The sequence below is a fragment of the Pantoea sp. PGP6 genome, from assembly GCF_053474785.1.
On record NZ_JBQBMA010000001.1, the window covers coordinates 1,951,647 to 2,172,791 of the forward strand.

Here is a 221,145-nt window from a genome sequence, read left to right on the forward strand (position 1 = left end):
TCTTTCATCTCGCCTTCTGCAGCGGCTTTGATAGCAGCACAGATTTCTTTGTAAGAAGCCGCTTTTTCCAGACGTACAGTCAGGTCAACGACGGAGACGTTAGGGGTTGGTACGCGGAAAGCCATACCGGTCAGTTTGCCGTTCAGCTCTGGCAGAACTTTACCCACTGCTTTCGCTGCGCCAGTTGATGAAGGGATGATGTTCTGAGATGCGCCGCGGCCGCCGCGCCAGTCTTTGTGAGACGGGCCATCAACGGTTTTCTGGGTAGCGGTAGTTGCGTGAACAGTGGTCATCAGACCTTCAACGATACCAAACTTGTCGTTGATCACTTTTGCCAGTGGAGCCAGGCAGTTAGTGGTGCACGATGCGTTAGAAACGATATCCTGACCCTGGTATTTGTCGAAGTTTGCACCACGAACAAACATTGGGGTGTCATCTTTCGATGGACCAGTCAGAACAACTTTCTTCGCGCCTGCAGTGATGTGTTTACGTGCAGTTTCATCGGTCAGGAAAATACCGGTTGCTTCAGCAACAACGTCAACGCCGACTTCGTCCCACTTCAGGTTAGCCGGATCTCTCTCAGAGGTAACACGGATTTTCTTGCCGTTAACAACCAGCGCGCCGTCCTGAACTTCTACGGTGCCGTCGAAACGACCGTGAGTAGAGTCATACTTCAGCATGTACGCCATGTAATCGGCGTCCAGCAGGTCGTTGATTGCAACGATTTCGATGTCAGAACGCTGTTGAGCAGCACGGAAAACGATGCGACCGATACGGCCAAAACCGTTGATACCTACTTTGATAGTCATATATTCCACCAGCTATTTGTTAGTGAATAAAAGGTTGCCTGTAAAATTACAAAAACCTTACCAGGCGTCAAGCGGAATCGTGTCAATTGTTGCGACAGGTCAATTCGCCTGAAAGGAATTATTCGATGCGCAATCGCTTGCGGACCGCCAATGATATCGCGCTTCGTTTAATCAATCGCCGAATATATAGGGATGCTCCGGATAAAAGGTGATCGAAGTCACAAATCCGGGTTGCAGACGTCGGACTGAAAGGGTGAGCACGAAAAAAGACCCGCCTTATGTTGATCATTTGTTAGAATAGTAGTCGAAATTTTCAGAATGGCACCTTCCGGAATCTTAAAAATGGCTAAAGACACCGCACCCGAAGCAAAAATTGCGCAGCTGACAGAAATGCAGCGTTATGTGACCCAGCATCGCGGAACGGAGCCGCCTTACAGTGGCGCACTGCTGCACAACAAACAGGAAGGCATTTACCACTGTCTGGTCTGTAACGCGCCGCTGTTTCTGTCTGAGACCAAGTATGATTCAGGTTGTGGCTGGCCGAGCTTTTACCAGCCGGTGAGCGACGACGCGATTCGTTATATTGAAGATGATTCACACGGCATGCAGCGCATTGAGATTCGCTGTGGTCAATGTGACGCACATCTGGGACACGTCTTCCCTGATGGCCCGCAGCCGACCGGAGAACGCTATTGCGTCAATTCCGCCTCACTGAATTTTACTGACGAGCAGGGCGAACAGACCAAAGGATAATGGCGATGAAGCAGCAACTTGAAGCGATGCTCGCCGCAATGACGCCGGAAGTCTATCAGCGACTGGCGACGGCGGTAGAGATTGGGAAATGGCCGGATGGCGTAGCGCTAACGCAGGAACAGCGCGACAACTGCCTGCAGCTGGTGATGCTGTGGCAGGCGCGGCATAACGACAGCCCGCAGCACATGACGATTGGCAAAGACGGTGAGATGGTCACGAAGTCGAAAAAGCAGCTTAAAGAAGAGTTCGGCATCGACTCAGACGTGACCCGCCTCAACCTGCACTGAATGAGCCACCTTCACCGTCAACGGTTGACCCGCCTTTACCGGCAAAAAAAAGCTGGCTTAGCGCCAGCTTTTTTCATATCAGCACCGCGCCCTGGGCGGTCATTTGCGCGAAAGCGATCTCGCTGTCCTCGGGATTCAGGTTCACGCCGCGACAGCCTTCTTTGACCACCTCAACGTGATAGCCCAGCTCGAGCGCGTCCAGCACGCTGTATTTCACGCAGTAGTCGGTCGCCAGTCCCAGCACCACCAGATGCGTGATCTCGCGTTCGCGTAACCAGCTGTCGAGTTCGGTTTTGCGGCGATGGCCGTTATCGAAGAAGGCGCTGTAGCTGTCAACATCCTGGTCCTGACCCTTATGGAACACCGCATCAAACAGCGAACGCTCGAGGCCAGGATGGAAATCGGCCCCCTGGCTTCCCTGAATGCCGTGATCCGGCCACCAGATCTGCGCCAGACCGTTTAATTCGCCGAGGGTGTACACCGGTTCGCCGGAGACCGAGGCGAAACTGCCATGGTCAGCCGGATGCCAGTCCTGCAGCGCGACCACCGGTTCACCGTTCTGGATGAAGGTGCGCGCATAGCGGTTGGCGACCTCAACAGTCTGGTCGCCTTCATGGACGGCCATTGGGCCGCCCGGACAAAAATCATTCTGGATATCAATAATGATCAGTGCGCGTTTCATTACAAGTCGCTCCGTCTCAATCTTCTGTCAGTTCACCGCGCAAATTTTGCTGCATTTTGCTGCGTATTTCATCGGCGGAGAGGTTCTGGCTGAGTAAGAAGTGCAGCTTAGTCAGCGCTGCCTCAACGGTCAGATCAAAACCGCTGATGACGCCAGCATGTTCCAGCGCGTTGCCGGTGGCGTAGCCGCCCATATTGACCTTGCCCGAAATGCATTGGGTCAGATTGACCACCACGATACCGCGCTCGCTCGCCTGCTGGAGTTCTGCCAGGAACTCCGCATTCTGCGGCGCGTTGCCGACACCGTAAGAGCGCAGGATCAGCGCTTTTACCGGCTGACGCAGGAAGTTGCGTACCACATCGGCCGAGATGCCTGGATAGATGGTCACCACGCCAATCGGCTGGGGCGTAATAGTGTGCACAATCAGTGCACCCTGGTCTTGCGGTGCAGGCGGGGTATTCAGGCGGCGAATATGAATACCGGCTTCCAGCAGCGCGGAGAGGTTAGGCGAAGCGAAAGCATTAAAGCCATCGGCATGCGCTTTGGTGGTCCGGTTGCCGCGGTAGAGCGTATTGTTGAAGAACAGCGACACTTCGCTGATCGGATAATTGGCCGCGACATACAGCGAGTTCAATAAGTTTTGCTGCCCATCTGAACGTAGCTCCGCCAGCGGAATCTGCGACCCGGTGACGATAACCGGTTTAGCCAGATTCTCCAGCATGAAGGAGAGGGCCGACGCGGTAAACGCCATGGTATCGGTGCCATGCAGAATCACAAAACCATCATAGTGATCATAATTCTGCCGGATATCCTCTGCGATTGACTGCCAGTCCTGCGGCGTCATATCGGACGAGTCGATCAGCGGCTGATACTCATGAATGGTGAAATCGGGCATCTCGGGACGGTGGAATTCAGGCATGTTAGCCAGCTGCTGCTGCAGATGGCCGGAAACCGGAATGTATCCCTGTGCCGATCGCTGCATACCAATGGTACCGCCAGTGTAGGCTACGTAGATGTTTTTCTTTTGCATTAGAGAACTCAGACTTGCCGTAAAACGCGCAGTATAAGGGGAAAGGCGGGGAAAAGCAGCCCGACCATCGGCCGGGCTGCGAGGTTTATCGCACAGTTTAACGCACGTCGCCGCAGTTCAGGCAGAAGGCGTAACGGTTTTGCGGATCGTTAAGATGATCAAACAGACCGGGTTGGGCTTTCATCGCGCTCATCACATCCAGCATCGGCGCAGGCAGCCAGGCCTTGAGCGGATTCGGCAGCACCGCGCGTACCGAGGCGTTGACCTGGTTCAGCATCATATCGAGGAAGCTCGGGTCATCCTGATACCAGCTCAGCTGCGGTTTGCTGACTTTTGCCAGCTCACCGGCTTTCTTAACCGCATCGTCAAAGTCACCCAGTGCATCGACCAGCCCATTGGCTTTGGCATCGCTACCGGTCCAGACGTGGCCCTGCGCGATGGCGTCAATCTGCTCCGGCGTCTTGTTGCGTGACTTCGCCACCAGACCCACAAAGTTGTGATAACCATTTTCGATGGTCAGCTGCATCAGCTGCTGAACTTCGGTTGGCAGCGCTTTGGTGGTGGAGATATCAGCCAGCGGCGAGGTGGCTACACCGTCGGTGTGCACACCAATCGCATCCAGACTGTTTTCCAGCGTATTGATTACGCCAAAAATACCGATAGAGCCGGTCAGGGTGCTTGGGTTAGCCACGATGTAGTTGGCTGGGGTCGAAATCCAGTAGCCGCCGGATGCCGCCATGCCGCCCATCGATACCACAATCGGCTTACCGGCAGCATGCGCCGCCGCCAGCTCTTCGCGAATCGCTTCAGAGGCGGTCACGCTGCCGCCTGGGCTGTTAACCCGCAGGATAATGGCTTTGATTTTCGGATCGAGACGCGCATCGCGAATCTGTGCGGCGGTGGTATCGCCACCGACGTTGCCTGGCGTCTCTTCACCGTCCATGATCGCGCCGCTGGCGAGCACCACAGCAATGTTGCCATCCTGCGCCGAGGCCGGTTTAACCGCGTAGTCGTAGATGCTGACGCTGCGATAATCATTACTCTGCTTATCAAGGCCAAAGGTTTTCACCAGCTCCTGATCGGCGGCGGCACGGGAACCCAGCGCATCCACCAGCTTGTTATCCAGCGCGTACTGCGCAGTATCGCCTTTAACCGCATTCAGCCCGGCAATCACCGCCGCTGCACCCGGGAATAGCTGCTCTGGCGTAATCTGACGGTTCGCTGACACGGTATTCAGGTAGTTCTGCCACAGCTGACCCACCCAGCGGCTATCGGCGTCGCGGGCGGCAGGTGACATATCGTCACGCAGGAACGGCTCTACCGCAGATTTATAGGTCCCGACCCGGAACACATGGGAAGTGACTTTCAGTTTTTCCAGCAGGGTTTTGTAATACAGGCCGTTGGTGGCAAACCCGTGCAGATCGACCGTGCCCTGCGGCGACAGGTAGATTTTGCTGGCGTAGCTGGCGAGATAATATTGCGCCTGGCTGTAGCTGTCGCCCAGCGCATAGATCGGCTTGCCGCTGTCGCGGAATTCGCGCAGTGCTTTACCAACGTACTGCAGCGAAGGCTGATCGCCGCCGGCAAAGTCGCGTAAATCCAGCACCATGCCTTTAATGTTATTGTCCGTTTTGGCCTGACGAATCGCATCAACTACGTCAAACAACGAATTTTCCTGCAGCCGATCGCTGCTGGCACCCAGCAACTGCCGGCCAATTTTGCTCAGCCGATTACTGACCGAAGGCTTATCGACCAGCACACCGCTGAGATCGACCCGCAGCGCACCTTGCTGCATCGGCGCTGAACTGCCGCCCGATCCGCTCACCTGCAGCCAGATCCCGACACCTACCACAATCAACAAAATCAGGAAAATATTCAGAATGAATTCCCTGATAAAATTTAATACCCGCCAGGTCCAGCGAAACAGACCTGCAATAATTCGCCACAATGTGCGCATCAGACTCTCCATATTCATGTAGCCGGAAGTGGCCGCCGCGCGTACCAGGCTTCCCCGACGAGCTCATCCTAAAGAGCAGCGTGCTAAAAGTCAGCAGGAATTCACCGCCGACTGTTACAAAAAATCTGACTGTGCCAGGATTACAGCAACATCAATGCGATCGGGAGAAAAAACATGGATGCACTGGAGTTACTGGTTAACCGTCGTTCGGCATCACGTCTGACCGACCCGGCACCCGCCGGCGAGGCGCTGGAAAATATACTGCGTGCCGGTATGCGCGCACCGGATCACGGCACGCTGCAACCCTGGCGCTTTATTATTGTGGAAAATGAGGGCCGCGATCGGCTGAGTCAGCTGCTGGAGCAGGCAGCACGTGATAAGCAACTGGATGAGAAGGCGATCAACAAGGCCAGTCAGTCGCCGTTTCGCGCACCAATGATCATTACCGTGGTGGCATATTGTGAACCCCACCCGAAAGTGCCGCGCTGGGAGCAGATTGCTTCCGCCAGCTGCGCAGTGATGGCGATGCAGATGGCGGCAGCAGCGCAGGGCTATAATGGTATCTGGCGCAGCGGCCCGTGGACCGACGATCAGACGGTGCGCCAGGCATTCGGCTGCCGGGAACAGGATGCAATTGTCGGCTTCCTCTATTTAGGCACGCCGCAGCTGAAGTCCAGCACCACCGTGTTGCCGCCCGACACCGCGCCTTTCGTCAGTTACTTCTGACCCTTATTCTGAACCTGCCGGCAGGGCATCCTCTGGCCCTGCTTATTGAACGCTTCCTGTGCGAATGATCGCTATCCCGGTCCGTGACGCTTACGCCAGACGCCTTGCCAGGCTAACATAGCCGCCATATTTGCAGCCAACAGCGAACAACCGGTTATCACTGTTATTCCCTGATGTTAAGGATTACCTGATTTAATGCGTTTGTTTATTGCGGAAAAACCCAGTCTTGGGCGGGCCATTGCCGATGTGCTGCCAAAACCTCATCGACGCGGCGATGGATTTATCGCCTGCGGCAACGATCAGGTGGTGACCTGGTGTGTCGGGCATTTGCTGGAGCAGGCGCAACCCGACAGTTACGACAGCCGTTACGCGCGCTGGTCGTTAGCCGACCTGCCGATCGTTCCGCAAAAGTGGCAGCTTAAGCCGCGCCCGTCAGTCGCCAAACAGCTGAAAGTGGTAGAAGGATTGCTGGCCCAGGCCAGTGAGATCGTGCATGCCGGTGACCCCGATCGCGAAGGACAGTTGCTGGTCGATGAGGTGCTGGACTATCTCAACCTGCCAGCGGAAAAGCGCAGTCGGGTACAGCGCTGCCTGATCAACGATCTCAATCCACAGGCGGTGGATCGCGCGGTGAACCGCCTGCGGGAGAACCGGGAATTTATTCCGCTCTGTGTTTCAGCGCTGGCTCGCGCCCGTGCCGACTGGCTGTACGGCATCAATATGACCCGTGCCTGGACGCTGCTGGGGCGCAGTGCCGGCTACGATGGCGTGCTGTCAGTGGGTCGGGTGCAGACGCCGGTGCTCGGGCTGGTGGTGCGGCGCGATGAAGAGATAGAGAATTTCCTGCCGAAAGATTACTTCGAGGTAAAAGCCCACATCGTTACGCCGGATGAGGTGCGTTTCGTCGCCAGCTGGGTGCCGAGCGAAGCCTGTGAGCCGTGGCAGGATGAGGAGGGGCGTCTGCTGAAGCGGGCGCTGGCTGATCATGTGGTGGCGCGTATCACCGGCCAGCCAGCGGCGGTTACCGCCTACAGCGATAAACGGGAAAACGAAGGTGCACCGTTACCGTTCTCCTTATCCAGCCTGCAGATTGAGGCGGCGAAGCGTTACGGCCTGAGTGCACAAACGGTGCTGGATACCTGCCAGCGGCTGTATGAAACCCATAAGCTGATCACCTATCCACGTTCCGATAGCCGTTATCTGCCGGAAGAGCATTTCGCCGGCCGCCATGCGGTACTCAATGCCATTCAGGCCCATCAGCCGCAGCTGACGCCGCCGGCCGATTTTGACGCCGATCGCCGTAACCGCTGCTGGGATGACAAAAAGGTCGATGCGCACCATGCGATCATTCCGACTGCCCGCGCCGGTTCGGTGAAACTGAGTGAGAACGAGCAAAATATCTATGCGCTGGTGGCGCGCCAGTATCTGATGCAGTTCTGTCCGGATGCGGTGTTCCGCAAATGCGTGATAGAACTGGCGATCGCTGGCGGCAAATTCGTCGCCAAAGCGCGTTTCCTGGCAGAAGCGGGCTGGCGGGCACTGCTCGGTAACAAAGAGCGGGATGAAGAGAATGATGGTATGCCGCTGCCGGTGGTCGCCAAAGGCGATGAGCTGTTGTGTGAGCGCGGTGAGGTGCTGGCGAAGCAGACTCAGCCACCGCGTCCGTTTACGGACGCCACCATCCTTTCGGCGATGACCGGAATTGCCCGCTTCGTTCAGGATAAAGAATTAAAGAAAGTGCTGCGTGCGACCGATGGTTTAGGAACGGAAGCGACCCGCGCCGGCATTATCGAATTGCTGTTTCGTCGTGGCTTCCTGGTGAAAAAGGGCCGCTATATCCACTCAACTGAGGCCGGACGTGCCCTGATCCACTCGTTACCCGATCTGGCTGCACGCCCGGATATGACCGCGCAGTGGGAATCCACCCTGACCCGGATCAGTGAAAAGGCCTGCCGCTATGATGAGTTCATGCAGCCGCTGGTGCAGACCCTGACCGGACTGATTCATCAGGCGCGGCAACAGCCTGCGGTGCATGCCTTTCGGGGCTTACCGTCCACCGGACAAAAACGTCCGGTGCGCAAAACAAAGCGTAAAGTCAAGGAGACGGAATGAGACGTTTTTCATTATTAATGGTGCTGGCCCTGTCGCTGGCTGGCGGTGCCGCAGAGGCCAACAGCCGACATCAGCCGCCGCCGGACAGCGACAATGGCGTCAACACTGATGTGGTAGTCGACCTGCCGCCGGAAGTCTGGACCCAGGGACAACGGCGTCAGCCGGACTGTCTGCGCTGCTGTATTTTTGATAATCGTAACTACAGCGAAGGGGCGGTGGTGAAATCGGAAGGAGTGTTACTGCAGTGCGCGCGTGATGAACACTCGCTGGGCACCAATAATCTGATCTGGAAAATAGTCAAATAGTCGTCGCGTGGCAGTCGGCCACGCGACCTTCAGTTAAAGCGCGTCGATCAGAAGCGGAAGGTGGACCAGATTGGCGCGTGATCCGACGGCTTTTCCATGCTGCGGATAGCATAATCAATGCCGCTCTCTACGCAGTGGGCCGCCAGGTTTTTACTCGCCAGAACCAGATCAATGCGTAAACCGCGGTTATCATCGAAACCCTTTGAGCGGTAGTCGAACCACGAAAAGCGATCGGCGGTTTCAGGATTATGTTCACGCCAGGTATCCACCAGTCCCCAGCCCAGCAGCCGATCCATCCACTCACGCTCTTCCGGCAGGAATGAACATTTGCCGGTACGCAGCCAGCGCTTGCGGCTCTCTTCACCAATCCCAATATCCAGATCGGTGCTGCTGATATTCATGTCGCCCATGATCAGCACCGGTTTGTCGGCGGGCAGATCGTCGGTCAGAAAACGTTGCAGATCGCGATAAAATTTCTCTTTAGCCGGAAACTTGGTCGGATGGTCACGGCTTTCGCCCTGCGGAAAATAGCCGTTAATCACCGTGATGTCGCCAATCGGGCTGGGGATTTCGGCCATAATCAGGCGGCGTTGTGCATCGTCATCATCACCGGGAAAGCCACGGCGTACTGCTACCGGCTGTACCTTCGTCAGTAGCGCAACGCCGTAATGGCCTTTCTGACCATGATAAAAGACGTTGTAACCGAGCTTCGCCACGTCTTCCAGCGGGAACATGTCGTCATGGACTTTGGTTTCCTGCAGGCCGATGACGTCCGGACTATGTTGTTCGACCAGTGCCTGGAGCTGATGCGGACGGGCACGCAACCCATTGATGTTAAATGAAACAAATTTCATGGAATCGACCATTGTTCAGCGAGTAATAGGCTGGGATGGTAGCGATTTTTGCTGAAAAAGTCATGACCGAAGCGTGGAAGATGATACGAGAGGGCAGGGACAGACCAACAGAGCAGGGGGGAGATAAGCAGTAACAGCAGGTTAAAACAGGAGAGGGCGGTGGGAGAAGGATTATTCGGCGCGTTGCGCCTCGCCCGTCGGGCCGCGCTGAAGCGCGTTGTCTCGCAAAGCCCGACCCGAACCTTAATCGAAGGTTCTCATCCCTCTCCCCGCAGAACAGGAAGTTTAGGTATTAGTTTGGGAATCGTGTGCGATATGCAAGATGGTGGTGGGAGAAGGATTATTCGGCGCGTTGCGCCTCACCCTTCGGGCCGCGCTGAAGCGCGTTGTCTCGCAAGGCTCGACCCGAACCTTAATCGAAGGTTCTCATCCCTCTCCCCGCAGAACAGGAAGTTTAGGTATTAGTTTGGGAATCGTGTGCGATATGCAAGATGGTGGTGGGAGAAGGATTCGAACCTTCGAAGTCTGTGACGGCAGATTTACAGTCTGCTCCCTTTGGCCGCTCGGGAATCCCACCATGGCCTGAATCTTTATGTCTTAAAGCGGGGCGCATCATACCAAATGCGATAAGGGTGTAAAGCGCCCATCGGCAAAACAGCATCTGTTTGCCCACTTTTTGCCCGTAGCGCTGAATCCTCAGGCAATTCAGCCACTGGCGTGATTAAAGAATAATCGTTCGGTTACCGTAAACAAACACGCGCTGGCCCAGCACTTTGTACAGTGCGCGGCTTAACACGTTCTTTTCAACGTCACGACCGGCACGCATCATCTCTTCAGCGGTGTAGCTGTGATCGACATTGATGACGTCCTGCATAATGATTGGACCTTCGTCGAGGTTGTCATTTACGTAGTGCGCAGTTGCGCCGATAATTTTCACGCCGCGTTCATACGCCTGATGATAAGGACGGGCGCCAATAAAGGCGGGCAGGAACGAGTGGTGGATATTGATGATCTGGTTAGGGTAGCGCTGCACGAACGCCGGGGTCAGCACGCGCATATATTTCGCCAGCACCACATAGTCAGGCTGGTAACGATCGATCTCTTCAACCATCCGGCTATCGTGTTCTTCGCGCGTCAGGCCTTCATGGCTGACCAGCACGAAAGGAATATCGAAACGCTCAACCAGCGAACGCAGCGTGTCATGGTTGCCGATCACCGCGGCAATTTCCATATCCAGACCGCCAAAGGCGCTCTTCATCAGCAGATCGCCGAGGCAGTGTGCCTCTTTGGTCACCAGGATAACCACGCGGCGGCGGCCGGCGCTGTGCAGTTCACGGACTGAACCCTGAGGCAGGGCGCTATCGAGATCGGCAAGCAGGGTGTTGTCGTTAAAGATCCCTTCCAGCTCTGTGCGCATAAAAAAACGCCCGGTGCGATGATCAACAAACTCATTGTTTTGCACAATATTCAGCTCGTGCTTGTAGCAAATATTGGTGATTTTGGCGATCAGACCTTTTGCATCGGGACAAATGGTACGTAAAACTTTTCTTTGCATGGTTTGCGCTTGCATCTCAATCAGAGTCCTGTCAAAGCATTAGGGGTAGAACCGTTGCGGTTGCCTTTGGCTTAGCCACAACATTTTTTGTATTTTTTGTCGGAGCCGCAGGGGCACCGATCGTTACGGCCAATCTGGGGCGCCGTTCCGTCGACATAGTACCAGCGTTGATCCTCACGAAGAAAGCGTGAACACTCATGAATGGCCTGAATGGTCATTTTCTCGCGGTATCGCGCAAAAAAGGTGACGAAAGCTTCATTCTCATGGCTTCCATGATTACAACGAGTTACATTCAGGCTTAGCCATTCAGTGCCCTGAAAACTTTCAGATAAAAGCCCTGCCAGCGCGGGCTGACGTTTGGCAGGATGCCAGGTAGAAACCAGATAATCTGCGTTCTGCTGAACATAGGCACAATAACGTGAACGCATAAGTTGTTCAGCTGTAACAGGAATTTGGGTACCCTTAAGAAAGGGCTCGCAACATACGCTATACTGCTCTCCGCTACAACATGGGCAGATGTCTGACACGTGATCTCCTGAAGGTGATGAGTCGATATAAACCAGCGCGCTATGTTAGCTGACCCTACGTTGTGACGCTATGTATTGACGGCAGGACCAGACACAGATGAGAAAGGTAAAAATTGGATTGGCTCTGGGTTCTGGAGCGGCCAAAGGATGGGCGCATATCGGCGTAATTAAGGCGCTTGAGCACGCCGGAATTGAAGTCGATGTGGTGGCGGGATGTTCAGTCGGCGCGCTGGTCGGCTCGGCCTATGTTAATAACCGCTTGCCGCTGATGGAAAAGTGGGTCAGCGCGTTTCGTTACTGGGATGTGATTCGCCTGATGGATGTTTCGTGGCAGCGCGGGGGGTTATTGCGCGGCGAGCGGGTATTCAATCACGTCCGGCAGTTAATCCCCAATGACACCATTGAGACCTGCGGTAAACCCTTTGGCGTGGTCGCGACCAACCTCAGTACCGGCCGTGAACTGTGGCTGACCGAGGGCGATTTGCATCAGGCGGTGCGGGCATCCTGCAGTATGCCAGGTTTATTACCGCCCGTGGGCTACAATGGGTATTGGCTGGTGGATGGTGCCGTGGTCAATCCGGTGCCGATTTCATTAACGCGTGCCCTCGGCGCTGACATTGTTATCGCCGTAGACCTGCAGCACGACGCACATCTGATGCAGCAGGACCTGTTTTCCGTGACACCCCAGAACAGTGAAGAAGAAGCCGCCGCGGTGGCATTGAGCTGGAGCGGGAAGCTGCGACAGCGACTGGTGAATTTTAGCCAGCGTCGTGCGTCCCAGACACCGGGAGCGATGGAGATCATGACCACCTCTATCCAGGTGCTGGAAAATCGCCTGAAGCGAAATCGTATGGCAGGCGATCCGCCCGATGTCCTGATTCAGCCTGTTTGTCCGCAAATTTCGACGCTGGACTTTCACCGCGCTGAAGAGGCTATCGAGGCAGGCAAGGCCGCCGTTGAGAAGAAAATGGATGAACTGTTACCACTGGTCCGTGGCAGATAATCAGGTTGTTCATTCACAGATGTTACTTCGGGCAATTCTGAAAGGCGCAACTGCGTTTTATGAACCACTATTGAAATATCTGGTACGCAGGGGGAAAGAATGGAAAAACCACTAATCGGCAAAAAGATACTCATTGTCGAAGATGAGGCTGTTTTCCGTTCGTTGCTGGACCAATTTTTGTTATCGATGGGTGCTGTGACGTTACAAGCGGAAGATGGTCTGGAAGCAATTGCACAATTACAACAGCATACTGTCGACCTGATAATTTGCGATCTGGAGATGCCGCGCATGAGCGGTATCCAGTTCGTTGAACATATTCGTACCCGTGGCAATGCGGTGCCGATTTTGATCATCTCGGCAACCGAAAACATGTCTGATATCGCCCACGTGCTGCGCCTCGGGGTGCAGGATGTGCTGCTGAAACCGCTGAAGAACTTTGAGCGCTTCCGTGAAGCGGTCTATGAGTGTCTCTATCCCTCAATGTTCACCTCTAAAGTGGAGGAGGATGAACAGCTGTTCCAGGACTGGGATGCGCTGGTGCGCGATCCGAAAGCGGCCGCCAAGTTGCTTAAGCAGCTTCAGCCGCCGGTGCAACAAACCATCGCCAATTGTCGGGTCAACTACCGCCAGCTCACCATGGCCGAGCAGCCTGGCCTGGTTCTGGATATTGCAGCCCTCTCAGATAAAGACCTGGCTTTCTACTGTCTGGACGTCACCCGGGCGGGCGACAATGGAGTACTGGCCGCGTTGCTGCTGCGTGCGCTGTTCAACGGCTTGCTGCAGGAGCAGTTGTCGGGACAGAAACAGCGCTTGCCGGAACTCAATGGCCTGCTCAGACAGGTCAATTTGCTGTTACGGCAGGCCAACCTGAGCGGTCAGTTCCCGTTACTGGTTGGTTATTATCACCGCGGTTTAAAAAATCTCATCCTGGTTTCAGCCGGTTTAAACGCCACGCTTCACGTTCATGCCCATCAGATTCAACTCAGCAACGGCGTGCCTCTGGGCACCATGGGAAGCACCCATCTTAATCAGATCAGTCAGCGTGCCGAAAACTGGCAATGCCACGTCTGGGGCGCAGGCGGACGCATTCGTCTGATGCTATCGGCTGAAGAATAAACAGCAAAAATTAATTTGATCTGGCGCTGGAGACAGGGCCAGAAGTTAGCTTTACACTTGGGTAATAGTCTTAATTTCGACGGTTTCAGTTCTTCCAGGATAAATCCGTTCGATACTAACTGATATACTCATTTCCGAATTTAAACCGACATATCAAGTATTAACTTGAACGGCCTATAAGAGAGGTATCTTAATGTCTGCCTATAAGTCCAAAGTAAAAAAAGCGGTAATCCCGGTAGCGGGTCTGGGTACGCGCATGCTCCCAGCCACTAAAGCGATTCCGAAAGAGATGTTACCGCTGGTTGATAAGCCGTTAATCCAGTATGTCGTTAACGAGTGTATTGCTGCCGGCATCAACGAAATTGTGCTGGTGACTCACTCTTCTAAAAACGCCATCGAAAACCACTTCGATACCAGCTTCGAACTGGAATCTATGCTGGAAAAACGTGTTAAGCGTCAGCTGCTGGATGAAATCCAGTCAATCTGCCCGCCACACGTCACCATCATGCAGGTTCGTCAGGGCATCGCTAAAGGCCTGGGCCACGCGGTTATGTGTGCACATCCATTAGTGGGTGATGAGCCAGTTGCCGTGATCCTGCCAGACGTGATCATCGACGAATACGAATCTAACCCAACCAAAGATAACCTGGCAGAAATGCTGAGCCGTTACGAAGAGTCTGGCCGCAGCCAGATCATGGTTGAGCCGGTTGCTGATGTGACGGCGTACGGTGTTGTAGATTGCCAGGGCGCAGAACTGAACCCAGGCGACAGCGCACCAATGGTTGGTGTGGTTGAGAAGCCAAAAGCGGCAGAAGCGCCATCTAACCTGGCCGTTGTTGGTCGTTATGTTCTTTCTGCTGATATCTGGCCACTGCTGGCGAAAACGCCTCCAGGTGCAGGCGGCGAAGTTCAGTTAACTGACTCTATCGCTATGCTGATGGAAAAAGAGACCGTTGAAGCTTATCACCTGAAAGGTGTGAGCCATGACTGCGGTAACAAACTGGGCTACATGCAGGCTTTCGTTGAGTACGGTGTTCGTCATCCGGTATTGGGCAAAGATTTTTCTGAATGGCTCGATGGCGCAGTTGGCAACAAAAAGTAATTCATAAACACAGGATAACTCGATGAAAGTCACTGTATTTGGTATCGGCTATGTCGGTCTGGTTCAGGCTGCGGTGTTGGCCGAAGTCGGACATGACGTTCTCTGCATTGATGTCGACGAAAAGAAAGTCGAAAATCTGAAAAAAGGCATCATTCCTATTTTCGAACCAGGTTTAACGCCGCTGGTAATGTCTAATTACGAAGCGGGTCGTCTGAAGTTCAGCACCGATGCTGAGCTGGGCGTAAACCATGGTGTTATGCAGTTTATTGCAGTCGGTACCCCCCCGGATGAAGACGGCTCTGCCGATCTGAAATATGTGACCGCTGTAGCGCGCACCATTGCGCAATACATGAACGATCACAAAGTGGTTATCGACAAATCAACCGTTCCGGTTGGCACAGCAGACAAAGTGCGTGCAGTGATGACGGAAGCGCTTAAAGCGCGTGACGCTAACATCACTTTCGATGTGGTCTCTAACCCTGAATTCCTCAAGGAAGGCGCGGCGGTTAACGACTGCATGCGTCCAGAGCGCATCGTTGTCGGCACCGATAACGACGAAGTGGTTGAACTGTTACGCGAGCTCTATGAGCCGTTTAACCGTAACCACGATCGTATGATCATGATGGATATCCGCAGCGCAGAGCTGACCAAGTATGCCGCAAACTGCATGCTGGCGACCAAAATCAGCTTTATGAACGAGATCTCCAATCTGGCTGAGCGTTTAGGCGCGGATATTGAAAAAGTACGCCAGGGTATCGGCTCCGATCCCCGCATTGGCTACCACTTCATCTATCCAGGCTGTGGCTATGGTGGTTCCTGCTTCCCGAAAGACGTGCAGGCGCTGATCCGTACCGCGGAGTCTATTGGCTATAAGCCTCGCCTGTTACAGGCAGTGGAAGATGTCAATGACAGCCAGAAGACCAAGCTGCCGACCTTCATTAAGCGTCATTTCGGCGACGATCTGAGCGGTAAGACCTTTGCCCTTTGGGGTCTGTCATTCAAGCCGAATACCGACGATATGCGTGAAGCCTCCAGCCGCGTGCTGATGGAAACGTTGTGGGAAGCCGGTGCTACTGTCCAGGCGTTTGACCCTGAAGCGATGGATGAAGCGCAGCGCATCTATGGTCACCGCAGCGATCTCAAGCTGATGGGAACCAAAGAGGCGGCACTGCAGGGCGCTGATGGCCTGGTCATTTGTACGGAATGGCAAAACTTCCGTGCACCTGACTTTGACGTCATCAAAAATGCACTGAAAGAACCCGTGATTTTTGATGGTCGTAACCTGTATGATCCAGAGCGTACCAGCAAACGCGGATTCGTTTATTATGCAATCGGCCGCGGAGCGTCTATTCAAATTGCATAATTAACGAGGGATTTATGAACTTTCTGGTCACCGGCGCCGCAGGCTTTATTGGTTTTCATGTTAGCCAACGTCTGCTGGCCGCCGGTCACCAGGTTGTCGGTATCGACAACCTGAATGATTATTATGACGTAAATCTTAAGCATGCCCGTCTGAACCTGATTAAACCCGATCCGGCTTTTACCTTTATTGAGATGGATCTGGCTGACCGTGACGCAATCGCGTCACTGTTTAAGCAACAGCAGTTCCAGCGCGTGATTCATTTAGGCGCCCAGGCGGGTGTTCGCTATTCAATAGAGAATCCCCACGCCTACGCCGACGCTAATCTGATTGGTCACCTCAACATTCTTGAGGGCTGCCGTCATCATAAAATCGAACATCTGCTTTATGCATCTTCCAGTTCGGTTTATGGCCTGAATCGTAAAATGCCTTTCTCCACCGAAGATAGCGTTGACCATCCGGTTTCGTTATATGCGGCGACCAAGAAAGCTAACGAGTTAATGTCACATACTTACTCGCATCTTTACCAGCTGCCGACCACCGGACTGCGGTTCTTTACCGTTTATGGTCCGTGGGGCCGGCCGGATATGGCATTATTCAAATTCACCCGTGCGATGATTGCAGGTGAAGCGATTGATGTTTATAACCAGGGCCAGATGAAACGCGACTTCACCTATATTGATGACATTGCGGAAGCGATTGTTCGTTTGCAGGATGTTATTCCGCAGGCGGATGAAAACTGGACGGTAGAGGCGGGATCGCCAGCCACCAGTTCTGCGCCTTATCGGATTTATAATATTGGTAACAGTCAGCCGGTCACGCTGATCAACTATATCGAAGCCATCGAGAAAGCACTGGGTATTACGGCGGTTAAGAATCTGATGCCAATGCAACCGGGTGACGTGCTGGAAACCAGCGCTGACACCGAAGCCCTGTTTAAGGCGATCGGTTTTAAACCGCAAACCAGTGTGGAAGAGGGCGTTAAGCGCTTTGTTGACTGGTATCGGGACTTCTATCAGGTCTGATTAATAAAATAAAAAAGGAAGCGCAGGCTTCCTTTTTTTTGTTATCTCTAAGGGCAATCAGTATTCAGTAGCGAAACCCGACCCGTTATCAGAGTAGAAAGTCGTCTAACTGCTTACCTTGCTCTTCCAGTGCTTTTTTAATCACTGCCGGTGTGCGACCCTGACCAGTCCAGGTTCTGGTTTCGCCTTTTTCATCGACATACTTATATTTTGCCGGACGAACTGAACGGTTACCTTTCCCGGCGACTTTGGTGTCTGACAGGGAGCTCAGCAATTCATTCGGATCGATGCCGTCCGCCAGCAGCATTTCACGATACTGTTCCAGTTTACGTGCACGCTCGGCATTCTCTGCCTGGGTCAGTGACTCCTCTTCGCGGCGTTCTTTTACCACCACTTCAAGTTTTTCCAGCATCTCTTCCAGCGAGTCAATCGGATACTCTCTGGCCTGAGCACGCAGCGTACGGATATTATTAAGAACTTTTAGTGCTTCGCTCATTGTCCTGGTCTCTGAATAATAAAAAAGTTGTTTTGCCCGACAATAGTAGAGGTGGTAATAAATAACTTCAACACAAATTAATATTAAAGCGCGACGGCAAAATAAAAGAGAGTAAAAATCATTCTTCAGAAAGATTTACTTTTTCGCCGTTTAAGGGCTATTTTTATGTCAGCTTTAAAAGACGTAAATTTAATACATTAATTACAGCAGTGAAAAAGGCAGGATGTTGTTGGGGGTAATATCCCGGCTACCCGCTCAGGCAGGCAAAGGATCGGCCTGAATTTTAGCTCACCCAGAGCGGCCCATGGCGATCATTATTCCGCGGCTACCCGCTCAGTTTTAGCAGCGCTTTGTGCTAATATGCGCGCCATTCCGTTAAGTCCTGATGAAGAACCCGCTGCTATGGCCCAACTCTATTTTTACTACTCTGCGATGAATGCGGGTAAATCCACCGCCTTACTGCAGTCCTCCTATAACTACCAGGAACGGGGAATGCGAACCCTGGTCTACACCGCTGAAATTGACGATCGCTTTGGCGCAGGCACCGTCAGCTCGCGTATTGGCCTCTCTTCGCCCGCCTTACTGTATAACGCTGAGACTGCGCTTTACCGCGATATCGCCGCAGAGCACGCGGCTCAGCCGATTCACTGCGTGCTGGTCGATGAGAGTCAGTTCCTGACCCGTGAGCAGGTGAAGGCCCTGTCAGACGTGGTGGACAACCTTGATATCCCGGTGCTTTGCTATGGCCTGAGAACCGACTTCCGTGGTGAGCTGTTTACCGGCAGTCAGTATCTGCTGGCGTGGGCTGACAAGCTGGTAGAGCTGAAGACCATCTGCCACTGTGGCCGCAAAGCCAGTATGGTGCTGCGGCTCGACAGCGAGGGAAAACCGTTCAGTGAAGGTGAGCAGGTGGTGATCGGTGGCAATGAACGCTATATCTCCGTGTGCCGCAAGCATTACAAGCAGGCAATAGAGCAGGGATCGCTGCAGGCGATTTACGGCGCGCAAACGCCGCTGAACTGACAGTGCTGTAACAGAAATAAAAAAACCCGCCGAGGCGGGTTTTTTGTTTGTCAGCCGATTAGACGTTTTTCGCTTTCTTCTCGACCTTAACACCTTTTACCGGTTGTTCAGCCACGGCTTCAGCGACGCTGGAGAAGGGTTCAACAAATTCGCGGCCATAGTAGGTGTCCAGCATGATTTGTTTCAGTTCAGCAATCAGCGGATAACGTGGGTTAGCGCCGGTACACTGGTCATCAAATGCATCATCTGCCAGCTTATCGACTTTCGCCAGGAAGTCAGCTTCTGCCACACCCGCTTCGCGGATAGAGGTTGGGATACCCAGTTGAGTTTTAATCTCTTCCAGCCACGCCAGCAGTTTTTCAATTTTCTGCGCGGTGCGGTCGCCCGGCGCCGTCAGGCCTAAGTGGTCTGCGACTTCTGCGTAGCGACGACGTGCCTGTGGACGGTCATACTGGCTGAACGCGGTCTGTTTAGTCGGGTTGTCGTTCGCGTTATAACGAATGACGTTGGCGATTAACAGTGAGTTAGCCAGGCCGTGTGGGATATGGAATTCCGATCCCAGTTTGTGCGCCATTGAGTGACAAACCCCAAGGAAGGCGTTGGCAAAGGCGATACCGGCGATGGTTGCCGCATTGTGCACGCGTTCACGCGCCACCGGATTTTTCGCACCTTCCGCGTAGCTGGCTGGCAGGTTCTCTTTCAGCAGTTTAAGTGCCTGCAGCGCCTGACCGTCAGAGTATTCGTTAGCCAGCACTGACACATAAGCTTCCAGCGCATGGGTCACCGCATCCAGGCCGCCAAAGGCGCACAGGGAGCGCGGCATATCCATCACCAGGTTAGCATCGACAATCGCCATATCCGGGGTTAACGCATAGTCTGCCAGTGGGTATTTCTGGCCGGTGGCATCGTCAGTAACCACCGCAAACGGCGTCACTTCTGAACCGGTACCGGAAGTGGTGGTGATTGCCACCATGCGAGCTTTGACGCCCATTTTCGGGAATTTGTAGATACGTTTACGGATATCCATAAAGCGTAACGCCAGCTCTTCAAAATGGGTTTCAGGATGTTCGTACATCACCCACATGATTTTCGCAGCATCCATCGGTGAACCACCGCCGAGGGCGATAATCACGTCAGGTTTGAAGCTGTTCATCTGCTCAGCGCCTTTACGCACGATGCTCAGCGTAGGGTCAGCTTCAACTTCAAAGAACACCTCTGTTTCAACGCCGTGTGCTTTCAGCACGCGGGTCACCTGGTCAGCATAACCGTTGTTAAACAGGAAGCGGTCAGTGACGATGAACGCACGTTTGGCGCCATCCGAAGCCACTTCTTCCAGTGCAATTGGCAGAGAACCGCGACGGAAGTAGATGGATTTAGGAAGTTTATGCCACAACATATTTTCAGCTCGCTTGGCGACAGTTTTGGTATTGATCAGGTGTTTCGGGCCAACGTTTTCAGAGATGGAGTTACCCCCCCATGAACCACAACCCAGCGTCAGAGAAGGCGCCAGTTTAAAGTTGTAGAGGTCACCGATACCGCCCTGTGAAGCCGGAGTATTGATCAGAATACGCGCGGTTTTCATTTTGTCGCCGAAGTAGTGAACGCGCTCGGTCTGGTTATCCTGGTCGGTATACAGGCAGGAGGTGTGTCCGATACCGCCCATCGCCACCAGTTTTTCCGCTTTATCGACGGCATCCTGGAAATCTTTTGCCCGATACATCGCGAGAGTCGGGGAGAGTTTTTCGTGAGCGAACGGCTCAGACTCATCCACCAGCTGCACTTCACCAATCAGAATTTTGGTGCTCGGAGGAACGGTGATGCCCGCCATCTCAGCAATTTTAAACGCTGGCTGACCAACAATCGCCGCATTCAGGCCACCATTTTTCAGAATGATATTCTGTACCGCGTTCAGCTCAGCGCCCTGCAGCATATAACCGCCATGGCTGGCAAAGCGTTCGCGCACTGCGTCATAAGCAGAATCCACCACAATCACTGACTGCTCAGAGGCACAAATCACGCCGTTATCGAAGGTTTTTGACATCAGGATAGACGCTACGGCGCGTTTAACGTCAGCCGTTTCATCAATCACTACCGGCGTATTACCGGCACCCACACCGATAGCAGGTTTACCTGAGCTGTAAGCGGCTTTCACCATGCCTGGTCCGCCGGTTGCCAGAATCAGGTTGATGTCAGGGTGATGCATTAACTGGTTAGACAGCTCAACCGAAGGCGCGTCAATCCAGCCGATAATATCTTTCGGCGCACCGGCTGCAATCGCTGCCTGCAGCACGATATCTGCCGCTTTGTTGGTGGCGTCTTTAGCACGTGGGTGTGGAGAGAAGATAATTCCGTTACGGGTTTTAAGACTGATCAGAGCTTTGAAGATGGCGGTAGAGGTTGGGTTGGTGGTCGGCACGATGCCGCAAATCAGGCCAATCGGTTCAGCGATAGTGATAGTACCGAAGGTGTCGTCGGTTGCCAGCACACCGCAGGTTTTTTCATCTTTGTAAGCGTTGTAGATATATTCAGAAGCAAAATGATTTTTGATCACTTTATCTTCGACGATGCCCATGCCGGATTCAGCAACGGCCATCTTAGCGAGAGGAATTCGGGCATCTGCGGCGGCAAGCGCGGCAGCACGGAAAATAGCGTCAACCTGTTGTTGGGAAAAGTTGGCGTATTCACGCTGGGCTTTTTTTACACGTTCGACCAGTGCATTAAGTTCAGCGACATTAGTAACGGCCATGGTGTTCTCCTGAAGGAAGTTAAACTTTTTTAGTAAACAATCCTGCGTCCTGAGTATAGTCCCGCCTGGCTGGCGCGTTGGATTGGGCCAGAACGCCAGGATTTTCAAATGTTTACTAAACTAGTCTGTTCTGGCATCAGCGTTATGTACCCTGATGCTGCTAATACTTCCGTTGCGAAAAGATTACCTGGTTTGAGGTAGGGCAATTTTGATACAGATCAATTTGAACGCAAGCTGACTCCTTTCAGCCGCACTTTTCGGCACCCGCTTGTCGAAACCGCTTACGCCTCTTAAGGCCAGGCTCATAGCGGCTAAAACCAGCTGCATTTTAATGTCTGGCGAAATGCGCTAAATCGGGCGCTGATCGGCAGAATAAATAGCTGTCCGCGCATCTGGCGTCAGGGCGCTTTTTCCCTTACATTAGGCGCGTTTTCCTCCCCTGTGGTACGGAGTCTGTCGTGAACCCTGCGCTGTTAGATTTATCAGGTTATATAAAATTTTTTGTCGGGCTTTTTGCGCTGGTCAATCCGGTAGGCATTATTCCGGTGTTTATCAGCATGACCCGCTATCAGGGGGCTGCTGAGCGTAATAAAACCAACCTGACGGCCAACCTCGCGGTCGCCATCATTCTGTGGACCTCACTGTTTCTCGGTGATGCGATTCTGCATATTTTCGGTATCTCTATCGACTCCTTCCGCATTGCCGGGGGAATTCTGGTAGTGACCATCGCCATGTCGATGATCAGCGGTAAGCTGGGCGAAGATAAGCAGAACAAACAGGAAAAATCAGAGACCGCGATTCGTGAAAGTGTCGGGGTGGTACCGCTGGCACTGCCGCTGATGGCCGGACCCGGTGCCATCAGTTCGACCATTGTCTGGAGCACGCGCTATCACAGCTGGGTCAATCTGCTGGGATTCAGCCTGGCGATTGCGCTTTTTGCCTTCTGCTGCTGGCTGTTGTTTCGGGCTGCACCTTTAATGGTGCGGGTGTTAGGCCAGACCGGTATTAACGTGATCACCCGTATTATGGGGCTGTTGCTGATGGCGCTGGGCATTGAGTTCGTGGTGACCGGAATGAAATCTATTTTCCCCGGTTTACTCAATTAAATTCCCCACTTAATTCAGGGGTCGAAGCGAAGTCGTGAATCATTATGGTGCAAAGCCCGAAAAACCTGCACCATAAACATGCAATTATTCATCCCGCTTAATAGATTCAGCAGATTATCACTTTCATTACTGCTGGCCGGAATTTGCCGCTTGTTGGCCGCAGCAATGTCACAATTTTCACATGATAATCTGCTTTCTAATTCTCGCTTAGCCTGACAAATCGCGCCTCTGCTCCCAGCCGGCGCGCATTCATCGCGTCTGATGGCGTATCCCCGGTATAATTGCCAAAAAAGCGTTTTTATCCCTTCGGCAGAGCTGCAGAAAGTCTGTTTTTATCTAAAATCTCTATTTTTCATATCGATAAGATATTTTCAGGACAAAAATTAACACTTCCGCTGCCTGACTTCTCATGATAAAAGAGAATTAGTTAACATTTTAGCTATTTTGCTTTGGCACCCTTCCGCTGCTTCTGATAATTTTTGGCGCAACGTAAAATTTTTTCTCCGACAGCCCAAAGTGAGAACGCTTTTTGCTTAAGCCTATCGGGATACTTAATAAAAGGTTGGCGCTTTCGCATGACTGGGATGAAAAACTTGCAGCAACAACGGTGTAAAATTGCGTTATGTCTGTTAATCGCTTTTTCACCGGCCTATGGTGCCACGGTGCCAGCCGGGACGACGCTGGCGCCGCAGCAGCAAATTGTTATTAATAACGGCTCAGAGGTGGCGTCGCTCGACCCACATAAAGTCGAAGGCGTGCCAGAATCGAATATTATTCTTAATCTGCTTGATGGGCTGGTTAACACCGATAACAGCGGCAGGGTGGTGCCTGGCGTGGCGGAGAGCTGGCAAAACCAGCAAGGGACTCAGTGGACCTTTACCCTGCGGAATGACGCAAAATGGAGCAACGGCGAACCGGTAACCGCCGATGATTTCGTCTATAGCTGGCGTCGACTGGCCGATCCCACGACGGCTTCTCCTTATTCCAGCTATCTGCAGGCGGCGCATTTCGCCAACATTGATGCCATTCTGGCCGGTAAAATGTCACCCGATCAGCTCGGTGTGAAGGCGCTGGATGCCCATCATCTGCAAATTACCCTGAGTGAACCGGTGCCTTATCTGGTCGCCATGCTGGCGCATACCGCGATGAAGCCGGTCTATGCCCCGGCGATCAAGCAGTGGGGCGAGGCCTGGACCCGGCCGGGTCACTATGTGGGCAACGGCGCGTATACGCTGAGCGACTGGGTGGTCAATGAAAAAATCGTACTGCAGCGCAATCCACACTACTGGGATAACAGCCATACGGTGATTGAGCAGGGCACTTTCCTGCCGATCGCCTCGGAAAACAGCGATATTAATCGCTATCGCAGCGGCGGTACGGACATTACCAACAGCGCAATCCCGCCAGAAATGTTCGGCAAACTGCGTCAGGAGTTGGGCGAGCAGGTCAAAGTCAGTCCGCTGCTTTGCACTTTCTATTATGAAATTAATAATAAAAAGCCGCCATTTACCGATGCGCGCGTTCGTGCTGCGATCAAGATGACCCTCGACCGTGAAGTCATTGCTAACAAGATCATGGGGCAGGGTCAGATTCCGGCCTACAGCCTGACGCCACCGTTTACCGCCGGGATCAATTTAACCCCACCGGCGTGGTTCAGACAGACACAGGCGCAGCGCAATCAGGCGGCGAAAAAGTTACTGGCAGAGGCCGGGTTTGATGACAGCCATCCGCTGACCTTCACGCTGCTCTACAACACCTCCGATCAGAATAAACGCCAGGCGATCGCTGCTGCCTCAATGTGGCAGAAAAACCTTGGCGCGAAGGTGACGTTACAGAATCAGGAGTGGAAAACTCTGCTGGAGACCCGTCATCAGGCGCAGTATGACGTGGTTCGCGCCACCTGGTGCGCGGATTACAACGAGCCGTCGACCTTTCTCAACATGCTGATCGGTAACGCCTCAATCAATACCGCCTTTTACCGCAGCCCGACGTTTGATCGCCTGATGTCGGAGACCCTGACCGCCAGCAGTGAAGCACAACGCGCCAGCCTCTATCAGCAGGCTGAAACACAACTCGACAAAGACTCACCAATTGTGCCAGTTTACTACCGCGTGAGTGTGCGCCTGGTGAAGCCCTGGGTTGGCGGCTTTACGGGCAAAGACCCGCAGGACATGACAGACCTGAAATACTATTTCATCAAACAACACTGAGCCGCGCGCTTACCTGGCGAGACAGTCGGGGAGCGCGCGTCCGTGCAGACCACAGTATGTGGTCACTATCCTCAGGTTAACCAGCCGGGGATCCCGAGACGGGGGACGCCGGGGCAGTCAATCGCCCCGGCGACGATAATAAAACTGGAGTGTAATAATGAACAACATCACGAAGAAAAGCCTGATTGCAGCGGGCGTGTTTGCTGCAGTCAGTGCCCTGGCAGGGAATGCAGTTCTGGCGGCTACAGTGCCAGCTGGCGTTGAGCTGGCAGCAAAACAGGAACTGGTACGCGGTAATGGCGATGAAGTACAGTCGCTCGATCCGCACAAAATTGAAGGCGTGCCGGAAGATAACGTGGCGCGCGATCTCTACGAAGGTCTGCTGGTCAGTGACAGCAATGGCCACCCGGTGCCGGGCGTAGCGGAAAGTTACGAAAACAAAGATTTCAAAGTGTGGACTTTCCACTTACGTAAGAATGCCAAATGGTCGAACGGCGAGCCGGTCACCGCACAGGACTTCGTCTACAGCTGGCAGCGTCTGGTGGATCCGAAAACCGCTTCACCTTACGCCAGCTATCCGCAGTATGGCCATATCCTGAATGTTGATGAGATCATCGCGGGCAAAAGACCGACCAGCGATCTGGGCGTGAAGGCGATTGATGACCATACGCTGGAAGTGACGCTGAGCGAGCCGGTTCCTTATTTCGACAAGCTGATGATCAACTCCGTGATGTCGCCGGTATATAAGCCTGCGATTGAGAAGTTCGGCGATCAGTGGACTCAGCCACAGAACTGGGTCGGTAACGGCGCGTTTAAACTGGATGCGCACGTGATCAACGAACGTATCACGCTGGTGCGTAACCCGCAGTACTGGGATAACGCCAACACCATCCTGAACAAAGTGACCTTCCTGCCGATCAATTCAGAAGTCAGTGACGTTAACCGTTATTTCTCTGAGAACGGCAGCGACATGACCTACAACAACATGCCGATTGAGCTGTTCAAAAAGCTGCAGCGCGATAACGGCAAAGAACTGCACGTTGATCCCTATCTCTGCACCTATTACTACGAAATCAATAACCAGAAAGCGCCATTCACCGATCCCCGCGTGCGCGCCGCGCTGAAGCTCGGCCTGGATCGCGACATTATGGTAAACAAAGTGCTGGCCCAGGGTCAGATGCCAGCCTACAGCTTCACGCCGCCATCAACCGACGGTATGGAGATTCTGCCGCCAGACTGGTTCAAATGGACGCAGGAAAAACGTAATGAAGAGGCGAAGAAATTGCTGGCTGAAGCCGGTTATACCGCCGATAAACCGCTGACTTTTAACCTGCTGTATAACACTTCCGACCTGCACAAGAAGCTGGCTATTGCCGCCTCATCGATCTGGAAGAAAAATATCGGGGTGAACATCAAGCTGGAAAACCAGGAGTGGAAAACCTTCCTTGATACGCGTCATCAGGGCAACTTCGACGTTTCGCGTGCCGCCTGGTGTGCTGACTATAACGAACCGACGTCTTTCCTGAACATCATGCTGTCGAACAGCAGCAGTAACACCTCGCACTATAAGAGCGAGGCATTCGATCAGGTACTGCGTGATGCAATCAAAGCGCCGGATGACAAAGCCCGTGCCGCCGACTACCAGCGTGCCGAGCAGATTCTGGATAAAGACAGCACCATCGTTCCGGTCTACTACTACGTTAACGCGCGTCTGGTGAAACCGTACGTCGGCGGTTACACCGGCAAAGATCCGCTGGATAAATCGCAGGATAAGAACTTCTACATCATTAAACACTAATAGCACACAGGCTATCGACAGCGGCGGCGCGTCTGCGCCGCCTTTACGTTTTATTTATTTGTTGTGAAGCAACAGCCTGGTAGGTACGGCAATGTTAAAATTCATCCTGCGTCGCTTGCTTGAAGCGCTCCCGACGCTGTTCGTCCTGATTACCATCTCCTTCTTTATGATGCGACTGGCACCCGGCAGTCCCTTTACCGGTGAGCGCACCCTGGCGCCGGAAGTCATGGCCAACATTGAGGCGAAATATCACCTCAACGATCCGATTGGTAAGCAGTATGTCGATTACCTGGTGCAGCTGGCGCACGGCGATTTCGGCCCCTCATTTAAATATAAAGATTATTCGGTTAACTATCTGGTTGGCCATGCGTTCCCGGTTTCAGCCAAACTCGGTCTGGCTGCCTTCGTGCTGGCGGTGGTACTGGGCGTTGCTGCCGGGGTCATCGCCGCGCTTAAACAGAACAGTCTATGGGATTTCGCGGTGATGGGGGTGGCAATGACCGGCGTGGTGATACCGAGTTTCGTGGTGGCACCGTTGCTGGTTCTGGTGTTTGCCATCACGCTGAAATGGCTACCCGGCGGTGGCTGGAATGGCGGACAGTGGAACTACATGCTGCTGCCGATGGTGGCGCTCTCGCTGGCCTATATCGCCAGCATCGCACGTATCACCCGCGGATCGATGATTGAAGTAATGCACTCCAACTTTATCCGTACCGCCCGTGCCAAAGGGCTGCCGCTGCGCCGCATCGTGCTGCGCCACGCGCTGAAGCCGGCGCTGCTGCCGGTAATCTCCTATATGGGGCCAGCCTTTGTCGGCATCATCACCGGCTCAATGGTGATTGAGTCGATCTACGGCCTGCCGGGCATCGGTCAGCTGTTTGTTAACGGCGCACTGAACCGTGACTACTCGCTGGTAATGAGCCTGACCATTCTGGTGGGTTTGTTAACCATTCTGTTTAACGCGATTGTTGACGTGCTGTATGCCGTTATCGATCCGAAAATTCGTTACTGATTGCGGAGTTCGCCATGATGTTAAGTAAGAAAAACAGCGAAGCTCTGGATGCGTTCAGTGAGAAGCTGGAAGTGGAAGGGCGCAGTCTGTGGCAGGACGCCCGCCGTCGTTTTATTCATAACCGCGCGGCTTCAATCAGCCTGCTGGTACTGCTGCTGATTACGCTGTTTGTGATCGTTGCGCCGATGCTGTCGCAGTTCACCTATGACGATACCGACTGGGGCATGATGTCCTCTCCGCCGGACACGACCTCCGGCCACTGGTTTGGTACCGACTCGTCGGGACGCGATCTGCTGGTGAGGGTGGCAATTGGCGGCCGGATTTCACTGATGGTGGGTGTGGCATCCGCCTTGATCGCGGTAATCGTGGGGACCCTGTACGGTTCCGTTGCCGGTTACCTCGGCGGCAAAACCGACTCGGTGATGATGCGTATTCTGGAAATCCTCAACTCTTTTCCGTTTATGTTCTTCGTCATTCTGCTGGTGACCTTCTTTGGCCGTAATATCCTGCTGATCTTTGCCGCCATCGGCATGGTGTCGTGGCTGGATATGGCGCGTATCGTGCGTGGACAAACCCTGAGCCTGAAGCGCAAAGAGTTTATTGAAGCCGCCCACGTTGGCGGCGTCTCCACCTGGAAAATCGTGGTGCGCCACATCGTGCCGAACGTGCTGGGCGTGGTGGTGGTTTACGCCTCGTTGCTGGTACCCAGCATGATTCTGTTTGAATCCTTCCTGAGCTTCCTTGGGCTGGGAACGCAGGAACCGCTCAGCAGCTGGGGCGCGTTGCTCAGCGATGGGGCTAACTCAATGGAAGTGTCGCCGTGGTTGCTGCTCTATCCGGCGGGCTTTCTGGTGGTAACGCTGTTCTGTTTCAACTTTATCGGCGATGGCCTGCGTGATGCCCTCGACCCGAAAGATCGTTAAGGAGTTTCCCGATGACCATCCATGAATTCCAGCCAGCAATGGCGGCCCGCGCGGGAAGCGAACAGTTACTGCAGGTGAAGGATTTGCGCGTCACCTTCGGCACTCACGACGGCGATGTGACCGCCGTCAACGATCTTAACTTTTCGCTGCGCGCCGGTGAAACGCTGGGTATTGTCGGCGAATCCGGTTCCGGCAAATCACAGACCGCCTTCGCCCTGATGGGGCTGCTGGCTAAAAACGGCCGTATCGGCGGCTCGGCGCTGTTCAACGGCAAGGAGATCCTCAACCTGCCCGAGCACCAGCTTAACCGGCTGCGCGCCGAGCAGATTGCCATGATCTTCCAGGACCCGATGACCTCGCTCAACCCCTACATGCGGGTCGGTGAGCAATTAATGGAAGTGCTGAAGCTGCACAAGGGCATGAACAGCGCCCAGGCCTTCGAAGAGTCGGTCAGAATGCTGGACGCGGTGAAAATGCCAGAAGCACGCAAGCGGATGAGAATGTATCCGCATGAGTTCTCCGGCGGGATGCGTCAGCGTGTGATGATCGCCATGGCGCTGCTGTGCCGGCCAAAACTGCTGATTGCTGATGAGCCGACCACGGCGCTCGACGTGACGGTGCAGGCGCAGATTATGACGCTGCTCAACGATCTCAAACGCGAGTTCAACACCGCCATTATCATGATCACTCACGATCTAGGCGTCGTCGCCGGGATCTGCGACAAAGTGCTGGTGATGTACGCCGGACGTACCATGGAATATGGCCGCGCTCGTGACGTTTTCTATCAGCCGGCGCACCCGTATTCAATCGGCCTGCTGAATGCGGTGCCGCGTCTGGATGCTGAAGGCGAGAGTCTGACCACCATTCCCGGCAATCCGCCTAACCTGCTGCGTCTGCCGCCGGGCTGCCCGTTCCAGCCGCGTTGTCCACATGCGATGGATATCTGTGCCAAAGCGCCGCCGCTGGAACCGTTCGGGGATGGGCGTTTACGTGCCTGCTTTAAGCCGGTGGAGGAATTAATATGAGCGCCATAGCCGAAAAAAGAGTGTTACTGGAAATCGCCGACCTCAAGGTGCATTTCGATATCAAAGATGGCAAGCAGTGGTTCTGGCAGCCGTCAAAGACCCTGAAAGCGGTGGATGGCGTCAGCCTGCGCCTGTACGAAGGGGAGACGCTGGGCGTGGTCGGTGAATCGGGCTGCGGTAAATCGACGCTGGCGCGGGCGATTATCGGCCTGGTTAAAGCCACCGACGGTCGGGTGGCGTGGCTGGGCCGCGATCTGCTGGGGCAGAGCGAAGAGGAGTGGCGCAAGGCGCGCAGTGACATCCAGATGATCTTCCAGGACCCGCTGGCTTCGCTCAATCCGCGTATGACCATCGGCGATATCATTGCAGAGCCGTTGCGCACCTATCATCCGAAAATGGCGCGTCAGGAAGTCAAAGATCGCGTCAAAAATATGATGATGAAGGTCGGTCTGCTACCGAACCTGATCAACCGCTATCCGCATGAGTTTTCCGGCGGCCAGTGCCAGCGTATCGGTATCGCGCGTGCGCTGATCCTCGAGCCTAAGCTGATTATCTGTGATGAGCCGGTATCAGCTCTCGACGTATCGATCCAGGCGCAGGTGGTGAATCTGCTGCAGCAGTTGCAGCGCGAAATGGGGCTGTCGCTGATCTTTATCGCGCACGATCTGGCGGTAGTGAAACACATCTCCGATCGGGTGCTGGTGATGTATCTCGGTCATGCGGTCGAACTCGGCACCTACAGCGAGGTCTACAGCAATCCGCAGCATCCTTACACCAAAGCGCTGATGTCAGCGGTGCCGATTCCCGATCCGGATCTGGAAAAGAACAAGCAGATTCAGCTGCTGGAAGGGGAGTTGCCGTCTCCGATCAATCCGCCGTCAGGCTGCGTGTTTCGCACCCGCTGCCCGATTGCCGGACCGGAGTGCGCTAAAACCCGGCCGCTGCTGGAAGGCAGTTTCCGCCACGCGGTCTCCTGCCTCAAGGTCGACCCGTTATAATGCAAAACGCCGGGCAGTGGCCCGGCGTTTTTTATCGCTGCGACGGCTATTCACGCCACAGGATATGACACAGCTTGTGGTCTTTTTCACGGCACAGCAGTACGCGTGCAAAGACGTCGGTAATCGGTTCACCATCCGCTTCACCCAGTCCAATCACCACTTCCGCGAAAAAGTCAGGATTCAGATCGAAATCAACATGTTCCTGCCAGTCATCAGAAGGATCGAACAGCTCAGCGCCGCCACGTTCTTCGAACTGCAGATTAAAAAGGATGATGTCTGCCGGATCGAGATTATCGCCTGCCAGCTCAAGAAAAATATCGTAAGCCTGTTCCAGCGTTTCGTCTTCAGTAAGGCGATTATTTAAATCCATGGTCTGTCCTGTCTGCCCTGCGGGCGTTTACACAATTTGGCTCGTTTTACAGTAAAGGGCTAAAGAAGTAAAACAGTCGTTCGACGATGCGTTGCCACCAGGCACGTTTTGACCAGCGCTTACCGTCCAGCAGGCGTGAGCGGGCAATATAGTCATCCTGCACGCAGGACAGATCGCTGCCAAATCCGGCATCGTCTACCACCAGTGTAATCTCAAAATTGAGCCACAGGCTGCGCATATCAAGATTTACCGTGCCGACCAGGCTGAGCTGTCCATCAACCAGAACGCTTTTGGTATGCAGCAGACCATCTTCAAACTGATAAATTTTAACGCCCGCCTCCAGTAGTTCACTGAAGAACGCCCGGCTGGCCCAGCCCACCAGCAGGGAATCGTTATGCCGAGGGACAATAATGCTGACATTCACGCCGCGCTGCGCCGCGGTGCAGATGGCATGCAGCAGATCGTCGCTTGGCACGAAGTAGGGCGTGGTCATGATCAGCTGTTCGCGAGCGGAATAGACCGCCGTCAGCAGCGCCTGATGGATCATATCCTCCGGGAAGCCAGGACCTGAGGCGATAACCTGCACCGTGTGCCCGCTCTCCTGCTCAAACGGCATGATATTGCGGTCGGGCGGTGGCGGCAGGATCCGTTTACCGGTTTCAATCTCCCAGTCGCAGCTGAAGACAATCCCCATTGCGGTGGCCACCGGGCCTTCCATCCGCGCCATCAGATCGATCCACTGCCCGACGCCCGCGTTCTGCTTGAAGAAGCGCGGATCCACCAGATTCATGCTGCCGGTGTAGGCAATATAGTTATCGATTAACACAATTTTGCGGTGCTGACGCAGGTCCATCCGGCGCAGGAATACGCGCAGCAGGCTGACCTGTAACGCTTCCACCACATCGATGCCGGCATTGCGCATCATGCCCACCCACGGACTGCGGAAAAAGGTGACGCTGCCAGCCGAGTCGAGCAGCAAACGGCAATGTACGCCGCGACGTGACGCCGCCATCAGCGACTCCGCCACTTCATCTGCCAGACCGCCAGGGTGCCAGATATAGAACACCATCTCGATATTGTGACGCGCCAGCTGGATGTCACGGATCAGCGCCTGCATCACATCATCCGAGCTGGTGAGCAGTTGCAGCTGGTTGCCTTTGACGCCAGCAATGCCCTGACGGTGATGACAAAGCTCGAACAGCGAGCGCGCAACGTCGCTGTGTTCGGTGGCAAAGATTTCACGGCACTGCTTCAGATCGTTCAGCCAGCGGGCCGTCGAGGGCCACATGGTGCGAGCGCGTTCGGCACGCCGTTTACCCAGGTGCAGTTCGCCAAAGGAGAGGTAGGCGATAATACCCACCAGCGGCAGAATATAGATAATCAGTAGCCAGGCCATCGCCGAGGTGACGGCGCGGCGCTTCATCAGTATTCGCAGGGTGACACCGGCGATCAGCAGCCAGTAGCCAAACAGCAGCATCCAACTGATCAGGGTGTAAAAAGTGGTCATTAAGTGGACATCCCGTTCGCGCTTTCGTCTGGCAAGTTTACGTGCTGTTGCGGGTCAGCGAAACCCCCTGACCTGAGCCATCTGTTCAGATCCGATTTGGCATTGGCGATAAGATCTTTATAATACGTGCGCGTGAATTCGATGTCAGAGAGGAAGTGATGAGACGAAGCAGAAATGAAGTGGCGCGCTGGAGAATGTTACGTCAGGTGCACCGCCGCCGTTCACGCTGGCTGGAAGGGCAGTCACGCCGTTATAAGCGTATCCACAGTATTCGCCATCAGCTGGCGCAGCAGCAGCGTCGCTCCATTCTGTTTATTACGCAACAGTTGTAATCGCCGTCGCCGGTGCTGACGGTTCAGGCGGGCAACCGGGCAACCGGCTGGGGAGAATCCCCGGCACCTTCCCGCCAGTCCGATGCCGGCTCAGGCTTCGAAAAAGCCCATCTCCGCCAGAAAGTGGCGCGCCTGCAGATGCTCCTGTTGCGACGCGCCGCGATCCTTCACTTCACACATCAGGCAATCGGTTGGGCTGCCCACGCCCATCGGACGTCGGTAACCGGCGCGGTCATACCATTCAAAAGACCACTTATCTGTTTTGCGATGGTAATAAATGGTTAACCAGGCAGAGCAGTTTGCCGGGTAGCCGCTCAGCACTTCTGTTTTCGGATCGGCAATTCCCTGCACCCGGTATAACAGCTGATCGAAGAAAGTTGAGGCGCCCTGAATATTATAAGTTTTATGCATATTGAGCCTGCGACTGTGCTGTAGCGTCCATTCTGCGTGTCAGAGTGTAATAAAGAAGTCATAAATGTAGACAGCGATGCGCAATAATTCCTGTTCAGGCTAAAAAAAAAATCTTTCAGCACGCGCTTTTATCACTGTCGGCGACGTCTCACGCGAGTCCCGTCAGGCGCTAATGGCGGGCTGGCGAAGCCTCTCGCGGCGATTACGGTTAATTCTGTACAACTTTACAATCACGCAAGTGACTGTTTGATGGCCATTTATTTCTTTGATTGCTGTTTCAATGCAAATAACAGCGTAAATACCTGTACAACCATCCTTGGGTTGTATAGCTTTACTGCATCGGTTGTAAAAATTAAACGAACTCTATGAGGGTTAACCATGCAAACCAACGTACGAATTCCGGCCTCCATTGCTGATATTTCTGCCTATCTCAACAGTGCCGCTCTGCCGTCGCAGCAGGCGATTCTGGGTTCAGTGGTAACCGAGATTATGCGTTCCGGACGCAGTCTCAATCGTAAGGCGATCTGTACCCGATTGATTAGCCGCTTGCAGGATGTCACCAGTGCGGAAGAAGAACAGCATTACCATGCGCTGATTGGCTTACTGCTGGATCGTAATTAATTCGCTGGTGAGTGCATGTGCGCTATAGCTGGCGTTGCCCGCGCGCTACCGCATCGCCGCAAATTGCCAGGGAAAATGCAGCCCGCCACCTTCTGATGTCTGGCGAGCAAGCCAGGCTTCAGATACCGCGCAAGCGGGTGGACCATATTGACAAGGCGTCAGCGTTTTTGTAGAAATTAGCCATCTTTCGTGATCGTTTTTCGTTGTCCAATCATTCATCTCTCACGGAAGATCGAAGCCCTGCCAGACCGGCAGGGCTTTTGTTTTTCCCCACGTCAATCCGCTCATGATCAATCCAGTAAATAGATGCCCGCAACAATCGCGCTGACAGACATGATATGCAGCAATTCGGTCATGACGGCCTCTCCTGTTGTGTTTAACGGTCCTTTCAGTCAAGAACAGGCTGGCTGATTGGTCAAAAAAATTTACATTTTTACCGACCAGTATGCGGTGGTGATGCCAGCTTTCTTAATTAATCCGCTGAAAATTAACTCTTCCTGACACTTGTCGCTGCGGTTATTGTTTAGCGATGCTAAGTGTTGCTGGGTGGGACACACTACGCCAGCGGATTGTTCAGACGCCTGTCAGCAGGCGTGAAAATTTACGCTGCGCTAAACCGGTAAGAATCACTGCGGATCGGGGAGCGGTGCATGCAGTTTTTAACAGCACCTCGGATTGCTGTTTTTCAGATCCGGCGATAAATTGATAAGAAATACCTTTGGGAGTCAGTCGATGAAGAAGAAATCAAACCGTGGCGTTATCGCCTTAGCCTGCTGTCTGCTGTTCACCTCGCCCGCGTTACTGGCCAATCCGGGTAACGGCAATGGTAACGGCAATGGTCATGGACATTCCGCCGATCATGGTGGCAAAGGCGAAGGCAAAAACGGCAAAGATCATTCGTCTAAGAGCAAAAAGAACAAGGGCGGCGATCCTCACCGGGCCGAGTCAGAGATCAGCTATGCGTTCGCACGCGATCTGGCCAGACAGTATGGGCTGACCGGTTATTCATCGCTGCCACCGGGTATTGCGAAAAATCTTGCGCGGGGTAAACCTTTGCCGCCCGGGATCGCCAAACGATCGGTGCCGCCTTCAATGCTGGACAACCTGCCGGATTATCCTGGTTATCAATGGAAAATTGTCGGGGATAACCTGGTGCTGATTGCGCTCAGTACTGCGGTGGTGACGGCGATCATCAATAACGTCTTCGATTAAGCTAAGCGGGCGACACGAATCGAAAAAAACTGCCGGACTGAACTGCGCCCCAAAAGCTGGACACCCAACCGGGCAGGGTGCAGTTATTTATTTTGAATTCGCCCGGCAAAGGGTTTAACCGGCCAGTCGCGCCTGCGCAGTCAGCAGCAGGGTTACGTTCACCAACTGCAGCGCCGCTGCCAGCACAACGCACATCACAATCAGCGGTTTTTTCTTACGCCAGCCGTGGACCCGCCATAAATAGAGCGCGGTCCCAATCAGCGCCACGATCGGCACCAGCAGCGCCAGAATCATCATTTGCATTGTTGCTTCATCCGAAAAACAAAAATGGCTTCTGTGCGCCGCACCGAAGCCATTTTTTTACCTGGTCCGCGCGATCAGAAAACGCGTTTAAACGGTTTCACGGCGACCTGTTTATAGACGCCAGCGGCAATATAGGGGTCATCTTCTGCCCACGACTGCGCTGCTTCTAATGACGGGAACTCGGCAATCACGGTAGAACCGGTGAAGCCCGCCACGCCCGGATCGTTGCTGTCGACAGCAGGCATCGGACCCGCAATGATCAGGCGTCCTTCTTCATGCAGTAGTTTCAGGCGAGCCAGATGAGCAGGGCGCACCGCGTTACGTTTTTCCAGTGAATCTGCGTTGTCTTCTGCATAAATGACGTAAAGCACTTGGGAGCTCCCATTAACTCTTCAGAATTTCGCAACACGTTAAGGGATTGCCGATCAGAGTGCAAATGAAACCTCTGACCACTGCAATGCTCAGCATAAAGGGCTAAAAAGCGCTTTTCTTTCGGCCGGATGGCGGGAGTTATTGAAACTGATTGCTATTTGCATTTAAAATCGGCTCTTCATTCAATGACTGCGACTGTTATGACCACGCTGACTATGCCATTACCAAAACGCACGCCTGTCTCCATGTTATTGTCTGTTGCTTTACATGGTGCCGTAATTGCCGGCATTCTTTATGCCTCATTCCATCAGGTGCTCGAAGTCCCTAAAGCGTCGCAGCCTATCAGCGTAACCATGGTCGCCCCTGAAATTCAGCCTGAGCCGGCGCCGGCAGTGGTTGAGCCGCCTGCCCCACAGCCTGAACCGCAGCCGGAACCTGAACCAGTACCAGAACCTCAGCCGGCCCCGGAACCCCCAAAGGCCGAGCCGGTGCCGATTCCTAAGCCGGAACCGAAGCCCAAACCTAAACCGAAGCCGGAACATAAGCGTGAGCAGCCTAAACGCGAAGTCAAACCGCGTCAGGAGAGCAAGCCGCAGGCTAATCCGTTTAAGCAGGAGGCGCCCGCTACTCAGAACAAGCCGACCGCCGCGCCGAAGTCGACGCCAGCACCGAGTCAGACGGTCTCTAATGGGCCGAAAGCACTGAGCGTCAGCAAGCCAGGCTATCCACCGCGTGCACTGGCGCTACGTGTAGAAGGCCGGGTGAGAGTCAAATTTGATGTCGACAGCGAAGGGCGGGTGGATAACATCCAGATACTTTCCGCTGAGCCGCGTAATATGTTTGAACGCTCAGTTAAACAGGCGATGAAGCAGTGGCGTTACCAGAGTGGGCGTCCGGGGCAGGGCCTGACCATGAACATTGTGTTTAAGATCAGTGGCGGAGCCAGTATCGAATAGAAAGCTGGCGGTCAGGTAACGAGCTTGCCTGACCGCCAGGCGACCGGTTAATCGCTGGGTTGCTGATTGGCCCGTCCGGCAGGCAGCGGACGTGAATTACCGTCATTGTCGACCGCGACGTAGATAAATACCGCTTCGGTGGCACAGTACGTCTGCCCAATCGGCTCTGACGACACCTTCTTGATCCACACTTCGACATTGATGGTCATTGAACTGTTGCCGGTACGGATGCAGCGTGCATGACAACTGACCACATCGCCCACCGCCACCGGTTTCATAAATGACATGCCATCAACCCGCACCGTAACGACCCGGCCTTCGGCAATTTCCTTGGCCAGGATCGCACCGCCCATATCCATCTGAGACATCAGCCAGCCGCCAAAAATATCGCCGTTGGCGTTGGTGTCTGCTGGCATGGCTAACGTACGTAACACCATTTCGCCTTGCGGCAACTTATGTTTTTCGCCCATTGCTTTCATTCTTCTGCAGGTGATCGCTAAAAAAATGCCCGGCATAGCGGGCAGAGTGATTATTTTTGTTGTTGTTGCGGCATCTGTCGCCAGATATAGAGCCCGCTGATCAGGGTAAACAGTAAGGTGAGACCAGTCAGACCAAACACCTTAAAGTTAACCCAGAATGCCTGGGATAACCAAAAGGCAACATAGATATTTACCAGGCCGCAGATCAGGAAAAAGATCGCCCATGCGGTGTTCAGCCGACGCCAGACCGGGTCCGGCAGCTGTAACTCTTTGCCCAGCATGCTCTGGATCAGCGTTTGTTTCATAAACCACTGGCTGTAGAGCAGCGCCACGGCAAACAGGCTGTAAATCACCGTCACTTTCCACTTAATGAACTCATCGTTGTGGAATACCAGCGTCAGCGTGCCAAATACCGCCACCAGCACAAAGGTGAAAATCGTCATCTTTTCCAGTTTACGGTAGAGCACCCAGCTGACGACTAAGGCCAGACCGGTTGCGACAATCAACGCGCCAGAGGCAACAAAGATGTCGTACAGCTTGTAGAAGATGAAAAACACCACCAAAGGGAGAAAGTCGAGTAACTGCTTCATAGTCATTCCAGTCAGAGCTGAAGTGGGGACGGATGCGCCCGAAGGCGCATCAGCCATCAACGTAACAGCATATAAAGCCGGTACAGATAGATAATTAACATGGCCGAAACCAGATTACCTGCAGCGGTAAAAATCACCGAGGAGACATTCATCGGCAGGACGGTCAGCGAGGAGAAAAACAGCATTACCACTACTTTCGCCAGCAGCCAGAGAATAATGGCTGGCGCGATCAGTTTCACGTTCTTCCAGGCCATCCGCATGCTGGCGCGCATCGCAGCGAACACGCCGATCTTCTCGCTAGCCAGCATCACCGGCGCCAGTGACAGCAGAATAGTAAGCAGAATACCGGGCACCACCAGAATCATAAAGCCGAGCTGCGCTACCAGCGTAATCAGGAAGGTCAGCAGTAACAGCTTCGGCAGTAACGGTGCTGCCGTACCAATGGCACGCAGCGCACTGACCCGCTGGCCAGAAGAGACCATCGGTATCAGACACAACATCCCGCCGAGCAACAGCGTATTGCCCACCAGCGCCGCGAAGGTGCCCGCCGCAGAGGCGCGCAGCAACACCTGCTGCTGTTCAGGTGACATATTCTGCACCATCTCAAATAATGAACTGGCACTGTCGTCGCCCTGCTGCAGGATCGCCATCTGATCGGCGCTTGGGGTCAGCACATGTACCAGCATTACGGTGATGAAAGCGGTCAACAGCGACATCAACAGTAAAGTAACCAGCTGATGGCGGGCAAAATTTCCAGTGTCACGGTATAACGAGCTTGCCGTGATAGACATGTACACTCCTTGGAGGAACCGGGTTAATTAACCCGGCGATTGTACATGTTCTGGCAGCTCGCGTGCACCCGCCGCGGCATAACTTTCTGTCATTACAGGTAAAGATGGGTGAAAAAGGGCGGGAAGACCGTAACGGGCGCGGGCGCGATCGCAGGCTTCATTGGCGATGCCTTCTTCACCCGACATCGCAAACTCCCGACAGGGCGTCGGGCGTTGTTCATAAATTCCACACGAGACACAGCCGCCAATCTCGCCCTGCAGGGCAACACAGCGGGGTGCGCGATCGTTAGTGCCGCGCATATTGCGCATCAGCAGGCTTAGCGGCTCGGTTAATTCAGTCGGCACCGGACCGCCAGCATCATCGGCTTCAGCCCAGTAGAAAGAGACACGGAAATGGGCGCAGCAGGCGCCACAGCTGACACAAGGATTTGAAGTTTCGCTCATTTGATCACCCGCCACTCCTGAGGCATCGAACCAAAATCAACAATCTGGATCAGCAAAATAAGCCGGGCAAAATATTTCGGCAAGGGGTATTTCTTAGCGCCAGCACCGGCCAAAATTGATCTACATCAACCCATTGTTTTTTAATTAAATTATTTCAGCCGGCCGGAGTGCAATTTTATGTAAATCACGTTAAATCTTTGCTAACAAAAAATTGATGACCTGAGTGTTTTTCCCTTTAGCAAAGGAGTGACGATGAAACTGGCAAAATGCGCAATGTTACTGGCTCTGGCTTTACCCCAACTGGCGATGGCTCATGAGGCGGGCGATTTTTTTATGCGCGCAGGCAGCGCCACGGTACGGCCGACGGAAGGTTCCGACAACGTGCTCGGCATGGGCGAGTTCAGCGCCAGTAACGATACCCAGCTTGGCCTGACCTTTACCTATATGGCGACGGATAATATCGGGGTTGAACTGCTGGCCGCCACGCCGTTCCGGCACAAAGTGGGGCTGGGTCCAACCGGCACGCTGGCAACGGTACGTCAGCTGCCGCCAACGCTGATGGCGCAATACTATTTCTTTGACAGCAAAAGCAAAGCGCGCCCGTATATCGGGGTCGGTATCAACTACACCACCTTTTACGACGCTGACTTCAACCAGACCGGCCGTGATGCAGGTCTCAGCGATCTGAGCGTAAAAGATTCCTGGGGCGTAGCGGGACAGGTCGGTCTGGATTACCAGATTAACCGCGACTGGATGCTGAATGCGTCAGTGTGGTACATGGATATTGATACTGAAGTGAAGTTCAAGGCAGCAGGCGAGCAGCAGAACATCAATATGCGCATCGATCCCTGGGTTTTCTTCTTCGGCGCGGGTTACCGCTTCTGATGAGAAAAAGGCCGCTGTTTAAGCGGCCTTTTTGCTAAGCAGAGCAGCGATTACTTGATCTGCATATTGTTCACAACGGATTTCACGCCTGGCACGCTGCGCGTAACCTGCACCGCGCGATTAGCCATCTGTGGTGATGAGACAAAACCGCTCAGCTGAACTTTACCTTTAAAGGTTTCTACGTTGATTTCAGTCGATTTCAGCGAGTCATCTTTCAGCAGTTCACCTTTCACTTTGGTGGTCACCACTGTGTCGTCGATATAGCCACCGGTTCCTTCTTTAGTCGCGGTTGGCGCACAGGCGCTCAGTGTCAGCGCAACCACACCCGCCATCAACGCACCCGCCAGCAGTTTAAATAATTTCATTGCTTTCTCTCCCTGTCACAAATTAGATGCGACGTTACCGTAACGGCGCTCTGACATTGTGGTGCAGATTTTGCAAAAAGGGCAAATGGCGGGATGTAAAAAATGGAAAGAAATCATGCCTTATCACCTGATAAGGCATGCTGACAGAATTAACGGCTGGCGGCTTTGAGGCTGCTGACGAAGTTTTTCAGTTCGCGCAGCATCACGTCCGGTTCGGCGTGATTTTTTTCAATGATTCGCACAATGGCGGAGCCAGAGATAGCGCCGGCGGCACCGGCGGCGATTGCTTCCTTCACCTGCGACGCTTCAGAAATACCGAATCCCTGCAGCGGCGGGGCTGCGTTGTATTCACGTAGCTTTTCAATCAGATGCTGCAGCGGCAGGCTGGCACGGTTTTCAGCGCCGGTAACGCCGGCACGGGAGAGCAGGTAGGTATAACCGCGTCCGTGTGAGGCAATCTCCCGCAGCAGGGTATCACTGGCATTTGGCGGGCAGATGAAAATCGGCGCGATACCGTGACGCAGCGCCGCCTGACGGAACGGTGCTGACTCTTCCACCGGCACATCTGCCACCAGCACTGAATCGACACCGGCTTCGGCGCAACGCGCGTAAAACGCATCCACGCCGTTGGTGAACACCAGATTGGCATACATCAGTAAACCGATCGGCAAATCCGGGTATTTACGCCGGATGGTCGCCAGCATCTCAAAGCACTGGCTGATGTTGGTGCCCGCCGCAAAGGCGCGCAGCGTCGCGTTCTGAATGGTCGGGCCGTCGGCCAGCGGATCGGAGAAGGGGATACCTAACTCCAGCGCATCGGCGCCGCCTTCCACCAGAGCGTCAATCACCTGTAATGAAAGTTCCGGCGATGGATCACCCAGCGTCACAAAAGGGACAAAAGCGCCTTCGTTACGGGCAGAGAGACGTTTAAACAGTTGATCGTAACGTTCCATCAGATTTCTCCCTGCGCAGTCAGAATGTCGTGAACGGTGAAAATATCTTTATCGCCCCGGCCAGAAAGGTTAACCACCACCAGTTGCTCTTTGTCCGGCTCGGCCTGAATCATCTTCAGGGCGTACGCCAGTGCATGTGATGATTCCAGTGCCGGAATAATACCTTCAGCGCGGCACAGTTGTTTGAAGGCTGCCAGTGCTTCGTTATCAGTAATCGAAACATACTCGGCGCGGCCAATGCTGTTCAGATGCGCATGCTGCGGTCCGACTGACGGGAAATCGAGGCCAGCAGAGATCGAGTAAGACTCTTCAATCTGACCCTCTTCGGTCTGCATCATCGGGGCTTTCATACCGAAGTAGATACCAACGCGGCCATGCTTCAGCGGCGCGCCATGCTCACCGGTTTCAATGCCGTGTCCCGCTGGCTCAACGCCAATCAGCTTAACGCTGCTTTCATCAATAAAGTCCGCGAACATGCCGATGGCGTTAGATCCTCCGCCGACGCAGGCGATAATGGCGTCCGGCAGGCGACCCTCTTTTTCCAGAATCTGCTTTTTGGTCTCTTCACCGATCATCCGCTGGAACTCACGTACGATGGTCGGGAATGGATGCGGGCCAGCGGCGGTACCCAGCATATAGTGAGCGGTTTCATAGCTGCCTGACCAGTCGCGCAGCGCCTCATTACAGGCATCCTTCAGCGTGGCTGAACCACTGTGTACCGGGATCACTTCAGCACCCATCAGACGCATACGGAATACGTTAGGAGACTGACGCTCAACGTCTTTAGCCCCCATATAGATGCGGCACTTCATTCCCAGCAGCGCGCAGGCCAGCGCGGAGGCGACACCGTGCTGGCCGGCACCGGTTTCTGCGATGATTTCATTCTTGCCCATACGTTTGGCAAGCAGCGCCTGGCCCAGCACCTGGTTCGTTTTGTGCGCGCCGCCGTGCAGCAGATCTTCGCGCTTCAGGTAGAGCCGGGTTTTGCTGCCTTTCGTCAGGTTCTTACACAGCGTCAGGGCGGTAGGACGGCCGGCATAGTTCTTCAGCAGGTCCATGAATTCCGCCTGAAACTCAGGATCTTTCTGCGCGTCGACAAACGCCTCTTCCAGCTGGCGCAGCGCTGGCATCAGGATCTGCGGAACATACATTCCGCCAAATTCGCCAAAGTAGGGGTTGAGTAACGTCATTTTTAGCTTCCTTTTTCGGGCCCGCCGTAGAGCAGGCCAGGCAAATCAGTAGGCGCGCAGTGTCTGGAACACCGCCGCGATTTTACGGGCATCTTTGATACCGGGCGCGCTTTCCACCCCTGAGTTGAAATCGAGACCGGCACAGCCCAGCTGCGCCGCTTCAACACAGTTATCCGCGCTCAGGCCACCGGCCAGCAACACGTCGTTCAGCGTCTGGCCCTGTAACAGTGACCAGTCAAAGCGCTGACCGGTTCCGCCGTCGCCATTATCAAACACGTAACGATCAATGTGCGGCCAGTTGCGCGCCGGTAAGGCACCTTCAACGCGCAGCGCTTTCCAGATCTCAATGCTGGCGGGCAGGGCCGCGCGCAGTTCGCTGACGAAATCCGGGTCTTCATTGCCGTGCAGCTGGACGGCGGCCAGCGAAAGCGCGGTGGCTTTGGTGACAACGTCACTAATGGCGTTATTGCGGAACACGCCAACGTAGCGCAATGGCGCGGCGTTGATCACCGTACGGGCGGCCTCAGTTTCGATGTGACGCGGCGAACCTTCAGCAAAAATCAGGCCGCCGTAGAGGGCACCGGCTTCATAGGCGGCACGCGCGTCTTCCGCGCGGGTCAGGCCACAGACTTTATTGGCACCCAGCGTCACCCGGCGCACCGCCGCGGTCAGGTCGGGTTCTTCCATCAGGGCGGAACCGATCAGGAAGCCATTGGCAAAGTGGCTGAGCTCACGAATATCTGCGTAGCTGTTGATGCCCGATTCGCTGATTACCGTGACGCCGTGCGACAGGCGCGGGGCCAGCTGGCGGGTGCGGTTAAGATCGATCGACAGATCGCGCAGATCGCGGTTATTAATCCCGACCACTTTGGCCTGCAGCGCAATGGCGCGCTCCAGCTCCTGCTCATTACTGACTTCGGTCAGGATGCCCATTTTCAGGCTGTGGGCGACGGCGGCCAGCTGACGATACTGCTCATCATCCAGCACCGACAGCATCAGCAGAATGGCGTCTGCCTGATAGTAACGCGCCAGATAGATCTGATACGGGTCGATGATAAAGTCTTTGCACAGCACCGGCTGGGTGATAGCGGCGCTGACGATCGGCAGAAAAGCGAAGTCGCCCTGAAAGTATTTTTCATCGGTCAGCACCGACACTGCCGAAGCGTAGTGCCGGTAAACACCGGCAATCGCGGCCGGATCAAAATCGGCGCGGATAATCCCTTTAGAGGGCGACGCTTTTTTACACTCGAGGATAAACGCGGTTCGCGCACCCTGGAGCGCATCATAAAAATGACGGCTGGCAGGCTCAATGCTGTTCTGAAAGGTAGAAAGAGGCTGCTGCTGCTGACGCGCTTCAACCCAAATCGCTTTGTCCTGCACAATTTTTTCTAACACGGTACCTTGCATAGTTATCCTCTTGCTGCCAGAGCGACCACGCGCTCGTAAGCCTGTCCACTGCGGATAGCGTTGAGCGCACGCTGTGCATTTTCACGCAGATCTTCATGACCGAATACTTTAAGCAGCATCGCCACATTGACGGCGACCGCTTCCTCATGGGCCTGCTGGCCATTACCCTGGAGTAAAGCCGTGAGAATGTCACGATTTTCTTCCGGCGTGCCGCCAGCCAGCGCTTCCTTAGGATGGAAGCCAAAACCGAAGTCTTCCGGCGACAGCTGATAGCGGGTGATTTCCCCGTCACGCAGCTCCGCCACATGGGTCACGTCGTGCAGCGCCACTTCATCCATCCCGCCGCCATGCACCACCGCTGCACGCTGATAGCCCAGCACTTTCAGGGTCTGCGCAATCGGCATCACCAGCTCCGGGCTGTAAACGCCAATCACCGCCAGCGGTGGACGTGCCGGGTTAATCAGCGGGCCCAGGACGTTAAACAGCGTCCGCGTTTTGAGCTGCTGGCGCACCGGCATCGCGTGGCGAAATCCGGTGTGATACTGCGGTGCAAACAGGAAGCAGACGTTGAGATCGTCCAGCGCCTGACGTGCTTGCTGAGCCGGCATATCCAGATTGATGCCAAACGCCGCCAGCAGATCGGATGAACCGGACTTGCTGGAGACGCTGCGGTTGCCGTGCTTCGCCACTTTCAGGCCGCAGGTCGCCGCGACAAACGCACTGGCGGTTGAAATATTAATGCTGTTGCTGCCGTCACCGCCGGTTCCGACGATATCGGCAAAAGCGTAGTCGGGGCGCGGGAAGGGTTTGGCATCTTCCAGCAGCGCGGTTGCCGCACCGGCGATCTCTTCCGGCGTTTCGCCCCGGACTTTCATCGCAATCAGGGCTGCCGCCAGTTGGGTCGGCTCCAGCTGACCGGTAATAATCGCGCTGAACAGCTGATGACTCTCAGCCTGATTCAGCGTCTGCGCCTGGTAAAGTTTTTCCAGTGTCTGTTGCATAGTCATTCTCCCTGTTACTTCGCCAGCGCCCAGGCCAGCGTCTGCTCAAGCAGTCGCGCGCCCTGAGTAGTCAGGATGGATTCAGGATGGAACTGGAATCCGCATACCCGGTCAGTTTCGTGGCGAACCGCCATCACCATGCCGTTGTAGCTGGCATTGACGGTGAGTTCATCCGGCGTATTACTGCCGACCAGTGAGTGATAGCGTGCCACCGGCAGCGGGTTGCTCAGGCCGGCAAACATCGCCTCGCCATCGTGAACCACCGCGGAGGCTTTCCCGTGCAGGATCTCGCCAGCCTGACCGACATGACCGCCATATTCTTCAACAATTGCCTGATGGCCGAGGCAGATCCCGATAATCGGTAAACGGCCGCGCAGCGTCCGCAGCAGTTCAGGCATGCAGCCAGCCTCTTTCGGCGCGCCCGGACCTGGCGACAGCATCAGCACCGGATTTTCCATCTGCTGCAGGTGTTCAATTAACAGCGCCGCCGGCAGGTTGTTGCGGTAGATCACCACGTTGTGACCAAAGGTCCGCAGTTGGTCGACCAGGTTATAGGTAAATGAGTCGATGTTATCGAGCAGCAGAATATCGGCCATCAGAAGATCTCCTTGCAGTGATGTGCGGTTGCAATGGCGCGCAGCACGGCGCGGGCTTTATTGCGGCTCTCATCGGCTTCCGCCTGCGGATTCGAGTCCAGTACCACACCGGCACCCGCCTGAACGGTTGCTACCCCGTCTTCAACATAAGCAGAGCGGATGACGATGCAGGTATCCAGATCGCCATTGGCGGTGAAATAGCCGACCGCACCGCCGTAGCTGCCGCGGCGGGTACCTTCCGCTCCGGCGATTAGCTGCATGGCGCGTACTTTCGGTGCTCCGCTCAGGGTGCCCATGTTCATGCAGGCGCGATAGGCGTGCAGCACATCAAGATCGGCGCGCAGGGTGCCGACTACGCGAGACACCAGATGCATCACAAACGAGTAGCGATCAACCTTGGTCAGATCGGCGACGTAGCGGCTGCCCGGCACGCAGATACGTGCCAGATCGTTACGCGCCAGATCGACCAGCATCAGATGCTCCGCCAGCTCTTTATGATCAGTGCGCATCTCCAGTTCGATCCGGCTGTCCAGATCGCGGTCCAGCGAACCGTCCGCTTTACGACCGCGTGGACGGGTGCCAGCAATCGGGTAGATCTCAATCTGACGTGAGCTGGCGTCATACTTCAGCGAACTTTCTGGTGAGGCACCAAACAGCGCGAAATCCTGGTCCTGCATAAAAAACATATACGGGCTGGGATTGCTGTTTTTCAGCGTGTCGTAGGCGGCCAGCGGCGAAGGGCATGGCAGTGAAAAACGCCGTGAAGGCACCACCTGGAAGATTTCGCCGATGCGAATCGCCTGCTGCATGGTGCGCACCACCTCGCAATATTCTTCATCGCTCTGGCTGGTGGTCAGCGTCATCTGCTCAACCGTCTGAACCGGCAGCGCCGGAGCCGGCTGCAGCATCTGGCCATGCAGTTGCTCAATCCGGCGTTGCAGACGCTGGAATTCATTGGTCGACGGGCAGAACAGGCTGGCCTGCAGCCGCGCGCTGCGGGTCTGGTGATCGATCACCAGCAGCGTTTCCGCCAGATAAAAACAGTAGTCCGGGCAGCGCTGCTGATTCTCCAGCGGCGGCAGGGTTTCGAAGCCCGCCACCAGATCGTAAGCAAACAGGCCGCCTAACAGCACGGCTTCACGCTCATCGGCTGGCGAATTGACCAACTGGGGAATCAGACGCAGCGCGTCAAACACCGACAGCGCCTGCAGACGTGAATCTTCATCCTGCGGGCCGCTGCTCTGCGGGAAAGTCAGCTCGCGGCCATCGGGACGCACCTGATTATCGACGGAGCCGGGCAAAGCCGCGTCCAGCAGCGGCAGCAGCGCGCGGCCATTTTCTGACAGCGCCTGAATGGTCACCCGATTATCCAGCGCGCTGATACGCAGTGCGCTGTCGACAATCAGCAGGCTTTTGAGGTTCTTTTTGCTGTCGATATCGGCAGATTCAAGCAGCAGGGTTGCCGGGCGTGCGCCGCATAACTGATGAAACACTGCGGCCGGATCTTCGCGATAAGGTGCGTTGCCGGTAATCAACTTCACTGTAGGTTTCGCATTTGGCATGATGATTTCTCTGAATTTCGCTCAAAAAAAAGCCCGCTCGGTGGCGGGCTCAGGTATCTGCACAGCGTTTACGCAAGATGTGCACGACCACGTCGCCCGTGTTCGGGAACATCGCGCCACCAACCGTTAAAATGCGTGATTACAACAGCCATGATTGAATACCCGTTACGTGTGAACTTGTGTACTAGTTAACGGGTTCAGGGCGGAAATGTCAATACACTTTTTCACCGGCGGCTAAAATCGTTATCATGCTGGCCGGTTTAGTTTCCAGCAGGAGTTCTCTTGAGCGATATCGCCCGTTTCCCGGTTTATGATTTACACAGCCACACGCGGGCCTCGGATGGCTTTCTGACGCCGGCCGCGCTGGTACAGCGTGCGGTTGAGATGCGCGTAGGCGTACTGGCGATTACCGATCACGATAGCGTCGCTGGCGTGGATGAAGCCCGGCAAACGGCTATCGATCAGGCTTTGCCGATCAAAGTGCTGGCGGGCGTTGAGGTTTCCACCCTGTGGGAAAACCATGAAATTCATATCGTGGGATTAAATATCGATATCCGCCATCCGACCCTGGTCAGTTTTCTCGCCGGACAGCATGCCTGTCGGCAGGCGCGGGCGGAACAGATCGCCGAGCGGCTGGAGAAAGCCCGTATCCCGGGTGCGCTGGCGGGTGCGATGCGGCTGGCCGATGGCGGAGTGATCACCCGGGGCCACTTTGCCCGCTTCCTGATGGAGCAGGGCAAGGCGGATAATATGGCGCAGGTATTCAAAAATTATCTGGCGCGTGGCAAAACCGGCTACGTCCCGCCACAATGGTGTACAATTGAACAAGCTATTGATGCGATTCATCATTCTGGCGGTTGCGCGGTGCTGGCGCATCCCGGACGCTACGGCTTATCAGCGAAGTGGCTAAAGCGGCTGGTGGCCCATTTCCGCGAAGTCGGCGGTGATGCCATGGAGGTTGCACAGTGCCAGCAGGCGCCGAATGAGCGCACGCAGCTGGCGCAATACGCCAGAGACAATGCGCTGGCCGCATCACAAGGTTCTGATTTTCATCAACCCTGCCCGTGGATTGAACTGGGCCGCAAACTGTGGCTGCCCGCGGCGGTTGAGCCGGTATGGGAACGCTTCCCGGAACTGGCTCCCGGCGATTCAGGCACGGAAAGGTGACACGAGGTTTCTATGAGTCAATTGTTTCACATCCACCCGGATAACCCGCAACCCCGTCTGATTAACCAGGCGGTGGATTACCTTAATAAAGGCAGCGTGATCGTCTATCCGACCGATTCCGGCTATGCGCTGGGCTGCCGGCTGGAAGAGAAGGGCGCGATGGAGCGTATCTGCCGCATTCGTCAGCTGGATGGGCACCATAACTTCACCCTGATGTGTCGGGATCTCTCTGAGCTATCCGTCTATTCTCAGGTAGGAAATTCAGCCTTTCGTTTGCTGAAAAATAACACCCCGGGTAACTACACTTTTATTCTCAAGGCGACCAAAGAGGTTCCGCGTCGTCTGATGAATGACAAGCGGAAAACCATCGGGCTGCGCGTGCCGTCTAATCCGGTGGCGCTGGCACTGCTGGAGGCGCTGAATCAGCCGATGATGTCGACCTCGCTGATCCTGCCGGGTAACGACTTCACCGAGTCCGATCCGGAAGAGATCCAGCACAGCATTGGTAAGCTGGTTGATCTGATTATTGACGGCGGGACGCTGGGGCAACAGCCGACCACGGTGGTCGATTTGACCACCGATTCGCCGGAAATTGTGCGCGAAGGCGTGGGCGATACCCGCCCGTTCCTGTAACCAGAGCGGATCAGGCACCGCGTGTCGGTGTCTGCGCCAGATTTGCCTGCAACCAGTTCTTAAACTGGCCGTAGGGAATATAAAGTGAAACATCTTTCAGAATCACTTTTCCATTACGGCCATTTTTAATTGCGTCAGAATAGCCAACAATAACGCCACCCAGCGTTTCATCGCTGTTATACACTCCGCCGCCCGACATTCCCTGCACTACGCCAGCATTAGATGCCATTGCCATGCAGGGACTTTTATTCCAGCCATTACGAATAGTGGTGCGGGCTAAATTAACCCCAGAGGATTCAACCGGCAGCGCGGAAATAAAACTGTAGCCGTACATTTTAACCGGATCGCCAATATCGCTACTGCGGAAATGGGCTAATGTTTTGGCATCGTTCTTATGGTAGATAATCGCCAGATCGCAATAAGGATGATAAGACTTCACACGTTGCACGGCGGTTTTCGCGACGTGGGCGGCGGTCAGACTGTATTCAGGCGTCAGAGGGATACTGGTGCCGAGGGTACCGAGACCGAGGATCGTCGGAATGCCGGTCACGCTCATATCAACGTGCCGCATTGCGGTACGACTGTACTCGGTATGGCCCACGGAACACCCGGTCAACGCCAGCGCGGCAAGCGCTGGGCACAGAAAGCGGTTTCTCATGTTGGTATTCTTTTTCAGGCATGTCGTGAAAATCCCTGGTGAAGACTTCTGACATGCAATCAAGGTTCATCACTGAACCGTATTAACGCAACAACTCCGGATGCGCCGGTTTATTGGATTAATGTAAAAACACTATTTTTGTTAATGAATCTTTAAAGTTTTATTTTTCTACGCGCGCCCATTTTAACTGCGGGCACTGCGTTTATTGGTGCTTCAGCGTCAGAGTTTACACCCATCATTGTTATGCACAATTAATTAAAACTAATATTAAGAAAATATCCTGAAAAATAAGGTGATAAACAAATCTGCGATGGGGTTACGCTACAAATTTTTATTTAACACATGGCTTATGGTGGATAAAATCAACTCATCAGAACTTTATTCTGGGCTGGAGCTTAAAGGTAGATGAAATACGGCAGGATGAAAGCAGCGGAAGTGTAAGATACCGTGAATATTTTTCCGGCTGACAGATTGCTTCGGCGGAGGGCACAGTTCAGAAAATTTAAATTCCGCTGACTATAAAGTTTTTGGAAATTGCGTTTTATTCAGCATCTTTGTTAATTATATCGCCCACGATGCACTCGCCAGTTTGCCCGACTTAACGGCGGAAAAAGTCAGCCAGACCGGCTATCCTTAAATTGACTCTGTTAACCACAAAGCGCGTTACATCAGGGGTAAATGTCTGTATAATGGGCCAAACTTTTTAAGTTAACCTATTGATTTAAAAAGATTTCCCACCCTACCGTGACGCCTGGGAAGGCGACAAAGAGGAAGCTCAATGAGCGAGAAGTTACAGAAAGTCTTAGCGCGTGCCGGTCATGGCTCGCGTCGTGAAATCGAATCTATGATTGCCGCCGGCCGTGTCAGCGTCGATGGCAAAATTGCCACCCTCGGCGACCGCGTCGAAAGCAGCAAATCCCTGAAAATCCGTATTGATGGCCATCTGGTCTCCATCGCTGAGTCTGCGGCGGAAGTCTGCCGGGTGCTGGCCTATTACAAACCGGAAGGCGAGCTGTGTACGCGTAGCGACCCGGAAGGACGCCCGACGGTATTTGACCGACTGCCACGCCTGCGTGGATCGCGCTGGATTGCGGTGGGTCGTCTGGATGTAAATACCTGCGGCCTGATGCTGTTCACCACCGACGGTGAACTGGCGAACCGTTTAATGCATCCGAGCCGTGAAGTAGAACGTGAATATGCAGTGCGCGTATTTGGTCAGGTTGACGATGACAAAATTCGTCAACTGAGCAAGGGCGTGCAGCTGGAGGATGGCCCGGCCGCCTTTAAAACCCTGCGTTTCGGCGGCGGTGAAGGGATCAACCAGTGGTACAACGTGACCCTGACCGAAGGCCGTAACCGTGAAGTGCGTCGTTTATGGGAAGCTGTCGGTGTACAGGTGAGTCGTCTGATGCGCGTGCGCTACGGTGATATTACCCTGCCGAAAGGGCTGCCTCGCGGTGGCTGGACCGAACTGGATCTGCCGGCGGTTAACTACCTGCGCAACCTGGTCGGCATGGATGACGAGACGGTGACCAAACTGGTGGTGGAGAAAGATCGCCGCCGTACCAAAGCGAACCAGATCCGTCGTGCGGTGAAGCGCCACAGTAAAGTGAGCAGCACCCCACGTCGTAATCCGGGCAGCAAACGCAACTCCGGCTAATTACGCTACCCTCGCAAAAAACGCAGCCCCGGGCTGCGTTTTTTTTTGCCTACCAGTCAATTCCCTGCTGTGCCTGAATGCCGGCATCAAACGCATGCTTCACCGGCCGCATCTCGGTAACAGTATCAGCCATCTCCAGCAAGCTGCGGTGACAACCACGACCGGTGACGATCACGCTTTGCCGGGCCGGACGCTGACGCAGAGCGTCAACCAGCTCCTCCAGCGGCAGATAATCCATGCTGATCATGTAAGTGATCTCATCCAGCACCACCAAATCCAGCGTCTCATCAGCCAGCATCCGTCTGGCGTGCTGCCAGACCGCCAGACAGGCCGCGGTATCCGTTTCCCGGTTCTGCGTCTCCCAGGTGAAACCGGTGGCCATCACCTGAAACTCAACGCCGTGTTGTTCGAGCAGGTTACGCTCGCCGTTCGGCCAGTCGCCTTTAATAAACTGAATAGCGCCCGCACGTTTACCGTGACCACAGGCGCGCAGGGCGGTGCCAAAGGCGGCGGTTGTTTTGCCTTTGCCGTTGCCGGTAAACACCATCAGGATGCCGCGTACCTCGTTGGCCGCGGCGATGCGCGCATCGACCTGCTCTTTTAACCGTTGCTGGCGTTGTTGATGGCGATCGTCGGCCATTATTCTGCCGCTCCCGGTTTCCTGCCTGGCTGAGCATCGAAACTGATACCGGTTTTACGTCGGCTGTCGTCGCCCATTAAATAGAGGTAGAGCGGCATCAAATCAGCGGGGGTTTTCAGTTTATTCGCATCTTCCTGCGGAAACGCGCTGGCACGCATTTTAGTGCGGGTGCCGCCAGGGTTAATGCAGTTAACCCGCAGCGCATGATTTTTGTACTCGTCAGCCAGCACCTGCATCATGCCTTCAGTGGCAAACTTGGAGACCGCATAGGCTCCCCAGCCGGCACGGCCCGTGCGGCCGACGCTCGAGGTGGTAAACACCAGCGAACCCGATTCCGACTTCAGCAGCAGCGGTAACAGCGCCTGCGTCAGATAAAAAGTGGCATCGAGATTGATTTTCATCACCTGCTGCCAGATCTGCGGATCCAGTTCCGCCAGCGGCACAATCTCACCGAGAATGCCGGCGTTGTGCAGCACACCATCCAGGTGAGAAAACTGCTGCGCCAGTTGGTGTGCCAGCTGTTGACAGCGTTCAGGCGTGGCCTCGGCCAGGTCAAACACCAGCGGGTGGGCAGGGCGTTTGTTAAGTTGATTAATGGTCTGTCCGACCTGTTGCAGCTTGTCAGCATTCCGTCCCAGCAGGATCACTTCGGCGCCATAGCGGGCGTAGGTCAGCGCCGCTTCACGCCCAATCCCCTCTGACGCGCCGGTGACCAGGATGATGCGATGATTAAGCAGATCGCTTTTCGGTTGATAATGCACGGTGGGATCCTCCAGCGAAAACAGCATGATTCCGCTTTATGCCTGAAATTGCGAATCGGCGCAATCGTCAACCGGCGCATTCTGTGCCAGCTGCTGGCATTTCAGGCGACGCATGGGGGCAAAACGGCTAAACTAGCCCATTGTCTCTAATTCTCTGTTTACTAAGGCGACACAATGGATCTTCTTTCGAGTTATGGACTGTTTTTAGCAAAAGTGGTGACGCTGGTGGTGGCGATTGCTGCAATTGTGCTGATTGTGATGAATGCCGCGTTGCGCAAACGGGGTCAGAGCGGTCAGCTGCGACTGACGCATCTGGGTGATGACTATCAACAGATGAAAGAGGACCTGCAGCTGGCGAAGATGAAACCGCAGGCGCAAAAAGTGTGGCTGAAGAATCATAAAAAATCGGAGAAGCTCAAAGCGAAGGCGGAAAAGCGGGCCGCGAAGCAGGGCGAAAGCGAAGTGAATAAACCGACGCTTTACGTGCTGGACTTTAAAGGCAGCATGGATGCCAGTGAAGTCACCTCGCTGCGTGAAGAAGTGTCGGCGGTGCTGGCCGTAACCCAGCCGGGCGATGAAGTGCTGTTACGGCTTGAAAGTCCTGGCGGCGTGGTACATGGCTACGGCCTGGCCGCATCGCAGTTGCAGCGCCTGCGCGATCACGGTCTGCAGATCACCGCTGCGGTGGATAAAGTGGCGGCCAGCGGCGGCTATATGATGGCGTGCGTGGCCGATCGTATCGTGGCGGCACCGTTTTCGATTATCGGCTCGATTGGGGTGGTGGCGCAGATCCCCAACTTTAATCGCCTGCTGAAGCGCAACGATATCGACGTGGAATTACATACTGCCGGCCAGTACAAGCGTACCCTCACCCTGTTTGGCGAAAACACCGATGAGGGACGGGAAAAGTTTCAGGAAGATCTGAATGAAACCCATCTGCTGTTTAAGCAGTTCGTTCATCAGATGCGTCCTTCTCTCGACATTGATAAAGTGGCGACTGGCGAACACTGGTATGGTCGCCAGGCGCTGGATCTCGGACTGATTGATGAAGTCGGCACCAGCGACGATCTGATTATCCGTCAGATGGATCGGTTCAACGTGCTGGGCGTGCATTACGCCCGTCGTCGTAAGATGATTGACCGTATGACACACAGTGCCGGGTCGGTTGCCGAGCGCCTGCTGCTTAAGCTCTGGCAGCGCGGCGAAAAGCCGCTGCTTTAATCGCTGACACAACATGACCCGACCCGGCCCTGTGCCGGGTTTTTTTATTCCAGGTGGTAAAGCGGTGACAACACCACGGCAAGATGTTTGAACACGTTGAACACCGTGGTGGTTCTGGCGGTGGGCAACTCATCTGCATCAAGGAAAAACGGTCCGCGAAACACCAGCACGTCACCTTGCTGAATCACCTCATCCGCCTGCATACCGGCAAAATAATCGTCATGTTGTTTGATTAACGCATTGGCTTTTTCCAGCAATTCCTGGCGTGAAATAGGTTGGGTTAATGTCTTCATTGTTTGCTCCTTTTTTGACAGCACCATAATCCTTTCTATATTACTTGCGTGTCGCATTGTGTGACAAATCGGCGTAACGGCGGAAAAATTGGCGGAAATTTAACCTGAGTGCTAATTAAGTTGCGTAACAGATTTTATCAGGTAGAGTGTGGGCGATTCCGATTTCAGGGATTTTGCACCGGGATGTGTGATTATTTCAGATGGAAAAAGCGCTTTTTATCATGCAGTTGCATATCGCCACGTCGTCTGATCTGAGATTGACCCCTCCGCCTTGAAATGTTAAACAGGCGCAGCAATATTGAACCCGATGGGTTTTTGGGCATCCAATCCTCTCCCGTTAAGCAGGATGTTTTCATTAGGTAAAGGTAAATATGGGTAAAGCACTCGTTATTGTTGAGTCCCCGGCAAAGGCCAAAACAATCAATAAATACCTCGGCAGTGACTACGTGGTTAAATCCAGCGTCGGTCATATCCGGGATCTGCCGACCAGTGGTTCAACCGCCAAGAAAAGTGCTGACGCCTCGACAGATAAAAAAGTCAAAAAAGTCAAAAAAGATGAGAAAGCAGCACTTGTCAGCCGGATGGGCGTTGACCCTTATCACGGCTGGGAAGCGGACTATCAAATTCTGCCTGGCAAAGAAAAAGTGGTTGCCGAACTTAAGGCGTTAGCCGCCAGCGCTGACCACATCTATCTCGCAACCGACCTTGACCGCGAAGGGGAAGCCATTGCCTGGCACCTGCGGGAAGTGATCGGTGGCGACGATAAGCGTTTCAGCCGGGTGGTGTTTAACGAAATCACCAAAAATGCGATTCGTCAGGCGTTTGAAAAGCCGGGCGAACTGAATATCGATCGGGTTAATGCTCAGCAGGCGCGCCGCTTTATGGACCGCGTGGTGGGCTACATGGTGTCACCGCTGCTGTGGAAAAAAATCGCCCGTGGCCTTTCCGCCGGACGCGTGCAGTCGGTTGCCGTGCGGCTGGTGGTGGAGCGTGAGCGCGAGATTAAAGCGTTCGTGCCGGAAGAATACTGGGAAGTTAACGCCGCGCTGACCACGCCGAAAGGCGACGAACTGTCGATGGACGTCACCCACAAAGGGGATAAGGCGTTCCGGCCGGTCAATCGTGACGAGACCTATGCCGCCGTTGCACTGCTGGAAAAAGCGCGCTACGAGATTGTCGATCGCGAAGATAAGCCGACCAGCAGCAAGCCGGGCGCGCCTTATATCACCTCGACGTTGCAGCAGGCCGCCAGTACCCGTCTCGGCTTTGGCGTGAAGAAAACCATGATGATGGCGCAGCGCTTGTACGAAGCCGGCCACATTACCTATATGCGTACCGACTCGACCAACCTGAGTCAGGATGCGGTCGCCATGGCACGTGGCTATATCGAAAGTCAATTCGGTAAAAAATACCTGCCTGAATCGGCCAACACTTACGCCAGCAAAGAAAATTCGCAGGAAGCGCACGAAGCGATTCGTCCTTCTGATGTGGAAGTGGTGGCGGAACAGTTAAAAGATATGGAAGCGGATGCGCAGAAACTTTATCAGCTGATCTGGCGCCAGTTTGTCGCCTGTCAGATGATGCCAGCGCAGTACGACTCCAGCACCATTACCGCCACTGCAGGTGAATTTAAGCTCAAGGCGAAAGGCCGTACGCTGCGCTTCGACGGCTGGACTAAAGTGATGCCGGCGCTGCGTAAGAATGATGAAGATCGTACCTTACCTGCGGTCAGCGTAGGTGATGTGCTGGATCTGCAACAGCTGCTGCCCGGCCAGCACTTCACCAAGCCACCGGCGCGCTTCAGCGAAGCTTCACTGGTGCGTGAGCTGGAAAAACGCGGTATTGGCCGTCCATCGACCTACGCTGCTATTACCTCGACCATTCAGGATCGCGGTTATGTGCGGGTTGAGAACCGCCGTTTCTATGCGGAAAAAATGGGTGAAATTGTTACCGATCGGCTGGAAGAGAACTTCCGTGAGCTGATGAACTACGATTTTACCGCGCATATGGAAAACAGCCTCGATCAGGTGGCTAACAACCAGGCGCAGTGGAAAGCGGTGCTGGATAACTTCTTCAGTGACTTTACTCAGCAGCTTGAGCGGGCAGAGAAAGATCCTGAAGAGGGCGGCATGCAGCCTAACCAGATGGTGCTGACCTCGATTGACTGCCCGACCTGTGGCCGCAAAATGGGGATTCGTACCGCCAGTACCGGGGTTTTCCTCGGTTGTTCTGGCTATGCGTTACCGCCAAAAGAGCGTTGCAAACAGACCATCAACCTGATTCCGGAAAATGAAGTTCTGAATATTCTGGAAGGGGATGATGCTGAAACCAACGCTCTGCGCGCCCGTCGTCGTTGCCAGAAGTGTGGCACCGCGATGGACAGCTATCTGATCGATAACGAACGTAAGCTGCACGTCTGTGGTAACAACCCGGAATGCGACGGCTACGAAATCGAACAGGGTGAGTTCCGCATCAAAGGCTATGACGGCCCGGTGGTTGAGTGCGAGAAATGTGGTTCCGAGATGCACCTGAAAATGGGTCGCTTCGGCAAGTACATGGCCTGTACCAACGAAGAGTGTAAAAACACCCGTAAGATTCTGCGTAACGGTGAAGTGGCACCGCCGAAAGAAGATCCGGTCCCGCTGCCTGAACTGGCGTGCGAGAAGTCGGATGCCTATTTCGTGCTGCGCGACGGCGCTGCCGGGGTCTTCCTGGCGGCTAATACCTTCCCGAAATCGCGCGAAACCCGTGCGCCGCTGGTGGAAGAGTTACAGCGCTTCAGTGACCGTCTGCCAGAGAAGCTGAAGTACCTGGCCGAGGCACCGGCTACCGATCCGGAAGGCAATAAGACGCTGGTCCGTTTCAGCCGCAAAACCAAACAGCAGTACGTCTCCTCTGAAAAAGAGGGCAAAGCGACCGGCTGGTCCGCCTTCTACATTGATGGCAAATGGCAGGAAGCGAAGAAGTAATCCTATCAGGCCAGCACTCGCTGGCCTTTTTCTGAGCCTTATATCAATCCGTTCTACAATCACACTTAAAATGATATAGTGGTTATAGCATTTCCGACCTTTCCTGATGCATGGCTTTTCTTCACCCTGTTAAGGCGACAATACGTCAACCGGGGATGCGACTCTGTAACTTACCGGGATGGAATAGATATGAAATTACAGCAGTTGCGCTATATCGTCGAAGTGGTTAATCACAACCTTAATGTCTCTTCGACGGCGGAAGGACTTTACACCTCGCAGCCTGGCATCAGTAAACAGGTCCGGATGCTGGAAGATGAGCTGGGGGTACAGATTTTTGCCCGCAGCGGTAAACACCTGACTCAGGTGACGCCAGCCGGTGAAGAGATTATCCGCATTGCGCGTGAAGTGCTTTCCAAAGTAGATGCGATTAAATCCGTCGCCGGTGAACACACCTGGCCGGACAAAGGGTCACTGTATGTGGCAACCACCCATACTCAGGCGCGCTATGCACTGCCAGGCGTAATTAAAGGCTTCATTGAGCGCTATCCGCGGGTATCGCTGCATATGCATCAGGGCTCGCCGACGCAGATTGCCGAAGCGGTATCCAAAGGCAATGCGGACTTCGCGATTGCAACCGAAGCACTGCATCTGTACGACGATTTGATCATGTTGCCGTGCTACCACTGGAACCGGGCGATTGTGGTGACGGCTGACCATCCGCTGGCCGGAAAAGGGCAGGTGACGATAGAAGAGCTGGCTGAATACCCGCTGGTGACCTACACCTTTGGCTTTACCGGGCGGTCAGAGCTTGATACCGCGTTTAACCGTGCCGGCTTAACGCCACGCATTGTTTTCACCGCCACCGACGCTGACGTTATCAAAACTTACGTAAGATTAGGTCTTGGCGTCGGGGTGATTGCCAGCATGGCAGTCGATCCGGTCTCAGATCCTGACCTGATTCGTATCGAAGCGGCGGACATTTTCACCAACAGTACCACCAAGATCGGCTTCCGTCGCAGCACCTTCCTGCGCAGCTATATGTATGATTTTATCCAACGTTTTGCGCCGCACCTGACGCGCGATGTGGTTGATACCGCCGTGGCATTGCGTTCGAACGAGGATATTGAGGCAATGTTTAAGGACATCAAATTGCCGTTTAAATGAGTCTGATACTCATTAATGATTTTAAAGGCTGCCGCTGGCGGCCTTTTTTATTGCCAGACGTTAGCGCCAGATGAGACTCAAAAGTTTTTATTATTTTTTTGTAAATGAAACATCGATCACATGTTTTCGGTTTGGTCTTTCTTAAATGCGAATTACTACACATTTTTTACCTTGCCGCTTTGCGGGACGCCAGGAATATTCCCATACTCCAGTTAAGACCTGATGAAAAGCCCGCTGATATCAGGTTCTTTAATCCGCTCTTTAGTTTTGAATGGTCCTAAACGTAAATTAACTCAAATTTACAATGTGATCGTTTAATTAAAAGTTTGTTCCGCGGTTAATGATTTCTTACGTGATTAGGCCTTATTGATTAATAGCGTTAATCGTTTTACTCAATAAAAATAACTGGATTTTTGGCCTTAACGCGTTTAGGATTCGTCCTAAATCTTAATCGTTGTTATCAATCATTTTGTTGAGAGTGATTATCAAAAACTATGAATACACGACTGACTGTACAACCGGGCTTCCCGGCAAAAAGCACCAAGGTTGAGCGCACTGGCAACACCCGCCGCAAAGCCTGGCTGACCGTATTCGCTGCCTCAGCGCTGTTCTGGGTAGTTGTTGCATTAATGATCTGGCGTATCTGGGGCTAAAGCCATGTGGGCAAACACACTCAGCCATAAACGTTCTTTGACTGCGCGTCAGCACAAGCCCGCTTCCTGTAAAGGAAAAGAGCCGCTTGCAAAGGACGAAAAAGTGTCTATCCCCGATTCCTGGGATTTGAGTGATAACCAGCGACACTTTATCGAGTCGTTCCTGGACCCTAAAACTAAATAACGCTGTTTGCTGTACCGTTTATTATTCTTACTGCTCTTTGCTCTTCTTTCCGGTTTCTCCGGCGGGCACGTTAAAAGCCCAACTCCACACTCAGTAACACAAACGGGTTTCATCCTTAGTGGATGATCGCAGGCCTTTGTACGCCAAATTCAGGCGAAGGAGTGAACTAAAATGAATATCATAAAAATGTCCTGGCTTAGCGCATATGCCTTTTGCTTTGCGTTCTGGTCTGCGGCGGTGTGGATCACGCTCTGATTTGAATTAAATCACCTCTTTCTGATGCCTCGTCTCCGGACGGGGCATTTTCGTTTCGGCCGATTGTAGCAATTTGTGTTGTAATCAAAACGTTAACGAATTTGTGGTCTATCTTTAACATAAACCTTTAACTCTCTGAGGTTTAAAGACCACGATTATAAAGGAGGAGCTATGTCGTCTACCCTACGCGAGCAGAGTCAGGAGATACTGCAGGTCGACAATAAAAATTATCACATCTTCAGTCTTCCCCACGCTGCTCAACACCTCGGTAACATTGATCGCTTACCCAAATCCCTGAAAGTTTTGCTGGAAAATCTGCTGCGCTGGCAGGATGGCGATTCCGTGACCGCGGAAGATATCCAGGCGCTGGTTGACTGGCAAAAAGATGCGCATGCCGATCGGGAAATCGCCTACCGTCCTGCACGAGTATTAATGCAGGACTTTACCGGTGTGCCGGCGGTGGTCGATCTGGCGGCAATGCGTGAAGCCGTCAACCGGCTGGGCGGCGATGTCGCGAAGGTAAATCCCTTGTCGCCGGTTGATCTGGTGATTGACCACTCGGTCACCGTTGACCATTTCGGTGATGATGACGCGTTTGAAGAGAACGTCCGGCTGGAGATGGAACGTAACCACGAACGTTACGTCTTTTTGCGCTGGGGCCAGAAAGCCTTCGATAAATTCCGCGTGGTTCCGCCTGGCACCGGTATCTGCCACCAGGTCAACCTGGAGTATCTTGGCAAAGCGATCTGGCACGAAACCCTGAACGGGGAAGAGTATGCCTGGCCCGACACGCTGGTCGGCACCGATTCACATACCACCATGATTAATGCGCTCGGCGTGCTGGGGTGGGGCGTGGGCGGCATTGAAGCGGAAGCGGCGATGCTCGGCCAGCCGGTATCAATGCTGATTCCGGATGTCGTGGGCTTTAAACTCACCGGCAAATTACGCCCGGGCATCACCGCCACCGATCTGGTGCTGACGGTTACCCAGATGCTGCGTAAGCACGGCGTGGTAGGGAAATTCGTGGAGTTCTATGGCGACGGACTGGCCGATCTCCCGCTGGCTGACCGGGCAACCATTGCGAATATGGCGCCTGAATATGGCGCAACCTGTGGCTTCTTCCCGGTTGATGAAGTGACCCTGAGTTATATGACGCTCACCGGGCGTGAAGCTGAACAGGTGGCGCTGGTTGAGGCCTACGCCAAAGCGCAAGGCCTGTGGCGCAATCCGGGCGATGAGCCACGTTTTACCAGTACTCTGGCGCTGGATATGAACGATGTGGAGTCGAGCCTGGCCGGGCCTAAACGTCCGCAGGACCGGGTATCACTCGGTGACGTCCCCGCCGCCTTTGACGCCAGTAATGAACTGGAGGTCAACCACGCCCAGAAACCCCATAAAGCGGTCGACTATACCGACAGCAATACCGGACTGACCCACACGCTGACCGATGGCGCAGTGGTGATCAGTGCCATTACCTCTTGTACTAATACCTCCAACCCCAGCGTACTGATGGCCGCCGGGTTACTGGCGAAAAAAGCAGTTGAGCGGGGCCTGAAACGACAGCCCTGGGTGAAAGCTTCGCTGGCACCGGGATCAAAGGTGGTGTCTGATTATCTGGCCGTGGCGCAGCTGACCTCTTATCTCGACCAATTGGGCTTTAATCTGGTCGGCTACGGCTGCACCACCTGTATCGGCAACTCCGGGCCGCTGAAAGATGAGATTGAATCGGCGATTAAGCAGGGCGATCTGACGGTCGGCGCCGTGCTTTCAGGTAACCGAAATTTTGAAGGCCGTATCCATCCGCTGATCAAAACCAACTGGCTGGCATCGCCGCCGCTGGTGGTCGCTTATGCGCTGGCGGGTAATATGAAGATCAACCTGCAGACCGATCCACTTGGGCACGATCGTAGCGGCCAGCCGGTCTATCTGAAAGATATCTGGCCATCGCCAGAAGAGATCTCCACTGCGGTGCAGCAGGTCACCAGCGACATGTTCCACAAAGAGTACGCCGAAGTGTTTGACGGCACGCCAGAATGGCAGCAGATCAAGGTGAGTGAAGCCGCGACCTACGACTGGGATGAAGGCTCAACCTACATCCGGCTGTCGCCATTCTTTGATGATATGGAGAAAGAACCTAAGCCGGTGCAGGATATTCGTGGCGCGCGGGTGCTGGCGATGCTGGGCGACTCGGTCACCACCGACCACATCTCCCCGGCCGGCAGTATCAAGGCTGAAAGCCCGGCGGGGCGTTATCTGCTGGCGCACGGGGTAGAGCGCAACGACTTCAACTCTTACGGTTCCCGTCGCGGTAACCATGAAGTGATGATGCGCGGTACCTTTGCCAATATCCGTATTCGCAATGAGATGGTACCCGGCGTAGAAGGCGGGTATACCCGTCACTATCCGAGCGGCGAGCAACTGGCTATTTACGACGCGGCGATGAAGTATCAGGCGGAAGGCGTGCCGCTGGCGGTCATCGCCGGTAAAGAGTATGGATCGGGATCGAGTCGCGACTGGGCGGCGAAGGGACCACGCCTGCAGGGCGTGCGGGTAGTGATTGCCGAATCATTTGAACGTATTCACCGTTCGAATCTGATTGGCATGGGGATACTGCCACTGGAGTTCCCGCAGGGCGTAAGCCGTAAAACGCTGGGGCTGACCGGGGAAGAGCGCATTGACGTAGAGAACCTGAGCGCGCTGACGCCAGGCTGTACGGTGAAAGTGACGCTGACCCGCGCTGATGGCAGTAAAGAGGAGCTGGATACCCGCTGCCGCATCGATACCGGCAACGAGCTGACCTATTACCGTAACGACGGCATCCTGCACTACGTGATCCGTAACATGCTGGACTAACAAAAAAGCCGGGGAAACCCGGCTTTTTAATTTAAGACTTCGGCAGTATATGCCCCATCTTTTCCGCTTTAGTGTCCAGATAGTGCGCGTTCTTGGGATTGCGACCCACTACCAGCGGCACCCGCTCAACAATGTTAATCCCCGCCTCGCTGAGGATCTCCACTTTACGTGGATTATTGGTCAGCAGACGCACTTCATTTACGCCGAGCAATTTAAACATATCAGCGCACAGCGTGAAGTCGCGTTCATCGGCGGCAAAACCGAGTTGATGGTTGGCTTCAACCGTGTCGTAGCCCTTATCCTGCAACGCATAGGCGCGGATCTTATTCAGCAGGCCGATGTTGCGTCCTTCCTGGCGGTGATAGAGCAACGCGCCGCGACCCTCTTCAGCGATGGCATTCAACGCCGCTTCCAGCTGGAAGCCACAGTCGCAGCGCAGGCTGAATAGCGCATCACCGGTCAGGCATTCGGAATGAACGCGCGCCAGCACCGGCTCGTTGTCATTAATATCGCCAAAGACCAGAGCAACGTGGTCATGTCCGGTTGCCAATTCTTCGAAACCGACCATCAGGAAATCTCCCCATGGCGTGGGCAGTTTGGCTTCTGCCACCCGTTTAAGCTGCATGTGACTCTCCAGAACCTTCAGAGGATGCACTATCATCATGATAGCGCACAGGCCAGTGTGGCCTGACAAACGTGCAATATTGTGCCACAACCCAGCGGCGCGCTGGTAATCTGTCAGAACAATTGGTGTGATAAAGCACAATTATCTAATCAAAAGCGGTTATGTTATTCTTTTTTAAGCTAAAGTTATGCTGGTTTCGCTGTTTGTCGTCGATATAAGGGAAAAGGATGTATAAAATTTCGCGTCGTACCACCTTCGGGATGTTACTGCTGTTAATTATGCCGATCGGTGTCTGGTTATCAGGCTGGCAATGGCAACCGGGTGAAAGCAACGCGATGTTGAAAGGCCTGTTCTGGATGACCGAAACGGTGACCAATCCGTGGGGAATTGTGACCAGCGTGCTGTTGAGCGCATGGGTGTTATGGTGCCTGCGTTTTCGCCTCAAACCGGCCATCCTGTTGTTGTTGATCATGAACGCCACCATCCTGGCCGGACAGTACACCAAATCTTTCATTAAAGAACAGGTGCAGGAGCCGCGTCCGTATGTGATCTGGCTGGAACAGCACCACGGTCTTGACGACAAAGCGTTTTATCAACTGAAGCGCAAGCAGCGCGGCGAAATGGTCACCGCGTTAATTGCGGATGAGACCCGGATACCCGGCTGGCTGAAGCGCCACTGGGCCTTCGAAACCGGTTTCGCCTTTCCTTCGGGTCATACCATGTTTGCCGCCAGCTGGGCCTTGCTGGCGATCGGGTTGCTGTGGCCGCGTCGCCATTACAAAACGGTAGTGATTGTTTTTCTCTGGGCGATGGGCGTTATGGCCAGTCGTCTGCTGCTTGGCATGCACTGGCCGCGCGATCTGGCGATGGCTATCGTGCTGTCGTGGCTGCTGGTTACCGTCGCGACCTGGCTGGCCCAGCGCGTCTGTGGTCCACTCAGCCTGCCGCCGGCGGAGCAAAAAGAGGTGGCGCAGCGGGAACCCTGATTGTAATTCGCCATAAAGTCCCCATATTATTGATCGGGCTGGCGTAAAAGCGGGCCGTCCGATGCTGCTGGGAGCAGCATTTTTGCTGGAGTTTTGGCATAATTCTACCTGACAACCTCACAACAGGATGCACTGTGAAATATTTGCTGATTTTTTTAGTGGTATTGGTCATTTTCATCATCTCCGTCACGCTAGGCGCGCATAACGACCAGGTTATTACCTTCAACTACCTGCTGGCGCAGGGTGAGTTCAGCATTTCGACCTTACTGGCAACCCTGTTTGGTGCAGGTTTCGTGCTCGGCTGGGTGATCTGCGGTCTGTTCTGGTTACGCACCCGCGTTTCGCTGGCCAATGCCAATCGAAAAATTAAGCGTATGCAGACGCAGCTTGAGCAGAGCACCGTGGTAGCGACAACGCCATCTTCACCGGCTGGCCGGGAATAAACATCGATGCTTGAGCTGCTGTTTCTGTTACTGCCGGTTGCGGCTGCGTATGGCTGGTATATGGGCCGCCGCAGTGCGCAACAGGACAAGCAACAGGAAGCTAACCGTCTGTCACGCGAATATGTCGCTGGCGTAAACTTCCTGCTCTCCAATCAGCAGGATAAAGCGGTCGACCTGTTTCTCGATATGCTGAAAGAGGACAGCGGCACCGTCGAGGCGCACCTGACGCTGGGCAACCTGTTTCGCTCGCGTGGTGAAGTCGATCGCGCCATCCGCATCCATCAGGCGTTAATGGAAAGTGCCTCCCTCAGTTATGAACAGCGTCTGTTGGCGATCCAGCAGCTGGGACGCGACTACATGGCGGCCGGGCTTTATGACCGCGCAGAGGATATGTTTAAGCAGCTGACGGATGAAACCGATTTCCGCATCGGCGCGCTGCAGCAGCTGTTGCTGATCCATCAGGCGACCAGCGACTGGCAGCAGGCGATTGAAGTGGCAGAGCGGCTGGTCAAGCTGGGCAAAGATAAGCAGAAAGGCGAAATCGCTCATTTTTATTGCGAACTGGCGCTTCAGGCGATGAGCAGCGACGACCTGGATCGCGCCATGAGCCTGCTGAAGAAAGGGGAGGCGGCCGATCGTCAGAGCGCGCGCGTCTCGATTATGATGGGCCGTATTCTGATGGAGAAAGGCGACTACGCCAAAGCCGTCGGTCACCTGCAGCGGGTACTGGATCAGGACAAAGAGCTGGTGAGTGAGACGCTGTCGATGCTCGAAACCTGCTTCCAGCGGCTCAATCAACCTGAAGCCTGGGCAGAGTTCCTGCAACGCTGCGTCGAAGAGAATACCGGTGCCGCAGCCGAACTCTATCTGTCAGATATTCTTGAACAGCAGCAGGGGCCGGAAGCGGCGCAGAACTACATTAACCGCCAACTCCAGCGCCACCCGACCATGCGGGTATTCCATCGCCTGATGGATTTCCACCTGCACGAAGCGGAAGATGGCCGCGCCAAAGAGAGTCTGATGGTGCTGCGCGACATGGTCGGCGAACAGATTCGTACTAAACCGCGCTATCGCTGCCAGAAGTGTGGCTTTACTGCCCATGCACTCTACTGGCATTGCCCATCGTGCCGCACCTGGTCATCGGTTAAGCCGATTCGGGGCCTTGACGGCCAGTAATTACCGCGCCTTACAGTGCGCTGCCAACCTGTTTAATAGTTACAACATACTAAAGGATATTTACTGAACCCCAATGCGGCAACGGTGCACGCAACGTCAGGCAGGCGGAGAATGGCGATTGTGATGACCCGAGGCCGCAGGTAGAATGCTTGCCGTTTGTCTATCGCGCCCGCGGGTGCCAACTGCAGAGGAAATGACATGCCTTCACCCCACACCGTGACCGCTTCGCCGATTCTGGTGGCGCTTGATTATCACGACATCAACAGCGCGCTGCGCTTTGTCGATCAGATCGATCCGCGCAGCTGCCGGCTGAAAGTGGGCAAAGAGATGTTCACGCTGTTTGGCCCCTCGCTGGTCACCACGTTGCAGCAGCGCGGATTTGAGGTGTTTCTCGATCTTAAATTCCACGACATTCCCAACACCACCGCGCATGCTGTGGCCGCCGCTGCCGATTTGGGCGTATGGATGGTCAATGTCCACGCCAGCGGTGGGGCACGCATGATGAACGCCGCACGTGAAGCGCTGCTACCCTATGGTAAAGAGGCACCGCTGCTGATTGCCGTCACGGTATTGACCAGCATGGATGAAGAGGATTTGAGAGGGCTGGGCATCACGCTCTCGCCAGCCGAACAGGCTGAGCGACTGGCGAAACTGACGCGCGAATGCGGCCTTGATGGTGTGGTCTGTTCAGCGCAGGAGGCGGTCCGCTTCAAACAGGTGATCGGTCAGGATTTTGCCCTGGTCACGCCGGGTATTCGTCCGGCAGGCAGCGATGCCGGCGATCAGCGTCGTATTATGACGCCCCTGCAGGCTAAACAGGCCGGCGTGGATTATATGGTGATCGGCCGTCCGATTACCCAATCTGCCGATCCGGCAGCGGCACTGCAGGCCATTCTGCAAAGCCTGGAGGAGAAGTAATGGCAAATGATAATCCACTGGTTTATTCAACCGACAGCGGCCGCATCACGCAGCCGGAGCAAAAGGCTGAACGGCCAAAAGGTGATGGGATTGTCCGCATTCAGCGCCAGACCAGTGGCCGTAAAGGCAAAGGCGTCTGCCTGATCAGCGGTATCGATATGGATGATGCCGGATTAACGCAACTGGCGGCTGAGCTGAAAAAGAAGTGCGGCTGTGGCGGCTCGCTGAAAGAGGGCGTTATTGAGATTCAGGGCGACAAACGCGACCTGCTGAAAACGCTGCTGGAAGCCAAAGGAATGAAAGTTAAACTGGCGGGCGGCTGAATAAAAAAATCGGGCTACAGAAGTAGCCCGATTGACAGGTAGATGCTTAGCGTAGCCGATTATTATTTTAATACGGTCATTAATGGACCTGATGACCGATAATACCACCTACAGCAGCGCCGCCGACCGTGCCGAGCGCGCTTCCGTTGGTCAGTACTGAACCACCAATCGCACCCGCACCCGCGCCAATCGCGGTGTTACGGTCACGTTTAGACCAGTTAGAACAGCCGCTTAACGCGACAACTAATGTGGTAGCCAGTACAGCAGCGGTGATTCGTTTCATTGTAATTGTCATAACTTCTCCTTTAATGTGCTCACAGAGGCAACACCTTAAGTATAGCTCCGATATTTCCTCAACCCGCTTGTGCGCCCATTATTGCCGCTTCCCTGTCGGCATCGAAACAGGCTTCACCATCGACACACTGTCTGTAGCGGGTGAGTGACAACGCCAGCCCATCAGGACCACGCGTTGCCTGAGAGAATTCTATGCATTCTGCGCCAATTACGAAGATAGACAATTCTGAAATCACGACACATTTTTGCATTCACAGCCATTTCCCTCTGCGTTTATAGCCATTTGCTCCATAACCTTTTCGCGCCGTAATCCGCAGAATTTAAGGACAATTGTCCGCAGGAGAAAAGGCATGCTGGAACAGCTAAAACAACAGGTTCTGGACGCGAATCTGGATCTACCTAAATACAACCTGGTGACCTTCACCTGGGGAAATGTCAGCGCGGTAGACCGCGAACAGGGCTTACTGGTGATCAAACCGTCCGGCGTGCGTTATGAAGAGATGACACGCGACGATATGGTGGTGGTTGAACTGGCCAGCGGCAAGGTGGTGGAAGGCGATAAACGTCCCTCATCTGATACCGCCACTCACCGTGCTCTCTATCTGGCGTGGCCGGAGGTCGGCGGTATTGTCCATACCCATTCGCGGCATGCGACCATCTGGGCGCAGGCAGGTCGAGCGATTCCCGCCTGGGGTACCACCCATGCCGATGACTTCTACGGCGAGATCCCCTGTACCCGCGCGATGCGCGATGAAGAGATCCAGCAGCAGTATGAGTGGAATACCGGTGAAGTGATTATTGAAACCTTCGCCCAGCGGGGCCTGTCACCTTCAGCGATACCGGCGGTGCTGGTCAATTCGCACGGACCTTTTGCCTGGGGTAAAGATGCACATGCGGCGGTACACAGTGCGGTGGTGCTGGAAGAGGTGGCCTACATGGGGCTGTTCAGCCAGCAGCTGACGGCAAATCTGCCACCGATCCAGCAAACCCTGCTGGACCTGCACTACTTACGTAAGCATGGCGACAACGCCTGGTACGGTCAGAAATAATCGTCGGGACGCCAGCAGCGTCCCGTTTTTTTGTTCCCGCCACAACTGGTATGGCGATCGTGATCATACTTATCAAAACAATCGATCAATAAAAATAAAACGCTGTTTCATTTTATCGTGGCGATCACTGTTTTCGTTACGCCCAGTCACTATTTTGCTTGCATCGCCTTCGGGCACTTTTCGCAGCTCCCACTGGCATAGCAAAGGTGACATTAATATGCATATCAAACGTGCAATAGACAAAATCCCTGGCGGCATGATGTTAATTCCGCTGTTTATCGGCGCGCTCTGTCATACCTTCTCTCCCGGTGCCGGGAAATACTTTGGCTCTTTCACCAACGGCTTAATGACCGGTACCGTACCGATTCTGGCGGTGTGGTTTTTCTGTATGGGGGCCTCGATCAAGCTGAGCGCCACCGGCACGGTGTTACGCAAGTCCGGCACGCTGGTGCTGACCAAAATTGCTGTGGCGTGGGTAGTCGCGGCCATTGCGTCACGGGTAATGCCGGAAAACGGGGTTGAAGTCGGTATGTTTGCCGGTTTATCCACCCTGGCGCTGGTGGCGGCAATGGATATGACCAACGGCGGACTTTACGCGTCGATCATGCAGCAATACGGTTCGAAAGAGGAATCAGGCGCCTTTGTGCTGATGTCGCTTGAATCCGGTCCGCTGATGACCATGGTGATTCTCGGGACGGCAGGAATTGCTTCATTCGAGCCGCATGTGTTTGTCGGAGCAGTGCTGCCGTTTGTGGTGGGATTTGCATTAGGGAACCTTGATCCTGAACTGCGTGAATTCTTCGGTAAAGCGGTGCATACCCTGATCCCGTTCTTCGCGTTTGCGCTGGGTAATACCATCAATCTGGCGGTGATCGCCGAAACCGGCCTGCTGGGCATTATGCTGGGCGTGGCGGTGATCATCATTACCGGCATCCCGCTGATTCTCGCCGATCGACTGATCGGCGGCGGTGACGGCACGGCGGGCGTGGCCGCGTCCAGTACCGCCGGGGCAGCAGTAGCGACACCGGTGCTGATTGCTGAAATGCTGCCGCAGTTTAAAGCGGTTGCGCCGGCGGCAACGGCACTGGTGGCGACCTCGGTGATCGTCACTTCGGTACTGGTGCCAATCATTACCGCACTCTATTCAAAACGCGTTAAGCGTATGCATGTCGCCATCGATCAACGCGCTGCCATTAAGTAACCCGCCTAATCAATCCCCGACAGCTCTGTCGGGGATCACTCTGGATTTTGTGTTGTAAATCAATCTCTCATTTGGTCTGGACTCACTCTGCATTACGCTGATGTGGCGTATTAAGCGCATCAAATATAAACAGAGGATGAGACAATGACAGTTATTAACCAAGCAACGTGCAGATTATTTACCGAAGTCGGTAACACCACCCAGTTAGTCGCCTATTACGAGGAAGGACGACGCACCATGTGGATGATGCTGCGCGCTCAGCCGCGTCCCAGCTTCAACCACGAACTGATTGAGGAGATCATGAACCTGAGCTATGCCGCGCAGCGTTCCGGCCTGCCAATCGATTTCTGGGTGACGGGCTCGCTGGTTCCACAGATGTTTAACGCCGGAGGCGATCTGCGCTTCTTTGTTGAGTGCATCCGTAATAACCGGCGCGAAGCACTGCGGGCTTATGCCCGAGCCTGTGTTGACTGTATCCATTCAGCAGCACGCGGCTTTGACACCGGCGCGGTCACGCTGGCGATGATTGAGGGCAGTGCGCTGGGCGGTGGCTTTGAAGCTGCGCTGGCGCACCACTTTATTCTGGCGCAGAACAACGCGCGGATGGGCTTCCCGGAAATTGCCTTTAACCTGTTCCCGGGAATGGGCGGTTATTCGCTGGTGGCACGTCGTGCCGGCATGAAGCTGGCCGAAGAGCTGATCTGTGAAGGGGAGTCGCACAGCGCGGAATGGTACGAAACACGCGGTCTGGTGGATAAAGTATTTCAGCCTGGTGACAGCTATCGCGCCACCCGAACCTTTATCGATACCTTACGTCCGAAACTCAACGGCGTGCGGGCAATGCTGAAAGCGCGTCAGCGCGTGCTGCAATTGTCACGCGCTGAGCTGATGGACATTACCGAAGATTGGGTTGATTACGCCTTTACCATTGAACCCAAAGACATTGCTTATATGGAACGTCTGGTACAGTTACAAAACCGCCACAGCGCATCACTGCGTAAAGCGGGCTAGTAATTAACAGCGTTAAACGCGGGCAGGATGCTTAGCCAGCCAATGCCCAAATTGCTCCGCGGGCATTGGTTTTGCGTAGAGATAGCCCTGACGCCCGTCAACACCACTTTTAAGGATAAATTTCTCTTCATCCTGGGTTTCAATACCCTCGGCAATCACCTGCAGGTCAAGCGCCTTGGCGACGGCGACGATGGCACGCACCAGCGATTGTGAAACCGGCTGCTTATTGATATTACGGATAAAACTTTGATCGAGCTTAATGGCGTTAATCGGCACCCGCGCCAGTTGTGACAGCGAAGAGTAGCCGGTACCAAAGTCATCGAGATGCACCTGAGCCCCCAAATCCTGAAACTGCTTCATCAGCTTCAGCGCTTCGGTCTCATTTTCGATCAGGCAACTTTCGGTCAGTTCAATATCGATCGGGCAATCGGTCAGACCGGCCTCGGTCAGCGCCTGTTTCAAATCGCTGTAGATACTTTGATCGATCAGCTGGCGGGCAGAGACGTTGACTGCCACCCGCAGATACACGCCGTCCTGACGCCAGGCGATAATCTGCTTCAGCACGTTAAGCATCACCCAGCGACCCAGCGGCACAATCAGCCCAGACTCTTCGGCGTAGGGAATAAAATCGCCCGGCGAGACCATCCCGCGCTCCGGTGAAATCCAGCGCACCAGCGCTTCGGCGCTGCGCACGTTGCCGTCACTGTCGATTTTCGGCTGGTAGTGGACAATGAGGTGATCCAGCTCCAGCGCTTTACGCAGGTTAGTATCGAGCCACAGATACTCAAACACCCGCTGATTCATCTCAGCCGCAAACACACAAAATTTGCCGCGGCCGTTCTCTTTAGCATGGTACATCGCGGTGTCGGCGTTGCGGATCAGGCTCTCGCGATCCTCGCCATGCATCGGGGCGAGGGCGATACCGATCGAGCAGCCGCTGTAGACTTCAATCAGCCCAATGCGGAACGGCTGACGCAGTCGCTCGAGGATGCGGGAAGACATCGCCTCCAGCGCCGCCTGGCTGGTGTGTTCTGCCAGCACCACAAATTCATCACCGCCCAGGCGACCCAGCGTCTGATCTTTGCCGAGGCAGCTCAGGATCGCCAGCGACACAGCCTGCAACAGCTGATCGCCAAACATATGACCGTAGGCGTCATTCACTTTCTTGAAATTATCGAGATCGAGATAGACCACGCCGGTCTCATCGCCGCCAGCTTGCTCCAGCGCCTGGCTCATTTGCTGATGAATCGCGTTACGATTGGGTAATCCGGTCACCGTATCGGTGTTGGCCAGCACCCGCAGGCGTTCCTGGGCGCGACGCTCCTCGGTTATGTCCGTGCCTGAACAGATGAGGAAAATTTCATTTTTGCCACTGCCGCTGTGAACGAACTTATTACGAAACAAGAACAGTCGCTGGCCTTTTCTGGTTTTCACCCAGCGCTCGACCTCATAGGAGTTACCATCCCGGAAGAAGCCGGCAATGTTACGTCGCGAGGCCGCAGCTTCCTGTTTGGTCATAAATAGCTGAAAGACATTCTGGCCAATCACCTCATGTTCGTTCAGACCGGTATATTCTTCACTCAGGCGGTTAAAACGCTGGATGTTGCCACGCTGGTCGAGAATGACGATCACTGAATTGGCTTCCGAAACCACCTGTTCGGCGAATGAAAGCCCTAATGTCAAATCACGGGCAACCGCGGCGGTATCGCCCCAGGCAGAGGCGGTTCCGGCCCACGAAGATTGGTTAACTTTGCGGCCGACCAGATGCAACGGTACCGCAACACCCTGCAACGGCAGCGTCAGATTAATACTTGAGGTGATGACCGGCATGGCCCGTATCATCGCAGCCTGGCCGGGGGTTAGCGGCAGGGCTATATTGGTTAGTGACGACTCATCTTCGGCAAAATTCAGCGCATCGCTGTCCGCGGTCAGACGCCAATGAGGGCTGGTTGTACCAAACAAGGTGTACAACAACGTTTGCCCTTGTTCATCGGTCATGGAAACTTCCTCCGGGGAGTGCTCTGCAGGCGTTATCTCATTATTTTAGCAACAGTATTCATCATCCGACGTTAGCACAAGGTACAAACCAAATATATTTTGCTATCAAGATATGAATGGCACAAAAAAGCCCCACTTCCGTGGGGCTTATTACGTTCATCAGCAGGGACATTTTCCGAGCTTACCGGCCTGGCTGGGGAAGCGGGCATCCAGACAGTAGCGGTGGAAATCACGCTCATTCATCGGCGTCTGTTCAGGGTGATGCAGTCGCATATGCTGCAGGTATGTTTGATAATCCTGCACCCCGACCATTAAGCGAAAGCACTGTTGCAGCCCTCGCCACAGGCTCCGCCAGCGAAAGGGCGCCGCCTCGCGGGCCGTAACAAACTGGCAGCGATGGATCTGCCACTCGCCCTGCGGACGACGCACCGGATGAATCGCATCAGACATGACGCACCTCCTTATTACGCAGCGCAACCGTCGATTCATGCGTGGTCGGCAGGTTACTGCGCAATGCCTTGCGGATAACAAAGAAGGCGGCAATCAGCATCGTCACCGCCACCAGCATAAAGAAGCCGCACAGCGCCGCATTGATCTGATTGCTGAAGACGATGGTCTGCATATCGGCCACGGTTTTCGCCGGGGCAATCAATACGCCTTCATCCAGCCCTTTTCGGAACTTACTGGCCTGCGCCAGAAAGCCGATTGACGGTTTTTCATGGAAGATTTTCTGCCAGCCGGCGGTCATTGAGGTAATGAACAGCCAGATGGTTGGCAGGATGGTGACCCAGGCGTAGCGTTGTTTTTTCATTTTGAACAACACCACGGTACCGAGGATCAGCGCCATTGAGGCCAGCATCTGGTTTCCGATACCAAACAGCGGCCACAGGGTGTTAATGCCGCCCAGCGGATCGACCACGCCCTGATAGACAAAGAAGCCCCAGCCCGCCACCGCGACCGTGGTACCGGCCATGTTACCGAGCCAGGAGCGGTTATTCGCCAGTGAAGGCACCACGGTGCCGACCAGATCCTGCACCATAAAACGGCAGGCGCGGGTACCGGCATCGACGGCAGTCAGGATAAACAGCGCTTCAAACAGGATGGCGAAGTGGTACCAGAACGCCATCATCGCCCGGCTGTTGAAAATGTCGGAAATGATGTGTGCCATCCCGACGGCAAAGGTTGGTGCACCACCGGCACGTGAGAGGATAGAGCCTTCCCCCACGTCGCGGGCAATGCCGCTCAGCATCTCTGGCGTCACCACAAAGCCCCAGCCGTTGATCACCTGCGAGGCGCTCTCAACGGTGGTGCCAATCAGCGCAGCCGGTGAGTTCATGGCGAAATAGACGCCGGGGTCCAGCACCGAGGCGCAAATCAGCGCCATGATCGCCACTAATGACTCCATCAGCATCGCTCCGTAACCAATGAAGCGGATATGGCTTTCACGCTCCACCAGTTTCGGCGTGGTGCCGCTCGACACCAGCGCATGGAAGCCGGAGATGGCACCACAGGCAATCGTGATAAACAGGAACGGGAACATTGCGCCGGAGAAGACCGGGCCGCTGCCGTCGATAAATTTGGTCACCGCCGGCATTTTCATCTCTGGCATGGCAAACACGATGCCAATCGCCAGTCCGACAATGACGCCAATTTTAAGGAAGGTAGACAGGTAATCACGCGGGGCCAGCAGCAGCCAGACCGGCAGGACCGAGGCAATGAAGCCGTAAATCACCAGTACCCAGGTGAGCGAAGTGCCTTTCAGGGTGAAAAACGGTCCCCAGTAAGGATGCTGCGCCACGTCACCGCCATAGATGATCGCCGCCATCATCAGCACAAAACCGATCAGCGACACTTCAGCGATTTTTCCGGGGCGGATAAAGCGCATATAAACGCCCATAAACAGCGCCATAGGAATGGTGGCGGCGATGGTAAACAGGCCCCAGGGGCTGTTGGCTAACGCCTTGACCACCACCAGCGCCAGCGCCGAAAGAATGATGATCATCACGCCGAGCGCGCCAAGCATGGTGACCACACCGGCAAAGGCGCCCAGTTCCTGACGGGCCATTTCACCCAGCGAGCGGCCATCGCGGCGGGTAGAAATAAACAGGATCAGGAAGTCCTGTACCGCACCCGCCAGCATCACCCCGACCAGAATCCAGATGGTGCCGGGCAGGAACCCCATTTGTGCCGCCAGGATCGGCCCGACCAGCGGACCGGCACCGGCAATGGCCGCGAAGTGGTGACCAAACAGCACCCACTTGTTGGTCGGCACATAATCGAGACCGTCATTCAGCCGCTCGGCGGGCGTCAGACGGCGGTCATCCAGTTCAAAAATATTGCGGGCAATAAACAGGCTGTAAAAGCGATAGGCGATGCTGTAGCAGGCAACCGCCGCAATCACCAGCCAGACTGCGTTGACGTGTTCGCCGCGGCTGAGTGCCAGCATAGCGAAAGCGCCCGCGCCGATTAACGCCACCACTAACCAGATCGCGCCGGTTTTGACGTTTTTCATGACTAACTCCTTGTGAGGATCGAGAGAGATGCGATCGAAAACAACGAGTCAAACTTAATGTAATGGAATGTAAGTGAAAGTTAATCGAGGAAGAAGTGTGAAGCGGGGTACAAATTTAACATTTTTGCAAAGCAGAGGCGGTGGGAAGTGACGGGATAACCAGCGTTATCCCGTCAGATTTCAGACTTAAACGGCGGGGCGAGCTACCACGCTACGGGTTTCCATCCGGACTTCCGCGATGGTCACGTCGATAACGTCAGTGACGCGGTAAACCACTTCGCCTTTGATCTGCACGGTGCCATTTTCCTGGCTGCAGACCAGTTCATCACGTACCGCGTGGATGAACGGGGCCGGGATAAACGCGACCGCACCGAACTCCAGCAGGCGTACCCGCATACCGCCGCGCGACACGTCGATGATCTCGGCGCTGAAACGACGGTCGGTAGCCGCGAACGGTGCCAGATAGCGGGCATAGAGCCAGTCACCGACATCGCGCTCGGCCATGCGGTTAAGGCGACGACGTTCACTCATGGTGACGGTCAGCGCCTCATCCGGACGGGCGATCTGCTCGCCGCGAATGATCGCCTTCAGCAGACGATGGTTGATCATATCGCCAAACTTACGGATCGGTGAGGTCCAGGTGGCGTAGGCTTCAAGGCCGAGGCCAAAATGCGGGCCCGGTTCAGTGCTGATCTCAGCAAAGGTCTGGAAACGACGGATGCGGCTGTCGAGGAACTGCGTCGGCTGGGCATCCAGCTCGCGGCGCAGCACGCGGAAACCTTCAAGCGTGGTAATCGCCTGCGCATCCACGCTGATACCGTGGTTCGCCAGCACGGCGGCTGCCTGTTCGGCGTTAGTGCTATCGAAACCGGCATGCACGTTGTAGATACCAAACCCGAGCGTGTCACGCAGCACTTTAGCCGCGCAGACGTTAGCCAGAATCATCGACTCTTCAACGATACGGTTGGCGATACGGCGAGGTTCAGCCACGATCTCCAGCACTTCGCCTTTCTCACCCAGCAGGAAGCGGTAGTCAGGACGATCTTTGAATACCAGTGCATGGGTCTGACGCCATTCACTGCGTGCCAGACAGAGACGGTGCAGCAGGCGGATTTGCTCAGCAATCGCCTCGCTTTCCGGCTGCCATTCACCGCTGTTTTCCAGCCAGTCAGAAACGTCGTCGTAGGCCAGTTTAGCTTTGGACTCGATCCAGGCAGCAAAGAACTGCGGATCATCAGTCAGGCTGCCATCCGCAGCGACAGTGACGCGGCAGGCCAGCGCCGGACGGCGCGCATGCGGACGCAGCGAGCAGACGTCATCAGAAAGCTGACGCGGCAGCATCGGAATATTAAAGCCCGGCAGATAGTTGGTGAAGGCACGCTGCGCCGCCAGTTTATCCAGCTGGCTGCCTTCCGCCACGTAGGCGGTGGGATCGGCGATAGCCACGGTCAGGCGCAGCGCGCCATCTTCCAGCGCTTCAACGTAGAGCGCATCATCCATATCTTCGGTGCTGGCGCTGTCGATGGTGACGAAATCCAGCGCGGTCAGATCTTCACGCGTCAGGTTTTCATCCAGCATTTCGCCAAAGCTGACATCAGGCGCTTCACGCTCAAGGTTATGACGCGACAGCGTCACCCACCATGGCGCGAGGTGATCGTCAGCTTTGACAATGAAATCGGTCAGTTCGGCATAAAAACCGCGATCGCCTTTCAGCGGGTGGCGGCGCATCTCCGCCACTGCCCAGTCGCCATTTTCAAACTCATGCGTCAGTCCACGCACCGGACGGCACTGAATGGCGTCCTTCAGCAGTGGATGATCTGGCACGATGGAGAGGCGATCGTCTTTTTTCTGTACCCGGCCAACAAAGCGGCTCAGGAACGGCTCAACCAGCGTTTCTGGCTCAGCGCTTTCACGATCTTTATCGCTGTTGATCACGGCGACGATACGGTCACCGTGCATCACTTTTTTCATCTGCGGCGGCGGGATGAAGTAGCTTTTTTGTGCATCGACTTCCAGGAAGCCGAAGCCTTTTTCGGTGCCTTTAACAACGCCTTCAGCGCGAGGCGTTTGCGAGTGGAGCTTCTCTTTCAGCTGCGCGAGCAGCGGGTTATCCTGGAACATAATTTTTACGTTTCGTGGCCTGATTGCGGCTGACAGTTTTACGCGAATCGACGCCGCGCGGCAAGGCAAAAAGCCGGACAGGCCGGCTTTTTAGGGGTGGAGACCTGACCGCGATCAGGCGATGCGTTGGTCGGCCAGCGCCGACGACAGTTCAAGTTTAACCGGCACCGATTTCGAGGTCGGCGTACCGCTGCCATCGCCAAAGCTGTTCAGCGGCACCAGCGGGTTAGTTTCCGGATAGTAAGCCGCCAGATTACCGCGCGGAATATTGTACGGCACCAGTTTGAATCCGCTGACGCGGCGGGTGATGCCATCATTCCACAGGGTTTCAATATCGACATTCTGGCCTTCCGTGAAGCCTAAATCCGCCATGTCGTCCGGGTTGATAAACACCACTTCACGCTGACCAAACACGCCACGATAACGATCATCAAGGCCGTAAATGGTGGTGTTGTACTGATCGTGTGAACGCAGGGTCTGCAGGGTGAATGGCACTTCCTGATCCAGATTCGGGAACAGCGAGGCCGGCAGAGCCGCGGCGCTGAACTCGGCTTTGCCACTGGCGGTATTGAAGCGCAGTTCCGCTGCCGCATTACCGAGGTAGAAGCCGCCCGGGATATCGCATTTAGCGTTAAAGTCAGCAAAGCCTGGAATGGTGGCCGCGATGTGTTCGCGGATCAGGTTGTAATCGCCTGCCAGCTCCAGCCATTTCACTTTCTCATCACCCAGCACCGCATGGGCGATACCGGCCACAATCGCAGTTTCAGAACGCTGAGTCTCTGCCAGCGGAATACCAATCCCTTCAGAGGCGTGCACCATACTGAATGAATCTTCCACCGTGATGAACTGGTTGCCGGTGGCCTGACGGTCGCGCTCGGTACGGCCCAGCGTCGGCAGGATCAGCCCTTCGTGACCCGGCACCAGATGGCTGCGGTTCAGTTTGGTGCTGATGTGAACCGTCAGTCCACAGCGTGACAGCGCTTCTTCAGTACGCGGCGAGTCCGGCGCAGCGGCGGCCAGGTTGCCTCCCAGCGCGATCAGCACTTTTACTTCATCACGCAGCATCGCATTCAGCGCTTCAACGGTGTTGTGGCCGTGCGCGCGTGGCGGTTCAAAGTTGAAGTGGTTACCCAGCGCATCAAGAAACGCCTGAGACGGCTTCTCATCAATCCCCATGGTGCGGTTGCCCTGCACGTTACTGTGACCACGAACCGGACACAGGCCTGCGCCTTTTTTGCCCAGCTGGCCGAACAGCAGCTGCAGGTTAGTGATTTCACGCACCGTATCAACCGAATGCTTATGCTGGGTAATGCCCATCGCCCAGGTGCAAATCACCCGGTCGGCACTCTGATAAATCGCCGCCGCTTCGCGGATTTGTGCCTGGGTCAGTCCCGACTGCGCCACAATCTGCATCCAGTCGGTGTGATCAACCGCCTCAATATAGGCTTCGATGCCGTTGGTTTTGGCATTGATAAAGGTCTGATCGAACAGGCCGCTTTCACCGGCGGCCAGCCGGGCGCGATGGGTCTCCAGCAGGCATTTCACCATGCCGCGCACCGCGGCCATATCGCCACCGAGGTTAGGCTGGTAGTAAGAAGAGCTGATGGTACCTGCCATTGAGGTCACCACTTCCAGCGGTTTTTGCGGGTCGGCAAAACGTTCCAGACCGCGCTCACGCAGGGTATTAAAGGTGACAATTTTCGCGCCGTGATCGGCGGCATGACGCAGGCTGTGCAGCATGCGCGGATGGTTAGTGCCGGGGTTCTGACCGAAGACGAAAATGGCATCCGCATGGTCAAAATCATCCAGACGAATGGTGCCTTTGCCCACGCCGATACTGCGCTTCAGGCCGGTCCCGCTCGCTTCATGGCACATATTAGAGCAGTCAGGGAAGTTGTTGGTGCCCATCAGGCGGCCAAACAACTGATAGAGCCACGACGCTTCATTACTGGCGCGACCGGAAGTGTAGAGCTCCATCTGGTCCGGGTTGTCCATCGCCTTAATGTGACGGGCGATCAGCGCAAACGCATCATCCCAGCTAATCGGCTCATAGTGGTCGGTTTCGGCGTTGTAGCGCAGCGGATGGGTCAGACGACCCTGATATTCAAGAAAATAGTCGCTCTGGGTATAGAGCGTGGTGACGCTGTGACGGGCAAAGAATTCACTGTCGACCACCCGGCGGGTCGCTTCCCAGGTCACCGCTTTGGCGCCGTTTTCGCAGAAGCTGAAGGTGCTTTTATTGTCATCACCCCAGGCGCAGCCCGGACAGTCAAAACCGCGAGCTTTATTCATGCGCATCAGGTTGCGCATATTTTTCAGGGCCGCTTTGCTGTCAAGAACGAAACGCGTGGTGGCTTCCAGTGAACCCCAGCCGCCCGCAGCCGCGCGATAGGGTTTGATTTGGCGTTTAAATTTCATATTGAGTGCAGGCTTTTTTATAGTAGGAAGTATTGTAGATAGTTTGTTATCAGGTTATGGCCTGATGGTGAAGGGGAGTGTGCAATTATCATCAAACCTTGTCTAATTGATTGACTTAATGGTGCGATAGCTGCTGTTTATCATGCATCGGCCAGAATTGTGATGCTGGTCAAATTTTACCCGCTTGTAACCTGCCGATAACGGGAGTTCTTATCACAACGCGCTAATACTTGCTGTTCATAACAGAAGAGGGCGCGACTCGATGAAACAGCTGACCAGCCAGATTCATGCGTTCGGCAAAGCGTTAATGATGCCAATCTCGGTGATCGCCGCGGCGGGGATCTTTCTCGGGCTGGCGGCAGCAATGCAAAACCCGGCAGTCACCGGCGATGCCTTTGCACAGATGCAGGTGCCACAGTTAATTATCGGCTTTATTCGTAAGGTGGCGGGGGCGTTGTTCGCGAACCTGCCGGTGTTCTTTGCGGTTGCCAGCGCCATCGGACTGGCTAAAGCGGAAAAGCCGACCGCCGCCTTTGCCGCCGTTATCGGCTATATCGCCATGAACGTCGGCATTAACGCCACGCTGGCGGCCAAAGGCATCACGGCGGCCACCACCACGCCGCAGGCGTTACAGCAGGCCGGCCTGGACCAGACCACTGCCATGATGACCTCAGCGGAATATATCGAGATGCTGGGTGTCTTCACCTACAACATGAGCGTGCTGGGCGGGGTGATTGCCGGGCTGGCGACGGTAGCGCTGCATAATCGCTTCTATACCCAGCAGCTGCCGACCGCGATCAGTTTCTTCGGCGGGCGACGCTTTGTGCCAATCGTCACCGTGGTCTGTCTGCCGCTGATTGGAGTGCTGCTGGCAATGATCTGGCCGACCATCGGCAACGGCATTGCGTGGATTGGCCAGTTGATCGGCAAAAGCGGCCAGTACGGCGCTTTTCTGCTCGGGGCGTTTGAACGCATCCTGATCCCCACCGGCCTGCACCATATCCTCAATGAAACCGTGCGCTTTACGCCGATTGGCGGTATGGCGATTGTTGACGGACAGACCATCGTTGGCGCGCTGAATATCTTCAACAGTTCACTGACCCATCCGGGGCTGATCCCGGACGATACGCTGCGCACCGCCACCCAGTTTCTGGCGCAGGGCAAAATTCCGGTGATGATGTTTGGTCTGCCGGCGGCCGCGCTGGCGATCTATCACACTGCGCGGCCTGAGCATAAGCAGCGGGTGAAGGCGCTGGTGCTGGCCGGGGCGTTAACCTCGTTTACTACCGGGATAACCGAACCGCTGGAGTTCTGTTTTATCTTCGTTTCGCCGGTGCTTTATCTGCTGCACGCGTTTCTTACCGGGCTGTCGTTTATGCTGATGTCGATGCTGCATCTGATGATCGGCAACGTGCAGGGCGGCATCATCGATCTGGTGGTATTCGGTGTGCTGGGCGGTGCGAAAACCCACTGGTGGTGGACGCTGGCGCTGGGAGTGATTTATGCGCCTGTCTACTATTACGCCTTCCGCCTGGTGATCACCCGGATGAACGTTGAAACGCCGGGACGGGAAACGGATGATGAGAAACCGCAGCAGGTGTCGGGTGACGAACGCACCCAGGTGATCATCAGCGGGCTGGGCGGACAGGCCAATATCGAGGATGTCGATTGCTGCTTTACCCGGCTGCGGGTGCGGGTAAAAGATATGAAAGAGGTGGTCGATCAAACCCTGATGAGCACCGGTGCCAACGGCGTAAACCGCGTCAGCGACAACGACGTGCAGGTGATTTATGGCCCGCAGGTGGAGAAAATCGCCAATCAGGTGAAGATGGCGCTCGGCGTGGCGTAGCGAACCCACGCCGATCAACCGCTTATAGCCCGATCTGATCGGGCTGTAACGCGCTGTTTATGTTTGTAATTATCCGATTACCGTCTGGCTTATTGTAACTAAAAAAAGCCGCGCCCTAATGGGGGGCAATTTCTGGCCGATATAACTCTTCATTCGTTCATTATCCGGAAGTTGCTATGTCACTCAAAAAATCCTCCCTGATGATCTTTTCTTTTCTGCTGGCGCTGTTTCTCACCAGCGTAGCCATTAGTACCTGGCTACTGATTCAGAGCAATCAGTCGTTAAATGCGGTCAATAAAGAGATCCGCGTGGTGCTGTCGGTCATCGATCCGATTAACCACAGCCGGACGCTGCGCGTGCGTCTGATGGAATATATGAAAGCGATTGAGGGCAGCGAGGCGAATAATCCGGCCACCTTAGAGAGCGTACGGATCGTTGCCGGCAAAGCCGATGCTGCCTTTGAAGCCTACATGAATGCGCCGCGCCTGCCGGGTGAAGACGCAGAGGCCGATGCTTATCGCCAGGCGTATCTGGCTTACCGCCAGCAGGGACTTCAGCCATTGATTGACGCCGCCGAAGCGCACGATCAGCTGCGGTTTAAAAACCAGATCGCCAACGTGGTGCGGCTGGACCGCCAGTATGAAATCATCCTTGATCGGGTACTTGCCCAGCACGAAGCCTATGCGAAGAAGCTCAATACCGATGCGCAAAGCCATTTCACCTCCGGGATCACCCTGCTGGCGATTTTTGGCGTCCTGTACTTTGCCATCATCATGGCGATTTATCTGTTCATGAAGCGCTATGTGCTGTCGCCGCTCAACGATGCGCAGGCGCATTGTAAGCTGATAGCGGCCGGTGTTCTTGATAGCACGGTGCCGGTGAAAGCCGGCTCCCGCAGCGAGATCCAGCAGCTGATGGCCTCACTGGAGCAGATGCGTAGCGCCCTGACCGCGATTATCCTGCAGGTCCGTGACTCTACCCGCTCGGTCTCTGGCGCGTCACAGGAGATCGCCGCCGGTAATATCGATCTGGCCTCGCGCACCGAACAACAGGCAGCGGCGCTGACTGAGACTGCCGCCAGCATGGAGCAGCTGGGTGCCACGGTAAAACAGAACACCGAAAACGTGTTTGAAGCCTGCCGCTTGACCAGTGAAGCGGTCAAAAATGCCGAAAGCGGTGAGAAAGTGTCGCAGGAAGTGGTGGTATCGATGGAGCTGATTAATGCCAGCTCGAAGAAGATTGAAGAGATCACTACCGTGATCGACAGCATCGCTTTCCAGACCAACATTCTGGCGCTGAATGCGGCGGTTGAAGCGGCCAGAGCCGGTGAACAGGGGCGCGGTTTTGCGGTGGTGGCCGGCGAGGTGCGTAATCTGGCCCAGCGCAGCGCCGTGGCGGCGAAAGAAATAGAAACGCTGATCGCTGAATCGGTGGCGATTATTCATGCCGGTTCCGATCAGGTCAGCCGCACCGGTGATGCCATGAGCGCCATCATCTCCTCGGTCAGCCGGGTTAATCAGCTGATGGAGCACATCTCCACCGCATCAGACGAACAGAGTCGCGGCATCGGACAGATCGAACAGGCGGTGACTGAGATGGACAGCGTGACGCAGCAGAACGCCGCGCTGGTGCAGGAGTCTGCCGCTGCCTCGGCTTCGCTTGAAGAGCAGGTGCGCTATCTGACACAGTCGGTTTCCACCTTCCGTCTGTCAGCCAGCTAACCGGCAGAGCCGTGCTGGATGCAGGACGGCACTGGCGCGGCGATACTATCGCGGTGGTACTTTAGCAGCGGTTGTATGGCGGCGGTAATCGGACGGCGGCAAGCGAACGACAGATTCTGGCGGTTAGCTGACGCGGCGCAGGGCAAATCTGTTTTGTCTGAATCGGTAACTTGTTTGCGATGAAAAATCAGCGGATTATAACCGCAATATTGACCCGGATTTGTAGGTTCCATGCTGATTACCACCGAGGATGCACGCAGCCACAGCGCCGATAGCCGACTGGCCTGCACCCTGGCCGCGGCCGCAGGCGCGCTGAATACCGCCGCGTTTGAGATTGTCGGCTTTTTCTCCGCCAACATGACCGGCAACGTCTCATCACTGTCCGATCATCTGGCAAAAGCCAACCTCAGCGCGGGGCTGTTTTTTCTGTCGGTCGTTTGCCTGTTTATTACCGGTTCGCTGGTCTCAACGCTGGTAATTAATTCAGGCCGCCGCCGCAATATTCGCACTATCTACGCGTTTGTCATTCTGGCCGAAGGCTTAGCGCTGGTTTTTCTCGGCGTGGCCGAATGCTTTTTCACGCCACTCTCGCCGGGCGTAGTGCTGATCATGGGCCTGAGTTTTTTGATGGGTTTGCAAAATGCAGTGGTAACGCGGATCTCAAATGCCCGGGTGCGCACCACGCACGTTTCCGGAACGGCGACCGATATCGGTATCGAACTGGCGATGCTGTATGAGGTGTTACGGCGCAAAGTCTCACCGAAAGAGGCGCCGCTGTATCTGGATCGTCTGCGGCTGCATGGCCTGACGCTGCTCTCATTCCTCGCGGGCGGCGTGGCAGGCATATGGCTGTATAAGTGGCTGGGCTATGGTTTCTTACTGCCGGTCGGGTTCGGATTAATGGCTCTGGCGCTGAAGGCGATATTCAGGCCGGCAGCGGCCCGGAAAGGCGCGGTGTAACCGGCGGATTCCTCGCCAGTGCTGATGAGAAATGCCATGCTGAATGCACATTGCGGTTAACAATAAAACGCCGGATGGCGCTAAAATTAACCGTCATAAACGGGCTTAAGCCCGCAATCATAAAAAACATCGTTGATTCAACTTCAACCTGCTGACGGGTCATTAACATCGACATCAAACAATTAATTTACCTGTGGAATAATTGGTTAGATAACTTGCCATCCTGACATATCCCAATCCATCCCATAAATTCCCCGCATGCCAATACCAAACAACTAATCTAAGTCCTGCATGCTCACATGCAATCACCAAACATCCCGAAACGACCCTGTGATTTATGTACATGTGTTAGTACAGAAAATCGGTTAGTCTGCGATCCTCTCTTTTTTATGTACTAATGAGGATTGTATGGCGCTCACTGACAGCTACCTTCGTTCCGTTCTTGGGCGGGAGCATGAAAAGGTGTTTGAGAAGGCGGACAGGGATGGCCTTTCTGTCCGGGTGTCAAAAAAGGGCAAGGTGGTTTTCCAGATGCGCTACATGTTCGCCGGCAAGCAGCGGCGTGTGGACATTGGCAGTTACCCCTCGCTGGGGCTAAGAGAGGCGCGTGATGAGATCCTTAAAATCCGCCGCTCGCTTGATGAGGGCATCGACCCGCAGCTTTATCTTGCCTCAAGGTATGAAAAGAACCTGAGTGCTATTACCGTCGAGAGTGTTATCAGGGAGTGGGGACGGGTCTACGCAAGCGGCAATATAAAGAATGCTGCTGACATTATCCGGTCGTTTGAGTTACACATCTTTCCCAGGATAGGCCACCTTCCGCATGATTCAGTCAACACGCACACCTGGATAGAAATCATTGAGGGCGTACAAAACAAAAAGCCCGGCATCGCTCGGAGATTGCTCACAAGCGCAAAGCAGGCGCATTCCTGGGCATTGCGTCGGAAGATGGTTGAAACGGTACCGGTTGAAGGAATCAAGCCACATGACTTCGGCATGAAAATTAACGTGACCAAGCGCGTACTGTCCGACGATGAAATCAGAGTGCTCTATGAAACCTTTGAAAATACCGGGATGCGAAGGAAAAACGCACTTTTGATGCAGCTTATTTTACTTTTCGGGTGTCGTTCCGGCGAGATGATACAGAGTAAAAGAGAGCATTTTGATTTTGAGTCGGGTGTATGGACAGTCCCCCCTGAGCACCATAAGGGTGGGAAAAGCGGTAAGTCGTTGAGAAGGCCTATAATACCGGCAGCAAAGGCCATGATCGAGGAAGCTATGGGGCTGAGCACCCATAAAGAATTTATTTTCCAGAGCGCACTGAAAAAGGACAGGGAAAGGGCGCTCAACAGTGCATCTGCGCTTGGTCTGCCAAAAACAGTAATGTCATATTACCTTCGAACCAGAGGAGAGCTGATGCCTCACTGGTCGATCCATGACTTAAGGAGAACGGCGAGGACGCGGTGGGCTTCCATTGCTCCACCGCATATCTGTGAAGTGATGATGGGGCATGCATTACCGGGCATCTGGGCGGTATACGACCATAACGATTATCTGGATGAGCAGAGAAAGGCCTATACCGCCTGGTGGGCGCTGGTAATGAAGATAGTGAATGGTGAGTCGAAAGTTCGCTCAATCGTGGCAAACTAGCTTACCAAACTTCTCAATGTCGCTTTTCAGGAACAGCCCGTGATGTGCGGGGTCTGGAAATCCGCACATGCGCTTTTCACCTGTGCGCCGATCACGGCTGTTCCAGTTACGGATAGTTTTCACTGAACGGCGAAAAAAGGCCGCCGTTTCCTCAAATGTCATGTATGGCGATTCCATATCTACTCCTTTGGCGGCTTACCGCGGATAAATGCGATGATTAATAAAAGGGTCATACGTACCGATTTATTCTGCTTTACCAATGTGCCTCCACGTTTTCCGTCTTTTGATCGCGAGTATCGTTGAAGAGTTAACTCCGAATTTCTTTCCCAGGAACGTGTTGTTATCTGATGATTGCAGGATGTAAAGGACATCCTTATTGGTTAGCTTTGAGTTGGGGGTGGTTTCGCCAGCGTGTACGAAAGTGCGACCTCTCTCATCTCTGTCCCTAATATTCTCTTGCTGAGTTCCTATCTCAAGGTGGGCAGGGTTTATACAGGAAGGGTTATCACACTTGTGACGGACTACCATTCCTTCTGGGATAGGTCCGTTAGCCAATTCATAGGCCAATCGGTGAGTTCTTATATCCTTGTGGTTCACTTGAATTCGTCCATACCCTTGTGAATTCTTGTGTCCAACCCACTCTATACATCCGTTTTCCTTGTGCTCTATATGCTCTTCCAGCCGATGCTTTGGGTTGCTGTGATCAAACGGATAAAGGTGGCGTGGGTTGACGCACTCTTTATTGTGGCAGCGGCTTTTAATCTGATGTCCTTCAGGAATCATGCCGAAGAATAGCGTGTAAACGGTCCGGAACATGTTCTGATGTATACCGGTTGCTTCCATAAAGAGGCATTCTTTTTCATCAACGGCGAGCAGCAATTTTGCTCGCGTGCTTTCATCAGACATAACAACTCCTCACGCAGAGCGCGATAGTGAATAGGGTGGGGTTACTTGATATCGAACGTGAGTAGGGAGACTTTCTTTATTTGCGCATCCAGCGACTTCAGCTTGCGAATCCTCATCTCTTCTGCGCGCGCCAGCGCTTCCTCTTTGCTTAGATGCCACTCATTTCCATGAAAATACTGATTAAATTCACTAGGCTGCTGTGCCTTCTGGATGAACATGTCATCTCTTACTTCTCCCTTGGCGACATAGATTCCAAATGTGAGGGCGTATTTTGTTATATAGGCAGTTTTCAATATCGTATCTCCTTATCCACCTGGCGCACATAGAAAGCCAACCAGCGCTTGGCTGGAAAGGTATCTGGCGGCAGGGATGTGATTGTTCTGGCGTATTTGTCGAGAAGTGTCGTTATGATGCGGTCGTGTTCTTTCTTGGGCCTGCCGTCTATGGCTGTGATGATTTCGCTCCTGCATTTACGCGCTACGGCCCTAAGCACGTTTTCCGCTACCGGCGTCATGCCACCTTGCGATGCTGCTTAGCGCGCTCAATGCGCTCATAGTCTTCCCTGCATTCGCTACAACAGAAGAAGCCTTTATCGACTTTCTCGCCGCAATCACCATTCTGACAAGTTCCGGTAAACTGCATACTCGGCTTAGGCCGGTTAGCCAGGGCAATCTCAATCATCTGCTGCTCGCGTTCTGCTGCTTCATCAATAGGGTCTGGATGTGTCATTTCGGTTTCCTATAGGCAATAAAAAACCGCCTCGATGGGCGGCTTTACTGAGCTGGGCGCATATTAATCTGCACCTAAATTTCTTTCAGCGGCTATGACTTGTTCTTCGGCTACAGCGAGACCTTCCTCAACCGCATACCATATACGCTTTATGCCACCCCGCATGGGGGCTTGATATTCTACATAGTTAACAGAGAAATTCCGGCCCTCAAAAATCAATCCATGATGCATAGCTTCCTCTCCAGGTATATCCAACAGAGTCTTGTAGTGGAACTGATTTGGCCTGAAAACAATTAGTTCTATCATTTCGCCTCCTCTTTGAAATAAACCGGGTCAGTGCCGCGCGGGAACTGCAGCGCAACGTTCCTGTAATTCTGCAATCTCTCCCTGAAATATTCACGCTGGCTCTCTGGCTGCTGCATCTCAACCTCATGCGGAATAACAGGTTGGTTCATACGCTCCTTGTACGCTACTCCTGACGCGGCTAAATCAACGTTAATCCTGTCGCGTTCTTCTCTGCTGCGTGCTGCTAGATTATGTGACATGGCGATGTCCTCCTGTGGGGAGTATATCGCTTATTAATGATTCTTGACCCCTGCATTAACCATCTTCACGGCCAGACGGATATCATCCATCTCGATGTCACCGCTGATTTCTGCATGCCGGAAAGCAATAGAAAGGAACTCCAGACATTGCTCGTTAGTCCATTCCCCCGGAACAATGTCAGTGGCGGCCGCGGGGCGGGTGAATAGAATTCGACGCATGTCAGATGGCTCTTTACTGAAATAGTCAGCGTTACAATCCGCCCACTCAGCGTACCCATCATCTTCCGGCCGGTTGCATATAAACTGGTAAACAGGCTCCTGCTTCGCCAGTTCGGCCAGCTTCGCCTCTGCTGCTTCTACCTTTCGTCTCAATGCCTCGCTCACACCCTCAGCCTTTCTAACGGCTAATTCCAGATGGTTATTTAGCGCCTCTGCTGCTTCTGCGCGCTGCTCCAGCGCCCGGAATGCTGCGGCAATATCAGAGTGTCCCAGGAGCGTGTTGAATGCTGCCAGAATGCCTTCCTCTGGCACGCTATCTTCGTGGCGCTGATAATCATCAATCGCCGCACAGACCGCATTCAGCGTCAAGCCGTGTGGGTATTTTTTCATGATGGCTCTCCTGCGCGGAGTTTCGTAGCCATCAGCTGAAGGTGAGAAAGGGCGAAATCAAACTGCGCTAGGTCTCCTTCTTTCACCAAATGGCGCTCTGACTGCCAAAGCTCGCGCACCATATCCACACCCTCAGCCCGCACAGAGTTGAGGTAGGCGCCGGTGGCGGGGGTAGTGATACTCTCCATTTTCTCTATGGTGGATTGCGCGTCGCACAGTCGTACGCAGGCATCCATGAAATTCCCCTCACTGTCCTGACTATCCACGCCATCAGTGTCGTAGTGCTCTTGCAGGTCATCCTTCGCGCTTACGATTGCACTTTTAAGCGCCACATTCTCAGCGGCCAGCTCGTCACGCTCCTTATAAGCGCGCATCGCCGTCTCAGCATCTTCACGAAACATGCAGTCGATAATTCCTTCGCTGAATCCTTCTTCATTGCGGCGATAAAGCGTCCAGAACTGCGCGACACTGTCATCGCACATTGATACATCGTCACCATTGGCAACGCATCCTGATACGTAGTAATTACTCATTCTCTTACCCCTTATGCCGCTGTCAGGCTCAATGCCGCGGCGAAAATAGTTATTCTTGGTAAACGGCTCCGCCACGTCCACGGCGCTCAGTTGTGTAATCCATCCAGATAACATCCGGCTTCGTCACGACGATGCGCGGTAGTTGCGGATATCTGCTCGTCTCTTTAACCACCGCTTCCAGCCTGCGCAGCTCCTTCTGCTCGGCTTTCCTTGCTGGCGTTAACCGCTGCGGATGATCCTCTCCGCGATGGCTGGCTTCCATTGCCATAAATGCTCCACGCGCCACCGACTCCTTGCGTAATTCCATTGGCGACATCTGCTCAAGCCTGCGTATGAATGTATTGCGATCGGCATCATTCAGGCGTGAGCAATACGCCGATAAAGTCGGTGACAGTTCCATGTGGGTGCCTTATTGGGTTATTTAGCTGGGAGGATCCATTCACGTAGTTCGGCGTTCCAGACTGCGCCGAGGTCTTTTGGGTGTTCGCATGGAAGAACTATATGCTTGCCGGTTTCTCGCTCCACTCCATGAGAAACTATCAGTGATGTTCTGCCCGTCTTTTCATCTTTGTGATACATGGTCACAGCGATAATCATCGGAGGCTCCCTAAAACGGGGTGTCATCGTCCCAATCCATCGGAGGCTCATTATTCCCCGTTGGAGTAGATTGCCCAGACTGCTGTTGTGGTCGCTGCATCTGATTTCTGGCCTGCTGCATTCCATTTTGCTGTGGTTGTCTCTGCTGTGGTTGCTGACCACCTTCCTGCTTACCGCCCAGCATTTGCATGGTGCCGTTAACGCTCACCACAATTTCCGTTGTGTAGCGGTCAACTCCCTGCTGGTCCTGCCATTTGCGAGTTCGTAGCTGCCCTTCGATATAGACTTGCGAGCCTTTTCTCAGATATTCACCTGCAACCTCTGCAACTTTGCCGAACAAAATTACGCGATGCCACTCAGTAACCTCCTTGTTTTCACCAGAATTCTTATCCCGCCACGATTCCGATGTGGCAATGGTCAGGTTAGCAACTGCGCCACCAGATGGCTGATAGCGCACCTCCGGGTCTTTCCCAAGGTTGCCGATTAAAATCACACGATTAATGCCTTTGCTTGCCATTTATGCCGCCTTCTTTAGTTCTGATTTGCGAATTCTCATAACTTCAACGCACTTATCCTGCTGCTCTTTATGACCTTCCAGCGCGTTCCAAGCCGCTTTATATAAAGCAAGTAGGCTCTGCTCATCATGTTCACTACTCGCCATTTCAGTGAATTCACTGAGGATGTCATCTGGCGATCGTAAAGGTTCTTGATGCTGATTCGATACTTGTTGAGGCGAGTTTCCCGGCTTCGGTAGTGCCCAGCCTGGTAGGGTGGGTGGCTGCCACCACAGCTCTTTAAACTGCTGAGTCTTCTTGTCCTTGAATGAGGCACGATTCCATCCCTGACGCTTCTCTGCGGATGCCTCAGCAAAGTTCTCTTCCAGCCCATACAGATAGCGACCGATTCCCCACTGAACGGCAGATCGCTTCATTGAACCAGACATCCCGCCTTTAACGGCTTCAACCTGTGTTTTTTCAGCTCCGTCCCACTTCGTAATCCACTCATCTCCCACGCGAATCGAGATGCCGCACATCACGCCCCCATCAGGGCCGGGCTGGAACTCGTTTTTCCAGTTCTCTTTGCCGCAAACATCATCAAGGCGCTTCATGATCGCCCGGTTCGTTACGTAAGCCAGAACCATCGCCCACGCCTTGCCACTACCAGCTATGCCACACTGCTGAACGCGCCACTCAATGTCTTGCGGCGGAAACGGCTCATCTAAACGTGTAAGATCCACAATCAACCCTCCATCCTCGCTGCCTGCTGCTCCGTACGGTAATCAGCCGCCGCATCCATTGCGGCCTGCTGTGGCGTCATCTCATCAAGCACTGGCTCTAAGATGGCCTTCATCATTTCGATGAAGTAGATATCCGGGTCAATCATGCTGCGTGCTCCTGGTGAATTGTGTAACCCTGCTCTGTGAGCCACTCCATGACGTCTTTGATATCAAGCTGGTTAAGCACCTGTTTGCCACTGAAGTCGAGCAGAGAGACCTCATCTGCCTCGATAATCATCATGCCAGGGCGATATCCGGCGCGCGTCTTAAGCTCGCCACATTCGAGTTTCAGCTTCATGACTTGCTACTCCCAAAAATGTGCTTCAGTAGTCCGCTGATGAAGGGATGATTTTTGCTTTTCTCCAGCATCGCCAGTCGGTCAGCTTCATCCTGGTTACGCTGGTATTGTTTAGCCTGCTGCTGACTCATCATGGGTTGCCTGCCTGCGTTACGACCTGAACCAGGCGCTCCCAAAGCTGCTGTAAGCGGCTCTTAGGCTTCCACGACATAACGTCAGCGCCGGTGAGTTTGTATGCGAACTGGTTAATCTGAGACGCGTTTAAACTGGAGCCACCCATGAGGGCAGCCCCCTGCATTTGAAATTGCATGGGTAACTCCGTTGAATTGATGAATTAGGTTTGGTGTCAAAAAAATGGCCCGCATTGCGCAGGCCAGAAGGATGATACGATTCTCTCTCTAAAGCGTATGGTGCGTAGCACCTCAAAGCCGTCTGAGCAGACAGCTTTACGGTGTCACTCAACTAAATTAGCCATTTCCCGTTGCTGTCAATCCACTCAATCCATTTAGATAGCGGCCACTTTGATGTGTCTTCTTTTGGCGGTTTGCACTCATACATTCCGCGCTTGAACATTTGGCGCTTATACATCCTCTTCTCCTGTTAGTGGTTACTGGCCCAGCGGTGTGCGCCAGCCTTTCTTGAACACGATTAATCCCTTTTTGCGCAGCGCCTGAAGACGGCGGTCAAGTACTCGCGCTGGCTCTTTAACTCTCGCTGACGATGTTTCAGCGAGGCGCAGGCACTCATCGTAAACACCGTCAGTACCGAAATAGATTTCGCTAAATGTCTTTGGCTGCTCAGTAATGCCGGATACAACCCTTGAATCCAGCACGTCATATTTCCCTAAATCGTCGCTCATCCATTCCCTCCTGCTATAAACCCCAGCCCCATCAACACACCAATAGCTATCCAGCCGATAATCCAGTCAGCGTTGCTCATGGAGCCTCCAGATATGAAAAGGCCGCCTAAGCGACCTGTTATTTATGTGATGCTTGATGCATTGCTTGCCAGATAAAAACCACGGTGTCAGACAGCAAGTCATTACGCTCTTCGTCGTCCTCAACTTGCTGAGTAAGCTCGTCCATTGAGCCGGGAAGTTGGTCCCATAGGGCGTCTATGCCTGCCTGAATCATTGATTCATTTGGTTGAAGATTTGTAGATTTAGTCATTCTCACCTCGCCGTTACGATGTCTTTAGATTTGCGATAGCCAGCGTAATGGCGCTCGGACATCGCATCTATTTTCTGGCACAAATCGTCATGATCTTTTGCTGGTTCATTCGTGCATGCGAAAGGTCCGCACAGCGCCCAAACAATGTTGTATCTGTACCCTGCCAATTCCGCGTCGTCGCTATTAACGCGCCAAACAGTTCCCGCATAGTGATTCGCATGATCAAGAACGACGTATTCGACACCTGGCCTGACAGGTGAGTATTTTAAGTGGAGCTTCATAATCCCTCACTTAGTGATATGAACCGCGCCCTTACGGACTGTTCGGTAGCCTGCGTTATAAATCGCGATTTCCGGTAAGCACTGTGATGTGCTCTCATGCCTGTCACGCAGAGAAGGGGAGGAGACTGCCTTATCGACTCTCTGGTTGCAGTTGGATAAGGTGCTGACGATGCGGCGCTCGAAACGTGTCTGCTCGATAGCCTCAGATGCTTTCTTGGCGTTAAAAGCCGCCATACGACGCTGATTTCTGTTCATGCCTGAACCTCTCTGCTGCGGCGAATGTCGTCTAGCTTCAGCCAGACTCGAATTGAAACTGGGCGATCACTTGGTTGGCATCTTGCTGCCAGCGGGTAATCCTTTTGCAGGAGCATGAATCCGTGCTTATTAAGCTGGCGCGCCAACTCACGACAAATGGCACGGTATTCACTACGCATAGCCTTAAACTGCTGCTTGTTCATGGGTATTCCTCGATGAGTGCTTGGGTGTAAGCGTCAGGGTAACCAGCCCCAGCTTCTGACAGTCCTTTGCTAGTCCGCCATCCACATTCACGCTTACCCGAAGCACTCGCCTCGGCCTGTGTATTCACAGGGTCATATTGTTAAAGAGCTGATATCCGTTTCTTGCTGCCCCAGCGTCCTGCTGATGGACTTATAATGTACTTGTAGTTCATGAATGTAAAGTACCTAAAGTACATAAAATAGGAAAAAGAAGTTCACTGAGAGTTAACTCAATGAACTTTAAGGTAAAATAATTTTTTATCCGAAGCGACGAAGGTCTATAGATTGCCGGATGAGAACTTTAGCCATAACAAAGAGCTGATCTTCTTCGTTATTTTCAATGAACCAACGCTCATAGGCGGGGTTGTCAGAGATTACAGCTAGGCGGTTTTTAAGCATCTGCAGGCGCTTAACGTGTAGGGATCGGCCAAAAACGAACACATAGATGCCATCACCATCAAATTGATTAACAGTGATATCGACGAATATCTCATCGCCCGGGTTTATGGTTCCCTCCATGCTGTCACCGTTCACAGTGACTACTTTCACGCTTTCCTGTGGTCTGCCATTGAACATTGATCGTGCCTGTTCAGTTGTGTATTCAATGGCTCGTATTTTTTCGACAAATTCATTAGATAGCATCGTCCCTGGCCCCGCACTGGCTTGGACATCAAGAACATCAACGCGATACGAGTCCGATGTCCGCTTGTAATGATCTGAGTCTATACCATCGTTATCTGTATATCCATACAGGTATTGTGCGGTTGATCCAAGTAATTTAGCTAACTTCTCCATCATCGCCTGACGTGGCACAGATTCCCCGTTAAACCATTTGCTCACCGCCTTAGGTGTGACCTTCAACCGGGCAGCTATTTCAGCCTGCCTACCATAAGGACCGATTCCCGCCTTTTCGCAGGCCAGCGCAAGCCTATGCGAGAAACTTTCACGCTCTTTTCCATGAACCATAAGTTCAAGCATATAATTAGTTGACTGTACTTTCAGTTCCGACATAATATGAACTCCAAGTTCAACCGCAGGAGACTCACATGAACCTAATTACGTTGGGAGACGTTATTAAGGGTGTACGCGTTTCTGTTGTGGCTGATATTTGCGGCCTGACGCCTAAGGCCGTTTACAAGTGGATTGAGCGCGGTTCTTTACCTCGCACTGAGTTCACCGGCGAAACGGACTACGCAGGGAAGATCGCCAAGGCTTCTGGCGGCAAGTATTCAGCAGCAGAGATTCGACGCATTAGTAAGCAGCAAATTGCTGCATAGAAAATGTACTTTAAGTACTTTTTAGCAGCTTGAACCACCGCTCTTTATCAATCTGACCTCCCTCGGAATACCAGGGAAAACCCAAGTGACTTGCTCACCGCAATGTCACGCAATCATTTACCTACATGGAAATTATCAATTATGGAACACGCAAGAAATAGCAAGTTGATCAACGAAGTAGAAACAGAATTACGCAGTCGCCTGACCCACAAAGGGCAGCGCGTTCTGGCTGATGAGGCCGGATGGCATGAATCGAAGGTAAGCCGGTTAAACCTACGCGATATGGCGACGGTTTTCGTGCTGCTGGAGAAGGTGTGGGAAACGAGCCTGATTGCAGAGGTAGCCCGGCAAGCGGTAGCTGCTGCGATGGGAAAAGAAAAAGCGCCGAACTGCGGGAACAGTTTCGACGCCTGATGCACGAATCATACTGGATCAACGTACAGGAGTAATTATGAGTTCTTTGTTATCGCTTTACAAGGCAAAAGAGAAAAACGGCACGGAAACAACCGTTAAGAAAACGTTTCTGGTGCCACTGGCTGAGCTCTACGTTGAGCCCGGCTACAACGTCCGTGAAATCGACCAGGAGCACGTCGCTGAATTCAGTGATGCATTCATTGCCGGTGAGTTTGTGCCGCCGCTGGCAGTCCAGGTGACAGAGCAGGGTATCAAGATTATCGACGGCCACCACCGGTATTACGGCGCGAAAATGGCGTCAGAAGCCGGACACGAAATCCCCCGCCTTGAGTGCAAGGACTTCTCAGGCTCCGAAGCTGATCGCATTGCTTTCATGGTCACCAGTTCACAGGGTAAAGCTCTGTCTCCTCTGGAACGTGCGGCAGCATATCAGCGCCTGCTGAATCAGGGCTGGACGCCTGCTGAGATTGCCAAAAAGGTTAAGCGCTCACCAGCTGATGTGGATCAGCATCTTCAGCTGCTGGAGTGTGGCGAGAGCCTGATCGCAATGGTGAAGGCGGGCGAAGTGGCCCCAACCACTGCAGTTGCTTTATCACGTGAGCATGGCCCGAAAGCAGACGCTGTTGCACAGGCGCAAATGCAGAAGGCTAAAGCCGCTGGCAAAAAGAAGCTGACCCGCTCAGCAGCCATTCCTCAGTTCAGCGCAACCAAAGCACGCCGCCTGGCTGAATTACTGGTTGATGCAGAGTTCGATCGGGATGGCGGTTTCGACAGCCTGATCCTCTCACATGGCACCACTGAAGAGATAAAGCGTATTCTCGCAGATTATCGCTCAGGCATTCCTTCTGACGGGGGCGGCGATGAATCTTGCGCATGACAACGTATCACCAATCAGGCCCGCTCTCAGGGCCGTGGAGCAACGTGTGGCAGATACAGACGATGGATACACGCGTCTGGCAAACGAGCTGTACGAAGAGCTGATAGGGGCCAACCTGACCAGGAATCAGGCGAAGGTTGCGCATGCTGTTTGCCGGAAGACATACGGCTTCAACAAAAAGATGGATCGCATTGCTGACAGCCAGATTAGCCAGATTACCAGGCTGCCAAGGCAGAAGGTAAACAAGGCAAAAAACGAGTTAATTCAGATGGGTGTTCTGGTCCGGGAAGGCATGCTAATTGGTCCGAATAAGAACCTCACTGAGTGGAAAATTCCTGAGTGTCACCAGGATGGTGTCGCTGTCACCAAATCAGTGACAAAAAGTGTCACCAAAACAGTGACAGAGGTGTCACCAAAACAGGGACACACAAAAGACACTATTACAAAAGACAAGAAAGACATTAAACATACGTCAGAGAATTCTGGCGAATCCTCCGACACACCCCTGAGTAATCTCCCTGTCATCCGTCCTGAAGCAGCAACCCATTCACCGAAAGGTGACAAGTGGGGAACTGCTGACGACCTGAAGGCAGCCGAGTGGATGTTCAGCAGGGTGAAGATTATTACTCCAACTGCAAAAGCCCCAAGCTGGCCTGCCTGGGCTAACGAAGTCCGCCTTCTGAGAGGAGCGCTGGATGTCACGCATCACGACATCTGTGAAACCTTCAAGTGGGCCAACGCCGATCACTTCTGGCAGACCAATATCCTCAGCCCTGCAAAACTCCGCGCCAAGTGGGACACACTCCGGGCGCAGATGAGCCAGCCAGGGCGTAACCGGCAGGCAGTCGCTCAGCAACCCGCTCAGCACTGGAACAGCCGCGAAGCCTGGGAGAATGAATTCCTATGAGAAATCTCGTATCAGCAATTCAGAACCGTGATGCAGGCGCACTGGCTCGCATTGCAGGAGATGGGCCGCGCCCGGTTGAGCGCGGAGTGCATGAGGACGTTGAGCGCCTTGTCGATGCTCTGTTTTCGAATCTTAAGCAGGTATTCCCGGCATCGGTCAGCACCGCCTGGCGCAACCCGAACGACGAAGCAGCAGCGAAGCGCCAGTGGATCGCCGCTTTCGCCGAGAACGGCATTCACAACAAGCAGCAGCTGTCAGCAGGCATGAAACTGGCCCGCGCCAGCGGTTCGCCGTTCCTACCATCGCCCGGCCAGTTTATCGAGTGGTGCAAGCAGGGCGAGCATCGCGCTGCGGGATTGCCAAACGACGAAGAGCTTTATGACATGTTCCGCCTGTACTGCCGCGATCGGGGCATTTACGACAGCAGCGAGGAGTTCCCCTGGGAAAGCCCGGCCTGTTTCCACATGGTGACGGCGGTATATAACCAGATGCGATCATTTAACCTGACTGATTCAGAGTGTAGAAAGCGCCTGGGCGACGAGCTGCGAAAGATGTCCCGCCGCATTGAGGCTGGCGAAATCATCCCGCCACCGCGCAAGCAGATTCCTCAATTGCACATTCCGACCGGCAATGAGAAGGCACTGGACCACCTTGCCGACATTCGCCGCCGCTTTGGGCTGAAAGGTGGGCGCCATGACTGAGATGAACCGCATCCGATTTGAGCGTCTGTATCGCAGCGTTCACGGTGACAGGCACAACCTGACCCGATCGCACCTTGGATATCAGGATGCCACCGTTGACCGGGCATTTTTCTTCTGGCTTGAGGGAAGGGAGAGTGCAGCATGACACAAGTAACTCAACTGGTAATCACAACGCCGCTGATGCGTCAGGCGCGCAATCTGCAACTGGCAATCATCGACCTGGCTAAGAAGCGCGACCTGAAGCCGGAGCAGTTCCGGGCGCACCTGAACGCTATCGACATGCTGGCGCGTGAAGCACACGACCTGATTGTGGATGCTGAAGATGAGCAGCAGCCAGCCAATGGTCAGAAACGGGGAGGTTTTTGATGCCTCTTATCAAATGGTTACTTTGGCGCAGATGGCTATTCAAGCGGTGGATTAAAGGGAGCAAGCCTGAACCTTTGATCAATAACCTTCTGAAAACCAACTTCGGAAGTTGCCGGCATTTCCCAATAATTTATCGCGACATGGTTCGCCTTATTAGTAAAGAGCAGGGCAGAGGTCACCAATGAACAAGTTAACCGCTGAGAAGTGCAGAGAGCGCATCGCCTCCCTTAAACGCAATCGTCGTGTATTTGGCTTGGCGCTGGATTCGGAAATCTACCTCCAAGCCCTTGAGATTGCACTCCCCATACTGGAGCAGCAGGAGCGGGGTGATGGCTGGATTGAGTGGGGCGGCGGTGAGCGTCCTTGTGACTACCGGTCAGTCGTAGAGGTCAGGCTTCGTAGTGGCAATGAGCGCATGGCACGAGGAGCATTAAGCTGGGAGTGGAAGCACCACAACAGCATTTGCGACATCATCGCCTACCGCATCATCCCGGAGCATCCCACCAATCAGAACGGAGAGCAGTGATATGAAGATCGCGATTCCCGGAAGACATGGCGGATGGTGGCTGGGTATCAGCTGGAATAAGAAATCGAAGTGGGGATATTTCTCCATTTGGAATGACGGCCCGATGCGAGCTTTTTGGATTGGCAGATTATGTATTGAGTGGTGGTGGCGATGACAAACAACGATGAGCTGGAAAGGGAGCGGCTGTGTCGCTGTGACCGCTGCGGCATACCCAAACCTCCAGACCGGTTCCGGGCTAGCCTTCCGTACTGGAATAAGTGGTGCATTCGCTGCGAGGCATCACCAACTGGCGAATTCCCGATCCCCGAAACAGATGAACACCGGAGGCAGCCATGAACAACGTAATTCCCCTCAGACCTAAGCATCAGCCCCTTAAAGACTCACACTCAGCGCTACTGACAGCCCTCAAAATGCTTCGTGAAGGTGGACACAGTAAGCAGAGCATTGACCTGTTGTTGAGCGCCGCAGCTGACAACATCCATGACTACGTGGAGACAATCGAAGGGAGGTAACAGTGGAGACGCAACGTTTTCTACTGAGAGACAGCAACATCCGACAGAACTGCATCAGCGCCATCCAGCAACTCCCCGCCAGTCCCGACAAACCTTTGCAGGTAACCATCCAGGAAGACACCAGAAGCCTTGCGCAAAACCGCATGCTTTGGGCCTGCCTGCATGACGTATCAAGCCAGGTTGTCTGGTACAGGAAGAAACTCGACTCTGAGAGCTGGAAACACATATTCAGCGCCAGCCTGAAAGGTCAGGAAACGGTGCCGGGTATCAATGGCGGCTTTGTGGTGCTGGGCCAGTCAACAAGCAAAATGCGCGTCGGTGAGATGCGAGATTTAATCACCTTAATCCATGCCTTCGGTGCCGAGCAGAACGTCAGGTTTAGCGACGAGTCAGCGCGTGCTGCTGAGTGGGCTGGAAGATTCGGGAGTGCAGCATGAGCAAATTAACTACAGCAATTCATCAGGTGTTATCAGACGACGAATGGCACACATCTAAAGAGATTATCGATCGCGTCTGCGTGCTTGCATCGGCAAAGCGCATCAATGTGACGGTCGCCCTGCATGGCATGGCCGACAACAACAAAATCAAGCGTCAGCGGTTAGGCATTTCGGACCATGACTACCAGTATCGGATGGGCGCATTCAGCATTGGATTTGGCATCAGCTACAACATGGCAATGCTCGACAACCTGTTAGCGAAAGTGAGAGGTGGAAATGCGCCATTCCTGGTTCGTCCATGACCCTGTAGACACAGAAACCGCTAACGAACTCCTTTCCCGCTACGCCTCTCGCAATATCAAAACTCAAAAGACACTCTCCGCCGACCCTCGCCTCTGGCTGGTCAGCGCGCTGCTACCTGAGTTCCGGAACGAGCCAATACCGAGCAGGCAGTATAAAAACCCAATGTGGAGCTGAAGATGAAACTCACACCAAAACAGCGTGCTGTTTTGCGCATGAAATTTGGCGGACGCTGCGCCTATTGTGGCTGCGAGCTTGCTGATAAATGGCACGCTGACCACCAGAATCCGGTAATAAGATTTGACGGGAAAATGCTCAACCCCGCCATGGATGTGCTGGAAAATCTCGTACCTGCTTGTCACGCATGCAATCTGCACAAGCACTGCAACAGCTTGGAAGATTATCGACGCATTATTGATGACGGCCGTCGAGAATTTTTGCGTTCGGGGAAGGGTAAGGCACTGGTCAGAATGGGCCTTGTTGCAATGAAAGATGATCCGATTATTTTCTGGTTCGAGCGTTATCTGGAGGCTGAAAATGCCGCGTGAACGCTGCTGCCGCTGTCACATAACACTCACCTCAGAAGACAAGTATCACTACTCCATTAGCTGCGAGCAGTGCGAATGCGATATCGAATGGGAGAACCATGAACGAGATAACCCAATCAAGTCTGCCTACTGGCGATGGAGAGCAATCTGCTTCTGTTTGCGTTGGTTGCGAGGCGCGCCTGTCACCGCAGGAAACCTATGCATGCGATACCTGCGCTGCAGGCTGGATGAAAGACGCAAACTTCAACATGTGCGGAGGGGAAGATAATGGCTGAGTTAAAGCCTGGTGGCCTGGCAATACTAATCGGCGGTGACCCTGAGGCCATCGGAACTGTGGTAACAACTGTGAAATTTGTTCCAGCAGGGGTTATCGAGACGCTGCCGGGGAATAAAAAAATTAACAACGGTGGCTCGGGCAGGTGGCTAATCCATTCCGACAAAATCTGCGTCAGACTTGCTGATGGAAGCATCCAGAATGACTGGGCACTTTGCTTCTCCAGCCACCTTATGCCAATCGACGGCGATGAATTCCAGAACGAAGAAGAGCGACAAAAGGAGCTGACACATGGCTAAAGGCATCAAGCCGAAGCCGAAGAAATGCAAATGCTGTCCTGAAAAGTTTATACCCCGCAATAGCCTCCAGACCGTCTGTTCTCCCAAATGTGCCATCCAACTCGCTAACCAGATATCCGAGCGCAAGCAAAAGCGCCTGGAGAAAGAGCAGCGGGATGTTCTGCGCGCGCGAACAGAAAAGCTTAAGACTAAATCGGATTGGGCTAAAGAGGCTCAGGTAGCGGTTAATCGCTATATCTTCTGGCGAGATTTCGGGAGGCCATGCATAGCTTGCGGCAAGCCACTTAACTACGGCGTTCGTGGCGGGGCAGTAGACGCGAGTCACTATCGCTCACGTGGTTCGGCATCACATCTTCGTTACAACGTTTTAAATATCCATGCGGGCTGCGTTCGTTGCAATCGCGAGCTCTCAGGGAATCTCATCCCATTCAGGATAAACCTAATCGAGAAAATTGGCGCCCATCGCGTTGATAGCCTCGAACATGACAATACACCCCGCAGATTCGATATCGAGTACCTGAAACGCGTGAAAGCAATATTCACACGGCGGGCACGTCATTACGAGAAATTGCGTAAACGTCAGATGGAGTATGCAGCATGAGTACACAAAACACCCTTGCATTGCTGAACATGTATCGAGCAAAGAACGTAGCAGCAGTGCGCACTCAGTCTGGAATTGTCTTTATGGGAATGCGAAACATCACCCCGGCACAGCGTAAAACGCTGCTGGAAATCCCTCAGTCAGACCTTGACGCGGCGCTCAGGTGGCAAAAATGACCGAATACCTCAGAGAGAAGTGGCTCCGCCTTCGCATTCTAAAGATGCGCGGCATGTACGAGATCAACTACCGGATAATCCGGAACACGGCGAAGATGATGGGGGTTAAGCATGCGCATTGAGCGTGACTATCAGCAAATCGTCAGGCTGTCAGGCGTCAGAACAGCAGCGGATATGCGCCGGTTATTCGGCAATGGCTGGAAGACCATCAACAAATCGCAGCAGGCATGGGTCAGGCATCTGCTGGGCGTATGGGGCGATCACCTGGGCGGAGAAGATTACGACCGTGCAGAGGTTAATGTAATTGGCCGCCTGATGATGCGCTGTGAATGGAGTGAGCAGAAGGGCAGGCAGATAGAGAAAATCGTGTCACAGCTGCATTGTGAAGGGCTGCGTGGTGAAGAGTTATTCCGCAAGGCGCGTGACCTGCTTATCCCTCAGTCATCAACGGCAAACATCATCGCTCTCGCCAAAGAATCAGATGATGCCGCCTTTGTTGAATCAGTCATGGTAAAGACATTCGGAAGGGATAACCCGCTTCGGAACGTAGCCAGATTACGATACTGCAAGCGCAAGAGCGTGCAAAATATCGGCTCATCCCTGATTTATTACTGCAGCATCTCACCGAAAGAGGCCCGAAACAGAATGGAATGGGCGATGGATATACTGGAAGGAGAAATGTTTTACGCAATTAAGCGAGAAATGGAGAAGGAGATTCTTAAAATTGCAGCCTGACAATAACAAATAGCACGAAATGACAAAGACAAAGGGCATGTAACCTGGCACATTAACGGCATGATCGGGAAGGGAAGCGAACAGATCGCAGCTTTACCGGTCAGTTGCATAAATGTGGATGCCAAAGAGCCTCGCGACCTCACCAGTCGGCGGGGCTTTTTTATTTCTATACCCCACAGGGGATAAGATTCAGCGCATACCCTGTAGCGGATAAGTAACATCACTAAACTATTTCAAGGGGTCGCCATTAGGGCGGCCTTTTTTCATTTCAGCGCCCAATGGATTTACTCACACTTCATCCTGTGTCTTTTACGCGGGCGCTTTTTTCTACGGTGGATATCCGCAATCGCGGGATTCTCATTGTGATCAACTAAGGCTGCGTCGGGCATTAGACGGCGGGAAAGCTCGGGAAGGTTTCTCAGGTGACAGTGGGAAGTTTAACCGGGCTTGTTCTGTTCACAATGTCATCAATTCCTAAACAGGATAAGTCCCCGTATCAGGGGGTAGGAATGCGTCGCATGCCATATAAATCAGATCCGGGCTTATTCGCCGCCATGATCGCCCTGGGGATGACAGTCCTCGGGTCGATAGCAGCATACGCCTACAAGGTATTAAGCGGGGACGCCTTCAGTTGGCGCACCCTGTGTCTTCAGATGATCGTCTCCGTGTTTGCCGGATTCCTCATGATGCTGCTCGCCATTTACTGGCAGTGGCCGCAGGAAGTCACCGGCGCAATCTGTGGTATGGCTGGCTGGTCCGGATCATCTCTGATTAAAACCCTTGAAAAGCGTTTCCTGCAGAAAGCTTCAGGAGATTCGGGAGTTGCTGAATGATGACCAGAGACCAGTTTAAAAAGGCAGCATCTATTTCTGATGCGCTCGCCAGTCGTTGGTATCCGCACGTTCTGGCGGCAATGAAAGAGTTCGGCATTGACACACCAAAACGCCAGGCTTACTTCATTGCACAGGTTGGTACGGAGTCAGGCGGGTTCACTGTAATCAGCGAAAGCCTGAACTACTCAGTTGCCGGACTGGCAATCTTCGCATCCCGTCTTACTGCTGCACAGCGTGAGCAGCTCGGCCGCAAGTCAGGTGAGCCAGCCTTATCGCAGGAGCGGCAGGCTGCCATTGCCAATATCGTTTACGGTGGACGCTATGGTAACAACCTGAATGGAGATGGCTGGAAATATCGCGGGAGAGGGCTGAAACAGGTTACCTTCCGCGATAACTACGCAGCCTGCGGTAAAGCATTAAACCTGCCGCTTCTATCTAATCCCGATTTACTGCTGGAAGACGTCAATGCCGCGCGCTCGGCTGGCTGGTTCTGGCAGGCCAACGACTGCAACCGCTTCGCCGATGCATCTGACGTGACCGGGCTTACCCGCCGTATTAATGGCGGCACAAACGGCCTGGCAGATCGCATTGCGCGCACACGGATTGCAGAGCAGGTGCTCCTATGACAGGTAAAGCGAGAATGGCGAGATATCGCCGGTTCATCCCCGTCATCTTCTCGGTAATCATCATCGGTTTCGTTGGCAAGCTCTGGTATGACAACGCCAACCTCACAGAGCGCAACAACCGTCTGCGTGAGCAATTCATTCTGGCGAATGAGCGGAATATGAAGTTTGCTGAGGGCTTAGGGCCGATTACGAAGCGACTCGATAGCCTGGCAACAACGCTCGATGAAGAAAGCCGCAGGCGCTCTACCGCCGAGACCCGAGCTAACTCATTGCAGAAAGAAAACGAGTTCCTCCGCTCCAGCAAGCAGTGCTCAATAGCAATCGATCCTAGTGCTGTTGATAAAGCTAACAAGGAAGGCGGAACAGTGATAATTCAGGCTGCGCCGGCAGGTGAGTGATGATCAACTTCCCATTTAGCTGGCGAACCATGCTGTTCGGCGTCTTAATTGTGATTCTGGTTTTGGTCTGCAGGCTAGCCATTTACTACCACGGTAAATACGTTAGTGCTGACAGCCTTGCAACCGAGCGCCAACAGACGATTGATGACATGCAAGTGCGTCAGCGTGATGTTGCCGCGCTTGATGCCAAATACACGAAGGAGTTAGCTGATGCTAAAGCCACTATCGATCAGTTGCATGATGATGTTGCTACTGGCAAGCGCCGGTTGCAGCTCAACGCCACCTGCCAGAAACAATCCTCCTCCGGCACCTCCGGCATGGATGATGCAGCCAGCGCCCGACTTACTGACGCCGCTCAACGGGATTATTTCACCCTCAGAGAGCGAATCGAAGTCGCCGGAAAGCAAATAGCCGGGTTGCAGCAGTACATCCGGGAGCAGTGCCTGAGGTGACAAACCCCAAGAAGATCCACTTCAGCTAACAGAGCAATATCAGCCTCGCCATTGTGCGGGGCTTTTTTATGCAACAAACCTCCGCGCGTCGCAGCGCATATCACTCCCGAGTCTTTCAGAAAGCTGAGCCTGAGAAATGCCGTATAGGTGCGGACCTCTCGGGGCGGCTTTTCTGTGCGAACAGGCTCATCTTTCTAAAAGGTATCCGTAATGCAATTAGTAGAAATCAAGAAGCTCGACCTGGTCACCAACACCGTAGCAATAGCGGACGGGGTGGGGCGAGATCATGACACTATCATTAAGCTGGTTGACCGTAATAAAACAGACCTTGAAGAGTTTGGAACTGTCGGATTTGAAATCCGTAAGTCTGGCGGCAAGCCATTGCGCATTGCCTTACTGAATGAGCAGCAAACCACGCTGCTGATCACCTACATGCGTAATAACGATGTGGTGCGAGCATTTAAAAAGCGGTTGGTTGCTGAGTTCTTCAAAATGCGCAGCACTCTCGCCGCACAGAAGATGGACCGGAATTCTGCCCGCCTCGAATACAAGCCCATGACTGACGCTATTAAACACGAGCGCGAAGCCCAGGGTAAGCAGATAGCCCCGCATCACTTCAGCAATGAAGCCGATCTGATTAACCGCCTGGCGCTGGGAATGACGGCAGCTAAGTTTCGCGTGTATCACGAGATCGGGAAGAAAGAAGCCATCCGCGATTACCTGACGCCGGAGCAGATTCACTGCATAACAGAACTGCAACGCGCCAATACGGTATTCATCAGCATGGGTTGGGACTTCGAACAACGCAAAGAAGTGCTCAAAGGCATGTTCGAACGTAACCATCGCCAGCCACTGATTGAAGAGCAGCACACGCTGGCAGCATAGCCGGCTCAAAAATGAGCCCGCTGATTATCAAAGGAAAAGAGAGCCACTTTCACAACGGCTTTCATCACAAGGCGCATTTACGAGTGTGCCTGACGCATGGCAATGAAACAGCTTTGATAATCGGTTACCTTCTGAGAGTAGATAATCAACCACTCAGGAGAAATTGATAATGATGCATACAAACATAAAAACGTACTACATAGATAAGGGCATGAACTCGCGACTTGTAAGGTATGACGTTATAAGAGTGGCCGATGATAAATTTATAGTTAAGGTTCTTGATGATCAACAAAGCGCCACATCGGCTCCCAGCTCAATTGTTGAAATTGATACCTTAGAATTTACTCTCGCTCAGTATCTTCAGGATACAGGTCAGGGCGGCTTCCAAACTATGATACGCGATAGGATGCCTAATTCATTTGAAGGGCATGTGCATGAAAAATGCCAAGAACACAGAAATGGATTGATGGATTGACCATTGCCAAAGCCGCCTACGGGCGGTTTTTTTATTGTCTACATTACAGAAGCCACTCCCTGAGCGGCTTTGATAATGGTTCAGGCTATAAGCTCTTGGAATTTTTGTTCGGCCTCTTCAAGATTTGAGCAAACAATATCGCCTTCAATCTTTAATTGGCTGCCGTCAGCCGATTTCCATATGTTCCCAACGTGATGCTTTATCACGTCGCCCTTTTCCAGCTGAACATCATCAGGTGATCGTACGGCAGAGAAGAATCTGCCACCATCGCTTCTAAACAAGTAGGCAATCAGATGATCACCTACGATTTCATGCTTTTTGACAACTTCATAATGCATCACATCAACCATTCTTGCTCCTTGGAATAAAACATGGCGCTCACCGACAAACAAGAAATGTTCTGTCGCGAGTACCTCATCGATTTGAACGCCACGCAAGCGGCCATTCGGGCGGGGTACAGCGAAAAGACTGCAAACCGCACCGGATCTGAAAACCTGTCAAAACCTGATATTGCGCAACGCATCATAGAACTTAAATCAAGTCGAAACGAAAGGGTAGAAGTAAACTCGGATTACGTGCTCCGCCGCTTGGTTGAAATCGACGAGATGGACGTTCTCGACATCCTGAAAGATGACGGTGGACTGAAGATGGTTCACGAATGGCCGAAGGTATGGCGCACCACGTTAAGCGGGCTGGATATCCTCACCACCGTCACCAACTTCGATGAAACGACGATGGAGAACATTCTCAAGAAGATTAAGTGGCCCGATAAGGTGAAAAACCTTGAGCTGCTTGGCAAGCACATCAGCGTTATGGCTTTCAAAGAGCAGGCGTCGCATGAGCACACCGGCAAGAACGGCGGCCCGATTGAAGTGACTACGCTGACCAAAGACGAATATAAAGCTGCCCGGCGGGAGATGTTGGAGGATGACGACTGCTGAGCAGAAGAATTATGCGCGACGCTTAGAGTGTGAAGAGGATGGGCTGTATTACGCTCGTTATTTCTTCAAGCAGCGCACCGGCGGCAAGATGATTGTCGCGCCACACCACAAAGTTATTCAGCAAACGCTCGATCGCGTAATCAGCGGGGAGATAACCCGCCTGATAATCAACGTTCCGCCTGGCTACACCAAAACCGAGCTGGCAACCATCAATATGATGGGGCGAGGGCTGACGCTGAACAATCGCGCCCGATTCATGCATCTGTCATATTCGCATAATCTGGCACTGCTCAACTCATCAACCGCCCGCGGCATGATTCGCTCAAAAGCCTATCAGTCGATGTGGCCTATGGAATTACGCGATGATGCAGACAGTAAGGCGATGTGGTGGAACGAGTTTGGCGGCGGCGTTTATGCATCATCCGCTGCCGGTCAGGTAACTGGCTTTCGTGCCGGTCATATGGAGCCGGGATGGCAGGGCGCATTGATAATCGATGACCCAGTAAAGCCAGATGATGCATACAGCGAAACCATTCGTGATGGTGTGAACAATCGCTTCAACGAAACAATCAAATCTCGTCTGGCAATTGAAACAACGCCGATGATCGTGATTATGCAGCGCATCCACTATCACGACCTGAGCGGCTACCTGCTTCGTGGTGGCAGCGGGGAGATGTGGCATCACCTCAATTTGCCGGTCATCATCGACAACAGCCAGTCTTACACTGAGCAGTACCCGGACAACACCCACGCAATACCGATTGAACACGGCCTGCCTGATGGCTGGCTGTGGCCCTTTAAGCACAATGAATCGCACCGAGTATCGCTGTTTTCTCACCGGCGCACCGCTGAAGCTCAGTACATGCAAAAGCCACGGCGCTTCAATGCTGAAGGGGCGCTGTGGACGGAATCGATGATTACGGCTGCGCACGAGCTTCAGATCCGTTTCGACAAGGTTCGCACAGTCGTTGCTATTGACCCGCAGGCTACAAATAGCGAAGAGAGCGATGAGTCAGGAATCGTTGTTGCCAGCGCATATGGAGCAGGAGATAAGAAGCAATACTCAGTAGACGCTGATTATAGTGGCAAGTTCTCTCCCGCTGGCTGGGCTAAGAAAGCAATGTTTGCTTATGAGGAACATAGCGCTGATGCGATCGTTATCGAAACCAACCAAGGCGGCGACATGGCAGAGGAAACTCTGCGCAATGCTGGATTCAAAGGGCGAGTCATTCGCGTGCATGCCAGCAAAGGTAAGTATGCGCGTGCTGAGCCTATCTCAGCGCTGTATGAACGGGGGCGCGTTGTTAATCAGGGCAATCTCTATGTGCTGGAAAACCAGTTAATGGAATATGTGCCGGCAACCGCTAAGAAATCCCCCGATCGCTTAGATGCGATGGTTTACGCGCTAACCGAGTTAGGCGGTGCTCAACCGATGGGCATGATGCTCCCAAAACGCCTGCAAGGCAGATAACTCACCAACGGACAAACCATGACTGACAAATTAACACTAGCCGTCAATCACGCGCTGAATGACGTCAGGCTTGCCCGTGCGCGCGCAATGGCATTCAGCCCCGGCATGGGGCTGGATGCGAAACGTGAGAGCGCATGGTGCGAGTACGGTTTCAAAGAAGAACTGACATTCGATGATCTGTACAAGCTCTATCGCCGCGGCGGCATTGCGCACGGGGCGGTTAATAAGCTGGTTACAAACTGCTGGAAGACAAACCCACAGGTTGTTGAGGGTGAGCAGTCAGACGACTCGCGAGAGATCACTGCATGGGAGCGAACCAGCAATCAGGTATTCACTCACCGTTTCTGGCGCACCTTTGCCAAAGCCGACGCTCGCCGCCTTGTCGGTCGATGGGCCGGCATCCTGCTTCACATCAAAGACAGCAAGAAGTGGGATGAGCCAGCTGTTAAAGGCAAAGCACTACAAAAGATAACGCCGGTTTGGGCGAGCGCATTGAAGGTAGGCGGCCGGGATAAAAACGGTGCCATCACAATGTGGCAATACACCGAATCTCTTTCTGATGGCAGCACAGCTCAGCGCAACGTTCATCCTGATCGCGTGCTGATTATCGGCGATATGTCAGAAGACGAAATTGGCTTCCTTGAGCCTGGCTATAACGCATGCGTCAGTCTTGAAAAGGTCGAGGGTGGTTCAGGTGAGTCATTCCTGAAGAACGCTGCACGTCAGCAGAATATTAACTTCGACAAAGACATCGATTTTAACAATCTGGCCTCGGTGTATGGCGTCACAGTTGATGAGCTTCAGGAACGCTACAACGAAGCAGCCAGAGAGATTAACCGCGGCAACGACACGCTGCTGATTACGCAGGGCGCGCAGGTCACATCGATGGTTAACGCCGTCTCTGACCCTTCGCCGACCTATGAAGTCAACCTAAAGACCTTCAGTGCTTCGGTAGATATTCCATCACGCATCATCGTTGGCAACCAGTCAGGTGAGCGAGCCAGCACTGAAGACCAGATTTATTTCAACAGCCGCTGCCAGTCGCGACGTGGTGACCTGTCGTTTGATATTGAGGACATGGTCGACAAGCTCACATCTCTGCAGGTAATCAAGCCGGTCGCGAAATTCAGCATCGTATGGGATGAGCTAAACGAGCAGTCACCATCAGACAAGCTGGATAGCGCAACGAAGATGAGCAACATCAACCAAACATCTCTGGCCTCAGGTGAGCAGGTGTTTACGGTTGATGAGATTCGCGTTGCTGCAGGATATGAACCGGGCGGCGGTGAGCCATTACCAGAGGATGAGGAAGATGGCGAAACTGAAGAAGAAGGCAAAGCCAGCAATCCTGCCCGGCAACAAGCTTGACCCGACCGGCGTTGACCGCCTTGAGCGCGGCGCAATGCGAGAATACGGCAGGCGCCTTAAGCAAATCAGCACGCGATACATCGAACTCCTTAACCGCATCCCGGCAGAGCCAGCAGTAAACCAGCGTTACACCTTCCAGTTAGACCCAACCCTGCTTTCAATGCTGCTGCAAAACGGCGATTCACTCGTTGATGAAATCCTGCTGCAGGGCGGCGAGTTCAATCCGTGGCTGTTTCAGGATTATGTTTCTCCATCTTATCAGCGTGGCACGGCGCAGGAGTTTGCCAACCTGTCTCAGCAATCTCCCGCGTACGAAGCCGATCGCGGCAGTGTGCAGGACATCCTTCTCAGTGATGCCTATCAAAGCCGGTTAGTTCTGGTGAGAGCCCGCACCTTTGAAGAGATGAAAGGACTGGCTGCGGATGTTAAGCAAGACCTGTCGCGAATCCTGACCGATGGAATGGGGCGCGGACAGAATCCGAAAGAAATAGCCAGACGGCTGCGTGACCAGATAGGTATTGAGCAGGGGCGGGCTAACCGCATAGCCAGGACGGAAATCACCACCGCGCTACGACGTGCCAGATGGGATGAGCATGACTCAGCCAAAGATGATTTGGGCCTGAACGTCAGGCTGCTTCATCTGTCTGCCCTGAGCGCCACAACCCGCCGGACGCACGCACTACGCCACGGCAACCTCTATACCTCAGAAGATGTCCGCGACTGGTACAGCATCAACGGTAACGCGATCAACTGCTACCTGCCTGACACAGAAGTGCAAGGCAGGTTTGTGGCTGGTTCAAAAACTTACTACAAGGGGATGGTCGTCAAGCTTGTGACTCGTAGTGGTCGCAACCTTACCGTTACCCCTAATCACCCCGTAATGACCGACAGAGGATTGATTGCCGCGAACGAAGTCACGGAAAGAGACAATCTTTTTGCATACAGCAGCAATGTCGAAAATTCTGTTGGGGTAGGTGACCTGAACGACCAGCATAGAGTATCCGCAGTTCAGGATGTCTTTAGCTCTCTGGTGGAGTCTGGTCATTCGATCCTTAGAGGGGTGAGTGCTGTAGATTTCCACGGCGACGGTAGTTCCTGCAATGGAGAGGTCAACATTGTAAGGTCCGACCGGCAACTGACCATTGCATGCGACACCCATACGAGCAAGATGCTCGATTATTTCGCTCTCAAACATACCAACTCTGTCAGCGCGTTGGTTCAGGGAACGTCTTTCTCTGACCTCATCGCTATCGACCTGTCCTCTCCGGACTTTGATAGCGGAGGCAGTAAGCAAACGCCTTTCTTCCGGAGTGGCAACCGAGAACCGGTTAATGGCTGCGGTGCTTCTTCCTCTACGCTCAACTCCTGCAGATTCGAGTCGCCGCTTAACAGCACTTCGGGAAGCGCCAATCTTTCTGGAGATAGCCTGCTCAGAGAGGCCGGACTGATAGAGATTGATGATGTTGTCAGTGTCGAGAGGTATTTCTTTGAAGGTCATGTTTATGATCTCGAAGAGGTGTCAGGCCTTATGATAGCCAATGAAATAATCGCAAGCAACTGCAAATGCTCTCAGGTCACTGTGCTGGTTGATGAGAAGGGTGTGCCGCTCAATTCCTCAGTAATCGATATCGCCAAAAAAGAGTTTACCCAGACATGGGGAAAACGCATGGCAACCAATAAATCACATCACTGCTGCGACCATAAGCACGCGGCTTAATCGAGAGATAACCATGACTATGCAGGTCAACGTCACCACCAGGGTGAACAGTCAGGCTATTCGCCGTGAAACGTATAACGGTCGGCCGCATCTGGTGCTGCCAAGTTACACGCTGCCAGCCAACGTTGTGATGAACGGCGGCCTGTATCCGGCATCTGAAATCGACGCACATTATCAGGGGCTGGAAGGCACGCTGGCGCCGCTCGGTCATCCGACTGTAGACGGTCAATTTGTCTCGGCCTTTTCGCCTGAAGGCATCAACGCCGGTCATATTGGCGCATGGAATCGCAACGTTAAGAAGTCCGGCAACCGCGTTTATGCGGAGAAGTGGGTTGATACCACCGTAGCGAACCAGAGTGAAGGCGGACGGGAGCTGCTTGAGCGCGTTGCCGCTATTGAGCGTGGCGATGACGTCCCCCCGATCCACACCAGTGTTGCTGTCTTTCTCGATCAACTGGAGTCCAGCGCAGAACAGAAGGCGCAGGGCATTGAGTGGGTCGCGAAGATTAACATGATGGACCACGACGCCATTCTGCTGCATGAGGTTGGCGCAGCGCAGCCCGAGCAGGGTGTTGGCCTGATGGTTAACGCTGACCAGGCGAAAACACTGCAATCCAATTCTGGCGCACTGATTGGCGAGTCCTGCCGCGAACGTGAGCACCGCCTTGAACAGGCAGCACGCGATAAGTTTGCAACCGGGCCGGACGATTATGCCTGGATTGCTGACTTCACTGATTCGCAGGCGATCGTCATCCGTAACGGGGGCGATGCGCAGGTTTACGGTTACACCACCGAAGGCGGCAAGATCACCTTTGACGATACCGGCTCAAAAGTCGCCCGCCAGGAATCATGGGTCGCCATCGTAGCCAACAAAGTCAAATCCCTTTTCACACCGCAGGATGCTCCTGCAACAAACCACCAAACGGAGGGCGATATGCCTTTAACCAAAGAAGAACTGGAACAGATTGGCACTATCGTCAGCGGCGCTATCGCTGCTAATAACGAAGCGTCACTGAAGCCCATTACTGAAGCACTGGCAGGCATCCAGGCCAATCAGAAAACGCTGTCAGATTCACTGACCGCCAACTCACGCGCTGAAGAGAAAACCAAGCGTGATGCTGTCGCCGCAGTACATGGCGAAATCGTCGCTAATGCTCTTTCAGGTGAAGCGCTGGACGCAATGTTTAAGTCTTTGGGTGAAGCTACCCACATCGGCACCAACAGTGCCAAAAACCCACCAGTGACCGGCGCACCGGATCCGGCTGCTTACTTCGGAGGTGCTGCGTAATGGCACGTTATCGTCGCGTTAATATCGACGGTCAGTCTCTGTACAAGACCGAAACCCGCGTTACTGCTGCAGCTCTGCTGCCGGGTACTGCGGCTGTCATCAACGACGACAATGAGTTTGCGCAGGCTACCGCGCTGGCTGGTCGTCTCTACATCATTGACGTTGCATACCATCAGGGCCTGAAAATCACCGAAGCCGTACCGGCTGGCGACTCCGCTGTAGGTAACTACGTGGAAGAAGGTCGTGAGCTGGCGCTACTGTGCGTTGCAGGCACCTATGGCAAAGACGACCCGATCAAACTTGGCACGAACGGTCAGTTCACCAAAGCGACATCTGATACCGATTCGGTTATCGGCTACAGCCAGGATGAAGCGACTATCGCCGCAAGCTCTACCGACTTTATCCGCGTGCGTATGCGCGTCGGCACCGTTGCCGCAGCTGCTGGCGCTTAATCAGGAGAATAAGAATGTATTTTACCGCTGAAACACTGGCTGCTAACAGCCGACTGCGCGGACATTGGAACGAGCTGTGGGCGAACCGTGACATCTTCAATGCTCAGCACGACATGATGGTTAACGCGTTTCGTACGCGCATGACGCATGAAATGCTGGCAGCGAATGCCATCGGCGGCTTTACCCGCGAGTTCTGGGCTGAGATTGACCGCCAGATTATTCAGATGCGCGATCAGGAAGATGGCATGGAAATCATCAACGACCTGATGGGCGTTCAGACCGTTCTTCCTATCGGCAAGACTGCGAAAATGTATAACGTATCAGGCGATATCGCAGATGACGTATCCATCAGCATTGATGGTCAGGCACCATATTCATTCGACCATACTGATTACGATGGTGATGGCGACCCGATTCCTGTTTTTACTGCTGGTTACGGCGTCAACTGGCGTCATGCTGCTGGCCTGAGCACTGTCGGTATCGATCTGGCGCTTGATTCTCAGGCCGCCAAGCTGCGTAAGTTCCATAAAAAGCGCGTGGATTACTACCTCAATGGCAGTGACGCAATCTCCGTCGATGGTATGAAAGGCCAGGGCATTCGCAACCACCGCAACACTTCCAAGATCAACCTCGGAAGCGGCGCTGGCGGTGCAAATATCGATCTGACTACGGCTACCCCGGCTCAGATGCTGGCCTTCTTCGGTCCAACTGGTGCCTTTGGTCTCAATGCTCGCCGCAACAAAGTCGCTGCTTATGACAAGTTGTGGGTGAGCGCCGAAATCTGGGCGAACATGTCCAAGCCTTACACCATTGAAGTTGGCAGCGGCTCGAATGCCTTTGTAAACGGCACCGTGCTGGATGCGATCGCTAAATTCATTCCTGCCCGAGAAATCACCCCGACCTTCGCACTTACCGGCAATGAATTCTTCGGCTACCAGCGCCGTCAGGACGTCATTTCTCCGCTGGTTGGTATGGCTGTTGGTACTGTGCCGCTCCCGCGTCCAATGCCGCAGAGCAATTACAACTTCCAGATCATGTCTGCAGAAGGTTTGCAGATTAAGAAGGACGGCGAAGGCCTGTCCGGCGTTGTCTACGGCGCGAACCTGGCTTAAGGAGAAATCATGGCTGATAAATACGAAGTGATTAAGCCGTGGCACGGCGTGGCAAAGGGTGACGTGGTGAAGCTTGAAACAGTGCATCCATCACTGAAGCCTCACGTCCGCAAGCTTTCCGACAAAGCATCGGCTGAGCTGGTTCCGGCAACACCTAGCGCCACGTCAGACAAGCAGGCCCGCAAAGATGCCATCACCAAGCGGCTGGATGAACTGGGTATTGAGTACAAAGGCAATCTCGGTGCTGACAAGCTGGCAGAGCTGCTGCCGGACGGTGAGCTGGAAAAGCTTTTCCCAACCGCTGAATAACAACCGCCGCGCTGGCGGTTTTTTTATGCCCTAGCAAAGGGATACATTGCTGCTAACCGAGCGTGTAGGTGATAAAATAGGCGAGCCGATGCATGCGCTAACATGACATCGACTCTAACCAATCATTACCTGTTCGGAGGTAGCAATGGCTAATCTCATTTTATCTGAACTCCTTGAGTACGATCCAACTTCTTGTTCTGGTCTTCGATGGAAGGTCAATCGCCGGGCTGTAAAAGCAGGAGATGTAGCCGGCGGCTTGAATAAAAAGAACGGTTATTACCATGTGAGGATAGGTAAATCACTGTTAAGGGCACATCGCATCATCTGGTCTCTCCATCATGGTGAAATACCTGAAGGCTTAGAGGTTGACCATATCGATGGCAGTCGCATTAACAATCAACTGGAAAACCTGCGGTTGGCGTCCAAGGCTGAAAACCAATGGAACGCTAAAAAGCTATGCACCAATACCTCTGGCGTGAAAGGGCTTTCTTATGAAGGTTCGCGAGACAGATGGATTGGGCAGGTGATCGTTAACGGGAAGCTTTTCAGCAAAAAGTCAAAACACCGTGACAAGGTTGAGGCTTGGCTGATTGAGTTCCGTGAAAAGTCACACGGAGAGTTTGCCAGACATCAGTGATGTGAGACCCGCCTCGGCGGGTTTTTCTTTTTGGGGGCTTGAATGGTAACTAGCGAGCAAGCCAAAGAGTACCTTGATAGTGTCGGCATAAACCTGCCTTCATTCATCCTGAGTGCTTTGGTAGAGCAGGCCAATAGCATCGAGACGTGTCTGTCTGCGAATTATTCTCCTGCAACCGCTCTGTTAATCCAGAGCTATTTAATTGGGCTCATGGCGTTGGCGCAGGGCGATAAATATATCAGCTCTCAGTCAGCCCCATCTGGCGCGTCGAGGTCATTCCGGTACGGCTCATTTGCAGATCGCTGGAAGGGTTCGCTTGGACTTCTGCGCGGCCTCGACAAAAACGGGTGTGCCACTGCATTGATACCCGCCGACCCAACTCAGCAGTCCTTTGCAGGCATCTGGATAGCGAAGGGCGGATGCATGTGTGGTGGGCGACAATGAGCTGGCTGCCGGCATCACAATTACCCAAGCCATTCGAGCGCGTCTGGGTGACAACTTCAAATGGTCGACAGACAACCGGCTATGTGAACAGCAGCGGTGAGTGGGTGATTAACTGCCCTCGCATTGCCGCTCAGAAGGGCACCGTGACGAGCTGGAGGAAATGACATGTCATCTTTAGCCAGTTGGTCATACACGGCTCAGGCGACCATCTGGAAACCTTTGGGACTGAATGAGTACGGCGACTCTCTTGGCTGGTCTGAGCCGCTGGTGATTGCCTGCGACTATCAGGGTGGGTTGAGTAAGCGGCTAGGGGTAATCGGCGGCGAGAAGGTAGTGAAGAACACTATTTGGACTGAGTATGCGCTGGCTAACGCTGGTGACTACATCCTGATTGGTGCATCGACTGAGCCGGATCCCATCGCGGCCGGCGCTGATGAAATCATGCAGTCAATTCAATACGCCGACACGTTTGAGCGTACCGCTGACGACTGGGCGATCATAACGGGAGTGTGAGCATGGGCGTGAAAGTTAAAGGCATCAAGCAGGTTTCACGCAACGTGAATCGCGCTATCGACAACATTCAGGATCGGAAGGTGGTCAGGGCGCTTACCAGCGCAATGATTGTCGGCGCTTCTCAGGCTGCCATCTATACGCCGATTGATACGTCATATTTGCTGAATAGCCAGTTCCGGGAGCTAACAGTGAATGGCACCCGCTATACGGGGCGTGTTGGTTATACGGCGGAATACGCGGCCTACGTTCATGATCCGGCATACCCGCAGCAGTTCCGGCGCGCCACGGCTGAGAAAGAGTTCCTCACCAAAGGGTTCGAAGACAGCCGCGATGTAATTGACCGTGTTGTACAAAGGGAGATGTCACTTTGAACCCTCCAATGCATACGCGCGTGCGAAATCACTTCGTTGATGCCGGGTTAACGGCTGGCTTCATCACGCAATTGCTGATGTGGAACGACACAGCCAAGCTGACCGATTCTTTCATGGTGTTCAGGCCAAATGGTGGCGGAAACATCAGGAGTCAACTAGGGGGCGATTATCATGTTCTAGTTGATGTGATTGGCGCTAAGAGTGCGAATGGCATAGCGGATCAACGCGTACAGGACATCATCGATTACATTCAGCAAAACCCAATGGCTGACTCTTGCGTTGGCTATCTGGAAAACCTCGGAGGCATTCCAGCCCCCGTCCTAACAACCGAAGGCCGCCTGGTCTATCGGCTTCAGTTTGTTGCCACATTCGGCAGCTAGATAAACGTTAAAGAGGAATTAAACATGGCTGAATGCCAGAACAGCAACGAACGTTTGTTCGGTGGCGCCATTGTGCTTGAAGTTGCCGATGGCTGCAGCGATGTGCTGCCGCAGGAGTCGGAATGGAAATCACTGGCGGCGGGTACAAGCAAGGGGTGGGACTTCTCGCCCAATACGGTGACATCAGATGCTGATGATGGCGACGGCTTTGTTGAGAGCATCATCACCAACTCTGACTTCACTATCAGTTTTGAAGGTGAGGTGCGCAAGAAGAGCAAGTTGGATCAGTATGGCGTTGGTCGCTTTATCAAATATTTTGCTGCTGAACTTAAAGCGCGCCGCCAGCCAGGCATCTGGGTTCGCATGGAATATGGCGAAGTCACATTCCAGGGGTACATGGTTGTTACCGCGCTGAGTTCTGACGGCGGCACGAATGACATCGTGACATTTACTACAGAGTTCAAAGTGGGCGATGCGACGACCATTCAGGTGCTAGACACTGACGAAACAATCCCGGCAACTGGCGTTACGGTTACACCGGCTACGGCATCACTCGCTGTTGGCGCGACCCGTCAATTGACTGGCGCAGTACAGCCAACAGATGCAACCGATCGCTCCGGCACATGGACAACTTCAGATGCTACCAAAGCAACGGTGAACAGCACTGGCCTTGTTACCGCTGTGGCTGCTGGCTCCGCAACGATCACCTTCAAATCCAATGACGGTAATTTCACTGCAACATCCGCTGTAACAGTAACTGCTTCGTAAACATTCCAAAGGGCTGTTTATCAGCCCTTGATAATATTTATGGAGGCAATATGGTTCCCGCAAAAGAAATCGGCGAATGCCTTGTGTCAGTCAGCGACCGTGACTACTTTTTCAGGCCTTCATTCATCAACATGATGAAAATTGGTGATCCGGAAGAGGTTGTCCAGGCATTCCATTACCTGCATAACGATGAATTCTCGTCACTGATGCGCAAAGCCATTGATGCTTATGGCAGCGTGCCAAAATGGCTTAGTAAGTATTTGGCATCCCCTCAATTCAGTAAGCAATCGGTATACGCCGCAATTAGCGTGCTGACTGCCTGCACAGATCAAGACCCAAGCCCGCTGATTGGCGAATTGCGAGTTGGAAAGTCGGGTAAATGGTCTTTTGTATATCGAAAGGGGACTATGCCGGTTGGTGACATGATCCTAATCGCCCAATCACTTATTCAGCACGGAATCATCGGAAAAGCTAAAGTTCGCAAACTCCAGCGGCACGAAGGCGGGCAAGCATCCTCAGAGTTCAATGCTTTCGAATACATCAGTGCAGCACGCACTCATTTGGAAATGAGTCGCGATGAGGCTGAAAAACTCACGATGACCGAGTTTCAAATGCTGCTGGCCGCAAAGTTTCCGGATCAGAAAGGTTTCACGAAAGAAGAGTATGACGCAGTTGCCGATGATTACCTGGCTAAGAAAGCAAGGAAGCTCGCAAAGGCTAATGCCTGAACAGTTGCATGTCATTGCACTTTATTGATGCTAGGATTTATCCCACTGTTACTTTTGGAAATATGGGAATGAAAAAACTAATTCTGGGCGCAATGGCGGCGGCGTTGCTTTCTGGCTGCGTTTACACCGGCACAAACTTTGATGAGTCGAAGCTGGCAAGCGTTCACAAAGGAGAAACCACGAAGCAAGAAGTGATCTCCTATTTTGGCAATCCATCTACCACCACCGTTGATTCGGATGGTAACGAATTGATGATGTGGACTTACAGCATAGGCAGCGCTTTCGGCGCAGATGCAAAGGTGCTCACAGTCAAAACACATAACGGTACAGTCGAATCTTACTCGGTCAGCAAATCGAAAATATAAATTCGGTATCGAACACATAACCTCGCTCAGGCGGGGTTTTTTATTGCCTGGAGATCATGATGGCTGGTGCATACAACGCAGGCAGTATCATTTATGAAGTTGATATGGAGACGGCTAATCTCATCGCTGCGCGGAGAGAAGTCGATGCTGCGTTAAGCGGTATGAGCGGCAGCATGGGTCGGCTTGAAGCCAACGTTAACAAAACAGAAAAGTCGATTTCTTCCATGGAAGGTGCTGTTTCAAGCCTGACAGGAGTTGCTAAAGGTCTTCTTACTGCGCTATCAGTTCACCAAGTCGCGGAATGGGGGAATGAGTGGGTAACGGTCAATAACAAGCTTATAAACTCAGTACGCACCACAGAGCAACTTGCTGTCGTGACACAGCGCGTATTCGACATAGCGCAAAGCACACGTTCAGGACTTGAAGCAACCGCCACCCTTTACGGGCGCCTTGAGCGTTCAACTCGCAGCGCCGGAACAAGCACTAAAGACCTGATCACGCTGACATCTACCATCAATAAAGGTCTGGCCGTTTCAGGCGCCACAACTGAAGAAGCCAGTTCTACAATGACGCAACTATCCCAGGCGCTCGCTTCCGGGGTTCTGCGCGGTGAAGAATTTAACTCCATTTCAGAGAACGGTAGCCGCCTGGCTGTAGCACTAGCTGATTCACTCGGCGTCACCATTGGTCAGTTGCGTGCCATGGCTGCCGAAGGAAAGCTAACCACTGAAGTGGTCGTTAACGGCCTGCTCAAACAGAGCGACGCAATCGCTAAAGAGTTTTCTAATACGGCGACTACAATGAGCCAGGCGTTTACGATCGCCACCAACAACATCACTAAGTTCGTTGGTGAGAGCTCAACCGTATCCACAGGCATTAAGGCTTTTAACTCGGGGATCATTTCCCTCTCCCAAAACCTCGACACCATTAGCGCAGCTCTTGTGACGCTGACTGTTGCTATGGGTAGTCGATTTGCTGGCGCGCTGGCTATGGCCACTGCCGCAAAATTTAAAGATACAGCTGCTACTATCGCATCAGCTAAAGCATCCGAAGTTGCTGCCAAAGACGCTGAGTTAGAGGCGTCAGCTAAATTACGTCTCGCCAACGTTGAGAAGGCGGCAACCATTCAGACACTGCAGCTAGCAGAAGGTCGCTTGGCTACCATGCGCAGCACGCAGGCATCTGTTTCGGCGGAAGTGAAGTTAGCGGAGGCAGAATCAGCATCAATCCGTACCACCATTGCTCAGATTGAGTCCGAGAAAGCGTTAGAAACTCAGCGTTTACGCGCTCAGATTACTGATCAGGGGCGCATTGCCACTGCTACCCGCATGGCACAGTTACAGCAGGCATCGGCAGCATTAAATGCGCGCCTTGCAGCGGCTGAAACAGCCACAGCAGAAGCCAGAGCAGCCGCTATTGCTTCGGCAGAGGCATCAGTAAGTGCCGCGCGTCTTGCCGCTGCTGATGCAACTGGCGTTGCCACGGCTGCCAATGGCCGGTATATCGCATCTCAGGAAGCATCATTGATTGCCACTCGTGCCGCCTCAACTTCTCTTGGCTTACTGCGTGGAGCACTGGGTCTGGTCGGCGGACCCGCAGGCGTAGCCATGCTTGCAGGTGCGGCAATCTTCTATTTCTGGCAGCAGTCACAACAGGCGAAACAGGAAGCGATTTCTTTCGCCGATGGCGTAGACCGCCTGACCGACTCGCTCAAGGCAATGAGTAATACCTCGCTTCGTGGCACGATCGCCGATGCAAATACTGCATTGCGAGGCCAGCAAGATGTTGTGTCAGACCTCAAAGATGAAATCGCTGAACTGACCAGAAAGAGGGATGAGGCTGAGGCGTCAGGGAAAAAGTACGGGACCACGATAGAGCAAGGTAACGGACTGTTATTGCGTGCAGCCCAACTAACTGATCAGATTAACCAGAAACAACGTGATCTGGAAAACACCGAAAGCAAATTAGCTAACACCACAAAATTACGCGACGACGCGCAGGTCACGCTGAGCAACAACATGCTGACAGCCATGGGCATTCACGACAAGCTAATTGAGCGTGGCACCACACTCGAGAGAGTTCAGGGTGCAGTTGCGAAAGCATTTGGCACAACTGCTGACGAGATCAACCGTGCCAGCCAAGCTGGTCAGACTTACAACCCAAAATCACTACAGGTTTCCCCAGCGACCCCGAAAGGTGATGAGGCGATCTTGGGGCTTGAGCAGCAAAATGAGTTGCTTAAAATTCAGGATGAACGCCTTCGCGCTGTCACTAAGGCTGGCATGGAGCAAGCCAAGGTAACCAGCAACCCGAATCAGATTGCAGCTGCTAAACGCCTTGCAGGGGAGAACTTCGATCTCCAGCAGGCCGAAGACGCCAGAAAGAAATCGGCATCTGATGCAGAATCTCAAGCTAAACGGTCGGCATCATCGGCAGAGTCAGTAGCCGAAAAACTGGCAAAACTGAAAGAGCAGTCTGAACTGGCAGGTGAATCGACCCGTCAGTTAAGCAGAGACCAGGCCATACTGACGGCTCAACAATCCCTTGGGTCATCAGCCACCCCGGAGCAAGTTAAGCTTGCTGGAGAATATGCCGCAGCCAAATGGGACACTGGCAATGCAATTCGCGCTCAAGCTGCGGCAGAAAAAATTCTGCCTGAAGCGCGGGAAAACGCGAGTTACAAGCAGGATTTAGAGGATCTAAAGACTGCGCTGTCAGCTAAGAAAATCACTCAGCAGCAGGCCGATGCAACCGCTGAGCAACTGGAGAAGCAACACCAGATCAATATTGCCAAAATCCGAGCGCAGCAGGCAGTTTCGCCTGCGCAGGAAGCCGTTGGCACTGTAGATCCTGTCCAGCAACTTGCCAATCAAAACGCTCAAAAGCTCGCACTCATACAGCAGTTCGAGCAACAGAGATTAGTTACTGAGCAGCAGGGCTTGGCGTTGCGGAATGCTGCTAATACTGAGTATGAGCAGCAGAGAATTGCCGCGCAATGGGAAATCTACCGTAGCCAGAGTCAGTCTAATGAACTTCTTGCGACCGCTATAGACTCTCTTCAGGGCGGGGCGTCAAACGCTATCACAGGCCTGCTTAACGGCACGCAAAGCCTTGGAGAAGCATTTGCCAACATCGGTAGCACCATTCTGAACTCAGTGGTTAGTAGTTTGGTTCAGATGGGTCTTGAGTGGGTTAAATCGCAAATCATCGGTCAGACAGCCCAGCAGGCGGCGATACTCTCCAATCAGGCCACATCAGCCGCAGCGCTGGCATCATCAACCGCAATGGGCGCAGCCTCCGCCGCAACGCTGCTTGCTGCGTATTCTCCGGCTGCAATGGCCGCATCGATAGCCACTTCAGGAGGTGCCGCCGCAGCTGGATTAACTGGTTACACAACAGCAATGACAGCGGCTCAGACAATGTCATTGGCCGGTATGCGTGAGCACGGCGGGCCCGTCAATGCCAGCAGCATGTACCGGGTAGGTGAGGGAGGAAAGCCTGAAATCTTCAAAGCCAGCAATGGCAGCCAGTACATGATTCCCGGCGACAATGGATCGGTAATCAGCAACCGGGATATTGGCGGTGGGGGCGGTGCCGGCGGTGGACTGGTGATGAACTTCAACTTCGACATTCAAACCACTGGTGGCGTTGACGAAGCCACGCAGAAGCAGATGGCGCAAATGATGCAGACCGTTGCCATTCGCACTATCAAAGACCAGCAGCGGCCTTCAGGTTTACTCAGTAAAGGTAGATAACCCATGCCAGAAACTTTCACATGGAGTCCTCAAAAGGGCTTCACGGGCGATCGTACGCCTGATGTAGCCGTAGTAAAGCTGGGCGATGGTTATGAGCAGCGGCAGGTTAAGGGTATCAATCCGCTGATGGGGCGGTACCAGCTGACTTTCGTTGGCTTCGACGATGCCAAATGCTCACGATCTAACGCAGCTAAAGCGGCCGATGCGTTCCTGAAAGCGAGGATGGCTGTCGAAGCATTCTACTGGACGCCATCCGATACCGGCGTGCAGAGACTGTATGTATGCCGGTCATGGTCACTGAAGAAGACAGGCAATCAGCATGAACTGACGGCCACGTTTGAGCAGGTGCCTCGATGACATTAGAACAAAGAATTGAATATCTGGAACTCAGAGACAGGAATACAAGGGAGATGCTTGAGCGTCTTGGTAACGTAGTAGATTCTCTGTCGGATTGCCTTGAAGTTCTTGTCGCTGAGTTTGACAGAAATAAAGACACATTGATGGCACCTGAAAAAGAGATGTCGCGATGAGAGACATACCAGCAGAACTGATTATCGAGAGTACTGACTCTGGCGTAGGCGCAATGCTCGACCTGTTCGAGGTGGACCTGCAGTCATTCGGTGGGGATGTCATCCGCTTCCATGCAGGCACGAACGGCTATTACGGCGATGTCATCTGGCAGGGCCGACAGTACTCAGCGTATCCGATCGCTGTTGAAGGATTCGAAACCAAGTCAGAAGGCACCTACTCGCGCCCGACGATGAAGGTAGCGAACATCACCGGTCTCATCACCGGTATCAACCACGACTTCGATGATGCATTGGGTGCGGTGGTGACGCGCCGTCAGGTGCTGGTAAAGCATCTCGATGCGGTGAATTTCCCGAATGGTAATGCAGATGCAGATCCGACTATGGAAGCTGTATCTCGTTACGTCATCGAGGAGATGGCTGAAGAGACATTCGAGACCGTGACCTATAACCTGGCGACACCGGTTGACTGCGATAATGCCATCATACCGGCGCGAACCATTCTGGCTGATGTTTGCCAGTGGGTATACCGCGGCGACGGCTGTGGCTATTCAGGCGGGCCGGTGGCCGATGAGAAAGATAACCCAACCTCAGACATGTCACGCGATAAGTGCTCAAAGCACCTCACTGGCTGCCGCATGCGATTTCCTAAACCTGAACCGCTTCCCTATGGTGGCTATCCCGGCTCTTCAAAGGTGTCCTGATGATTGAAGATGAATGCCTGGTCTATGCGGCTTTATCCCGTGATGAAGTGTGTGGACTGATTATTGATGGCGATCGGTTCATGCGCTGTGATAACCAGCATCCGGACCCGGGGCAAAAATTTCGCATAAGCGATACAGACTGGATGAGAGCAGAGGCGGCGGGAGAAATCACCGCCGTTTTTCATTCCCATCCGGAGCCAAAACTCGTTCTTTCGGCTGCCGACAGGGTGGCGCAGATATCTACCGGCATTGAGTGGTGGCTGGCAAGCGCCGGCAGGCTTCGAAAGTTCCGACCGGTACCGCATTTGCTGGGCCGCCGGTTCGAGCATGGCGTGATGGATTGCTACACGCTTTTCCGGGACGCCTACCATCTGTGCGGTATCGACCTCCCAGACTTCAAGCGAACTAACGGATGGTGGGTGAGGGGTGAAAACCTCTACCTGAAGAATATGGCTGTCAACGGATTTTACGAAGTTACTCCGGCCGACATTCTGCCGGGGGATGTCATCATTCGACGCGCATTCCCTGAGTCAGACCCTTGCCACGCAATGCTCTGGCTCGGGGGCAACACCGTACTCCATCACGAACTGGCCGGGCGCCTCAGCCGCCGCGAACCATACCGGCAAGCCTATGTAAGCCTGACGCACTCTATATGGAGGCATGAACAATGCTCATCTTTAGATTTGCGGGGAATCTCCGACGACATTTCCGCCAAATCACTCTGAACGTCGATACACCCTCGCAAGGCCTGCGCCTTCTGCTTGCTCAATGCCCCGAATTCAAACGCGATTTCTATAAAACCCGTCTGCGCCTTCGCATCGATGGCGGTGACGTGTCACAGGATAACCTCGAGTTCCACATGAACCGGCACCTTAAAGACGGCGCGACAGTCCTCTTTGTGCCGATTGTTGAAGGGGCAATCAGCGCAGTAGCTGCAGTGTGGATCATGGTGGCCGTCACGGTCGCCTCGGTTGCTTACTCGCTCTATATGACCTCACACATGAAGACGCAGAGCGCCGCAGACCAGGACACAAACTCCATTACCAACAACTCGTTCACCAGCGCAGAGAACCGAATCGGCCAGGGCCGGGCGGTTCCAATTCTTTTGGGTGAGATGGTAGTAGGGTCGAACGTAGTCAGCCTCGGTATTGATACATCAAATACCGATAATTGGGACGAGATTATTAGTTAAATCATTATGTTGTAGATAGTCCAGGTGATAAAATAAACAAGCCGGAAATGATGGTGGAACATCAATCCGGCTCTAACCACACAACCTGAATCGGAGGTCATAATGGCTGAGTACAGTTTACATGATTTGTTTGTTTATGACGAAGCATCACCCAGCGGGCTAACATGGAAAATTACTGCAAATAACAGCACGGCAAGAGCTGGCAGCCATGCTGGAAAAATAAAGAAATATGGCAGCAATGAGTATTGGTCAGTTTCTTTTCGCCGAAAACAATACAAAGCCCATCGAATTGTGTGGCAGTTATTGAGTGCATCGCCATTATTGCCAGAGCAATTGATAGACCATAGAGATGGAGACGGGTTGAATAATCTGATAGCCAATCTCCGGGTTACTGATAAGGCAGTTAACAGCAGAAACAGCAGACCTAGAGGCATAAAGACAACAAGCGGACTGCCCTCTGGTATTTGCATGCATGCGGACGGCCTGAGCTATAGAGCTCGAGTCAGTGACCTGAAGGGGAGGAGAATTTCAAAGTCATTCTCCCTTTCCAGACATGGACCAGATAGCGCCCTCAGGCTTGCAATTGAATGGCGTGAGAGTCGGATAAAAGAGTTGAACGATTTAGGTGCTGGATATACAGAGCGGCACGCAAAATAAAAACCAGACCACCTTCGGGTGGTTTTTTTATGGAGTAAATTCATGAGCGGTGGCGGCGGCGGTGGGAGCACTCCTCGTTTAATAGACGACAACCTTAAAAGTAAGCAGTACCTGAAGGTCCTTGATTTGATAAGCGAGGGTCCGATAGCTGGCCCGGTAGACCAGAACCACCTTTCCTCGTTCATGGTGAATAAAACGCCCGTCACTGATGCAGCTGGCAACGTCACAATCAACGGAGTCAGCGTGGCGTGGCGGCCGGGTTCTGCAAATCAGGCGCCGATCACCGGCTTTGACGCGATTGAAGCGACCACGGTCGTCAATACAGACGTAACGCAGAGCACACCGCTGGTACGTACGGTAACTGACACTGACGTGACTCGCGTGCGAATGAACATCGGTGTAACCGGTCTGGTAGAGCAGGATACCAAAGGCAACCAGCACGAAACCTCGGTGACCATGGTGATCGAGACGCGCAACGGTTCGGCCGGCTCATGGAATATCCAGAAGACAGTGACTATCAGCGGGAAAATATCAGGCGAGTACCTTGAGGCGCATATCATTGATGCTCCGGTGCAGAAGCCATTTGATATCCGTCTGCGCCGCGTCACTGCTGACAGCTCCAGCGACCTGCTTACTAATGGAACGATCTGGAACAGCTTTACTGAAATCACCGACGATAGCCTGTCATACCCATATTCGGCCGTAGCCGGCGCAGTGATTGACCGGGACCAGTACACCGACACGCCTACCCGCACATATCATCTGCGAGGTTTGATTGTCGATGTGCCGGATAACTATGACCCGATCGCCAGAACATACACTGGCATCTGGACCGGCGGGTTTAAATCCGCATGGACCAATAATCCCGCATGGCTGTTTCGCGCTTTAGTAAAAAATACGCGTTATGGGCTGGCGCGCCGGGCAGGCTACATCGATGTTGATGATGGCAGCTTGTATATCCTGTCTCAATTCTGCGATCAGCTTGTCGATGATGGCTACGGCGGCAAAGAACCGCGCTTCACCTTGAACGCTTATATCACTGAGCAATCCAGCGCCCGCGATATTCTCGACAAGATTGCAGGCATGTTCCGCGGCATTGCTCTGTGGGACGGCATGCGCTTCTCAATCATGCTGGACAACCCGCAGGACCCGGTGGCAGCTGTAACCAACGCCAGCGTTGTGGATGGGCTGTTTACTTACAGCTCCATGAAACGCTCAGAGCGCTTTAACGCCGTGGTAGTGTCCTGGACTGACCCAAACAACGGATGGGAGCAGGTCAAAGAATACGTCTCTGATGACCAGATGATTGACCGTTACGGCTATAACGAAACGACGCTGGAAGCCTTCGGTTGCACCTCCCGCGGGCAAGCTTTCCGGGCCGGGAAATGGCTGCTGGAAACCTGCAAGAGAGAGACCAAAAAAGTCACTTTCAAGATGGCGCGAGATGCTATCGCCTTCATCCCGGGCGATGTCATTGAGGTCATGGATAATGACTATGCCGCCACAAGACTTGGCGGCCGCATCATTTCTCATAGCGGAGCCGTGATAACTGTGGATGCCGATGTTTCATCTCTGGCCAGCGGCGGCGACACAATGTCGCTGATGGGCTCGAATGGCAAATTCACACGCTATCCGATCGCATCAGTTTCTGGTCGAATCATCACCCTGCGCACTGCGCCGAACTGGGTTAAAGATGGAACGATATTCGTCATCTCTACCGGTGACGTGGCAACGCGCCTGTTTCGCGTTATGGGAGTCTCTGAAGACGAAAATAACTCTGTCTACAGCATCTCAGCAACGCTCTATGACCCGAACAAGCAGGCAGTGGTGGATGATGGCGCGGTATTCGAAACGCCTAACGATACCCTCAATGGATATCGTGTCCCGAACATCGAAAACCTGCGGATCATCAACGTCAACAGCGAGACTATTCAGGTCACAGCAACCTGGCAGACAGCGACGCTGACCAAGAAAATCGTGTTCGAACTCTATGTTTATAACGCGGACGGGAAGGTGGTTGCTCAGTACGAAACAGACCAGTTTCGCTATGACTTCTATGGACTGGATGCCGGTATCTATACGCTGGGCGTGCGTGGCCGTAATGAAAACGGCATGAAGGGTGCCGAAACTCAGGTCAGCCTGGTGATTGGCGCACCTTCTGCACCTTCGTTCATACAGTGGACACCAGGCATCTTCTCGGCCGATATCGTGCCGGTGATGAATGTCAGCGCAACAACAGATACTACATTCGAATTTTGGTACACAGGGGAGGTGCCGGCCAGCTCAATCGGTGCCGTGGAGACGGAGGCGCAGTTTCTCGGCAGGGCTTCACAGTGGACACTGCATGGCCTGAAGGCTGATAAAACCTACTACATGTACGTCAGGACCAAAAACGCGTTTGGCGTGTCGCCTTTCGTGCAGGTATCGGGTCAGGCATCTTCCGACATCCCTGGTATGATTGATTACATCGATAAGGCGATAAGAGAGTCGGAAGCATTCGACCGTCTTACTTCCAACATTGATACGAACATTGAGGGGATACTGCAGAACGCCCTGAACCTTGATGCATCTGTCGATCACCAATTCGAAGCTTACGGACGCAACCGCGCCGATATCATCTCTGTAAGCCAGACGGTTGCAGACAATAACAGCGCCTACGCTCAGAAGTTTGAGCAAATTCAGGCGCAGTCAGACCAGAACACAGCATCTGTGCAACAGGTTTCCAGCGCTTACTCTGACCTCAGCGGCAAACTTTCTGCCCAGTGGGGCGTGAAGGTGCAGGTAGACAATAACGGCAACAAATACGTTGCTGGCATGCAGTTGGGTGTTGAAGGGAATGGCGGCACAACTCAATCATTTGCTTTATTCAGTGCCGACAACTTTGGCATCTACAACACCACCAACGGCACCTATCAGCTCGCATTCACCGCCGTTAACGGACAGGTGTTTATGCGGGACGCCTTCATTAACTACGCATCAATAACACTTCAAAAAGTCGGATCTTGGTATTCAGCAAACTATGTAGCCGGGCAGACGGGAACGATAATGCGATCTGATGGGAGCTTCGAATTGAACGGAAGCGAGTCTGGGCAAGGCAGGATGGTGCAGAGTAATAACCAGATCAGCGTTTATGACGGTAATGGTGTTCTGCGCGTCAGGATGGGGAAATTAAGCTAATGGCATACGGATTTGGAACATGGGATGCCAATGGGGTCGATAACAATACCGGGCTCGTTAAAGTAAATGCGCTCGGTGTTATGTCCATTGACGCTACAAGTAATTACAGCCAGGTATTTTCATTGACTTCTGGATACTCCCTGGATTATCTATTTCAGCCCAACGGGAATAGGAGTGGCAATGGCAGAAAGAGGATATATGCAAGCGGAGCCAGTATGGTTGTCACTCAGGTATCAAGTTCGGATTTTTCTACAGGCACCGTTCCTAATGTCCCCGGAAATATTCTGGTATTCGTGAGGTAGTATGGCATACGGAGCTATTCTGACAGACGCTGCAGGAGTTCCTTTTTATATTGGGGACACAATGCCACTTACCCTTTTAGAAAAACGCGTGCTGAATGTTCCACAAGCGTCAGGGAGCGGCGAAGTAATAAACCTCTTCAGTAATGATGGAGCCATCAGGTTTGTTTTTGTAAACAGTAATGGAGCCCAGGGTAGCGCTCAAAACACCTGTGAAGCGCTGGAGTTATCTAGTGGAGTTTGGAGCTTACGCTGCGCTGGCGCGTCAAGAAAAGTCAGCGTTTATATTTTCGGCTATCAGTTTCAGCCAGTTCCTGCCTGGGGTATTCAGATTAATGACTCTCAGGGCAGGTGCATTCTAACAAATGAAACGAAAGTACTTCGAGACGTTCAGAAGCTGGGCGATGAAGGATCAGATACAGGCTCAGGCTTTAACGCCAACTTCATGCTAACTGGGGAGTGGGCTGTAGTTCCAGCCTATACTGGAAACTATACCGGGACGGTAAGCCAGGGCGGCCAGGTGTATCCGGTTGTTGCACAGTTTGCAAGTAGTGCAAGATTCAACGGTAGCACGACGCAAATTACCAGCGGCTATATTGGCAACCTTAATACAGGAGGCGGAGGCTCCGGCACCCTTACCAACTACCGAAACCGCTTGGTAGCTGTAAATGTTCAGAGATATTAGGATTTTCGATCTTAATGATTGATAAATAAAGTTGATGATATTTTATGGCGCAGGTATAAGGGAATGAAACAGACAAGGACGATGAAATGAAAAGTAAACTCTTAGTGGTAGTTGTAATGTTGCTCGCAGGATGCCAGACGCTACCTCCTGTAAAATGCTCTGCAACCGCCAGAATCGGCGGGCAGGATGTGGCGGTGCCTATCTATGGTGTTAAGACAGTAGCAGGCCAGACTAAATATTACGCGGGAAATCCTTTTGGATGGAAGTGGGTTTCTAAATCAAACTTCACCCATAGCACCTGCGAAAAATAGTAAATAACTCAAATCAATGAACCCGGCCACCGCGCCGGGTTTTTTATTGCCCGGAGAAATCTATGCCAGCAGGCACTATTGCACTAACTAACAACTCAACCGCTGTTACCGGCTCAGGCACTAATTTTTCCTCTGAGCTGAAGGCTAACGATTTCCTGGTAGCCATTGTGGGCGGCGTGACTTACACACTTGGCGTGCAGTCAGTTAACTCAGCGACCAGCGTGACACTGACTACGGCATATAACGGCCCGACAACGTCAGGGCTGGCATGGACGGCTGTTCCTAATGCGGCACTGGTTGGGATTACTGCTCAGGTAGCAGCTGATGTTGCCAAAGCCATTCGCGGACTTAATCTCGATAAGGCGAACTGGCAAAAGATTTATAGCAATGATCCGTCCGTTACCGTGACCCTGCCAGGCATGAGTAGTTTCACGGGTCCAAGTTGGGGTTATTTAGCTGGGCAGGTTAATGGTAAACTATCAACAGACTCAGCAACGCTACGTAAACTCTTTACTTCTGCCTTCGTAAATCCCGGAGATAATTGGGCTTACCCAGGCGTAGCCACATATAATAACAATTTGTGGGGAAGCCCTAGCCAGTGGGGAACAGTTCTTACGCTATCAAATCAGGATGTAAGCGGGAATGGGGCTGAAGGGCGTTGGTATAGCTATATTCAAATTGATACATTGGGTAATTTCACAATTGCTGCAAACATCAATAATACATTCTTTGGAGCTTACCGCGTCTGGACTACGAAAAACACTACGGTGGACGGATCTGGTTTTATTAAGCGCGCATCACCAATTGTGCGTCTGACGGCAAGCGTAGAAATTATGAGTGATGAATTTACTGACAATTTCAATATTGCTGGCAGCGGCGCGGTCAATGAAGAGGCTGAGGGAGTTATAGTCGAAAAACTTGGTGAAGGTAATTATCGCATTTCTGGCTCCGATGGCCTTGCAAAAGACGGGTGGCAGATAGAGGTTCCAAAAGACATCAATGGTAACCGGTTGTGCTTCGTTGAGGTCACCGAGGGGCTAACCGGCATTCTGATTAAAGTATTCAAGCCAAAACTTGACCTTGAGACGGGAGGCATTGTTGCCGGTGAGAAGTATGATATTCCAGATGGGCGCTGGGTTGATGTACGGTTAGAGATGCCCTCAACATCAATTTACAACGTCAGACATCAGAAAGCTGCCAGTCAAATACAAGCTTCTCAGTCAGGAGAGGTAAAGCCCTAAAAAAACCCGGCGACGGAGCAGAGCGGACCGCTCCTATCTCAGCAGGCTGCGCGGTGGGTAATTTGAGATTAGTCATCACAGAAACGGCGGGCAAAAAAATACCCGCCCCCCAATGAACAGGGCGGGTACAAAGTGAGGTGAAGCGCTAGAGCGCGCATGGGTGCTCTGTTGTTATCGGCCTCTCTACAGTGCACACAAGAAGGGAGTGGGGTGGATTTCCCTTCTTGCGTCAGATTGGCAGAACTATCCGTTTCCACCTATCTTCAGAAAGTCTATTGATAATGAATTCAACAACAAGCGTAAGCGGTAAGTTTTTTTGGTGTAGTGCTGCTGAACGTGTGACACAAAAAACCCGGCGCGGTGGCCGGGTAGGTGAATCAAATATCCGGCTTCATGCGGCCAAAAACTTTTTCAATCCCGGCCTCATACTCTTCTTTGTTGTCACTCATTGCCGCTACACCAAGAAGTTTGCCGATGTGCTGACGTAAAGCCTTAACGCCGATTTCAGAAAGAAACAGGTGTAGCTTATCTGATTGCTTTCCATTCTCATCTCGACTGGCGCGTATCTGTTCCAGTATCTTGCCTTTGCTCTTAGCTAAAGGGACGTAAATTTGCATATTAGTCAATTGACCGAAGCGGATAGGCCTGCCTTTTTCAGGTCGATTAAGTCCATATAAGCGGTACCACTCCTCATAAAGTTCGTCCGGAAATTCTTTTTCATACTGCCTGGCCTCCTCTCGGACAAACGCCTTAAATGCGTCAATTACTTCCTGAACTTCTGGGCGATACCCTGCAATGGCATATGCCAAGCCTTTAAGTCCCGACTTCATTGAAGCACTAGCTAAGGCCTGCGCCTGCTTGGCCGCTTCAATACGTGTTTTTGGCAACGCTCCAGCCATGTTTGCTTGGATAAGTGCGTTAGCTATATCACCAATTACAGTAATATCGTACCCTTGGGCGCCGGTGAAACCTAAAGTTGCCCCATCGGGCTTCCATTGAAATATAAAGGGTTTTGCCATTTTAGACATCAAAATTGGATCAACGTAAGGGGCCATATATTGGGCGCTTAAAAGACGATCAACCTCCTTACTGTGAACGCCAAGCCCAAGAAGTTTTCCAAGGCCAGCCTTAGATACTACGACTGTTTTATCGACATCATCGAGAACGTAACATTCTGTATCAATCCCAAATTCCTTAACAAAACTTCCCTTATGAGTTGCCTTATAACCCCATCTTGCAGCAGCACCTTTTTTCGCCTGTTCGCTGCGTTGTTTTGAAGTCAAGGATTTGGCGCGAGCGACGCCTCCCTTCGATTTTCCTTTTGGCTCTTTCTTATTATCTGACATATGCAAGCACCTTTGCTGTTGTGTATGCTTGCATATTAGACAATTTAGCGCGTGAAATGCAAGCACGATTTATTTGTTGTGCTTGCAATAAAAGTGACATTTACAAATCTGTGAGCCGCTCCGCCTTGATCAAAACCACCGATCGACATTACTGTTTATCCATACAGTATTTATCAATGGAGGATTCTCATCATGGCGCGTACCGACGACATTCTTTTTGCATTCACTCAGTCCATTAAGATGGAGGAGAGCGGCCGGCGAACCATAACTACGCGTGACTTCGTTGCCGCGCTTGAGCGCTTCAACTGGCACATGTCACTGCGTGAAGCTAATCAGTGGATCGAGAATTACACCCATAATTTTCGTGATATTTCCACTGAAGAGGGCGAGGCCCGCACCTTCCAGATGTTCAACCCGAACGGGGGGATTTGACCATGGGCTTTCCATCTCCCGCGCAGGACCACATTGAGCAGCGTCTTAACCTGAACAGCATCCTGATGCCGAACCCGGCCAATATGATGCGCATTGAGACGCCGGAAGGATTCGTGCTGGTAGACCGCTCTGCCCGGATGAGGCCAGGAGACACCGTGGCATATCAACTTGAGGATTATCCGCAGATTGGGAAATTGTTCCCCAGCGGCATAATCACTCAGGATGGCGAGACGATCGACGGTCAGGGGTTGGATGGGGTAGTGGTGCTGGGAAAGGTCACGGCCGAAGTTCTGGCTGTGTATGAGCCATACCGGCCGACTATCTGATGAGACATGTTTCCAGCTGTTTGAAGCGTGGCTATATTAGGCATAAGATGTTCCCAGTCCGGGCGATAAAAACATAGCGAAATTTTATTTAGTACAGCAACTAGTACATAAAAATAGATTCATGAAAAATGAAGCCACCTAAGTCATTGATGGTAAAAGAATATCGACATCAAACAATTAATTTACCTGTGTAATCTCGAACGCGAACGCCATTTTGGCCGGGCCGCCGAAGCCAGTTTTGTCACCCAGCCGACCCTTTCGATGCGCCTGAAAAATCTGGAGCGTGAACTGGGCCTGTCGCTGATTAATCGCAGCAATAACTTTGCCGGTTTTACGCCGGAAGGCGATCGGGTACTGGCCTGGGCGCGGGAAATCGTCTCGGTTTACCAGGGATTGAAGCTGGAAGTGGAGTCGCTGAAACATGGGGTCAATGGCACCCTGCGAGTCGGGGTGGTGCCACAGTGCAGCGTGGCGTTGCCGCTGTTGCTAAAGGCGGTGCAGGCGCGTTATCCGCAGCTTGATTACCGGATCGCGGTGCTGAGCGCCGACCAGCTGCTGGAAGCGCTTAACAGCCACACCGTGGATGTAGGCATTGGCTTTTTTGAGATGGCTACGCTGCGCGAACTCCATTTTCAGACGGCAATGCTGGCCGATCGTGGGGTTGAGGCGATCTTCCATCCCGATCATTTTCCCGATCTGATCTCTGGTGAGCCGCTCACGCTCAGTGAACTGGCGCAGCAGCCGCTCTGTCTGGCCGAACAGACGCGTTACTTTCGCCGCTATCTCGACATGGCGTTTCGCGAAGCGTCGCTGGTACCGCGGGTGATTGTCGAAAGTGCCTCGGTGATGCAGCTGATGCAGTGCGCGCAGGTTGGGCTGGGATTGCTGGTTTCACCGGTCGGCCATTTGCTGCCTGCTTCCCTGCAGGGATTACAGCAGCGGCCGATTACGCTGCCGCCGATGGCGCGCGAAGCGGCGCTGGTGATCGCCGAACCGGGACGCGCAACCCCTCTGGCGCAGCACTTTTTCGACGAAGCGCGCGGCCAGTTACCGGTTTAAGTCGCTTACTGCGCCTCGCCCAACGCATAACAGAGACGGCTGTTCCAGTTACCGATCGCCACCGACTGAATCAGATCAAACAGGGCATCGGCTGACCAGCCAGCCTCCGCCAGCGGTTGCAGATGCGCGGCGCTGAACCGCTCCGGCGCACGAGTCAGCTGGGCAGCCAGGGCGATAATTTGCCGCTGAATCTCAGGCGCTTCCGCCTCATCCACGCCCGCTATTAACGCGTCGACGCCTGACAGTTGCTGGAAAGCCCAGCGACTGCCGAGGATACGCGCAGCGGTCGCTTCGGCCAGCGGCTGACCAGCAGACAGCTGCTGACGCAGCATTACCCAGCCATACAATACCGGGGCATCATGCGCCAGCAACCACACCGCATCCTGCATGCCGGCCAGCGCCTGACTGCGGGTCACCGCTGCCAGCTGTTCGGCACTGGCGTAGCGCAACTCCAGCGGTTTCAGCGCCGGACGCCAGACGGTTGGTTTGCCAAAGCCCGCCGCATCCGCATCCGGCGGCGGCGTGGTGCCGGGCAGCCAGCGTACCGGCTGGGCCTGCAGCGCCTGCAGTCCGGCGACTACCCGCGCCTGATAGCTGACAAAGCCGATCAGCTGATTGAGCGTCACGATGTCCGGCTCGGTCAGCCCCACCGCATCAAGCGCGGTAATCGCACTGGCGGTAATCAGCTCAGGCTGCATCGCCAGCTGACGGGCATACTGGGTAATCTGAGTCAGACGGTTATTACTTTCCCGAGACGAATCTGGCCCCGGCAGGGGATTGAGGCGCGCCGAATAGTGATTACACAGGCGCTGAACGCCTGCCACTTGCGCGACGGTCAGGGCGGTACTCAGGCGATCGTAAAGGGTCAGCGTGTGGGTCAGCGACGTCACGACGCGGTCAGGGAACAGCAGCTGCGCCAGATCGCGCGCCGCCAGCAAGGCGGGCTGATTAGCACGTAACAGTGACGGCAGCGTCAGCTGATCGCTGACACATCCCAGCAGAAAACGGTCGTCGATATCGGCGGCTTCAGGGACCAGCGGAGCGGCCTGCGAAGTACGTGGACTGGTCTGGCTCTCGTAAAACCAGTGGTTATGGCCCGGATAGCGGCGTTGTTCCATGATCAATCCTTTTGCAAAATTCTGGTTCGGCATGCAGGCGGCAGAATCTGAAAAAATGCATAAACCGAAGGGCAGACGTATCGTCGCCGAAGGCCAGGCCTGGGCAAAAGAATGATCGGTGATAATTAATAGCGTTACGGTATAACGACAGGAAAATCAGGCAGGAAGGGGCGAGAGGCAGTAAAGAAGAGGGCGAGTCAGACTCGCCCTTGAGAACTTATTTCAGTTCCAGTTCATTCATTGCGGCGATGCTGAAGCCGCCATCAACGTGAACGATTTCACCGGTGATGCCGCCCGCCAGATCGGAGCAAAGGAAGGCGGCTGAGTTGCCGACATCTTCAATGGTCACGGTACGACGAATCGGGGTAACCGCTTCGCAGTGTGCCAGCATCTTACGGAAGTCTTTAATGCCTGATGCCGCCAGCGTACGGATTGGACCGGCAGAAACGGCGTTCACACGGACGCCTTCCGGACCCATCGCATTGGCCATATAACGCACGTTAGCTTCCAGCGATGCTTTCGCCAGACCCATCACGTTATAGTTCGGGATCGCGCGCTCAGCACCCAGGTAAGAGAGGGTCAGCAGCGCAGAGTGTGGATTCAGCATCGCACGGCACTCTTTGGCCATCGCAACGAAGCTGTAGGCACTGATGTCATGCGCGATTTTGAAGCCTTCGCGGGTTACGGCATTCACGTAATCACCATCCAGCTGGTCGCCAGGGGCGAAACCGATGGAGTGAACGAAACCGTCAAATTTCGGCCAGGTTTTTGCCAGTTCAGTGAACAGGGATTTGATGCTCTCATCTTCGGCCACGTCACATGGCAGAACGATCTCTGAACCCAAATCTTTAGCAAACTCTTCCACACGACCTTTTAATTTGTCGTTCTGGTAGGTGAAAGCCAGTTCTGCGCCCTGTTTGTGCATCGCCTGTGCAATACCGTAGGCGATGGAAAGTTTACTGGCAACGCCAGTAATCAGAATGCGCTTACCGGAAAGAAAACCCATAGCTGTAATCCTTATGGTCATTGTAGTTGGCGGCCGCATTGTTTAAAAAGTAGGCGGCCGACGTTAATCGACGTGCGGATTCTAGCACGTCTGTCAGAGATCAGGTAAATCAGCCCGCAATTTCCGGGATATGCAGCAATAATCAGTGCTCACGCCGCCAGGCTTCGGCGGTTAACGCCTCACCAAAGTGGCTGCTGATCAGCCGTCGGGTCAGATCATGCAGCGGGGAGGCCAGCACATCGGCGGTGCCGCCACGCTCCACCACTTCACCCTGATGCATCACCAGCACCTGATCGCTGATGTGCTTCATCATGCCAAGATGCTGGGTAACATAAATGTAGGCGATGCCGTGTTTCTCCTGCAGCTCGAGCATCAGATTAACCAGCTGGGAGCGCATGGTCATGTCGAGCGAGGCCAGCGCCTCATCTGCCACAATCACTTTCGGTTGCAGGATCAGCGCACGCGCCAGACCAAGGCGCTGTTTCTGACCGGGGGCCAGCATATGCGGATAATAGCCAGCGTGATCGCGTAACAGCCCGACCTGACGCAGCGTGGCGATAATGCGTTTTTCGCGCGCCTCTGCCGTCAGATCGGTATTGAGCCGCAGCGGAAAATCGAGGATCTGACTGACCCGCTGACGCGGATTAAGCGAGGTCGAAGGGTCCTGAAAAATCATCCGGATGCGCTGACTGCGATAGCCGTAATCGCCAAAGCTAAGCGGATGATCGTCAATCAGGATCTCACCTTCGGTCGGCGCGACCATGCCGCTGAGCATTTTTGCCAGCGTTGACTTGCCGGAGCCGTTTTCGCCAATAATCGCCAGCGTTTGCCGTTCGCGCAGGGTAAAGCTGACCGATTTTACCGCTTCAACGTGCTGACGACGAAACAGTCCGGTGCGATAGCGGAAGGTTTTACTCAGGTTGCGCACTTCCAGCAGGGTTTCCATCTTACTGGCTCTCCATGTTCAGCGGGAAATGGCAGGCATACAGGTGCGACTTGCCGCCCGCCAGCCGTGGCGTTTCGACGCATTTGCGCTGCGCATAGGGACAGCGTGGTCCCAGCCGGCAGCCGATCGGCAAACTCTCCAGCGACGGGATCGCGCCTGACAGCGTGTTCAGCCGGCTTTTATGCGGCAGAGCGCGGCCAAAATCGGGCATGGCGCGGATCAGCGCCTGAGTATAAGGGTGATGCGGCGTGCTCATCAGATCGTCACTCTGGGCGGTCTCTACCGTCTGTCCGCAGTACATCACGTTAATCCGATTGGCCCATTGGCTCATGGTACGCAGGTCGTGACTGATCAGCAGAATCGTGGTGTTGTTATTCTGGTTGAGACGACTCAGCAGACGGAAAATCTGCGCCTGAGTGGTAGGTTCCATGGCGTTGGTCGGCTCATCGGCAATCAGCAGGCGCGGCTGATTCGCCAGCGCGATGGCGATCATCACTTTCTGGCATTCACCTTCAGTCAGCTCATAAGGAAAGCTGCGCATGATATCTTTGTGATCTTTGATGCCGACGCGATGCAGCAGTTCAATGGCACGGGTTTTGCGCCAGAACCAGAAGCGCTTCAGCCACGGGCCTTTATAGGTCCAGCGCGGGATCGCCTGCATCAGCTGACGGCCAATACTTTCTGACGGATCGAGACAGGACTGCGGCTCCTGAAAAATCATCGAGACGTTATGGCCGATAATGCGGCGGCGCTCGCGTGGTGACAGGCGCAGCAGATCGACATCATCAAAAACCATCCGGTCGGCGGTCACGCGCCAGTTATCTTTGGTCACGCCGCAAATCGCTTTTGCCACCAGGCTTTTGCCTGAACCTGACTCACCCACCAGGCCGCGAACTTCACCTTCGCTCAGGGTCAGATTAACGCGATCGACCGCTTTGACCGGCCCGTCGGCAGTCATAAATTCAATGGTGAGATTACGAATATCAAGTAACGGCATCTATTCCACTCCCGCTTCGACGGCGCGACGGAGGCCGTCACCGAGCAGGTTAACAATTAATACGCTGACCATCAGCGCCACGCCAGGCAGCATTACCGTCCACGGCGCGACATAGATCAGTTCAAGCGAATCACCCAGCATTGCACCCCATTCCGGCGAGGGCAGCTGTGCGCCCAGGTCGAGAAAGCCCAGCGCGGCAATGTCCAGAATCGCCATTGACAGAGCGCGGGTAATCTCACTGATTAATAATGGCAGAACGTTGGGCAGGATGGCGTAGCGCAGGATATTGCGGCTGCTGGCACCGTCCAGCCGCGCCGCGACTACATACTCTTTTTCCAGCTCATCATGCACCGCGCTGTAAATTTCGCGCACCAGTCGCGGCATCAGTGCCAGCCAGACCGCCAGCAGCGCGTGTTCCAGCCGTGGCCCGAGAAACGCCACCACGATGATTGCCAGCAGCAGTGACGGAATCGAGAGCAGCGTATCCAGCACGTGGTTCATCACCGCCGATCGCACGCCGTGGGTCATGCCGGCCAGAATACCCAGTACCAGCGCCCAGAATGTGGCAAACAGCGTCACCAGGATCGCCGAACCGACCGTCGGGCCAGCACCGCTCAACAGGCGGCTCAGCACATCGCGGCCCAAATCGTCGGTGCCGAGGAAGAAAGAAACATCGCCATAGCGAGACCACGACGGCGGCAGTAGCTGATAGCCGAGGAACTGCTGATCAATGCCGTAAGGCGCCATCAGCCCGCCAAAAATGCACAGCAGCAGCAACGCGCCGAAGCCGTACAGACCGACCATCGCCGGGGTATCGCCATAAAAATGGTGCCAGCTCTGACGAAAGGCGCTCGGCAGGCGTTTCTCGGCGTAGATATTATCGGAGGGCATATGTATCCGCTTTAATGTGGTTTACTTTGTGCAACTTCGATTTAAAAAAACAATTCATATCAGGTGGTTATCTCGTATTTGTGCTTTATGATGCTTTACTATGATTTAATCTGGTTAGCTTTAATTTATGCACTTTGTGTACACTCTTGCGTATACGCCAAGGGGGATGTACACATTGCTTACAGATACCAAACTCAGGAAAGCGCTGGGAAAGCGCCGCGACAAAATAGAGATCATTTCTGACTCACACGGTCTCAATGTCAGACTGACCATCTCAGGGGGCGTGACATTTTTTTACCGGTATCGCTGGGAGGGTAAGCCCATCCAGCTAACTATAGGGGATTATCCGTCGATATCACTGTCGCAGGCAAGGGACCGGCGGCAGCAATTTAGGTTGTGGATTACTGAGGGGCTAGATCCTCGCCGGCAGGTAGCTCTGGACCGGTTAAAAAAAGTCGAGGCCATGACTGTAGAAGAGGCTTTTGATTACTGGGAGGAGCATTACTGCAAACCAGAGGGCCTGATTAAGATCCATAAAAACCGACAGAACTTCCAGAACCATGTTAAGCCGGTATTAGGTCAGATGATCGTGAATCACACGACGAAAAGCCACTGGCTCAGCCTGTTCGATGGCATGGGGAGGAGGGTCGTTACCGGCCAGATTCTCAGCCTGATGCAAAGGGCATTTCGCTTCTGTCACAACAGGGGCGTGATAGACGTCAACCCGCTGGTTGACCTGCGGCGATCGGATGTAGCAATAGCTGCAGCAATGAAAGACAGGGTCCTTTCTGATGATGAAATCCGGCTTGTCTGGAACACGCTGAATGAAATGCCGGTTCGCCAGCAAATCATCATGCGGTTCCTGATGATGACTGGTTGCCGTAGTAATGAGATCAGGGTGGCGAAATGGGATTGGTTCAACTTTAAGGAAAGCACATGGACCGTCCCATCAAGTGAATATAAAACCGGTAAAACTGTAAGAAGGGCGCTTCCAAAGCCGGCAGTACTAATGCTCCAGCAACACCAAAAGCAGTCCATAACGAAGCATGTAATTACTCGGTCCCGTTACAAATCACCCGAAGATGATAATCCACCGGCCCAGCCAAATATTGCTTTCTTCTCACAGCAAATAATCATGAAGACTGGGATGAAGGAATGGTCGCTACATGACCTGCGGAGAACTGTAGCAACGCGCCTTTCTGAACTCGGCGCGCCGCCACATGTGATTGAGAAACTGCTCGGGCATCAGATGGGAGGAGTCATGGCACGTTATAACCTTCATGACTACCTTGATGATCAACACATCTGGTTAGATGTCTGGGTCAGGCACCTGGAGAAGGTGATTGCGTGCCGGCTGGCATAATATTAACCTCCTCTTCCCATTTCAGCAGGTCCGCTCCTCGCCAGCGCTTAGGGCTTCCCCCGATCGTTGGCTTGGGGAAAGGGCGACTGAAGCATGCTGGCATTCTCTCTGGCGTACTCCAGAAGTAAAGTGTGCTGCGAGAAATCTTGTAACGCTTCAGAACGTCAGGTGTGAGCATGATTTCATCAGCTTGCATTGTTGCCCTCCTCAAAATCTCTAATCATCAGATACACGATCATTGCTGCTCTTAGCGGGTTTTTGTGACGGGCAGCCGCGCCGCTTTCGTGTCTCGCTTCCCACGTTGTTTTTGATGCCGGCGCAATAGCGATCCGGTTACGGACGGCTATCTGGAAGCCATCCTCAGCCTTGCTGACCGGAAAGAAGCCAAACTTGTGGCTGATGCTGCCGAAGCTCTGCGTGTACTGAGCACCCTTTGGATTGTGGGGGTGCACCTCCGCCTCGTACTTTGGATTTTCCAGCCTGCAGACCAGCACACTGATTTCACCATCTGTCATCTTGCTGTAGATCATTTTCCCACCTCCGGTGCTGCTGCCAACATGGCGAGGTAAACCAGGTAAGGTGCATCCGATGATATTTTGCTGTATTCGTGCGTTGAGCCATCTTCACAGCTATCGAAACCAGAATCGATACACTCCTCAAACTTGTCTTGCCCAGCCACTATCATCTCTTTTGTCGGCTCTGCCGGTACCATTTTCCAGTCTTCAGGCGCCAAGCCAGCGCCAGCAAGTGGGGTAACCTCGTACCCGTTTAACGCGGCTCTCCTTGCCACCGATCTATCTGGTGAGAAGCTGAACTCCCCGGTTTCAGGGCTGCTGATGCGCCACGCTGTTGCCACAGCATCATGCCGGTCCAGATGCGGCTCAGCTGCTTCTGCGCGCTGATTCCAGCCATTCTGTAGCTCGGACAGCGCAAATCTAAGCGCCATTCCAGCGCGGGAATATTCGGCCGAATCATCAATGCGGCTTTTGCAATAATCGATCAGCGTCACTCTTTGGGATTCGGTTAACTCTGGGACTTCATATTTCTCAGACATCACACCGCTCCTATCGCTTGCTGGACAATCTTGTAACCGCGCTTGCGTGGCTTCTTCTTCGGCTCAATCCTGACCGGAGCTACCTGTGTTGCCGGCGGCCGGGCGGGGCTAAGCCCGTTACGCATATAACGCTTCTGGTTCATCTGCCACACGATGCGCTGAGAGTGGTCGCACCCGTCATCGATTCTTACGCTGTCCTGAACCAGCGCGTCGTTAAGATCTGCCATTTCATGCTGCGTCATTGGTCACCACCTTCACGTATCCTGCCTCAAGAATCTCTATTGCAGCGCTGGCTGCCGTTGTTCCTTCTGGCATTACTGCTTCGCAAACAAATTCGTTCAATTCCTCTTTGAGAACATCTTCATAATCTTTTGGCCATACTTCCCATGGCATATCAGCTCCGTGGCAGCCACTGACTATCGCAAGTGTCAGCTCAACTTCCTCTTCAACTGAACGGGCAGGACGACGATAACCAGCAGCCCATACAGCATCGGTAACCTCGCTAGGGTCGACGCCTGCCGTTTTAATAACCTGTGCCAGTGCGAATACATTTTGCTGAGTCATTTCTCTGCCTCGCTGGTGGCCGCACGATACGCACGCAGCCCACGATTAACCGGCCCGCTGATTACTGTTTTACGGATGAAGATGCCTGACGTTCTGGCAACCACATCAGCGGAAAGAAGGGCAGCATCAACTGCCCGGGTGTGTTTGCGCAGCTCAAACAGGCTGCTGGTGATGGTCAGCGTTGCTACGGCACCGTGATCCTTAAATTCAAACTTCATCCAATCACCTCACGAAGCCAGACCAGCACGCCGATCCACGTATAGAACCCCGCTGTTAATCCCAGCCCCGCGAGGCTGGAAAAGAACAGGGTGAACATGACCAACTCAGCGACTTTCTTCATCGAATGCCTGCTCCAGCTTCTCAAAGGTGTCATCAGTCATCGGCATGATGATCAGCAGCAGATTGCCGTACATATAGCTGAGGGTTTTGTCGAAGATAATCTGGCACGGCTTTCCCTTTCCCCATGACCGGATCTGCACTGGTACGAAGCTGGCAAACCGCCCAAACATCAGGTGCGGCAGGGCGAGATATTTAGCCTGGAAAGTAGGGATCGTGTCGCATGGTTCCGGCTCGCCATCCAGCAGCTTTGACACGTCAGGGAAATCTACCTTGATGCATTCCACTTCGTTATGTCCTACCAGTGTTTCTTCTTCATCGACGTGTGAGGCGAACCACTGATTGTTGACCAGATGGAACAGAGTTCCTTCTGCTGAATCAGGGATTTCACCGCGGATGATGAACACGCCTTCAGTTCTGACGGTGCATCCATGCTCCATCGATACGTAGACATGACCGTTAGTGGCCTGAATGTGCGTGCTGGTGATGTTCACGCCCTGCAGGTAGCGGCGTTCTTCTTTCTGGTCAGCCACGCAGCACAGCGCGGCACGGAGCAGATCGGTATGAATGAACATTATTTAGCCTCCCAGCCGATGACCTGAAACAGCCCCATATTCGGATGAAACCATTTGGTGTTTCGCTGTTCCGCTTCGCTCATCATTCCGCGAAAAGTCGCCATGAAATCTGCCTCCAGAACGATTTTCATCGGGCGGGGTTGGCCTTCCGGTGTCATGATGGTGATCGTGTCGGTTGGAATGTCGTAGCTTTTAACCAGCGTCCGGCATTTGGCGTCAGTCATCCCGCATTTAACTCGCAGCACAGAGAATCCGGCCCAGCCAGCAGGAATTGAACCGCGCTTGATTTTCTCTACGGTCTCAGCAACCTCATCCACCTTACTTTCCACGTGGTTGATCCGGCGTTCCTGCTCGACATTGGCGAGCGCCATAGCAGCAATAATTTCATTCTGGGTTTTCGGCTGCATCTGAGCAGGGTGGAAATAGGCATTCTCCAGCTTGCCGAAAAAATCCCACGCTTCATCCGTGTCGACAATTTTTGACATGCGGGAAGCCCCACGCTCTGTATAAAACGCCATGCTCCTGACTTTGGATGAAATTTGTGCGTCAGGATTACTGACTCGCAAATCTGAGAGTTCCTCACCTGAAATGATGAAGTAGTGCTCACCTTCAACGAAGCGGTGTTTGTGTGCAGAAAGATTGGTGCGGATGTTTGTCGCTTCGGTACCGTAGCCCTCTGCAAGCGTTTCAGTTGAAACGACACGCTGACCGCGAAGGACTACTACCGGAAGCTGAGTATTATAAATGGTGACCGTTTTCATCGTTGCTTTCCTCAATAAGGTTTCTGGCTTAGCAGTTGAGCGATATTGCTGGTGGCGGCGTCATAGTTTTTCTGCCACTTTGCGATTTCACGGCGGCGGGCCATCAGTTTCTGAAGACGGCGATAGGTGCGGTGATGCGCATTCCAGTACTGCTCGGTCAGTTCACCCCGCTTGTGAACCATTGCGCCTAAACTCTCGTTCCATGCCTGGCGCGTTTCGCTATGCGTCGGAATTCCTGCTTTATCGAAGGTGCCGGTCACCATGAAATGCACCAAGTTATTGATCGCAGCACTTCGGCTCAGAAAGCGCCGGCGGCGTCCGTGACGTGTCACGATATAAACAGGGGCTTCAACCTGGCAGAAAGATTCTTCAGCACTGCTCAGAATTTTTGTCACTTGAATCATTTTCCATCCTTTGCGGCGTTGTACCGCTCATGCGTCATTAACTGCCAGTCTTTGCCGCCGTTCTGCGAAAGCAGACGCCAGCGCGGGTTAACCTTCAGGCTCAGATAGCCGGTGCCACGGATGCGGCAGGGATAGATTCGGCGCTTGCGGTACTGCGCCAGCTTTCGTGTTGCCTGGCCGATCACCCATTCAGGAGCGCGGAGCGCTGTCAGCGTCATTTCACACCCCGCCGATCAAATGCCTGTTCGACCAAGTTGGAAACCAGCTCCTCCATAAGCCCCTCACCGATGTGCGATAGCTTTCCGGATTTAATCTTCACGCAGTCGCCATAGGTCTCAGCTATTTCCCGGTCAGCAGCTGAGGCAGGTGTCACATTGCGCACTGCGGTTTCGAATAATTTAATAAGCGCCTTATTCAGGATTTCGGCATCCAGCTGCACGGTAGTGATTGAGCCGTCCGGTAATTTGGCGGTCGTCATCATCACGCCTGTTTTGGCGAATTTATTTGCAAGATAAATATTCACCAGGCGGGTGCGGTTAATTTCAACGAGGCTTGGCATGTTTTGTCTCCTCTTGATCTTGCCGGGCTTCTTCATTAATAAGAAAATTGCTGACCTTTGAAGCCATGTTATATGCAAGGCCAATTACTGGATCATTAACCTGTAATCCGTTCCCGGTACCACGCTCATATAAAACCTGCAGCAGAGATGCTAGTTGTTCAGTTAGTTCTGACGCTTCACAAATAATCAATTCATTCTTTCCCATCACTTCACCCCATATGCGGCTTTAAGGTAAAGAACAGCCAGGTGCCATTGGCCGCTGTCACGCATTAATATTGCTTGGCGAAATTTATTTTTATCGATTGATGGTGACATTATCGACCTGCCTTAATATTCGCTTCTGTGCGCTCAACCATGAATGTCAGCTCTTGGATGAGGGAAAAGAATCGTCCAGCAACCTTTAGGTCAGCCTTTGCCATTGGCTCATAGAGCAGCTCTGTGAACTCATTTTGTAGTTGCACGGCATACTCCCGCGCGGCTTTTGACGTGTCAGATGAACAGGAGATGCGCACGCCTGAGCCTTCTTTGCTGACGCTTGCTTTACGGTTTGATAAAACGATTACTTCACTCATAATTCACCTCTAAGTCAGTTCAGGCGTGGTTAACCCCAGCGTTATCGCTGCAATTAATCTATAAAATGGTTATGAATTTAATTTGGTAAGAATCTCTTCCAGTCTTTCTAAAGTTCTGCAAGCGTCACGGACGGATACGCCAATAATTGAGGTAAGATCTACCACTTCAGCGTTTCCGCAGTTTTTATATGCAAACTCTAAAGTTGATAGGGCGTCGCGTAACTCTGATACTCTATTATCAATACTGACTGACAATTCCGGGCTCATAAGACATCCCCTTAAAATTAACGCTATGTTTGTAATGAATGCGCTCAGGTGAAATTTTGTTACAGCATTCAGACTAAGTTGAAGCTCAAAGAAGCTGTTAGATGATGGCTCTAAATAATGATTTGATAATCTTCATTAGAATCTATCCTCTGCTTGCTATGTATTTTAAGCATACTCGGCACATAAATGTGTGTCAAATACATATTTGCTCGCTGAGCATATTTATAGCTTATTTTTATGTTTTACAAGCAAATTTAAGCCAAAAAAAAGAGCCCGAAGGCTCTTGTGAGGAGGGTATTATGTTAACCGTGGCGTCGGTATTGCTGGGACTGGCTTAGCATGACTCGCCCGGCCACATGAAGCATATCCATTTCTTCTTCAGATATAGTCCATTCGCGATAGCGCGGGTTGTCAGATATGACGATCAGCTCGCTTTTGACTTTCTGGAGGCGCTTAACGAACATGTCGCCGTTGTAGTCGAAGACGTAGATGCCATCACCATCAAAGCTGCTTACGGCGACATCAACGAAAATCAGGTCGCCTGCTTCAATGGTACCTTCCATGCTGTCACCACGAACGTTAATAAGCTTCACTGATGACTCCGGCCGGTTACCGAATATGACCCTCGCTTGATCGGGAACATATTCAATAGACCTTATGACTTCAACGACATCTCTCGATGGCGACCCATCTCCGGCGCTTGCTGAAACATCAAGAACATCAATCCTGTACACATCTTCCCTCCTAGTTTTCATCAATGAATTTATACTGTATGAATCAACAGTATCATCAATGTCTTTAGATGAGAAGAGTTCAGAAATATCAACCCTTAGCGCCTCTGCAATTTTCTTTAGGCTCGCATCGCTGTACCCCTGAAGGTTTCGCTCCAGGCGAGAAATATTTCCAGGGTCCATGCCTGTAAGGCGGGATAACTCAGGAATTGTCATTTTTTGAGATTTGCGCAGAGCGCGGATTTTGTCGCCGATTTTCATGATTTCTCTCCTCTGATTTGTATTTTATACAAATTTATGTGCGGAGTGCAATCATGCTTGCGGAATATGTTTATGCGTCATAATATGTGTGTCAAACATATGGAGGTATAAATGATGCTTACACCACTGCGTAAAGCTCGCATCAAAGCAAACCTGACCATTCTGCAAGTTTGCACAGCGGTTGAATGTGATCCCGGAAATCTGAGTCGCATGGAGAGGGGATTGCAAAAGCCCACCCCCCTAATGGCAGAGCGCTTGGCGAAGCTTTTCCCGGGCGAAGTAGATGAGTTGATGATTTTGTATCCAGAGCGTTACTTAAATTCAAAATCGAATGCAACCTAGCCCCAGCACAGTAAATACAGCAGGCACAGACCATGCAAATTAATAACCACATACGACAAATGGACCGCACATATCTCGATCCCCGCGGCGTCCGAGTACGAGTTACTGGCTTTAACCGCGAGAATCAGCAAGTAATCTTCACCCGGCCCGGTTATGAGCATGAATGCATGCGTCCGGTCTGGCAGTTCCAGCAGCTTTTCAGGAGGGTTTCAGAATGAGCCAATCCATCCCCGACTTTGTTAATCGTCATCCTCTGCCCAACCCTCTGCATCGGCTTATCCTGTGCAGGATTTGGATGTCAGGTAGCAGCGATGGTGAGGGTGTGCGCTATCTCGGATTGGCAACAATGTCTGATTTCTGCTGCTGCTCTGTTCAGGAGCTTCAGGCCGCAATCGATGATCTAGTTAATCACGGATGCATAGCAAGAGTTCAGCCGACTGAAGATGTCCGCAGAATCACAAAATCTAGCGATGCAATTGGGTTTATTTTGGCTCCGGCACTGCAGGTGGATAGCTATGAGACCTTCTGATCTTCTGCTCGACTTTGGTCGTCCGGTCGCCTATTACCCTGGGCTCGTAAAGCTCATGGGAAGCCCACATGCAGTGATTTTTTTCAGCCAGATCTTCTACTGGCAGGACAAGGCACACGCTGTAGAAGGCGCGCACAAAACAAGAGAAGCCATTCAGGAAGAAACAGGGCTGACGTTTGACCAGCAGGCAACAGCACGTAAGCAACTGGTTTCACGCGGAATACTTATTGAGACCCATAAGCGTCTTCAGCACAAAGTCTATTTTCGCATCGACTGCGAACGACTTGACGAAATTATCAGTGAAAACAATGAATTACTCCGAAAGGGGGAAAGCCGTTTTCGGGAAGAGGGTAAACCCAATTTCGGGAAGGCGGAAAAACCTTCTTCGCCAACACTGGAATCCCCTCGCCGCCAGTCGGGAGAATCCGGTTTCGATCATACAGAGATTACTTCAGAGACTACTTCAGAGATTACATCTGATGGCACATCGGCTAAAGCCGCTGAGCCGTCACGCAATGCTAAGCAGGATTATTCACCTGAATTTGAAGAAGCCTGGCAGGCGTATCCAAAGCGTTCTGGCGGCAATCCGAAGCCTTCAGCCTGGAAAGCATGGTCAGCCAGAATCCGTGAAGGCGTTAAGACCGCCGACATGCTGGCAGGCGTACAGCGCTATGCGTCATACGTCACCGCAACCGGCAAGGCCAACAGCGAATACGTGAAGCAGGCGTCAACGTTCTTCGGTCCGGATCACCACTTTGCGGAGAGCTGGACGGCACCGGCAAGCCAGCAGCGCAGCACGCCAGCACAGAGTCGCCACAGCGGTTTCTCAGAGCGCGACTACGGCACCACCACCAAACCATCCTGGGCAAAAGGAGCAGCAGAATGAGCCATGTACCTACACAGCGCGGCGCAAATATTCAGTCACTGAAAACCACTATCTCAGCGCTTCAGGAAGAACTGAGCTTTGCTGGTGGCAAGGTCTCTATGCTGGACCGCTGCTTTGACCGGCAGGAAACTGTTGCCGGTATCTGTGAGACGCACGGTAATTTTCAGCAGCAGCGCATCTGGACTGAATACAGTGGTCGCGTGGCTGAAAAGTTTTCCCGCTGCCCGAAATGCATTGCCGCTGAGCTGGAAGCTGCACAGAACAAATTGCGTGCTATCCAGACCGAAATGCTGACCGAGCGTGCGAACATCCCTGAGCGGTTCGCGGCCTGCAGCTTCGAAAACTATCAGGCCGTGAACAAATCCGCTCAAAACAATCTGTCGATCCTTCGCGACTATGCCAGCGCGTGGCCGCAGATGCTCGACGCCGGTACCAGCCTCATTCTGACAGGCAGGCCAGGCACCGGTAAAAACCATCTGGCGGTGGCGCTGGCGAAAAGCATTATCGAGCACCATCAGGCAACAGTGTTGCTGACCTCCGTGATGCGCATCATCCGCGCCGTTCGCCGCACCTGGGAGAAGGGCAGCGAACGCAGCGAAGAGGAAGTTATTGCCCATTACACCGGCGTGGACCTGCTGATTATCGATGAGATTGGCATCCAGTACGGTTCTGAGTCCGAGATGATCATCCTGTTCGACATCATGAACACCCGCTATGAACGCATGCTGCCAACAGTACTCATCAGCAACCTGTCGCTGCCTCAGATTTCTCAGGTCATCAGTGACCGCCTGACAGACCGAATGGTTGAGGGTGGCGGGGCAACGCTGGTGTTCGACTGGCCAAGCTATCGCAGCCAGAAGGGAGCGCCGGCTGTATGAGTGATGCACTGTGGCGGGACCAGGACATGGAGGCGGCCGTGCTGGGGGCGATGTTCCTGCGCGGCGCTGAGGCTGAGGTGATGGAGGTCATTTCCTCGCTGCCGGACACGGCGTTTAACTTCCAGCAGTACCGGGAAATCTACCGGGCTGTCGCTGCACAGGCGCGTGGCAAAGGTGTTATCGACCCGATTCTGGTGGGGGAGCAGCTTCCGCAGCACCAGGCGCTTATCGACGCGACAGGACGGATTGCGTGGGCGAGGTCTTCACTAAAGTCCTACTCACAGCAGCTGGTTCGCAACGCGGCTATTCGCGATGCTTTCCATGCCCTCTCTGGAGCCCTCAGCAGCCTCCAGGCAGCACCTAACAGCGATGCGGGGATTCGCATTCTGGAGGAGGTGAAAGCAGCTGTGGGGGCGATACAGACTGAATCTGATGCCATCCGTCCCGTTTCAATCGATGAGCTGCTTCCCACCATCATCAACAGGATTGACGAGCGCATGGAATCCGGCAGCGCCGGACGTTCGGTTATGACCGGGATCGAGGAGCTGGATGAGGTGACGGGCGGCTTTGACCAGACCGACCTGATCCTGCTGGCAGCGCGGCCATCGATGGGGAAAACGGAAATGATTCTGGATATCACCGAAAACCTGACCGCCACCGGTGCCGGGGTGCTGTTCTTCAGCATGGAAATGAGCGATATCCAGATCGCCGAGCGTCACGTTGCAGCGGCGGGCGGGATCTCAGCTTCACGCCTCAAGTCACCGGACAAACTGAAAGACGAAGACTGGGCGCGAATCAGTAACGGGATCGGCCAGATGACCGGGCGCAATATCTGGATCGTCGACGCCAACAACCTGACTGTTGACCAGATTCAGCACATCGCTACCCGCCACATTCAGCAGCACCCGGAGACCGCGCTGGTGGCTATCGACTACCTGCGACTGATTAAGCTGCAGAGCGCCAGCCGTCACGATCTGGCAGTGGGCGAGGTATCAAAGGGGCTGAAATCCCTGGCTAAGGCTAACCGGGTGCCTGTAGTGGCACTCAGCCAGCTTTCTCGCAGCGTGGAGAGTCGACCGAACAAACGCCCGGTAAACGCTGACCTTAAGGACTCAGGCGAAATCGAAGCCGACGCTGACATCATCATGATGTTGTACCGGGATGAGGTTTATAACCCGGAGTCGCCAGCCGCGGGCATTGCTGAAATCAACATTACCAAGAACCGTAACGGGCCACTGGGTACCGTTTATCGCCGGTTCTGGAACGGCCATTTCCACCATATCGACCAGGCAGAAGCCCGAGCCCGCAGCACGGAACGGGAAGAATCACACACTGGCAATAAGCGTTATTCGAAGGGGCGTGCAGCGTGAAAATTGAATCAGCATTGAAGTATTTCAAACCGAAAGGCCAGAGCTTCACCGACTCTTCGCGCGCAACAGGAAGCGAATCACTGACCGGAACCGATCTGATGGGTGCCATCGGATTCTGCCAGTCAAAATCGCCTTTCGGCATTTCTGCCGTGATGGCAAAGACGGGCAACAGTGAGCAGGATACCATCAGGACAGTTCAGCAGCTGATGCAGTACGCTAACCGCAACGCGCCAAAGCTGCTCCGTAAAGCGGCTGGCCCAAAGCTGGGAAGCTGCCTGGTAATTCTGTCGAAGCTGGCCTTTGATGAGTATGTACGTTCTGCCGCTACAACAGAGTCATGCGAGCACTGCAACGGCACCGGATTCATCGAATCAGAAACGGAAGTATTTAAGTACGCTGGGAAATTCAGCGCGTCAGGTGAGCAGGTGATTGCGCCACGCACGGAAATGCAGATAGTGCGGGCGAAATGCCAGCATTGCCATGGTAAGCGGCGCGTTTCATCACGTTGCCGCTGTAATGGAACTGGCCGGGTGCGGGATTTGGCAGAATCAGCCCGCAGGGGAGCGCCGGTCGATAAAGAGTGCGAGCGTTGCACAGGGAGAGGATACAGGCGCATGCCATCCAGCACAGCATTCAGGGCCATTAATGTGCTGGTTCCGGATCTCACTCAATCATCATGGTCGCGTAACTGGAAGCCATTCTTTGAAAAGTTGGTAGCTAAGTGTGAGATCGAGGAAAGTCATGCTGATGCAATGTTCAGAAAGGTAACAAAATAATTGACTTTGCATAAAACTGGCGTATTCTAGCCAAATAGTGGGAGATTTATACGCATACGCCACTAAATAAATTCTAGACCTCGCCCTGGCGGGGTTTTTTTATGTCTCATATTCAGGGTAAGAAGCACAGCGGTTGTGCGTTCGGCTGTTAACCGATTGGTCGCAGGTTCGAATCCTGCCTTAACCGATCCAATGAACAGTAAGGGCGGTGTATCACGCATGATTTTACAAGGTAAAAAAATTGTAATATCAGAGTATTGCCATTTACATAACATAATGATTCTTATTTATAATGGACCTAATGCGGTGAATCCCCCTGTGCGGAGGGGCTAGCCACAACAAGTAATTGCACTTGGCCATTAGCGAGCAGGGTTGTGGCTTACCTTGTTCACCGGGAGGCACCCGGCACCGCAGTTCCCCCCACAATTTTCAGCATCTCAAAGCTCGCTTCGGCGGGCTTTTTTTTATTCCGCGCCACGCTCGGCGCATTACACCACAGAGCCTTTCAGAAGGTGAGCCAGAGTGATGGTCGGTGTGACTATCTCTGTGGGCTGACCATTTCTGAGCGCTGGCTCACCCCCTAAAAGGAAAGTCACTATGTTCGGTATGTTCATAAAGAATGCCCGTCGTGCTGTCAGCGATATCAAAAAGTTTGAGAAGCGCGATCTGGCACAGGCTGTAGTAAACGCTGCTTATCTAGTGGCCTATGCCGATGGTGAATGTGAGCCGTCTGAGAAAGCAAAGATTGAGCAGGTATTGCGCTCAAACCCGACGCTTTCGGCATTCAGCGGTGAAATCAACGATATCTCCACTCGCATCATTGCTCAGCTGGACACTGATATTCGTATTGGTCGTCGTGCTGCCTTGCGTGAAATCGAAGATGTAAAAGGCGATCAGCGTGAATGTGAAGATGTACTAGATGTGGCAGTAACCATCGCAATGGCTGATGGCGAGCTGGAGCCGGAAGAACAGAAGGTTCTTGAGCAAATTGCCAATGTTCTCGGTCTGCGTCTGGAAAATCATCTCTGATGGCCCGACTGCGCTGGCTGGCGATAGCTGTACTGCTGTTTCTGGTTGTCGCCATCGATTTCACAAGTCGAATGATGTCTGTGCTGGCTGACGGCGCAATCATCTGTGTAGTGACTGCTCTTCTCTGGCCGCTGGTTAAAGCCACCAAATAGCTTTGTGCAAAAGGCATCCACGGATGCCTTTGACAGAAAGAATTCTAATTAGCCGGAATTCCCGGCTCTCTTTTGGCGTCCTCCCAAAAACTTTGTGATTTCCCCGTGGCTGTGTGGGGAGGTTCGCCACTTTTCTTTGACTACGAACGGCACCGACCCATTGGGAGGTGAGGATGAAACGCATGCCAGAAAAAGATCCGGGCTTCTGGGCAAGCCTACTTGGCTGGCTTTATGCCCACAAAAATGAATCCGGTTATGCCGGGCTGGCTGGCGTGATGGCGATCCTTCGCGCGACTTATATCGGCAAAGACACATGGCCCCGTCGCCTGCTCGATGCAGCGATGTGCAGCGTCTTTGCCTTTTTTCTCCAGCCGACACTGCAGGTAATTGGCTCGGTCTTTAACTGGAACTTCAGCGACGACACCACGCGTGTAGTTGCGGTGTTCCTTGGCTTTCTCGGTGTGGACTGGCTTTCATCGAAGCTGCGCAGGCTGATTGATAAGCGCTTGGGGGATAGCAATGCTGACACCCAGTGATTTTCAGCGTGCAACCGGTGTTTCGAATGCTGTTCGCGACGCATGGTTCCCGCATATAGCGTCGAGCATGGCAGCGTTCGGCATTACTACACCGCTCAGACAGGCTCACTTTCTGGCGCAGACAGGGCATGAATCCGCCGGGTTCCTGAAGGTTGAAGAGGGGCTGAATTACAGCGAAAACGCTCTAACAGCGATGTTCGGCAGACGCATCACCGCTGAGCAGGCCCGAGCATACGGGCGTAACGCAATGCACCCGGCCAATCAGAAGATGATCGCCAGCATTATTTACGCAAACCGTAACGGTAATGGGAATGTTGATTCAGGTGATGGTTATCGATATCGCGGTCGGGGTCTGATTCAGATAACGGGCAAAGCCAACTATGCGGCACTGGTAAAGCAGCTTGGCGCTGACGTAGTGGAGGAACCCGACTTATTGCTGGGGTATCGCTTTGCTGCATTGTCAGCGGCGGCATGGTGGAAGAATCACGGATTAAATGAGCTGGCTGATTCTGATGATGTTAGCCGCATCACCAGAATTATTAACGGTGGCACCAATGGTCTTGAAGATCGGAAATCCCGCTTAATCAAAGCTAAGGGGATTCTATGTTCAACGTAATCGGCTTTATCCGAAATTATTCGCACCTCATCATCATCGGCCTTATCTGCGTCTGCCTGTGGGGGCTTAACGCCCGCAATTCACAGCTGAGCGCCACTAATGACCGGCTGGAGCAGCTGGCAAACAGCAAAGACAGCCAGATAAACGATCTGCGCTCCAAAAATGATGACTTAGCCGCCAGCGTAAATGACCTGGTCAAAGCGGTTAATCAGCAAAACGCCGTGATGACACAGGTCACCGAGCAACGCGCAGTGACGGCACAGCAGAACCGGAAACTACAGAATGAAATTAAGCGTTACCTTGCGGCGGACAAGTGTGCTGTTGCTCCTGTACCCCCTGATGCTACTGACCGGTTGCGGGACGCAGCAAAAGCCGCCGGTGGAGTACCGGACAGTAAAGCAGCCCCGGTTAAACCTGCCGGCTGAACTGACCAGCCAGATTGAAGCGCCGCAGCCGCCGGCGCTCATGACGTTCGGTGACAGCGTGGCGTTAAATGCAGAGCTTTATGGCGTGCTGGGGCAGTGCAATATCGACCGGGCAGCCATTCGGCGCATCGAATCATCCAGACTTCAGCAGTAGCAGGAAGCCAAAATGATGAGGCTTATAGAGTTGGCGAAAGGCATTGCATTGTCATCGTTCATCGTCTTTGTTCTCATGATGATGGCTGAAGGGTTCAGGTAAGCATCACAAGGAGCATTTGCGAGTGCGCCTGATAATAAAAAAAGGCGGCCCATCCATGGACCGAGGTCGTGATCGGAGCTCTTTCTTGTTTTTTTTGCTTATGAGCATCTTAAGTTAGCCAATCAAATCTCCGATTCAAGCGTAAGTGGTAACATTTACGAAGTTGAGACATGAGTTGAGCATCTGCTTCTGAGATGATCTGGCGTAAGATTAATGACAATGCATGTGATTAAAAAAGAACCAGCAGTGTTATGATTAGTCTCATTCATGAAAAGGCCGAATACCATGTCCTACTTCAGTCAAGTAATGGACCGTGTCGCCAGAATCAACACTGACGCTAGGTGTCCAGTTTGCGGGAAAACCTCAAAGCAGTCCGTTACGAAGGTTTCAAGAGAGCAAGCTTTGTTATGCCCACACTGCAAATCGCTCTTTGTTATCCATGGATAAATAAATCCAAAACACTAAGCCGCCTGCGGGCGGTTTTTTTATTTTGTTCTGAAAACTGCATTCAATGAGTTCAATTTTCAGCATAAACACAATGAATCATCGGCTGGTGGTCTCACCATTGCCGAGGGTTAAACACATCCAGCCAGCAGGAAACTCTGAATGAATACTCTTAATAAGCGTCAGGCTGAGTTTGTTTCAGACACCATTGCACAGATAGCAAAGCAGGGCGAGCAAGTAAAAGAGAAGAAAGAGCGACTGAAAAAGGACATGCAGCAAGGCTCACGTCTGACCCATCATAGATTCAAACCCTAACGGGGAACCGACATGGTTGAGCCACGCATCTATAACAGCCGATGGGACAAAGCCAGGCTCACATTCCTCAGGTCTCACCCGCTCTGCAAAATGTGTCACCAGCAGGGAAGAGCTATGGCCGCTACCGTTGTGGATCACATCAAGCCTCACCGGCTTAAAGAAGCCCTGAATGGTGGCAAGCCGGAAGAGATAGCCAAAGCTCAGAAACTCTTTTGGGATAAAGACAACTGGCAGCCCCTCTGTAAGCAGCATCATGACTCCACCAAGCAGCGCGAAGAGAAGCGAGGGCACATCATTGGATGCGATGAGAACGGGCTGCCACTAGACCCACAGTCGCATTGGAGGAAGTGAATGGCAGGAGAAGTGAATCCAAAAGCGAAAGTCAAATGGGAATGAATATCATTAACACCTTCACCGATTGATGGTCTAAGGTGACAAGTGAGAATGATTATCAACATCAGGGGAGGGGAGGGAGAAATCTTCAGGGGTTACCGACTTCCTGACCGCCCGCCCCCCTTTTTATGCACAACCGCGAAATGAAATGTTTTTTCCGGGAGGTTAAATAATGGCCGGAAGACGACCAAAGCCTACCCCTCTGAAGTTAGTCACTGGTAATCCCGGCAAGCGTGCTATCAACAAGAAAGAGCCAAAGCCTGCACGGGAAATTCCAAGCCCACCATCGCATTTAACCGACGAAGGAAAGACCGCCTGGGGTCGCCTTAGCGTTCTGCTGGACGGCATGGGTGTGCTGACTGTTGCTGATGCGTTTGCTCTTGAAAGGCTCTGTGACATCTATGCAGAAATTCTCATTCTTCGTGAAGACATTAAGACCGAAGGGCGTACGTACAAAACAGAGACGCAGCAGGGCGACACGCTGACGAAAGCAAACCCATCTGTTGCAATGCTGGCAGATGCAGACCGTCGATTTAAAAGCTACCTGGTAGAGTTCGGCCTGACACCGGCTGCCCGGTCAAAGGTGAACGTGAATGACGGAAAAGAAAAAGAAGACCCGCTCAACCAGTTCTTCGGTTGACCCGGCGACGCAGTATGCAATGGACGTTACCAGCGGCGCGGTGATTGCCGGGCCAGACATCCGCGCGGCATGCGGCCGCCACCTTCGTGATCTGGAAGAGGGTCCGAAGCGCGGCCTGTTCTGGGATGTTGAGGCTGTAACGCGAGTTGTAAATTTCTTCGCTCAGGTTCTGAAGCTCAACGGCGGGGAGCATGAGGGAAAGCCTTTCATCCTGCTGCCGTGGCAGTGTTTCATTGTTGGATCCCTGTTCGGATGGAAGGCGGAAAACGGCACGCGCCGATTTCGCATGAGCTACATCGAGTCAGGTAAGGGGTCTGGGAAGTCACCACTGGCGGGTGGTGTTGGTCTTTACCTGCTGATGGCGGATAAAGAGCCGCGCGCTGAAGTGTACGCTGCGGCCACGAAAAAAGACCAGGCGATGATCCTTTTCCGTGATGCGGTAACGATGGTCGATCAGTCGCCCGCGCTGGCGCAGCGTATTACCAAATCCGGCACCGGGCTGAACGTGTGGAACCTCGCGTTCCTGCAGACGGGCTCTTTTTTCAAACCGATCAGCTCCGATGATGGCCAGTCAGGACCGCGCCCGCATGGCGCACTGATTGACGAAGTGCATGAGCACAAAACGAATGCCGTTGTTGAGATGATGCGTGCGGGAACTAAAGGCCGCCGTCAGGCGCTGATGTTCCTCATCACCAACAGCGGCCATGATAAAACCAGCGTCTGTTATGAGTACCATGAGTACGGGCGCAAGGTTGCCGCCGGTGATCTGGAAGATGACAGCTTTTTCAGCTTCATCTGTTCGCTGGATGAGGGCGACGACCCGTTTAAGGATGAGTCCTGCTGGGGTAAAGCTAACCCGTCTCTGGGGCAGACCTTCACCGATAAATACCTGCGGGAGCAGGTGACACAGGCGCGCGGCATGCCGTCAAAAGAGAGCATTGTCCGTCGCCTGAACTTCTGCCAGTGGGTGGAAGCGTCCGATCCGTGGATTGACAGCGATACCTGGATGAACTGCGAACAGGACTTTGACCCGGAGGATTTGGCGGGGGAAGAGTGCTATGGCGGACTGGACCTGTCCGGCTCCCGTGACCTGACGGCGCTTGCGCTTTACTTTCCGAAATCCAAAAAGCTTTTAGTTGAGTTCTGGACGCCCAAAGATTCTCTGCTGGAGCGTGCCAAAACTGACCATGTTCCTTATGACGCCTGGCTGCGTAACGGATTTATTCACGCGCCGCCGGGTAAAGCGGTCAACTACGGTTTTGTGGCGGTACGCATCGGTGAGCTGGCGGCCAGATACGATATCAAGTGCATCGCGTTCGACCAGTACCGCATTAAGTATCTGGAGCCCGAGCTGGAAAGCGAGTCTGTGAGCGTTGACCTTGTTCCGCATGGTCAGGGCTTTTACAAGGCTCAGGAGTCCGGGCTGTGGATGCCGCGCTCTATCGAGCTGTTTGAGGAGCATCTTAATAACCGGGTGCTAACTATCCGGCCCAATCCCTGCCTGCGCTGGAATGCCGCCTGTGCGGTACTTGAGGCTGACCAGAAGGACAACCGCATATTTGCCAAAAAGAAAAGTACCGGCCGCATCGATGGCGTGGTGGCTTCGGCTATGGCGATCGGCGCAGCAGAGGATGCGGTGCTGGTGGATAGCGGCGATCCTGATGACTTTTTTGATGACCCGATCATGGTAGGTATCTGATGAAGGAAAAAAAACAGCCGGGTCGCATCAAGAGCGCGATTGTTAACTGGCTCGGTGAGTCGATAGGACTCAATGATGCTGCGTTCTGGCAGGAGTGGTACGGCACAAGCAGCAGCGGAAAGGTCGTCACAGCAGAGAAAGCGCTGGCGCTGGCCTCTGTCTGGGCCTGTGTGCGCCTGCTGAGTGAGTCAGTTTCAACGCTGCCGATGAAGGTATACGAAAGGGCGGCTGACGGTTCCCGCAAACTGGCGCTTAATCACCCGGCCTATCAGTTACTGTGCCGCCGTCCGAACAGCGAAATGACGCCGTCGCGCTTCATGCTGATGGTGGTTGCCAGCATATGCCTGCGTGGTAATGCCTACGTTGAGAAAAAGATGATCGGCACCAAGCTGGTCTCACTGGTTCCGCTTCTTCCTCAGTGCATGAAGGTGAAGCGACTGGACAGCGGCGAACTACAGTACACCTACACAGAGAAGGGCGTGCCGCGCATCATCCCGGTTAAAAACATGATGCACATCCGGGGCTTTGGTCTGGATGGCGTATGCGGAATGATGCCGATGCGTACCGGGCGTGACGTGTTTGGCGCAGCGATGGCGGTCGAAGAGTCAGCCGCAAAAATATTTGAAAACGGTATTCAGACGTCAGGCTTCTTTCTTTCAAAGAATCTGCTGACAAAAGAGCAGCGCCAGAAAAACCGCGAAAACCTTAACCGGTTCGTTGGTTCGAAAAACGCCGGTAAGGTGATGGTGCTCGAGGGTGATATGTCCTATCAGGGCATTACCCTCAACCCCGAAGATGCTCAGATGCTGGAATCGCGCTCATTCAGCATTGAGGAGATCTGCCGCTGGTTCCGCGTACCGCCGTTTATGGTGGGTCACGTTGATAAGCAGAGCAGCTGGGCGTCAAGCGTTGAGGGCATGAACCTTCTGTTCCTGACCAATACGCTGCGCCCGATGCTGGTGAACATTGAGCAGGAGATTTCACGTTGTCTGCTGAACGGCGATGAAGACCTATTCGCTGAGTTCTCTGTCGAAGGTCTTCTGCGTGCCGATAGTGCCGGACGCTCAGCCTATTACACCACGGCGCTGCAGAACGGCTGGATGTCCCGTAATGATGTTCGCCGCCTGGAGAATCTGCCGCCAATTGAAGGTGGCGATATTTACACAGTGCAGCTGAATCTGACCCCGCTTGAAGACCTGCGTAAAAACAGCCAGGCGGTAAACGCTAAACTGCTGCGCGAAGTCCACGATGCTGTTTTCCCGGACATGCCTTTAGAACAATCACCGCTTAAACAGGCGGCTTAGGAGCAACCCCAATGACAGTTAAAAGTCTTCCGGCAGCGCCGGAGGGGCGGCCTTTTGCGCGCGAAAATCGCGATTTGCCGTCCTCCGCAATGGAGCGCTGGAACGGCGGTATAAAAGCCGCAAAGAGTGATGAAAACAGCATTTCTGTGTTCGACGTCATTGGCGCCGACTGGTACGGCGACGGCGTTACTGCCAGCCGCATCGCAGCCGCGCTCCGGTCAATCGGCGGCGCTGACGTGACGGTGAATATCAATTCGCCAGGCGGCGACATGTTTGAAGGCCTGGCGATTTATAACCTTCTGCGTGAATACGAAGGGAAAGTCACCGTTAAGGTACTGGGGCTTGCAGCCTCTGCAGCGTCGATTATCGCGATGGCAGGGGACGAGATTCAGATTGGCCGCGGTGCATTCCTGATGATTCATAACTGCTGGGTTTATGCGATGGGCAACCGTCACGACCTGCAGCAAATCGCAGCGGACATGGTGCCTTTTGATAAGGCGATGAACGATATCTATGGCGCGCGAACCGGTCTGGATGCGGCCACAATCGACGCGATGATGGATGCTGAAACCTATATCGGCGGCAGCGATGCGGTTGAAAAAGGTTTTGCGGATCGCCTGCTGGGGGCAGATGAAATCGCTGACGGTGACGACAGCCCTGCCGCCGCACTGCGCAAGCTGGATGCGACACTGGCAAAAACTGATATGCCACGCTCCGAGCGTCGAAAACTTCTTAAAGCATTAACCGGCAGCAAGCCAGGCGCTGCTGCCACCCCTGAAGGTATGCCGGGCGCTACCGATGAAATCAACCCCGAAAATATTGCTCAACTCAGAAACGCGCTGGCCGCGTTCGGCAAATAAGGATCAACAATGTCTGAAGTAAATGAAGTACTTAAGCAGGTTACTGCCAGCATCAACGAAGCCAGCAGCAAGTTCAACGCGAAGGCTGAAGAAGCTCTGACTGAGGCGAAAAAATCAGGTTCGCTGTCAACGGAGACCAAAGCGGCAGTGGATAAAATGGCGAGTGAGCTTAACGCCATGCGTGAAGCAGAGAAAACGCTGAAGGCGGCGCTGGGTGAACTGGAGCAGCACGTTGCGCAGATGCCGCTGGCGAATGCGAAAAACGTTATCGAAACCGTGGGCGGTCAGGTAGTTTCCTCCGAAGCGCTGAAGGCGTTTTCAGCCAGTATCGAAGGCAATAAGCGCCTGAGCATCCCTGTCAAGGCGGCACTGTTGTCCGTGAACGTGCCGGGCCAGATTGTTGCGCCTGACCGTCTGCCGGGCATCGATCAGCAGCCAAAGCAGCGTCTGTTTATCCGCGACCTGATTGCGCCGGGCCGTACTGAGTCCAATACCATCTACTGGGTTCAGCAGACTGGCTTTACCAATAAGGCAGCGACCGTCGCTGAGAACACCACCAAGCCGTACAGCGATATCACCTTTGCGGAAAAAATCACGCCGGTTCGCACCATCGCGCACCTGTTCAAAGCTGCGAAGCAGATTCTGGACGACATGCCGCAGCTGCAGTCGACGATTGACGCCGAGCTGCGTTACGGCCTGAAGTACGTTGAAGAGCAGGAGATTCTGTTCGGTGACGGCACCGGCACGCACCTGAACGGTATCGTGCCGCAGGCATCTGCATACGCCGCCGCCTTCACGGTGGCGAATCAGAGCGGTATCGATGATCTGCGACTGGCTATGCTGCAGGCGCAGCTGGCACGATTCCCAGCCTCCGGCCATGTTCTGCACTTCATCGACTGGGCGAAGATCGAGCTGACTAAGGATACGCTGGGCCGTTACATTCTGGCGAACCCGGCAGCGCTGACCGGTCCTACCCTGTGGGGGCTGCCGGTTGTCGCGACCGAAGCGGCTGCGTTCCAGGGTAAATTCCTGACCGGCGCATTCAATGCCGGTGCGCAGATTTTCGACCGTGAAGATGCCAACGTGGTTATCTCTACCGAAAACGCCGACGACTTCGAGAAAAACATGATCTCAATCCGTTGTGAAGAGCGTCTGGCGCTGGCCGTTAAGCGCCCTGAAGCGTTCGTTTACGGTTCCTTCACCGCGCCTGCTGCAGCTGCATAACAGCAACGGCGGCCTCCGGGCCGCCTTTCCGGGAGTTACATATGAAACTGCTTCTGATTAAACCGAATTACTTCGGCGGCACAGTCGTTCCCGAAGGCAACACCATCGAGACCGACGAGCAGCATGGTCGTGAGTTGATTAAAAAAGGCTATGCAGAGCTGGTTGAAGGCATTACTCCTGCTTTGCCAGAGCCAGAGCCAGAGCCAGAGCCAGAGCCAGAGCCAGAGCCAGAGCCAGAGCCAGAGCCAGCAAAAGGTAAAAACAAAAAAGGCTGAACACCATGCTGCTGACGCTCGAAGAAATTAAACAGCAGTGCCGCCTTGAGAGTGACTTTACGGAAGAAGATCGGCTGCTTGAGCTTTTCGCTCTGGCTGCCGAGGCAAAGGCGGTGACCTACCTCAATCGCAATCTGTATAAAACGGTGGCAGATATTGCCCCGCTGGATACTGATGGCATGGTGATTACCGAAGATATCCGGCTTGCGCTGCTGATGCTGGTCAGTCACTGGTATGAACACCGCAGCTCAGTTTCAGAGCTGGAGATGACGGAGACGCCGCAGGCGTTTGAGTTCCTGCTCTATTCGCGGCGTCTGCCGGTATCGGGGTATTAGCATGCAGCGACGCTCATCAAATACCAGTGCCGTATTCACGCTGCCCGATCCCGGCGAGCTGAATAAGCGCATTCACCTGCGCCAGCGCATTGATCAGGCGGCGGCTGATTACGGCACTGAGCCGGTCTATCAGAATGAAAAGGACGTCTGGGCGAAGGTCCGGCAGGTGGGTGCCACCACTTATCATGAGTCCGTTCAGGCTGACGACACCATCACCCATTACATGACCATCCGATATCGCCGGGGAATCACCTCAGATTTTGAGGTGGTTTACAGCGGCTTTGTGTATCGCGTTAAGCGCCTGCGAGACCTCAATTCAGCCGGTCGTTACCTGCTGATGGAATGTGAGGAGCTGAGGGCTGTAGACAGCGACGAGGTGATGTATGGCTAAGCCGCTTCTGCACGTTGATTTTCAGCAGCCCAAAGACCTCGTTTTTAACCGGGCAAAAATGCGCCGCGCCTTCATTCAGATTGGTCAGGTGCATATGCGTGATGCCCGGCGTCTGGTCATGCGTCGCGGTCGCTCTGCTCCGGGCGAGTATCCTGGATTCAGAACCGGAAGGCTGGCGCGGTCTATCGGCTATTACGTTCCCCGCGCATCAAAAAGCCGACCGGGTCTGATGGTGCGCATCGCGCCGAACCAGAAGCGGGGCGAGGGAAACCGCCTCATTGAGGGCGACTTTTACCCCGCGTTCCTGTTCTACGGCGTGAAGCGTGGTGCTAAGCGCAAAAAGAGCCACCATAAAGGCAAGTCCGGCGGCAATGGCTGGCGCGTTGCCCCGCGCAAAAACTACATGACCGAAGTGCTGGAGGCGCGCAAAACGTGGACGCGCTATGTGCTGTCCCGTGCGCTGCGCACCTCTCTTCGTCCTGAAAGGAAAAAGAAATGAAGCTATCACTGGTGATTGCCGCTCTCCGGGCGCGATGTCCGTTTTTCGCGGGTAACGTAGCCGGGGCGGCTGAGTTCAAGTCCATCCCCGAAACCGGAAAGATGAAGCTGCCGGCCGCCTATGTGGTGCCAACCGAAGATGTGACCGCTGAGCAGAAGTCCCTGACTGACTACTGGCAGAACGTGACCGAAGGATTTGCTGTTGTCGTCGTGCTCGACAACACGCGCGATGAGCGCGGTCAGGCTGCCGGTTATGACGCTGTGCATGATGTGCGTCAGCAAATCTGGAAGGCGCTGCTGGGCTGGGAACCTGATTCAGATGCAGGTCCGGTGGCGTATTCCGGCGGTCAGCTTCTGGATATGGACCGGGGTCGTCTCTACTACCAGTTTGAATTCATGCTGACGCGGGAAATCACCGAAGAAGACACGCGCCAGCAGGATGACCTCAACGCCCTGGATGAGCTGCGAACGGTGGAAATCGACGTTGATTATATCGATCCGGGCAACGGTCCTGACGGCATCATTGAGCACCACACCAAAATCAACCTCAGCGAGTAAATCATGCAAATCAGACCCAAGCGCGGGCGGTCAGTTCCTGACCCTGTCCGGGGCGATCTGCTGCCTTCAGAAGGCCGGAACGTCGAAGAAAGCAGCTACTGGCACCGCCGCATTGCGGATGGTGATGTCGAAGAAGTCAGAGCGGAAGAAGAAAAGCCCGCTGCTGACGCCAAGAAAAAGGGCGGTGAATAATGTCAGTTTCGTTCCCCACTATTCCGTCAGACCTCCGCGTGCCGCTGTTCTGGGCCGAAATGGACAACAGCGAAGCGAACACCACACAGTCCAGCGGACCATCGCTGTTGATTGGTTTCGCTTCAGCTGACAGCACCATCACCAAAAACAAACTCACCATCATGCCGTCAGCGCCACTGGCGGGTAAGGTTGCAGGTCGTGGCAGCCAGCTTGCACGCATGGTGGCACGGTATCGCGCTGTTGATCCGTTCGGTGAACTGTGGGTTATCGCGGTCACCGAACCAGACGGTGAAACTGCCAAAGGCACAGTGACGATTACTGGCAACGCTCAGGCGTCAGGCTCGCTTACCCTGTATATCGGCGCGGAGCGTGTGCAGGCCGCAGTGGTAACCGGTGATGCACCGACAGCCGTGGCAGCGACGCTTGCTGCTGCCGTTAACGCTAACCCTGACCTGCCGGTGACTGCCGCTGCAGCAGCTGGCGTTGTCACACTCACTGCCCGGCACAAAGGCCTGACAGGAAATGATATCCCGTTGTCGCTGAATTACTACGGCACCGTGGGAAGTGAAACCACCCCTGACGGCATTAACGTTGCGATTGCCTCAATGACTGGCGGTACGAGCTCACCGTCACTGGCTGCTACCGTGGCCGCAATGGGTGATGAGCCCTTTGACTTCATCGGCACGCCGTTCAGTGATTCCGCCTCACTGGCGACGCTGGCGCTGGAGATGAACGATTCTTCCGGGCGCTGGGGCTACGCACGTCAGCTTTACGGCCACGTTTACACGGCGAAAATCGGCACGCTCTCTGACCTGGTGGCCTTTGGCGACACCATGAACAACCAGCACATTACCGTAGCCGGTTATGAGCCCGCCGTTCAGACGGCGGCGGATGAGCTGGTCGCGCTGCGCACCGCACGTAACGCCGTATTCATCCGCGTTGATCCGGCCCGTCCGACGCAGACCGGTGAACTGACCGGCGCATTGCCGGCACCGGCAGGCAGCCGCTTTACCCTGACCGAGCAGCAGTCGTTGCTGAAGCATGGTATCGCCACAGCGTACGCTGATAGCGGTGTGCTGCGCATTCAGCGCGACATTACCACCTATCAGCGCAACGCCTACGGCGTGGCAGACAACAGCTATCTGGACAGTGAAATACTGCATACCAGCGCCTACGTTATCCGGCAGCTGAAAAGCATCATCACCAGTAAGTACCCGCGCCATAAGCTGGCAAATGACGGAACGCGCTTCGGGCCGGGTCAGGCTATCGTGACGCCTGCCGTGCTGAAAGGTGAAATGTGCGCCAGCTATCGCTCCATGGAGCGGGCGGGGATCGTGGAGAATTTCGAACTCTTCAAACAGCATCTGGTGGTGGAGCGCAACGCAAGCGACCCGACGCGCGTGGATGTTCTGTTCCCACCGGATTACGTCAACCAGTTGCGCGTCTTTGCGCTGCTTAATCAGTTCCGTCTGCAATACAGCGAGGAGGCCGCGTAATGGCAAAGATTGCGGGTACAGCATATGTCAAGGTGGACGGCCAGCAGCTGTCTCTGACCGGCGGCATTGAGGTGCCGATGAACACCAAAGTGCGTGATGACGTGATCGGCCTGGCCGGTGACGTCGATTACAAAGAGACGCACCGAGCGCCTTACGTCAAAGGCACCTTCAAGGTGCCGAAGGCATTTCCGGTCACAAAGCTGATGGATTCCGACCAGATGACCATCACCGCCGAACTGGCTAACGGCATGGTTTACGTGCTGTCTGAAGCGTTCCAGTTCGGTGAGGCAAACCACAATGCGGAAGAGGGTACGGTAGACCTCGAATTCCACGGCTCAGAAGGATTTTATCAGTGAGTGAACTTCAGCTTTCTAAACCTATTACGGCACACGGTGAGACTATTCATGTGCTGGAGTTGCGCGATCCAACTGGTAAGGATGTCCGAGAGCTGGGCTATCCCTATCAGATGAATCAGGATGAGTCGGTGAAGCTGCTGGCGCATGTCGTGGCTAAATACATCAGCCAGCTGGGCGGCATCCCGCCGAGCTCAGTCGATGACATGTCGCCATCAGACCTGAATGCAGCTGGCTGGGTAGTTGCCGGTTTTTTCCTTCAGGCCTGACAGCTAAAGAGCTGCTTAATCTGTACTTTGATTGCGCCAGTTACTGGCGCATTAATCCTCTGGAAGTCCTGAGTGAGGACTTAAAAAGCCTGCAATTACTTATCGACCAGGCGAACCGGATAGAACGGGAGCGAAAAGCCAATGGCTGAATTTGAACTGAAAGCGCTGATTACCGGCGTTGACAGGCTTTCTCCTGCGCTTGGCCGAATGCAAAAGAATCTTCGTCGTTTTCGTAAAGACGCAGAGGAGGCTGGCAGGGGCGGAGTGGCAATGGCTGGTGGTCTGGCTGCTGGACTGACCGGATCGCTGGTTGCTTTTGCCAGGCAGGAAGATGCAGCAACTGGCCTGAAAGTTGCCATGATGGATGCCAGCGGCGCGGTGGGTTCTGACTTCGAAAAGATCAATAAGCTGGCTATAGGTCTCGGCAATAAACTGCCGGGCACCACTGCTGACTTTCAGAACATGATGCAGATGCTTGTCAGGCAGGGTATTCCGGCCCAGAACATTCTAAGTGGTGTGGGTGAGGCTTCTGCCTATCTCGCCGTTCAGCTCAAGAAAACGCCAGAGGCGGCTGCAGAGTTTGCTGCAAAAATGCAGGATGCAACCGGCACTGCGTCCAAAGATATGATGGGGCTTTTCGACACTATCCAGAAGGCATTTTATCTTGGTGTCGATGATACCAATATGCTCTCGTTTTTTACGAATGTCAGCTCTGTGACAAAAATGGTCAGCAAAGATGGCCTTACTGCAGCGCGGGCTCTGGCACCGATCGCAGTCATGATGGATCAGATGGGGACTCAGGGAGAAACCGCCGGTAACGCCATAAGAAAGATATTCCAGGCTGGATTTGATACTAAGAAGATGAATGCCGCAAACAAACTTATAAGCCGCAAAGGTATCAAATTAGATTTTACCGATGGCAAGGGGGAATTCGGCGGTCTTGATAATCTTTTCAATCAACTCAATAAACTCCAGTCATTAACCACAAAACAAAAAACTACCATCATCAAACAGATATTCGGAGATGATGGTGACACTCTCGCAGTATTGAATGCTTTAATCGATAAGGGCAAAAGCGGTTACGATGAAATTCAGGGGAAAATGGGAAGGCAAGCCAACCTAAATAAGCGTGTTGATGCCCAGCTCAGCACGCTTACTAACCTTTGGGATTCAATGACTGGTACAGCCGTAAATGGCCTGGCAGCTATCGGTGGCGCATTTTCCGGCGATGCTAAAAAACTGGTGGCGTGGCTTGGAGATATATCCGAGAGGTTTACCGAGTTTGCTGACAAAAACCCAAAAGTGATTCGCGGTGCATTTGGCATCGCCGCGGGATTTGTAGGCGTCAAGCTCGCATTATTAGGCGTAAACTTTGCGCTTGGCATCCTTGGCAGAGGGCTGAAGTTATCCCCGATGGGTATATTCCTCCGCCTTGCCGCTTTAGGAATCGGGTTGCTTATTTCTAATTGGGATAAGTTTGGACCGGTAGTTGAGAAGGTCTGGACAAAAATAGATGGCCTGGCAGGTGAGCTGGGGGGTATGAATGGGGTCATTAAGGGAATTGGCGGATTGATGGTCGGGGCGTTTACCCTTCAGGTTATCGGATCACTAACGACCGCAACAACCAAGGCTGGTGGCCTGCTTGCCATTTTGAGCAAAATAAGCAAACTAAGCGCCCTCACAGTGTCGATAGCTGTAGCTCTTTATATGTTCCAAAAGTTGGAAGAAATCTCTGATGCGGCAACCCAGAAGGATGGCACTGAATCATTCTGGGAGTCATTTAAAAAGAGGTGGAAAGCTGGCGGCTGGTATAACAACCAGAAAAATTTAGATGCTGTCAGTATGAAGCTGCCCGCTAAAATCCCGTCCGCGCCATCAGAAGTAGTTACTAAAAATGGCGAATCGAGGCCGTTCTGGGAGTCAATCAAGGATGAATGGGGTGCTGGAGACTGGTTTAAAATCCAAAGGCAGAATTTAACAAACAATCCGCAAATGGCAAACCAGAACCTTGCCTTACCGCCACTTATTAAGGAGCCAACCAGACAGGGCGAGCTCAAAGTCAGCTTTGAGGATGCTCCTCCTGGAATGCGTGTAACTCCCGTGGGTGGTAATCTTCCATGGCTAGATCTTGATGTGGGGTATAATCGTTTTTCAAACCCGTAATTTAAGGAAGAATTAGATGCGACTGGTTGCAGTATTAGCGGTTATCTTTTTTAGTGGGCTGGCATCTGCCAGTGAATGCTATCCAGTTTTTAACGAAAAGGATTTCATTTCCGCTATTGGGAAAAAGCCTGAGAATATGCAGGTTTTTAATGATGGCGGGACGCTAAGGCACCAGTATTCATTTAGGAAGGAATCGATAGGTGAAGAGGCGTTTAACGATGAAAGTAAGGGTGATGATGAGCCTCAATTCTACATCACTGTTTATGATCCGCCTTGTCCTGAAAGGATAACTATTCATTTCTACGCTAACGAAGATAAGTCGATGAATAAGATTAACGTTGCGCTGGCCGCTAAAGCTTTTGAATACCTTGTCGGGACAAGCTCTACAATATTCTTCAATAAGATTGAGAAGTTGAAAGGCGTTCAAAGATTTGATTCCTATGACGAAAAGGCAGATTCTGTCTTCGCAAAAATAGGCGACTCATACTCTATACAGATACACATCAAATAAAACCTGACCCGCTGCGGCGGGTTTTTTATTGCCCGGAGTAAGCCATGAGCTGGATAGACAATCTGCAGGATGCCTCGCTGCGGGGTGTCCCGTTCAAGGTAGAAGAAGACGAGGCCACTTTTGGCCGCCGGGTGCAGGTTCATGAGTACCCAAACCGAGACAAACCGTGGGCGGAAGATTTGGGCCGCGCAACGCGCCGCTTCAGCGTCCAGGCATATCTGATAGGCGATGATTTCTTTGAGCAGCGCAACCGTCTTATTGAGGCGATAGAAAAGCCTGGCGCATGTACGCTGGTACATCCGTTCTACGGTGAAATGACGATAACCGTTGATGATGCCGTGCGGGTCAGTCACTCAGTGGGCGAAGGCAGGATGTGCCGCGTCAGCTTCAGCTTTATCGAAGCCGGCGAATTATCGTTTCCCACGGCCGGGCTGGCAACCGGACAGAAACTTACCTCGTCAGTCTCATTCCTTGACGACGCCATTTCATCGGCATTCGGTGCCTTTGGCATGGACGGTCTGCCTGACTTTCTGCAGGACGGCGTGCTTGATGAGGCAACAGGCATGTTCAATACCGTGACCAGCGCCTTCCAGTATGTTGACTCCGGCATCAGCGCTGCCTCCCGGCTGATGCAGGGTGACCTCTCTGTTTTACTCAGTCCGCCATCAAGCGGCATGAACTTCGTAAGCCGGCTTCAGACCATGTGGCGAGCAGGTTCACGCCTGTCCGGGAATGCATCAGACCTCATGGCGATGATTAAGGGCTTTACGGGCGTAACGGTCGATCGCGGACTGGCACCCCGTGGGGTTTGGAAGACAGACAGCAAAACGACGCAGTCTCAGACGACCCAGCGCAATTACGTTGCGCAGGCAGTGAGAACGACCGCCATCAGCGAAGCTGCCTACACGGTCACGGACCTTCCACAGCCGGTTGCACGGAACGTTACACGCCAGCAGGACCCTCAGCAGCCCGCCAGAGTCACGCACCCGGCAGTCAGTGACATTCAGCCCGACACCGGCACGGACAGCGCCAGCGCGTCTTCAGGCGTCACCAGCTCTATCGAAACCGGTAGAGTTGTTTCATGGGACGAACTGGCAGAAGTGCGCGATGTCCTGAATGAAGCCATCGATACGGAGATGGAGCGCGTTACCGACGACAATCTTTATCAGGCGCTGGTAAAGGTGCGCACTGATGTGAACCGGGATATTTCAGCACGGCTTGAACAGATTGAGAGACTCACTGAAAAGACGCCTGCACAGGTAACGCCAGCTCTCGTTCTGGCGGCTGACTGGTATGACTCTGCCTCTCGGGCATCTGAGATTACGGCCCGTAACGGCATCCGACATCCCGGCTTCGTTCCGGTCAAAATTCTGAAGGTGCCGGCGCGATGAACAACACAGTAATTCTCCGGGTCAACGGTCAGGAATGGGGCGGCTGGACATCGGTCCGCATCGCTGCTGGTATCGAACGTATTGCCCGCGACTTTACCGTTGAAATAACCCGAAGCTGGCCGGGCGATAATGACCAGGCCGCGCGGAGTAACCGCATTAAAAACGGCGATCTTGTAGAGGTGCTGATTGGCACCGATAAAGTGCTGACGGGATACATTGAAGCTACTCCGGTCCGTTACGACGCACGCAGCATCAGCGTTGGCATATCCGGCCGCAGCAAAACGGCCGACCTGATCGACTGCGCGGCCACGCCGTCCCAGTATGCCGGGCGGACACTTTCACAAGTTGCCGCAGAGTTGGCAAAGCCATTCAATATCAGGGTGGTTGATGCAGGTGGCGCTTCGGGCGCACTGCAGGGTATTCAGGCAGACCAGGGCGAAACGGTCATGGATGTGCTTAATAAGATGCTTGGGCTTCAGCAGGCACTTGCTTATGACAATGAGCAGGGCGATCTGGTTATCGGCGGCATCGGCAGCCAGCAGGCCCACACCGCGCTGGTGCTGGGTGAAAACATTCTTTCCTGTGATACCGAAAAAAGCATTCGCGATCGCTTCAGTGATTATCAGGTCTCCGGTCAGCGCAGGGGGAATGATGATGACTTTGGTGAAGCAACAACGACTGCCATCAGAGCGAAGACGATTGACGGCGGCCTGAAGCGCTATCGTCCGATGCTTATCCGGCAGACCGGGAATGCCACTACGGCAACCTGCAGCGAACGTGCTGAGTTTGAAATGCGCCAGCGTGCCGCCCGTACCGATGAAGCTACCTATACCGTTCAGGGGTGGCGACAGGGGGATGGCTCACTCTGGCGGCCTAATCAGCAGGTCATCGTGTTTGATCCCATTCTCGGGTTCAGTAATCGCCAACTGATAATTGCTGAAGTGACCTATCAGCAGGATGAAAACGGCACCGTCACAGAGATTCGCGTAGGGCCGGCAGACGCCTACCTTCCCGAGCCGGAAAAGCCTGGCAAGCGTACGAAAAAGAAAGAAGAGGTGGATTTCTGATGGCTAATCCTTTTTCCAGCATGAGTCGTGGGCTGTCAAACCTTCTGGCTCGCGCCGTGGTTCGCGGCCTGAATACAGCACAGAAATGCCAGATGCTTCAGATTGAAATGGCCGGCGGCGAGGGTAAGAGCGACATAGAGCACATGGAGCCGTATGGATTCACGGCTGCGCCGATTCTGGGGGCTGAGGCCGTTGCGGCTTATTTCGATGGCGATCGTTCGCATGGCGTGGTGCTGGTGGTTTCCGACCGGCGATACCGCATCAAAGGCCTGAAGTCTGGTGAGGTTGCAGTTTATGACGATCAGGGACAGTCGGTGACGCTGACCCGTTCCGGGATTGTCGTCGATGGGGCAGGTAAGCCGATCACCTTCATCAATGCGCCAAAGGCTCGATTTGAAATGGATATCGAGGCTACCGGCGAAATCAAAGATAAGTGCGACTCAGGCGGCCTGACGATGTCAGCAATGCGAGTGACATACAACGGGCATACCCATAAAGAGAACGGCGATGGCGGCGGCACGACTGACGCTACAACTCAAAAAATGGTGGCTTCATGATTATTGTTATCAACGGCATTCAGCGTGACGTAACGTGGCCGCCAGATCCTCTTACTCGCGCCGTGATTATCTCCCTGTTTTCCTGGCGAAAGGCCGAGCCCGACGATAACCCTGAGCAGGAACACGGGTGGTGGGGCGACTGCTTCCCGACCGTCCAGAACGACCGTATCGGCTCACGACTTTACCTCCTCAGCCGCCAGACCCTCACCAATAAAACGCCACTGAAAGCCCGCGAATATATCAGCCAGGCGCTTCAGTGGCTGGTGGATGACGGCGTGGCGGTGCGGGTGGATGTGAAAGCCGAGCGAACCGGCATTAATACGCTAAGCGCCTCAGTGGTTATCAACCAAAAAGACGGCAACCGAACGGCATTTTCCTTTGATGATTTATGGAGTGAACTTAATGGCTGACAGTGGATTTACCCGCCCGACACTCCCTCAGTTAATTACCGCAGTGCGCAGCGACATTCTTACCCGGCTGGCAGCTGATACGTCGCTGGCGGCGCTGAGACGCACTGATGCAGAGGTTTATGGCCGCGTACAGGCGGCAGCAGTTCATACCGTTTATGGCTATATCGACTATCTCGCACGCAACCTTCTGCCGGACCTTGCTGATGAGGACTGGCTGACGCGACATGCCAACATGAAGCGATGCCCGCGCAAATCAGCGACCGCCGCGACAGGTTTCGTGAGGTGGTCAGTAGCAAATGCAGGCATCACAATTCCGGCAGGGGTAACCATCCAGCGTGACGATTTGGTTTCATTCACGACTACAGCTGCGGCTACATCTGCGGGCGGCGTGCTTCGCATTCCTGTTGCCTGTGACACAGCCGGTAAAGCCGGCAACACCGATGACGGACTTGCTATGCGCCTGGTCAGTCCGGTAACCGGCCTGACCTCTGCGGGTGTGGCGGACAGCATTCAGGGGGGAGCTGACGTTGAGGATTTGGAAGTCTGGCGGGCGCGTGTCATAGAGCGGTGGTACTGGACCCCGCAGGGCGGCGCTGACGGTGACTACGAGGTGTGGGCTAAAGAAGTCGCGGGAATCACCCGCGCATGGACTTACCGTCACTGGAGCGGGCGCGGAACGGTAGGGGTGATGGTGGCAAACAGCGACCTGATTAATCCGATCCCCGATGCTGCCACTGTTGCTGCTGTGAAAACCCACATTGAACCACTGGCACCGGTAGCCGGGGCCGACATTTACGTATTCGCTGCCACTCCGCATGTCGTAAATTTCCAGATTCGCCTGAATCCGGACACCCCTGAAACCCGATATGCAGTTGAGGCGGAACTCCGTTCAATGATGCTGCGCGATGGTGGCCCTGAGAGCATTCTAAAACCATCGCGCATCAGTGAAGCGATCAGCATAGCAGCCGGCGAGTACAGCCACACCCTGGTCAGTCCTTCATCTGACCTCACCATCGGTAAAGGCGAGATCGGCGTTGTGGGGACAATCTCATGGATTTAACCGCGCAATATCGTCAGATGCTGGCCGCGCTGTTACCGCGTGGCCCCGCATGGAGTGCTGATGACCCTATGCTGGCCGGTCTGGCTCCGTCCCTTGCAGATTTGCACGGTCGCGGTGATGCTCTGATGCTGGAGACCGACCCGCGATCCGTGACCGAGTTGATTGATCGTTATGAGGGCATCAGCGGGCTGCCCGATAGCTGCGCGCCTCCCGGCGTCCAGACACTCCAGCAGCGCAGGCAGCGTCTGGATGCAAAGCTTAATCTCGCTGGCGGCATTAATGAGGCTTTCTATCTATCGCAGCTGAAAGCGCTGGGCTACACCGGTGTCACGATCACCCGTTACAACAAGTCTCAGTTTACCAGTGTCTCAGACTGTACGGATTCTCTCTACAGCGACGAATGGCGGTATTACTGGCAAGTCAACATGCCGTCATCAACGCAGATTACTCCGATGACGGCAATCAGCAGCTGCACTGACAGCATAAGATACTGGGGCGACACTATCGCAGAGTGTGTTCTCAACAAGCTTGCCCCATCACACACCTACGTCATTTTTAAATACCCGGAGTAACCATGCATCGTATTGATACTTCCACCGCCCAGAAAGATAAATTCGGCGCCGGAAAGAACGGCTTCACGGGCGGCAATCCGCAGACAGGTGAGTTACCCACCGCGCTTAATGCGGAATTCTTTGACTCTGTTCAGGAAGAGATCGCATCGATTATTGAGGCGGCTGGCATCACCCTGTCCAGTGCAAGCAATAACCAGCTCCTCGCCGCTGTTAAAGGTCTTGTAGGCCCTGGGCGACTTCTGAATGTTCAGGTGTTTAATGCTGCGGGGCAATACACTCCTACACCGGGGATGAAATTTATCCTGGCGCACATGATTGGCGGAGGCGGGGCTTCAGGTGGTACGCCTGCAACAGCATCAAATCAAAGCGGCGGTTCTGCTGCGGGTAACAGCGGAGCATATGCATTTATAAAGGCATATGCGAATGATATTGGAGCAGGAAAAGCAATAAACATCGGTGCCGGCGGAACAACTCAGGTAAATGGCTCTGGTTTTGCTGGAGGCACAACATCTATTGCAGATATTGCTGATGTCACAGGTGGTTATGGTTCCATTCCTGGCTCTGTAAGTGCCACTACAGCGGTGGCCCAACCTTCATATAGTAAGCCGGTTGTGAAAAAATATAATAATACTGAGATTATTATTTCCAGCCTTGGCTCTCAGGCATCAAACTTCCTTCAGTCAGCAATTGGCTCTGGCACTGGCTGGATCTCTCCGGTATCACCATTTATGGGTGGTGAAAAAGGCCGAGGAGGTTCAGGGATTTTTGTAAACGCCAGCATGGCCGCTCAACCAGGCCTTGCAGGCAACAGCGGCGCCGTTCTAATCATGGAGTATGCGTAATGAGTACAGACGTTTATGCAATAATTAATTCAGATGGATTAGTGGTTGACGTTCAGTTATGGGATGGCACGACAGAGTGGACCCCGCCTGAAGGCATGGAAGCGGTGTTGTGTGAGGAAACTGGCTGTGGGATTGGCAGTACATATAAAAATGGAACGTTCTCCCCACCGCCAGCTTTAGAAGCCACCAAAGAATATCTAATTGCGCAGGCAGAGCAGCAAAAGTCGAGCTTTCTTTCCGAGGCTAGCCAGAAAATATCAATTCTTCAGGATGCTGTAGATCTTGATATGGCTACTGAAGAAGAGAGGGTAGAGCTAACCACCTGGAAGAAATACAGGGTACTTCTTAGCAGAGTCGACACCAGTAATGCGCCTGAAATAGACTGGCCTGATAAGTAACACTATAAGAGGGCCGCCCACGCAACCCTCTTTCACGCTATTCTACTTGCACAAGTCTTTATCAAAGGAAATCAGAAGAGTATCCCCAAGCCCATAAAGCAAATATTCTTTTGTTTCCCATAACGGCGCTGAACTACAGATATCCTCTGCTTGCTTGAGTTCAGTAAAGCTTCTGGTTTCCATGTTTAAGCCATAATGCTTAAGAAGCATTGCCCCCCACGACCAATCACCATTCATATAAATTGGTATTAATGAGTTCATGATGGGGAATCTATAAGAAACGAGGGACCTCTTTTCTGCGGACGGCATAACGCCCTTTATCGAGACATATTTGAATTCCTGTTTTGATCTATATACATCACTCTGTATTCTACTGGCCAGTAACCCATCCAATTTGTCTTGCTCCTTTGATGCGTTTGCATATGAATAAGAGAAAATCATTGCCATCACAAAAAAAGGAAAAAGCAACACTAAAGAGGTGTTTCTGTTTTTGAATGCACTTACAATTAAGAATGATGAAAAAAGAACAAATCCAGTAAATGATATGAGAACCCTTGTTGCAAAAACCGGCTCTTTTAAGAGTGATATGTGTATGAAAGACGCAAAGAAACTCAGTAGAACCAAAATGGTTACACAGAAAAAACAAAGCAACTTTAGGTAATTGGATTTATATGCCCGAGCTGAAATTATCGCTATAGAGATAAGAATTATGATGGCGTAAAAAATAAATACTATTTCAGCCGATTTATACAAAGGGATAAAAAACCAGTCAAATATTTTATTAATATTTAACGTGAAGCTATCAATGAAGTTTTCATTGAATGAGATCAATCCTGAGTGTTGATGAGCGTAACCATTTTCTGAGAATTCTCTGAGAATAGCTATTTTATATATGACATAAGAAAGCGACAAAGCGAAAGTGTAGTGAACTGATTTCTTTAATAGAAGAATAGGTTTCTTTTCTTTAGGTTCACTAATCAAAGTAAAAGTCAGGTCTATAGCTGATAATATTAAAAATAGAGTTAAAGATGCCTGGTATAATGAAAGTGAGCAGACAATGCCTATCACGAAAGCCACAAACTGAATCTTGCTAAAACGCAACGAGAAAGGCAGGATAATAGCTGACAAGCTCAACGCCATAGGCAATGAGTCATATTTATAAGATATGTTTTCAATATAGAAAGGCGTGGCTATGAGTAAGAACAAAGCGAATGCGGAAACAATTACGCCTCTTTCTGGAAAATACTTACGGCCAAAGACAGCGAGAGAAAAAGATAATACCGCCATGCTCAGTATTTGATAGAGAGGAGATAGGTCTAATATAGGGGTGCCAAAGTTTAATGCTGACATTATGAAGTCAGAGAGAGGCCTCCCATCATAACCCCAAGCCGTGTAACCGTACAATGACCGACCAAGATCGTCAATGTAAAGCCGTCCTGTTAATAGTATTCCAGCAGAATAAATTATAGAAAGGGTGAAAACTAACAAAAAAACCTTTCCGATTTTTTCATTATCACATGCTCTGTGATCAGGCAATTCCATTTTAAACCTCATGATAAAAAATATGCAGCAAAATATGTTGAGCAATCATCAGAAAACCCGAAATTGCCTATAATTGCAGGACTGTAGGCCACAAGGAGTGGGGTGATTATAAATCCAAGTGGTATTGCAACTTTCTTTTGTAAGTGTGAAAACATTTATTTCATCCATTTAAACTTGATGCGTCTCATTCGTCATTCTTTGTGATAAAGCGCGGCCTTTTTTTAGTCTCAATATAAATACGGCCAATATACTCACCAAGAACTCCAATACCTATCAACTGTACGCCACCCAGAAAAAGCATTGAAACCATTATGGAGGCATAGCCTTTAACAGGGTTTCCAAACATCATTGTGTCTAAAATCATGTATGCACCATAGAAAAAAGAGCACCCTGCAACGAACAGGCCAATATATGTCCACATCCGAAGCGGAAATGTTGAAAAGCTCGTTATTCCTTCCAGTGCCAGATTCCATAACTTCCAGCCGTTGAATTTAGTTCTACCAGCAACGCGCTCTGCTCTTACGTACTCGATAACTTCCGTTTTCCCACCAACCCATGAAAGTATTCCCTTCATAAACAGATTTCTTTCAGGTAGTAATTTTATGTGCTCGACAACTTCTCGAGACATGAGGCGAAAATCACCTACGTTCTCCTCGATCTGTGGATTGCTAATCAAGTTGTGAAGATGATAAAACCATTCGGCGCTTTTTCTCTTGAGATGGCTATCGCAGGACCTATCCATGCGCTTGGCCAGAACAACATCAGCTCCTTCTCGCCATTTCTCAATCATGCGTGGAATGACATCTAGCGGGTCCTGAAGGTCTACGTCTATAGGTATTACAACCTCGCCACTGGCCTTCTCTAACCCAGCGAATAACGCAGCCTCTTTACCAAAGTTGCGAGTAAAGAATATGTTTTTTACCAGACTATCTTCCTGCGCCATCTCTTTCATCAGAACAGCAGTGAAGTCAGTGCTCCCGTCATCTACAAAGACAATTTCAACTTCTTCCGCTTGGAAGGGCTGAAAATGACGAATTTCTCTATAGAAAATGGTTATGGCGTCTTCTTCATTAAATACCGGAACGACAAGGGATATCTTCATCCTCTATCCTTGAAAACAATGTACTTTGAATAAATGAATCCACACACCAGGCTGATGGCAGAAAAAGCAATAAGCGTAATAACAGGGTTGGAGTGTGACCTGTCCGCATACGTTCCAACGGCGGAGGCCATGCCGCCCATAAAGAAAAGATAAATTATGTAGCGAAACGTAGTAGTTTCGGCGTTAAATGTCCACTTGGCATTTGCGAAAAATGAAAAGGTTACCGCGCAACAGAAGGCCGCGAAGTTTGACATCGACTGGTTGAAGCCCTGTGAGTAGAGAGCAGCAAAAATTATCCAGTGAATGAAAGTGTTAACCGCCCCAACCGAAGCGTAGCGAGCGAACAGCTTTAACATCAGTATATTCCTGTAATCGCAAGGTGCGGATCTTGTCACTACGTCTGGTTTTTGGCAAGAATTAGTAAAGCGGGGTTAATGAAAAAAAAGCCCGGCGACCGGGCAATGACTCAGCCGCTCCTGTCTGAGCAGGCTGCGGGGTGTGATTTGAGATTAGTCACTCCCCGTCGCAGCTGCCAAATGAAAATGTGTACACCAAAGAGTGCTTGAATTGGTGCTTACCTGGTATTTAGCTATTAACTTATTGAATTTAAATGATTTATTGAATTCAAGATAAGCGCTATCGGAGGGCATACCATTCCTTATGTTTCAACGGATTCATCGCTGCGCCAATCACGTCGGAGATGACGTTGACCAGAATCACCAGCCCGCCAATCACCATCACGCCGGCTGAGATCGCCGCATAATCCTGCTGGCGAATCGCATTGATCAACCAGCGGCCAAGGCCGGGCCAGTTGAAGACCATTTCAGTGATCATCGCCAGCGTCAGCATGGTTGAAAATTGCAGGCCAAGACGCGGGATCACCGGCGGTAAGGCGTTGTGCAGCACGTGACGTCGGATCACCGTCAGCTGTGACAGTCCGCGGGTCGCGGCGGCTTTAACATAATTTTTTTCCATCACCTCGCTGGTGCTGTTGCGCAGCAGGCGGATCACTTCGGTGGTGGGTGCCATCGCCAGTACCAGCACCGGCAAAATCAGGTGAGTCAGGGCGCTGATAATCATCTCGTGCCGCCACGGTGAGCGGCTGAGCCAGGCGTCAATCAGCGCAAAGCCTGATACGTTCTGTACCGGATAGAGCAGATCGTGCCGCCCCGACACCGGTAGCCAGCCGAGCGTCAGCGAGAAAAACAGCGTGAGCAGCAGGGCCAGCCAGAAAATCGGCGCTGAAAAGCCGAGCAGCGCCAGCGCACTGATGGTCTTATCCTGCCATTTGTTGCGCATCACCCCGGCGCAGATGCCGAGCGGAATACCCACCAGCAGGGCAAACACAAACGCCAGAATGCACAGCTCCATGGTGGCGGGAAAAACTTCGCGCAGCTGCAGGCCAATTTCCTGTCCGTTGGTGCTGGAGACGCCAAAATCAAACTGCAGCATCCCTTTAAACCAGAACCACCAGGCGTCAGACAGGGCAGCACCTTCCAGCGGCGCGTTTGGGGTGAAATAGCTGAGGCTGAAGCTGACCAGCGACAGCAAAAACAGCGTAATCAGCAGCAGCAGCAGGCGGCGCAAAATATAGATGATCACTTACTTTTCCTCACCCTCTTCACGATAAACCCCGGCAAACGAGGCGTTGCCAAACGGACTCAGCACCAGGCCTTTAATGTCATGGCGAAACGCCTGCAGACGCAGCGACGACGCCAGCGGCAATACCGGCAGCTCCTGAGCCAGAATCTGCTGCGCTTTGTCGTAACTGTCGATGCGCCCCGACAGCTGCTGTGTCAGCAGAGCATTCTGCAATGTTTCATCAAAGGCCGGCGAGCACCAGTGCGCATAGTTGGTCTGGGAACGGATCGCCGCGCAGCTGAGCAGCGGACGAAAGAAGCTGTCCGGATCGTTGCTGTCGGTCGCCCAGCCCGCCAGGGTCAGGTCGTGATTCATCGACATCAGCTGCGCCTCCTGAAAACGTCCTTCGACCGGCACAATGGTCAGGCGGACGCCCACCTGGGCCAGATCGGCCTGCAATAATTCCGCGGTTTTAAGCGGGCTGGGATTCCACGACTGCGAGGCCGACGGCACGACCAGCCGCAGATGCAGGTCGGTCAGGCCCAGCGCTTCCAGCGCAGCGCGAGACTTTTCAGGATCGTATTCGGTCACCCGCGCGTCACTGTCATAAGCCCACGAGGCGCGCGGTAATATCGAGGCCGCAGTTTCGGCCGTGCCGTAGTAGATCGACTCCATCAGCCGCTCATTATTGATCGCCAGCGCCAGTGCATGCCGGACTTCAGGACGATCAAGCGGCGGCTTGCGGGTATTAAACGCCAGATAGGCGATATTCATCCCGGGTCGCAGCGTCATTCGCAGGCGCGGATCATCGCGCAAGATACTGAGCTGACTGGCAGCCGGATAAGCCAGCACGTCGCACTCGCCGGTCAGCAGTTTCGACAAACGGCCGGTGCCGCCGGCGCCTAAATCGATCACCGCCTGCTGCAGACGCGGCACGCCTTTCCAGTAATGCGGATTACGCGCCAGGCGGATGTACTGGCCGGTGCGATATTCACTCAGCTGGTAAGGGCCGGTGCCCACCGGCTGGCGATCCATCTCTTCCTGGCGGCCCTGAGCCGTCAGCTGATCGGCATACTCTTTAGACAGCACCGGCGCATAGTGGGTCGCCATATGCCAGAGAAAGGAGGCATCCGGGCTGTTCAGCCGGAATTCAACCGTGTTGTTATCCAGCTTTTTAACGCTCTGCACTGAATCGGCAAACTGCAGGCTATCGAAGTAGGGATAGTTTCCGCCGTTGACGTTATGCCACGGATGATGGCGATCGAACATCCGGGCGAAGCTGAACACCACATCATCTGCGTTCAGAGCGCGTGTCGGTTTGAACTGATTAGTCTGCTGGAACTGCACGCCGCTGCGCAGGTGAAAACGATAGGTCGCGCCATTGTCACGCACTTCCCAACTGGCGGCCAGATCGGGCTTCAGACGGTAGGTGTAGGGATCGACATCCAGCAGGCGATCGTACAGTTGTGCCGCCAGGGTATCGACGGTTAACCCGCTGCTGACCATTTGAGGATTGAAGGTGGTCAGCGTGCCGCTGACGCAATAGACAAAGCCGGTCTGGCGAATATCACCGGCGGGGGCCGACCACGCAGGCGAACTCAACACGCTGAGGCTGAACAACAGCGAACATATTAGTTTTGACATAGAACTCAACGATTTTGAGGCATTAGACAGAGTGTATCGCAAAGCGGGCGTTGTCCCAAAATCTGCGACGCTGCCCGGCCTGATATTCATTCAGCCTGCGGCAGAAAAAACGTACAGAGAGTGTGGTAATGAGAAATATTCTCAATTAGAGCTTTACAGATGATAATAAGAATGATTATTATTCATCTGCACTTCGACGGTGGCTCTACCGAAGAAGAGCACGACATTGCTCACATTGCTTCCAGTATTGTTGCCCGCCTGATGGCGGGCTTTTTTTTGCCTGAAATGGTCAACGCGAAGCGGACGGCTGGCCTGATAAGCGCCTGAGACGGCAGGGGAAGGGCGAAGTCGATCCGCACGGTATCAGCTGATATCTTCACGCGCCTGAATACCGTGCTTTTTCATCATGGCGCGGAGCTGGTGGTAGGTAACGCCCAATAACCCCGCGGCGCGGCGCTGATTGTATCGTGCCTGTTGCAGGCTGGTTTCCACCAGCTCTCGTTCCTGCTGATTTTGCCACTGACGCAGATCGAGCGGCAGCGCCGGCAGGTCGCCCTCGGGCGCGGGACGGCTCACCGGCAGGGTATCGACCGGCTCAGGCCGGCGAGCGAACGGATTAATAATCACGTTATCCAGCGGCTGCTCGCTGCTGTTGTGACGATAAACCGACCGTTCCACCACATTCTTTAGCTCACGAACGTTGCCGGGCCAGTGGTAACTCAACAGCGTCTGCTGCGCCTGCGCGGTAAAGCCAGGGAACAACAGCAGGCCAAGTTCACGGCACATCTGGATAGCAAAATGCTCAGCCATCACCAGGATGTCGCTGCGACGTTCGCGCAGTGGCGGCAGCTGAACGACGTCAAACGCCAGACGATCAAGCAGGTCGGCGCGGAATTTTCCGGCGGCCGCCAGGGCAGGCAGGTCTTCGTTGGTGGCGCAGACCAGCCGCACATTAACCTGCAATGAGTGATTACCGCCGACGCGCTCCAGCTGCCCATATTCGATTACCCGCAGCAGTTTTTCCTGAACCAGCATCGGTGCCGTCGCCAGCTCATCAAGAAACAGCGTGCCGCCATCCGCCCGTTCAAAGCGGCCCAGATGTCGCTTCTGAGCGCCGGTAAAGGCCCCGGCTTCATGGCCGAACAGCTCAGAATCGAGCAGGTTTTCATTCAGCGCGGCGCAGTTCAGCGAGATAAACGGTCCCTGCCAGCGGTCAGAAAGATAGTGTAAGCGGCTGGCGATCAGCTCTTTACCGGTACCGCGCTCGCCAATCACTAATACCGGCTTTTCCAGCGGAGCCAGCTTCGACACCTGCTCCAGCACTTCAAGAAAATTATTGGACTCACCGAGAAGGTTGTCGTTGTTTCCAGCCATGATGAATTTCGCCACCCCTTAATCATTTTGACTATATTAGAACAAGCCAAAAGGGCTGTAAAATTTAAAAATTGAAAATAATCAAATAATTATAAAATTGGCACGCATCTTGTATTAGCCATACAGCGCAACACGCCATGACACATTTAAAGAGGAACATCATTATGGGTATTTTTTCTCGTTTCGCCGACATCGTAAATGCCAACATCAATTCGCTGCTGGAGCGTGCGGAAGATCCGCAGAAACTGGTCCGTTTGATGATTCAGGAAATGGAAGACACCTTAGTTGAAGTCCGCTCAACCTCTGCACGGGCGCTGGCTGAAAAGAAACAGCTGACACGCCGGATTGAGCAGGCAGAGATTCAGCAGGCCGAATGGCAGGAAAAAGCCGAGCTGGCACTGCGTAAAGATAAAGACGATTTAGCCCGCTCAGCGCTGATCGAAAAACAGAAACTGACTGACCTGATCGCCGCCCTGAAACAGGAAGTGAGCCAGGTAGAAGAGACGCTGGAACGCATGAAAGGCGAAATCAGCGAGTTGGAGAAAAAACTGAGCGAAACGCGGGCGCGTCAGCAGGCGTTAACGCTGCGTCATCAGGCGGCTTCCTCTTCACGTGACGTTCGTCGTCAGCTGGACAGCGGTAAAATTGATGAAGCGATGGCGCGTTTTGAATCGTTTGAACGTCGCATCGATCACATGGAAGCGGAAGCGGAAAGTCACGGTTTTGGCAAACCTAAAACGCTGGATCAGCAGTTCACCGATCTGAAAGCGGATGATGAAATCAGCCAGCAACTGAATGCGCTGAAAGCCAAAATGAACCGCAGTGAATAATTATCGACGTTGCGATGAGTGATTAAGGAGAGTCAATGAGCGCACTTTTTCTTGCCATACCGCTAACGATCTTCGTGTTATTTGTGGCACCGATCTGGCTATGGCTGCATTACAGCAACAAACGCAACGGCGGTTCGGAACTGTCGCAAAGCGAAATCCAGCGCCTGCAGCGTGTTGCTCAGGACGCGCAGCGGATGCGCGAACGCATTGATGCGCTGGAGGCGATTCTGGACGCAGAACACCCTAACTGGAGGCAACCATGATCAATGGCCGCAAGTTATGGCGTAAGCCTGACGAAGGAAAACTGATGGGCGTCTGTGCAGGTCTGGCGGAGTATCTCGATATTCCGGTGCGGCTACTGCGCGTCATCATGGTGCTGTCACTGTTTTTTGGCCTGTTTATGTTTACCGTGGTCGCCTATTTTGTGCTGGGATTTGTACTGGATGTTAAACCGGCCAATGCCGCTGACAACCCACGTCAGCCCAGCGCCAGCGAACTGCTGGACCAGTTAGAAAGCGCACTGCAGCGTGATGAACGCAGCGTGCGCGATGTGGAACGCTACGTCACGTCTGAAACCTTTAGCGTGCGCAGCCGCTTCCGCCAGCTTTAATCCTTATCATACCGGGCCTGTAACAGGCCCTTTCGCTGACCCTTCGGAGGTGTCGATGTCCTTCTCGCGATCCACTGCTTTTCGCCACCGCGCGGCACCCGCGTTGAAGTCGGCGGCTAAATTCATCATTATTAACGCTGTCACTTACGGCCCTGCTGGCGTCACCGGCTGGGCGGTAAAATCGGTAGCACGCCGTCCGTTGCGTCTTTTACTGGCGATGGCGCTGGAGCCGTTGCTGAAACGCGTTATGAATCGCGCGGCGTCGCGCTTCATCAGGGAGAAAGATGAAAAGACTGCAAACTGAATTTGTCGCGTTAATGAACCGCGGCGTTGACCGGCACCTGCGCTTAGCGGTTACCGGCCTAAGCCGCAGCGGAAAAACCGCGTTTATCACCTCGCTGGTTAATCAACTTCTGACGGTCCACAGCGGCGCACGTTTGCCGCTGTTTTCCGTGGTGCGGGATGAGCGCCTGCTCGGGGTAAAGCGGGTACCGCAGCGCGATATGGGAACGGCGCGCTTTACCTACGATGAAGGGCTGGCACAGCTCTACAGCACGCCACCTGCCTGGCCGACACCGACCCGCGGCGTCAGTGAGATGCGGCTGGCGCTGCGCTATCGCCCCAATGCATCGCTGTTGCGACATCTGAAAGAGACCGCCACGCTCTATCTGGAGATCGTGGATTATCCCGGCGAATGGCTGCTCGATCTGCCGATGCTGGCGCAGGATTACCTTGCCTGGTCGCGGCAGATGAACGGGCTGCTGCAGGGCGATCGCGCAGAGTGGGCGACGCCGTGGCGCACCCTCTGTCAGCAACTCGACCCGCTCGCGCCCGCCGATGAAAACCGGTTGGCGGAAATTGCCGCAGCCTGGACCGATTATCTGCACCGCTGTAAGGCTGAAGGATTGCATTTCATCCAGCCGGGCCGGTTTGTCCTGCCTGGCGACATGGCGGGCGCACCGGCGCTGCAGTTTTTCCCGTGGCCGGTTACCGACGATCTGCAGCTCAGCAAACTCGCTCAGGCCGACAAAGGCAGCAACTTCAGCATGCTGCAGCAGCGGTTTAACTACTACTGCCAGCACGTGGTGAAAGGCTTCTATAAAAATCATTTCCTGCGCTTCGATCGCCAGATTGTACTGGTCGATTGCCTGCAGCCGCTCAACAGCGGACCACAAGCCTTCAATGATATGCGGCTGGCGCTGACGCAGCTGATGCAAAGCTTTCATTATGGTCAGCGGACGCTGTTCCGCCGGCTGTTCTCACCGGTTATCGATAAATTACTGTTTGCCGCTACCAAAGCGGACCATATCACCAGCGATCAGCACGGCAATATGGTGTCACTGTTGCAGCAGCTGGTGCAGGATGCCTGGCAGAACGCCGCATTTGAGGGGATCAGCATGGACTGCATCGGCCTGGCCTCGGTGCAGGCGACGCAGAGCGGGCTGGTGGATCACCGGGGTGAGAAGATCCCGGCGCTGCGCGGCAATCGGCTGAGTGATGGCGAACCGCTGACCGTCTATCCCGGTGAAGTGCCGCCGCGGCTGCCGGGCAATGCTTTCTGGCAGCAGCAGGGTTTCCAGTTTGAACAATTCCGCCCACAGCAGCTGGACGTTGATCGGCCGTTGCCGCATATCCGCATGGATGCTGCGCTGGAATTTTTGTTAGGAGATAAATTGCGATGAGTGATCCGCTGAAGCCCCGAATCGATTTTGCCCGTCCGCTGGATGAGGCGACAGAGGTGCCGTTACGGCCCGCGCAGACTTTTGACGCCCAGGCGCAGGCGGCGTTTCTGGCGGTGCAGGATGATGAAGCCGTCGTCGAGGAGGAGGGCGCAGGTGAGCGCGCGGTGGAAGCGGCGCTGAAACCGAAGCGCAGCCTGTGGCGCAAACTGGTGATGGCTGGCGTGGCACTGTTCGGCATCAGCGTCGTCGCGCAGGGCGTGCAGTGGACCCATGATGCCTGGCTGGCCCGCGACTGGTTTTCGCTCGGCAGTGGCGTGGCGGGCGGCCTGATCGTGCTGGCTGGCGTCGGCGCGCTGGCCGGTGAATGGCGCCGCCTCTATCAGCTTCGTCAGCGTGCCGAAGAGCGCGACATCGGCCGCGAACTGCTGCACAGCCATGGCATAGGTAAAGGCCGGGCATTTTGCGAAAAGCTGGCCCAGCAGGCCGAGCTGGATCAGGCGCATCCGGCGTTACAGCGCTGGCATGCCGCGCTTCATGAAACTCATAACGACAGCGAAATAGTACGTTTATATGCCCAGCTGGTGCAGCCGGTGCTGGATCGCCAGGCGCGACGTGAAATCAGCCGTCACGCGGCAGAAGCCACGTTGATGATCGCCGTCAGTCCGCTGGCGCTGGTAGATATGGCTTTTATCGCCTGGCGTAACCTGCGGCTGGTCAATCGCATCGCCGCAATTTACGGTATCGAACTGGGTTACTTCAGTCGTATACGCCTGTTCCGGCTGGTGCTGCTCAACATGGCGTTTGCCGGTGCGTCGGAACTGGTGCGCGAAGTGGGGATGGACTGGATGTCGCAGGATATCGCCGCCCGACTCTCTACCCGCGCCGCGCAGGGTATTGGCGCCGGTTTGCTGACCGCGCGGCTGGGCATCAAAGCGATGGAACTGTGTCGCCCACTGCCGTGGCTGGAGCAGGATAAGCCACGACTGGGTGATTTCCGTCGCGAGCTGTTAGGACAGATGAAAGAGGCGTTGCAGAAGGGCGGCAATAAGTCTGCCTAGCCAGTGCTGTGACGCAATCAACAAGGGCGGCCTGGCTGGCCGCCTTTTCTTTGCGCTTAATGAGGCTGACGCAGCACCGCGCGCGAATCGATAACCAGACAGTCACCCGGACAACCGGCTTCGTCGGTAATAACCGGATTCGCCGGCAGCGTAAACGCCATGCTGTTTTGTTGCCGGATAAAGTGCGCCATGCCGGCAAAGGTCCATGACATGCTTAATCCCAGCCCGCCAAAATCATCATATTTACGCAATGTCGCCACTTTCGGCAGATATTCTCCGGTCAGACGATAATAGAGCGCGCCATGGAAATCTTTTGGCACCTGAGAGGTGATGGCCTGATTAAGCAGCGCAAACTCTTTGCGCGCCGGAACCGAATAGCCGTTGTTGAGATGACTGATTGCCAGTGAAGCCGCTGCCAGCACCAGCGCGGCATATAAGCACTTTTTCCATTTAAATTTTTGGCTGATCTCAAACAGACCGACAATAAAAATGCTGGTTGAAATCAGGGCGCCGGCAATCAGGGTTCGATAGGCTGCCATGCTTTCACTGACAATCAGATTGGGCAGCGCGGCGATCAGCAATAAAAAAAAGATCAGGCAGAACTTATCAGTGCCAGCGGCTTTAATTTTCTTTAGCCCAAAGCCAATGACGATTAAAGAGAGAATCACCGAAACGGTTTTTGCCCCGAGATCAAAATGACAGATGATGTTTTTAAGGTACTCTGAAAAGAACCATTTCACCTTATTCAGCAGATCGTAGCTAAATGCCGAACGCGGCAGCGCATGGCCATAAAGCTGGACTGGCAGTACCTTCGACGCAATCAAGGCGGCAAACATGCCCGCGCCCAATACCACCAGCGAAATCACGGCACGTTTTTTATCGATCCTGCGCGCTGAGAGGCACAAATCCAGCATGGCAAAAAAAGTAAAGCTCATCGCAGCTGGCTGATAAATACAGAAGGCGATGGTCAGCAGAAAGATCGCCAATAGTGGCCCAGCTACGCCTGGCTTCACGGACCATCGATAACTCGCGCCAGCCAGCAGAATCGCGGCGATATAGGGAAAGCAGGATGCCCAGGCGATATAAACCTGGAAAGAAGGCAGCAGGCAGAGCAACAGTGAAAAGGTTATGCGCTGTGCCTGGCTTTCCATCAGCGCGTATTTCTGAGTCAGGGTATAAAGATAATAGCCGGTAAAAATAAGCAGAATAATTGCCACTGCACGCAGCAGCGCCAGTTTTTCTACGCTATCGACAATAAAAGAGGCGGCATACTGGATGATTCCGTACACCGGCCGGCCTGATAACGTATCCCAGTTTAAAATACTGCGCTGATCGAAGTTGGCCCAGTAGAGGTTGGTCCAGTCATCGGTATAGGCATAATGGGTTAAATAAGCCGGATAGTATGCAAAAAGAAACACCACTATAAAGAGCACAAACACGTTGCCACGGCTCAGGCCCTGTTTACCGATCATCATCTTTCATCCTTTGTTATTGGCACGCTGCTGTTGCCACGCGGTGGCATAATTCATCATCTTTCAGTACTGGTTTTTTTTAACTTATCGCTGTTTCGTAAAATATAACGTGGCCGGTTTTTGGTCTCCATATAGATGCGACCGATATATTCGCCGAGCACGCCAATGCCGATAAGCTGAACGCCGCCCAGAAACAGCACTGAAACCAGGATCGAGGGATAGCCCGGCACCGGATTGCCAAACAGCAGTTTGTCGACAATCAGCCACAGGCCATAAAGAAAGGCTAATGAGGCGACCAGAAAACCAATGTACGACCAAATACGAAGCGGGAAGGTCGAGAAGGAAGTCAGTCCCTCCAGCGCCAGATTCCAGAGCTTCCAGCCGCTGAATTTACTGTTGCCCGCTATCCGTTCTGTACGGATATATTCGACAATCTCTGTCTGCCCGCCAACCCAGCTAAGAATACCTTTCATGAATAAATTTTTTTCAGGCAGCAGCTTAATATTTTCCACCACTTCCCGTGACATCAGCCGGAAATCACCCACGTTCTCTTCTATCTGAGGATGGCTGATGCAATTATGCAGCTTATAAAACCAGTGCGCGGTTTTACGTTTCAGATGGCCATCGGCGCTTCTGTCAATTCGCTTGGCTAAGACGATATCAGCACCCGCCTGCCACTTGCTGACCATTTGTGGGATCAGCGAAATCGGGTCCTGCAAATCAACGTCAATCGGAATGATGGCATCACCCGTAGCAGCTTCCAGGCCGGCGAACAGCGCCGCCTCTTTGCCAAAATTGCGGATAAAGGAGAGGGTACGCACCAGCGGATCGCGCTGGCTAAGCTGGGCAATCAGCGCCCGGGTGGCGTCCGTACTGCCATCGTCAATAAAAACGATCTCGACCTGCCACTCGGCAAATGCGGCATATTTCCTGACGGCATCGTAAAAAAGAGGAATCACCTCTTCCTCATTGAAAACCGGCACCACCAGAGAAATCTTCATTTATTTCCTTTAAACACGATGAAGTGAGAAAAGATAAAGCCACAGGCCAGGCTCAGGGCCGAAGACGTTATCAGCGTAACGATCGGGTAAAGGCCGATCCGGTCCGCCAGATAGCCAACACCAAAGGCCATCGCGCCCATAAATATCACGTACAAAATATAGCGAAAGGGTGTGGCTTGCTGATTAAAGGTCCAGCGTGCATTAACAAAGAATGAGAAGGTTACCGCCAGACCAAAGGCAATAACATTCGCAGTGGATTGCAGTAAACCCTGACTGATGCAGATAAAAAATGTGACCCAATGGATCAGAGTATTCACTACGCCAACGGTCAGATATTTAGCAAAAAAAGTAAGCATTTTATAATCATTATTAATGGGTTGAGTGAAATATACAGTAAGTCCGCACCGATCAACAGTTTCGTACTGACAAAGACTGACAATCAAGCCCGCCAGCCCCATCAGAAGCAGACAGTACAAAAGGCAGCCAAACGCCGCGTGGCTGTCAACTTTTCCTGACAGAGCCCTTTCTGCTGGCGCATCTCTTAGCGTATCATCGCCCCATCTGAACCTGATTAAGGCCATCGCAATGCGTCTGGAAGTGTTCTGTCAGGACCGAATCGGTCTGACGCGCGAACTGCTCGACCTGTTGGTTGCGCGCAATATCGATCTGCGCGGTATCGAAATCGCGGCATTAGGCCGCATCTATCTCAACTTCTCCGCGCTGGAATTTGATGCTTTCAGCAGTCTGATGGCAGAAATCCGGCGTACACCGGGCGTAACAGATGTGCGCACCGTGGCGTACATGCCTTCGGAACGTGAGCATCGTGCGTTGAGTGCGCTGCTGGTGGCGATGCCGGAACCGGTCTTCTCCATCGATCTGAAAAGTAAAGTGGAACTGGCGAACCCGGCGGCGCAGAACCTGTTCAATCTCGACGAACAGAAGATGCGAAATTTCAGTGCCGGTAACCTGATTAACGGTTTTAATTTCATGCGCTGGCTGGAAAGCGAGCGGGTGGAAGCGCAGGCCCAGCATGTGGTGATTGAAGGACGGGATTTCCTGATGGAAGCGCGACCGATCTATCTTTCCGGTGAAGAGGGCCAGAACGATCAGCCGGTTGGTGCCATGGTGATGCTGAAATCCACCGCGCGCATGGGCCAGCAGTTACAGAACCTGGTGGTAACCGACGAATCGGAGTTTGACCATATTGTCGCGGTGACGCCAAAAATGCGTCAGGTTGTGGACCAGGCGCGCAAGCTGGCGATGCACGATGCGCCGTTGCTGATCATTGGTGACACTGGCACCGGTAAAGATATGCTGGCGCGCGCCTGCCATCTGCGCAGCGCGCGCGGTAAAAAGCCGTTCCTGGCGCTTAACTGCGCCTCGCTGCCGGATGATGTTGCCGAGAGCGAACTGTTTGGTCATGCCGCCGGGGCTTACCCGAATGCGCTGGAGGGTAAGAAAGGCTTCTTTGAACAGGCTAATGGCGGCTCTGTCTTGCTGGATGAGATCGGCGAGATGTCGCCAAGAATGCAGACCAAGCTGCTGCGTTTCCTCAATGATGGGACTTTCCGCCGGGTCGGCGAAGAGCATGAAGTGCATGTCAATGTGCGCGTCATCTGCGCCACCCAGAAGAACCTGATTGAGTTGGTGCAGCGCGGCGAATTCCGTGAGGATCTGTTTTACCGGCTGAACGTCCTGACCCTGCATCTGCCACCGCTACGCGACCGTCCGCAGGATATCCTGCCGCTGACCGAGATGTTTGTCGCCCGCTTCGCCGACGAACAGGGGATGCCTCGTCCGCGCCTGTCGCCGCAGCTTAATGCCTTTTTAACCCGCTATGCCTGGCCAGGTAACGTGCGTCAGTTGAAAAATGCGCTTTACCGCGCGCTGACCCAACTCGAAGGCTATGAACTGCGTCCTCAGGATATCGTGTTACCGGAGCAGGCGCTGGATGTGTCGTTGGGGGATGAGGCACTGGAAGGCACGCTCGATCAGATTACCAGCCGTTTTGAGCGTTCGATTCTGACCCGGCTCTATCTCTCCTATCCCAGCACCCGCAAGCTGGCTAAACGGCTCGGCGTATCGCACACCGCGATTGCCAATAAGCTGCGTGAATATGGATTGGGGCAGAAGCGAACTGAAAGTGAGTAGGTGACCTGCGAGGGTGATAAAAAAGCGGATAACCGGGTTATCCGCTTTTTTTTTTACTTCAGCGCTGCCAGCGCCGCGTCATAGTCCGGCTCAGTGGTAATTTCATCCACCAGCTGGCTATAAATCACCTTGTCGTCTTCATCCAGCACAATGACCGCGCGTGCCGTCAGGCCTTCCAGCGCACCATCGGCAATTTCCACACCGTAGTCATACTTAAACTCTGAACCGCGCAGGGTCGACAGCGTTACTACGTTGCTGAGGTTCTCTGCGCCACAAAAGCGTGACTGGGCAAACGGCAAATCAGCAGAGATGCACAGCACAACCGTGTTATTCAGTTCACCCGCCGCCTGATTAAACTTGCGTACTGAAGAGGCACAGACGCCGGTATCAATGCTGGGGAAAATGTTCAGAATTTTACGTTTTCCTGCATACTCAGAGAGCGCAACGTTGACCAGGTTTTTTGCCACCAGCGTGAATGCTTTGGCTTTATCGCCAGCCTGAGGAAACTGACCCGCAACCGGTACTGCGTTACCCTGAAAATGAACAGTCTGAGACATACTGATTCCTTTTTGATGGTGAAGAGATCTGACTTATAAACGGCTAAAAACGCGCTATAGTCGTTGTTTATGACATAAAATTTAAGGGTTTACGAGTTCAATTATTGAGTTTAGCGCAGGCAGCCTGCCATTGCGTTGCAGATTCTGGAGAGTAAATGAGAACGGTAAAAAGTTATCCCGAAGCCTGGCCGCTACATACGCCGTTTGTCATTGCCCGTGGAACACGCACTGAAGTAAAAGTGGTGGTGGTTGAAATTGAAGAGGCGGGCATGAAAGGGGTCGGTGAAGCGACGCCTTATGCACGCTACGGTGAAACCGAAGCCTCGGTACTGGCACAAATCGCCTCGCTGCTGCCTGCCTTACAGCAGGGAATGACGCGCGAAGCGCTGCAACAGGCACTGCCCGCCGGCGCGGCGCGCAACGCTATCGATAGCGCGTTATGGGATCTGGCGGCCCGCCAGCAACAGAGCAGCCTGTGGCAGCTCAGCGGCGTGGCGGCACCCGCGGGTGTGGTCACTGCCCAGACTGTCAGCATTGATACGCCGGAAGCGATGGCCAGCAGCGCCCAGGCGCTGTGGCAGCACGGGGCGACACTGCTGAAAATTAAGCTGGATAACAATTTTATTACCGAACGACTGATGGCGATCCGCGCCGCAGTGCCACAGGCGACGTTAATCGTCGACGCTAACGAATCGTGGCATGCGGAGGGACTGGCGGCGCGCTGTCAGCTGCTGGCCGATATCGGGGTGGCGATGCTGGAGCAGCCGTTGCCAGCGGGAGAAGATGCGGCGCTGGAGAACTTTATTCATCCGTTGCCGATCTGCGCCGATGAAAGCTGCCACACCCGTGACAGCCTGGCCGCGCTGCGCGGTCGTTATGAGATGGTCAACATCAAGCTGGATAAAGCCGGTGGACTGACCGAGGCGCTGGCGCTGGCGGCGACGGCACAGCAGCAAGGCTTTGCGCTGATGCTTGGCTGCATGCTCTGTACCTCACGCGCCATTCGCGCCGCATTGCCGCTGGTGCCGCAAACCCGCTTTGCCGACTTAGACGGGCCGACCTGGCTGGCGGTCGACGCAGAACCAGCCATTAAAGTGCAGAACGGTCAGTTGATTATTGCTGCCAGCGCAGCAGATTAACCATCATCTCCAGATAGGTTTCTGTGGCTTCATCCACTGAAATCACCGGCATTTCTGCCGTGACGCACGTCAGACTGAGATCCTTACACCAGCTACCAAACGAGCCTGGCGTGTCATAACCCACGCTACTGACGCGCGGCAGGCCGGTCTGTTGCGCCAGCCAGCCGCCGATCTCCGCCTGATGCGGATCGTCTATGCAGCCGAGTGGCTCGTGCCAGGAGACAATCCAGCGCGGCTTGAGCTGATGAATCAGGGCACACAGCGCCTGAGTTTCCGGTTCAGATGCCGGATGGCTGCCGGTGGATAAGGCGACGTCACGCGCGTCCGCCACGCTGTTCCAGCGATAGACCGTGTCGCCTGATTGCCAGTTCGCCGCCGGGAAATTGCGGTTAAGATCGACGCCGTTAGCATTAGCGCGCAATCCCAGTTGACAGCCATCCGGGTTGACCGCCAGCACCACGTGGTGACGGCGCAGCGCGTCCGGCAGCGTGCGAAGCGCAGCAGAGAGCGTGGCGATCGCCGCATTTTCGTCGCCGTGGGTGCCCGCCAGGATCAGTCCGCTGTCGGCATCGCCCAGCGGAGCCGGGAACCACAGCAGCGGCGCGCCCAGCACTGAACGGCCATATTGCTGGTACGGAACGTCCAGTTTGCCGCGCAGCGGTCGTGGGTGTAATGACGACATGGTGATTTCCTCTGAAAGGGTTTTCCTAAAAGTAGCGGAAAAGCGGCGCGCGGAAAATAGCTATTTATCAATCAGCAATTTGCGATAAAGTGCCGCAAGACAAGCTGCGTCGGCATCGGACCGGGGCAGCGCTTCTTTGGGGTAAAGGAGTGATGATGGTTAAGACCTTTTGCATGACGCTGGCGGCGCTCAGCCTGAGCAGCGTACTCACACCCGCCATGGCGGCGACGCTACCCGCCGGCGCACAACTCGCTGACCAGCAACAGATTGTCCGTCATATCAAAGATGAGCCCGCCTCGCTCGATCCGCTCAAAGCGGTGGGGCTGCCGGAAATTCAGGTTATCCGCGATCTGTTTGAAGGGCTGACCAATCAGGATGCGCACGGCAAAATCGTTCCTGGCGTGGCACAAAGCTGGAGCAGCAGCGATAACAAAACCTGGATCTTTACCCTGCGCAATAACGCCCGCTGGTCCAACGGCGAGCCGGTCACCGCTCAGGATTTCGTCTACAGCTGGCAACGTCTGGTCGATCCTAAAAACAGTTCGGCCTTTGCCTGGTTTGCTGGCTTAAGCGGTATTGAGAATGCAGCAGCGATCACCAAAGGCGAAATGACGCCCGACAAGCTGGGCGTGGTGGCTCAGGACAACAACCGGCTGAAAGTCACGCTCGACCGTCCGGTGCCGTGGTTCCCGGCGCTGGTCGCCAACGTGGCGCTGTTTCCGGTTCCGCAGCAGGTGATTGCCCGGCAGGGCGACAGCTGGACTGCGCCAGGCAAGCTGGTGGGTAACGGCGCCTATCAGCTGAGCGAGCGGGTGGTGAATGAGAAAATTGTGCTGACGCGTAACCCGCACTACTGGGATGATGCCCATTCGGTGCTGACCAAAGTGACCTTCGTACCGATCAACGAAGAGTCGAGCGCCACCAAACGCTACCGCTCAGACGATATCGACATTACCGAATCCTTTCCTAAAAACATGTATGCACTGCTGAAGAAAACGCTGCCGGGGCAGGTGTATACGCCGGAGCAGCTCGGTACCTATTATTACGCGTTTAATACCCAAAAAGGCCCGACCGCGGATGTCCGGGTGCGTAAGGCGCTGTCATGGTCGATTGATCGCCAGGTTATTGCCGACAAGGTGCTGGGAACCGGCGAAAAGCCCGCGTGGCACTTTACGCCGGACGTCACCGCCGGCTTTAAGCCGTTGCCGTCATTCCAGCAGCAGCACGATCAAAACAGTCTCAATGCCCAGGCCAAAGCCCTGCTGGCCTCAGCCGGTTATGGACCGGACAAGCCGCTGCGCCTCAAGCTGCTGTACAACACCTCTGAAAGCCATCAGAAAATCGCGATTGCGGTGGCCTCGATGTGGAAAAAGAACCTTGGCGTTGATGTCACGCTGGAGAATCAGGAGTGGAAAACCTACATCGACAGCCGCAACAGCGGTAATTTCGACGTTATCCGCGCCTCATGGGTTGGCGATTACAATGAGCCCTCCACCTTCCTCAATCTGCTGACCTCGGGCAACAGCAGTAATATCGCGCGCTTCAGCAATGCGGAATACGACGCGGTACTCGCCAGGGCCAGCAAAGAGACCAGCGACCAGGCACGCAACAGTGATTACAACCGTGCCGAGCAGATTCTGGCTGCTCAGGCGCCGATCGCGCCGATCTACCAGTACACCAACGGCCGCCTGATTAAACCCTGGGTCAAAGGCTACCCGATCACCAACCCGGAAGATGTGGCCTACAGCCGCGAACTGTGGATTGAAAAGCACTAGCCGTTTGCGGCCTGTAGTCAGGCCGCAGACTGACATCTTTCTACACAGCCCGGTGATTGCAACTCAACGCCGCCACGCTAGACTGTATCGTATTGATTTTAGTAGTGAGGCAAGGTTGTGGATGTAATTGACGGAAAAGCATTGCAGGTTTCAGACGCCATTATTTCCTGCCAGCTGGATGGAAAGGGCGGGCTGATCCCGATTGCAGAAGATGAAGTGATCCACTGCGAGCGGCCTTGCTGGCTGCATCTGAATTATACCCATCGTCAGAGTGCGGAATGGCTGCAATCGACGCCGCAAATCCCCGATGCGGTGCGTGACGCGTTAGCCGGCGATAGCATGCGGCCGCGCGTCAGCCGGCTGGGCGACGGGTTTATGATTGTGCTGCGAAGCGTCAACCATAACAGCGATGCGCGTCCCGACCAGCTGGTGGCGATGCGGGTGTTTATCAACGATAAACTGATTGTTTCGACCCGGCGGCGCAAAGTGTTCGCGGTGGATGAGGTGCTGACCGATCTGCAAAACGGTAACGGGCCCATCGACTGTGGCAGCTGGCTGGTGGACGTTTGCGATGCGCTGACCGATCACACCAGCGAATTTATCGAAGAGCTGCACGACAAAATCATCGAAATGGAAGATGCGCTGCTGGACCAGCGGATGCCGGCGCGCGGCGAACTGGGCTTACTGCGCAAGCAGCTGATTGTGATGCGGCGTTATATGGCACCGCAGCGCGACGTGTATGCCCGGCTGGCCAGCGAGAAGCTGGCGTGGATGGACGACAGTGAACGGCGGCGGATGCAGGAGATTGCCGATCGCCTCGGACGCGGACTGGATGACCTCGACGCTGGCGTGGCGCGGACCGCTATTCTGGCCGATGAAGTCGCCTCGCAGATGGCGGAGTCGATGAATCGCCGCACCTACACTATGTCGCTGATGGCGATGATTTTCCTGCCCGCCACCTTTCTCACCGGTTTGTTCGGCGTCAATCTGGGTGGCATTCCGGGTGGGGAGTGGCGTTACGGCTTTTCGATCTTCTGCCTGCTGCTGGTGGTGCTGGCGCTCAGCGTGGCCGGCTACCTGCGCAAGCGGCGCTGGCTGTAGCGGTATCACCGGCGGATTGCGCTGACCGGCCTGAAAAACGCCACTCAACCAACGCTGGCAGCGCTAAGCGAAAAAAAGCTGATCGATATCAATAACCCTTAAGCGCGACTGACGCAAACTCTCTCCCGCAGGTGAATGCAACGTCAAGCGATGGGCGTTGCGCTCCATATTGTCTTACTTCCTGATTTAGAATTAATGCATAGCACATTTAATTCGAAACACGCCGGCCACTGTGCCGGCTTTTTTTTGCCGCCTGGCTGTGATGCGTTTCCTTTCCTATGCTTAAACTTCATTCGCAAGAAAAGGAGCACGGCATGAACGCGATTCTTAACAGCGAGCCGATCCCCACGGATCCGACCCCGATTCCTGACCCGATTCCCCAGCCACAACCGCAACCCGATCCGCCACCGGACCCGGAGTTTCCGCCGGTAATGGATCCGCCACCGCACCGAAACATATAAAAAAGGGCGTGCTGTTAACAGCACGCCCTTAATCGTGGCGGAGTGGCTTATTTAATCTGCACCACGTCCAGACGCGCGCTGACATCCGGCGCATCCTCTTCTTCCGCCCGCCAGCCTGCGGGTTGCAGTGGCAGGGTCTCACGGTCAAACGCCAGATCGCCGCCATCTACTACGGCATCGCCGTGCTTAATCCCTTTAAAATCGAACAGGTTGATGTCGGCCATGTGCGAAGGAACTACATTCTGCATCGCGCTGAACATGGTTTCGATACGGCCCGGATAACGCTTGTCCCAGTCACGTAGCATATCGGCCACCACCTGACGCTGCAGGTTCGGCTGAGAGCCACACAGGTTGCACGGGATAATCGGGAACTGACGAGCTTCAGAGAAGCGGATGATATCTTTCTCGCGGCAGTAGGCCAGCGGGCGAATCACAATGTGTTTGCCATCATCGCTCATCAGCTTGGGTGGCATGCCTTTCATCTTGCCGCCGTAGAACATGTTCAGGAACAGGGTTTGCAGGATGTCATCACGATGGTGGCCCAGCGCAATTTTGGTGCAACCCAGATCGCTGGCGGCACGATAAAGAATACCGCGGCGCAGACGAGAGCAGAGCGAGCAGGTGGTTTTGCCTTCCGGGATCTTATCTTTGACGATCGAGTAGGTATCTTCTTCGATTATCCGGTATTCGACACCCTGCGACGCCAGATATTCCGGCAGGATGTGCTCCGGGAAACCCGGCTGCTTCTGATCGAGGTTAACCGCAATCAGGCTGAAATTGACCGGCGCACTCTTTTGCAGGCTGCGCAGAATTTCCAGCATGGTGTAGCTGTCTTTACCGCCTGACAGGCAGACCATGATGCGGTCGCCTTCTTCGATCATATTAAAATCAGCAATTGCTTCGCCGACATGGCGACGCAGGCGTTTCTGTAATTTGTTGAAATTATACTGTTCTTTTGAACTGGTCACGTGATTCCTGGCCTGTAAACAGAGACGTCAGCGTCATGGCTGACGATAGAAATAACTTTTGCTGCGTATGGTACTTAATGTGCGCTGAAATACCAGTGCCAATTGGCGGCGGGCAGGGGCAAAAACCGGCGTGCCCGCAGTAAAGCTGATTACATCATCTCCAGCGACTGCACACCTTTGATTTCCATCACCTTATCGTACAGATGCGCATCGTTTGATTTGCGTGACAACGTCACCTGAACGCTGAGTTCGCACAGGCCACTCTCTTCATCGCGATTGATCACCGTCACGTTGCCGTAGCGTATGCCTTCCCGCTGCATCACCAGCAGCACCAGCGGGACGCTTTTGGGTTTAAGAAATACCAGCAGCGTATGGTGTTTGCCAATCAGAAAATGGCTGAGGCGGCGAAACACTTCCAGCACCACCAGCGCCAGTACCGTGCCGTAAATGCCAATCTCGTACATCCCGCTGCCGATCACCAGGCCAATCGCTGCGGTGACCCACAGACCCGCGGCGGTAGTTAACCCTTTCACCACCTGTTTCTGAATCATGATAGTGCCCGCGCCGAGGAAGCCCATGCCGCTGACCACCTGGGCCGCCACGCGGCTCGGGTCCAGCGCGACGTGCTCATTACTCAGCATATCGGCAAAGCCATATTTCGACACCAGCATAAACATCGCACTGCCAATCCCCACCAGAATGTGGGTGCGCAGTCCCGCCTCTTTGGCCCGCATCTGACGTTCCATTCCGATCAGACCGCCCAGCACCCCCGCCAGCGCGATGCGAATTAACATGTCAATTAACATGGCATTACTCCGATTTAATAAACGCCGGGAAAGTCTGACGATTCCCTGATAGCAGGTAAACAAGATAATTCTGCTTGCAAATGTCGCTGGAGAATTTTGTAAAAAGCTGTTTCACCCCTCGACCCCTTGCGCTGCCTGACATATGCTGGCTCAGCCTTTAACCCCAACCCCCGGAGTCTGACTGATGAAAGCAGCCACCTTTTTGCTGGCCGGTGCCGCGCTGATCCTCTCTGCCTGTAGCAGCAACAGTGATGACAACGAGCCACCGCAACAGGCGACAGCCGCCCATATCCAGCCCAGGGTGATGATGTCCTCGCTGGCTGAAAGTACCTGTTCGAATGCAGGCGGCACGCTGGCTTTTTCCCATCAGCTGGACGGTTCCCGGGTCGGCATGTGTCAGTTAGTGAATGGTCGTCGCTGTGATGAACAGGCATTGATTGGCGGACGCTGCGCCCGTTAAGTGACAGGCCGGAGAGTTCCGGCCCGCATGTTCAGGCAGAGATACGATTCGGGCAATTTTCGCCGCGATCGAGCTGGCTGAGATTATTCAGGGTAGTTTCAGAGATGGCGGTCAGCGCTTCGGCGGTTAAGAACGCCTGATGACCGGTAAACAGCACGTTGTGGCAGGCAGAAAGCCGGCGGAACACATCGTCCTGAATCACATCATTCGACTTATCTTCAAAGAACAGATCGCGTTCATTCTCATACACGTCCATGCCAAGTGACCCAATCTTCTGCTGTTTCAGCGCATCAATCGCTGCCTGTGAATCAATCAGACTACCGCGGCTGGTGTTGATGATCATCACGCCATCACGCATCTGGCTGAACGCGTCGGCGTTAAGCAGATGATAGTTTTCCGGCGTCAGCGGGCAGTGCAGCGTAATCACGTGCGATTCTGCGAACAGCGTTTTCAGATCGACATATTCGGCCCCCAACGCCAGCGCCTCATCGCTGGGATAGGGATCAAACGCCAGCAGGCGCATGCCTAATCCCTTGAGGATCCGCATTGTCGCGATGCCAATTTTACCGGTGCCAATGACGCCCGCGGTTTTACCGTGCATATTAAATCCGGTCAGGCCGTCGAGTGAGAAGTTGGCGTCACGGGTACGTTGATAGGCGCGATGAATGCGGCGGTTCAGGGTAAGCATCAGACCGACCGTATGTTCCGCCACCGCTTCCGGCGAATAGGCCGGTACCCTGACGACCGGCAGACCCAGTTCCGCCGCCGCGTCCAGATCGACATTGTTGAAACCGGCACAGCGCAGAGCGATGTACTTGACGCCCAGCGACGCCAGCTCCTCCAGTACCGGGCGGCTGCCATCATCATTGACAAAGATACAGACGGCATCACAACCGACGGCGTTTTTCGCCGTGCTCTCGGTCAGCAAAAAGTCAAAAAAAACCAGCTCAAATCCGAATTGCTGATTAACCTGTTCGAAGTACTTCTGATCGTAATGTTTGGTGCTGTAAACCGCGATCTTCATCGTTGTGCTCCTGCATACGGGTGTGGATCAAGGATAACGTTTTCTGACTGACTTTGCTCTAACCGCTGATTTGCGCGCTGGCCAGACCTTCACCTTCGGGGCGTTACATGCCATCATCGTTGTCAGGATACTGTAAGGAAAAGGATTATGGCTGTGATGCCACGGATTTTCCGGCGACGGCTGGCGGCCATTCTGGCGCTGATTCTGCTGCTGCTGGGCTTACTGCTGACGATCACTCAATGGCTGCCACGGTTAGTCGGCATCTGGCTGCCGGCAGAGACCCGCATTGCGCTCTCCGGATCGCCGCGCTGGCGGGATGGCGGCCTGTGGTTTCCCGGCATTCGCTATCTGGCCCAGGATTGCCTGCTGGCGGAGATCCAGTCGGCCTCGCTCGGCTGGCACGATTCACGCTGGAAGCTCAATGCCGCACAGCTGACGCTGAACAGCGAATGCCTGCAAAAATTACCCGCCAGTGACGGCCCGTCGCCAGCGCCCAAAACGCTGGCCGAGTGGCAGGCGATGCTGCCGGGGGCCGACATTCATCTGGCGAAGCTGGTCGTCACGCCGTGGCAGACCTACGCCGGCGCGCTGGATCTGACGCTGGAAAAACAGCGTCAGCAACTCCGTTATCAGGGTGAGAACCTGCAGCTGGCGGCGACGCTGACCGGCCAGCAGCTCGCCATCAGTCGCCTGACGCTTAATCATGCCGCTTTACCTGAGCCGATCACCCTGAGCGGCCACCTCGAACTTCCGACTTTCGCCAGCGGGCTGCCGGTCAACGGTGAAGTGGCCGGACAGCTGGCGCTGACCGCGCTGCCGCATCCGCTGCAACTGACCCTTAACTGGCAGCAGCAGCAGGGCGTACTGAGCGTGGCGATGCCGGATACCCTGCAGCCGCTGCTGCAACTGCCGTGGCAGGCGAGCCACGATCAGATTCGCATCCAGCAGGGTCAGTATTTCTGGCCGCTGGCGGGTCAGCCGCTGTCAGGTTTCATTAATCTGACGCTGGACAACTGGCAGGCGGGCCTCGACGCCAGCCAGATTAGCGGCCGGATTAACCTGTTGACGCAGGGACGCGGCGGCAAAGGCAACGTGGTGCTGGGTATCGGTCCGGGTCATCTGAGCCTGACCGACAGCCACCTGCCGTTTCAGCTGACGGGCGAAAGCAAGCTCTCTGACCTGCAGCTTTACGGCTCGATTCCGGGTCTGCTCAGCGGCTCACTGCTCGATCCACAACTTTTGCTGCAACCTAAGTCGCTGCTGCGACTGCGCGGTCGTCTGCTCTCGACGCTGGAGGTGGATGAGGCGCGCTGGCCGCTGGCGGGCGTCCGGCTCTCCACGCAGGGGATTGATGGCCGGCTGCAGGCGATCCTCAATGCGCACGACGCCAGTTTTGGCCGTTTCCGGCTGCACCTGGACGGTCGGGCCAATGTTTTCTGGCCGGATAAAGGCGAATGGAACTGGCGCTACTGGGGCGGGGGCGAGATGCGGCCGCTGCAGGCGCGCTGGGATGTTAAAGGCACCGGCGGCTGGCGGGATACGCTGATTCATCTCGATACGCTCTCCACCGGCTTCAATCACCTCGCTTATGGCAGCGTCCAGGTTGAAAAGCCCCGTCTGACGTTGACCGCGCCGGTCAACTGGCAGCGCGCTGAGGCGCATCCGGCGTTTAACGGCGGCTTCAGGCTGCAGGCGGGGCCAACCCGTTTCAGTTATGGCGGCAGGCTGGCGGACGCGACGCTCGACTTTGAGGCCACGGGCCGCGACCCGGGGAATTTCATCTGGCGTGGTGCGCTCAACGCCGGTGAGGTGGGGCCGCTGCGGGTCCACGGTCGCTGGGATGGTGAACGGCTGCGTGGCGAAGCCTGGTGGCCAAAGCAATCGTTAACCGTATTCCAGCCGTTACTCAGTCCGGATCTGAAAATGCAGATCCGCAGCGGCGAACTGCAGGCGCAGGTGGCATTTTCTGCGGCGCGCGATCAGGGATTTCAGGCCGGTGGGCACTGGACGGTCAAAGCGGGCAGTCTCTGGACTCCGGACAGCCAGATTAACGGCGTCGATTTCTCGCTGCCGTTCCGGCTGAAAGATCAGCAGTGGCAGTTTGGTCAGCACGGTCCGGTTTCGCTGCGCATCGCCGAGGTAAAAAATCAGTTTGCGATGCAGAACATTCGTGCCGATCTGCAGGGAGCCTGGCCGTGGAGCGAACAGGCACCGCTGACCCTGCAGGATGTCAGTCTCGATCTGCTGGGCGGGCAGATCAGCTTACCGGCGCTTCAGATGCCGCAGCATCAGCCGGCGCGGGTATCACTGCGCAATATCAGCCTGAGCGAGCTGGTGACGGCGATCAAACCAAAACAGTTTGCCATGTCCGGACGGGTAAACGGCGAGCTGCCGCTGTGGCTGAATAATCCGCGCTGGCTGATCGAGAAAGGGTGGATCGCCAACAGTGGTCCGCTGACCTTCCGGCTCGATAAAGATATGGCGGATGCGATCACCCGCAATAACGTGGCGACCGGCGCGGCGCTGGACTGGCTGCGCTACATGGAGATTTCCCGCTCGTGGGCCACCATCAACCTGAATAATCTCGGCGATCTCACCATGGAAGCGCAGGTGCAGGGCGTCAGCCGCTTCAGCAACCGTCGGCAGACCGTCAACCTCAACTATCATCATCAGGAAAATTTGTTTCAGCTGTGGCGCAGTCTGCGCTTTGGCGATAATTTGCAATCCTGGGTGGAGCAACATGCCACTCTGCCATCGAACAAGGACACCTCACCATGAGCCTCAGGGCATTACTGGTTCTGGCAGCCGGGCTGCCGCTGATCGGCTGTGTGCCACGCATTGAAGTGACGGCACCCAAAGATCCGATCACCATCAATATGAACGTGAAAATCGAGCATGAGATTCACATCAAAGTAGATAAAGACGTGGAAGCGTTATTGAAAAACCAGAGCGATCTGTTCTGAGGAGAGCGAGTATGAAACGCATCAGCGTAGCCCTGTTGCTCGCCCTGGTGATGGCCCAGCCTGCCTGGGCGCTGACGCTGGACGAGGCCCGCCAGTCGGGACGGGTGGGCGAAACCCTGTCGGGCTATCTGGCCGCCCGGGCGCAGGACAGCGAAACCCTGGCGCTGACAGAACGCATTAACGCGGGACGACAGCAGCAGTATCAGCGGGTGGCAGAGCAGAACAATTTAACCACCGCCGAGGTTGCCAGCATCGCCGGCCAGAAACTGGTCAGCCGCGCCGCGGCGGGCGAATATGTTCGCGGCATCAACGGTCAGTGGCTGAAGAAAGAGTAACGCCAGGCGAAAAAAAGCCGGGCACAGGGCCCGGCAAGTACAACGGCATCAAAAGATTATGCAGTGACGATCTGCTGGATAGTATCTTTAGCTTCAGCGGTCGCTTTGTTAGCCACTTCCGGACCGTAAGCGATACCTTCAGCGAATACGAACTCAACGTCGGTAATACCGATGAAGCCCAGGAACAGCTTCACGTATGGCGTCAGCAGATCGGACGCGGTGTCTTTGTGAATGCCGCCACGGCTGGAAATAACCACCGCACGCTTGCCTTTCACCAGACCTTCCGGGCCTGCTTCGGTGTAGCGGAAAGTCACACCAGCACGAGCGATCAGGTCGAAGTAGTTCTTCAGCTGAGTCGGGATGTTGAAGTTGTACATTGGTGCAGCGATCACGATTTCATCATGCGCCTGCAGTTCTGCAATCAGCTCATCAGACAGCGCCAGCGCCTCCTGCTGACGTGGTGACAGTGGCGCATCAGACGGACGCAGCGCACCAACCAGCTCACCATCCAGTACCGGAATCGGGTTTGCTGCCAGATCGCGTACGGTCACTTCTTTGCCTTGAGACTTTGCCTGTTCAACGTAGAAGTCAGCCAGTTGGCTGGATTGTGAGTAGCCTGCGAGGATGCTTGATTTCAGAACTAAAACTTTGCTCATGGTGATTTCCTGTCTGTAACGCGGAAGGCTTTCCGCTCAATGGTTTACACTCTACGGTTATCAATGGCGCGGTGAAAGCGCAATATTTCGAGGTCAATGTTCGAATTTATTGAATAAGCGTAACGTGCGCCGCCCTCCGGCACAGGTCGAAATGTGCTATGATGCGCGCAATTATTTTATTGAATCAGCCGGTTATCCCGGCTTGCAGCGCGCTGCTATCGGCAGCGACAGCGTCTGAGTAAGGTACGTCATTATTATGTCATCTCCCGATACCTCCCCACTGGCTTCACTCTGGTCACGGCTTGACGGGTTAATGCTGCGCGACCGCCAGCGCCTGCAGCGTCGCTTACAGGGTGCCAGGAAAGTTAAAAATCCGGCGGCTCAACAGGGCATCGCCAGCGAGCTGGAGCAGGATTTTAGCGCCGCCGAGCAGAAGGTGGCCCAGCGTCGCGCGGCCACCCCGGCCATCACCTTCCCGGAAAATCTGCCGGTCAGCCAGAAGCAGCAGGATATTGCCGCGGCGATACGCGATCATCAGGTGGTGATTGTGGCTGGCGAAACCGGCTCCGGTAAAACCACCCAGCTGCCGAAGATTTGTCTGGCGCTGGGGCGTGGCGTGACCGGGCTGATTGGCCATACCCAGCCGCGTCGCCTGGCGGCGCGCACCGTGGCGAACCGCATCGCCGACGAGCTGGATACCTCGCTCGGCGGCTGCGTCGGTTACAAAGTGCGATTCAACGATCAGGTCAGCGATCTGACCCAGATCAAATTGATGACCGACGGGATTTTGCTGGCGGAAATTCAGCAGGACCGTCTGCTGATGCAGTACGACACCATCATCATCGATGAAGCGCATGAGCGCAGCCTGAACATCGACTTCCTGCTGGGTTACCTGCGTGAACTGCTTCCGCGTCGGCCCGATCTGAAAGTGATCATCACCTCAGCGACCATCGATCCGCAGCGTTTTTCGCGGCATTTCAATAATGCGCCGGTGATTGAAGTCTCTGGCCGCACCTATCCGGTGGAAGTGCGCTACCGGCCGGTAGTGGAAGAGGCAGATGACGGCGATCGCGATCAGCTGCAGGCGATCTTTGATGCGGTAGATGAACTGAGCCATGAGAGCCGCGGCGATATCCTGATATTCATGAGTGGTGAACGTGAGATCCGTGATACCGCAGACGCGCTGATTAAACGTGATTTGCCGCATACCGAGATTCTGCCGCTCTACGCCCGGCTGTCGAATGCCGAGCAGAATCGGGTATTCCAGTCACACAGCGGCCGGCGGATTGTGCTGGCCACCAACGTGGCGGAAACCTCGCTAACGGTGCCCGGCATCAAATATGTTATCGATCCCGGAACCGCGCGCATCAGCCGCTACAGCTTCCGCACCAAAGTGCAGCGACTGCCGATTGAGCCGATTTCACAGGCGTCGGCCAATCAGCGTAAAGGGCGCTGTGGTCGTGTGTCAGAAGGGATCTGTATCCGGCTCTATTCCGAAGATGACTTTCTCAGCCGCCCGGCGTTTACCGATCCTGAAATCCTGCGCACCAACCTGGCGTCGGTTATTCTGCAGATGACCGCGCTGGGACTGGGCGATATCGCCGCCTTCCCGTTTGTTGAAGCGCCGGATAAGCGCAATATTCAGGATGGGGTACGCCTGCTGGAAGAGCTGGGCGCGCTGACCCTGAACGAAGAGGACGGCCATTACCAGTTGACCGGTTCCGGCCGTCAGCTGGCGCAGTTGCCGGTCGATCCAAGACTGGCGCGGATGGTGCTGGAAGCGCAGAAATTTGGCTGCGTACGTGAAGTGATGATCATCACCGCCGGCTTATCGATTCAGGACCCACGCGAGCGTCCCGCCGAGAAAAAGCAGGCGTCTGACGAAAAACATCGGCGATTTGCTGATAAAGATTCCGACTTCCTCGCCTTCGTTAACCTGTGGAATTACCTGGCTGAGCAGCAAAAGGCGCTGTCGGGTAACCTGTTCCGCCGCCAGTGCAAAAGCGATTTCCTCAACTATTTGCGGGTGCGTGAATGGCAGGATATCTACACCCAGCTGCGGCAGGTGGTGCGCGAACTGGGCATTCCGGTCAATAGCGAGCCGGCAGGCATGCGCGAAGTTCACTGCGCACTGTTAAGCGGCCTGCTGTCGCATATCGGCCAGAAAGATGCCGATAAGCAGGAGTTCACCGGCGCGCGTAATACCCGCTTCGCCATCTTCCCCGGCTCCGGGCTGTTTAAGAAGCCGCCGAAATGGACCATGGTGGCGGAACTGGTGGAGACCAGCCGGCTGTGGGGCCGCACCGCCGGGCGCATCGAACCGGAGTGGATTGAGCCGCTGGCCCAGCACCTGATCAAGCGCAGCTACAGCGAACCGCACTGGGAGAAATCGCAGGGTGCTGTGATGGCCACCGAGAAAGTGACGCTGTATGGCCTGCCGATAGTGGCGGCGCGCAAAGTCAATTATGGCCGCATTGATCCGACCCTGAGCCGTGAGCTGTTTATCCGTCATGCGCTGGTAGAGGGCGACTGGCAGACGCGTCACGCCTTCTTCCGCAACAATCAGAAGCTGCGCAGCGAAGTCGAAGATCTGGAGCATAAATCGCGTCGTCGCGACATTCTGGTCGATGACGAAACCCTGTTCGCCTTTTACGATCAGCGTATCGGTAAAGAGGTGGTGTCGGCGAAGCACTTTGATAGCTGGTGGAAACAGGCCAGCCGCGACAACCCGGAATTGCTTAACTTTGATAAGCAGATGCTGATCAAGGAGGGTGCGGACAAGGTCAGCCAGCTCGACTATCCCAACTTCTGGCATCAGGGCAACCTCAAGCTGAAGCTCAGCTACCAGTTTGAACCGGGTGCTGATGCCGACGGTGTGACGGTGCATATCCCGCTGCCACTGCTTAACCAGGTGGAAGAGAGTGGCTTTGAGTGGCAGATTCCGGGCGTGCGGCGCGAACTGATTATTGCGCTGATTAAGTCGCTGCCTAAGCCGCTGCGGCGCAATCTAGTGCCGGCACCGAACTACGCCGAAGCGTTTCTGGGTCGGGTCACGGCAATGGAGATGCCGCTGCTGGATGCGCTGTCACGGGAGTTTCGCCGCATGACCGGCGTCACGCTGGAGCGGGAAAACTGGCAGTGGGATCAGGTGCCCGATCATCTGAAAATGACCTTCCGGGTGGTGGATGAACACAACCGCAAACTGCTGGAAGGCAAAGATCTGACCGCCCTCAAGGCGCAGCTGAAAGGCAAAGTGCAGGAAACCCTGTCAAAAGTGGCGGACGACGGGCTGGAACAGAGTGGCTTGCATATCTGGAGCTTCGGCGACCTGCCGCGCAGCTACGAGCAGAAGCGCGGCAGCTATCAGGTGAAAGCCTGGCCGGCACTGGTTGATGAGAAAGAGAGCGTCGCTATCCGGCTGTTCGACAGCGAGCAGGAGCAGCAGAAGATGATGTGGCGCGGACAGCGCCGCCTGCTGCTGCTCAACGTGCCGTCGCCGGTGAAGTACCTGCACGAAAAACTGCCGAACAAAGCCAAACTCGGGCTCTACTTCAACCCGTATGGCAAAGTGCTGGAGTTGATCGATGACTGTATCGCCTGTGGTATTGATAAGCTGATTGCCGAAGCGGGCGGACCGGCCTGGGATCAGGCCGGATTTGAGGCGCTGCGGGACAAGGTGCGCGCTGAACTGAACGAGACCGTGGTGACCATTGCTAAGCAGGTCGAGCAGATCCTGACGGCAGTGTTCAACATCAATAAGCGCCTGAAAGGGCGGGTCGATATGACGATGGCGCTGGCGTTATCCGATATCAAAGCGCAGCTCAGTGGCCTGGTCTATCGCGGTTTTGTCACCGGCAACGGCTGGCAGCGGCTCGGCGACAGTCTGCGCTATCTGCATGGCATCGAACGGCGGCTGGAAAAACTGCCAGCCGATCCGCACAGCGATCGGGCGCGGATGCTGAAAGTGCAGGCGGTGGAGCAGGCGTATCAGGCGTGGCGCAATAAATTGCCGCCGCAGCGTCAGGATGATGAAGAAGTGCAGGCGATCCGCTGGATGATTGAAGAGCTGCGGATTAGCTACTTTGCCCAGCAGCTCGGCACGCCTTATCCCATCTCTGATAAGCGCATTATGCAGACCATGGAGCAGATTGCAGGCTGATAAAAAACCGGGGCGCGTCAGTGATGACGCGCCCCGGTTTCTCTTTGCGGCACATAGCCGATTACTGCGCTAACGCTTCCAGCTCGTCTCTGAACGAGGTTACGGCAATCGCACGGTTGTCGGCCAGATAACGATCTTTCGCGGCGGGCGCTGAGCTTTGCACCGCAATCAACTGCCAGCCTTTATCGCTGTTCAGCAGCAGCGGTGAACCACTGTCGCCGGGCAGCGTATCACACTGATGCGACAGCACGGCGCGTTGCGCCCAGCCGGTAATCAAACAGTCACTGTGAGAATAAAGCGTATCGAGATGATCGGCCGGATAACCCGCCTGGGTCACTTTGCGACCGGTCTGCTTCAGCGCCGCAGTTAACTCACTGCGTGAGCCATCAAACAGTGGAATCGGCGTAATGGCGGAAGGGGGATTGCGCAAAATCACGATGCCGTAGTCAAACGGCGCGGCGTTGCTCGGCACGATCCAGCCTTCACCGTCCGCTTTCAGCTTTGAGGCCAGCGACGGTTCGACGCGGGCATCAATGTCGTGGATTTCATATCGCCAGCCTTTATCGCTCGCCATAAAGCGCAGCGCAACCGGCTTATCGAAATTGCCCGGTGGCGCGAGTAAACAGTGTCCGGCCGTCAGGGCCAGATGCGGTGAGATCAGCGTGGCGGTGCAGAGGTTACCGCTTTCGGTTTCCAGCTGTCCAATAGCATCCCAGGGGGCCGCGGTAATATCGGTGATGGCTTTGCGATGATCTTTGCCGAAAAACAGCATTTTGATTTCGTCAGGCGTTGGCGTGTCGTCATCATCATCGGCATGAGCAAAGGAGGTAAAACTGAAAAGTCCAACCATTAACAAGATAGCCAGGCGCATAGAACTCTCAATGGCGAGAAAAAGTGACGTTATTGTTATCAAGCAACTGCGATAACTATAGTCTGTGAGCGCTAAAAAAGGGAGTTTTATTGGTTAATCAGTACGCTACAACTGTTAAATAAAAAAGCTGGCTGCCACAATGCCACACAGGATCATAATCAGCAGAATAATTTCGAAGCGATAGCGACGCACCATTTCATCCACTCCAGTAAAGAAACACCCGGCATAACCGGGTGTTTTTAATCATTAACGCGTGGTCGGGCGCGCTACGGCGACCTTAGTTCTTAGCCGCTGGTTTAACGACTTTTTTGTGGTGAACTTTTTTAGCGGCCTGCGCTTTCTGCGCGGGTTTTACTGCTTTTTTGTGATGAACTTTTTTAGCTGCCTGGGCTTTCTGTGCCGCTGGCTTGGTTGCTTTTTTGTGGTGAACTTTTTTAGCTGCCTGGGCTTTCTGTGCCGCTGGCTTGGTTGTTTTCTTGTGGTGCACTTTCTTAGCAGCCTGCGCTTTCTGCGCAGCCGGTTTTACTGCTTTCTTGTGGTGAACTTTCTTAGCCGCCTGCGCTTTCTGTGCTGCGTCTTTCTTCACTGCTTTTTTGTGTTTCTTGTGTTCAGTTTTGTGTGCAGTTTTCGCTGGTGCTGCTGCGGTAGTTGAAGTCGCAGCCGGCGCAGCGGCAGGAGCAGCTGTGGTATCAGCAGCGAAGGCAACAGAAGACATACCCATAGCAGCGGCGACAACCAGTGCAAATAATTTTTTCATTGCAAATTCCTCGGACATTTTTTTCATGTGTAGCCCACTGCGGGGCCGGTGAAGAGACTATAGGGAAATCGCTGCAGGGTGTCCGTGGGTGTTTGGTATCGGCGTGTAACCGATTGTACAACGCGGGAAAAGGGCGGTCAGATGACCGCCGCGCAGTTTAGTTATTCAGATAGCGTTGTTCAAGATGCTGACGGAAAAAGGCCGGATTCAGCGATTCGCCGGTGGCATTGATCAGCAACTGGTCGGTAGAGAAGCGGCTGCCATGCTGCCAGATATTCTGTTGCAGCCAGTCAAACACCGGTTGCAGTTCGCCATGCTGGATCAGATCGCTGAGCTGCGGAATCGCCTTCTTCACCGCCTGGAACAGCTGAGCCGCGTACATGGCACCGAGGGTGTAGGTCGGGAAGTAGCCGAAGGCACCGTCGGTCCAGTGAATATCCTGCATACAGCCGTCACGGTAGTTGCCACGCGTATCGAGACCCAGCGACTGCTGCATCTTCTCATCCCACAGCGCCGGAATATCGTCTACCTCAATCTCGCCTTCGATCAGCGCCTGTTCAATCTCATAACGCAGGATTACATGCGCCGGGTAGCTCAGTTCATCTGCATCGACCCGAATCAGTCCCGGTTTAACCTGCTGCGCCAGCCGGACAAAGTTATCCGCCTGCAGCGCGGGCTGGTCGCCAAAGCGGGCGATGATTTGCGGCAGAATACGCTGCAGGAATTCGCGGCTGCGTCCCAGCTGCATCTCCATAAACAGGCTCTGCGACTCGTGAATCGCCGTTGAACGGGCCAGCGCCACCGGCTGTCCCCGCCACTGTTGCGGCAGATTTTGCTCATAGCGCGCATGGCCGGTTTCGTGGATCACACCCATCATGGCGCTGAGAAACTCTTGCTCATTGTAGCGCGTGGTGATCCGCACATCTTCCGGCACGCCGCCGCAGAACGGATGCGCACTGACATCCAGCCGGCCGTGGTTAAAATCGAAACCCAGCGTTTCCATAATGCTGAGGCCAAGCTGGCGCTGTGCGGGCAGGGCAAAGGGTCCCTGCGGCAGCGCAACCGGCTGCTGCGCCTGCTTTTCGACCACCTGCTGCAACAGCTGTGGCAGCCAGCTTTTCAGATCGCCAAAGGTTTTATCCAGTCGGGCGCGGGTCATGCCTGGCTCATACAGGTCCAGCAACGCATCGTAGCGGGAGCTGCCGGTTGCCTCAGCGCGCAGTTGCGCTTCTTCACGACTCAGGCGCACTACCTCTTTCAGATTGGTGGCAAAGCCCCGCCAGTCATTGGCCGGACGCTGGCTGCGCCAGGCATGTTCACACACCGAACCGGCCAGCGATTTTGCCTCAACGAAGGCGTCAGGCAGCAGGCTGGCCTGTTGATAAGCGCGCTTCATTTCATTGAGGTTGGCGCGCTCGACATCGTTCAGGTCCTGCTGTTCTGCCTGTTGCAGCAGTTCGCCGATCTGCGGTGCGGTCAGAATCTGGTGCTGCAATACGCTCATCTCAGCCAGCGCCTCACCGCGTGCGCGGCTGCCGCCTGGCGGCATGGTGGTTTGCATATCGCAGCCGGCGATGGCGGTGACGTGATTAAAACGCGACAAGCGCTGGAAAGTCGCGCTAAGTTGTTGATACGCTGAGGTCACGCAAGACTCCTTGTAATAGTTAACGTAGCGGAATTTCCCGCAAGGGTAGATCAACCGGCCAGCAAAAGCGAACGCTGGCCCCGCCGAGCGGGCTGGACTCAATCGTCACCTGACCGCTGAGCGCCTGGGCAATAGAGTGGACAATGGCCAGCCCCAGTCCGCATCCGCCGGTTGCCCGATCGCGGCTGGGATCGAGCCGGACAAACGGTTCAAATACCCGCTGCCGCTCTTCCGCCGGAATACCCGGACCGTCATCTTCAACCTGCAGGCAGCCGATTGGGCCATCAAACCACAGGCTGATACGCAGCCGCTGATTCGCGTAGCGCAGCGCGTTATTCACCAGATTATCCAGCACCCGCTCCATCAGCCGGGTATCCGAAACGCCGGTGTTTTCCCGCTGCGGCAGGTCAAGATCGAGCTGAACCTGCGGGTTGATGGCGCGAAAGTCGTCGAGCCGCTCACGCAGCCAGTTCGCCAGGTCGAGCGAGCGCAGATTAAGGTCAACGCGCGGCCGATCGAGCCGGGCATAGGTCAGCAGCTCTTCAATCAGGCTCTCCAATTGGCCAATATCGCGGTTGAGCGCCACCCGTTCGCCATCGGTCAGGTTATCGCTCATCTCCAGCCGGTAACGCAGGCGAACCAGCGGCGTACGTAACTCATGGGCGATGCCATCAATTAACTGCTTCTTACTGGCAACCAGCGTGTTGATATTCTCTGCCATCTGGTTAAAGGCGATGCCGAGCCGGAACAGGCTGGAGGTGCTGTCAAAGTGGGTACGCACGTCGAGTTCGCCACGGCCAAAGCGCTGCGCCGCTTTTTCCAGCCGCTGCATCTCTTTCCAGTGCGGGCGCATCCAGATAAACACCGGCAGCGCCAGCGACATGCCAATAAATACCAGCAGCGCAATATCCAGCAGCCGCATCTGATGCAGGTAGAACAGGTAGGGGATCGGTCCGACCGACAGCACATAATGACTGCGCGGAATATGCTGCAAAAAGGTGTATTGATCGTCGAGCGCCACGATTTCACCGGCGCGTAACCGGCGCATATTGCCGTCATCGAGCTGATACTTGCTCATTGGCTCAATGTGCAGATCAAACGACAGCCCGAGATCGAGGCTCTTGATGGTTTTATTCCAGTCGCGCGGCGGGATCTCGCGCAGTTCACTGCGAATCAGATAGAGCGAACTGGCCATCAGGTCGTTCATCGACTGGCGACCGGCCCGTTCAGCGGTGAACTTGTAGACCAGCCCGACCAGCAGCGTCATCACCAGAAAGCAGACAAACAGCAGCAGGTAGAACTGTATAAAAAGCTTTCTCATAACACGCGGGTGTCCCAGGCCTGTGGCGCAAACAGATAGCCTTTGTTACGAATCGTTTTGATACGGAACGGCTCGGTGGCGCTGTCGTGCAGTTTTTTGCGCAGGCGGGAAATCGCCACGTCAATGCTGCGGTCGAGGCCGTCATAGCTGACGCCGCGCAGCGTTTTGAGCAGCGCATCGCGGTTAAGGATCTGTCCGGCGTGGCTGGCCAGCACCCACAGCAGATCGAAATCGGCGGTGGAGAGGGCGATCTGCTCGTCAAACAGCGTGACCTGACGGTTGAGCGCATCGATGGTCAGCGAGCCGAAACGCAGCATCCGGTTGGCCGCCGCTGCGGGCGCAGCATCTTCCGGCTGTCCCTGCTGCGACTGGCGCAGATGCAGGCGCAGACGCGCCAGCAGCACCGCCGGCGGCGTGGTTTTCAGGATGTAATCCTGCGCGCCCATCTCCAGCGCCAGAATATGGTTCATGTCGCTGTCGAGTGAGGTCAGCAACACAATCGGACCCTGCCAGTTGGCCCGCAGGTCACGGCAAATCGTCATGCCATCTTTGCCCGGCAACATGATATCCAGCATTACCAGGTCCGGCTGTTGTTCAGCAATTACCGCTTCGGCACGGTCACCGCGCGTCTCGACAATCACTTCAATATCGTGACGTCCCAGATAGGCGGCAATCAGCTCACCCACTTCCGGTTCGTCTTCCACATAAACGATTTTGTTCATAGTTCACTGCGCAGAATAAGGATGAACGAAAGCATATCTTTTCCTGGTCCTGAGCTCTACGCTATCGCACGAAATATCCTTATCTCACTGGTATATAACCGGCAAAATGTGCCATCATAACCGCGGCCTTTTTGCGCCAGGTTCGGAACCGTAATGATTACTATGAGGAGCGTGAGTGTGTCTGATAAAGAGCTGGCATCAGCCATATACAGTGACCGCATCTGCTTCAATTACAGTGCTTTTCTTTCCGCTTCCTGTAAAAAACGCTGGAGCTTCGTCGATGCAATTTATGGTGTGATGCCGATTTTTGGCATGGTGACACGCAAATCTGCGCACAGCTTACAGGCCAGTGGCGACCCGCTTAAAGAATTAGCATTACAAATCATTTCTACCCAGGTCAGCGACGAAATTAACATCGCCCGTCTGATTACGCTTGCTGAACAGCAGCAGATCAGTCGCTTTGATATCCAGCTGCCTTATCCGCTTTCGCCGGAGCAGCTGGACGCCATTCATCAGGAATACCGCAAGCCGCTGAATCTGACACAGCAGGATGACCTGCTGTGCGTCTCCATCCCGCTGCAGTCACATTAAGTCGTCAACTGCCATACCGCAGGCAGCGTCGCCGCAATCAGCATTCCCATCGCAATCCGCTCCAGTGAGGTCAGCGCTATATCCGCGCGGCCGCCGCGTCGGGCAAACATAAACAGCAGCAGCCCCGGCGCGTACAGCACCACTGAGGTCATCAGGTGTAACGGACCTGACGCGTAAAGCAGCCAGATACCGTACAGGCTGGCACCAATGCCTACCGCCATCGCCAGCGGTTTGCGCTGTCCGCGAACCACTTTGATCAGATAGAGGCCGACCAGCAGATAGGGCACCAGAATCATCTCTGAGGCGATAGTCAGCAGGTTGTTGTAGTTGGCTCCGGTAAGCGCAATCAGGATCAGACAGAGCTGAATGCTGCCGTTGGTCAGCCACAGTGAGGCGGCTGGCGCGTTGTGCACGTTCTGCCGGGCGATACTGCGCGGGAAGGCACCCAGCTGCGCGGCGATCAGCGGCACTTCAGCCGCCATAATGGTCCAGCTGAGATAGGCCCCACAGACCGAAATGATCAGGCCAACGGCGATCACCGCATCGCCCCAGTGACCCATCAGACGGGTCATTAAGCCGGCCATTGACGGATTGCGCATCTCTGCCAGTTCAGCACGCGGTACCACACCCAGCGACAGCAGCGTCACCAGCAGATAGACCAGCAGCGCCGCCAGCACCGCCAGCAGCGTGGCGCGACCGACATCCTTTTTCTGCCGGGCACGCGCTGACACCACCACTGCGCCTTCGACCCCGATAAACACCCACAGGGTGATCAGCATGGTCTGCTTAATCTGCTCCCACAGCGGCTGTCCCAGCGTGACGCCGGAGAAATCGAAGCGGAACCGATCGTAATTAAACGCCAGCACTGCCAGCACCACAAACAGCAAAAGCGGCACCAGTTTGCCCAGCGTCGCCATCAGGTTAATGCTGGCGGCGGTTTGCACGCCACGCAGCACCAGCCAGTGCACCAGCCACAGCAGTACCGATGCGCCAAGCATCGCCTGCCAGGTGTTGCCGTCGCCAAAAACGACGTGGCCCGGGCTGTCAGTGAAAAAACTGAGTGCGGAGAAGACGATCACCAGATAGGAGACATTAGCGATCACCGCGCACAGCCAGTAGCCCCACGCGGAACAGAAGCCCATCAGCTCGCCGAAGCCAGCGCGCGCGTAGGTAAAGATGCCGCCGTCCAGATCGGGTTTGAGACGGGTCAGCAGCAGCATTGCCAGCGACAGAAAGATAATCCCTACGCCGGTAATCAGCCAGCCAATCAGCAATGCGGCCGGTCCGGCCACGGCGGCCATATTTTGCGGCAAGCTGAAGACACCTGCGCCGAGCATTGAGCTCAACACCAGCGCTGTCAGGGCACCGAGACCTAATTTTTTCTCCAAAACAACCTTCCCGCTAGCATATATGGCTGGGTAAACCGGATTTCATCACAGGTATATGGTAGCCATCAGGCAAATAACGGTGAGAATGTCCGGTGAAACAGGCGCCAGATTTTACGGAGTGCGGCGGGGGATGGCAATGCGTGAATATGCAAAACAGCACAGGAATTATGCAAACAGCAGGGCGGCGGGCGCCGCCCTGAGAGGATTACTTAAAGATGTCTGCGGTTACGGTCAGGTTACCGCCGCTCTGGTTCTGCCACTGACGGGTCACGTGGTAGTACTTAGCCCCTTTATCCGCGGCACGCTTAGCCACTTCTTCAGAGATTTCGGTCGGAGTACCGAAGTGTCCGGTGAAGGTCACGGTGTCGAACGGCTGCATCTGTGCGGCAGTTATCGCGTTAACTTCCTGCACTGATTTGCCGTTTGGCAGATTGACCGTATAACGTTTGCCGGTTGAGCTTTGCGTTTCATAGAAACGGCCTACGCTTTTACTTGGGGTCTCAGAAGAGGCCACGCCCGGAATTTCAACGTTGGCTGCGGCTGCACCGCCTGCGGCGAGGGCCGCTTTACCCGCTTCTGAATCAGCCGGAATGGCGTTTGGCGTCTGCACCTTACGCTCTTTTGCGTCAGCCTTATAGACGTAAGCCGTCACGTACTGATTGCCGCCGTTGTTGGCATCAATCTGGCGAACAATAAAGAAGGAGGCTGCGCCTTTCTCTTTTGCCGCTTTAGAGATCGCATCGTTAACGTCTGGCTGGCTGGCGAAGAAGCCGCTCACTGATACCGTATCGAAAGGTTCGAGTTTATAGGCTTCAGCTTTAGGTAACTCGTTGATGCCGTTGAAGCGACGGTAGCTGGTAGAAGAGGTCGCTTCAGGCGCATCGGCTTTATAAAGGTCCGCGGTGACGCGCCAGTTGCCGCTGTTGCCGTTGGTGTCGTTAATGCCCTGGATGTAGTAAGAAGCGGCGCCCATTTCATCAGCACGCTTAGACACCGCATCGGCGGCATCGCCAATTGCGTTGAAACGGCCGGTGATATTAATACGTTCGAATGGCTTCAACGCGGCCGCTTTTTCTGGCGTCAACTCCTGCGCAGCGAATGCGTTAGCTGCCAGCAGGGATAACAAGGTGGACGCCAGAATAGTGTTCTTCAGCTTCATAAAAATAATCCTTCGCCTTACGCAAAAATGAGTACGAAAACGTGCTGGACTCTTGATGTATAACAGATTAGCCGCTGATTATTGCATGTTATAAACAGACTGTCGCAGCGATTTTTTGCGTCAACTCGCGTTATTCAACCGGACATTCTTCATCTGATTGTCATGAACCGCGTTTATAGCCCCTTTTTGGTGCGGGTTACCGTTAAAGCCGGTAAGCCTTAGTGCTATAACAGTTAATGCATTGTTAAATAAAGGTTTTTATTAACCGGATCTGCGCCCTGACACGATTAGGCATAGCAGATTATCTGCTGATGACTGGTTTTAGTAGTGGGATAACACGGGTTTTTATCTTTAACACTGAATAATTGGGTGAATGTCTCTACTCCGCCAGGCCGAACTGGATCGCCCGTCACATTTTCAGTAGGTTATAAACACTTTGAAATAAGTGCATTTCGTTCATAAGCAGCTGAAACAGTGTTTCAGTTGCGCTGTTGTCGTGCAGACTTCTTGCCATCATCCTTTAACCGATGAAAGGAAACACTATGTTAATTGGAATACCCAAAGAACGATTGCCGGGCGAGTCACGTGTGGCCGCCACGCCGCAGACCGTTGGGCAACTGATCAAGCTGGGGTTTAGCGTCACGCTGGAACATGACGCGGGCCTCAGCGCCAGTTTCGATGACGACAGCTACCTTGCGGCAGGCGCCACTCTCAGTGACACCCAGCAGGTCTGGCAGTCCGATATCGTGCTGAAAGTGAATGCACCGCTCGATGATGAGATTGCGCTGACCCGGGCGGGCAGCACCCTGGTGAGTTTCATCTGGCCGGCACAGAATCCTGCGCTGCTGGAGAAACTGGCGGCGCGTCAGGTGACGGTGATGGCGATGGATTCCGTGCCGCGTATCTCGCGGGCGCAGTCGCTGGATGCCCTGAGTTCGATGGCTAACATTGCCGGTTATCGCGCGATTGTGGAAGCGGCCCACCAGTTTGGCCGTTTCTTTACCGGTCAGATTACCGCAGCCGGTAAAGTGCCACCGGCCAAAGTGATGGTTATTGGTGCCGGCGTAGCCGGGCTGGCAGCGATCGGCGCGGCGGGCAGCCTCGGCGCGATTGTCCGGGCATTTGATACCCGGCCGGAAGTGAAAGAGCAGGTGCAGAGTATGGGCGCCGAATTCCTCGAACTCGATTTTGAAGAGGAAGCGGGCAGCGGCGATGGCTACGCCAAAGTGATGTCTGAAGCCTTCATCAAAGCCGAAATGGCGCTGTTCGCCAGCCAGGCGCAGGAAGTGGACATTATCGTCACCACCGCGCTGATCCCCGGCAAACCGGCTCCGACGCTGATTACCGAAGAGATGGTTGCCAGCATGAAGCCGGGCAGCGTCATCGTCGATCTGGCGGCGCAAAACGGCGGCAACTGCGCTCTGACGGTCGCCGATCAGGTTACCGTTACCCCGAATGGCGTGAAGATTATCGGTTATACCGATTTGCCCAGCCGCTTACCGACCCAGTCATCGCAGCTCTACGGTACCAACCTGGTCAACCTGATGAAGCTGTTATGCAAAGAGAAAAACGGCGAAATCACCCTTGATTTCGACGATGTGGTGGTGCGCGGCGTTACGGTGATCCGTGAAGGCGAAGTGACCTGGCCAGCACCGCCGATTCAGGTCTCCGCTGCTCCGCAGGCCGCACCGGCTGCGGCAAAAGCGGTATCGACGGTCGAGAAAAAACCGGTTGCTGCCTGGCGTAAATATCTGCTGATCGCGCTGGCGATAGTGCTGTTTGCCTGCCTGGCCAACGTCGCGCCGAGTGATTTCCTGTCACACTTTACCGTCTTCGCGCTCTCCTGCGTGGTGGGCTACTACGTGGTGTGGAACGTCAGCCATGCGCTGCATACGCCGCTGATGTCGGTCACCAATGCCATCTCCGGCATTATCGTCATCGGCGCGGTGTTGCAGATGGGGCACGGTGGCTGGGTGACGTTTATCTCCTTTATTGCCGTGCTGATTGCCAGCATCAATATCTTTGGTGGCTTTACCGTCACCCAGCGCATGCTGAAAATGTTTCGTAAGGGGTAATTCATGTCTGGCGGATTAGTAACTGCAGCCTATATCGTCGCTGCCATTCTGTTTATTTGTAGCCTCGCCGGTCTCTCGCGACATGAGACCTCTAAGCAGGGCAATATTTTTGGTATCAGCGGCATGGCGATCGCACTGGTGGCCACCATTTTTGGGCCCGACAGCGGCAACGTGGTGTGGATCCTGGTGGCGATGGTGATCGGCGGGGCAATTGGCGTGCGTCTGGCGAAGAAGGTCGAAATGACCGAAATGCCGGAGCTGGTGGCAATTCTGCACAGCTTTGTCGGCCTGGCGGCGGTGCTGGTGGGCATCAACAGCTATATCGATCATGCGCCTGGCCTGCCGGCGGTGATGGAGAATATCCATCTGAGCGAAGTGTTTATCGGTATCTTTATTGGCGCGGTGACCTTTACCGGTTCGCTGGTGGCGTTTGGCAAGCTGTGCGGCAAGATCTCCTCGCGGCCGCTGGCGTTGCCGCATCGTCATAAGCTCAATCTGCTGGCGCTGGTGGTCTCGTTCCTGCTGCTGCTGTGGTTCGTTAACACCAGCAGTAGCGCGGCGCAGGTATTTGCACTGCTGTTGATGACCTTGATTGCGCTGGCGTTTGGCTGGCATCTGGTGGCGTCCATCGGCGGGGCAGATATGCCGGTGGTGGTGTCAATGCTCAACTCTTACTCCGGCTGGGCAGCCGCTGCAGCCGGCTTTATGCTGAGCAATGACCTGCTGATTGTCACCGGTGCGCTGGTCGGCTCCTCCGGTGCGATCCTCTCTTACATTATGTGTAAGGCGATGAACCGTTCGTTTATCAGCGTGATTGCCGGCGGTTTTGGCAGTGAGACCAGCAGCGGTGATGACAGCGCCGCCGCGGGTGAACACCGTGAAATCAGCGCGGAAGAGACCGCAGAGATGCTGAAAGCCTCTACTTCGGTCATTATCACCCCTGGCTACGGTATGGCGGTGGCCCAGGCACAATACCCGGTGGCGGAAATCACCGCCAGGCTGCGTGCACTCGGTATCAAAGTACGTTTTGGCATTCATCCGGTGGCTGGTCGCTTGCCCGGCCACATGAACGTACTACTGGCCGAAGCTAAAGTGCCGTATGACGTGGTGCTGGAGATGGATGAAATCAACGATGACTTCAGCGAAACCGATACGGTGCTGGTGATTGGCGCTAACGATACCGTCAACCCGGCGGCGCAGGAAGATCCGCGCAGTCCGATTGCCGGAATGCCGGTACTGGAAGTGTGGAAAGCGCACAACGTCATCGTGTTTAAACGCTCAATGAATACCGGCTATGCCGGAGTGCAGAACCCGCTGTTCTTTAAGGAGAATACCCAGATGCTGTTTGGCGATGCCAAAGCCAGTGTGGAAGCGATTCTGAAAGCGCTGTAAAAAAAAGGGCGGCTGATTAGCCGCCCTTATTACTGAGCAGGATTACTCCTCCTCATCCTCTTCATCATCCAGATCGATCGGCGATTTAAAATCATCAGGTTTAATTGCCAGCAGATCGCAACGCAGATGATCAATCACCTGTTCTGCCGTATTGCCGAGAAACGCGGCCGACAAACCGGTACGTCCGATCGTTCCCAGCACTACCACACCCGCGCCGAGGTGCACCGCCAGGTCAGGAATCACCTCTTCAGGCAAACCCTTAGCAACATGGGTGAACTCTTCACCAATGGAAAATTTCTGTCGCAGTGCTTTCATCGCCACCAGATGCTGGCCGCGAATGGCGTCGTTGTAGACGCTCGGATCAAAATCGGGCAGCTCGATAGCAATATTGATTGGGGTGATAGGGTAGGCGCCAACCAGATGGACTTCAGTATGATTCACGGTTTCGGCCAGCTTGACCGTTTCACGGATCAGCTTCTGATTCAGGCCATCATGATGCGGCTCTTCACTGGCGAGGTTCACCGCCACAATCGCTTTACCGCCTTCCGGCCACGGCTGATCTTTCACCATCCACACCGGGCACGGGCATTTACGCAGCAGATGCCAGTCTGTCGGGGTAAAAATCACCGACTCCAGCCGATCGTGCTGGTGCGCCATTTTCAGCACTAAATCATGCTGGTGGGCTAACACTTCCTGAATGATGGCTTCATAGGGACGGTTGTGCCAGATGACCTTGATTTCGATCTCGACACCGGCATCCAGGTAAGCGTGTGCCTGTTCGCGAATCCACTCGGTGCGCTGGCTGATTACGCCCTGACGCATTGAGGCGCGTTCATCAGGCGACAGCAGGGTGGTCATCTCATAGGAGAAATCATAGATAGGCAGAAAAGCTTTGATTTTGCCGCCGATGAATTGATTGAGATAGACCGCACGCCGCAGCGCAGGCTGGTCGTCTTGCTGGGCATCGATCGCGACCAGAATATTTTGGTACTGGGACATGAGGAACTCTCCTTAAACCAAAGCGACTGGATTAAAGATAGCCTATGTTGCACAGCGGAAGAAGTGAAAAAGTTGCTGCCGGATCAATAAAATAACAATTATTAATCCGGCCGGCGATCAGGCAGCCTGATGGCTCTGACCCGCTAACTCTTCCAGTAAGGCGTGGTTCTCAATAGTAATATATTTACCCTTCACCGCCAGCATGCCCGATTTCTGGAACCGGCCCAGCAGACGGCTGATGGTTTCGACCGTTAAGCCGAGATAATTACCGATATCGCCACGAGTCATGGTGAGACGGAATTCGCGCTGAGAGAATCCACGCTGACCAAAGCGGCGTGACAGATTCCAGATAAAGGCGGCCAGACGCTCTTCGGCATTTTTCTTCGACAGCAGTAAAATCATGTCCTGATCGCCTTTGATCTCACCACTCATCAGACGCATCATCTGCTGACGCAGGGCCGGCATTTTGCCTGACAGATCGTCCAGCGTTTCGAACGGAATTTCACAGACCATTGCGGTTTCCAGCGCCTGAGCAAAGCTTGGATGGCTGGCACCCATGATCGCATCAAAGCCGACCAGGTCGCCGGCCAGATGGAAACCGGTAATCTGCTCATCGCCCTGTTCGGTGATGGTATAGCTTTTAATGGTACCGGAACGGATGGCATAAAGTGACTTAAGCTCGTCACCCGCTTTGAAAAGGGTTTGCCCTTTCTGAATAGGTTTTTTACGCTCAATGATATTGTCGAGCTGGTCCAGCTCATGTTCATTTAGCGTAAACGGGATGCAGA

General features: G+C 53.9%; 254 protein-coding genes, 2 tRNA genes, 2 other RNA genes, 1 pseudogene and 1 other annotated feature (2 of these 260 running past the window's edge). Of the genes and pseudogenes, 157 read left to right on the top strand and 102 right to left on the bottom strand.

The annotated features are described in order from the left end of the window. Positions 1-809: the 5' portion of a glyceraldehyde-3-phosphate dehydrogenase gene (gapA, locus tag ACLIBF_RS09200; RefSeq protein WP_069728542.1), read on the bottom strand. It extends 190 nt beyond the left edge of the window; 809 of the gene's 999 nt are visible here — the first part of the coding sequence; its start codon is at positions 807-809; the stop codon falls past the left edge of the window. Between the two features lie 342 nt (positions 810-1,151). On the opposite strand from gapA, the gene msrB reads away from it, so the two are divergent. After that, positions 1,152-1,562 carry a peptide-methionine (R)-S-oxide reductase MsrB gene (gene msrB, locus ACLIBF_RS09205; RefSeq protein ID WP_031374600.1) on the top strand — a complete coding sequence of 137 codons (411 nt, stop codon included), beginning with the start codon at positions 1,152-1,154 and terminating at the stop codon, positions 1,560-1,562. Between the two features lie 5 nt (positions 1,563-1,567). Then, the gene (locus tag ACLIBF_RS09210; protein ID WP_031374599.1) at positions 1,568-1,849 is read left to right on the top strand and encodes a YeaC family protein; all 282 of its coding nucleotides are present in this window, start codon (positions 1,568-1,570) and stop codon (positions 1,847-1,849) included. A gap of 73 nt (positions 1,850-1,922) precedes the next feature. Here the strand turns inward: ACLIBF_RS09210 and pncA are convergent, their stop codons facing one another. The 3 genes from pncA to sppA all read right to left on the bottom strand — a co-directional run bounded on the left by pncA (position 1,923) and on the right by sppA (position 5,518). Next, the gene (gene pncA, locus ACLIBF_RS09215) at positions 1,923-2,531 is read right to left on the bottom strand and encodes a bifunctional nicotinamidase/pyrazinamidase (RefSeq protein WP_031374598.1); all 609 of its coding nucleotides are present in this window, start codon (positions 2,529-2,531) and stop codon (positions 1,923-1,925) included. A gap of 16 nt (positions 2,532-2,547) precedes the next feature. Next, a complete protein-coding gene (gene ansA, locus ACLIBF_RS09220; RefSeq protein WP_159223474.1) occupies positions 2,548-3,561 on the bottom strand; it encodes an asparaginase in 1,014 nt (337 codons plus the stop codon). Between the two features lie 97 nt (positions 3,562-3,658). Then, positions 3,659-5,518 (bottom strand): signal peptide peptidase SppA, encoded by a 1,860-nt coding sequence (gene sppA, locus ACLIBF_RS09225; protein WP_089561435.1) that lies wholly within the window; start codon positions 5,516-5,518, stop codon positions 3,659-3,661. Positions 5,519-5,692: 174 nt separating this feature from the next. Between sppA and ACLIBF_RS09230 the strand changes: the two genes are divergently transcribed. From ACLIBF_RS09230 to ACLIBF_RS09240, 3 genes are all read left to right on the top strand, one after another. After that, positions 5,693-6,244: an NAD(P)H nitroreductase gene (locus ACLIBF_RS09230; protein ID WP_031374596.1), complete on the top strand. Its 552-nt coding sequence runs from the start codon at positions 5,693-5,695 to the stop codon at positions 6,242-6,244. Positions 6,245-6,439: 195 nt separating this feature from the next. After that, the gene (locus tag ACLIBF_RS09235; RefSeq protein ID WP_069728541.1) at positions 6,440-8,356 is read left to right on the top strand and encodes a DNA topoisomerase III; all 1,917 of its coding nucleotides are present in this window, start codon (positions 6,440-6,442) and stop codon (positions 8,354-8,356) included. Next, a complete protein-coding gene (locus ACLIBF_RS09240; RefSeq protein ID WP_031374595.1) occupies positions 8,353-8,661 on the top strand; it encodes a YnjH family protein in 309 nt (102 codons plus the stop codon). The genes ACLIBF_RS09235 and ACLIBF_RS09240 overlap by 4 nt, the downstream gene beginning before the upstream one ends. Positions 8,662-8,708: 47 nt before the next feature. Here the strand turns inward: ACLIBF_RS09240 and xthA are convergent, their stop codons facing one another. The 6 genes from xthA to ACLIBF_RS09270 all read right to left on the bottom strand — a co-directional run bounded on the left by xthA (position 8,709) and on the right by ACLIBF_RS09270 (position 11,597). Next, on the bottom strand, positions 8,709-9,515 hold the full coding sequence (xthA, locus tag ACLIBF_RS09245) for an exodeoxyribonuclease III (RefSeq protein WP_069728540.1): 807 nt from the start codon (positions 9,513-9,515) through the stop codon (positions 8,709-8,711). 154 nt (positions 9,516-9,669) lie between these two features. Further along, positions 9,670-9,797: non-coding RNA, RtT sRNA (locus tag ACLIBF_RS09250), on the bottom strand. 41 nt (positions 9,798-9,838) lie between these two features. Further along, a non-coding RNA gene (locus tag ACLIBF_RS09255) (RtT sRNA) lies at positions 9,839-9,966 on the bottom strand. 41 nt (positions 9,967-10,007) lie between these two features. Next, positions 10,008-10,092: transfer RNA gene (locus tag ACLIBF_RS09260), tRNA-Tyr, on the bottom strand. Between the two features lie 144 nt (positions 10,093-10,236). Beyond that, positions 10,237-11,085 (bottom strand): formyltetrahydrofolate deformylase, encoded by an 849-nt coding sequence (purU, locus tag ACLIBF_RS09265; RefSeq protein ID WP_031374594.1) that lies wholly within the window; start codon positions 11,083-11,085, stop codon positions 10,237-10,239. A 56-nt stretch (positions 11,086-11,141) separates the two neighbouring features. Beyond that, entirely contained in the window at positions 11,142-11,597 is a 456-nt protein-coding gene (locus ACLIBF_RS09270) for a YchJ family protein (RefSeq protein WP_031374593.1), read from the bottom strand. Between the two features lie 97 nt (positions 11,598-11,694). Here ACLIBF_RS09270 and rssA point away from each other — a divergent pair, with 97 nt between their 5' ends. The 5 genes from rssA (at position 11,695) to ACLIBF_RS09295 (ending at position 17,203) form a co-directional block, all read left to right on the top strand. Continuing rightward, entirely contained in the window at positions 11,695-12,600 is a 906-nt protein-coding gene (gene rssA, locus ACLIBF_RS09275; RefSeq protein ID WP_031374592.1) for a patatin-like phospholipase RssA, read from the top strand. 99 nt (positions 12,601-12,699) lie between these two features. Then, positions 12,700-13,716: a two-component system response regulator RssB gene (gene rssB, locus ACLIBF_RS09280; protein ID WP_089561436.1), complete on the top strand. Its 1,017-nt coding sequence runs from the start codon at positions 12,700-12,702 to the stop codon at positions 13,714-13,716. Between the two features lie 193 nt (positions 13,717-13,909). Next, positions 13,910-14,818: a UTP--glucose-1-phosphate uridylyltransferase GalU gene (gene galU, locus ACLIBF_RS09285; protein ID WP_031374590.1), complete on the top strand. Its 909-nt coding sequence runs from the start codon at positions 13,910-13,912 to the stop codon at positions 14,816-14,818. A gap of 22 nt (positions 14,819-14,840) precedes the next feature. Beyond that, positions 14,841-16,181, top strand: coding sequence for a UDP-glucose dehydrogenase family protein (locus ACLIBF_RS09290; protein ID WP_031374589.1), 1,341 nt, complete (start codon positions 14,841-14,843; stop codon positions 16,179-16,181). Between the two features lie 14 nt (positions 16,182-16,195). Further along, complete coding sequence (locus ACLIBF_RS09295) at positions 16,196-17,203, top strand: NAD-dependent epimerase (RefSeq protein WP_031374588.1); 1,008 nt, start codon at positions 16,196-16,198, stop codon at positions 17,201-17,203. Between the two features lie 88 nt (positions 17,204-17,291). Here ACLIBF_RS09295 and hns read toward each other — a convergent pair whose 3' ends face one another. Next, positions 17,292-17,699, bottom strand: a complete 408-nt coding sequence (hns, locus tag ACLIBF_RS09300) for a histone-like nucleoid-structuring protein H-NS (RefSeq protein WP_031374587.1) — start codon at positions 17,697-17,699, stop codon at positions 17,292-17,294. A gap of 402 nt (positions 17,700-18,101) precedes the next feature. Here hns and tdk point away from each other — a divergent pair, with 402 nt between their 5' ends. Beyond that, the gene (gene tdk / locus ACLIBF_RS09305; RefSeq protein ID WP_031374586.1) at positions 18,102-18,722 is read left to right on the top strand and encodes a thymidine kinase; all 621 of its coding nucleotides are present in this window, start codon (positions 18,102-18,104) and stop codon (positions 18,720-18,722) included. A gap of 58 nt (positions 18,723-18,780) precedes the next feature. Here tdk and adhE read toward each other — a convergent pair whose 3' ends face one another. Then, on the bottom strand, positions 18,781-21,468 hold the full coding sequence (adhE, locus tag ACLIBF_RS09310) for a bifunctional acetaldehyde-CoA/alcohol dehydrogenase (RefSeq protein ID WP_031374585.1): 2,688 nt from the start codon (positions 21,466-21,468) through the stop codon (positions 18,781-18,783). A gap of 458 nt (positions 21,469-21,926) precedes the next feature. Between adhE and ACLIBF_RS09315 the strand changes: the two genes are divergently transcribed. From ACLIBF_RS09315 to oppF, 7 genes are all read left to right on the top strand, one after another. Next, positions 21,927-22,574, top strand: a complete 648-nt coding sequence (locus ACLIBF_RS09315) for a YchE family NAAT transporter (protein ID WP_031374584.1) — start codon at positions 21,927-21,929, stop codon at positions 22,572-22,574. A gap of 584 nt (positions 22,575-23,158) precedes the next feature. Then, on the top strand, positions 23,159-24,784 hold the full coding sequence (locus tag ACLIBF_RS09320; RefSeq protein WP_031374583.1) for an ABC transporter substrate-binding protein: 1,626 nt from the start codon (positions 23,159-23,161) through the stop codon (positions 24,782-24,784). A gap of 157 nt (positions 24,785-24,941) precedes the next feature. Next, entirely contained in the window at positions 24,942-26,582 is a 1,641-nt protein-coding gene (gene oppA / locus ACLIBF_RS09325; RefSeq protein WP_031374582.1) for an oligopeptide ABC transporter substrate-binding protein OppA, read from the top strand. A gap of 91 nt (positions 26,583-26,673) precedes the next feature. Continuing rightward, positions 26,674-27,594, top strand: a complete 921-nt coding sequence (gene oppB, locus ACLIBF_RS09330; protein WP_031374581.1) for an oligopeptide ABC transporter permease OppB — start codon at positions 26,674-26,676, stop codon at positions 27,592-27,594. A 14-nt stretch (positions 27,595-27,608) separates the two neighbouring features. Continuing rightward, a complete protein-coding gene (oppC, locus tag ACLIBF_RS09335; protein ID WP_031374580.1) occupies positions 27,609-28,517 on the top strand; it encodes an oligopeptide ABC transporter permease OppC in 909 nt (302 codons plus the stop codon). An 11-nt stretch (positions 28,518-28,528) separates the two neighbouring features. After that, positions 28,529-29,542, top strand: coding sequence for an ABC transporter ATP-binding protein (gene oppD / locus ACLIBF_RS09340; protein ID WP_046288285.1), 1,014 nt, complete (start codon positions 28,529-28,531; stop codon positions 29,540-29,542). After that, positions 29,539-30,540, top strand: coding sequence for a murein tripeptide/oligopeptide ABC transporter ATP binding protein OppF (gene oppF, locus ACLIBF_RS09345; protein WP_069728535.1), 1,002 nt, complete (start codon positions 29,539-29,541; stop codon positions 30,538-30,540). Before oppD ends, oppF begins: the two co-directional genes overlap by 4 nt. A 46-nt stretch (positions 30,541-30,586) precedes the next feature. On the opposite strand, the gene ACLIBF_RS09350 is transcribed toward oppF, so the two are convergent. Next, positions 30,587-30,910 carry an HI1450 family dsDNA-mimic protein gene (locus tag ACLIBF_RS09350; protein WP_031374578.1) on the bottom strand — a complete coding sequence of 108 codons (324 nt, stop codon included), beginning with the start codon at positions 30,908-30,910 and terminating at the stop codon, positions 30,587-30,589. A gap of 46 nt (positions 30,911-30,956) precedes the next feature. Beyond that, positions 30,957-32,417 carry a cardiolipin synthase gene (gene cls, locus ACLIBF_RS09355; protein WP_031374577.1) on the bottom strand — a complete coding sequence of 487 codons (1,461 nt, stop codon included), beginning with the start codon at positions 32,415-32,417 and terminating at the stop codon, positions 30,957-30,959. Between the two features lie 158 nt (positions 32,418-32,575). On the opposite strand from cls, the gene ACLIBF_RS09360 reads away from it, so the two are divergent. Next, positions 32,576-32,749 (top strand): YciY family protein, encoded by a 174-nt coding sequence (locus ACLIBF_RS09360; RefSeq protein ID WP_089561442.1) that lies wholly within the window; start codon positions 32,576-32,578, stop codon positions 32,747-32,749. 90 nt (positions 32,750-32,839) lie between these two features. Here ACLIBF_RS09360 and ACLIBF_RS09365 read toward each other — a convergent pair whose 3' ends face one another. Further along, positions 32,840-33,160: a hypothetical protein gene (locus ACLIBF_RS09365; protein ID WP_031374576.1), complete on the bottom strand. Its 321-nt coding sequence runs from the start codon at positions 33,158-33,160 to the stop codon at positions 32,840-32,842. A 378-nt stretch (positions 33,161-33,538) separates the two neighbouring features. On the opposite strand from ACLIBF_RS09365, the gene ycgZ reads away from it, so the two are divergent. Beyond that, positions 33,539-33,781: a regulatory protein YcgZ gene (ycgZ, locus tag ACLIBF_RS09370; protein WP_031374575.1), complete on the top strand. Its 243-nt coding sequence runs from the start codon at positions 33,539-33,541 to the stop codon at positions 33,779-33,781. 732 nt (positions 33,782-34,513) lie between these two features. Further along, the gene (locus ACLIBF_RS09375) at positions 34,514-34,993 is read left to right on the top strand and encodes an anti-virulence regulator CigR family protein (RefSeq protein WP_031374574.1); all 480 of its coding nucleotides are present in this window, start codon (positions 34,514-34,516) and stop codon (positions 34,991-34,993) included. A 114-nt stretch (positions 34,994-35,107) separates the two neighbouring features. Here the strand turns inward: ACLIBF_RS09375 and ACLIBF_RS09380 are convergent, their stop codons facing one another. After that, positions 35,108-35,296 (bottom strand): hypothetical protein, encoded by a 189-nt coding sequence (locus ACLIBF_RS09380; protein WP_279809716.1) that lies wholly within the window; start codon positions 35,294-35,296, stop codon positions 35,108-35,110. A gap of 74 nt (positions 35,297-35,370) precedes the next feature. Further along, positions 35,371-35,667: a YciI family protein gene (locus tag ACLIBF_RS09385; protein WP_031374572.1), complete on the bottom strand. Its 297-nt coding sequence runs from the start codon at positions 35,665-35,667 to the stop codon at positions 35,371-35,373. Between the two features lie 201 nt (positions 35,668-35,868). Between ACLIBF_RS09385 and tonB the strand changes: the two genes are divergently transcribed. Further along, positions 35,869-36,624, top strand: coding sequence for a TonB system transport protein TonB (tonB, locus tag ACLIBF_RS09390; protein WP_046288286.1), 756 nt, complete (start codon positions 35,869-35,871; stop codon positions 36,622-36,624). Between the two features lie 47 nt (positions 36,625-36,671). Here the strand turns inward: tonB and yciA are convergent, their stop codons facing one another. The 4 genes from yciA to ACLIBF_RS09410 are packed head-to-tail and all read right to left on the bottom strand — an operon-like array spanning position 36,672 to position 38,928. Continuing rightward, positions 36,672-37,094, bottom strand: a complete 423-nt coding sequence (gene yciA, locus ACLIBF_RS09395) for an acyl-CoA thioester hydrolase YciA (RefSeq protein WP_031374571.1) — start codon at positions 37,092-37,094, stop codon at positions 36,672-36,674. Between the two features lie 59 nt (positions 37,095-37,153). Beyond that, entirely contained in the window at positions 37,154-37,693 is a 540-nt protein-coding gene (locus ACLIBF_RS09400; protein ID WP_031374570.1) for a septation protein A, read from the bottom strand. 56 nt (positions 37,694-37,749) lie between these two features. Then, on the bottom strand, positions 37,750-38,484 hold the full coding sequence (locus tag ACLIBF_RS09405) for a YciC family protein (RefSeq protein ID WP_448309564.1): 735 nt from the start codon (positions 38,482-38,484) through the stop codon (positions 37,750-37,752). 27 nt (positions 38,485-38,511) lie between these two features. Then, positions 38,512-38,928 (bottom strand): YkgJ family cysteine cluster protein, encoded by a 417-nt coding sequence (locus tag ACLIBF_RS09410; protein WP_031374568.1) that lies wholly within the window; start codon positions 38,926-38,928, stop codon positions 38,512-38,514. A gap of 252 nt (positions 38,929-39,180) precedes the next feature. Between ACLIBF_RS09410 and ompW the strand changes: the two genes are divergently transcribed. After that, complete coding sequence (gene ompW, locus ACLIBF_RS09415) at positions 39,181-39,813, top strand: outer membrane protein OmpW (RefSeq protein ID WP_031374567.1); 633 nt, start codon at positions 39,181-39,183, stop codon at positions 39,811-39,813. A 50-nt stretch (positions 39,814-39,863) separates the two neighbouring features. Here the strand turns inward: ompW and ACLIBF_RS09420 are convergent, their stop codons facing one another. The 6 genes and pseudogenes from ACLIBF_RS09420 to ACLIBF_RS09445 all read right to left on the bottom strand — a co-directional run bounded on the left by ACLIBF_RS09420 (position 39,864) and on the right by ACLIBF_RS09445 (position 46,887). Then, on the bottom strand, positions 39,864-40,178 hold the full coding sequence (locus tag ACLIBF_RS09420; RefSeq protein WP_031374566.1) for a BON domain-containing protein: 315 nt from the start codon (positions 40,176-40,178) through the stop codon (positions 39,864-39,866). Between the two features lie 149 nt (positions 40,179-40,327). Next, positions 40,328-41,131: a tryptophan synthase subunit alpha gene (gene trpA / locus ACLIBF_RS09425; RefSeq protein WP_031374565.1), complete on the bottom strand. Its 804-nt coding sequence runs from the start codon at positions 41,129-41,131 to the stop codon at positions 40,328-40,330. Further along, the gene (trpB, locus tag ACLIBF_RS09430; protein ID WP_031374564.1) at positions 41,131-42,321 is read right to left on the bottom strand and encodes a tryptophan synthase subunit beta; all 1,191 of its coding nucleotides are present in this window, start codon (positions 42,319-42,321) and stop codon (positions 41,131-41,133) included. Before trpB ends, trpA begins: the two co-directional genes overlap by 1 nt. Positions 42,322-42,366: 45 nt before the next feature. Then, entirely contained in the window at positions 42,367-43,728 is a 1,362-nt protein-coding gene (gene trpCF / locus ACLIBF_RS09435) for a bifunctional indole-3-glycerol-phosphate synthase TrpC/phosphoribosylanthranilate isomerase TrpF (protein WP_031374563.1), read from the bottom strand. Positions 43,729-43,730: 2 nt separating this feature from the next. Continuing rightward, positions 43,731-45,325 (bottom strand): annotated as a pseudogene (gene trpD, locus ACLIBF_RS09440) (bifunctional anthranilate synthase glutamate amidotransferase component TrpG/anthranilate phosphoribosyltransferase TrpD). Continuing rightward, complete coding sequence (locus ACLIBF_RS09445) at positions 45,325-46,887, bottom strand: anthranilate synthase component 1 (RefSeq protein ID WP_031374562.1); 1,563 nt, start codon at positions 46,885-46,887, stop codon at positions 45,325-45,327. The pseudogene trpD and the gene ACLIBF_RS09445 overlap by 1 nt, the downstream one beginning before the upstream one ends. Before the next feature lie 23 nt (positions 46,888-46,910). Continuing rightward, positions 46,911-47,015, bottom strand: a sequence feature (Trp leader region). 154 nt (positions 47,016-47,169) lie between these two features. Between ACLIBF_RS09445 and rnm the strand changes: the two genes are divergently transcribed. Next, positions 47,170-48,054: an RNase RNM gene (gene rnm, locus ACLIBF_RS09450; RefSeq protein WP_031374561.1), complete on the top strand. Its 885-nt coding sequence runs from the start codon at positions 47,170-47,172 to the stop codon at positions 48,052-48,054. 12 nt (positions 48,055-48,066) lie between these two features. Then, positions 48,067-48,687 (top strand): L-threonylcarbamoyladenylate synthase, encoded by a 621-nt coding sequence (locus ACLIBF_RS09455; RefSeq protein ID WP_031374560.1) that lies wholly within the window; start codon positions 48,067-48,069, stop codon positions 48,685-48,687. A gap of 10 nt (positions 48,688-48,697) precedes the next feature. Here the strand turns inward: ACLIBF_RS09455 and ACLIBF_RS09460 are convergent, their stop codons facing one another. After that, positions 48,698-49,345, bottom strand: coding sequence for a serine protease (locus ACLIBF_RS09460; protein ID WP_316552906.1), 648 nt, complete (start codon positions 49,343-49,345; stop codon positions 48,698-48,700). A gap of 778 nt (positions 49,346-50,123) precedes the next feature. On the opposite strand from ACLIBF_RS09460, the gene rluB reads away from it, so the two are divergent. Continuing rightward, positions 50,124-51,005 (top strand): 23S rRNA pseudouridine(2605) synthase RluB, encoded by an 882-nt coding sequence (gene rluB / locus ACLIBF_RS09465; RefSeq protein WP_031374558.1) that lies wholly within the window; start codon positions 50,124-50,126, stop codon positions 51,003-51,005. A 49-nt stretch (positions 51,006-51,054) separates the two neighbouring features. On the opposite strand, the gene cobO is transcribed toward rluB, so the two are convergent. Further along, positions 51,055-51,645, bottom strand: a complete 591-nt coding sequence (gene cobO / locus ACLIBF_RS09470) for a cob(I)yrinic acid a,c-diamide adenosyltransferase (RefSeq protein ID WP_031374557.1) — start codon at positions 51,643-51,645, stop codon at positions 51,055-51,057. Further along, positions 51,645-52,406 carry a YciK family oxidoreductase gene (locus ACLIBF_RS09475; RefSeq protein ID WP_031374556.1) on the bottom strand — a complete coding sequence of 254 codons (762 nt, stop codon included), beginning with the start codon at positions 52,404-52,406 and terminating at the stop codon, positions 51,645-51,647. Before ACLIBF_RS09475 ends, cobO begins: the two co-directional genes overlap by 1 nt. 174 nt (positions 52,407-52,580) lie before the next feature. On the opposite strand from ACLIBF_RS09475, the gene sohB reads away from it, so the two are divergent. After that, positions 52,581-53,627 carry a protease SohB gene (gene sohB / locus ACLIBF_RS09480; protein ID WP_031374555.1) on the top strand — a complete coding sequence of 349 codons (1,047 nt, stop codon included), beginning with the start codon at positions 52,581-52,583 and terminating at the stop codon, positions 53,625-53,627. A 44-nt stretch (positions 53,628-53,671) separates the two neighbouring features. On the opposite strand, the gene ACLIBF_RS09485 is transcribed toward sohB, so the two are convergent. Next, on the bottom strand, positions 53,672-53,920 hold the full coding sequence (locus ACLIBF_RS09485; protein ID WP_031374554.1) for a DUF2498 family protein: 249 nt from the start codon (positions 53,918-53,920) through the stop codon (positions 53,672-53,674). A gap of 371 nt (positions 53,921-54,291) precedes the next feature. Here ACLIBF_RS09485 and topA point away from each other — a divergent pair, with 371 nt between their 5' ends. The 4 genes from topA to acnA all read left to right on the top strand — a co-directional run bounded on the left by topA (position 54,292) and on the right by acnA (position 61,998). Then, the gene (gene topA / locus ACLIBF_RS09490; RefSeq protein ID WP_031374553.1) at positions 54,292-56,889 is read left to right on the top strand and encodes a type I DNA topoisomerase; all 2,598 of its coding nucleotides are present in this window, start codon (positions 54,292-54,294) and stop codon (positions 56,887-56,889) included. A 189-nt stretch (positions 56,890-57,078) separates the two neighbouring features. After that, positions 57,079-58,053: an HTH-type transcriptional regulator CysB gene (gene cysB, locus ACLIBF_RS09495; RefSeq protein ID WP_009089966.1), complete on the top strand. Its 975-nt coding sequence runs from the start codon at positions 57,079-57,081 to the stop codon at positions 58,051-58,053. Between the two features lie 494 nt (positions 58,054-58,547). Then, positions 58,548-58,706 (top strand): YmiA family putative membrane protein, encoded by a 159-nt coding sequence (locus ACLIBF_RS09500; RefSeq protein WP_071778593.1) that lies wholly within the window; start codon positions 58,548-58,550, stop codon positions 58,704-58,706. A 610-nt stretch (positions 58,707-59,316) separates the two neighbouring features. Then, positions 59,317-61,998 carry an aconitate hydratase AcnA gene (gene acnA / locus ACLIBF_RS09505; protein WP_089561447.1) on the top strand — a complete coding sequence of 894 codons (2,682 nt, stop codon included), beginning with the start codon at positions 59,317-59,319 and terminating at the stop codon, positions 61,996-61,998. A gap of 31 nt (positions 61,999-62,029) precedes the next feature. Here acnA and ribA read toward each other — a convergent pair whose 3' ends face one another. Beyond that, entirely contained in the window at positions 62,030-62,623 is a 594-nt protein-coding gene (gene ribA, locus ACLIBF_RS09510; RefSeq protein ID WP_031374552.1) for a GTP cyclohydrolase II, read from the bottom strand. Positions 62,624-62,850: 227 nt separating this feature from the next. Between ribA and pgpB the strand changes: the two genes are divergently transcribed. From pgpB to yciH, 5 genes are all read left to right on the top strand, one after another. Further along, the gene (gene pgpB, locus ACLIBF_RS09515) at positions 62,851-63,609 is read left to right on the top strand and encodes a phosphatidylglycerophosphatase B (protein WP_448309571.1); all 759 of its coding nucleotides are present in this window, start codon (positions 62,851-62,853) and stop codon (positions 63,607-63,609) included. Between the two features lie 134 nt (positions 63,610-63,743). Further along, positions 63,744-64,052, top strand: coding sequence for a LapA family protein (locus ACLIBF_RS09520; protein ID WP_031374550.1), 309 nt, complete (start codon positions 63,744-63,746; stop codon positions 64,050-64,052). A gap of 6 nt (positions 64,053-64,058) precedes the next feature. Next, positions 64,059-65,228, top strand: coding sequence for a lipopolysaccharide assembly protein LapB (gene lapB, locus ACLIBF_RS09525; RefSeq protein WP_031374549.1), 1,170 nt, complete (start codon positions 64,059-64,061; stop codon positions 65,226-65,228). Positions 65,229-65,426: 198 nt separating this feature from the next. Beyond that, a complete protein-coding gene (gene pyrF, locus ACLIBF_RS09530; RefSeq protein WP_031374548.1) occupies positions 65,427-66,146 on the top strand; it encodes an orotidine-5'-phosphate decarboxylase in 720 nt (239 codons plus the stop codon). Further along, a complete protein-coding gene (gene yciH, locus ACLIBF_RS09535) occupies positions 66,146-66,469 on the top strand; it encodes a stress response translation initiation inhibitor YciH (protein ID WP_031374547.1) in 324 nt (107 codons plus the stop codon). Before pyrF ends, yciH begins: the two co-directional genes overlap by 1 nt. 79 nt (positions 66,470-66,548) lie before the next feature. On the opposite strand, the gene osmB is transcribed toward yciH, so the two are convergent. Then, a complete protein-coding gene (gene osmB, locus ACLIBF_RS09540; RefSeq protein WP_031374546.1) occupies positions 66,549-66,764 on the bottom strand; it encodes an osmotically-inducible lipoprotein OsmB in 216 nt (71 codons plus the stop codon). 349 nt (positions 66,765-67,113) lie between these two features. On the opposite strand from osmB, the gene araD reads away from it, so the two are divergent. The 3 genes from araD to ACLIBF_RS09555 all read left to right on the top strand — a co-directional run bounded on the left by araD (position 67,114) and on the right by ACLIBF_RS09555 (position 70,024). Beyond that, complete coding sequence (gene araD, locus ACLIBF_RS09545; RefSeq protein ID WP_031374545.1) at positions 67,114-67,812, top strand: L-ribulose-5-phosphate 4-epimerase; 699 nt, start codon at positions 67,114-67,116, stop codon at positions 67,810-67,812. A gap of 217 nt (positions 67,813-68,029) precedes the next feature. Next, positions 68,030-69,013 (top strand): 2-keto-3-deoxygluconate transporter, encoded by a 984-nt coding sequence (gene kdgT / locus ACLIBF_RS09550; RefSeq protein ID WP_031374544.1) that lies wholly within the window; start codon positions 68,030-68,032, stop codon positions 69,011-69,013. Between the two features lie 144 nt (positions 69,014-69,157). Beyond that, positions 69,158-70,024, top strand: a complete 867-nt coding sequence (locus ACLIBF_RS09555; protein ID WP_031374543.1) for a crotonase/enoyl-CoA hydratase family protein — start codon at positions 69,158-69,160, stop codon at positions 70,022-70,024. A 12-nt stretch (positions 70,025-70,036) separates the two neighbouring features. Here ACLIBF_RS09555 and pdeR read toward each other — a convergent pair whose 3' ends face one another. From pdeR to ACLIBF_RS09580, 5 genes are all read right to left on the bottom strand, one after another. Continuing rightward, complete coding sequence (gene pdeR, locus ACLIBF_RS09560; protein WP_031374542.1) at positions 70,037-72,022, bottom strand: cyclic di-GMP phosphodiesterase; 1,986 nt, start codon at positions 72,020-72,022, stop codon at positions 70,037-70,039. A gap of 159 nt (positions 72,023-72,181) precedes the next feature. Continuing rightward, positions 72,182-72,472 (bottom strand): YbdD/YjiX family protein, encoded by a 291-nt coding sequence (locus tag ACLIBF_RS09565; protein WP_069728525.1) that lies wholly within the window; start codon positions 72,470-72,472, stop codon positions 72,182-72,184. After that, positions 72,465-74,534, bottom strand: a complete 2,070-nt coding sequence (locus tag ACLIBF_RS09570; protein WP_448309574.1) for a carbon starvation CstA family protein — start codon at positions 74,532-74,534, stop codon at positions 72,465-72,467. Before ACLIBF_RS09570 ends, ACLIBF_RS09565 begins: the two co-directional genes overlap by 8 nt. A gap of 186 nt (positions 74,535-74,720) precedes the next feature. Next, positions 74,721-76,655 (bottom strand): exoribonuclease II, encoded by a 1,935-nt coding sequence (locus ACLIBF_RS09575; protein WP_089561452.1) that lies wholly within the window; start codon positions 76,653-76,655, stop codon positions 74,721-74,723. Between the two features lie 114 nt (positions 76,656-76,769). After that, positions 76,770-79,073 (bottom strand): FdhF/YdeP family oxidoreductase, encoded by a 2,304-nt coding sequence (locus ACLIBF_RS09580; protein ID WP_089561453.1) that lies wholly within the window; start codon positions 79,071-79,073, stop codon positions 76,770-76,772. Between the two features lie 262 nt (positions 79,074-79,335). On the opposite strand from ACLIBF_RS09580, the gene ACLIBF_RS09585 reads away from it, so the two are divergent. From ACLIBF_RS09585 to ACLIBF_RS09600, 4 genes are all read left to right on the top strand, one after another. Then, positions 79,336-80,922 carry a PTS transporter subunit EIIC gene (locus ACLIBF_RS09585; RefSeq protein ID WP_279809707.1) on the top strand — a complete coding sequence of 529 codons (1,587 nt, stop codon included), beginning with the start codon at positions 79,336-79,338 and terminating at the stop codon, positions 80,920-80,922. Between the two features lie 176 nt (positions 80,923-81,098). Continuing rightward, positions 81,099-82,643, top strand: a complete 1,545-nt coding sequence (locus tag ACLIBF_RS09590; RefSeq protein WP_448309575.1) for a methyl-accepting chemotaxis protein — start codon at positions 81,099-81,101, stop codon at positions 82,641-82,643. 231 nt (positions 82,644-82,874) lie between these two features. Further along, positions 82,875-83,603, top strand: coding sequence for a YoaK family protein (locus ACLIBF_RS09595; RefSeq protein ID WP_279809705.1), 729 nt, complete (start codon positions 82,875-82,877; stop codon positions 83,601-83,603). Between the two features lie 408 nt (positions 83,604-84,011). Then, positions 84,012-85,253 (top strand): tyrosine-type recombinase/integrase, encoded by a 1,242-nt coding sequence (locus ACLIBF_RS09600; RefSeq protein WP_448309576.1) that lies wholly within the window; start codon positions 84,012-84,014, stop codon positions 85,251-85,253. On the opposite strand, the gene ACLIBF_RS09605 is transcribed toward ACLIBF_RS09600, so the two are convergent. From ACLIBF_RS09605 to ACLIBF_RS09695, 19 genes are all read right to left on the bottom strand, one after another. Continuing rightward, the gene (locus ACLIBF_RS09605) at positions 85,236-85,430 is read right to left on the bottom strand and encodes a helix-turn-helix domain-containing protein (protein WP_031374535.1); all 195 of its coding nucleotides are present in this window, start codon (positions 85,428-85,430) and stop codon (positions 85,236-85,238) included. The two genes, ACLIBF_RS09600 and ACLIBF_RS09605, sit on opposite strands and share 18 nt — an antisense overlap. A gap of 66 nt (positions 85,431-85,496) precedes the next feature. Continuing rightward, on the bottom strand, positions 85,497-86,159 hold the full coding sequence (locus ACLIBF_RS09610) for an HNH endonuclease signature motif containing protein (RefSeq protein WP_448309577.1): 663 nt from the start codon (positions 86,157-86,159) through the stop codon (positions 85,497-85,499). A gap of 41 nt (positions 86,160-86,200) precedes the next feature. Then, complete coding sequence (locus ACLIBF_RS09615; protein WP_448309578.1) at positions 86,201-86,452, bottom strand: hypothetical protein; 252 nt, start codon at positions 86,450-86,452, stop codon at positions 86,201-86,203. A 217-nt stretch (positions 86,453-86,669) separates the two neighbouring features. Beyond that, a complete protein-coding gene (locus tag ACLIBF_RS09620) occupies positions 86,670-86,888 on the bottom strand; it encodes a hypothetical protein (RefSeq protein WP_448309580.1) in 219 nt (72 codons plus the stop codon). Between the two features lie 63 nt (positions 86,889-86,951). Beyond that, on the bottom strand, positions 86,952-87,194 hold the full coding sequence (locus ACLIBF_RS09625) for a hypothetical protein (protein ID WP_448309582.1): 243 nt from the start codon (positions 87,192-87,194) through the stop codon (positions 86,952-86,954). Continuing rightward, positions 87,191-87,433 carry a DNA polymerase III subunit theta gene (locus tag ACLIBF_RS09630; RefSeq protein WP_448309584.1) on the bottom strand — a complete coding sequence of 81 codons (243 nt, stop codon included), beginning with the start codon at positions 87,431-87,433 and terminating at the stop codon, positions 87,191-87,193. Before ACLIBF_RS09630 ends, ACLIBF_RS09625 begins: the two co-directional genes overlap by 4 nt. 33 nt (positions 87,434-87,466) lie before the next feature. Further along, positions 87,467-88,042: a hypothetical protein gene (locus ACLIBF_RS09635; RefSeq protein WP_448309585.1), complete on the bottom strand. Its 576-nt coding sequence runs from the start codon at positions 88,040-88,042 to the stop codon at positions 87,467-87,469. After that, positions 88,039-88,575: a hypothetical protein gene (locus tag ACLIBF_RS09640; RefSeq protein ID WP_448309586.1), complete on the bottom strand. Its 537-nt coding sequence runs from the start codon at positions 88,573-88,575 to the stop codon at positions 88,039-88,041. Before ACLIBF_RS09640 ends, ACLIBF_RS09635 begins: the two co-directional genes overlap by 4 nt. A 49-nt stretch (positions 88,576-88,624) precedes the next feature. Further along, positions 88,625-88,975, bottom strand: coding sequence for a hypothetical protein (locus tag ACLIBF_RS09645; protein ID WP_448309588.1), 351 nt, complete (start codon positions 88,973-88,975; stop codon positions 88,625-88,627). Between the two features lie 207 nt (positions 88,976-89,182). Further along, positions 89,183-89,689 carry a single-stranded DNA-binding protein gene (locus ACLIBF_RS09650; RefSeq protein WP_448309590.1) on the bottom strand — a complete coding sequence of 169 codons (507 nt, stop codon included), beginning with the start codon at positions 89,687-89,689 and terminating at the stop codon, positions 89,183-89,185. Continuing rightward, positions 89,690-90,409: a Rad52/Rad22 family DNA repair protein gene (locus ACLIBF_RS09655; protein ID WP_448309591.1), complete on the bottom strand. Its 720-nt coding sequence runs from the start codon at positions 90,407-90,409 to the stop codon at positions 89,690-89,692. A gap of 2 nt (positions 90,410-90,411) precedes the next feature. Continuing rightward, positions 90,412-90,555 (bottom strand): hypothetical protein, encoded by a 144-nt coding sequence (locus ACLIBF_RS09660; protein WP_316554307.1) that lies wholly within the window; start codon positions 90,553-90,555, stop codon positions 90,412-90,414. Then, positions 90,552-90,746 carry a hypothetical protein gene (locus tag ACLIBF_RS09665; RefSeq protein ID WP_448309593.1) on the bottom strand — a complete coding sequence of 65 codons (195 nt, stop codon included), beginning with the start codon at positions 90,744-90,746 and terminating at the stop codon, positions 90,552-90,554. The genes ACLIBF_RS09660 and ACLIBF_RS09665 overlap by 4 nt, the downstream gene beginning before the upstream one ends. Next, a complete protein-coding gene (locus ACLIBF_RS09670; protein WP_448309594.1) occupies positions 90,743-90,880 on the bottom strand; it encodes a hypothetical protein in 138 nt (45 codons plus the stop codon). Before ACLIBF_RS09670 ends, ACLIBF_RS09665 begins: the two co-directional genes overlap by 4 nt. A 473-nt stretch (positions 90,881-91,353) precedes the next feature. After that, on the bottom strand, positions 91,354-91,605 hold the full coding sequence (locus ACLIBF_RS09675; protein ID WP_448309595.1) for a hypothetical protein: 252 nt from the start codon (positions 91,603-91,605) through the stop codon (positions 91,354-91,356). Positions 91,606-91,723: 118 nt separating this feature from the next. Continuing rightward, a complete protein-coding gene (locus ACLIBF_RS09680; RefSeq protein ID WP_448309596.1) occupies positions 91,724-91,915 on the bottom strand; it encodes a hypothetical protein in 192 nt (63 codons plus the stop codon). Between the two features lie 287 nt (positions 91,916-92,202). Beyond that, positions 92,203-92,451 (bottom strand): transcriptional antitermination N peptide, encoded by a 249-nt coding sequence (locus ACLIBF_RS09685; RefSeq protein ID WP_448309598.1) that lies wholly within the window; start codon positions 92,449-92,451, stop codon positions 92,203-92,205. Next, positions 92,448-92,654: a hypothetical protein gene (locus ACLIBF_RS09690; protein WP_159223505.1), complete on the bottom strand. Its 207-nt coding sequence runs from the start codon at positions 92,652-92,654 to the stop codon at positions 92,448-92,450. Before ACLIBF_RS09690 ends, ACLIBF_RS09685 begins: the two co-directional genes overlap by 4 nt. A 297-nt stretch (positions 92,655-92,951) precedes the next feature. After that, positions 92,952-93,659 (bottom strand): LexA family transcriptional regulator, encoded by a 708-nt coding sequence (locus tag ACLIBF_RS09695; protein WP_159223891.1) that lies wholly within the window; start codon positions 93,657-93,659, stop codon positions 92,952-92,954. Between the two features lie 80 nt (positions 93,660-93,739). Between ACLIBF_RS09695 and ACLIBF_RS09700 the strand changes: the two genes are divergently transcribed. The 22 genes from ACLIBF_RS09700 to ACLIBF_RS09805 all read left to right on the top strand — a co-directional run bounded on the left by ACLIBF_RS09700 (position 93,740) and on the right by ACLIBF_RS09805 (position 105,312). Beyond that, complete coding sequence (locus ACLIBF_RS09700) at positions 93,740-93,970, top strand: Cro/Cl family transcriptional regulator (protein WP_159223506.1); 231 nt, start codon at positions 93,740-93,742, stop codon at positions 93,968-93,970. A 141-nt stretch (positions 93,971-94,111) separates the two neighbouring features. Next, positions 94,112-94,384 (top strand): CII family transcriptional regulator, encoded by a 273-nt coding sequence (locus ACLIBF_RS09705; protein ID WP_159223507.1) that lies wholly within the window; start codon positions 94,112-94,114, stop codon positions 94,382-94,384. 37 nt (positions 94,385-94,421) lie between these two features. After that, positions 94,422-95,261 (top strand): ParB/RepB/Spo0J family partition protein, encoded by an 840-nt coding sequence (locus tag ACLIBF_RS09710; RefSeq protein WP_159223508.1) that lies wholly within the window; start codon positions 94,422-94,424, stop codon positions 95,259-95,261. A gap of 46 nt (positions 95,262-95,307) precedes the next feature. Then, complete coding sequence (locus ACLIBF_RS09715) at positions 95,308-96,168, top strand: replication protein (protein WP_448309599.1); 861 nt, start codon at positions 95,308-95,310, stop codon at positions 96,166-96,168. Continuing rightward, positions 96,165-96,869, top strand: a complete 705-nt coding sequence (locus ACLIBF_RS09720; protein WP_159223510.1) for a replication protein P — start codon at positions 96,165-96,167, stop codon at positions 96,867-96,869. Before ACLIBF_RS09715 ends, ACLIBF_RS09720 begins: the two co-directional genes overlap by 4 nt. A 141-nt stretch (positions 96,870-97,010) precedes the next feature. After that, positions 97,011-97,235: a hypothetical protein gene (locus ACLIBF_RS09725; protein ID WP_159223512.1), complete on the top strand. Its 225-nt coding sequence runs from the start codon at positions 97,011-97,013 to the stop codon at positions 97,233-97,235. Between the two features lie 181 nt (positions 97,236-97,416). Then, complete coding sequence (locus tag ACLIBF_RS09730; RefSeq protein WP_448309601.1) at positions 97,417-97,761, top strand: hypothetical protein; 345 nt, start codon at positions 97,417-97,419, stop codon at positions 97,759-97,761. Positions 97,762-97,911: 150 nt separating this feature from the next. Beyond that, on the top strand, positions 97,912-98,097 hold the full coding sequence (ninD, locus tag ACLIBF_RS09735) for a protein NinD (protein ID WP_448309602.1): 186 nt from the start codon (positions 97,912-97,914) through the stop codon (positions 98,095-98,097). Positions 98,098-98,275: 178 nt separating this feature from the next. After that, positions 98,276-98,710, top strand: a complete 435-nt coding sequence (locus ACLIBF_RS09740; RefSeq protein ID WP_448309603.1) for a recombination protein NinB — start codon at positions 98,276-98,278, stop codon at positions 98,708-98,710. Then, positions 98,707-99,012, top strand: a complete 306-nt coding sequence (locus ACLIBF_RS09745) for a hypothetical protein (RefSeq protein ID WP_448309604.1) — start codon at positions 98,707-98,709, stop codon at positions 99,010-99,012. Before ACLIBF_RS09740 ends, ACLIBF_RS09745 begins: the two co-directional genes overlap by 4 nt. Positions 99,013-99,189: 177 nt before the next feature. After that, on the top strand, positions 99,190-99,558 hold the full coding sequence (locus ACLIBF_RS09750; RefSeq protein WP_448309605.1) for an HNH endonuclease: 369 nt from the start codon (positions 99,190-99,192) through the stop codon (positions 99,556-99,558). Positions 99,559-99,825: 267 nt separating this feature from the next. Continuing rightward, positions 99,826-100,131: a hypothetical protein gene (locus ACLIBF_RS09755; protein WP_448309607.1), complete on the top strand. Its 306-nt coding sequence runs from the start codon at positions 99,826-99,828 to the stop codon at positions 100,129-100,131. After that, positions 100,124-100,732, top strand: a complete 609-nt coding sequence (locus ACLIBF_RS09760) for a recombination protein NinG (protein WP_448309608.1) — start codon at positions 100,124-100,126, stop codon at positions 100,730-100,732. Before ACLIBF_RS09755 ends, ACLIBF_RS09760 begins: the two co-directional genes overlap by 8 nt. After that, positions 100,729-100,908, top strand: coding sequence for a hypothetical protein (locus ACLIBF_RS09765; protein ID WP_448309610.1), 180 nt, complete (start codon positions 100,729-100,731; stop codon positions 100,906-100,908). Before ACLIBF_RS09760 ends, ACLIBF_RS09765 begins: the two co-directional genes overlap by 4 nt. Before the next feature lie 44 nt (positions 100,909-100,952). Further along, positions 100,953-101,030 carry a hypothetical protein gene (locus ACLIBF_RS09770; RefSeq protein ID WP_244964524.1) on the top strand — a complete coding sequence of 26 codons (78 nt, stop codon included), beginning with the start codon at positions 100,953-100,955 and terminating at the stop codon, positions 101,028-101,030. Next, entirely contained in the window at positions 101,020-101,643 is a 624-nt protein-coding gene (locus ACLIBF_RS09775) for a hypothetical protein (protein WP_448309611.1), read from the top strand. Before ACLIBF_RS09770 ends, ACLIBF_RS09775 begins: the two co-directional genes overlap by 11 nt. 509 nt (positions 101,644-102,152) lie before the next feature. Beyond that, positions 102,153-102,476, top strand: coding sequence for a phage holin family protein (locus ACLIBF_RS09780; protein WP_371316245.1), 324 nt, complete (start codon positions 102,153-102,155; stop codon positions 102,474-102,476). Next, positions 102,476-103,102 (top strand): glycoside hydrolase family 19 protein, encoded by a 627-nt coding sequence (locus ACLIBF_RS09785; protein WP_448310385.1) that lies wholly within the window; start codon positions 102,476-102,478, stop codon positions 103,100-103,102. Before ACLIBF_RS09780 ends, ACLIBF_RS09785 begins: the two co-directional genes overlap by 1 nt. Then, complete coding sequence (locus ACLIBF_RS09790) at positions 103,099-103,500, top strand: hypothetical protein (protein WP_448309613.1); 402 nt, start codon at positions 103,099-103,101, stop codon at positions 103,498-103,500. The genes ACLIBF_RS09785 and ACLIBF_RS09790 overlap by 4 nt, the downstream gene beginning before the upstream one ends. Then, positions 103,500-103,952, top strand: a complete 453-nt coding sequence (locus ACLIBF_RS09795) for a lysis protein (RefSeq protein ID WP_448309614.1) — start codon at positions 103,500-103,502, stop codon at positions 103,950-103,952. The genes ACLIBF_RS09790 and ACLIBF_RS09795 overlap by 1 nt, the downstream gene beginning before the upstream one ends. A 210-nt stretch (positions 103,953-104,162) precedes the next feature. Next, positions 104,163-104,837, top strand: coding sequence for a Rha family transcriptional regulator (locus ACLIBF_RS09800; protein ID WP_448309616.1), 675 nt, complete (start codon positions 104,163-104,165; stop codon positions 104,835-104,837). A gap of 169 nt (positions 104,838-105,006) precedes the next feature. After that, the gene (locus tag ACLIBF_RS09805) at positions 105,007-105,312 is read left to right on the top strand and encodes a hypothetical protein (protein WP_448309617.1); all 306 of its coding nucleotides are present in this window, start codon (positions 105,007-105,009) and stop codon (positions 105,310-105,312) included. Between the two features lie 80 nt (positions 105,313-105,392). On the opposite strand, the gene ACLIBF_RS09810 is transcribed toward ACLIBF_RS09805, so the two are convergent. Beyond that, positions 105,393-105,662: a hypothetical protein gene (locus tag ACLIBF_RS09810; protein WP_448309618.1), complete on the bottom strand. Its 270-nt coding sequence runs from the start codon at positions 105,660-105,662 to the stop codon at positions 105,393-105,395. Positions 105,663-105,683: 21 nt separating this feature from the next. Between ACLIBF_RS09810 and ACLIBF_RS09815 the strand changes: the two genes are divergently transcribed. The 27 genes from ACLIBF_RS09815 to ACLIBF_RS09945 all read left to right on the top strand — a co-directional run bounded on the left by ACLIBF_RS09815 (position 105,684) and on the right by ACLIBF_RS09945 (position 130,724). Further along, complete coding sequence (locus ACLIBF_RS09815) at positions 105,684-106,253, top strand: terminase small subunit (RefSeq protein ID WP_448309619.1); 570 nt, start codon at positions 105,684-105,686, stop codon at positions 106,251-106,253. Continuing rightward, positions 106,240-107,724, top strand: a complete 1,485-nt coding sequence (locus ACLIBF_RS09820) for a phage terminase large subunit family protein (RefSeq protein WP_448309620.1) — start codon at positions 106,240-106,242, stop codon at positions 107,722-107,724. The genes ACLIBF_RS09815 and ACLIBF_RS09820 overlap by 14 nt, the downstream gene beginning before the upstream one ends. Before the next feature lie 18 nt (positions 107,725-107,742). Further along, complete coding sequence (locus tag ACLIBF_RS09825; RefSeq protein WP_448309622.1) at positions 107,743-109,092, top strand: anti-CBASS protein Acb1 family protein; 1,350 nt, start codon at positions 107,743-107,745, stop codon at positions 109,090-109,092. Further along, complete coding sequence (locus ACLIBF_RS09830) at positions 109,037-110,809, top strand: phage minor head protein (protein ID WP_448309623.1); 1,773 nt, start codon at positions 109,037-109,039, stop codon at positions 110,807-110,809. The genes ACLIBF_RS09825 and ACLIBF_RS09830 overlap by 56 nt, the downstream gene beginning before the upstream one ends. 13 nt (positions 110,810-110,822) lie before the next feature. Continuing rightward, entirely contained in the window at positions 110,823-112,097 is a 1,275-nt protein-coding gene (locus ACLIBF_RS09835) for a hypothetical protein (protein WP_448309624.1), read from the top strand. Next, positions 112,097-112,549: a gp53 minor capsid family protein gene (locus ACLIBF_RS09840; RefSeq protein ID WP_448309626.1), complete on the top strand. Its 453-nt coding sequence runs from the start codon at positions 112,097-112,099 to the stop codon at positions 112,547-112,549. Before ACLIBF_RS09835 ends, ACLIBF_RS09840 begins: the two co-directional genes overlap by 1 nt. Positions 112,550-112,563: 14 nt before the next feature. Continuing rightward, entirely contained in the window at positions 112,564-113,661 is a 1,098-nt protein-coding gene (locus ACLIBF_RS09845) for a major capsid protein (RefSeq protein WP_448309628.1), read from the top strand. A 9-nt stretch (positions 113,662-113,670) separates the two neighbouring features. Beyond that, positions 113,671-113,970 carry a hypothetical protein gene (locus ACLIBF_RS09850; RefSeq protein WP_448309629.1) on the top strand — a complete coding sequence of 100 codons (300 nt, stop codon included), beginning with the start codon at positions 113,671-113,673 and terminating at the stop codon, positions 113,968-113,970. 145 nt (positions 113,971-114,115) lie between these two features. Next, on the top strand, positions 114,116-114,607 hold the full coding sequence (locus tag ACLIBF_RS09855) for an HNH endonuclease (protein WP_448309630.1): 492 nt from the start codon (positions 114,116-114,118) through the stop codon (positions 114,605-114,607). A gap of 42 nt (positions 114,608-114,649) precedes the next feature. Next, positions 114,650-115,051, top strand: a complete 402-nt coding sequence (locus ACLIBF_RS09860) for a DUF7370 family protein (protein ID WP_448309631.1) — start codon at positions 114,650-114,652, stop codon at positions 115,049-115,051. Between the two features lie 165 nt (positions 115,052-115,216). Beyond that, positions 115,217-115,564, top strand: a complete 348-nt coding sequence (locus ACLIBF_RS09865; RefSeq protein WP_448309632.1) for a hypothetical protein — start codon at positions 115,217-115,219, stop codon at positions 115,562-115,564. 2 nt (positions 115,565-115,566) lie between these two features. Further along, complete coding sequence (locus tag ACLIBF_RS09870; RefSeq protein WP_316554242.1) at positions 115,567-115,935, top strand: HK97 gp10 family phage protein; 369 nt, start codon at positions 115,567-115,569, stop codon at positions 115,933-115,935. Further along, complete coding sequence (locus ACLIBF_RS09875) at positions 115,932-116,315, top strand: phage tail termination protein (protein WP_448309633.1); 384 nt, start codon at positions 115,932-115,934, stop codon at positions 116,313-116,315. The genes ACLIBF_RS09870 and ACLIBF_RS09875 overlap by 4 nt, the downstream gene beginning before the upstream one ends. Before the next feature lie 24 nt (positions 116,316-116,339). Then, entirely contained in the window at positions 116,340-117,083 is a 744-nt protein-coding gene (locus ACLIBF_RS09880) for an Ig-like domain-containing protein (protein WP_448309634.1), read from the top strand. Positions 117,084-117,133: 50 nt separating this feature from the next. Next, entirely contained in the window at positions 117,134-117,811 is a 678-nt protein-coding gene (locus ACLIBF_RS09885) for a DUF6246 family protein (protein WP_425001114.1), read from the top strand. A gap of 8 nt (positions 117,812-117,819) precedes the next feature. Beyond that, positions 117,820-118,176 carry a hypothetical protein gene (locus ACLIBF_RS09890; RefSeq protein ID WP_448309636.1) on the top strand — a complete coding sequence of 119 codons (357 nt, stop codon included), beginning with the start codon at positions 117,820-117,822 and terminating at the stop codon, positions 118,174-118,176. 56 nt (positions 118,177-118,232) lie between these two features. Then, positions 118,233-121,931: a tape measure protein gene (locus ACLIBF_RS09895; protein WP_448309637.1), complete on the top strand. Its 3,699-nt coding sequence runs from the start codon at positions 118,233-118,235 to the stop codon at positions 121,929-121,931. Positions 121,932-121,934: 3 nt separating this feature from the next. Then, the gene (locus ACLIBF_RS09900) at positions 121,935-122,288 is read left to right on the top strand and encodes a phage tail protein (protein ID WP_448309639.1); all 354 of its coding nucleotides are present in this window, start codon (positions 121,935-121,937) and stop codon (positions 122,286-122,288) included. Then, complete coding sequence (locus ACLIBF_RS09905) at positions 122,285-122,461, top strand: hypothetical protein (protein WP_448309640.1); 177 nt, start codon at positions 122,285-122,287, stop codon at positions 122,459-122,461. The genes ACLIBF_RS09900 and ACLIBF_RS09905 overlap by 4 nt, the downstream gene beginning before the upstream one ends. Then, a complete protein-coding gene (locus ACLIBF_RS09910; protein ID WP_159223545.1) occupies positions 122,458-123,162 on the top strand; it encodes a phage minor tail protein L in 705 nt (234 codons plus the stop codon). The genes ACLIBF_RS09905 and ACLIBF_RS09910 overlap by 4 nt, the downstream gene beginning before the upstream one ends. Continuing rightward, a complete protein-coding gene (locus ACLIBF_RS09915; RefSeq protein ID WP_448309643.1) occupies positions 123,162-123,887 on the top strand; it encodes a C40 family peptidase in 726 nt (241 codons plus the stop codon). Before ACLIBF_RS09910 ends, ACLIBF_RS09915 begins: the two co-directional genes overlap by 1 nt. Then, positions 123,830-124,354: a tail assembly protein gene (locus ACLIBF_RS09920; protein ID WP_448309644.1), complete on the top strand. Its 525-nt coding sequence runs from the start codon at positions 123,830-123,832 to the stop codon at positions 124,352-124,354. Before ACLIBF_RS09915 ends, ACLIBF_RS09920 begins: the two co-directional genes overlap by 58 nt. 102 nt (positions 124,355-124,456) lie before the next feature. Continuing rightward, the gene (locus ACLIBF_RS09925) at positions 124,457-125,011 is read left to right on the top strand and encodes an HNH endonuclease (RefSeq protein WP_448309645.1); all 555 of its coding nucleotides are present in this window, start codon (positions 124,457-124,459) and stop codon (positions 125,009-125,011) included. A gap of 42 nt (positions 125,012-125,053) precedes the next feature. Beyond that, positions 125,054-128,188: a host specificity protein J gene (locus tag ACLIBF_RS09930; RefSeq protein WP_448309646.1), complete on the top strand. Its 3,135-nt coding sequence runs from the start codon at positions 125,054-125,056 to the stop codon at positions 128,186-128,188. 303 nt (positions 128,189-128,491) lie between these two features. Further along, positions 128,492-129,172 carry a hypothetical protein gene (locus ACLIBF_RS09935; protein ID WP_279856422.1) on the top strand — a complete coding sequence of 227 codons (681 nt, stop codon included), beginning with the start codon at positions 128,492-128,494 and terminating at the stop codon, positions 129,170-129,172. A gap of 86 nt (positions 129,173-129,258) precedes the next feature. Continuing rightward, positions 129,259-129,483 (top strand): phage exclusion lipoprotein Cor, encoded by a 225-nt coding sequence (gene cor / locus ACLIBF_RS09940; protein ID WP_448309648.1) that lies wholly within the window; start codon positions 129,259-129,261, stop codon positions 129,481-129,483. Between the two features lie 62 nt (positions 129,484-129,545). Beyond that, a complete protein-coding gene (locus tag ACLIBF_RS09945) occupies positions 129,546-130,724 on the top strand; it encodes a phage tail fiber protein (RefSeq protein ID WP_448309650.1) in 1,179 nt (392 codons plus the stop codon). A 377-nt stretch (positions 130,725-131,101) separates the two neighbouring features. Here ACLIBF_RS09945 and ACLIBF_RS09950 read toward each other — a convergent pair whose 3' ends face one another. Then, positions 131,102-132,070, bottom strand: a complete 969-nt coding sequence (locus ACLIBF_RS09950; protein ID WP_448309651.1) for a P63C domain-containing protein — start codon at positions 132,068-132,070, stop codon at positions 131,102-131,104. Positions 132,071-132,262: 192 nt separating this feature from the next. Here ACLIBF_RS09950 and ACLIBF_RS09955 point away from each other — a divergent pair, with 192 nt between their 5' ends. The 3 genes from ACLIBF_RS09955 to ACLIBF_RS09965 all read left to right on the top strand — a co-directional run bounded on the left by ACLIBF_RS09955 (position 132,263) and on the right by ACLIBF_RS09965 (position 133,887). After that, a complete protein-coding gene (locus tag ACLIBF_RS09955) occupies positions 132,263-132,502 on the top strand; it encodes a DNA polymerase V (protein ID WP_354474158.1) in 240 nt (79 codons plus the stop codon). 2 nt (positions 132,503-132,504) lie between these two features. After that, positions 132,505-132,828, top strand: a complete 324-nt coding sequence (locus ACLIBF_RS09960) for a LexA family protein (RefSeq protein ID WP_448309652.1) — start codon at positions 132,505-132,507, stop codon at positions 132,826-132,828. A gap of 162 nt (positions 132,829-132,990) precedes the next feature. Further along, positions 132,991-133,887, top strand: a complete 897-nt coding sequence (locus ACLIBF_RS09965) for a LysR family transcriptional regulator (RefSeq protein ID WP_046288294.1) — start codon at positions 132,991-132,993, stop codon at positions 133,885-133,887. Positions 133,888-133,892: 5 nt separating this feature from the next. Here the strand turns inward: ACLIBF_RS09965 and ACLIBF_RS09970 are convergent, their stop codons facing one another. The 5 genes from ACLIBF_RS09970 to sapC form a co-directional block, all read right to left on the bottom strand. Continuing rightward, on the bottom strand, positions 133,893-135,005 hold the full coding sequence (locus ACLIBF_RS09970) for a CMD domain-containing protein (protein WP_069729874.1): 1,113 nt from the start codon (positions 135,003-135,005) through the stop codon (positions 133,893-133,895). A 217-nt stretch (positions 135,006-135,222) separates the two neighbouring features. Then, positions 135,223-136,011, bottom strand: a complete 789-nt coding sequence (gene fabI / locus ACLIBF_RS09975; protein WP_031377776.1) for an enoyl-ACP reductase FabI — start codon at positions 136,009-136,011, stop codon at positions 135,223-135,225. Positions 136,012-136,153: 142 nt separating this feature from the next. Beyond that, a complete protein-coding gene (gene sapF / locus ACLIBF_RS09980) occupies positions 136,154-136,957 on the bottom strand; it encodes a putrescine export ABC transporter ATP-binding protein SapF (RefSeq protein ID WP_031377775.1) in 804 nt (267 codons plus the stop codon). A 1-nt stretch (position 136,958) separates the two neighbouring features. Next, positions 136,959-137,954: a putrescine export ABC transporter ATP-binding protein SapD gene (sapD, locus tag ACLIBF_RS09985; RefSeq protein ID WP_031377774.1), complete on the bottom strand. Its 996-nt coding sequence runs from the start codon at positions 137,952-137,954 to the stop codon at positions 136,959-136,961. Continuing rightward, entirely contained in the window at positions 137,955-138,845 is an 891-nt protein-coding gene (gene sapC / locus ACLIBF_RS09990) for a putrescine export ABC transporter permease SapC (RefSeq protein WP_031377773.1), read from the bottom strand. A 175-nt stretch (positions 138,846-139,020) separates the two neighbouring features. On the opposite strand from sapC, the gene ACLIBF_RS09995 reads away from it, so the two are divergent. Next, positions 139,021-140,208, top strand: coding sequence for a tyrosine-type recombinase/integrase (locus tag ACLIBF_RS09995; RefSeq protein WP_448310388.1), 1,188 nt, complete (start codon positions 139,021-139,023; stop codon positions 140,206-140,208). A gap of 185 nt (positions 140,209-140,393) precedes the next feature. Here ACLIBF_RS09995 and ACLIBF_RS10000 read toward each other — a convergent pair whose 3' ends face one another. From ACLIBF_RS10000 to ACLIBF_RS10065, 14 genes are all read right to left on the bottom strand, one after another. Beyond that, a complete protein-coding gene (locus ACLIBF_RS10000; protein ID WP_448309655.1) occupies positions 140,394-140,738 on the bottom strand; it encodes a phage protein NinX family protein in 345 nt (114 codons plus the stop codon). Beyond that, on the bottom strand, positions 140,735-141,262 hold the full coding sequence (locus ACLIBF_RS10005) for a hypothetical protein (RefSeq protein WP_448309657.1): 528 nt from the start codon (positions 141,260-141,262) through the stop codon (positions 140,735-140,737). Before ACLIBF_RS10005 ends, ACLIBF_RS10000 begins: the two co-directional genes overlap by 4 nt. Then, positions 141,262-141,504, bottom strand: a complete 243-nt coding sequence (locus tag ACLIBF_RS10010; RefSeq protein WP_448309659.1) for a hypothetical protein — start codon at positions 141,502-141,504, stop codon at positions 141,262-141,264. The genes ACLIBF_RS10005 and ACLIBF_RS10010 overlap by 1 nt, the downstream gene beginning before the upstream one ends. Beyond that, a complete protein-coding gene (locus tag ACLIBF_RS10015) occupies positions 141,491-141,826 on the bottom strand; it encodes a hypothetical protein (protein WP_448309660.1) in 336 nt (111 codons plus the stop codon). The genes ACLIBF_RS10010 and ACLIBF_RS10015 overlap by 14 nt, the downstream gene beginning before the upstream one ends. Continuing rightward, entirely contained in the window at positions 141,823-142,044 is a 222-nt protein-coding gene (locus tag ACLIBF_RS10020) for a hypothetical protein (RefSeq protein ID WP_448309662.1), read from the bottom strand. Before ACLIBF_RS10020 ends, ACLIBF_RS10015 begins: the two co-directional genes overlap by 4 nt. Beyond that, positions 142,041-142,166, bottom strand: coding sequence for a sodium:solute symporter (locus ACLIBF_RS10025; RefSeq protein WP_089561462.1), 126 nt, complete (start codon positions 142,164-142,166; stop codon positions 142,041-142,043). The genes ACLIBF_RS10020 and ACLIBF_RS10025 overlap by 4 nt, the downstream gene beginning before the upstream one ends. Beyond that, a complete protein-coding gene (locus ACLIBF_RS10030; RefSeq protein ID WP_448309663.1) occupies positions 142,150-142,737 on the bottom strand; it encodes a hypothetical protein in 588 nt (195 codons plus the stop codon). Before ACLIBF_RS10030 ends, ACLIBF_RS10025 begins: the two co-directional genes overlap by 17 nt. Beyond that, the gene (locus ACLIBF_RS10035) at positions 142,737-143,498 is read right to left on the bottom strand and encodes an ORF6N domain-containing protein (protein ID WP_448309664.1); all 762 of its coding nucleotides are present in this window, start codon (positions 143,496-143,498) and stop codon (positions 142,737-142,739) included. The genes ACLIBF_RS10030 and ACLIBF_RS10035 overlap by 1 nt, the downstream gene beginning before the upstream one ends. A gap of 11 nt (positions 143,499-143,509) precedes the next feature. Then, the gene (locus tag ACLIBF_RS10040) at positions 143,510-143,893 is read right to left on the bottom strand and encodes a hypothetical protein (protein ID WP_448309666.1); all 384 of its coding nucleotides are present in this window, start codon (positions 143,891-143,893) and stop codon (positions 143,510-143,512) included. Positions 143,894-143,898: 5 nt separating this feature from the next. Next, positions 143,899-144,120 carry a ParE family toxin-like protein gene (locus ACLIBF_RS10045; RefSeq protein WP_448309668.1) on the bottom strand — a complete coding sequence of 74 codons (222 nt, stop codon included), beginning with the start codon at positions 144,118-144,120 and terminating at the stop codon, positions 143,899-143,901. After that, positions 144,117-144,461: a hypothetical protein gene (locus ACLIBF_RS10050; protein WP_279809692.1), complete on the bottom strand. Its 345-nt coding sequence runs from the start codon at positions 144,459-144,461 to the stop codon at positions 144,117-144,119. The genes ACLIBF_RS10045 and ACLIBF_RS10050 overlap by 4 nt, the downstream gene beginning before the upstream one ends. Then, positions 144,445-144,666: a hypothetical protein gene (locus ACLIBF_RS10055; protein ID WP_448309669.1), complete on the bottom strand. Its 222-nt coding sequence runs from the start codon at positions 144,664-144,666 to the stop codon at positions 144,445-144,447. The genes ACLIBF_RS10050 and ACLIBF_RS10055 overlap by 17 nt, the downstream gene beginning before the upstream one ends. A gap of 109 nt (positions 144,667-144,775) precedes the next feature. Continuing rightward, positions 144,776-145,033 (bottom strand): hypothetical protein, encoded by a 258-nt coding sequence (locus ACLIBF_RS10060; RefSeq protein WP_279809690.1) that lies wholly within the window; start codon positions 145,031-145,033, stop codon positions 144,776-144,778. A 569-nt stretch (positions 145,034-145,602) separates the two neighbouring features. Next, positions 145,603-146,292: an XRE family transcriptional regulator gene (locus tag ACLIBF_RS10065; protein ID WP_279809689.1), complete on the bottom strand. Its 690-nt coding sequence runs from the start codon at positions 146,290-146,292 to the stop codon at positions 145,603-145,605. Positions 146,293-146,403: 111 nt separating this feature from the next. On the opposite strand from ACLIBF_RS10065, the gene ACLIBF_RS10070 reads away from it, so the two are divergent. From ACLIBF_RS10070 to ACLIBF_RS10270, 41 genes are all read left to right on the top strand, one after another. Then, on the top strand, positions 146,404-146,634 hold the full coding sequence (locus tag ACLIBF_RS10070) for a helix-turn-helix domain-containing protein (protein WP_279809688.1): 231 nt from the start codon (positions 146,404-146,406) through the stop codon (positions 146,632-146,634). Positions 146,635-146,693: 59 nt separating this feature from the next. After that, complete coding sequence (locus ACLIBF_RS10075; protein WP_448310389.1) at positions 146,694-146,852, top strand: DUF4222 domain-containing protein; 159 nt, start codon at positions 146,694-146,696, stop codon at positions 146,850-146,852. Next, positions 146,849-147,163: a hypothetical protein gene (locus ACLIBF_RS10080; protein WP_279809686.1), complete on the top strand. Its 315-nt coding sequence runs from the start codon at positions 146,849-146,851 to the stop codon at positions 147,161-147,163. Before ACLIBF_RS10075 ends, ACLIBF_RS10080 begins: the two co-directional genes overlap by 4 nt. After that, a complete protein-coding gene (locus ACLIBF_RS10085) occupies positions 147,150-148,049 on the top strand; it encodes a DNA-binding protein (RefSeq protein WP_448309672.1) in 900 nt (299 codons plus the stop codon). The genes ACLIBF_RS10080 and ACLIBF_RS10085 overlap by 14 nt, the downstream gene beginning before the upstream one ends. Then, positions 148,046-148,927, top strand: coding sequence for an ATP-binding protein (locus ACLIBF_RS10090; protein ID WP_279809684.1), 882 nt, complete (start codon positions 148,046-148,048; stop codon positions 148,925-148,927). Before ACLIBF_RS10085 ends, ACLIBF_RS10090 begins: the two co-directional genes overlap by 4 nt. Continuing rightward, positions 148,924-150,297, top strand: coding sequence for a replicative DNA helicase (locus ACLIBF_RS10095; protein ID WP_279809683.1), 1,374 nt, complete (start codon positions 148,924-148,926; stop codon positions 150,295-150,297). The genes ACLIBF_RS10090 and ACLIBF_RS10095 overlap by 4 nt, the downstream gene beginning before the upstream one ends. Then, entirely contained in the window at positions 150,294-151,073 is a 780-nt protein-coding gene (locus ACLIBF_RS10100; RefSeq protein WP_448309673.1) for an antitermination protein Q, read from the top strand. The genes ACLIBF_RS10095 and ACLIBF_RS10100 overlap by 4 nt, the downstream gene beginning before the upstream one ends. 115 nt (positions 151,074-151,188) lie before the next feature. Beyond that, positions 151,189-151,260, top strand: a tRNA-Asn gene (locus ACLIBF_RS10105). 410 nt (positions 151,261-151,670) lie between these two features. Continuing rightward, entirely contained in the window at positions 151,671-152,102 is a 432-nt protein-coding gene (locus tag ACLIBF_RS10110; RefSeq protein WP_448309675.1) for a tellurite resistance TerB family protein, read from the top strand. After that, on the top strand, positions 152,102-152,254 hold the full coding sequence (locus ACLIBF_RS10115; protein ID WP_179420097.1) for a DUF3927 family protein: 153 nt from the start codon (positions 152,102-152,104) through the stop codon (positions 152,252-152,254). The genes ACLIBF_RS10110 and ACLIBF_RS10115 overlap by 1 nt, the downstream gene beginning before the upstream one ends. 182 nt (positions 152,255-152,436) lie before the next feature. Continuing rightward, complete coding sequence (locus ACLIBF_RS10120; protein ID WP_448309677.1) at positions 152,437-152,790, top strand: phage holin, lambda family; 354 nt, start codon at positions 152,437-152,439, stop codon at positions 152,788-152,790. After that, the gene (locus ACLIBF_RS10125; RefSeq protein WP_448309678.1) at positions 152,774-153,406 is read left to right on the top strand and encodes a glycoside hydrolase family 19 protein; all 633 of its coding nucleotides are present in this window, start codon (positions 152,774-152,776) and stop codon (positions 153,404-153,406) included. The genes ACLIBF_RS10120 and ACLIBF_RS10125 overlap by 17 nt, the downstream gene beginning before the upstream one ends. Further along, a complete protein-coding gene (locus ACLIBF_RS10130; protein ID WP_448309680.1) occupies positions 153,394-153,831 on the top strand; it encodes an Rz lytic protein in 438 nt (145 codons plus the stop codon). Before ACLIBF_RS10125 ends, ACLIBF_RS10130 begins: the two co-directional genes overlap by 13 nt. Next, complete coding sequence (gene lysC / locus ACLIBF_RS10135) at positions 153,746-153,985, top strand: Rz1-like lysis system protein LysC (protein WP_448309681.1); 240 nt, start codon at positions 153,746-153,748, stop codon at positions 153,983-153,985. Before ACLIBF_RS10130 ends, lysC begins: the two co-directional genes overlap by 86 nt. Before the next feature lie 387 nt (positions 153,986-154,372). Then, positions 154,373-154,534, top strand: a complete 162-nt coding sequence (locus ACLIBF_RS10140; RefSeq protein ID WP_448309683.1) for a YnfU family zinc-binding protein — start codon at positions 154,373-154,375, stop codon at positions 154,532-154,534. Positions 154,535-154,693: 159 nt separating this feature from the next. Then, a complete protein-coding gene (locus ACLIBF_RS10145) occupies positions 154,694-154,846 on the top strand; it encodes a hypothetical protein (RefSeq protein WP_448309684.1) in 153 nt (50 codons plus the stop codon). A 12-nt stretch (positions 154,847-154,858) separates the two neighbouring features. Beyond that, on the top strand, positions 154,859-155,197 hold the full coding sequence (locus tag ACLIBF_RS10150; protein WP_448309686.1) for an HNH endonuclease: 339 nt from the start codon (positions 154,859-154,861) through the stop codon (positions 155,195-155,197). Between the two features lie 214 nt (positions 155,198-155,411). Then, positions 155,412-155,879, top strand: coding sequence for a phage terminase small subunit P27 family (locus ACLIBF_RS10155; protein WP_448309688.1), 468 nt, complete (start codon positions 155,412-155,414; stop codon positions 155,877-155,879). Then, positions 155,833-157,578 carry a terminase large subunit gene (locus tag ACLIBF_RS10160; protein WP_448309689.1) on the top strand — a complete coding sequence of 582 codons (1,746 nt, stop codon included), beginning with the start codon at positions 155,833-155,835 and terminating at the stop codon, positions 157,576-157,578. Before ACLIBF_RS10155 ends, ACLIBF_RS10160 begins: the two co-directional genes overlap by 47 nt. Then, positions 157,578-158,882, top strand: a complete 1,305-nt coding sequence (locus tag ACLIBF_RS10165; RefSeq protein WP_448309691.1) for a phage portal protein — start codon at positions 157,578-157,580, stop codon at positions 158,880-158,882. The genes ACLIBF_RS10160 and ACLIBF_RS10165 overlap by 1 nt, the downstream gene beginning before the upstream one ends. Positions 158,883-158,893: 11 nt before the next feature. After that, complete coding sequence (locus tag ACLIBF_RS10170; protein ID WP_448309692.1) at positions 158,894-159,742, top strand: head maturation protease, ClpP-related; 849 nt, start codon at positions 158,894-158,896, stop codon at positions 159,740-159,742. A 9-nt stretch (positions 159,743-159,751) separates the two neighbouring features. Then, the gene (locus ACLIBF_RS10175; protein WP_448309694.1) at positions 159,752-160,966 is read left to right on the top strand and encodes a phage major capsid protein; all 1,215 of its coding nucleotides are present in this window, start codon (positions 159,752-159,754) and stop codon (positions 160,964-160,966) included. Between the two features lie 41 nt (positions 160,967-161,007). Beyond that, a complete protein-coding gene (locus tag ACLIBF_RS10180; protein ID WP_448309696.1) occupies positions 161,008-161,241 on the top strand; it encodes a DUF7210 family protein in 234 nt (77 codons plus the stop codon). 5 nt (positions 161,242-161,246) lie between these two features. Then, a complete protein-coding gene (locus ACLIBF_RS10185; RefSeq protein WP_010246528.1) occupies positions 161,247-161,576 on the top strand; it encodes a head-tail connector protein in 330 nt (109 codons plus the stop codon). A 1-nt stretch (position 161,577) separates the two neighbouring features. Next, entirely contained in the window at positions 161,578-161,967 is a 390-nt protein-coding gene (locus ACLIBF_RS10190) for a phage head closure protein (RefSeq protein WP_279811446.1), read from the top strand. Continuing rightward, complete coding sequence (locus ACLIBF_RS10195; RefSeq protein WP_448309697.1) at positions 161,960-162,466, top strand: hypothetical protein; 507 nt, start codon at positions 161,960-161,962, stop codon at positions 162,464-162,466. Before ACLIBF_RS10190 ends, ACLIBF_RS10195 begins: the two co-directional genes overlap by 8 nt. Next, positions 162,463-163,023 carry a phage tail terminator protein gene (locus ACLIBF_RS10200; protein ID WP_279811441.1) on the top strand — a complete coding sequence of 187 codons (561 nt, stop codon included), beginning with the start codon at positions 162,463-162,465 and terminating at the stop codon, positions 163,021-163,023. Before ACLIBF_RS10195 ends, ACLIBF_RS10200 begins: the two co-directional genes overlap by 4 nt. A gap of 3 nt (positions 163,024-163,026) precedes the next feature. Continuing rightward, on the top strand, positions 163,027-163,215 hold the full coding sequence (locus ACLIBF_RS10205) for a DUF2635 domain-containing protein (RefSeq protein WP_140028972.1): 189 nt from the start codon (positions 163,027-163,029) through the stop codon (positions 163,213-163,215). Continuing rightward, the gene (locus tag ACLIBF_RS10210) at positions 163,215-164,711 is read left to right on the top strand and encodes a phage tail sheath subtilisin-like domain-containing protein (protein WP_448309699.1); all 1,497 of its coding nucleotides are present in this window, start codon (positions 163,215-163,217) and stop codon (positions 164,709-164,711) included. Before ACLIBF_RS10205 ends, ACLIBF_RS10210 begins: the two co-directional genes overlap by 1 nt. Then, a complete protein-coding gene (locus ACLIBF_RS10215) occupies positions 164,711-165,067 on the top strand; it encodes a phage tail tube protein (protein WP_010246516.1) in 357 nt (118 codons plus the stop codon). Before ACLIBF_RS10210 ends, ACLIBF_RS10215 begins: the two co-directional genes overlap by 1 nt. Further along, positions 165,064-165,333, top strand: coding sequence for a phage tail assembly protein (locus tag ACLIBF_RS10220; RefSeq protein WP_010246514.1), 270 nt, complete (start codon positions 165,064-165,066; stop codon positions 165,331-165,333). Before ACLIBF_RS10215 ends, ACLIBF_RS10220 begins: the two co-directional genes overlap by 4 nt. A gap of 141 nt (positions 165,334-165,474) precedes the next feature. After that, positions 165,475-167,496, top strand: a complete 2,022-nt coding sequence (locus tag ACLIBF_RS10225; protein ID WP_448309702.1) for a phage tail tape measure protein — start codon at positions 165,475-165,477, stop codon at positions 167,494-167,496. A 16-nt stretch (positions 167,497-167,512) separates the two neighbouring features. Next, positions 167,513-168,007 (top strand): hypothetical protein, encoded by a 495-nt coding sequence (locus tag ACLIBF_RS10230; RefSeq protein ID WP_448309703.1) that lies wholly within the window; start codon positions 167,513-167,515, stop codon positions 168,005-168,007. Positions 168,008-168,051: 44 nt separating this feature from the next. Continuing rightward, a complete protein-coding gene (locus ACLIBF_RS10235; RefSeq protein WP_448309705.1) occupies positions 168,052-169,398 on the top strand; it encodes a DNA circularization protein in 1,347 nt (448 codons plus the stop codon). Further along, on the top strand, positions 169,395-170,465 hold the full coding sequence (locus tag ACLIBF_RS10240; protein WP_448309706.1) for a phage baseplate assembly protein: 1,071 nt from the start codon (positions 169,395-169,397) through the stop codon (positions 170,463-170,465). The genes ACLIBF_RS10235 and ACLIBF_RS10240 overlap by 4 nt, the downstream gene beginning before the upstream one ends. Next, a complete protein-coding gene (locus ACLIBF_RS10245; protein WP_448309707.1) occupies positions 170,465-171,022 on the top strand; it encodes a phage baseplate assembly protein V in 558 nt (185 codons plus the stop codon). Before ACLIBF_RS10240 ends, ACLIBF_RS10245 begins: the two co-directional genes overlap by 1 nt. Next, positions 171,019-171,432 (top strand): phage GP46 family protein, encoded by a 414-nt coding sequence (locus ACLIBF_RS10250; RefSeq protein WP_448309709.1) that lies wholly within the window; start codon positions 171,019-171,021, stop codon positions 171,430-171,432. Before ACLIBF_RS10245 ends, ACLIBF_RS10250 begins: the two co-directional genes overlap by 4 nt. After that, entirely contained in the window at positions 171,425-172,492 is a 1,068-nt protein-coding gene (locus tag ACLIBF_RS10255; protein ID WP_448309710.1) for a baseplate J/gp47 family protein, read from the top strand. Before ACLIBF_RS10250 ends, ACLIBF_RS10255 begins: the two co-directional genes overlap by 8 nt. Beyond that, the gene (locus tag ACLIBF_RS10260) at positions 172,483-173,064 is read left to right on the top strand and encodes a YmfQ family protein (protein WP_448309712.1); all 582 of its coding nucleotides are present in this window, start codon (positions 172,483-172,485) and stop codon (positions 173,062-173,064) included. The genes ACLIBF_RS10255 and ACLIBF_RS10260 overlap by 10 nt, the downstream gene beginning before the upstream one ends. A gap of 2 nt (positions 173,065-173,066) precedes the next feature. Next, the gene (locus ACLIBF_RS10265; protein WP_448309713.1) at positions 173,067-173,906 is read left to right on the top strand and encodes a hypothetical protein; all 840 of its coding nucleotides are present in this window, start codon (positions 173,067-173,069) and stop codon (positions 173,904-173,906) included. Positions 173,907-174,001: 95 nt separating this feature from the next. Next, positions 174,002-174,304 carry a tail fiber assembly protein gene (locus ACLIBF_RS10270; RefSeq protein WP_341802494.1) on the top strand — a complete coding sequence of 101 codons (303 nt, stop codon included), beginning with the start codon at positions 174,002-174,004 and terminating at the stop codon, positions 174,302-174,304. Positions 174,305-174,346: 42 nt separating this feature from the next. Here the strand turns inward: ACLIBF_RS10270 and ACLIBF_RS10275 are convergent, their stop codons facing one another. The 5 genes from ACLIBF_RS10275 to sapA all read right to left on the bottom strand — a co-directional run bounded on the left by ACLIBF_RS10275 (position 174,347) and on the right by sapA (position 180,173). Next, on the bottom strand, positions 174,347-175,846 hold the full coding sequence (locus ACLIBF_RS10275) for a glucosyltransferase domain-containing protein (protein WP_448309715.1): 1,500 nt from the start codon (positions 175,844-175,846) through the stop codon (positions 174,347-174,349). A gap of 184 nt (positions 175,847-176,030) precedes the next feature. After that, positions 176,031-176,948 (bottom strand): glycosyltransferase family 2 protein, encoded by a 918-nt coding sequence (locus ACLIBF_RS10280; protein ID WP_448309716.1) that lies wholly within the window; start codon positions 176,946-176,948, stop codon positions 176,031-176,033. Next, the gene (locus tag ACLIBF_RS10285; RefSeq protein ID WP_448309717.1) at positions 176,945-177,304 is read right to left on the bottom strand and encodes a GtrA family protein; all 360 of its coding nucleotides are present in this window, start codon (positions 177,302-177,304) and stop codon (positions 176,945-176,947) included. The genes ACLIBF_RS10280 and ACLIBF_RS10285 overlap by 4 nt, the downstream gene beginning before the upstream one ends. Positions 177,305-177,584: 280 nt before the next feature. Beyond that, the gene (sapB, locus tag ACLIBF_RS10290) at positions 177,585-178,550 is read right to left on the bottom strand and encodes a putrescine export ABC transporter permease SapB (RefSeq protein WP_031377772.1); all 966 of its coding nucleotides are present in this window, start codon (positions 178,548-178,550) and stop codon (positions 177,585-177,587) included. Further along, complete coding sequence (gene sapA / locus ACLIBF_RS10295; protein WP_046288296.1) at positions 178,551-180,173, bottom strand: ABC transporter substrate-binding protein SapA; 1,623 nt, start codon at positions 180,171-180,173, stop codon at positions 178,551-178,553. Between the two features lie 171 nt (positions 180,174-180,344). Between sapA and ACLIBF_RS10300 the strand changes: the two genes are divergently transcribed. After that, positions 180,345-180,500 (top strand): hypothetical protein, encoded by a 156-nt coding sequence (locus tag ACLIBF_RS10300; protein ID WP_162287699.1) that lies wholly within the window; start codon positions 180,345-180,347, stop codon positions 180,498-180,500. 36 nt (positions 180,501-180,536) lie between these two features. Here ACLIBF_RS10300 and pspF read toward each other — a convergent pair whose 3' ends face one another. Then, a complete protein-coding gene (gene pspF, locus ACLIBF_RS10305) occupies positions 180,537-181,547 on the bottom strand; it encodes a phage shock protein operon transcriptional activator (protein WP_046288526.1) in 1,011 nt (336 codons plus the stop codon). A gap of 164 nt (positions 181,548-181,711) precedes the next feature. Here pspF and pspA point away from each other — a divergent pair, with 164 nt between their 5' ends. Genes pspA through ACLIBF_RS10335 form a run of 6 tightly spaced genes read left to right on the top strand, consistent with a single transcriptional unit; the run spans position 181,712 to position 185,727 of the window. Further along, the gene (gene pspA, locus ACLIBF_RS10310) at positions 181,712-182,377 is read left to right on the top strand and encodes a phage shock protein PspA (RefSeq protein WP_069728377.1); all 666 of its coding nucleotides are present in this window, start codon (positions 181,712-181,714) and stop codon (positions 182,375-182,377) included. A gap of 35 nt (positions 182,378-182,412) precedes the next feature. Further along, positions 182,413-182,640, top strand: coding sequence for an envelope stress response membrane protein PspB (gene pspB, locus ACLIBF_RS10315; RefSeq protein WP_031377770.1), 228 nt, complete (start codon positions 182,413-182,415; stop codon positions 182,638-182,640). Next, entirely contained in the window at positions 182,637-182,987 is a 351-nt protein-coding gene (gene pspC / locus ACLIBF_RS10320; protein WP_031377769.1) for an envelope stress response membrane protein PspC, read from the top strand. Before pspB ends, pspC begins: the two co-directional genes overlap by 4 nt. Positions 182,988-183,042: 55 nt before the next feature. Then, positions 183,043-183,291: a phage shock protein PspD gene (gene pspD / locus ACLIBF_RS10325; protein WP_031377768.1), complete on the top strand. Its 249-nt coding sequence runs from the start codon at positions 183,043-183,045 to the stop codon at positions 183,289-183,291. Continuing rightward, positions 183,272-184,669: a YcjX family GTP-binding protein gene (locus ACLIBF_RS10330; protein ID WP_069728375.1), complete on the top strand. Its 1,398-nt coding sequence runs from the start codon at positions 183,272-183,274 to the stop codon at positions 184,667-184,669. Before pspD ends, ACLIBF_RS10330 begins: the two co-directional genes overlap by 20 nt. After that, a complete protein-coding gene (locus ACLIBF_RS10335; RefSeq protein ID WP_069728374.1) occupies positions 184,666-185,727 on the top strand; it encodes a YcjF family protein in 1,062 nt (353 codons plus the stop codon). Before ACLIBF_RS10330 ends, ACLIBF_RS10335 begins: the two co-directional genes overlap by 4 nt. A gap of 56 nt (positions 185,728-185,783) precedes the next feature. Here the strand turns inward: ACLIBF_RS10335 and ACLIBF_RS10340 are convergent, their stop codons facing one another. From ACLIBF_RS10340 to ACLIBF_RS10350, 3 genes are read right to left on the bottom strand one after another with little or no spacing between them, the layout of a single operon-like run. Next, positions 185,784-187,202, bottom strand: a complete 1,419-nt coding sequence (locus ACLIBF_RS10340; RefSeq protein ID WP_279809817.1) for a glucosyltransferase domain-containing protein — start codon at positions 187,200-187,202, stop codon at positions 185,784-185,786. A 53-nt stretch (positions 187,203-187,255) separates the two neighbouring features. Continuing rightward, a complete protein-coding gene (locus tag ACLIBF_RS10345) occupies positions 187,256-188,200 on the bottom strand; it encodes a glycosyltransferase family 2 protein (protein ID WP_279809818.1) in 945 nt (314 codons plus the stop codon). Further along, positions 188,197-188,556 (bottom strand): GtrA family protein, encoded by a 360-nt coding sequence (locus ACLIBF_RS10350; protein ID WP_069728372.1) that lies wholly within the window; start codon positions 188,554-188,556, stop codon positions 188,197-188,199. The genes ACLIBF_RS10345 and ACLIBF_RS10350 overlap by 4 nt, the downstream gene beginning before the upstream one ends. Before the next feature lie 229 nt (positions 188,557-188,785). Here ACLIBF_RS10350 and tyrR point away from each other — a divergent pair, with 229 nt between their 5' ends. Beyond that, positions 188,786-190,351, top strand: coding sequence for a transcriptional regulator TyrR (gene tyrR / locus ACLIBF_RS10355; protein WP_031376976.1), 1,566 nt, complete (start codon positions 188,786-188,788; stop codon positions 190,349-190,351). A 53-nt stretch (positions 190,352-190,404) separates the two neighbouring features. On the opposite strand, the gene tpx is transcribed toward tyrR, so the two are convergent. Then, positions 190,405-190,908, bottom strand: a complete 504-nt coding sequence (gene tpx / locus ACLIBF_RS10360) for a thiol peroxidase (RefSeq protein ID WP_031376975.1) — start codon at positions 190,906-190,908, stop codon at positions 190,405-190,407. 155 nt (positions 190,909-191,063) lie between these two features. Here tpx and ycjG point away from each other — a divergent pair, with 155 nt between their 5' ends. After that, entirely contained in the window at positions 191,064-192,047 is a 984-nt protein-coding gene (gene ycjG, locus ACLIBF_RS10365) for an L-Ala-D/L-Glu epimerase (RefSeq protein ID WP_279809819.1), read from the top strand. On the opposite strand, the gene mpaA is transcribed toward ycjG, so the two are convergent. Continuing rightward, positions 192,022-192,729 (bottom strand): murein tripeptide amidase MpaA, encoded by a 708-nt coding sequence (mpaA, locus tag ACLIBF_RS10370; RefSeq protein ID WP_069728370.1) that lies wholly within the window; start codon positions 192,727-192,729, stop codon positions 192,022-192,024. The two genes, ycjG and mpaA, sit on opposite strands and share 26 nt — an antisense overlap. Positions 192,730-192,884: 155 nt before the next feature. Between mpaA and ACLIBF_RS10375 the strand changes: the two genes are divergently transcribed. The 3 genes from ACLIBF_RS10375 (at position 192,885) to ACLIBF_RS10385 (ending at position 196,066) form a co-directional block, all read left to right on the top strand. Further along, on the top strand, positions 192,885-194,504 hold the full coding sequence (locus ACLIBF_RS10375; RefSeq protein WP_279809820.1) for a peptide ABC transporter substrate-binding protein: 1,620 nt from the start codon (positions 192,885-192,887) through the stop codon (positions 194,502-194,504). Positions 194,505-194,621: 117 nt separating this feature from the next. After that, a complete protein-coding gene (gene zntB / locus ACLIBF_RS10380) occupies positions 194,622-195,605 on the top strand; it encodes a zinc transporter ZntB (RefSeq protein ID WP_031376786.1) in 984 nt (327 codons plus the stop codon). Between the two features lie 314 nt (positions 195,606-195,919). Next, positions 195,920-196,066 (top strand): hypothetical protein, encoded by a 147-nt coding sequence (locus ACLIBF_RS10385; RefSeq protein WP_162836816.1) that lies wholly within the window; start codon positions 195,920-195,922, stop codon positions 196,064-196,066. Positions 196,067-196,113: 47 nt separating this feature from the next. Here ACLIBF_RS10385 and ttcA read toward each other — a convergent pair whose 3' ends face one another. Then, positions 196,114-197,034, bottom strand: coding sequence for a tRNA 2-thiocytidine(32) synthetase TtcA (ttcA, locus tag ACLIBF_RS10390; RefSeq protein WP_031376785.1), 921 nt, complete (start codon positions 197,032-197,034; stop codon positions 196,114-196,116). A gap of 149 nt (positions 197,035-197,183) precedes the next feature. Continuing rightward, complete coding sequence (locus tag ACLIBF_RS10395; RefSeq protein ID WP_031376784.1) at positions 197,184-197,840, bottom strand: MgtC/SapB family protein; 657 nt, start codon at positions 197,838-197,840, stop codon at positions 197,184-197,186. A 184-nt stretch (positions 197,841-198,024) separates the two neighbouring features. Between ACLIBF_RS10395 and ACLIBF_RS10400 the strand changes: the two genes are divergently transcribed. Further along, complete coding sequence (locus ACLIBF_RS10400) at positions 198,025-198,300, top strand: putative hemolysin (protein WP_069728368.1); 276 nt, start codon at positions 198,025-198,027, stop codon at positions 198,298-198,300. Positions 198,301-198,331: 31 nt separating this feature from the next. Here ACLIBF_RS10400 and ACLIBF_RS10405 read toward each other — a convergent pair whose 3' ends face one another. Further along, a complete protein-coding gene (locus tag ACLIBF_RS10405; protein WP_069728367.1) occupies positions 198,332-199,324 on the bottom strand; it encodes a 2-hydroxyacid dehydrogenase in 993 nt (330 codons plus the stop codon). 147 nt (positions 199,325-199,471) lie between these two features. Between ACLIBF_RS10405 and ACLIBF_RS10410 the strand changes: the two genes are divergently transcribed. Genes ACLIBF_RS10410 through ACLIBF_RS10420 form a run of 3 tightly spaced genes read left to right on the top strand, consistent with a single transcriptional unit; the run spans position 199,472 to position 202,622 of the window. Further along, a complete protein-coding gene (locus ACLIBF_RS10410; RefSeq protein WP_279809821.1) occupies positions 199,472-202,102 on the top strand; it encodes a YdbH family protein in 2,631 nt (876 codons plus the stop codon). Then, the gene (locus tag ACLIBF_RS10415; RefSeq protein WP_031376780.1) at positions 202,099-202,287 is read left to right on the top strand and encodes a YnbE family lipoprotein; all 189 of its coding nucleotides are present in this window, start codon (positions 202,099-202,101) and stop codon (positions 202,285-202,287) included. Before ACLIBF_RS10410 ends, ACLIBF_RS10415 begins: the two co-directional genes overlap by 4 nt. Positions 202,288-202,298: 11 nt before the next feature. After that, complete coding sequence (locus ACLIBF_RS10420; protein ID WP_069728365.1) at positions 202,299-202,622, top strand: YdbL family protein; 324 nt, start codon at positions 202,299-202,301, stop codon at positions 202,620-202,622. Positions 202,623-202,678: 56 nt separating this feature from the next. Here ACLIBF_RS10420 and azoR read toward each other — a convergent pair whose 3' ends face one another. Further along, entirely contained in the window at positions 202,679-203,278 is a 600-nt protein-coding gene (azoR, locus tag ACLIBF_RS10425) for an FMN-dependent NADH-azoreductase (RefSeq protein ID WP_031376778.1), read from the bottom strand. A gap of 256 nt (positions 203,279-203,534) precedes the next feature. Here azoR and hrpA point away from each other — a divergent pair, with 256 nt between their 5' ends. Further along, positions 203,535-207,437, top strand: a complete 3,903-nt coding sequence (gene hrpA / locus ACLIBF_RS10430) for an ATP-dependent RNA helicase HrpA (RefSeq protein ID WP_279809822.1) — start codon at positions 203,535-203,537, stop codon at positions 207,435-207,437. A gap of 61 nt (positions 207,438-207,498) precedes the next feature. Here hrpA and ACLIBF_RS10435 read toward each other — a convergent pair whose 3' ends face one another. From ACLIBF_RS10435 to rstA, 5 genes are all read right to left on the bottom strand, one after another. Then, complete coding sequence (locus ACLIBF_RS10435) at positions 207,499-208,308, bottom strand: trypsin-like serine peptidase (protein WP_031376777.1); 810 nt, start codon at positions 208,306-208,308, stop codon at positions 207,499-207,501. A gap of 277 nt (positions 208,309-208,585) precedes the next feature. After that, the gene (gene asr / locus ACLIBF_RS10440) at positions 208,586-209,065 is read right to left on the bottom strand and encodes an acid resistance repetitive basic protein Asr (RefSeq protein ID WP_069728363.1); all 480 of its coding nucleotides are present in this window, start codon (positions 209,063-209,065) and stop codon (positions 208,586-208,588) included. Positions 209,066-209,222: 157 nt separating this feature from the next. Further along, positions 209,223-210,710 carry a carboxypeptidase M32 gene (locus ACLIBF_RS10445; RefSeq protein WP_279809823.1) on the bottom strand — a complete coding sequence of 496 codons (1,488 nt, stop codon included), beginning with the start codon at positions 210,708-210,710 and terminating at the stop codon, positions 209,223-209,225. 19 nt (positions 210,711-210,729) lie between these two features. After that, complete coding sequence (gene rstB / locus ACLIBF_RS10450) at positions 210,730-212,031, bottom strand: two-component system sensor histidine kinase RstB (protein WP_031376774.1); 1,302 nt, start codon at positions 212,029-212,031, stop codon at positions 210,730-210,732. Then, positions 212,028-212,753 carry a two-component system response regulator RstA gene (rstA, locus tag ACLIBF_RS10455; protein WP_031376773.1) on the bottom strand — a complete coding sequence of 242 codons (726 nt, stop codon included), beginning with the start codon at positions 212,751-212,753 and terminating at the stop codon, positions 212,028-212,030. Before rstA ends, rstB begins: the two co-directional genes overlap by 4 nt. 177 nt (positions 212,754-212,930) lie before the next feature. Here rstA and ACLIBF_RS10460 point away from each other — a divergent pair, with 177 nt between their 5' ends. Beyond that, the gene (locus tag ACLIBF_RS10460; RefSeq protein ID WP_031376772.1) at positions 212,931-213,344 is read left to right on the top strand and encodes a hypothetical protein; all 414 of its coding nucleotides are present in this window, start codon (positions 212,931-212,933) and stop codon (positions 213,342-213,344) included. Here ACLIBF_RS10460 and ACLIBF_RS10465 read toward each other — a convergent pair. Both ACLIBF_RS10465 and ydgH read right to left on the bottom strand, forming a co-directional pair. Then, on the bottom strand, positions 213,341-214,732 hold the full coding sequence (locus tag ACLIBF_RS10465; protein ID WP_031376771.1) for a basic amino acid/polyamine antiporter: 1,392 nt from the start codon (positions 214,730-214,732) through the stop codon (positions 213,341-213,343). The two genes, ACLIBF_RS10460 and ACLIBF_RS10465, sit on opposite strands and share 4 nt — an antisense overlap. Before the next feature lie 205 nt (positions 214,733-214,937). Continuing rightward, positions 214,938-215,891, bottom strand: coding sequence for a DUF1471 family protein YdgH (gene ydgH / locus ACLIBF_RS10470; protein ID WP_279809824.1), 954 nt, complete (start codon positions 215,889-215,891; stop codon positions 214,938-214,940). A 542-nt stretch (positions 215,892-216,433) separates the two neighbouring features. Between ydgH and pntA the strand changes: the two genes are divergently transcribed. Together pntA and pntB are read left to right on the top strand one after the other, a co-directional pair. Further along, the gene (gene pntA / locus ACLIBF_RS10475; protein ID WP_069728360.1) at positions 216,434-217,966 is read left to right on the top strand and encodes a Re/Si-specific NAD(P)(+) transhydrogenase subunit alpha; all 1,533 of its coding nucleotides are present in this window, start codon (positions 216,434-216,436) and stop codon (positions 217,964-217,966) included. Positions 217,967-217,969: 3 nt separating this feature from the next. Continuing rightward, positions 217,970-219,358 carry a Re/Si-specific NAD(P)(+) transhydrogenase subunit beta gene (pntB, locus tag ACLIBF_RS10480; protein WP_279809825.1) on the top strand — a complete coding sequence of 463 codons (1,389 nt, stop codon included), beginning with the start codon at positions 217,970-217,972 and terminating at the stop codon, positions 219,356-219,358. Between the two features lie 42 nt (positions 219,359-219,400). Here pntB and uspE read toward each other — a convergent pair whose 3' ends face one another. Together uspE and ACLIBF_RS10490 are read right to left on the bottom strand one after the other, a co-directional pair. Beyond that, positions 219,401-220,357 (bottom strand): universal stress protein UspE, encoded by a 957-nt coding sequence (uspE, locus tag ACLIBF_RS10485; protein ID WP_031376767.1) that lies wholly within the window; start codon positions 220,355-220,357, stop codon positions 219,401-219,403. A gap of 117 nt (positions 220,358-220,474) precedes the next feature. Then, on the bottom strand, positions 220,475-221,145 hold the 3' portion of the coding sequence (locus ACLIBF_RS10490) for an FNR family transcription factor (protein ID WP_009090088.1). Its footprint extends 82 nt past the window's final position; 671 of the gene's 753 nt are visible here — the last part of the coding sequence; its start codon lies off the right edge, out of view; its stop codon occupies positions 220,475-220,477.

Excerpts from the sequence above, each read along its gene's own strand:
- ACLIBF_RS09880 (WP_448309634.1), top strand. The coding sequence starts at position 116,340 with ATGGCTGAATGCCAGAACAGCAACGAACGTTTGTTCGGTGGCGCCATT.
- ACLIBF_RS09915 (WP_448309643.1), top strand. The coding sequence starts at position 123,162 with ATGATTGAAGATGAATGCCTGGTCTATGCGGCTTTATCCCGTGATGAA.
- ACLIBF_RS10375 (WP_279809820.1), top strand. The coding sequence starts at position 192,885 with ATGGTTAAGACCTTTTGCATGACGCTGGCGGCGCTCAGCCTGAGCAGC.
- pyrF (WP_031374548.1), top strand. The coding sequence starts at position 65,427 with ATGCCTTCACCCCACACCGTGACCGCTTCGCCGATTCTGGTGGCGCTT.
- trpCF (WP_031374563.1), bottom strand. The coding sequence starts at position 43,728 with ATGCAAGGTACCGTGTTAGAAAAAATTGTGCAGGACAAAGCGATTTGG.
- ACLIBF_RS10035 (WP_448309664.1), bottom strand. The coding sequence starts at position 143,498 with ATGAAAACGGTCACCATTTATAATACTCAGCTTCCGGTAGTAGTCCTT.
- ACLIBF_RS10075 (WP_448310389.1), top strand. The coding sequence starts at position 146,694 with ATGGACCGCACATATCTCGATCCCCGCGGCGTCCGAGTACGAGTTACT.
- ACLIBF_RS09380 (WP_279809716.1), bottom strand. The coding sequence starts at position 35,296 with ATGCAAATGATGATTCTGGCGCTGCTGGTGCCGATCGTGGCGCTGATT.
- sppA (WP_089561435.1), bottom strand. The coding sequence starts at position 5,518 with ATGCGCACATTGTGGCGAATTATTGCAGGTCTGTTTCGCTGGACCTGG.
- ACLIBF_RS09755 (WP_448309607.1), top strand. The coding sequence starts at position 99,826 with ATGGCTGAGTTAAAGCCTGGTGGCCTGGCAATACTAATCGGCGGTGAC.
- ACLIBF_RS09910 (WP_159223545.1), top strand. The coding sequence starts at position 122,458 with ATGAGAGACATACCAGCAGAACTGATTATCGAGAGTACTGACTCTGGC.
- ACLIBF_RS09640 (WP_448309586.1), bottom strand. The coding sequence starts at position 88,575 with ATGAGTAATTACTACGTATCAGGATGCGTTGCCAATGGTGACGATGTA.
- hns (WP_031374587.1), bottom strand. The coding sequence starts at position 17,699 with ATGAGCGAAGCACTAAAAGTTCTTAATAATATCCGTACGCTGCGTGCT.
- ACLIBF_RS10050 (WP_279809692.1), bottom strand. The coding sequence starts at position 144,461 with ATGCCAAGCCTCGTTGAAATTAACCGCACCCGCCTGGTGAATATTTAT.
- ACLIBF_RS09785 (WP_448310385.1), top strand. The coding sequence starts at position 102,476 with ATGACCAGAGACCAGTTTAAAAAGGCAGCATCTATTTCTGATGCGCTC.
- ACLIBF_RS09650 (WP_448309590.1), bottom strand. The coding sequence starts at position 89,689 with ATGGCAAGCAAAGGCATTAATCGTGTGATTTTAATCGGCAACCTTGGG.
- ACLIBF_RS09405 (WP_448309564.1), bottom strand. The coding sequence starts at position 38,484 with ATGTCTATCACGGCAAGCTCGTTATACCGTGACACTGGAAATTTTGCC.
- ACLIBF_RS09825 (WP_448309622.1), top strand. The coding sequence starts at position 107,743 with ATGACTGACAAATTAACACTAGCCGTCAATCACGCGCTGAATGACGTC.
- ACLIBF_RS09235 (WP_069728541.1), top strand. The coding sequence starts at position 6,440 with ATGCGTTTGTTTATTGCGGAAAAACCCAGTCTTGGGCGGGCCATTGCC.
- ycgZ (WP_031374575.1), top strand. The coding sequence starts at position 33,539 with ATGCAAACCAACGTACGAATTCCGGCCTCCATTGCTGATATTTCTGCC.
- ACLIBF_RS09455 (WP_031374560.1), top strand. The coding sequence starts at position 48,067 with ATGAGTCAATTGTTTCACATCCACCCGGATAACCCGCAACCCCGTCTG.
- azoR (WP_031376778.1), bottom strand. The coding sequence starts at position 203,278 with ATGAGCAAAGTTTTAGTTCTGAAATCAAGCATCCTCGCAGGCTACTCA.
- ACLIBF_RS09670 (WP_448309594.1), bottom strand. The coding sequence starts at position 90,880 with ATGATGAGTCAGCAGCAGGCTAAACAATACCAGCGTAACCAGGATGAA.
- araD (WP_031374545.1), top strand. The coding sequence starts at position 67,114 with ATGCTGGAACAGCTAAAACAACAGGTTCTGGACGCGAATCTGGATCTA.
- ACLIBF_RS10245 (WP_448309707.1), top strand. The coding sequence starts at position 170,465 with ATGGCTAATCCTTTTTCCAGCATGAGTCGTGGGCTGTCAAACCTTCTG.
- ACLIBF_RS10385 (WP_162836816.1), top strand. The coding sequence starts at position 195,920 with ATGAACGCGATTCTTAACAGCGAGCCGATCCCCACGGATCCGACCCCG.
- trpB (WP_031374564.1), bottom strand. The coding sequence starts at position 42,321 with ATGACGTTACTCAACCCCTACTTTGGCGAATTTGGCGGAATGTATGTT.
- ACLIBF_RS10225 (WP_448309702.1), top strand. The coding sequence starts at position 165,475 with ATGGCTGAATTTGAACTGAAAGCGCTGATTACCGGCGTTGACAGGCTT.
- ACLIBF_RS09645 (WP_448309588.1), bottom strand. The coding sequence starts at position 88,975 with ATGGAACTGTCACCGACTTTATCGGCGTATTGCTCACGCCTGAATGAT.
- lapB (WP_031374549.1), top strand. The coding sequence starts at position 64,059 with ATGCTTGAGCTGCTGTTTCTGTTACTGCCGGTTGCGGCTGCGTATGGC.
- ACLIBF_RS09760 (WP_448309608.1), top strand. The coding sequence starts at position 100,124 with ATGGCTAAAGGCATCAAGCCGAAGCCGAAGAAATGCAAATGCTGTCCT.
- ACLIBF_RS10165 (WP_448309691.1), top strand. The coding sequence starts at position 157,578 with ATGAAGGAAAAAAAACAGCCGGGTCGCATCAAGAGCGCGATTGTTAAC.
- ACLIBF_RS09950 (WP_448309651.1), bottom strand. The coding sequence starts at position 132,070 with ATGTCAGATAATAAGAAAGAGCCAAAAGGAAAATCGAAGGGAGGCGTC.
- ACLIBF_RS09685 (WP_448309598.1), bottom strand. The coding sequence starts at position 92,451 with ATGAACAGAAATCAGCGTCGTATGGCGGCTTTTAACGCCAAGAAAGCA.
- acnA (WP_089561447.1), top strand. The coding sequence starts at position 59,317 with ATGTCGTCTACCCTACGCGAGCAGAGTCAGGAGATACTGCAGGTCGAC.
- ACLIBF_RS10025 (WP_089561462.1), bottom strand. The coding sequence starts at position 142,166 with ATGAAGAAAGTCGCTGAGTTGGTCATGTTCACCCTGTTCTTTTCCAGC.
- ACLIBF_RS09805 (WP_448309617.1), top strand. The coding sequence starts at position 105,007 with ATGATGCATACAAACATAAAAACGTACTACATAGATAAGGGCATGAAC.
- ACLIBF_RS09860 (WP_448309631.1), top strand. The coding sequence starts at position 114,650 with ATGGTAACTAGCGAGCAAGCCAAAGAGTACCTTGATAGTGTCGGCATA.
- ACLIBF_RS10275 (WP_448309715.1), bottom strand. The coding sequence starts at position 175,846 with ATGGAATTGCCTGATCACAGAGCATGTGATAATGAAAAAATCGGAAAG.
- ACLIBF_RS10265 (WP_448309713.1), top strand. The coding sequence starts at position 173,067 with ATGCATCGTATTGATACTTCCACCGCCCAGAAAGATAAATTCGGCGCC.
- ACLIBF_RS09635 (WP_448309585.1), bottom strand. The coding sequence starts at position 88,042 with ATGAAAAAATACCCACACGGCTTGACGCTGAATGCGGTCTGTGCGGCG.
- ACLIBF_RS09900 (WP_448309639.1), top strand. The coding sequence starts at position 121,935 with ATGCCAGAAACTTTCACATGGAGTCCTCAAAAGGGCTTCACGGGCGAT.
- ACLIBF_RS10230 (WP_448309703.1), top strand. The coding sequence starts at position 167,513 with ATGCGACTGGTTGCAGTATTAGCGGTTATCTTTTTTAGTGGGCTGGCA.
- ACLIBF_RS10340 (WP_279809817.1), bottom strand. The coding sequence starts at position 187,202 with ATGATGATCGGTAAACAGGGCCTGAGCCGTGGCAACGTGTTTGTGCTC.
- ribA (WP_031374552.1), bottom strand. The coding sequence starts at position 62,623 with ATGCAGCTTAAACGGGTGGCAGAAGCCAAACTGCCCACGCCATGGGGA.
- pspF (WP_046288526.1), bottom strand. The coding sequence starts at position 181,547 with ATGGCTGGAAACAACGACAACCTTCTCGGTGAGTCCAATAATTTTCTT.
- ACLIBF_RS09945 (WP_448309650.1), top strand. The coding sequence starts at position 129,546 with ATGCCAGCAGGCACTATTGCACTAACTAACAACTCAACCGCTGTTACC.
- sohB (WP_031374555.1), top strand. The coding sequence starts at position 52,581 with ATGGATCTTCTTTCGAGTTATGGACTGTTTTTAGCAAAAGTGGTGACG.
- ACLIBF_RS10170 (WP_448309692.1), top strand. The coding sequence starts at position 158,894 with ATGACAGTTAAAAGTCTTCCGGCAGCGCCGGAGGGGCGGCCTTTTGCG.
- ACLIBF_RS10125 (WP_448309678.1), top strand. The coding sequence starts at position 152,774 with ATGCTGACACCCAGTGATTTTCAGCGTGCAACCGGTGTTTCGAATGCT.
- sapC (WP_031377773.1), bottom strand. The coding sequence starts at position 138,845 with ATGCCCTCCGATAATATCTACGCCGAGAAACGCCTGCCGAGCGCCTTT.
- ACLIBF_RS09780 (WP_371316245.1), top strand. The coding sequence starts at position 102,153 with ATGCGTCGCATGCCATATAAATCAGATCCGGGCTTATTCGCCGCCATG.
- ACLIBF_RS10205 (WP_140028972.1), top strand. The coding sequence starts at position 163,027 with ATGCAAATCAGACCCAAGCGCGGGCGGTCAGTTCCTGACCCTGTCCGG.
- ACLIBF_RS10400 (WP_069728368.1), top strand. The coding sequence starts at position 198,025 with ATGAAAGCAGCCACCTTTTTGCTGGCCGGTGCCGCGCTGATCCTCTCT.
- tdk (WP_031374586.1), top strand. The coding sequence starts at position 18,102 with ATGGCCCAACTCTATTTTTACTACTCTGCGATGAATGCGGGTAAATCC.
- ACLIBF_RS09845 (WP_448309628.1), top strand. The coding sequence starts at position 112,564 with ATGTATTTTACCGCTGAAACACTGGCTGCTAACAGCCGACTGCGCGGA.
- cls (WP_031374577.1), bottom strand. The coding sequence starts at position 32,417 with ATGACCACTTTTTACACCCTGATCAGTTGGATGCTGCTGTTTGGCTAC.
- ACLIBF_RS10215 (WP_010246516.1), top strand. The coding sequence starts at position 164,711 with ATGGCAAAGATTGCGGGTACAGCATATGTCAAGGTGGACGGCCAGCAG.
- pncA (WP_031374598.1), bottom strand. The coding sequence starts at position 2,531 with ATGAAACGCGCACTGATCATTATTGATATCCAGAATGATTTTTGTCCG.
- ACLIBF_RS09925 (WP_448309645.1), top strand. The coding sequence starts at position 124,457 with ATGGCTGAGTACAGTTTACATGATTTGTTTGTTTATGACGAAGCATCA.
- ACLIBF_RS09750 (WP_448309605.1), top strand. The coding sequence starts at position 99,190 with ATGAAACTCACACCAAAACAGCGTGCTGTTTTGCGCATGAAATTTGGC.
- ACLIBF_RS09575 (WP_089561452.1), bottom strand. The coding sequence starts at position 76,655 with ATGTTCCAGGATAACCCGCTGCTCGCGCAGCTGAAAGAGAAGCTCCAC.
- ACLIBF_RS10235 (WP_448309705.1), top strand. The coding sequence starts at position 168,052 with ATGAGCTGGATAGACAATCTGCAGGATGCCTCGCTGCGGGGTGTCCCG.
- ACLIBF_RS09790 (WP_448309613.1), top strand. The coding sequence starts at position 103,099 with ATGACAGGTAAAGCGAGAATGGCGAGATATCGCCGGTTCATCCCCGTC.
- ACLIBF_RS09820 (WP_448309620.1), top strand. The coding sequence starts at position 106,240 with ATGACGACTGCTGAGCAGAAGAATTATGCGCGACGCTTAGAGTGTGAA.
- sapA (WP_046288296.1), bottom strand. The coding sequence starts at position 180,173 with ATGTCAAAACTAATATGTTCGCTGTTGTTCAGCCTCAGCGTGTTGAGT.
- ACLIBF_RS09420 (WP_031374566.1), bottom strand. The coding sequence starts at position 40,178 with ATGAAATTATTTAAACTGCTGGCGGGTGCGTTGATGGCGGGTGTGGTT.
- ycjG (WP_279809819.1), top strand. The coding sequence starts at position 191,064 with ATGAGAACGGTAAAAAGTTATCCCGAAGCCTGGCCGCTACATACGCCG.
- pspD (WP_031377768.1), top strand. The coding sequence starts at position 183,043 with ATGTCCTTCTCGCGATCCACTGCTTTTCGCCACCGCGCGGCACCCGCG.
- ACLIBF_RS09680 (WP_448309596.1), bottom strand. The coding sequence starts at position 91,915 with ATGACTAAATCTACAAATCTTCAACCAAATGAATCAATGATTCAGGCA.
- rssB (WP_089561436.1), top strand. The coding sequence starts at position 12,700 with ATGGAAAAACCACTAATCGGCAAAAAGATACTCATTGTCGAAGATGAG.
- ACLIBF_RS10000 (WP_448309655.1), bottom strand. The coding sequence starts at position 140,738 with ATGATCTACAGCAAGATGACAGATGGTGAAATCAGTGTGCTGGTCTGC.
- ACLIBF_RS09590 (WP_448309575.1), top strand. The coding sequence starts at position 81,099 with ATGTCACTCAAAAAATCCTCCCTGATGATCTTTTCTTTTCTGCTGGCG.
- ydgH (WP_279809824.1), bottom strand. The coding sequence starts at position 215,891 with ATGAAGCTGAAGAACACTATTCTGGCGTCCACCTTGTTATCCCTGCTG.
- ACLIBF_RS09690 (WP_159223505.1), bottom strand. The coding sequence starts at position 92,654 with ATGAACAAGCAGCAGTTTAAGGCTATGCGTAGTGAATACCGTGCCATT.
- pntB (WP_279809825.1), top strand. The coding sequence starts at position 217,970 with ATGTCTGGCGGATTAGTAACTGCAGCCTATATCGTCGCTGCCATTCTG.
- ACLIBF_RS10200 (WP_279811441.1), top strand. The coding sequence starts at position 162,463 with ATGAAGCTATCACTGGTGATTGCCGCTCTCCGGGCGCGATGTCCGTTT.
- ACLIBF_RS10070 (WP_279809688.1), top strand. The coding sequence starts at position 146,404 with ATGATGCTTACACCACTGCGTAAAGCTCGCATCAAAGCAAACCTGACC.
- rstB (WP_031376774.1), bottom strand. The coding sequence starts at position 212,031 with ATGAGAAAGCTTTTTATACAGTTCTACCTGCTGCTGTTTGTCTGCTTT.
- ACLIBF_RS10350 (WP_069728372.1), bottom strand. The coding sequence starts at position 188,556 with ATGCTTACTTTTTTTGCTAAATATCTGACCGTTGGCGTAGTGAATACT.
- ACLIBF_RS10210 (WP_448309699.1), top strand. The coding sequence starts at position 163,215 with ATGTCAGTTTCGTTCCCCACTATTCCGTCAGACCTCCGCGTGCCGCTG.
- ACLIBF_RS10415 (WP_031376780.1), top strand. The coding sequence starts at position 202,099 with ATGAGCCTCAGGGCATTACTGGTTCTGGCAGCCGGGCTGCCGCTGATC.
- ACLIBF_RS09625 (WP_448309582.1), bottom strand. The coding sequence starts at position 87,194 with ATGATAGAACTAATTGTTTTCAGGCCAAATCAGTTCCACTACAAGACT.
- ACLIBF_RS09605 (WP_031374535.1), bottom strand. The coding sequence starts at position 85,430 with ATGGAATCGCCATACATGACATTTGAGGAAACGGCGGCCTTTTTTCGC.
- ACLIBF_RS10080 (WP_279809686.1), top strand. The coding sequence starts at position 146,849 with ATGAGCCAATCCATCCCCGACTTTGTTAATCGTCATCCTCTGCCCAAC.
- ACLIBF_RS09725 (WP_159223512.1), top strand. The coding sequence starts at position 97,011 with ATGACACAAGTAACTCAACTGGTAATCACAACGCCGCTGATGCGTCAG.
- ACLIBF_RS10015 (WP_448309660.1), bottom strand. The coding sequence starts at position 141,826 with ATGACTCAGCAAAATGTATTCGCACTGGCACAGGTTATTAAAACGGCA.
- ACLIBF_RS09585 (WP_279809707.1), top strand. The coding sequence starts at position 79,336 with ATGAAACAGCTGACCAGCCAGATTCATGCGTTCGGCAAAGCGTTAATG.
- ACLIBF_RS09840 (WP_448309626.1), top strand. The coding sequence starts at position 112,097 with ATGGCACGTTATCGTCGCGTTAATATCGACGGTCAGTCTCTGTACAAG.
- cor (WP_448309648.1), top strand. The coding sequence starts at position 129,259 with ATGAAAAGTAAACTCTTAGTGGTAGTTGTAATGTTGCTCGCAGGATGC.
- ACLIBF_RS09570 (WP_448309574.1), bottom strand. The coding sequence starts at position 74,534 with ATGAAAAACGTCAAAACCGGCGCGATCTGGTTAGTGGTGGCGTTAATC.
- ACLIBF_RS10240 (WP_448309706.1), top strand. The coding sequence starts at position 169,395 with ATGAACAACACAGTAATTCTCCGGGTCAACGGTCAGGAATGGGGCGGC.
- ACLIBF_RS09720 (WP_159223510.1), top strand. The coding sequence starts at position 96,165 with ATGAGAAATCTCGTATCAGCAATTCAGAACCGTGATGCAGGCGCACTG.
- ACLIBF_RS10115 (WP_179420097.1), top strand. The coding sequence starts at position 152,102 with ATGGCCCGACTGCGCTGGCTGGCGATAGCTGTACTGCTGTTTCTGGTT.
- ACLIBF_RS10250 (WP_448309709.1), top strand. The coding sequence starts at position 171,019 with ATGATTATTGTTATCAACGGCATTCAGCGTGACGTAACGTGGCCGCCA.
- ACLIBF_RS09800 (WP_448309616.1), top strand. The coding sequence starts at position 104,163 with ATGCAATTAGTAGAAATCAAGAAGCTCGACCTGGTCACCAACACCGTA.
- ACLIBF_RS09295 (WP_031374588.1), top strand. The coding sequence starts at position 16,196 with ATGAACTTTCTGGTCACCGGCGCCGCAGGCTTTATTGGTTTTCATGTT.
- uspE (WP_031376767.1), bottom strand. The coding sequence starts at position 220,357 with ATGTCCCAGTACCAAAATATTCTGGTCGCGATCGATGCCCAGCAAGAC.
- ACLIBF_RS10065 (WP_279809689.1), bottom strand. The coding sequence starts at position 146,292 with ATGAAAATCGGCGACAAAATCCGCGCTCTGCGCAAATCTCAAAAAATG.
- ACLIBF_RS10270 (WP_341802494.1), top strand. The coding sequence starts at position 174,002 with ATGGAAGCGGTGTTGTGTGAGGAAACTGGCTGTGGGATTGGCAGTACA.
- ACLIBF_RS09600 (WP_448309576.1), top strand. The coding sequence starts at position 84,012 with ATGGCGCTCACTGACAGCTACCTTCGTTCCGTTCTTGGGCGGGAGCAT.
- ACLIBF_RS10085 (WP_448309672.1), top strand. The coding sequence starts at position 147,150 with ATGAGACCTTCTGATCTTCTGCTCGACTTTGGTCGTCCGGTCGCCTAT.
- ACLIBF_RS10175 (WP_448309694.1), top strand. The coding sequence starts at position 159,752 with ATGTCTGAAGTAAATGAAGTACTTAAGCAGGTTACTGCCAGCATCAAC.
- galU (WP_031374590.1), top strand. The coding sequence starts at position 13,910 with ATGTCTGCCTATAAGTCCAAAGTAAAAAAAGCGGTAATCCCGGTAGCG.
- sapF (WP_031377775.1), bottom strand. The coding sequence starts at position 136,957 with ATGGAAACCCTGCTGGAAGTGCGCAACCTGAGTAAAACCTTCCGCTAT.
- ACLIBF_RS09770 (WP_244964524.1), top strand. The coding sequence starts at position 100,953 with ATGCGCGGCATGTACGAGATCAACTACCGGATAATCCGGAACACGGCG.
- ACLIBF_RS09630 (WP_448309584.1), bottom strand. The coding sequence starts at position 87,433 with ATGTCACATAATCTAGCAGCACGCAGCAGAGAAGAACGCGACAGGATT.
- ACLIBF_RS09400 (WP_031374570.1), bottom strand. The coding sequence starts at position 37,693 with ATGAAGCAGTTACTCGACTTTCTCCCTTTGGTGGTGTTTTTCATCTTC.
- rssA (WP_031374592.1), top strand. The coding sequence starts at position 11,695 with ATGAGAAAGGTAAAAATTGGATTGGCTCTGGGTTCTGGAGCGGCCAAA.
- ACLIBF_RS10180 (WP_448309696.1), top strand. The coding sequence starts at position 161,008 with ATGAAACTGCTTCTGATTAAACCGAATTACTTCGGCGGCACAGTCGTT.
- xthA (WP_069728540.1), bottom strand. The coding sequence starts at position 9,515 with ATGAAATTTGTTTCATTTAACATCAATGGGTTGCGTGCCCGTCCGCAT.
- ACLIBF_RS10110 (WP_448309675.1), top strand. The coding sequence starts at position 151,671 with ATGTTCGGTATGTTCATAAAGAATGCCCGTCGTGCTGTCAGCGATATC.
- ACLIBF_RS10060 (WP_279809690.1), bottom strand. The coding sequence starts at position 145,033 with ATGAGTGAAGTAATCGTTTTATCAAACCGTAAAGCAAGCGTCAGCAAA.
- kdgT (WP_031374544.1), top strand. The coding sequence starts at position 68,030 with ATGCATATCAAACGTGCAATAGACAAAATCCCTGGCGGCATGATGTTA.
- ACLIBF_RS09920 (WP_448309644.1), top strand. The coding sequence starts at position 123,830 with ATGCTCATCTTTAGATTTGCGGGGAATCTCCGACGACATTTCCGCCAA.
- pgpB (WP_448309571.1), top strand. The coding sequence starts at position 62,851 with ATGTATAAAATTTCGCGTCGTACCACCTTCGGGATGTTACTGCTGTTA.
- ACLIBF_RS09675 (WP_448309595.1), bottom strand. The coding sequence starts at position 91,605 with ATGAGCGACGATTTAGGGAAATATGACGTGCTGGATTCAAGGGTTGTA.
- ACLIBF_RS09730 (WP_448309601.1), top strand. The coding sequence starts at position 97,417 with ATGAACAAGTTAACCGCTGAGAAGTGCAGAGAGCGCATCGCCTCCCTT.
- tonB (WP_046288286.1), top strand. The coding sequence starts at position 35,869 with ATGACCACGCTGACTATGCCATTACCAAAACGCACGCCTGTCTCCATG.
- ACLIBF_RS10195 (WP_448309697.1), top strand. The coding sequence starts at position 161,960 with ATGGCTAAGCCGCTTCTGCACGTTGATTTTCAGCAGCCCAAAGACCTC.
- oppD (WP_046288285.1), top strand. The coding sequence starts at position 28,529 with ATGACCATCCATGAATTCCAGCCAGCAATGGCGGCCCGCGCGGGAAGC.
- ACLIBF_RS09555 (WP_031374543.1), top strand. The coding sequence starts at position 69,158 with ATGACAGTTATTAACCAAGCAACGTGCAGATTATTTACCGAAGTCGGT.
- ACLIBF_RS09365 (WP_031374576.1), bottom strand. The coding sequence starts at position 33,160 with ATGCATAAAACTTATAATATTCAGGGCGCCTCAACTTTCTTCGATCAG.
- ninD (WP_448309602.1), top strand. The coding sequence starts at position 97,912 with ATGACAAACAACGATGAGCTGGAAAGGGAGCGGCTGTGTCGCTGTGAC.
- msrB (WP_031374600.1), top strand. The coding sequence starts at position 1,152 with ATGGCTAAAGACACCGCACCCGAAGCAAAAATTGCGCAGCTGACAGAA.
- ACLIBF_RS10420 (WP_069728365.1), top strand. The coding sequence starts at position 202,299 with ATGAAACGCATCAGCGTAGCCCTGTTGCTCGCCCTGGTGATGGCCCAG.
- ACLIBF_RS09745 (WP_448309604.1), top strand. The coding sequence starts at position 98,707 with ATGAGCAAATTAACTACAGCAATTCATCAGGTGTTATCAGACGACGAA.
- ACLIBF_RS10095 (WP_279809683.1), top strand. The coding sequence starts at position 148,924 with ATGAGTGATGCACTGTGGCGGGACCAGGACATGGAGGCGGCCGTGCTG.
- ACLIBF_RS09960 (WP_448309652.1), top strand. The coding sequence starts at position 132,505 with ATGGGCTTTCCATCTCCCGCGCAGGACCACATTGAGCAGCGTCTTAAC.
- purU (WP_031374594.1), bottom strand. The coding sequence starts at position 11,085 with ATGCAAGCGCAAACCATGCAAAGAAAAGTTTTACGTACCATTTGTCCC.
- ACLIBF_RS09320 (WP_031374583.1), top strand. The coding sequence starts at position 23,159 with ATGAAAAACTTGCAGCAACAACGGTGTAAAATTGCGTTATGTCTGTTA.
- ACLIBF_RS10055 (WP_448309669.1), bottom strand. The coding sequence starts at position 144,666 with ATGGGAAAGAATGAATTGATTATTTGTGAAGCGTCAGAACTAACTGAA.
- ACLIBF_RS10190 (WP_279811446.1), top strand. The coding sequence starts at position 161,578 with ATGCAGCGACGCTCATCAAATACCAGTGCCGTATTCACGCTGCCCGAT.
- ACLIBF_RS09765 (WP_448309610.1), top strand. The coding sequence starts at position 100,729 with ATGAGTACACAAAACACCCTTGCATTGCTGAACATGTATCGAGCAAAG.
- pdeR (WP_031374542.1), bottom strand. The coding sequence starts at position 72,022 with ATGACCGATGAACAAGGGCAAACGTTGTTGTACACCTTGTTTGGTACA.
- oppA (WP_031374582.1), top strand. The coding sequence starts at position 24,942 with ATGAACAACATCACGAAGAAAAGCCTGATTGCAGCGGGCGTGTTTGCT.
- ACLIBF_RS09350 (WP_031374578.1), bottom strand. The coding sequence starts at position 30,910 with ATGGATTTAAATAATCGCCTTACTGAAGACGAAACGCTGGAACAGGCT.
- ACLIBF_RS10145 (WP_448309684.1), top strand. The coding sequence starts at position 154,694 with ATGAATACTCTTAATAAGCGTCAGGCTGAGTTTGTTTCAGACACCATT.
- pntA (WP_069728360.1), top strand. The coding sequence starts at position 216,434 with ATGTTAATTGGAATACCCAAAGAACGATTGCCGGGCGAGTCACGTGTG.
- ACLIBF_RS09230 (WP_031374596.1), top strand. The coding sequence starts at position 5,693 with ATGGATGCACTGGAGTTACTGGTTAACCGTCGTTCGGCATCACGTCTG.
- ACLIBF_RS10405 (WP_069728367.1), bottom strand. The coding sequence starts at position 199,324 with ATGAAGATCGCGGTTTACAGCACCAAACATTACGATCAGAAGTACTTC.
- ACLIBF_RS10330 (WP_069728375.1), top strand. The coding sequence starts at position 183,272 with ATGAAAAGACTGCAAACTGAATTTGTCGCGTTAATGAACCGCGGCGTT.
- fabI (WP_031377776.1), bottom strand. The coding sequence starts at position 136,011 with ATGGGTTTTCTTTCCGGTAAGCGCATTCTGATTACTGGCGTTGCCAGT.
- trpA (WP_031374565.1), bottom strand. The coding sequence starts at position 41,131 with ATGGAACGTTACGATCAACTGTTTAAACGTCTCTCTGCCCGTAACGAA.
- ACLIBF_RS10090 (WP_279809684.1), top strand. The coding sequence starts at position 148,046 with ATGAGCCATGTACCTACACAGCGCGGCGCAAATATTCAGTCACTGAAA.
- ACLIBF_RS10260 (WP_448309712.1), top strand. The coding sequence starts at position 172,483 with ATGGATTTAACCGCGCAATATCGTCAGATGCTGGCCGCGCTGTTACCG.
- ACLIBF_RS10255 (WP_448309710.1), top strand. The coding sequence starts at position 171,425 with ATGGCTGACAGTGGATTTACCCGCCCGACACTCCCTCAGTTAATTACC.
- ACLIBF_RS09665 (WP_448309593.1), bottom strand. The coding sequence starts at position 90,746 with ATGAAGCTGAAACTCGAATGTGGCGAGCTTAAGACGCGCGCCGGATAT.
- cobO (WP_031374557.1), bottom strand. The coding sequence starts at position 51,645 with ATGGCCGACGATCGCCATCAACAACGCCAGCAACGGTTAAAAGAGCAG.
- cysB (WP_009089966.1), top strand. The coding sequence starts at position 57,079 with ATGAAATTACAGCAGTTGCGCTATATCGTCGAAGTGGTTAATCACAAC.
- ACLIBF_RS10030 (WP_448309663.1), bottom strand. The coding sequence starts at position 142,737 with ATGTTCATTCATACCGATCTGCTCCGTGCCGCGCTGTGCTGCGTGGCT.
- ACLIBF_RS09445 (WP_031374562.1), bottom strand. The coding sequence starts at position 46,887 with ATGCCAAATGCGAAACCTACAGTGAAGTTGATTACCGGCAACGCACCT.
- ACLIBF_RS10140 (WP_448309683.1), top strand. The coding sequence starts at position 154,373 with ATGTCCTACTTCAGTCAAGTAATGGACCGTGTCGCCAGAATCAACACT.
- ACLIBF_RS09695 (WP_159223891.1), bottom strand. The coding sequence starts at position 93,659 with ATGGTTCATGGAAAAGAGCGTGAAAGTTTCTCGCATAGGCTTGCGCTG.
- ACLIBF_RS10285 (WP_448309717.1), bottom strand. The coding sequence starts at position 177,304 with ATGTTAAAGCTGTTCGCTCGCTACGCTTCGGTTGGGGCGGTTAACACT.
- ACLIBF_RS09360 (WP_089561442.1), top strand. The coding sequence starts at position 32,576 with ATGAGACGAAGCAGAAATGAAGTGGCGCGCTGGAGAATGTTACGTCAG.
- ACLIBF_RS09795 (WP_448309614.1), top strand. The coding sequence starts at position 103,500 with ATGATCAACTTCCCATTTAGCTGGCGAACCATGCTGTTCGGCGTCTTA.
- ompW (WP_031374567.1), top strand. The coding sequence starts at position 39,181 with ATGAAACTGGCAAAATGCGCAATGTTACTGGCTCTGGCTTTACCCCAA.
- ACLIBF_RS09775 (WP_448309611.1), top strand. The coding sequence starts at position 101,020 with ATGCGCATTGAGCGTGACTATCAGCAAATCGTCAGGCTGTCAGGCGTC.
- ACLIBF_RS10010 (WP_448309659.1), bottom strand. The coding sequence starts at position 141,504 with ATGACGCAGCATGAAATGGCAGATCTTAACGACGCGCTGGTTCAGGAC.
- pspA (WP_069728377.1), top strand. The coding sequence starts at position 181,712 with ATGGGTATTTTTTCTCGTTTCGCCGACATCGTAAATGCCAACATCAAT.
- ACLIBF_RS09810 (WP_448309618.1), bottom strand. The coding sequence starts at position 105,662 with ATGGTTGATGTGATGCATTATGAAGTTGTCAAAAAGCATGAAATCGTA.
- ACLIBF_RS10300 (WP_162287699.1), top strand. The coding sequence starts at position 180,345 with ATGATTATTATTCATCTGCACTTCGACGGTGGCTCTACCGAAGAAGAG.
- ACLIBF_RS09610 (WP_448309577.1), bottom strand. The coding sequence starts at position 86,159 with ATGTCTGATGAAAGCACGCGAGCAAAATTGCTGCTCGCCGTTGATGAA.
- ACLIBF_RS09895 (WP_448309637.1), top strand. The coding sequence starts at position 118,233 with ATGATGGCTGGTGCATACAACGCAGGCAGTATCATTTATGAAGTTGAT.
- tyrR (WP_031376976.1), top strand. The coding sequence starts at position 188,786 with ATGCGTCTGGAAGTGTTCTGTCAGGACCGAATCGGTCTGACGCGCGAA.
- ACLIBF_RS10155 (WP_448309688.1), top strand. The coding sequence starts at position 155,412 with ATGGCCGGAAGACGACCAAAGCCTACCCCTCTGAAGTTAGTCACTGGT.
- ACLIBF_RS09460 (WP_316552906.1), bottom strand. The coding sequence starts at position 49,345 with ATGAGAAACCGCTTTCTGTGCCCAGCGCTTGCCGCGCTGGCGTTGACC.
- ACLIBF_RS10160 (WP_448309689.1), top strand. The coding sequence starts at position 155,833 with ATGACGGAAAAGAAAAAGAAGACCCGCTCAACCAGTTCTTCGGTTGAC.
- ACLIBF_RS09620 (WP_448309580.1), bottom strand. The coding sequence starts at position 86,888 with ATGACACATCCAGACCCTATTGATGAAGCAGCAGAACGCGAGCAGCAG.
- ACLIBF_RS09930 (WP_448309646.1), top strand. The coding sequence starts at position 125,054 with ATGAGCGGTGGCGGCGGCGGTGGGAGCACTCCTCGTTTAATAGACGAC.
- pspB (WP_031377770.1), top strand. The coding sequence starts at position 182,413 with ATGAGCGCACTTTTTCTTGCCATACCGCTAACGATCTTCGTGTTATTT.
- ACLIBF_RS09835 (WP_448309624.1), top strand. The coding sequence starts at position 110,823 with ATGACTATGCAGGTCAACGTCACCACCAGGGTGAACAGTCAGGCTATT.
- ACLIBF_RS09410 (WP_031374568.1), bottom strand. The coding sequence starts at position 38,928 with ATGAGCGAAACTTCAAATCCTTGTGTCAGCTGTGGCGCCTGCTGCGCC.
- ACLIBF_RS09890 (WP_448309636.1), top strand. The coding sequence starts at position 117,820 with ATGTCATTGCACTTTATTGATGCTAGGATTTATCCCACTGTTACTTTT.
- ACLIBF_RS09375 (WP_031374574.1), top strand. The coding sequence starts at position 34,514 with ATGAAGAAGAAATCAAACCGTGGCGTTATCGCCTTAGCCTGCTGTCTG.
- ansA (WP_159223474.1), bottom strand. The coding sequence starts at position 3,561 with ATGCAAAAGAAAAACATCTACGTAGCCTACACTGGCGGTACCATTGGT.
- ACLIBF_RS09485 (WP_031374554.1), bottom strand. The coding sequence starts at position 53,920 with ATGAAGACATTAACCCAACCTATTTCACGCCAGGAATTGCTGGAAAAA.
- ACLIBF_RS09830 (WP_448309623.1), top strand. The coding sequence starts at position 109,037 with ATGGCGAAACTGAAGAAGAAGGCAAAGCCAGCAATCCTGCCCGGCAAC.
- oppC (WP_031374580.1), top strand. The coding sequence starts at position 27,609 with ATGATGTTAAGTAAGAAAAACAGCGAAGCTCTGGATGCGTTCAGTGAG.
- ACLIBF_RS10045 (WP_448309668.1), bottom strand. The coding sequence starts at position 144,120 with ATGACGCTGACAGCGCTCCGCGCTCCTGAATGGGTGATCGGCCAGGCA.
- ACLIBF_RS09705 (WP_159223507.1), top strand. The coding sequence starts at position 94,112 with ATGGAACACGCAAGAAATAGCAAGTTGATCAACGAAGTAGAAACAGAA.
- yciH (WP_031374547.1), top strand. The coding sequence starts at position 66,146 with ATGGCAAATGATAATCCACTGGTTTATTCAACCGACAGCGGCCGCATC.
- ACLIBF_RS09815 (WP_448309619.1), top strand. The coding sequence starts at position 105,684 with ATGGCGCTCACCGACAAACAAGAAATGTTCTGTCGCGAGTACCTCATC.
- ACLIBF_RS10130 (WP_448309680.1), top strand. The coding sequence starts at position 153,394 with ATGTTCAACGTAATCGGCTTTATCCGAAATTATTCGCACCTCATCATC.
- ACLIBF_RS09850 (WP_448309629.1), top strand. The coding sequence starts at position 113,671 with ATGGCTGATAAATACGAAGTGATTAAGCCGTGGCACGGCGTGGCAAAG.
- ACLIBF_RS10020 (WP_448309662.1), bottom strand. The coding sequence starts at position 142,044 with ATGAAGTTTGAATTTAAGGATCACGGTGCCGTAGCAACGCTGACCATC.
- ACLIBF_RS09955 (WP_354474158.1), top strand. The coding sequence starts at position 132,263 with ATGGCGCGTACCGACGACATTCTTTTTGCATTCACTCAGTCCATTAAG.
- rstA (WP_031376773.1), bottom strand. The coding sequence starts at position 212,753 with ATGAACAAAATCGTTTATGTGGAAGACGAACCGGAAGTGGGTGAGCTG.
- rluB (WP_031374558.1), top strand. The coding sequence starts at position 50,124 with ATGAGCGAGAAGTTACAGAAAGTCTTAGCGCGTGCCGGTCATGGCTCG.
- ACLIBF_RS10150 (WP_448309686.1), top strand. The coding sequence starts at position 154,859 with ATGGTTGAGCCACGCATCTATAACAGCCGATGGGACAAAGCCAGGCTC.
- ACLIBF_RS09500 (WP_071778593.1), top strand. The coding sequence starts at position 58,548 with ATGAATACACGACTGACTGTACAACCGGGCTTCCCGGCAAAAAGCACC.
- ACLIBF_RS10335 (WP_069728374.1), top strand. The coding sequence starts at position 184,666 with ATGAGTGATCCGCTGAAGCCCCGAATCGATTTTGCCCGTCCGCTGGAT.
- ACLIBF_RS10280 (WP_448309716.1), bottom strand. The coding sequence starts at position 176,948 with ATGAAGATATCCCTTGTCGTTCCGGTATTTAATGAAGAAGACGCCATA.
- ACLIBF_RS09710 (WP_159223508.1), top strand. The coding sequence starts at position 94,422 with ATGAGTTCTTTGTTATCGCTTTACAAGGCAAAAGAGAAAAACGGCACG.
- topA (WP_031374553.1), top strand. The coding sequence starts at position 54,292 with ATGGGTAAAGCACTCGTTATTGTTGAGTCCCCGGCAAAGGCCAAAACA.
- sapD (WP_031377774.1), bottom strand. The coding sequence starts at position 137,954 with ATGCCGTTACTTGATATTCGTAATCTCACCATTGAATTTATGACTGCC.
- ACLIBF_RS09565 (WP_069728525.1), bottom strand. The coding sequence starts at position 72,472 with ATGTCTGATGCGATTCATCCGGTGCGTCGTCCGCAGGGCGAGTGGCAG.
- adhE (WP_031374585.1), bottom strand. The coding sequence starts at position 21,468 with ATGGCCGTTACTAATGTCGCTGAACTTAATGCACTGGTCGAACGTGTA.
- ACLIBF_RS09870 (WP_316554242.1), top strand. The coding sequence starts at position 115,567 with ATGGGCGTGAAAGTTAAAGGCATCAAGCAGGTTTCACGCAACGTGAAT.
- ACLIBF_RS09580 (WP_089561453.1), bottom strand. The coding sequence starts at position 79,073 with ATGAAATTTAAACGCCAAATCAAACCCTATCGCGCGGCTGCGGGCGGC.
- ACLIBF_RS09210 (WP_031374599.1), top strand. The coding sequence starts at position 1,568 with ATGAAGCAGCAACTTGAAGCGATGCTCGCCGCAATGACGCCGGAAGTC.
- oppF (WP_069728535.1), top strand. The coding sequence starts at position 29,539 with ATGAGCGCCATAGCCGAAAAAAGAGTGTTACTGGAAATCGCCGACCTC.
- ACLIBF_RS10005 (WP_448309657.1), bottom strand. The coding sequence starts at position 141,262 with ATGTCTGAGAAATATGAAGTCCCAGAGTTAACCGAATCCCAAAGAGTG.
- ACLIBF_RS09595 (WP_279809705.1), top strand. The coding sequence starts at position 82,875 with ATGCTGATTACCACCGAGGATGCACGCAGCCACAGCGCCGATAGCCGA.
- ACLIBF_RS10435 (WP_031376777.1), bottom strand. The coding sequence starts at position 208,308 with ATGCGCCTGGCTATCTTGTTAATGGTTGGACTTTTCAGTTTTACCTCC.
- ACLIBF_RS09865 (WP_448309632.1), top strand. The coding sequence starts at position 115,217 with ATGTCATCTTTAGCCAGTTGGTCATACACGGCTCAGGCGACCATCTGG.
- ACLIBF_RS09660 (WP_316554307.1), bottom strand. The coding sequence starts at position 90,555 with ATGATTGACCCGGATATCTACTTCATCGAAATGATGAAGGCCATCTTA.
- lysC (WP_448309681.1), top strand. The coding sequence starts at position 153,746 with ATGCTACTGACCGGTTGCGGGACGCAGCAAAAGCCGCCGGTGGAGTAC.
- tpx (WP_031376975.1), bottom strand. The coding sequence starts at position 190,908 with ATGTCTCAGACTGTTCATTTTCAGGGTAACGCAGTACCGGTTGCGGGT.
- ACLIBF_RS10345 (WP_279809818.1), bottom strand. The coding sequence starts at position 188,200 with ATGAAGATTTCTCTGGTGGTGCCGGTTTTCAATGAGGAAGAGGTGATT.
- ACLIBF_RS10395 (WP_031376784.1), bottom strand. The coding sequence starts at position 197,840 with ATGTTAATTGACATGTTAATTCGCATCGCGCTGGCGGGGGTGCTGGGC.
- ACLIBF_RS09240 (WP_031374595.1), top strand. The coding sequence starts at position 8,353 with ATGAGACGTTTTTCATTATTAATGGTGCTGGCCCTGTCGCTGGCTGGC.
- ACLIBF_RS10120 (WP_448309677.1), top strand. The coding sequence starts at position 152,437 with ATGCCAGAAAAAGATCCGGGCTTCTGGGCAAGCCTACTTGGCTGGCTT.
- hrpA (WP_279809822.1), top strand. The coding sequence starts at position 203,535 with ATGTCATCTCCCGATACCTCCCCACTGGCTTCACTCTGGTCACGGCTT.
- ACLIBF_RS09905 (WP_448309640.1), top strand. The coding sequence starts at position 122,285 with ATGACATTAGAACAAAGAATTGAATATCTGGAACTCAGAGACAGGAAT.
- pspC (WP_031377769.1), top strand. The coding sequence starts at position 182,637 with ATGATCAATGGCCGCAAGTTATGGCGTAAGCCTGACGAAGGAAAACTG.
- asr (WP_069728363.1), bottom strand. The coding sequence starts at position 209,065 with ATGAAAAAATTATTTGCACTGGTTGTCGCCGCTGCTATGGGTATGTCT.
- oppB (WP_031374581.1), top strand. The coding sequence starts at position 26,674 with ATGTTAAAATTCATCCTGCGTCGCTTGCTTGAAGCGCTCCCGACGCTG.
- ACLIBF_RS10185 (WP_010246528.1), top strand. The coding sequence starts at position 161,247 with ATGCTGCTGACGCTCGAAGAAATTAAACAGCAGTGCCGCCTTGAGAGT.
- ACLIBF_RS09855 (WP_448309630.1), top strand. The coding sequence starts at position 114,116 with ATGGCTAATCTCATTTTATCTGAACTCCTTGAGTACGATCCAACTTCT.
- ACLIBF_RS09885 (WP_425001114.1), top strand. The coding sequence starts at position 117,134 with ATGGTTCCCGCAAAAGAAATCGGCGAATGCCTTGTGTCAGTCAGCGAC.
- yciA (WP_031374571.1), bottom strand. The coding sequence starts at position 37,094 with ATGGGCGAAAAACATAAGTTGCCGCAAGGCGAAATGGTGTTACGTACG.
- ACLIBF_RS09290 (WP_031374589.1), top strand. The coding sequence starts at position 14,841 with ATGAAAGTCACTGTATTTGGTATCGGCTATGTCGGTCTGGTTCAGGCT.
- osmB (WP_031374546.1), bottom strand. The coding sequence starts at position 66,764 with ATGACAATTACAATGAAACGAATCACCGCTGCTGTACTGGCTACCACA.
- ACLIBF_RS09935 (WP_279856422.1), top strand. The coding sequence starts at position 128,492 with ATGGCATACGGAGCTATTCTGACAGACGCTGCAGGAGTTCCTTTTTAT.
- ACLIBF_RS09700 (WP_159223506.1), top strand. The coding sequence starts at position 93,740 with ATGAACCTAATTACGTTGGGAGACGTTATTAAGGGTGTACGCGTTTCT.
- ACLIBF_RS09970 (WP_069729874.1), bottom strand. The coding sequence starts at position 135,005 with ATGGAACAACGCCGCTATCCGGGCCATAACCACTGGTTTTACGAGAGC.
- ACLIBF_RS10410 (WP_279809821.1), top strand. The coding sequence starts at position 199,472 with ATGGCTGTGATGCCACGGATTTTCCGGCGACGGCTGGCGGCCATTCTG.
- mpaA (WP_069728370.1), bottom strand. The coding sequence starts at position 192,729 with ATGTCGTCATTACACCCACGACCGCTGCGCGGCAAACTGGACGTTCCG.